At 62.1% G+C, this 224724-nt stretch carries 220 protein-coding genes, 3 tRNA genes and 1 pseudogene (2 of these 224 running past the window's edge); 82 read left to right on the top strand and 142 right to left on the bottom strand.

All coding sequences use genetic code 11. The annotated features are described in order from the left end of the window. Both ACZ5TH_RS03980 and wrbA read left to right on the top strand, forming a co-directional pair. Positions 1 to 20, top strand: the end of a protein-coding gene (locus tag ACZ5TH_RS03980) for a pirin family protein (protein WP_464794693.1). 700 nt of this gene lie to the left of the window's left edge; 20 of the gene's 720 nt are visible here — the last part of the coding sequence; its start codon lies off the left edge, out of view; the stop codon is at positions 18 to 20. Between the two features lie 113 nt (positions 21 to 133). Next, positions 134 to 733 carry an NAD(P)H:quinone oxidoreductase gene (wrbA, locus tag ACZ5TH_RS03975; RefSeq protein WP_464794692.1) on the top strand — a complete coding sequence of 200 codons (600 nt, stop codon included), beginning with the start codon at positions 134 to 136 and terminating at the stop codon, positions 731 to 733. A gap of 104 nt (positions 734 to 837) precedes the next feature. On the opposite strand, the gene ACZ5TH_RS03970 is transcribed toward wrbA, so the two are convergent. Continuing rightward, positions 838 to 1824, bottom strand: a complete 987-nt coding sequence (locus ACZ5TH_RS03970; RefSeq protein ID WP_464794691.1) for an acyltransferase family protein — start codon at positions 1822 to 1824, stop codon at positions 838 to 840. A 65-nt stretch (positions 1825 to 1889) separates the two neighbouring features. Here ACZ5TH_RS03970 and ACZ5TH_RS03965 point away from each other — a divergent pair, with 65 nt between their 5' ends. From ACZ5TH_RS03965 to ACZ5TH_RS03945, 5 genes are all read left to right on the top strand, one after another. After that, complete coding sequence (locus tag ACZ5TH_RS03965) at positions 1890 to 2567, top strand: RluA family pseudouridine synthase (protein WP_464794690.1); 678 nt, start codon at positions 1890 to 1892, stop codon at positions 2565 to 2567. After that, on the top strand, positions 2554 to 2958 hold the full coding sequence (gene arfB / locus ACZ5TH_RS03960; RefSeq protein ID WP_464794689.1) for an alternative ribosome rescue aminoacyl-tRNA hydrolase ArfB: 405 nt from the start codon (positions 2554 to 2556) through the stop codon (positions 2956 to 2958). The genes ACZ5TH_RS03965 and arfB overlap by 14 nt, the downstream gene beginning before the upstream one ends. A gap of 9 nt (positions 2959 to 2967) precedes the next feature. Further along, the gene (locus ACZ5TH_RS03955) at positions 2968 to 3453 is read left to right on the top strand and encodes a GAF domain-containing protein (protein ID WP_464794688.1); all 486 of its coding nucleotides are present in this window, start codon (positions 2968 to 2970) and stop codon (positions 3451 to 3453) included. Positions 3454 to 3580: 127 nt separating this feature from the next. Beyond that, positions 3581 to 4432 carry an RcnB family protein gene (locus tag ACZ5TH_RS03950; protein WP_464794687.1) on the top strand — a complete coding sequence of 284 codons (852 nt, stop codon included), beginning with the start codon at positions 3581 to 3583 and terminating at the stop codon, positions 4430 to 4432. A 54-nt stretch (positions 4433 to 4486) separates the two neighbouring features. Then, entirely contained in the window at positions 4487 to 4864 is a 378-nt protein-coding gene (locus tag ACZ5TH_RS03945; RefSeq protein WP_464794686.1) for a VOC family protein, read from the top strand. Positions 4865 to 4900: 36 nt separating this feature from the next. Here ACZ5TH_RS03945 and ACZ5TH_RS03940 read toward each other — a convergent pair whose 3' ends face one another. Both ACZ5TH_RS03940 and ACZ5TH_RS03935 read right to left on the bottom strand, forming a co-directional pair. Further along, a complete protein-coding gene (locus ACZ5TH_RS03940) occupies positions 4901 to 5719 on the bottom strand; it encodes an arginyltransferase (RefSeq protein WP_449472075.1) in 819 nt (272 codons plus the stop codon). A gap of 123 nt (positions 5720 to 5842) precedes the next feature. Next, the gene (locus ACZ5TH_RS03935) at positions 5843 to 7090 is read right to left on the bottom strand and encodes a threonine ammonia-lyase (protein ID WP_464779709.1); all 1248 of its coding nucleotides are present in this window, start codon (positions 7088 to 7090) and stop codon (positions 5843 to 5845) included. 97 nt (positions 7091 to 7187) lie between these two features. Between ACZ5TH_RS03935 and ACZ5TH_RS03930 the strand changes: the two genes are divergently transcribed. Both ACZ5TH_RS03930 and ACZ5TH_RS03925 read left to right on the top strand, forming a co-directional pair. Further along, positions 7188 to 8057: an NAD(P)-dependent oxidoreductase gene (locus ACZ5TH_RS03930; protein ID WP_196226316.1), complete on the top strand. Its 870-nt coding sequence runs from the start codon at positions 7188 to 7190 to the stop codon at positions 8055 to 8057. Next, positions 8054 to 9748 carry an amidohydrolase gene (locus ACZ5TH_RS03925; RefSeq protein ID WP_464794685.1) on the top strand — a complete coding sequence of 565 codons (1695 nt, stop codon included), beginning with the start codon at positions 8054 to 8056 and terminating at the stop codon, positions 9746 to 9748. The genes ACZ5TH_RS03930 and ACZ5TH_RS03925 overlap by 4 nt, the downstream gene beginning before the upstream one ends. Before the next feature lies 1 nt (position 9749). On the opposite strand, the gene ACZ5TH_RS03920 is transcribed toward ACZ5TH_RS03925, so the two are convergent. The 19 genes from ACZ5TH_RS03920 to ACZ5TH_RS03830 all read right to left on the bottom strand — a co-directional run bounded on the left by ACZ5TH_RS03920 (position 9750) and on the right by ACZ5TH_RS03830 (position 33484). Next, entirely contained in the window at positions 9750 to 11492 is a 1743-nt protein-coding gene (locus ACZ5TH_RS03920; RefSeq protein WP_464794684.1) for an MFS transporter, read from the bottom strand. Beyond that, positions 11493 to 12245 (bottom strand): FkbM family methyltransferase, encoded by a 753-nt coding sequence (locus tag ACZ5TH_RS03915; RefSeq protein WP_464794683.1) that lies wholly within the window; start codon positions 12243 to 12245, stop codon positions 11493 to 11495. It lies immediately after the preceding gene. Beyond that, a complete protein-coding gene (locus ACZ5TH_RS03910) occupies positions 12242 to 13387 on the bottom strand; it encodes a glycosyltransferase family 4 protein (RefSeq protein ID WP_464794682.1) in 1146 nt (381 codons plus the stop codon). The genes ACZ5TH_RS03915 and ACZ5TH_RS03910 overlap by 4 nt, the downstream gene beginning before the upstream one ends. Continuing rightward, entirely contained in the window at positions 13384 to 14682 is a 1299-nt protein-coding gene (locus tag ACZ5TH_RS03905; protein ID WP_464794681.1) for a hypothetical protein, read from the bottom strand. Before ACZ5TH_RS03905 ends, ACZ5TH_RS03910 begins: the two co-directional genes overlap by 4 nt. Positions 14683 to 14711: 29 nt before the next feature. Next, complete coding sequence (locus ACZ5TH_RS03900; RefSeq protein ID WP_464794680.1) at positions 14712 to 15464, bottom strand: class I SAM-dependent methyltransferase; 753 nt, start codon at positions 15462 to 15464, stop codon at positions 14712 to 14714. Positions 15465 to 15527: 63 nt separating this feature from the next. Continuing rightward, positions 15528 to 16661, bottom strand: a complete 1134-nt coding sequence (locus tag ACZ5TH_RS03895) for a glycosyltransferase (RefSeq protein WP_464794679.1) — start codon at positions 16659 to 16661, stop codon at positions 15528 to 15530. Beyond that, entirely contained in the window at positions 16661 to 18010 is a 1350-nt protein-coding gene (locus ACZ5TH_RS03890) for an exopolysaccharide biosynthesis polyprenyl glycosylphosphotransferase (RefSeq protein ID WP_464794678.1), read from the bottom strand. The genes ACZ5TH_RS03895 and ACZ5TH_RS03890 overlap by 1 nt, the downstream gene beginning before the upstream one ends. Before the next feature lie 94 nt (positions 18011 to 18104). Beyond that, positions 18105 to 20000, bottom strand: a complete 1896-nt coding sequence (locus ACZ5TH_RS03885) for an XrtA/PEP-CTERM system amidotransferase (protein ID WP_464794677.1) — start codon at positions 19998 to 20000, stop codon at positions 18105 to 18107. Between the two features lie 11 nt (positions 20001 to 20011). Further along, a complete protein-coding gene (gene xrtA, locus ACZ5TH_RS03880; protein ID WP_464794676.1) occupies positions 20012 to 21547 on the bottom strand; it encodes an exosortase A in 1536 nt (511 codons plus the stop codon). Continuing rightward, positions 21544 to 22773: a TIGR03087 family PEP-CTERM/XrtA system glycosyltransferase gene (locus tag ACZ5TH_RS03875; protein WP_464794675.1), complete on the bottom strand. Its 1230-nt coding sequence runs from the start codon at positions 22771 to 22773 to the stop codon at positions 21544 to 21546. The genes xrtA and ACZ5TH_RS03875 overlap by 4 nt, the downstream gene beginning before the upstream one ends. Continuing rightward, the gene (locus tag ACZ5TH_RS03870) at positions 22770 to 23834 is read right to left on the bottom strand and encodes a FemAB family XrtA/PEP-CTERM system-associated protein (RefSeq protein WP_464794674.1); all 1065 of its coding nucleotides are present in this window, start codon (positions 23832 to 23834) and stop codon (positions 22770 to 22772) included. Before ACZ5TH_RS03870 ends, ACZ5TH_RS03875 begins: the two co-directional genes overlap by 4 nt. Beyond that, positions 23831 to 24679: an XrtA system polysaccharide deacetylase gene (locus ACZ5TH_RS03865; protein WP_464794673.1), complete on the bottom strand. Its 849-nt coding sequence runs from the start codon at positions 24677 to 24679 to the stop codon at positions 23831 to 23833. Before ACZ5TH_RS03865 ends, ACZ5TH_RS03870 begins: the two co-directional genes overlap by 4 nt. Positions 24680 to 24688: 9 nt before the next feature. Next, a complete protein-coding gene (locus ACZ5TH_RS03860) occupies positions 24689 to 25900 on the bottom strand; it encodes an XrtA/PEP-CTERM system-associated ATPase (protein ID WP_464794672.1) in 1212 nt (403 codons plus the stop codon). Positions 25901 to 25919: 19 nt separating this feature from the next. Beyond that, on the bottom strand, positions 25920 to 27500 hold the full coding sequence (locus ACZ5TH_RS03855; protein ID WP_464794671.1) for a hypothetical protein: 1581 nt from the start codon (positions 27498 to 27500) through the stop codon (positions 25920 to 25922). Beyond that, positions 27497 to 28414 (bottom strand): P-loop NTPase, encoded by a 918-nt coding sequence (locus tag ACZ5TH_RS03850; protein ID WP_464794670.1) that lies wholly within the window; start codon positions 28412 to 28414, stop codon positions 27497 to 27499. Before ACZ5TH_RS03850 ends, ACZ5TH_RS03855 begins: the two co-directional genes overlap by 4 nt. Positions 28415 to 28425: 11 nt before the next feature. After that, positions 28426 to 29943 (bottom strand): XrtA system polysaccharide chain length determinant, encoded by a 1518-nt coding sequence (locus tag ACZ5TH_RS03845; protein ID WP_464794669.1) that lies wholly within the window; start codon positions 29941 to 29943, stop codon positions 28426 to 28428. A gap of 1 nt (position 29944) precedes the next feature. After that, positions 29945 to 30589, bottom strand: a complete 645-nt coding sequence (locus ACZ5TH_RS03840; RefSeq protein ID WP_464772201.1) for an XrtA/PEP-CTERM system exopolysaccharide export protein — start codon at positions 30587 to 30589, stop codon at positions 29945 to 29947. Between the two features lie 133 nt (positions 30590 to 30722). Further along, positions 30723 to 31955, bottom strand: coding sequence for a pyridoxal-dependent decarboxylase, exosortase A system-associated (locus tag ACZ5TH_RS03835; protein WP_464794668.1), 1233 nt, complete (start codon positions 31953 to 31955; stop codon positions 30723 to 30725). Then, the gene (locus ACZ5TH_RS03830) at positions 31952 to 33484 is read right to left on the bottom strand and encodes an acyl-CoA ligase (AMP-forming), exosortase A system-associated (protein WP_464795051.1); all 1533 of its coding nucleotides are present in this window, start codon (positions 33482 to 33484) and stop codon (positions 31952 to 31954) included. Before ACZ5TH_RS03830 ends, ACZ5TH_RS03835 begins: the two co-directional genes overlap by 4 nt. A gap of 50 nt (positions 33485 to 33534) precedes the next feature. Here ACZ5TH_RS03830 and ACZ5TH_RS03825 point away from each other — a divergent pair, with 50 nt between their 5' ends. Together ACZ5TH_RS03825 and ACZ5TH_RS03820 are read left to right on the top strand one after the other, a co-directional pair. Then, positions 33535 to 34542, top strand: a complete 1008-nt coding sequence (locus tag ACZ5TH_RS03825; RefSeq protein ID WP_464794667.1) for a GNAT family N-acetyltransferase — start codon at positions 33535 to 33537, stop codon at positions 34540 to 34542. A gap of 29 nt (positions 34543 to 34571) precedes the next feature. Next, positions 34572 to 34862, top strand: a complete 291-nt coding sequence (locus ACZ5TH_RS03820) for a phosphopantetheine-binding protein (protein ID WP_464772198.1) — start codon at positions 34572 to 34574, stop codon at positions 34860 to 34862. Between the two features lie 177 nt (positions 34863 to 35039). Here ACZ5TH_RS03820 and trxB read toward each other — a convergent pair whose 3' ends face one another. From trxB to ACZ5TH_RS03795, 5 genes are all read right to left on the bottom strand, one after another. Beyond that, entirely contained in the window at positions 35040 to 36002 is a 963-nt protein-coding gene (trxB, locus tag ACZ5TH_RS03815; protein ID WP_464794666.1) for a thioredoxin-disulfide reductase, read from the bottom strand. 128 nt (positions 36003 to 36130) lie between these two features. Further along, complete coding sequence (locus ACZ5TH_RS03810) at positions 36131 to 36868, bottom strand: proteasome-type protease (RefSeq protein ID WP_460987892.1); 738 nt, start codon at positions 36866 to 36868, stop codon at positions 36131 to 36133. A 24-nt stretch (positions 36869 to 36892) separates the two neighbouring features. Continuing rightward, positions 36893 to 37765: a transglutaminase family protein gene (locus ACZ5TH_RS03805; protein WP_464794665.1), complete on the bottom strand. Its 873-nt coding sequence runs from the start codon at positions 37763 to 37765 to the stop codon at positions 36893 to 36895. Positions 37766 to 37781: 16 nt separating this feature from the next. Continuing rightward, positions 37782 to 38714 (bottom strand): alpha-E domain-containing protein, encoded by a 933-nt coding sequence (locus ACZ5TH_RS03800; RefSeq protein ID WP_464794664.1) that lies wholly within the window; start codon positions 38712 to 38714, stop codon positions 37782 to 37784. A 127-nt stretch (positions 38715 to 38841) separates the two neighbouring features. Further along, positions 38842 to 40251: a circularly permuted type 2 ATP-grasp protein gene (locus ACZ5TH_RS03795; protein WP_464794663.1), complete on the bottom strand. Its 1410-nt coding sequence runs from the start codon at positions 40249 to 40251 to the stop codon at positions 38842 to 38844. A 230-nt stretch (positions 40252 to 40481) separates the two neighbouring features. Between ACZ5TH_RS03795 and ACZ5TH_RS03790 the strand changes: the two genes are divergently transcribed. From ACZ5TH_RS03790 to ACZ5TH_RS03780, 3 genes are all read left to right on the top strand, one after another. Beyond that, positions 40482 to 40558: transfer RNA gene (locus tag ACZ5TH_RS03790), tRNA-Met, on the top strand. A 146-nt stretch (positions 40559 to 40704) separates the two neighbouring features. Then, on the top strand, positions 40705 to 41259 hold the full coding sequence (locus tag ACZ5TH_RS03785) for a hypothetical protein (RefSeq protein WP_464794662.1): 555 nt from the start codon (positions 40705 to 40707) through the stop codon (positions 41257 to 41259). 74 nt (positions 41260 to 41333) lie between these two features. Beyond that, the gene (locus tag ACZ5TH_RS03780; protein WP_460987888.1) at positions 41334 to 41765 is read left to right on the top strand and encodes a universal stress protein; all 432 of its coding nucleotides are present in this window, start codon (positions 41334 to 41336) and stop codon (positions 41763 to 41765) included. Between the two features lie 57 nt (positions 41766 to 41822). Here the strand turns inward: ACZ5TH_RS03780 and ACZ5TH_RS03775 are convergent, their stop codons facing one another. Next, the gene (locus ACZ5TH_RS03775) at positions 41823 to 43721 is read right to left on the bottom strand and encodes a potassium transporter Kup (protein ID WP_464794661.1); all 1899 of its coding nucleotides are present in this window, start codon (positions 43719 to 43721) and stop codon (positions 41823 to 41825) included. Positions 43722 to 43909: 188 nt separating this feature from the next. Between ACZ5TH_RS03775 and ACZ5TH_RS03770 the strand changes: the two genes are divergently transcribed. The 4 genes from ACZ5TH_RS03770 (at position 43910) to ACZ5TH_RS03755 (ending at position 48315) form a co-directional block, all read left to right on the top strand. Continuing rightward, positions 43910 to 45136 carry an NAD(P)/FAD-dependent oxidoreductase gene (locus ACZ5TH_RS03770; RefSeq protein ID WP_464794660.1) on the top strand — a complete coding sequence of 409 codons (1227 nt, stop codon included), beginning with the start codon at positions 43910 to 43912 and terminating at the stop codon, positions 45134 to 45136. A 141-nt stretch (positions 45137 to 45277) separates the two neighbouring features. Continuing rightward, the gene (locus tag ACZ5TH_RS03765) at positions 45278 to 45955 is read left to right on the top strand and encodes a head GIN domain-containing protein (protein WP_464794659.1); all 678 of its coding nucleotides are present in this window, start codon (positions 45278 to 45280) and stop codon (positions 45953 to 45955) included. Positions 45956 to 46193: 238 nt separating this feature from the next. Further along, entirely contained in the window at positions 46194 to 47468 is a 1275-nt protein-coding gene (locus tag ACZ5TH_RS03760) for an ammonium transporter (RefSeq protein ID WP_464794658.1), read from the top strand. Positions 47469 to 47472: 4 nt separating this feature from the next. After that, positions 47473 to 48315, top strand: a complete 843-nt coding sequence (locus ACZ5TH_RS03755; RefSeq protein WP_464795050.1) for a glycosyltransferase family 2 protein — start codon at positions 47473 to 47475, stop codon at positions 48313 to 48315. On the opposite strand, the gene ACZ5TH_RS03750 is transcribed toward ACZ5TH_RS03755, so the two are convergent. Then, complete coding sequence (locus ACZ5TH_RS03750; protein ID WP_464794657.1) at positions 48312 to 49643, bottom strand: MFS transporter; 1332 nt, start codon at positions 49641 to 49643, stop codon at positions 48312 to 48314. The genes ACZ5TH_RS03755 and ACZ5TH_RS03750 overlap by 4 nt on opposite strands. Positions 49644 to 49809: 166 nt before the next feature. On the opposite strand from ACZ5TH_RS03750, the gene cyoA reads away from it, so the two are divergent. The 7 genes from cyoA to ACZ5TH_RS03715 all read left to right on the top strand — a co-directional run bounded on the left by cyoA (position 49810) and on the right by ACZ5TH_RS03715 (position 56725). Further along, on the top strand, positions 49810 to 50952 hold the full coding sequence (gene cyoA, locus ACZ5TH_RS03745) for a ubiquinol oxidase subunit II (protein WP_464795049.1): 1143 nt from the start codon (positions 49810 to 49812) through the stop codon (positions 50950 to 50952). A 156-nt stretch (positions 50953 to 51108) separates the two neighbouring features. Continuing rightward, on the top strand, positions 51109 to 53127 hold the full coding sequence (gene cyoB / locus ACZ5TH_RS03740) for a cytochrome o ubiquinol oxidase subunit I (RefSeq protein ID WP_464794656.1): 2019 nt from the start codon (positions 51109 to 51111) through the stop codon (positions 53125 to 53127). Between the two features lie 6 nt (positions 53128 to 53133). Continuing rightward, positions 53134 to 53778 carry a cytochrome o ubiquinol oxidase subunit III gene (cyoC, locus tag ACZ5TH_RS03735; protein WP_464794655.1) on the top strand — a complete coding sequence of 215 codons (645 nt, stop codon included), beginning with the start codon at positions 53134 to 53136 and terminating at the stop codon, positions 53776 to 53778. Continuing rightward, positions 53775 to 54164 (top strand): cytochrome o ubiquinol oxidase subunit IV, encoded by a 390-nt coding sequence (gene cyoD / locus ACZ5TH_RS03730; RefSeq protein WP_464794654.1) that lies wholly within the window; start codon positions 53775 to 53777, stop codon positions 54162 to 54164. Before cyoC ends, cyoD begins: the two co-directional genes overlap by 4 nt. Further along, positions 54161 to 54877: an SURF1 family protein gene (locus ACZ5TH_RS03725; protein WP_464794653.1), complete on the top strand. Its 717-nt coding sequence runs from the start codon at positions 54161 to 54163 to the stop codon at positions 54875 to 54877. Before cyoD ends, ACZ5TH_RS03725 begins: the two co-directional genes overlap by 4 nt. After that, complete coding sequence (locus ACZ5TH_RS03720; RefSeq protein ID WP_464794652.1) at positions 54874 to 56202, top strand: ATP-binding protein; 1329 nt, start codon at positions 54874 to 54876, stop codon at positions 56200 to 56202. The genes ACZ5TH_RS03725 and ACZ5TH_RS03720 overlap by 4 nt, the downstream gene beginning before the upstream one ends. Further along, positions 56192 to 56725, top strand: a complete 534-nt coding sequence (locus ACZ5TH_RS03715) for a response regulator transcription factor (RefSeq protein WP_460987877.1) — start codon at positions 56192 to 56194, stop codon at positions 56723 to 56725. The genes ACZ5TH_RS03720 and ACZ5TH_RS03715 overlap by 11 nt, the downstream gene beginning before the upstream one ends. Positions 56726 to 56733: 8 nt before the next feature. Here ACZ5TH_RS03715 and ACZ5TH_RS03710 read toward each other — a convergent pair. Beyond that, positions 56734 to 56807: transfer RNA gene (locus tag ACZ5TH_RS03710), tRNA-Gly, on the bottom strand. 223 nt (positions 56808 to 57030) lie between these two features. Here ACZ5TH_RS03710 and ACZ5TH_RS03705 point away from each other — a divergent pair. Continuing rightward, on the top strand, positions 57031 to 58995 hold the full coding sequence (locus ACZ5TH_RS03705; protein ID WP_464794651.1) for a hybrid sensor histidine kinase/response regulator: 1965 nt from the start codon (positions 57031 to 57033) through the stop codon (positions 58993 to 58995). 149 nt (positions 58996 to 59144) lie between these two features. Further along, a complete protein-coding gene (locus ACZ5TH_RS03700) occupies positions 59145 to 60065 on the top strand; it encodes an alpha/beta fold hydrolase (RefSeq protein WP_464794650.1) in 921 nt (306 codons plus the stop codon). Here the strand turns inward: ACZ5TH_RS03700 and ACZ5TH_RS03695 are convergent. From ACZ5TH_RS03695 to epsC, 3 genes are all read right to left on the bottom strand, one after another. Beyond that, positions 60048 to 60992: an NAD(P)H-dependent flavin oxidoreductase gene (locus ACZ5TH_RS03695; RefSeq protein WP_464794649.1), complete on the bottom strand. Its 945-nt coding sequence runs from the start codon at positions 60990 to 60992 to the stop codon at positions 60048 to 60050. The genes ACZ5TH_RS03700 and ACZ5TH_RS03695 overlap by 18 nt on opposite strands. Before the next feature lie 92 nt (positions 60993 to 61084). After that, entirely contained in the window at positions 61085 to 61429 is a 345-nt protein-coding gene (locus ACZ5TH_RS03690) for a DUF2794 domain-containing protein (protein WP_449471930.1), read from the bottom strand. Continuing rightward, the gene (gene epsC, locus ACZ5TH_RS03685) at positions 61429 to 62151 is read right to left on the bottom strand and encodes a serine O-acetyltransferase EpsC (protein ID WP_464794648.1); all 723 of its coding nucleotides are present in this window, start codon (positions 62149 to 62151) and stop codon (positions 61429 to 61431) included. The genes ACZ5TH_RS03690 and epsC overlap by 1 nt, the downstream gene beginning before the upstream one ends. A gap of 156 nt (positions 62152 to 62307) precedes the next feature. Here epsC and ACZ5TH_RS03680 point away from each other — a divergent pair, with 156 nt between their 5' ends. Together ACZ5TH_RS03680 and ACZ5TH_RS03675 are read left to right on the top strand one after the other, a co-directional pair. Next, entirely contained in the window at positions 62308 to 63081 is a 774-nt protein-coding gene (locus ACZ5TH_RS03680) for a sulfite exporter TauE/SafE family protein (RefSeq protein WP_449471927.1), read from the top strand. Between the two features lie 39 nt (positions 63082 to 63120). After that, positions 63121 to 64047, top strand: coding sequence for a hydrogen peroxide-inducible genes activator (locus ACZ5TH_RS03675; protein ID WP_464794647.1), 927 nt, complete (start codon positions 63121 to 63123; stop codon positions 64045 to 64047). 3 nt (positions 64048 to 64050) lie between these two features. Here the strand turns inward: ACZ5TH_RS03675 and ACZ5TH_RS03670 are convergent, their stop codons facing one another. The 3 genes from ACZ5TH_RS03670 to pgsA are packed head-to-tail and all read right to left on the bottom strand — an operon-like array spanning position 64051 to position 65318. Beyond that, complete coding sequence (locus ACZ5TH_RS03670; RefSeq protein WP_464794646.1) at positions 64051 to 64494, bottom strand: molybdenum cofactor biosynthesis protein MoaE; 444 nt, start codon at positions 64492 to 64494, stop codon at positions 64051 to 64053. Then, a complete protein-coding gene (locus ACZ5TH_RS03665; RefSeq protein WP_464794645.1) occupies positions 64491 to 64751 on the bottom strand; it encodes a MoaD/ThiS family protein in 261 nt (86 codons plus the stop codon). Before ACZ5TH_RS03665 ends, ACZ5TH_RS03670 begins: the two co-directional genes overlap by 4 nt. A 3-nt stretch (positions 64752 to 64754) precedes the next feature. Continuing rightward, positions 64755 to 65318, bottom strand: coding sequence for a CDP-diacylglycerol--glycerol-3-phosphate 3-phosphatidyltransferase (gene pgsA / locus ACZ5TH_RS03660; RefSeq protein WP_464794644.1), 564 nt, complete (start codon positions 65316 to 65318; stop codon positions 64755 to 64757). 146 nt (positions 65319 to 65464) lie between these two features. Between pgsA and ACZ5TH_RS03655 the strand changes: the two genes are divergently transcribed. Further along, on the top strand, positions 65465 to 66760 hold the full coding sequence (locus tag ACZ5TH_RS03655) for an MFS transporter (RefSeq protein ID WP_464795048.1): 1296 nt from the start codon (positions 65465 to 65467) through the stop codon (positions 66758 to 66760). Positions 66761 to 66770: 10 nt separating this feature from the next. On the opposite strand, the gene ACZ5TH_RS03650 is transcribed toward ACZ5TH_RS03655, so the two are convergent. Next, a complete protein-coding gene (locus ACZ5TH_RS03650; RefSeq protein ID WP_464794643.1) occupies positions 66771 to 66953 on the bottom strand; it encodes a hypothetical protein in 183 nt (60 codons plus the stop codon). Between the two features lie 108 nt (positions 66954 to 67061). Between ACZ5TH_RS03650 and ACZ5TH_RS03645 the strand changes: the two genes are divergently transcribed. The 8 genes from ACZ5TH_RS03645 to ACZ5TH_RS03610 all read left to right on the top strand — a co-directional run bounded on the left by ACZ5TH_RS03645 (position 67062) and on the right by ACZ5TH_RS03610 (position 75156). Beyond that, on the top strand, positions 67062 to 69122 hold the full coding sequence (locus tag ACZ5TH_RS03645) for a transglycosylase domain-containing protein (protein ID WP_464794642.1): 2061 nt from the start codon (positions 67062 to 67064) through the stop codon (positions 69120 to 69122). A 138-nt stretch (positions 69123 to 69260) separates the two neighbouring features. Beyond that, entirely contained in the window at positions 69261 to 69683 is a 423-nt protein-coding gene (locus ACZ5TH_RS03640) for an iron-sulfur cluster assembly scaffold protein (RefSeq protein WP_449471913.1), read from the top strand. Beyond that, positions 69683 to 71503: a cation:proton antiporter domain-containing protein gene (locus tag ACZ5TH_RS03635; RefSeq protein ID WP_449471911.1), complete on the top strand. Its 1821-nt coding sequence runs from the start codon at positions 69683 to 69685 to the stop codon at positions 71501 to 71503. Before ACZ5TH_RS03640 ends, ACZ5TH_RS03635 begins: the two co-directional genes overlap by 1 nt. Beyond that, positions 71500 to 71826, top strand: coding sequence for a DUF423 domain-containing protein (locus ACZ5TH_RS03630; protein ID WP_449471909.1), 327 nt, complete (start codon positions 71500 to 71502; stop codon positions 71824 to 71826). The genes ACZ5TH_RS03635 and ACZ5TH_RS03630 overlap by 4 nt, the downstream gene beginning before the upstream one ends. Before the next feature lie 46 nt (positions 71827 to 71872). Further along, positions 71873 to 72337 (top strand): Fur family transcriptional regulator, encoded by a 465-nt coding sequence (locus tag ACZ5TH_RS03625; RefSeq protein ID WP_449471907.1) that lies wholly within the window; start codon positions 71873 to 71875, stop codon positions 72335 to 72337. 49 nt (positions 72338 to 72386) lie between these two features. Beyond that, positions 72387 to 74321 (top strand): 1-deoxy-D-xylulose-5-phosphate synthase, encoded by a 1935-nt coding sequence (dxs, locus tag ACZ5TH_RS03620; protein ID WP_464794641.1) that lies wholly within the window; start codon positions 72387 to 72389, stop codon positions 74319 to 74321. Positions 74322 to 74384: 63 nt separating this feature from the next. Beyond that, positions 74385 to 74840, top strand: coding sequence for an SRPBCC family protein (locus ACZ5TH_RS03615; RefSeq protein ID WP_464794640.1), 456 nt, complete (start codon positions 74385 to 74387; stop codon positions 74838 to 74840). Continuing rightward, entirely contained in the window at positions 74827 to 75156 is a 330-nt protein-coding gene (locus tag ACZ5TH_RS03610) for an ArsR/SmtB family transcription factor (RefSeq protein ID WP_449471903.1), read from the top strand. The genes ACZ5TH_RS03615 and ACZ5TH_RS03610 overlap by 14 nt, the downstream gene beginning before the upstream one ends. 12 nt (positions 75157 to 75168) lie before the next feature. Here ACZ5TH_RS03610 and ACZ5TH_RS03605 read toward each other — a convergent pair whose 3' ends face one another. The 8 genes from ACZ5TH_RS03605 to gpmA all read right to left on the bottom strand — a co-directional run bounded on the left by ACZ5TH_RS03605 (position 75169) and on the right by gpmA (position 83088). Beyond that, on the bottom strand, positions 75169 to 75582 hold the full coding sequence (locus ACZ5TH_RS03605) for a DUF3035 domain-containing protein (RefSeq protein ID WP_196226372.1): 414 nt from the start codon (positions 75580 to 75582) through the stop codon (positions 75169 to 75171). Continuing rightward, a complete protein-coding gene (gene lspA, locus ACZ5TH_RS03600) occupies positions 75582 to 76094 on the bottom strand; it encodes a signal peptidase II (protein WP_449471899.1) in 513 nt (170 codons plus the stop codon). The genes ACZ5TH_RS03605 and lspA overlap by 1 nt, the downstream gene beginning before the upstream one ends. 142 nt (positions 76095 to 76236) lie before the next feature. Continuing rightward, entirely contained in the window at positions 76237 to 79158 is a 2922-nt protein-coding gene (gene ileS / locus ACZ5TH_RS03595; RefSeq protein ID WP_464794639.1) for an isoleucine--tRNA ligase, read from the bottom strand. A gap of 116 nt (positions 79159 to 79274) precedes the next feature. Continuing rightward, positions 79275 to 80216 (bottom strand): bifunctional riboflavin kinase/FAD synthetase, encoded by a 942-nt coding sequence (locus ACZ5TH_RS03590; protein WP_464794638.1) that lies wholly within the window; start codon positions 80214 to 80216, stop codon positions 79275 to 79277. Positions 80217 to 80259: 43 nt separating this feature from the next. Beyond that, a complete protein-coding gene (locus ACZ5TH_RS03585) occupies positions 80260 to 80760 on the bottom strand; it encodes a dihydrofolate reductase (RefSeq protein WP_464794637.1) in 501 nt (166 codons plus the stop codon). After that, the gene (locus tag ACZ5TH_RS03580; protein ID WP_464794636.1) at positions 80757 to 81827 is read right to left on the bottom strand and encodes a 5-(carboxyamino)imidazole ribonucleotide synthase; all 1071 of its coding nucleotides are present in this window, start codon (positions 81825 to 81827) and stop codon (positions 80757 to 80759) included. The genes ACZ5TH_RS03585 and ACZ5TH_RS03580 overlap by 4 nt, the downstream gene beginning before the upstream one ends. Position 81828: 1 nt before the next feature. Beyond that, the gene (gene purE, locus ACZ5TH_RS03575; RefSeq protein ID WP_449471893.1) at positions 81829 to 82320 is read right to left on the bottom strand and encodes a 5-(carboxyamino)imidazole ribonucleotide mutase; all 492 of its coding nucleotides are present in this window, start codon (positions 82318 to 82320) and stop codon (positions 81829 to 81831) included. An 81-nt stretch (positions 82321 to 82401) separates the two neighbouring features. After that, positions 82402 to 83088: a 2,3-diphosphoglycerate-dependent phosphoglycerate mutase gene (gene gpmA / locus ACZ5TH_RS03570; RefSeq protein WP_460987854.1), complete on the bottom strand. Its 687-nt coding sequence runs from the start codon at positions 83086 to 83088 to the stop codon at positions 82402 to 82404. 153 nt (positions 83089 to 83241) lie between these two features. On the opposite strand from gpmA, the gene sppA reads away from it, so the two are divergent. Next, entirely contained in the window at positions 83242 to 85125 is a 1884-nt protein-coding gene (gene sppA, locus ACZ5TH_RS03565) for a signal peptide peptidase SppA (RefSeq protein WP_464794635.1), read from the top strand. 80 nt (positions 85126 to 85205) lie between these two features. On the opposite strand, the gene ACZ5TH_RS03560 is transcribed toward sppA, so the two are convergent. The 4 genes from ACZ5TH_RS03560 to ACZ5TH_RS03545 are packed head-to-tail and all read right to left on the bottom strand — an operon-like array spanning position 85206 to position 89023. Further along, positions 85206 to 85844, bottom strand: coding sequence for a trimeric intracellular cation channel family protein (locus ACZ5TH_RS03560; protein ID WP_464794634.1), 639 nt, complete (start codon positions 85842 to 85844; stop codon positions 85206 to 85208). A gap of 60 nt (positions 85845 to 85904) precedes the next feature. Beyond that, on the bottom strand, positions 85905 to 86450 hold the full coding sequence (locus ACZ5TH_RS03555) for a glutathione peroxidase (RefSeq protein ID WP_464794633.1): 546 nt from the start codon (positions 86448 to 86450) through the stop codon (positions 85905 to 85907). A gap of 40 nt (positions 86451 to 86490) precedes the next feature. Continuing rightward, positions 86491 to 87216, bottom strand: coding sequence for a VIT1/CCC1 transporter family protein (locus ACZ5TH_RS03550; protein ID WP_464795047.1), 726 nt, complete (start codon positions 87214 to 87216; stop codon positions 86491 to 86493). Positions 87217 to 87241: 25 nt separating this feature from the next. Continuing rightward, entirely contained in the window at positions 87242 to 89023 is a 1782-nt protein-coding gene (locus ACZ5TH_RS03545) for an ABC-F family ATP-binding cassette domain-containing protein (protein WP_464794632.1), read from the bottom strand. Positions 89024 to 89164: 141 nt separating this feature from the next. Between ACZ5TH_RS03545 and ACZ5TH_RS03540 the strand changes: the two genes are divergently transcribed. The 5 genes and pseudogenes from ACZ5TH_RS03540 to ACZ5TH_RS03520 all read left to right on the top strand — a co-directional run bounded on the left by ACZ5TH_RS03540 (position 89165) and on the right by ACZ5TH_RS03520 (position 92800). Next, the gene (locus tag ACZ5TH_RS03540; RefSeq protein ID WP_464772165.1) at positions 89165 to 89893 is read left to right on the top strand and encodes an SIMPL domain-containing protein; all 729 of its coding nucleotides are present in this window, start codon (positions 89165 to 89167) and stop codon (positions 89891 to 89893) included. A 45-nt stretch (positions 89894 to 89938) separates the two neighbouring features. Beyond that, positions 89939 to 90275, top strand: a pseudogene (locus ACZ5TH_RS03535) (hypothetical protein). Between the two features lie 36 nt (positions 90276 to 90311). Further along, complete coding sequence (locus ACZ5TH_RS03530; protein WP_449471888.1) at positions 90312 to 90977, top strand: response regulator transcription factor; 666 nt, start codon at positions 90312 to 90314, stop codon at positions 90975 to 90977. 159 nt (positions 90978 to 91136) lie between these two features. Beyond that, positions 91137 to 92441 (top strand): sensor histidine kinase, encoded by a 1305-nt coding sequence (locus ACZ5TH_RS03525; protein WP_464795046.1) that lies wholly within the window; start codon positions 91137 to 91139, stop codon positions 92439 to 92441. After that, positions 92441 to 92800 (top strand): YbaN family protein, encoded by a 360-nt coding sequence (locus tag ACZ5TH_RS03520; protein ID WP_464794631.1) that lies wholly within the window; start codon positions 92441 to 92443, stop codon positions 92798 to 92800. Before ACZ5TH_RS03525 ends, ACZ5TH_RS03520 begins: the two co-directional genes overlap by 1 nt. A 7-nt stretch (positions 92801 to 92807) precedes the next feature. Here the strand turns inward: ACZ5TH_RS03520 and ACZ5TH_RS03515 are convergent, their stop codons facing one another. Continuing rightward, on the bottom strand, positions 92808 to 94031 hold the full coding sequence (locus ACZ5TH_RS03515; protein WP_464794630.1) for a polyhydroxyalkanoate depolymerase: 1224 nt from the start codon (positions 94029 to 94031) through the stop codon (positions 92808 to 92810). A gap of 123 nt (positions 94032 to 94154) precedes the next feature. Between ACZ5TH_RS03515 and ACZ5TH_RS03510 the strand changes: the two genes are divergently transcribed. Continuing rightward, complete coding sequence (locus tag ACZ5TH_RS03510; protein ID WP_196226388.1) at positions 94155 to 94811, top strand: glutathione S-transferase; 657 nt, start codon at positions 94155 to 94157, stop codon at positions 94809 to 94811. A 184-nt stretch (positions 94812 to 94995) separates the two neighbouring features. On the opposite strand, the gene ACZ5TH_RS03505 is transcribed toward ACZ5TH_RS03510, so the two are convergent. The 3 genes from ACZ5TH_RS03505 to acnA all read right to left on the bottom strand — a co-directional run bounded on the left by ACZ5TH_RS03505 (position 94996) and on the right by acnA (position 98831). Beyond that, positions 94996 to 95697: a glutamine amidotransferase gene (locus tag ACZ5TH_RS03505; RefSeq protein WP_464794629.1), complete on the bottom strand. Its 702-nt coding sequence runs from the start codon at positions 95695 to 95697 to the stop codon at positions 94996 to 94998. A gap of 72 nt (positions 95698 to 95769) precedes the next feature. Further along, positions 95770 to 96027: a CBU_0592 family membrane protein gene (locus ACZ5TH_RS03500; RefSeq protein ID WP_464794628.1), complete on the bottom strand. Its 258-nt coding sequence runs from the start codon at positions 96025 to 96027 to the stop codon at positions 95770 to 95772. A gap of 134 nt (positions 96028 to 96161) precedes the next feature. After that, entirely contained in the window at positions 96162 to 98831 is a 2670-nt protein-coding gene (gene acnA, locus ACZ5TH_RS03495) for an aconitate hydratase AcnA (RefSeq protein ID WP_464794627.1), read from the bottom strand. Positions 98832 to 99214: 383 nt separating this feature from the next. On the opposite strand from acnA, the gene ACZ5TH_RS03490 reads away from it, so the two are divergent. Beyond that, on the top strand, positions 99215 to 99493 hold the full coding sequence (locus ACZ5TH_RS03490; RefSeq protein WP_230463325.1) for a hypothetical protein: 279 nt from the start codon (positions 99215 to 99217) through the stop codon (positions 99491 to 99493). A gap of 26 nt (positions 99494 to 99519) precedes the next feature. Here the strand turns inward: ACZ5TH_RS03490 and ACZ5TH_RS03485 are convergent, their stop codons facing one another. The 4 genes from ACZ5TH_RS03485 to ACZ5TH_RS03470 form a co-directional block, all read right to left on the bottom strand. Next, a complete protein-coding gene (locus tag ACZ5TH_RS03485; RefSeq protein ID WP_464772161.1) occupies positions 99520 to 99723 on the bottom strand; it encodes a DUF5818 domain-containing protein in 204 nt (67 codons plus the stop codon). A 4-nt stretch (positions 99724 to 99727) separates the two neighbouring features. Next, positions 99728 to 99913, bottom strand: coding sequence for a DUF1328 domain-containing protein (locus tag ACZ5TH_RS03480; protein ID WP_062120434.1), 186 nt, complete (start codon positions 99911 to 99913; stop codon positions 99728 to 99730). 108 nt (positions 99914 to 100021) lie between these two features. Further along, positions 100022 to 100927, bottom strand: a complete 906-nt coding sequence (locus ACZ5TH_RS03475; RefSeq protein ID WP_464794626.1) for a copper resistance protein B — start codon at positions 100925 to 100927, stop codon at positions 100022 to 100024. Continuing rightward, entirely contained in the window at positions 100924 to 102657 is a 1734-nt protein-coding gene (locus tag ACZ5TH_RS03470) for a copper resistance system multicopper oxidase (RefSeq protein WP_464794625.1), read from the bottom strand. The genes ACZ5TH_RS03475 and ACZ5TH_RS03470 overlap by 4 nt, the downstream gene beginning before the upstream one ends. 129 nt (positions 102658 to 102786) lie before the next feature. On the opposite strand from ACZ5TH_RS03470, the gene copC reads away from it, so the two are divergent. Next, positions 102787 to 103167, top strand: coding sequence for a copper homeostasis periplasmic binding protein CopC (gene copC / locus ACZ5TH_RS03465; protein WP_464795045.1), 381 nt, complete (start codon positions 102787 to 102789; stop codon positions 103165 to 103167). A gap of 20 nt (positions 103168 to 103187) precedes the next feature. Here the strand turns inward: copC and ACZ5TH_RS03460 are convergent, their stop codons facing one another. After that, complete coding sequence (locus ACZ5TH_RS03460) at positions 103188 to 104186, bottom strand: 2-hydroxyacid dehydrogenase (protein WP_464794624.1); 999 nt, start codon at positions 104184 to 104186, stop codon at positions 103188 to 103190. Positions 104187 to 104311: 125 nt separating this feature from the next. On the opposite strand from ACZ5TH_RS03460, the gene ACZ5TH_RS03455 reads away from it, so the two are divergent. Further along, the gene (locus ACZ5TH_RS03455) at positions 104312 to 104782 is read left to right on the top strand and encodes an SH3 domain-containing protein (protein WP_449471876.1); all 471 of its coding nucleotides are present in this window, start codon (positions 104312 to 104314) and stop codon (positions 104780 to 104782) included. Positions 104783 to 104786: 4 nt separating this feature from the next. On the opposite strand, the gene ACZ5TH_RS03450 is transcribed toward ACZ5TH_RS03455, so the two are convergent. After that, positions 104787 to 106367, bottom strand: a complete 1581-nt coding sequence (locus tag ACZ5TH_RS03450) for a peptide MFS transporter (RefSeq protein WP_464794623.1) — start codon at positions 106365 to 106367, stop codon at positions 104787 to 104789. Between the two features lie 108 nt (positions 106368 to 106475). Between ACZ5TH_RS03450 and ACZ5TH_RS03445 the strand changes: the two genes are divergently transcribed. Continuing rightward, positions 106476 to 107054 carry a nitroreductase family protein gene (locus ACZ5TH_RS03445; RefSeq protein ID WP_464794622.1) on the top strand — a complete coding sequence of 193 codons (579 nt, stop codon included), beginning with the start codon at positions 106476 to 106478 and terminating at the stop codon, positions 107052 to 107054. 71 nt (positions 107055 to 107125) lie between these two features. Next, on the top strand, positions 107126 to 107470 hold the full coding sequence (locus tag ACZ5TH_RS03440) for a GntR family transcriptional regulator (protein WP_449471873.1): 345 nt from the start codon (positions 107126 to 107128) through the stop codon (positions 107468 to 107470). A gap of 4 nt (positions 107471 to 107474) precedes the next feature. Here the strand turns inward: ACZ5TH_RS03440 and prsR are convergent, their stop codons facing one another. The 7 genes from prsR to ACZ5TH_RS03405 all read right to left on the bottom strand — a co-directional run bounded on the left by prsR (position 107475) and on the right by ACZ5TH_RS03405 (position 114584). Continuing rightward, the gene (gene prsR / locus ACZ5TH_RS03435; RefSeq protein ID WP_464794621.1) at positions 107475 to 108806 is read right to left on the bottom strand and encodes a PEP-CTERM-box response regulator transcription factor; all 1332 of its coding nucleotides are present in this window, start codon (positions 108804 to 108806) and stop codon (positions 107475 to 107477) included. Next, a complete protein-coding gene (prsK, locus tag ACZ5TH_RS03430; RefSeq protein ID WP_464794620.1) occupies positions 108806 to 110878 on the bottom strand; it encodes an XrtA/PEP-CTERM system histidine kinase PrsK in 2073 nt (690 codons plus the stop codon). Before prsK ends, prsR begins: the two co-directional genes overlap by 1 nt. A 9-nt stretch (positions 110879 to 110887) precedes the next feature. Then, entirely contained in the window at positions 110888 to 112276 is a 1389-nt protein-coding gene (locus ACZ5TH_RS03425) for a TIGR03013 family XrtA/PEP-CTERM system glycosyltransferase (protein WP_464794619.1), read from the bottom strand. A 178-nt stretch (positions 112277 to 112454) separates the two neighbouring features. Then, on the bottom strand, positions 112455 to 112727 hold the full coding sequence (locus ACZ5TH_RS03420) for a hypothetical protein (protein ID WP_464794618.1): 273 nt from the start codon (positions 112725 to 112727) through the stop codon (positions 112455 to 112457). A gap of 51 nt (positions 112728 to 112778) precedes the next feature. Further along, positions 112779 to 113447: a sigma-70 family RNA polymerase sigma factor gene (locus ACZ5TH_RS03415; protein WP_449471865.1), complete on the bottom strand. Its 669-nt coding sequence runs from the start codon at positions 113445 to 113447 to the stop codon at positions 112779 to 112781. 107 nt (positions 113448 to 113554) lie between these two features. Continuing rightward, complete coding sequence (locus ACZ5TH_RS03410; RefSeq protein ID WP_196226406.1) at positions 113555 to 113695, bottom strand: hypothetical protein; 141 nt, start codon at positions 113693 to 113695, stop codon at positions 113555 to 113557. A gap of 94 nt (positions 113696 to 113789) precedes the next feature. Further along, positions 113790 to 114584: a response regulator gene (locus ACZ5TH_RS03405; protein WP_464794617.1), complete on the bottom strand. Its 795-nt coding sequence runs from the start codon at positions 114582 to 114584 to the stop codon at positions 113790 to 113792. Between the two features lie 324 nt (positions 114585 to 114908). Between ACZ5TH_RS03405 and ACZ5TH_RS03400 the strand changes: the two genes are divergently transcribed. Continuing rightward, positions 114909 to 115106: a NepR family anti-sigma factor gene (locus ACZ5TH_RS03400; RefSeq protein WP_464794616.1), complete on the top strand. Its 198-nt coding sequence runs from the start codon at positions 114909 to 114911 to the stop codon at positions 115104 to 115106. 191 nt (positions 115107 to 115297) lie between these two features. Beyond that, the gene (locus tag ACZ5TH_RS03395; RefSeq protein ID WP_464772151.1) at positions 115298 to 116848 is read left to right on the top strand and encodes a sensor histidine kinase; all 1551 of its coding nucleotides are present in this window, start codon (positions 115298 to 115300) and stop codon (positions 116846 to 116848) included. A gap of 3 nt (positions 116849 to 116851) precedes the next feature. Here the strand turns inward: ACZ5TH_RS03395 and tgt are convergent, their stop codons facing one another. Continuing rightward, entirely contained in the window at positions 116852 to 117982 is a 1131-nt protein-coding gene (tgt, locus tag ACZ5TH_RS03390) for a tRNA guanosine(34) transglycosylase Tgt (protein WP_464794615.1), read from the bottom strand. A 61-nt stretch (positions 117983 to 118043) separates the two neighbouring features. Continuing rightward, positions 118044 to 118223: a hypothetical protein gene (locus tag ACZ5TH_RS03385; RefSeq protein ID WP_449471859.1), complete on the bottom strand. Its 180-nt coding sequence runs from the start codon at positions 118221 to 118223 to the stop codon at positions 118044 to 118046. A 238-nt stretch (positions 118224 to 118461) separates the two neighbouring features. Between ACZ5TH_RS03385 and ACZ5TH_RS03380 the strand changes: the two genes are divergently transcribed. Continuing rightward, positions 118462 to 119418 (top strand): crotonase/enoyl-CoA hydratase family protein, encoded by a 957-nt coding sequence (locus tag ACZ5TH_RS03380; protein ID WP_460987823.1) that lies wholly within the window; start codon positions 118462 to 118464, stop codon positions 119416 to 119418. Between the two features lie 3 nt (positions 119419 to 119421). On the opposite strand, the gene ACZ5TH_RS03375 is transcribed toward ACZ5TH_RS03380, so the two are convergent. The 3 genes from ACZ5TH_RS03375 to groES form a co-directional block, all read right to left on the bottom strand. After that, positions 119422 to 121413: a putative bifunctional diguanylate cyclase/phosphodiesterase gene (locus ACZ5TH_RS03375; RefSeq protein WP_464794614.1), complete on the bottom strand. Its 1992-nt coding sequence runs from the start codon at positions 121411 to 121413 to the stop codon at positions 119422 to 119424. A 507-nt stretch (positions 121414 to 121920) separates the two neighbouring features. Continuing rightward, positions 121921 to 123567 carry a chaperonin GroEL gene (gene groL / locus ACZ5TH_RS03370; protein WP_460987821.1) on the bottom strand — a complete coding sequence of 549 codons (1647 nt, stop codon included), beginning with the start codon at positions 123565 to 123567 and terminating at the stop codon, positions 121921 to 121923. A 111-nt stretch (positions 123568 to 123678) separates the two neighbouring features. Continuing rightward, entirely contained in the window at positions 123679 to 123966 is a 288-nt protein-coding gene (gene groES, locus ACZ5TH_RS03365) for a co-chaperone GroES (protein WP_167302842.1), read from the bottom strand. Positions 123967 to 124061: 95 nt separating this feature from the next. On the opposite strand from groES, the gene ACZ5TH_RS03360 reads away from it, so the two are divergent. Further along, on the top strand, positions 124062 to 124325 hold the full coding sequence (locus ACZ5TH_RS03360; protein ID WP_464794613.1) for a hypothetical protein: 264 nt from the start codon (positions 124062 to 124064) through the stop codon (positions 124323 to 124325). A gap of 46 nt (positions 124326 to 124371) precedes the next feature. Continuing rightward, positions 124372 to 125247 (top strand): glutathione-dependent disulfide-bond oxidoreductase, encoded by an 876-nt coding sequence (gene yghU / locus ACZ5TH_RS03355; RefSeq protein ID WP_464794612.1) that lies wholly within the window; start codon positions 124372 to 124374, stop codon positions 125245 to 125247. 122 nt (positions 125248 to 125369) lie between these two features. Here the strand turns inward: yghU and ligA are convergent, their stop codons facing one another. The 13 genes from ligA to rimP form a co-directional block, all read right to left on the bottom strand. Next, a complete protein-coding gene (gene ligA, locus ACZ5TH_RS03350; protein WP_464794611.1) occupies positions 125370 to 127487 on the bottom strand; it encodes an NAD-dependent DNA ligase LigA in 2118 nt (705 codons plus the stop codon). An 87-nt stretch (positions 127488 to 127574) separates the two neighbouring features. Continuing rightward, on the bottom strand, positions 127575 to 129236 hold the full coding sequence (gene recN, locus ACZ5TH_RS03345) for a DNA repair protein RecN (RefSeq protein ID WP_464794610.1): 1662 nt from the start codon (positions 129234 to 129236) through the stop codon (positions 127575 to 127577). Positions 129237 to 129346: 110 nt separating this feature from the next. Then, positions 129347 to 130132 (bottom strand): outer membrane protein assembly factor BamD, encoded by a 786-nt coding sequence (locus ACZ5TH_RS03340; RefSeq protein WP_464794609.1) that lies wholly within the window; start codon positions 130130 to 130132, stop codon positions 129347 to 129349. A gap of 67 nt (positions 130133 to 130199) precedes the next feature. After that, positions 130200 to 131216 (bottom strand): sensor histidine kinase, encoded by a 1017-nt coding sequence (locus ACZ5TH_RS03335; protein WP_464794608.1) that lies wholly within the window; start codon positions 131214 to 131216, stop codon positions 130200 to 130202. Positions 131217 to 131361: 145 nt separating this feature from the next. Then, a complete protein-coding gene (pnp, locus tag ACZ5TH_RS03330; protein WP_464794607.1) occupies positions 131362 to 133692 on the bottom strand; it encodes a polyribonucleotide nucleotidyltransferase in 2331 nt (776 codons plus the stop codon). A gap of 277 nt (positions 133693 to 133969) precedes the next feature. Continuing rightward, entirely contained in the window at positions 133970 to 134239 is a 270-nt protein-coding gene (gene rpsO, locus ACZ5TH_RS03325) for a 30S ribosomal protein S15 (RefSeq protein ID WP_167302834.1), read from the bottom strand. 19 nt (positions 134240 to 134258) lie between these two features. Then, complete coding sequence (gene truB / locus ACZ5TH_RS03320) at positions 134259 to 135293, bottom strand: tRNA pseudouridine(55) synthase TruB (protein ID WP_464794606.1); 1035 nt, start codon at positions 135291 to 135293, stop codon at positions 134259 to 134261. A gap of 17 nt (positions 135294 to 135310) precedes the next feature. Then, positions 135311 to 135712, bottom strand: coding sequence for a 30S ribosome-binding factor RbfA (rbfA, locus tag ACZ5TH_RS03315; protein WP_464794605.1), 402 nt, complete (start codon positions 135710 to 135712; stop codon positions 135311 to 135313). 99 nt (positions 135713 to 135811) lie between these two features. Next, entirely contained in the window at positions 135812 to 138400 is a 2589-nt protein-coding gene (gene infB / locus ACZ5TH_RS03310; protein WP_464794604.1) for a translation initiation factor IF-2, read from the bottom strand. Positions 138401 to 138468: 68 nt separating this feature from the next. Continuing rightward, positions 138469 to 139125: a DUF448 domain-containing protein gene (locus ACZ5TH_RS03305; protein WP_464794603.1), complete on the bottom strand. Its 657-nt coding sequence runs from the start codon at positions 139123 to 139125 to the stop codon at positions 138469 to 138471. A 173-nt stretch (positions 139126 to 139298) separates the two neighbouring features. Continuing rightward, complete coding sequence (locus ACZ5TH_RS03300; RefSeq protein ID WP_449471841.1) at positions 139299 to 139535, bottom strand: tautomerase family protein; 237 nt, start codon at positions 139533 to 139535, stop codon at positions 139299 to 139301. Positions 139536 to 139542: 7 nt separating this feature from the next. After that, positions 139543 to 141114 (bottom strand): transcription termination factor NusA, encoded by a 1572-nt coding sequence (gene nusA, locus ACZ5TH_RS03295; RefSeq protein WP_449471839.1) that lies wholly within the window; start codon positions 141112 to 141114, stop codon positions 139543 to 139545. Positions 141115 to 141126: 12 nt separating this feature from the next. After that, on the bottom strand, positions 141127 to 141651 hold the full coding sequence (gene rimP, locus ACZ5TH_RS03290; RefSeq protein WP_464794602.1) for a ribosome maturation protein RimP: 525 nt from the start codon (positions 141649 to 141651) through the stop codon (positions 141127 to 141129). A 212-nt stretch (positions 141652 to 141863) separates the two neighbouring features. On the opposite strand from rimP, the gene ACZ5TH_RS03285 reads away from it, so the two are divergent. Then, positions 141864 to 143135, top strand: coding sequence for a serine hydrolase domain-containing protein (locus tag ACZ5TH_RS03285; RefSeq protein WP_464794601.1), 1272 nt, complete (start codon positions 141864 to 141866; stop codon positions 143133 to 143135). 228 nt (positions 143136 to 143363) lie between these two features. Here the strand turns inward: ACZ5TH_RS03285 and ACZ5TH_RS03280 are convergent, their stop codons facing one another. The 3 genes from ACZ5TH_RS03280 to tpiA form a co-directional block, all read right to left on the bottom strand. Next, positions 143364 to 144995, bottom strand: coding sequence for a CTP synthase (locus ACZ5TH_RS03280; RefSeq protein WP_449471834.1), 1632 nt, complete (start codon positions 144993 to 144995; stop codon positions 143364 to 143366). Positions 144996 to 145085: 90 nt separating this feature from the next. Further along, complete coding sequence (gene secG / locus ACZ5TH_RS03275) at positions 145086 to 145463, bottom strand: preprotein translocase subunit SecG (RefSeq protein ID WP_449471833.1); 378 nt, start codon at positions 145461 to 145463, stop codon at positions 145086 to 145088. Positions 145464 to 145699: 236 nt separating this feature from the next. Then, on the bottom strand, positions 145700 to 146446 hold the full coding sequence (gene tpiA / locus ACZ5TH_RS03270) for a triose-phosphate isomerase (RefSeq protein ID WP_464794600.1): 747 nt from the start codon (positions 146444 to 146446) through the stop codon (positions 145700 to 145702). A 171-nt stretch (positions 146447 to 146617) separates the two neighbouring features. Between tpiA and ACZ5TH_RS03265 the strand changes: the two genes are divergently transcribed. Both ACZ5TH_RS03265 and trpE read left to right on the top strand, forming a co-directional pair. Continuing rightward, positions 146618 to 148570 carry a peptidylprolyl isomerase gene (locus tag ACZ5TH_RS03265; protein WP_464794599.1) on the top strand — a complete coding sequence of 651 codons (1953 nt, stop codon included), beginning with the start codon at positions 146618 to 146620 and terminating at the stop codon, positions 148568 to 148570. Continuing rightward, positions 148554 to 150095 (top strand): anthranilate synthase component I, encoded by a 1542-nt coding sequence (gene trpE / locus ACZ5TH_RS03260; RefSeq protein ID WP_464794598.1) that lies wholly within the window; start codon positions 148554 to 148556, stop codon positions 150093 to 150095. The genes ACZ5TH_RS03265 and trpE overlap by 17 nt, the downstream gene beginning before the upstream one ends. Here trpE and ACZ5TH_RS03255 read toward each other — a convergent pair whose 3' ends face one another. The 3 genes from ACZ5TH_RS03255 to ACZ5TH_RS03245 form a co-directional block, all read right to left on the bottom strand. Next, on the bottom strand, positions 150096 to 150368 hold the full coding sequence (locus ACZ5TH_RS03255) for a DUF4242 domain-containing protein (RefSeq protein ID WP_196224035.1): 273 nt from the start codon (positions 150366 to 150368) through the stop codon (positions 150096 to 150098). 152 nt (positions 150369 to 150520) lie between these two features. Then, positions 150521 to 151291, bottom strand: coding sequence for an NUDIX hydrolase (locus ACZ5TH_RS03250; protein ID WP_464794597.1), 771 nt, complete (start codon positions 151289 to 151291; stop codon positions 150521 to 150523). Positions 151292 to 151359: 68 nt separating this feature from the next. Further along, a tRNA-Ala gene (locus tag ACZ5TH_RS03245) sits at positions 151360 to 151435 on the bottom strand. Between the two features lie 199 nt (positions 151436 to 151634). Here ACZ5TH_RS03245 and ACZ5TH_RS03240 point away from each other — a divergent pair. Both ACZ5TH_RS03240 and ACZ5TH_RS03235 read left to right on the top strand, forming a co-directional pair. Next, a complete protein-coding gene (locus ACZ5TH_RS03240) occupies positions 151635 to 152555 on the top strand; it encodes a DUF2171 domain-containing protein (RefSeq protein ID WP_449471806.1) in 921 nt (306 codons plus the stop codon). A gap of 199 nt (positions 152556 to 152754) precedes the next feature. Continuing rightward, the gene (locus ACZ5TH_RS03235) at positions 152755 to 153093 is read left to right on the top strand and encodes a DMT family protein (RefSeq protein WP_464794596.1); all 339 of its coding nucleotides are present in this window, start codon (positions 152755 to 152757) and stop codon (positions 153091 to 153093) included. Between the two features lie 12 nt (positions 153094 to 153105). Here ACZ5TH_RS03235 and queA read toward each other — a convergent pair whose 3' ends face one another. From queA to ACZ5TH_RS03210, 5 genes are all read right to left on the bottom strand, one after another. Further along, positions 153106 to 154134 carry a tRNA preQ1(34) S-adenosylmethionine ribosyltransferase-isomerase QueA gene (queA, locus tag ACZ5TH_RS03230; protein WP_464794595.1) on the bottom strand — a complete coding sequence of 343 codons (1029 nt, stop codon included), beginning with the start codon at positions 154132 to 154134 and terminating at the stop codon, positions 153106 to 153108. 69 nt (positions 154135 to 154203) lie between these two features. Beyond that, positions 154204 to 154962 (bottom strand): peptidylprolyl isomerase, encoded by a 759-nt coding sequence (locus tag ACZ5TH_RS03225; RefSeq protein WP_464794594.1) that lies wholly within the window; start codon positions 154960 to 154962, stop codon positions 154204 to 154206. A gap of 94 nt (positions 154963 to 155056) precedes the next feature. Then, positions 155057 to 155569 (bottom strand): pantetheine-phosphate adenylyltransferase, encoded by a 513-nt coding sequence (coaD, locus tag ACZ5TH_RS03220; RefSeq protein WP_464794593.1) that lies wholly within the window; start codon positions 155567 to 155569, stop codon positions 155057 to 155059. A 3-nt stretch (positions 155570 to 155572) separates the two neighbouring features. Further along, positions 155573 to 156481: a polyprenyl synthetase family protein gene (locus ACZ5TH_RS03215; protein WP_464794592.1), complete on the bottom strand. Its 909-nt coding sequence runs from the start codon at positions 156479 to 156481 to the stop codon at positions 155573 to 155575. Between the two features lie 11 nt (positions 156482 to 156492). Continuing rightward, positions 156493 to 156753 carry an exodeoxyribonuclease VII small subunit gene (locus ACZ5TH_RS03210; RefSeq protein WP_196224044.1) on the bottom strand — a complete coding sequence of 87 codons (261 nt, stop codon included), beginning with the start codon at positions 156751 to 156753 and terminating at the stop codon, positions 156493 to 156495. A 170-nt stretch (positions 156754 to 156923) separates the two neighbouring features. Here ACZ5TH_RS03210 and ACZ5TH_RS03205 point away from each other — a divergent pair, with 170 nt between their 5' ends. Further along, positions 156924 to 157307, top strand: coding sequence for a hypothetical protein (locus ACZ5TH_RS03205; RefSeq protein ID WP_460987795.1), 384 nt, complete (start codon positions 156924 to 156926; stop codon positions 157305 to 157307). Positions 157308 to 157356: 49 nt separating this feature from the next. Here the strand turns inward: ACZ5TH_RS03205 and ACZ5TH_RS03200 are convergent, their stop codons facing one another. Further along, positions 157357 to 157800, bottom strand: a complete 444-nt coding sequence (locus ACZ5TH_RS03200; RefSeq protein ID WP_464794591.1) for a DUF805 domain-containing protein — start codon at positions 157798 to 157800, stop codon at positions 157357 to 157359. A gap of 107 nt (positions 157801 to 157907) precedes the next feature. Here ACZ5TH_RS03200 and purL point away from each other — a divergent pair, with 107 nt between their 5' ends. After that, positions 157908 to 160085 (top strand): phosphoribosylformylglycinamidine synthase subunit PurL, encoded by a 2178-nt coding sequence (gene purL / locus ACZ5TH_RS03195; RefSeq protein ID WP_464794590.1) that lies wholly within the window; start codon positions 157908 to 157910, stop codon positions 160083 to 160085. Positions 160086 to 160123: 38 nt separating this feature from the next. Here the strand turns inward: purL and ACZ5TH_RS03190 are convergent, their stop codons facing one another. Beyond that, complete coding sequence (locus ACZ5TH_RS03190; RefSeq protein ID WP_464794589.1) at positions 160124 to 160891, bottom strand: methyltransferase domain-containing protein; 768 nt, start codon at positions 160889 to 160891, stop codon at positions 160124 to 160126. Between the two features lie 59 nt (positions 160892 to 160950). Here ACZ5TH_RS03190 and ACZ5TH_RS03185 point away from each other — a divergent pair, with 59 nt between their 5' ends. The 3 genes from ACZ5TH_RS03185 to bfr all read left to right on the top strand — a co-directional run bounded on the left by ACZ5TH_RS03185 (position 160951) and on the right by bfr (position 163060). Then, the gene (locus ACZ5TH_RS03185) at positions 160951 to 162195 is read left to right on the top strand and encodes a DUF418 domain-containing protein (protein ID WP_464794588.1); all 1245 of its coding nucleotides are present in this window, start codon (positions 160951 to 160953) and stop codon (positions 162193 to 162195) included. 55 nt (positions 162196 to 162250) lie between these two features. Further along, positions 162251 to 162421, top strand: a complete 171-nt coding sequence (locus tag ACZ5TH_RS03180; RefSeq protein ID WP_464794587.1) for a (2Fe-2S)-binding protein — start codon at positions 162251 to 162253, stop codon at positions 162419 to 162421. A gap of 159 nt (positions 162422 to 162580) precedes the next feature. Further along, the gene (gene bfr / locus ACZ5TH_RS03175; protein WP_196224051.1) at positions 162581 to 163060 is read left to right on the top strand and encodes a bacterioferritin; all 480 of its coding nucleotides are present in this window, start codon (positions 162581 to 162583) and stop codon (positions 163058 to 163060) included. Positions 163061 to 163097: 37 nt separating this feature from the next. Here the strand turns inward: bfr and ACZ5TH_RS03170 are convergent, their stop codons facing one another. Then, entirely contained in the window at positions 163098 to 163505 is a 408-nt protein-coding gene (locus ACZ5TH_RS03170) for a (deoxy)nucleoside triphosphate pyrophosphohydrolase (protein WP_449471791.1), read from the bottom strand. A gap of 80 nt (positions 163506 to 163585) precedes the next feature. Between ACZ5TH_RS03170 and ACZ5TH_RS03165 the strand changes: the two genes are divergently transcribed. Further along, positions 163586 to 163771, top strand: coding sequence for a Flp family type IVb pilin (locus ACZ5TH_RS03165; RefSeq protein ID WP_460987789.1), 186 nt, complete (start codon positions 163586 to 163588; stop codon positions 163769 to 163771). A 136-nt stretch (positions 163772 to 163907) separates the two neighbouring features. Further along, the gene (locus tag ACZ5TH_RS03160) at positions 163908 to 164069 is read left to right on the top strand and encodes a Flp family type IVb pilin (RefSeq protein ID WP_196224054.1); all 162 of its coding nucleotides are present in this window, start codon (positions 163908 to 163910) and stop codon (positions 164067 to 164069) included. A 373-nt stretch (positions 164070 to 164442) separates the two neighbouring features. On the opposite strand, the gene ACZ5TH_RS03155 is transcribed toward ACZ5TH_RS03160, so the two are convergent. The 4 genes from ACZ5TH_RS03155 to ACZ5TH_RS03140 are packed head-to-tail and all read right to left on the bottom strand — an operon-like array spanning position 164443 to position 168325. Beyond that, positions 164443 to 165387 (bottom strand): acetyl-CoA carboxylase carboxyltransferase subunit alpha, encoded by a 945-nt coding sequence (locus ACZ5TH_RS03155; RefSeq protein ID WP_464794586.1) that lies wholly within the window; start codon positions 165385 to 165387, stop codon positions 164443 to 164445. An 11-nt stretch (positions 165388 to 165398) separates the two neighbouring features. Further along, complete coding sequence (locus ACZ5TH_RS03150) at positions 165399 to 166316, bottom strand: tyrosine recombinase (RefSeq protein ID WP_464794585.1); 918 nt, start codon at positions 166314 to 166316, stop codon at positions 165399 to 165401. Positions 166317 to 166320: 4 nt separating this feature from the next. Then, positions 166321 to 168132, bottom strand: coding sequence for a hypothetical protein (locus tag ACZ5TH_RS03145; RefSeq protein ID WP_464794584.1), 1812 nt, complete (start codon positions 168130 to 168132; stop codon positions 166321 to 166323). A gap of 4 nt (positions 168133 to 168136) precedes the next feature. Next, on the bottom strand, positions 168137 to 168325 hold the full coding sequence (locus ACZ5TH_RS03140; protein WP_196224058.1) for a hypothetical protein: 189 nt from the start codon (positions 168323 to 168325) through the stop codon (positions 168137 to 168139). An 82-nt stretch (positions 168326 to 168407) separates the two neighbouring features. On the opposite strand from ACZ5TH_RS03140, the gene ACZ5TH_RS03135 reads away from it, so the two are divergent. Together ACZ5TH_RS03135 and aroB are read left to right on the top strand one after the other, a co-directional pair. Beyond that, on the top strand, positions 168408 to 168956 hold the full coding sequence (locus ACZ5TH_RS03135; RefSeq protein WP_464779851.1) for a shikimate kinase: 549 nt from the start codon (positions 168408 to 168410) through the stop codon (positions 168954 to 168956). Beyond that, on the top strand, positions 168947 to 170056 hold the full coding sequence (aroB, locus tag ACZ5TH_RS03130; protein WP_464794583.1) for a 3-dehydroquinate synthase: 1110 nt from the start codon (positions 168947 to 168949) through the stop codon (positions 170054 to 170056). Before ACZ5TH_RS03135 ends, aroB begins: the two co-directional genes overlap by 10 nt. Before the next feature lie 192 nt (positions 170057 to 170248). Here the strand turns inward: aroB and rpmE are convergent, their stop codons facing one another. From rpmE to rpsB, 12 genes are all read right to left on the bottom strand, one after another. Beyond that, positions 170249 to 170473, bottom strand: a complete 225-nt coding sequence (gene rpmE / locus ACZ5TH_RS03125; RefSeq protein WP_066861944.1) for a 50S ribosomal protein L31 — start codon at positions 170471 to 170473, stop codon at positions 170249 to 170251. A gap of 104 nt (positions 170474 to 170577) precedes the next feature. Further along, the gene (gene fabZ / locus ACZ5TH_RS03120) at positions 170578 to 171060 is read right to left on the bottom strand and encodes a 3-hydroxyacyl-ACP dehydratase FabZ (protein WP_464779853.1); all 483 of its coding nucleotides are present in this window, start codon (positions 171058 to 171060) and stop codon (positions 170578 to 170580) included. 8 nt (positions 171061 to 171068) lie between these two features. Continuing rightward, positions 171069 to 171731 (bottom strand): OmpH/Skp family outer membrane protein, encoded by a 663-nt coding sequence (locus tag ACZ5TH_RS03115; RefSeq protein WP_464772121.1) that lies wholly within the window; start codon positions 171729 to 171731, stop codon positions 171069 to 171071. Continuing rightward, positions 171731 to 174391, bottom strand: a complete 2661-nt coding sequence (gene bamA / locus ACZ5TH_RS03110; protein WP_464795044.1) for an outer membrane protein assembly factor BamA — start codon at positions 174389 to 174391, stop codon at positions 171731 to 171733. Before bamA ends, ACZ5TH_RS03115 begins: the two co-directional genes overlap by 1 nt. 93 nt (positions 174392 to 174484) lie before the next feature. Further along, positions 174485 to 175618 (bottom strand): RIP metalloprotease RseP, encoded by a 1134-nt coding sequence (gene rseP / locus ACZ5TH_RS03105; RefSeq protein ID WP_464794582.1) that lies wholly within the window; start codon positions 175616 to 175618, stop codon positions 174485 to 174487. After that, positions 175615 to 176775: a 1-deoxy-D-xylulose-5-phosphate reductoisomerase gene (locus tag ACZ5TH_RS03100; RefSeq protein WP_464794581.1), complete on the bottom strand. Its 1161-nt coding sequence runs from the start codon at positions 176773 to 176775 to the stop codon at positions 175615 to 175617. The genes rseP and ACZ5TH_RS03100 overlap by 4 nt, the downstream gene beginning before the upstream one ends. Further along, the gene (locus ACZ5TH_RS03095; protein WP_460987778.1) at positions 176772 to 177542 is read right to left on the bottom strand and encodes a phosphatidate cytidylyltransferase; all 771 of its coding nucleotides are present in this window, start codon (positions 177540 to 177542) and stop codon (positions 176772 to 176774) included. Before ACZ5TH_RS03095 ends, ACZ5TH_RS03100 begins: the two co-directional genes overlap by 4 nt. A 3-nt stretch (positions 177543 to 177545) precedes the next feature. After that, positions 177546 to 178289 carry an isoprenyl transferase gene (locus ACZ5TH_RS03090; protein WP_464794580.1) on the bottom strand — a complete coding sequence of 248 codons (744 nt, stop codon included), beginning with the start codon at positions 178287 to 178289 and terminating at the stop codon, positions 177546 to 177548. Between the two features lie 43 nt (positions 178290 to 178332). Next, a complete protein-coding gene (gene frr / locus ACZ5TH_RS03085) occupies positions 178333 to 178890 on the bottom strand; it encodes a ribosome recycling factor (RefSeq protein WP_460987776.1) in 558 nt (185 codons plus the stop codon). A 6-nt stretch (positions 178891 to 178896) separates the two neighbouring features. Continuing rightward, positions 178897 to 179622, bottom strand: coding sequence for a UMP kinase (pyrH, locus tag ACZ5TH_RS03080; RefSeq protein ID WP_196224070.1), 726 nt, complete (start codon positions 179620 to 179622; stop codon positions 178897 to 178899). A gap of 161 nt (positions 179623 to 179783) precedes the next feature. Next, positions 179784 to 180710, bottom strand: a complete 927-nt coding sequence (tsf, locus tag ACZ5TH_RS03075; protein ID WP_464794579.1) for a translation elongation factor Ts — start codon at positions 180708 to 180710, stop codon at positions 179784 to 179786. Positions 180711 to 180826: 116 nt separating this feature from the next. Next, a complete protein-coding gene (gene rpsB, locus ACZ5TH_RS03070; RefSeq protein ID WP_196224072.1) occupies positions 180827 to 181585 on the bottom strand; it encodes a 30S ribosomal protein S2 in 759 nt (252 codons plus the stop codon). Positions 181586 to 181830: 245 nt separating this feature from the next. Here rpsB and ACZ5TH_RS03065 point away from each other — a divergent pair, with 245 nt between their 5' ends. After that, entirely contained in the window at positions 181831 to 182058 is a 228-nt protein-coding gene (locus ACZ5TH_RS03065) for a hypothetical protein (protein WP_464795043.1), read from the top strand. Positions 182059 to 182067: 9 nt separating this feature from the next. On the opposite strand, the gene ACZ5TH_RS03060 is transcribed toward ACZ5TH_RS03065, so the two are convergent. Continuing rightward, a complete protein-coding gene (locus ACZ5TH_RS03060) occupies positions 182068 to 182847 on the bottom strand; it encodes a CDP-alcohol phosphatidyltransferase family protein (RefSeq protein ID WP_464794578.1) in 780 nt (259 codons plus the stop codon). Continuing rightward, positions 182844 to 183578 carry a phosphatidylserine decarboxylase gene (locus ACZ5TH_RS03055; protein ID WP_449471760.1) on the bottom strand — a complete coding sequence of 245 codons (735 nt, stop codon included), beginning with the start codon at positions 183576 to 183578 and terminating at the stop codon, positions 182844 to 182846. The genes ACZ5TH_RS03060 and ACZ5TH_RS03055 overlap by 4 nt, the downstream gene beginning before the upstream one ends. Positions 183579 to 183743: 165 nt before the next feature. On the opposite strand from ACZ5TH_RS03055, the gene ACZ5TH_RS03050 reads away from it, so the two are divergent. Next, a complete protein-coding gene (locus tag ACZ5TH_RS03050) occupies positions 183744 to 184964 on the top strand; it encodes an NADP-dependent isocitrate dehydrogenase (protein WP_460987773.1) in 1221 nt (406 codons plus the stop codon). 85 nt (positions 184965 to 185049) lie between these two features. After that, complete coding sequence (locus tag ACZ5TH_RS03045) at positions 185050 to 186663, top strand: GNAT family N-acetyltransferase (protein ID WP_464789081.1); 1614 nt, start codon at positions 185050 to 185052, stop codon at positions 186661 to 186663. 175 nt (positions 186664 to 186838) lie between these two features. Here the strand turns inward: ACZ5TH_RS03045 and ACZ5TH_RS03040 are convergent, their stop codons facing one another. The 4 genes from ACZ5TH_RS03040 to ACZ5TH_RS03025 are packed head-to-tail and all read right to left on the bottom strand — an operon-like array spanning position 186839 to position 189823. After that, complete coding sequence (locus tag ACZ5TH_RS03040; RefSeq protein WP_464772109.1) at positions 186839 to 187192, bottom strand: dihydroneopterin aldolase; 354 nt, start codon at positions 187190 to 187192, stop codon at positions 186839 to 186841. Next, positions 187185 to 188090: a bifunctional 5,10-methylenetetrahydrofolate dehydrogenase/5,10-methenyltetrahydrofolate cyclohydrolase gene (locus tag ACZ5TH_RS03035; protein WP_464794577.1), complete on the bottom strand. Its 906-nt coding sequence runs from the start codon at positions 188088 to 188090 to the stop codon at positions 187185 to 187187. Before ACZ5TH_RS03035 ends, ACZ5TH_RS03040 begins: the two co-directional genes overlap by 8 nt. Then, complete coding sequence (purU, locus tag ACZ5TH_RS03030) at positions 188059 to 188919, bottom strand: formyltetrahydrofolate deformylase (RefSeq protein ID WP_464794576.1); 861 nt, start codon at positions 188917 to 188919, stop codon at positions 188059 to 188061. The genes ACZ5TH_RS03035 and purU overlap by 32 nt, the downstream gene beginning before the upstream one ends. A 25-nt stretch (positions 188920 to 188944) precedes the next feature. Next, positions 188945 to 189823 (bottom strand): methylenetetrahydrofolate reductase, encoded by an 879-nt coding sequence (locus tag ACZ5TH_RS03025; RefSeq protein ID WP_464794575.1) that lies wholly within the window; start codon positions 189821 to 189823, stop codon positions 188945 to 188947. 134 nt (positions 189824 to 189957) lie between these two features. Here ACZ5TH_RS03025 and ACZ5TH_RS03020 point away from each other — a divergent pair, with 134 nt between their 5' ends. Together ACZ5TH_RS03020 and desA are read left to right on the top strand one after the other, a co-directional pair. Further along, on the top strand, positions 189958 to 190692 hold the full coding sequence (locus ACZ5TH_RS03020; RefSeq protein ID WP_464794574.1) for an alpha/beta fold hydrolase: 735 nt from the start codon (positions 189958 to 189960) through the stop codon (positions 190690 to 190692). Beyond that, positions 190689 to 192083 (top strand): syringate O-demethylase, encoded by a 1395-nt coding sequence (gene desA, locus ACZ5TH_RS03015; RefSeq protein WP_449471745.1) that lies wholly within the window; start codon positions 190689 to 190691, stop codon positions 192081 to 192083. Before ACZ5TH_RS03020 ends, desA begins: the two co-directional genes overlap by 4 nt. Positions 192084 to 192273: 190 nt before the next feature. Here desA and ACZ5TH_RS03010 read toward each other — a convergent pair whose 3' ends face one another. The 6 genes from ACZ5TH_RS03010 to ACZ5TH_RS02985 all read right to left on the bottom strand — a co-directional run bounded on the left by ACZ5TH_RS03010 (position 192274) and on the right by ACZ5TH_RS02985 (position 198666). Next, positions 192274 to 193023: an IclR family transcriptional regulator gene (locus tag ACZ5TH_RS03010; protein ID WP_464772104.1), complete on the bottom strand. Its 750-nt coding sequence runs from the start codon at positions 193021 to 193023 to the stop codon at positions 192274 to 192276. Positions 193024 to 193060: 37 nt separating this feature from the next. Continuing rightward, positions 193061 to 193465: a nuclear transport factor 2 family protein gene (locus tag ACZ5TH_RS03005; protein WP_464794573.1), complete on the bottom strand. Its 405-nt coding sequence runs from the start codon at positions 193463 to 193465 to the stop codon at positions 193061 to 193063. Positions 193466 to 193568: 103 nt separating this feature from the next. Then, positions 193569 to 194105 carry a 2,4'-dihydroxyacetophenone dioxygenase family protein gene (locus tag ACZ5TH_RS03000; protein ID WP_449471741.1) on the bottom strand — a complete coding sequence of 179 codons (537 nt, stop codon included), beginning with the start codon at positions 194103 to 194105 and terminating at the stop codon, positions 193569 to 193571. Positions 194106 to 194140: 35 nt separating this feature from the next. After that, positions 194141 to 196738 (bottom strand): TonB-dependent receptor, encoded by a 2598-nt coding sequence (locus ACZ5TH_RS02995; protein ID WP_464794572.1) that lies wholly within the window; start codon positions 196736 to 196738, stop codon positions 194141 to 194143. A 154-nt stretch (positions 196739 to 196892) separates the two neighbouring features. Next, positions 196893 to 197651, bottom strand: a complete 759-nt coding sequence (locus ACZ5TH_RS02990) for an SDR family NAD(P)-dependent oxidoreductase (protein WP_464794571.1) — start codon at positions 197649 to 197651, stop codon at positions 196893 to 196895. Between the two features lie 82 nt (positions 197652 to 197733). Beyond that, the gene (locus ACZ5TH_RS02985; RefSeq protein WP_464794570.1) at positions 197734 to 198666 is read right to left on the bottom strand and encodes an AraC family transcriptional regulator; all 933 of its coding nucleotides are present in this window, start codon (positions 198664 to 198666) and stop codon (positions 197734 to 197736) included. Between the two features lie 310 nt (positions 198667 to 198976). Between ACZ5TH_RS02985 and pabB the strand changes: the two genes are divergently transcribed. After that, positions 198977 to 200185, top strand: coding sequence for an aminodeoxychorismate synthase component I (gene pabB, locus ACZ5TH_RS02980; protein ID WP_464794569.1), 1209 nt, complete (start codon positions 198977 to 198979; stop codon positions 200183 to 200185). Positions 200186 to 200407: 222 nt separating this feature from the next. On the opposite strand, the gene ACZ5TH_RS02975 is transcribed toward pabB, so the two are convergent. The 4 genes from ACZ5TH_RS02975 to ACZ5TH_RS02960 all read right to left on the bottom strand — a co-directional run bounded on the left by ACZ5TH_RS02975 (position 200408) and on the right by ACZ5TH_RS02960 (position 205685). Beyond that, on the bottom strand, positions 200408 to 202585 hold the full coding sequence (locus ACZ5TH_RS02975; protein WP_464794568.1) for a TonB-dependent receptor: 2178 nt from the start codon (positions 202583 to 202585) through the stop codon (positions 200408 to 200410). A 33-nt stretch (positions 202586 to 202618) separates the two neighbouring features. Next, positions 202619 to 203842 (bottom strand): serine hydrolase domain-containing protein, encoded by a 1224-nt coding sequence (locus ACZ5TH_RS02970; protein ID WP_464794567.1) that lies wholly within the window; start codon positions 203840 to 203842, stop codon positions 202619 to 202621. A 136-nt stretch (positions 203843 to 203978) separates the two neighbouring features. Next, entirely contained in the window at positions 203979 to 205127 is a 1149-nt protein-coding gene (locus ACZ5TH_RS02965) for a helix-turn-helix transcriptional regulator (RefSeq protein ID WP_449471728.1), read from the bottom strand. Between the two features lie 84 nt (positions 205128 to 205211). Next, positions 205212 to 205685 carry a MarR family winged helix-turn-helix transcriptional regulator gene (locus ACZ5TH_RS02960; RefSeq protein ID WP_464794566.1) on the bottom strand — a complete coding sequence of 158 codons (474 nt, stop codon included), beginning with the start codon at positions 205683 to 205685 and terminating at the stop codon, positions 205212 to 205214. A gap of 80 nt (positions 205686 to 205765) precedes the next feature. Between ACZ5TH_RS02960 and ACZ5TH_RS02955 the strand changes: the two genes are divergently transcribed. From ACZ5TH_RS02955 to ACZ5TH_RS02925, 7 genes are all read left to right on the top strand, one after another. Then, positions 205766 to 207217 (top strand): aldehyde dehydrogenase, encoded by a 1452-nt coding sequence (locus tag ACZ5TH_RS02955; protein ID WP_464794565.1) that lies wholly within the window; start codon positions 205766 to 205768, stop codon positions 207215 to 207217. A gap of 114 nt (positions 207218 to 207331) precedes the next feature. Then, a complete protein-coding gene (locus ACZ5TH_RS02950) occupies positions 207332 to 208192 on the top strand; it encodes a p-hydroxycinnamoyl CoA hydratase/lyase (protein ID WP_464794564.1) in 861 nt (286 codons plus the stop codon). A gap of 69 nt (positions 208193 to 208261) precedes the next feature. Further along, entirely contained in the window at positions 208262 to 210412 is a 2151-nt protein-coding gene (locus ACZ5TH_RS02945; RefSeq protein ID WP_464794563.1) for an acetate--CoA ligase family protein, read from the top strand. Positions 210413 to 210459: 47 nt separating this feature from the next. Then, positions 210460 to 211794 (top strand): MFS transporter, encoded by a 1335-nt coding sequence (locus ACZ5TH_RS02940; protein WP_464794562.1) that lies wholly within the window; start codon positions 210460 to 210462, stop codon positions 211792 to 211794. A 72-nt stretch (positions 211795 to 211866) separates the two neighbouring features. Then, the gene (locus ACZ5TH_RS02935; RefSeq protein ID WP_464794561.1) at positions 211867 to 213120 is read left to right on the top strand and encodes a cytochrome b/b6 domain-containing protein; all 1254 of its coding nucleotides are present in this window, start codon (positions 211867 to 211869) and stop codon (positions 213118 to 213120) included. Positions 213121 to 213515: 395 nt separating this feature from the next. After that, positions 213516 to 213806 carry a hypothetical protein gene (locus tag ACZ5TH_RS02930; RefSeq protein ID WP_449471718.1) on the top strand — a complete coding sequence of 97 codons (291 nt, stop codon included), beginning with the start codon at positions 213516 to 213518 and terminating at the stop codon, positions 213804 to 213806. A gap of 359 nt (positions 213807 to 214165) precedes the next feature. Beyond that, positions 214166 to 214600 carry an energy transducer TonB gene (locus ACZ5TH_RS02925; protein WP_464794560.1) on the top strand — a complete coding sequence of 145 codons (435 nt, stop codon included), beginning with the start codon at positions 214166 to 214168 and terminating at the stop codon, positions 214598 to 214600. Positions 214601 to 214612: 12 nt separating this feature from the next. Here ACZ5TH_RS02925 and ACZ5TH_RS02920 read toward each other — a convergent pair whose 3' ends face one another. The 12 genes from ACZ5TH_RS02920 to gspD all read right to left on the bottom strand — a co-directional run. Beyond that, positions 214613 to 215362: a prepilin peptidase gene (locus tag ACZ5TH_RS02920; RefSeq protein WP_464794559.1), complete on the bottom strand. Its 750-nt coding sequence runs from the start codon at positions 215360 to 215362 to the stop codon at positions 214613 to 214615. After that, positions 215359 to 216081 (bottom strand): type II secretion system protein N, encoded by a 723-nt coding sequence (gene gspN / locus ACZ5TH_RS02915; RefSeq protein WP_464794558.1) that lies wholly within the window; start codon positions 216079 to 216081, stop codon positions 215359 to 215361. The genes ACZ5TH_RS02920 and gspN overlap by 4 nt, the downstream gene beginning before the upstream one ends. After that, positions 216078 to 216563: a type II secretion system protein GspM gene (gene gspM / locus ACZ5TH_RS02910; protein WP_464794557.1), complete on the bottom strand. Its 486-nt coding sequence runs from the start codon at positions 216561 to 216563 to the stop codon at positions 216078 to 216080. Before gspM ends, gspN begins: the two co-directional genes overlap by 4 nt. Beyond that, positions 216560 to 217669, bottom strand: coding sequence for a type II secretion system protein GspL (gspL, locus tag ACZ5TH_RS02905; RefSeq protein WP_464794556.1), 1110 nt, complete (start codon positions 217667 to 217669; stop codon positions 216560 to 216562). Before gspL ends, gspM begins: the two co-directional genes overlap by 4 nt. Further along, positions 217666 to 218655: a type II secretion system minor pseudopilin GspK gene (gene gspK, locus ACZ5TH_RS02900; protein ID WP_464794555.1), complete on the bottom strand. Its 990-nt coding sequence runs from the start codon at positions 218653 to 218655 to the stop codon at positions 217666 to 217668. Before gspK ends, gspL begins: the two co-directional genes overlap by 4 nt. Beyond that, the gene (gene gspJ / locus ACZ5TH_RS02895; RefSeq protein ID WP_464794554.1) at positions 218648 to 219373 is read right to left on the bottom strand and encodes a type II secretion system minor pseudopilin GspJ; all 726 of its coding nucleotides are present in this window, start codon (positions 219371 to 219373) and stop codon (positions 218648 to 218650) included. The genes gspK and gspJ overlap by 8 nt, the downstream gene beginning before the upstream one ends. Further along, positions 219370 to 219696: a type II secretion system minor pseudopilin GspI gene (gene gspI / locus ACZ5TH_RS02890; protein WP_464795042.1), complete on the bottom strand. Its 327-nt coding sequence runs from the start codon at positions 219694 to 219696 to the stop codon at positions 219370 to 219372. The genes gspJ and gspI overlap by 4 nt, the downstream gene beginning before the upstream one ends. Positions 219697 to 219808: 112 nt before the next feature. Beyond that, positions 219809 to 220216, bottom strand: a complete 408-nt coding sequence (locus tag ACZ5TH_RS02885) for a GspH/FimT family pseudopilin (RefSeq protein WP_464795041.1) — start codon at positions 220214 to 220216, stop codon at positions 219809 to 219811. A gap of 118 nt (positions 220217 to 220334) precedes the next feature. Beyond that, positions 220335 to 220874, bottom strand: coding sequence for a type II secretion system major pseudopilin GspG (gene gspG / locus ACZ5TH_RS02880; protein ID WP_464794553.1), 540 nt, complete (start codon positions 220872 to 220874; stop codon positions 220335 to 220337). Positions 220875 to 220883: 9 nt separating this feature from the next. Beyond that, a complete protein-coding gene (gspF, locus tag ACZ5TH_RS02875) occupies positions 220884 to 222101 on the bottom strand; it encodes a type II secretion system inner membrane protein GspF (RefSeq protein WP_464794552.1) in 1218 nt (405 codons plus the stop codon). Continuing rightward, positions 222094 to 223632, bottom strand: a complete 1539-nt coding sequence (gene gspE, locus ACZ5TH_RS02870; RefSeq protein WP_464794551.1) for a type II secretion system ATPase GspE — start codon at positions 223630 to 223632, stop codon at positions 222094 to 222096. The genes gspF and gspE overlap by 8 nt, the downstream gene beginning before the upstream one ends. Positions 223633 to 223684: 52 nt before the next feature. Continuing rightward, positions 223685 to 224724, bottom strand: the 3' end of a protein-coding gene (gene gspD / locus ACZ5TH_RS02865; RefSeq protein ID WP_464794550.1) for a type II secretion system secretin GspD. The gene runs 1144 nt beyond the window's last position; only the last 1040 of its 2184 coding nucleotides appear in the window; its start codon lies beyond the right edge, outside the window; the stop codon is at positions 223685 to 223687.

Here is a 224724-nt window from a genome sequence, read left to right as displayed (position 1 = left end):
TCCTCGTCGATAGCGAATAGGCCCGGAAGGCCTATCGGCCGCTCGCTCACCTTGCCCCCCTGAGGGGGCGAGCGGTCGCATTATTCAAGAAACCTTTTTCCGATCAATGCATTACCAAGACTGGAGACACTTCATGGCTAAGGTGCTGGTTCTCTATTATTCGTCCTACGGCCACATCGAAACGATGGCGAAGGCTGTTGCGGAAGGCGCGACCGCCGCTGGCGCTCAGGTCGATATCAAGCGAGTGCCCGAAACCGCGCCCTTGGAGGTCGCCCGAAATGCGGGCTTCAAGCTGGAGCAGGATGCGCCGCTCGCGACCGTGGCGGAACTTGCCGACTATGATGCAATCATCATCGGTACCGGCACCCGCTTCGGCCGCATGTCGAGCCAGATGGCAGCTTTCCTTGATCAGGCAGGCGGCCTTTGGGCGCGGGGCGCGCTTAACGGAAAAGTGGGCGGCGCCTTCACATCTACCGCCAGCCAGCATGGCGGGCAGGAAACGACTTTATTCTCGATCATCACCAATCTGCTGCATTTCGGCATGGTGATCGTGGGGCTGGACTATGGTCACACCGGGCAGATGGGCGTCGATAAGGTGCGCGGCGGTGCGCCCTATGGCGCCACGACTATCGCGCATAGCGACGGCAGCCGTCAGCCTGACGAGGATGAACTGGAAGGCGCCCGGTATCAGGGACGGCGGATCGCGGAGACGGCAATCAAGCTGCACGGGTAGAAATTTGGCTGCACTCTTCCCCTCTCGGTGCAGCGGTTGAGCCTTGGGTCGCAAGGCACAACGATAGGGGCCGGTGCATAGGATGGATGCACCGGCCTCTTTTTTCAGAGGAACAGGCGACCGCCGACCGGGCTGGCGCGCAAAAGATAATAGACGGCGATGGGCAACAGCAGCGCATGGAGCAGCAACCAGGGCTTGTCCAAATAGGGCGAAAGGTAGTGGATGACCGCGACGTGCAAATACATGATGACAAGTGAGGCCCTGCCCACCGCCGCGAACCATCCGCCAAAAGGCGCGACATGGACCGAAATGCGGAAGATCAGCAGAGACGTCGCCACAGCCGAAGCAAGCGACAGGATCGGCCACCCGTAATCGGCGGCCTTCATGTTAAGCGTGGGAAGCAGACCGGATAGCCCCGCCAGCGCCAGCGCGCCCAAGGGGAGCCACATCCAATGCCTCCACGGCACCTGCTGCCATACGGCTCCGATCCAGAGCAGTACAAGGGCCATGGGCACCGTCAGCAACCCCAGCACGGACGTTTGCGTAACCTCCCCTGCTACATAGGCTACAATTAGGACAGGTAGGATCGCGATAAGCCAGCGCCGGTCGAGAGGATCGGGCCAACGGGACAGCAGCGCATTGAAAAGGATGCGCGCGGCCATCAGGCAGGGCACGAACCAGAATATGGTATAGGGACCGCGCAGCCATGATCCGCCAAGAAGGATCGGCAACATATCATCCGGCCATTGGTTGAATATAGGCCGCTGCCCCTTCATTGGCTCGATGATCTGATCCGCGATGATCAGCAATGCGAGGAAGGCCGCATAGGGGCGCATCTGCGACGCCAATTGCCGTAACGCGAAACGCCCGGGCGACTGTGGCCGGGACAGCAGGCCCGACAGCAGGAAGAATAGCGGCATGTGAAAGCTGTAGAGCGCGTCGCGGAGGGGGCCACTCCTCCACACATGTCCGGCCACCACGGCGATGATGCCAATGCCGCGCGCTACGTCGATCCATTCCAGCCGCCCGCCACCCTGCATCCGTTCCGATCGCGCCGACTTGTGCTGGACCTCGTTCCCCCTGTTCTCCATGGCTTCCACGCCCTATAGGACAGCGCGCGCCCGTCAATATTTCCAACTGCTCCCGGAACCACTCCTTGACCCTATTGCATGACCGAGTTCTCTTCATCGATGGTGAAGCCATCATCCTCGACAAGCCCGCCGGCTTGCCGGTCGATGCGCCGCGCGACGGTTCGCTGAGCCTGGAGAACCACCTTTCGTCCCTGACCTTCGGTTTTCAACGCTGGCCCCTGCCGGTGCATCGGCTGGATCGGGACACCAGCGGTTGCCTGCTGCTGGCGCGCAATCCCAAGGCGCACAAGCGCTATGCCGCCGAGTTTGAGGCGGGAACGGTCAGCAAGCGCTATGTCGCGGTCGTTGACGGCGTGCCGGAAGCGGAAAGCGGCGTCATCGAACTGTCGCTGAAGAAAGTCAGCAGCGCGGCCAAGGGCTGGCGCATCATCGCGGCCAAAGAGGGGAGGTCCGCCGTGACCGAATGGCGAAAGCTGGCGGTAAAGGACGGCCGCTCGCTGATGGTCTTCACACCGCGCACCGGACGAACCCATCAGATTCGCGCGCATACATTATATGGGCTGGGCTTCGGCATCGCTGGCGACCCCGTCTATGGCGCAGGCGAAGGGCCGATGCTGCTGCACAGCCGTTTCCTCAGCGTCCCGCGCGGGAGCAAGTCTCCAGCAGAGGCGACAGCTCCCCTGCCCGCCACCTTTACGGCAGCGGGCTTCGGGCCAGAGTATCTGGACGATGCCGGACTTTGACATTCCGGAAGATGCGCTGGAGGAGCGTTTCATCACCGCTGGCGGTCCCGGCGGGCAGAATGTCAACAAGGTCGCCACTGCCGTTCAGCTAAGGGTGGCACTCTATCGGCTGGGATTACCGGTCCATGCCTATAGGAAAATAAAGGAGTTGGCAGGATCACGCCTGACCTCTGGCGGGGAGATAGTGATCCAGGCGTCCCGCTTCCGCACGCAGGAGGCCAATCGCCAGGATGCCCGCGACCGGCTGGCCGAGATGATAGCCGAGGCGTACAAGCGCGATCCCCGGCGCATCGCCACGAAGCCGGGCAAGGCGGCAAAGGCACGCCGCGTGGACGCCAAGAAGGCGCGCAGTTCAGTGAAGCAGGGGCGTGGCAAGGTGCGGATGGATTGAGGACTGCCAATGTTTGATTTCAAGGCGCCAGCCGATGGCGACAAGTCAACGCTCTATGCGGACCTCCTGTCGGCAGTAGAGGCAGTGACGGACGGCGAGCCCGATGCGATCGCCAACATGGCCAATGTCGCGGCGCTAATTTGGCAATTTCTTCCGGACCTTAACTGGGCAGGCTTCTATCGCATGGTAGAAGGTGAACTGGTGCTTGGCCCGTTTCAGGGGAAGCCAGCCTGCATCCGCATTCCCTTGGGCCGGGGCGTGTGCGGCACGGCGGCGGCAACGGGAGAGACGCAGCTGGTCGAGGATGTCCACGCTTTCCCCGGCCACATCGCCTGTGATGCGGCCAGCGCGTCGGAGATCGTCGTGCCCGTGACGGTCGATGGCCGCGTCGTTGCTGTGCTTGACCTCGATAGCCCTGCCCCGGCGCGTTTCGATATCGCCGACCAGAGTGGGCTTGAGATGCTGATCGAACGGATTGGCCCTCGGCTCGCTTAACCGCGCTGCTCCGTTTCGGGACAGACGGGGCGTTCCCCTCGCGTGGATCGAGGCGGATCATCATGCTAAACCAGACGTTAACGTCACGGCCATGCCCAAGGCAGCCATGAACAACGGGGAGTTTTGCATGCGGATCTGGAGCATCATGCTGGTGGGCACGAGCCTTGCCCTCGGCCTCGCAACACCGGCTTTAGCAGGTGATGCCGCCGGGACTGGCGCGATGCTCCCCGTTTTGGGCAAAAGCTTTTCCGGCATGCGGCCGGTCCATGCCGGAATGCACCGCGGAACGATGGTCCACCGCTGGGGTCCGCGCGTTCAGGGTCGCTGGTTCGCGGGCTGGTATGCGCCGGGCGGTTGGGGCGCTTACCGGCGGCCGGTCATGGGCTATGTCCTGCCATCCTATTGGGTGAGCCCCACCTACCGGATCGGCAATTATGGAAGCTATGGCCTGCCTGCGCCCGCCGATGGCTATGGTTGGTCCCGCTATTATGACGACGCCGTGATGGTCGATCGTCACGGCCGCGTCCGGGATCATCGCAGCGATGTCGATTGGGATGCGCCCGATCATGAACCGGACCGGCCCGGCGTCCCCTATGATGATGATGTGACCGCGCATGACGGGCCTCCGCCCCCACCCCATGAATATGAAGGGCGCTGGACCGGCACCTGGCGTGACGAAAACGGCCGCACGGTGAGCGGCGAATATGAAGGCCGTTTCGAAGGCGAGGCGCGCAGTAACTATGGAGTGGATTATGACGCTCCGCCCTATGGCGCACCACCGCCGATCGTTCGGCATGATGGCCCCGGCGCCCCGGTCGTGACGACGACGCAGGCCCCCGGCTACATCGCGGGCGGCTATTATTATCCGGGTGCCACGACAACGACAGTGGTCATCACGCCGACGGTCACTACCACCAGCTACGTGACCGAAACGACGACGCGTCGCCATGGCGTCAAACGCAGGTGCAACTGCAAATAGGATCAGGGGTTTAGCCTGTCTGAAGACCCAGTGGGCAAGGACAGGAGAGACGGCATGATCCATCATGTGTCGGTTGGGACAAATGACGTCGAACGCGCGCGGGCGTTTTACAACCCGCTGATGACGCTGCTCGGCTATCGCAACATACGCGATTATCCGCATTCACTGGATTATGGCGTGACGGACGTGGCGTTCAGCGTCGAAACGCCCGTGAATGGGGATCGAGCGGCGCCCGGCAACGGCATTCATATCTGTTTCGAAGCGGCCGATCGCGAAGCCGTCCGCGAGTTCTATCGACTGGCGCTGGAACTTGGCGGAACGGACGAGGGCACGCCGGGCGTTCGCCCCAATTACGACGCCCATTATTATGGGGCATTCGTGCGCGATCCGGATGGAAACAAGATCGAGGCGGTGACCTTCGCCGCGAAGTAGACGTATGCAGCCTTGTGGCGATCGAGGCCGAGAGGATTATTTCCGGAAGATGCCCGCCAGTTCGATCGGCAACGGCGGTTCGTCGCGGGGCAGCACGCCCCGGATGGCCTGCGCCTGCTCCTGTGGGTCGAAACGAACCCAGCCACTCCGGCTCAGCTTTTCCAACGGGCGGTAGCGGACCTTATACTGCATCCGCTGCGACCCTTCGACCCAATAGCCCAGATAGACATAGGGCAGGCCCGCCTTCGCGGCGCGCAGGATGTGATCCATGATGATGAAGTTGCCCAGGCCCTTGCGGTGCTCCAACTCCGTGTCGAAGAAGCTGTAGATCATCGACAGGCCATCGCCCTGCCGGTCGGTCAGGCATGCACCGATCAACTTGCCGGGGCGGCCATTCTTGCCGGGCTCGCGATATTCGACGACATGGCTTTCGACCGGGGTCTGTTCGACCATGTCGGCGAAATCCATCTCGTCCATCTCGGTCATGCCGCCGCCCGGATGGCGCGCCTTCAGATAGCGCTGGAGCAGCTCGAATTGCTCCTCGGTGGACCATGGCTTGCATGCCGTGACGATCAAGTCGCTGTTGCGGCGAATGAGCTTGCGCTGTGTCGCGTTGGGCGTGAACTCTCCTGCCACCACGCGAACGGACACGCAGGCGGAGCAGTCGGCGCAACTCGGCCGGTACGCGACATTCTGGCTGCGGCGAAAGCCGATGCGGCCGAGCGCATCGTTAAGTTCCGCCGCATTGTCGCCGTTAAGTTCGGTAAAGACCTTCCGCTCGCTCCGGCCCGGAATATAAGGGCACGGGCTGGGGTTCGTCACAAAGAAGCGCGGAAAACGAAATGGTGCGCTCACCCCACGGTCTCCGTCAAAACGCTGCGCGAAACTTGAGTCATGGACAGACTATGACGCCCGCAGCCTTCCGTGAAAAGGTCATTTACCACGAAAAAAAACGTACTCCCTACGCCGGGAGGCCGATCAGGCAACCTCGATCGGCGCTACCTCATATCCGGCGGCGCGCAGGGCTGTGATCAAGCGATCAAGATGCTCCCCGTCACGGGTTTCGCATTCGACGTCGAGGCTAAGGCCCTTGGCGGGAAGATTGGTGAAGATGCGCTGATGCGACAACTCCAGAATGTTGACCGCTTCCTGATCGAAGATGCGGGCGACATGGAACAGCGCGCCGGGGCGATCCTGCAAGATGATGCGCAGGCGCGCCAGACGACCCGACCGCGCAAGATCGCGCAGCAGCACGTTCGCCAGCAGGCGCGTGTCGATATTGCCCCCCGTCAGGACGAGCCCAACATTGCGGCCCGCAAACATGTCCTTGTGCATCAACAGCGCGGCAAGCCCAGCCGCGCCCGCGCCCTCGACCACCGTCTTTTCGATCTGGAGCAGCAGGCTCAACGCCTCCTCCAGATGCCGTTCATCGACCAGCAGGATGTCATCGGCCAGGCGCTCGACAAAGCGGCGGGTCAGTTCCCCCGGCTCCTTCACCGCGATGCCTTCCGCCAGCGTATCGCCATCGCAGGCCAGGTTCGCCTGCTTGATATGGCTGTACATCGACGGATAAAGTTCCGCCTGCACGCCATAGATGCGGATGTCGGGCTTCATCGCCTTGGCCGCAGTGGCCATGCCGGAAAACAAGCCGCCACCGCCGATCGGGATGACCAGCGTGTCGATCTCGGGCGCGTCCTCCAGCATTTCAAGCGCCACAGTGCCCTGCCCGGCCATGATGTCGGGTTCGTCGAACGGGTGGACGAAGGTCAGGCCATTTTCCTTGGCCAGTTGGCGTGCATAGGTGCTGGCGTCGTCGAACTTCTCGCCATGCAGTACGACCGTCGCGCCATGCCCTTGCGTCTGCGTCACCTTAACCGTCGGCGTGGTCACGGGCATGACGATGGTCACGGGCACGCCCAGACGGCGGCCGTGATAGGCAAGCCCCTGCGCGTGATTGCCAGCGGAAGCGGCGATCACGCCCTTTTCCTTCGACGCCGCGTCCAGCTGAAGCAGGCGATTGAGCGCACCGCGTTCCTTGTAGGCAGCGGTAAACTGGAGGTTCTCAAACTTCAGGTAGACCTTACAGCCGAGCATGTCGGACAAAGTCTGGCTGATCAGCGTTGGCGTATGCACGACCGCGCCCGAAATCCGCACGCGCGCCGCCAATATGTCATCGACGGTAACGGGCAGCGGCATCGCGCTTTCGATCTTGCTCAACGTGTTCATGCGCTCGCCCCTAGCGGAAATTTACCTCGGAAGAAACTGGCCCTTGGCGAAATCTGGTCCTATGGCAAAAGGCCACGCGGCTAACTGTACGAGGCATATGGCTAATATCGCGTTTATCGGTCTGGGCGTCATGGGCGGCCCGATCGCCGGGCATCTGGCGAAGGCTGGACACGAACTGACCGTCTACAACCGCTCCATCGGAAAGGCGAAGAAGTGGGCCGAGGCTTATGGCGGCGCCGTGGCGGTCACCCCTGCCAAGGCGGCGGAAGATGCCGAAATCGTCATCAGCTGCGTTGGCACCGACGATGACCTTTCGCAGGTGACCGTCGGCAAGGAAGGCGCGTTCCGGACGATGAAGCCGGGCAGCCTGTTCATCGACCATACGACGGTATCGGCCCGGATCGCGCGGCAACTGTTCGTCGAAGGGGAAAGCCGCGGACTTCATTGCGTCGATGCCCCCGTATCGGGCGGTCAGGCAGGCGCGGAAAACGGCCGCCTGTCGATCATGTGCGGCGGCACGGGACCAGCGGTCGAGGCCGCGCGGATCGTCATGCAAAGCTATGCCGCCCGTATCGTGCATGTCGGCGGCGCGGGAGCCGGGCAAACGACCAAGATGGTGAACCAGATTTGCATCGCGGGCGTTCTGCAAGGGCTTTCCGAAGCGCTACGTTTTGCGCAAGCCGCCGAACTGGATCTGGACAAGGTGTTCGAAGCCGTGTCCGGCGGCGCCGCGCAAAGCTGGCAGATGGATAACCGCTGGAAGACTATGGCACAGGACAGTTTCGATTTCGGCTTCGCCATCGATTGGATGCGCAAGGATCTTGGCCTTGCCCTCGAAGAGGCGCGTGCCAATGGCGCGACCCTTCCGGTGACCGCATTGGTCGATCAATTCTATGCCGATGTGCAGGCGATGGGCGGAAGCCGACAGGATACAAGCGCGCTGGTGAGGCGGATCACCAAGGCATGAAGCCCGCCCTTTTGGCGGCTATCACCGCGCTCGCCCTGCCCTTTCCCGCTTTGGCGTCGGGGGTCATCGACAATGTGAATGGCATCGCGGTCGACGCCAATGGACGCACAGTGCGCTTTCGCGCTCTGCTGATCGACGATGAGGGCAAGGTCGAAAAGCTGCTGCCCGGACGCTATGAAGCGCCGCCCCGCCAGAAAAAGCTGAAGAAGGGCCAGAGCTGGCCGAAGGGCCTCGACTTCCAACTGGACGGCGGGGGCAAGACATTGATCCCCGGCCTGATCGACGCGCATGGCCATGTCATGGCGTTGGGCCTGACGCAGATCACGCTCGACCTGTCCGGCACGCGCTCACTGGCTGACGCGCAGGGCAAGATACGGGAATATGTCGCCGCCAATCCCGGACGGAAATGGATCATCGGCCGGGGATGGAATGCCGAGCTTTGGGGCCTTAATCGGGCGCCCACCGCTGCCGATCTCGACGCTGCCTCCGCCGATGTCCCAATATGGCTGGAAAGCGCGGACGGCCAAGTGGGCTGGGCCAATTCAGCGGCAATGAAAGCCGCCGACATCAGCGCCACAAGCAAGGCGCCTGCCGGTGGCCGGATCGAGATGACCGGGGGCAAGCCGTCCGGTGTGTTCGTCGGCAAGGCGATGGACCTCATCCAGCGGGTCGTGCCCCCTCCCGCCCCAAAGGACCGGGACATCGCGCTGGAAAAGGCGCAGCAATTATTGCTGGCGAACGGCGTCGCCGGCATTGCCGACATGGGCACCACGATCGAGGATTGGCAGGCATTCCGCCGCTCGGCCGATCGGGGGGCGCTGCGCGTGCGGATCATCTCCTATGCGCAGGGCCTCGACAATATGGTGCTGATTGCAGGACCTGAGCCGACGCCGTGGCTCTATGATGACCGGCTGCGCATGGGCGGGCTGAAACTGGCGTTGGACGGATCGCTCTCGTCGCGCGGAGCATGGCTCAAGGCCGATTATGCCGACGCACCGGGGCAGCGTGGATATTCGCTCATCCCATCCACCCAGCTGCGCAACATGATGAGCCGCGCGGCGATGGACAATTTCCAGATCGCCGTCGATGCCTCCGGAGACGCGGCTAACAGCGAACTGCTGGATGCGATCACGGAACTGGGCCAAACCTACAAGGGCGACAGGCGCTGGCGGGTTGAAAAGGCGGAGGTTGTCGATCCAGCTGACCTGCCCCGCTTCGGGCAAAATGGCGTCATAGCGTCAATGCAGCCCGCGCTTCAGGCCGCAAACTGGCGCATGGCGGTCGCGCGCATGGGTGAGAACCGGTTGAAGGGCGGCTATGCATGGAAAGCGATGCTCGACAATCACGCGCCATTGGCGTTCGGCTCCGGCGCACCTGTGACTAGTCCGAACCCCTTTGTCGGCATGGCCATCGCTATGAGCCGCGAGGATGCATCTGGCGAACCGGCAGGCGGATGGATGCCGGAACAGCGGGTGAGCTTTGAGGCAGCGCTTGACGGCTATACGCGGCAGGCGGCCTTTGCGGGTTTCGCGGATAAGCGTTTTGGCAGCCTGATCCCCGGACAGAGGGCGGATTTCATCCTCATCGACCGGGACATCTCCGTCGCTCGGCCCACCGACATACGGACGACGCAGGTTCTGGAAACATGGATCGGCGGCAAGCGGGTCTTCATGAAGGGCGCCAAGCCCTAGATTATAGCACGTCGCCCGACGCGTTCATCGCATCATCGATGGTTTCAGGCAGCGGCGGCAACACCGGCTTGTCGCATCCAGCAGCCTTCATATGTGCGCGGAGCGCGTCCATGCGCCCGAGATTCCAGCGAGCGAGCGGTATGCCCAACGGGCGGAACTCGGCGCGGTCGAACAGTTCGACGACATAATGCTGGCAAAGCTCGTCCACCTGCCCCAGCGTCAACATGCCAAGGTTCATCACCATGGGCCGCCCCGGCACACCGTCCCGGCCGCGCACAAGATCGGTCACATATAATCCGCCGCGCGGATCGACCAGCACCACATCGGCTTTCGACGCATCGATCATACGATGGCTGGCGGCATAGGGCGCGACGAACACATGCGTGCGCCAGACCAGAAAGGCGCTCATCGCGACCGTTATCGCCACGGCCAGGTAAATGGGCCGCATCGCCGCTGGACGGAAACGCGCCCAGCCTAGTCCCGCCAGCAGGCAGAACGGCCCGATGAAGCCATGGGCATAGCGAAAGCCCCAGCCATAGCCCTGCGCCAGCGCCAGCGCGCAACCGGCAAAGCAGCCGAACGCCAGCGGCAACGCGATTTCCTGCCCCCGCAATGCCTTGCGCCATTGCATCGCCATCACGCCCAGCGCCGCTAGGGGCACCATCAATATGTTGTTCCATGCAGCAAAGCGGCTGAGGTTGACCAGCGGTTGCCAGCGGTCCCCCAGGCGTTCGAACAGGCTCCCCACCTTGTCCGCCACTCCTGCGGAAGGCCGGACATCGGCGGCAGGCCCCAACGACTGGACGAGAAATCCGGGCCAAAGCTTTGCCCACACGACAACGATGGCGATGAGGATCAGGACGTGAAATGCGGCCACAGCCCAGCGGCGCGATAGCAGCATCCACAATATGAAGGGCGCGATGAAGATCGGCGGGAAATGCCACTGATGCAGGCCAGCCGCCACCAGCGCCACCGCACCAGCGCTGACATGACCGATAACGCCGCCTCTCAGAACAAGCGCAAGCCAGATCATGTTGAGCGCGAAATGGCCCGTCATCGCATAAGGGGTCATCGCCGTGACCCAGAGCTGAGTTGACGACAACCCAAGCAGCATCGTCACCCAAACGGCATCGTCCCGCGTCGGAAAAAGATGCAGCGCCACGCGCCACAGCGCAAAAAGCCCGGCAATCAGTAGCGCTGGCCCCGCCAGGTTCGGGTCGCCCAACTGCCAGAACAGGGCTTGGATCGCGCTGTTCACCGGCAGATAGGCAGCGGTCCAATAGTCGGCAGCGCCAAAGGGAGAGAAGAATTCCGGCATGATCGCGCGCCGATAGGCTTCCCATTCGGCGGGGATCGGCCGGGCGAACAATCCTTCTCGCATATAAGCGGCGGCAAAGCGCGCGACTTCCTCGTCTCGCGAAATCGAATAGTTCTGGAACAGCCAATAATGGCCCGCCCAGGCGACGAGGCCAAAGACGACGATCAGCGGCACGATCACCCGCGCGCGGGGCTTTGGCAGGCGAAACGCCATCCCCCCGGCAAAAAGCGCCGCCAGCGTCAGCAGTAACAGCCCGCCCAGCAATGCGGGAAAATCCTGATCCAGAAACAGGATGACGGCCAGGCTGACGCCCTGCCGGTACGTCACATGCCACAGGAAAGTGGCGCCCAGCCACAGGGTCAGGCCGATGGCACCCGCCAGGAACAGGCGGCGGGCATCGATAGGCCGGGCGGGCGGAAGGTACATTCAGCTTTCCTGCGGCAGCAGCGTCCGGTTGACGAAAATCCCATCCATTTCGACGAGCAGCGGGAAATGCCCCTTATTGTTGGCGAAGAATGCCGAGGGGATGAAATCCTTTTGCTCCAGCCAATCGATCATCGCCTGATAACCGGTGCCGTTTTCGTAGATGGGCCTCACGCCAAGTTCGGTCTGCACGCCCGCCATGACAGCGATCGCGGCCCCCGCACCTTCGCAAACGGAAAGGTCATGACCCTGCGTGTCCATCTTCAGGAACGGACGGGAAAATCCATGCTCCACCCGCAATTCCGGCAGAAGCGTGTCGATCCGCCTGCATTGCATCTCGACCGTCCGGGTGACCTTGTTGCGCTCGGCGAAGATAGCATCCTGCCGATCCGACGGTTTCTTGAGCGAGCTGAATTGATCGGCCGCCATGATGTTGAAACTGGCCGTTCCTTCAAAGTCGGACAAGGCGAGGTTGAACACATGCCATTTGGGATCGGAGGCCGCCCGGCGGGATAGCTCGGCAAAAATATCGGGGTTGGGTTCAAAGGACAGAATCGTGCCGGAAAAGCCTACATCCTTGCGCAACATGACCGCATATTGCCCCCGGTTAGCACCGACATCGAACACGCAATCGACCGCAAAGGCAGAAAGGAACCGACGAAGCGCCTGAATCTCCGGATATTGATGCACCCGCCCGGCGATGGAGAGGCGGATCGCCAGCGCGCGGTCGGCCAGTTCGCGGACATATCGGCTCACGCGCGCGAGGCCATAACGGAGCGGTAAATGCCGATCGTTGCCAAGGCCATGTCCTTCCAACTGCCCATAGTCTCACCATAGGCGCGTGCCGCCGCGCCAGCCGTCTGCCTGATGGCGGGGCTTTGGATTAGCCGCAAGAGGGCTTGAGCAAGATCGTCCGGATTTCCGGCCGCTGTGCGGATCGCCACCCCTTCCGGCAAGGCGGCGAACATACCCATGTCCGATGTTACCATCGCCTTGCCATGGTGCAGGGCAGACAGGAATGCGCCGCTTGAATCGATCTGGCGATAGGGGAAGATGATGGCGTCGGCCTTTGCCATATGCGCGTCGAGCCGCCCTTCGGTGAGGAAGCCAAGGTCGGCAATCAGCCGGTCGGCAAAGCCCTCAGCCCGGACTCTTTCCAGCAATGGCGTTACATCCATGAAGGGCTTACCCGCCGCCACCAGTTCGAAAGCATGACCCGCCCGCCAGAGCGACATGCAAGCCTCGATCAATATATCGACGCCCTTATAGGGCCTGATCGTGCCGAAGAAGAGCAGGCGCGGAACCGAGGGATCGGGAATAGCGGCCAGATCGGCCGAGGTTGCCGGTGCCAGACGCATCGGGGGGTGGGGCGTCACATGAACGCGGGTAGGTGCGATCCCCTGCGCATCCAAAGCCTGCCGCGTCGTATCGCCATGCACGATCAGCGCATCGAACAGGTCGAGCAAAGCGCGATATCCCCTGCCCTGCACGCCTGCATCGGCATGATAGGCATCCGCATTGTGGACCGTATGGACCAGTGGAACCCGCCCCTTCAATCGGCGCAACAGCAGGCGGTCGGCGGGCGCGAGTGGCAGCCATTGGAAATGCGCAACGTCCGCCGCTGTCAACGCACTGACCCGGCCAAGCGCGCAGGCAGCACCATATTCGGCAGCCTTGATCAGACGAAAGGCCTTGCCCTCCCCCAATCGCGCTCGCAGCGCTTCACTTCGGCGGAAGAAGCGCGGTTCGTATCGATAATATTCCGGCGCGATGGCGTCAGCGGATCGCATCGGGCGGCCGAACAAAGTGACATCCGCGCCCAGTCCAGCAAGACCGCTGCACAGGCTGTCATCATATCGCCCGGTGAAAAGCGACGGATCGACCATTGCAATCTTCATCGCGCGGCCGAACCTTGCAGCAGACGTCGCAACGACAGGGCGTGAAGCGCCGCAACCACGATCATCGTCAGCGCATAAATCGCGAGGAAGCCTCGATCGAACCCGTCACCCAGCATCATGGCGAGCGGCACGCTGAGCAATGATCCGGCGAGGAAGGGTAGTGAGCGCTTGAGCAAATGAGAAAAGCGCCCGAGCGCCGCCTGGACATAGACCGACACGCAGATCAGCGTCAGCGCCAGCAAAGCGCCATCAATCAGCAGCAGATCGGTCATACCAATGGCGGCTCGTCCAGCGAACAGCTTTGCGAAGACCCACTGCCCAAGCATCAGCAACGCAGCCGACGCGGCAAGGGCGAAGATAAACCCGGCCGCCAGTGCGCGTGTCAGCAACTGGCGCAGGCGGGTCCGGTCTCCCCCATGAAAAGCACGGGTGATGCGAGGAAGCGCGGCCTCCACCATGGCGCGGATGGCCATGGAAAGCGCCCGCGACATCTTAAACAGGAAATCGAAAAGCAGCATCGGCCGCGCGTCCTGCGTGGCGAACGCTATGGTGAAATAGGGCGCATTATAGGCCACGATCTCCGACACGGTGAACAGCGCCGACGCACTTATATCCCGCAGATAATGGGTGCGCACATATGCCCCGCCCCGGCGAAAGGCCAGCCAGTGCCCGGAGGTCATCCCCAACCGACCATGCACCAACTTGATGGCATATCCGATCACGGCCATGCTGATGACCAGTTGCAGCGCCACCGAAAGACGCGCGTCCAACCCTTTGAGGATCAACAGCAGCAGCGCGATGGTCATCATCCGCCGTACGCAGTCCAGCATTTCCCAGACGAAATTCCCATCGACCGCCGCCAGCGCCCGTTTCGCGAGCAGCGCCGGAAGGTTGATGCAGGCGGACAGGAAGAAAAGAATGAAGAGCAGCGGCATCGTCGTGTCGATCCCCCCCGCCACCAGCGCGACGAGCAGGATCACCACACCGCCAAGGATCAGCATGCCCAGGAACAGGAAAAGGACGCCCATTTCCTCCAGACGGAAGCCGTCCCCGCTGTCTCCGCTGTCTCCGCCATGGCCAAGCCAATGACGCCGCAGCCGCGCATAGATAATGCTGGTCAGGCCGAACTCGGCCGAAATGGTGAAGTTGCCGAAGGCGACCAGCAGCAGGAACGCCTGAAACTCGCGCAGCGGCAGGACGCGCACGAAGACATAAGTAACCGCAAAGCCCCAGATCAGCGTCAGCCCGACATTGGCGAGCTTGATGAGGGCGATGAACCGGGCAGACCCTTCCATCCTCGCGATGGTCCTGCCGACCGGCGCGCTCACCGGGCGGCGCTTCCTATGGGCTTGCGGGCGCGGAACAAACGATCATCCAGCGCAAAGAAGTGGCGCGTATCGGCATCAATGCCGTTCGCGTCGATCTCCTCCAACTGGAAGCCCGCAGCCCGGATACGATCGGCGAAATCCAGACCATATTGGCGAACATGGTCCCACTGGCCAAATCGCCGTTCCCGTTCCCGAGGCGGCATGTCGAAGCTGCCATCCTCGGTAGGCTTGTCCCACAGCGGCACGATCAGCCAGGCTTCGCCGCCGGGCTTCAACGCGCGATAGATATTGCGCAGAACGGCATGATCGTCGGGCACATGCTCCATGACATGACTGGCGTAGAACAGGTCATATTGTTCAGCCTCCTCCAACGCCATCAGGTCCACGCAGCGCATGCCGGGAACCGAATAGCGCGCCGGATCAAGATCGGCGGGCACATAACCGGCGGCGGCGGAAAAGCGGCGGACAAGGCTGCCTTCATTGGGCGCCATGTGCAGGATGGCCCCATGTTCCGGAACCGTCAGCGTCTTTTCCACGATCAGATGGTTCATCAGCCTCTCGCGCGGGGACGCGCCACAGCTGGGGCATCCCCATTCCGCATTCTCGCCATAGCGGAAGAAGCCGACGACCGACTGCCCACATGCGGGGCACGCCCGGTTTGCGCGCGCACCCGTCGCCTTGCGCAGAGCAAGCATGGTCCGGGTCAGGTGCTTGCCGGCGGCCTTTGCCACCCGCTGGAAAGTAATCACGCCTTGGCTCCGATCAGCATTGGGGAGGGCCTATACATGATGCCCCGCCTTTGGCGAGAGGGATCAGCGTGACTTTGCGGGATTCCAGACAGTGACAGTTCGGCCCGACATGGCCTTCATGACCCCCTGAAGCGTCGCGGCATAGGCGATGAGAATATCGGTCACCGCCGCCAAAGGCCCCGACTTCGCCCGCAAGCCCATCGTCAGCAAAAGTAACGCGAGCACCGTCCCACCAAGAGCCAGCAAAGGCGAGATGCGGAGTGCCAGCAACAGGGCCGCAATCCCCCCGGTCAGGATGGAGACTCCCCCAAACCACCTGATAATCTTGCGAGACGTATATTTGAAACGGTCGAGCGCCTTCATACGCCGAAGCTGAGGCCGAAGGTGCAGATGCGTGTGCCATGCGCGAGCGGCGATTCGAACCTTTCGCCGATATTCATCGCCCCTGCCCGCAACCAGTCTTTCCCTGGCGATGACGTCCTTCGCCTTGACCAGCCGCGATCCCGCGAACACCACTGCCATCGACACCGTCAGGTCGTCAAGCACACTGTCCGGAAACACAGGATAGAGCGCGCGACGGATGGAAAAGATCGAACCGTCCGCCCCCAACACATTGCCAGTGCGGGACTCCTCGTCCTTCAGACGCTCCTCCATCCGCCAGTAGAGCGAACCCACCGACGCCGTCGCGCTTTCTCCCTCACCCATATAATGCAGCGAACCCAGAACGCCTCCCACCTGCGGATCAGCATAGCGAGCAAGCAGATGGCCGATCGCGTCCTCGTCCAGCATCACATTGGCGTCGGTGAAGATCAGCACGTCGCCGACAGCCCGCGCCGCAAGCTGCTTCATGCCATGCGCCTTACCGCTGCGACCCGGACCCTGGATCAGCGTCACCAGATCGCCCTCTGCCCCGATTAGCGACGCGGTCTCATCGGACGAGCCATCATCGAAGGCCAGAATCTCAAGGGCGGGATGGCGGCGCTTCAACATCGCCAGATTGGCCAGCTTCTCCGGCATCGCCGCTGCCTCGTTATAGGCGCAGAAAAGCAGCGAAGCCGAGGGCACTTCACCCGCGCGCGGCGCCTCCGGCTTCGTCGGAAGGGCGCGCAGGATTAGCGGGTAAAAGAGGAACGGCCAGAGCAACGCTACGACCGAAGTAACAAGAACGAGCAAAAGGATAAGGTCCACGCCGCGCATCAATAGGCCTTGTGATGCACCAGCACCCCGATGGTCGCCATGATGATACGCAGGTCGCGCCAGATCGACCATTTCGTCACATATTCAAGGTCCGACTGGAGCCGGTCGATCAAGTCCTGATGATGGTCGGTCGATCCGCGATGACCGCGAACCTGCGCAAGGCCGGTCATGCCCGGCTTGATGCAATGTCGCTCCCAATAACGCTCATCGACTTCCCAATAGAGGCTGTCGCCCGCCTTGGCCGCCGCAGCATGGGGACGCGGCCCGACAATGCTCATGTCGCCGCGCAGGACGTTGAACAGCTGCGGCAGTTCATCGATGCTGGTGCGGCGCAGGAAGCGTCCGACAGGCGTCACCCGATCATCGTCGCGCGCGGTGAGCTTGTCGGCTTTGTGATCGGTCGCGTCGATCCGCATCGACCGGAACTTGTAGATATTGAAGGGCCGCGCATCGCGTCCGATCCGGGGCTGCTTGAAGATCACGGGTCCGGGGCTGGTCAGCTTCACCGCCAGCGCAGCGGCTATCAACACCGGCGCAATGGCGATGGTCGCGGCTGTCGCGACAATGATGTCGAAAATCCGCTTTATGATGCGGTCCCGGAACTGAAACGGGCCGCCCGCCACGATGATGGTCGGTTGCCCATCGAACTCATCGACGCGAGCAGGTGCGAAACGCAGCAATTCGGGCACCACGATCTCACCGCGCGCGGACAGGGATTTGAGCGCCACCGACCAGTCGCTCATCCGCTCCATCGGGCATGCGACAATCACACGCTCCGCCATCCCCACCGCCGCCGCCAGCCGTGCCGCCATGTCGGCATCGTGGCTGGCAGGCCGCAAGTTGGCGGCGGCGGCGTCGATCACTTCCATGTGAGAGCCAGTCTCTATCTCCACGCCATCCATGATGACGGCGGTAAGGTGCGGCACCTCGCCCAGCAGGCGAGCGCCAAGCCGGGCGATCGCCAGCCGTACCAGCGCGACGCTGACCGCCGAAAAGCCAAGGCCGACGACAAAGGTCAAACGCGAAAGCTGTTCGGCGATCTTGCCCAAATAGACCACCAGGAGCATCAGCAAGGCCGCCTGCGCCAGCGCCAAAAGCCCCCGGAAGATGCCGCGCCGGATGTCGTCCAGCATGTGAATGCCGTAAGCCCCGCCCTGCACCGCCAGCAATATATAAAGCGGCGCGACCATGGCGAACATCACGAGGCCATGCGGCTTCCCCGGCTCGCCCAGCAGCGCGCCCAGCACGAACCAGTTCGCCAGCAAGAATGACAGGAACAACCCTGCCAAGTCTCCAAGGAGGCACAGCAGATAAAGTCGCGCTCGAACTATTTCCTTCGAAACTGTCACTTGCGTCCTGCTTGTCCTTAACCCGCCCGCTCCGTTGGCACTGGCGGGACTGCCATGCAAGGCTTTGCGTGCAAGCGCCTTGTTTGCGAGCCGGTCAAAGACCGAACAAGCGGGTCAGCGACTTGTCCAGCATCAGCAATTGCCAAAGCAAGCGGCCATGATCGGCCATACCGGACTTGTGATCGGCCGCGATGCGTCCCAGCGCCTTGGCGTCGAACCAGCCGGTTCGGGCAAGCGCCGAGCCACCCGCAATGGCGCTCGCCTCCCCCGCCAGCGGCCCGCGAAACCAGTTGCTGATCGGCGTCACGAAGCCCATTTTCTGACGATAGAGAATATCGTGGGGCAGGTAAGGCTCCATCGCCTTCTTCATCAGATATTTGCCGCTATTCCCCCGGATACGCTGGGCAACTGGCAAGCGGGCGGCGAACTCCACCAGCCGATGGTCGAGCAACGGCTCGCGCGCCTCCAGACCCACAGCCATGCTCATCCGATCGGTCTTGGTCAGGATGTCGCCGGGCAGCCAGATGTGAATATCGGCATATTGCGCCCGGTCCAGCGGATCGCGCGCGGGCGCTTCCGCCATGGCACGGATATAGCGATCCTCCGCCCGATAGGCGCCCAGCCGACTGCGCATGTCCTGGCTGAACAGCCTCTGGCGCAGGGCATGAGGTGTCACGCTGACGGATGCCGCATAAGCCTCGCTCCCCTCTCCCGCCAATTCGAGGAAAGTCGACTTTGCCCGCAGCGCTTGGGGCGCCCAATCGGCTTTGGGATACCAGCGGCCCAATGTGCCGAACAGCGGCTCGCGCACCGATGCGGGGATGAGGCTGCGCACCCGCTCCCCCTGCATCTGGAAGCGATGGCGGCGATATCCGGCGAAGGCTTCGTCGGCACCATCACCCGACAAGGCGACAGTGACCTTTTCCCGCGCCAGTTCGCACACCCGATAGGTGGGCAACGCGGAGGCATCGGCGAAGGGCTCGTCAAAATGATAGGCGAGCGTATCGATCAACCCATAATCATCGGGCGATACGATCCGCATGCGGTGGTCGGTAGCAAAGCGGCGGGCGATCCGGTCGGCATAGGCGCTTTCGTCCAGACTCGCGACATCGAAGCCGATGGTGCAGGTCTTCACCGCCTGATTAGACGCCTCCGCCATCAGGGCGACGACGCTGGAACTATCCACGCCACCGGACAGGAAAGCCCCCAGCGGCACGTCGGAAACCATGCGCGACCGCACCGCCTGCCGCATCAGGGCGACCAGTTCCTCTTCCAGCGCCTCCGGCTTAGCCCTGCTGCGTTCGGCAAAGCTCACATCCCAATAGCGCTGCGGCTGAGGCACGGGCCGCCCACGCACCAGCCGCAGCGTATGACCCGCCGCCAACTTGCGCACGCCTGCTACGATGCAGGCATCGTCGGGAACATAGCCATAGGCCATGAAATCCTCCACCGCCGCCAGATCGGGCGCGCGGCGCAGCAGCGGATGGGCAAGCAGGCTCTTCAATTCCGACCCAAAGATCAAACTGCCGTCCGAAAGCTGCGCATAATAAAGCGGCTTCACCCCCAGCCGGTCGCGCACCAGCCACAGCGACTGCGCCCGCGCGTCGAACAGGGCAAAGGCGAACATGCCATGGAACCGCTCGACACAGGCCTCGCCCCACTGGCGGTAACCGTGGAGGATGACCTCCGTATCACTGTCCGTGCGAAACACATGGCCCTTGGCTTCCAGCTCCGCGCGAACTTCGGCGAAATTATAAATCTCGCCATTGAAGGTGACGGCTAGGCTCTCATCCTCGGTCAGCATGGGCTGCGCCCCGCCGCCAAGGTCGATGATGGAAAGGCGCACATGGCCCAGCCCGACGCCCGGCGCCGTCCACATGCCACTGCCATCGGGTCCGCGATGCGGCATCACGTCCAGCATAGCGCGAACCCGCGCCGGATCGACCGGCTTGGCCGTTTCAAGGTGGAAGATGCCCGCTATCCCGCACATGCGAACGGGCTTTAGCGGATGCCGAGGCTGCGGTCAGCCAAATCCTTCACATCGCCAATATCTTGCAGGAACAGCGCGATGGCGGCGTCGGCGGGCTTGCCCTGCCTCTCTTCGGCCGAGACGATAATCGCAGCGGCGCGCTGGTCGCGGCCGAGCAACCGAGCGAGCATCGTGTCGATCTTCACGCGCGGTGCGCTGCCAGTGACGGGGCCGTCTCCCACCTTGTAGAAGCTGACGGCATGACGGACCACCGGGCCGGGGGCGGTCATCTGCTCGCCCAGCCCGTACGCAGGAGCGGGCGCAGGGGATGACCATGACCAACGCTGGTCGGGATTGGCAGCGCCCTGGGCGAATCCGACCAGCTCGCGCCCCTCGTCCTGCCGATCGAAACTGGCGATGGCGAGGTCGACCACATAGCCCGTCGCATTTCGGTAGCGCCCGAGGACCAGATAATCCGCGCCATCGAATCGCGGCCTCCAGGGGTAGCGGGGCTGCGCGGAAGTCGGTGCCCAGCCCTTGACCGCCGGGAGAGTCGGCGCACCGGGCAGCGGCTTGCTCACCGCCGCGCTCACGATCAGCCAGACGGGCGCGGTAAGCCCCAACAGGCTCGCTGCACCAACTGCGACGACAAGCGGGAGGCGACCACGAATGAGACTCCCAAGCCGAGCAGGATCAAACCATGGATCACCGGGCCGACGGTCGAAAAACGGCCACGCTGCGGCCATCACCACCGCCATGATGATAGCGAAAAAGACCCAGCCATACATGACATGGTCAAAGCCGACAGCGGCCTCGATATTTGTCAGATGCGCGATCCATATCGTCCCGAACGCACGCAATCCATTGGCCAGAACCGCCAATATCAGCGCACCGGCCATGAATAGGATGCGACGCGGCCAGCTGGAAAAGCAGACATTGCAGACCAGCGCGCCATAGGCCGTCATCGCAATCACGAACTTCGCGCCCGAACACGCCTCGGCCACGCGGAAATAGCCGGTGGGTGTCGTTATGAAGATGCCGTCCAGATGCGCGGGAACGCCCACAATATCGAGAAAAACCATGCACAGCCGCGCCGTGATCAATTGCAGCGGCGCGACCAGTTCCTCTCCCACCGGCACCATGAAGAAGGCGTAGAAGAGCGGGAACAGCAGCGCTCTTGCCACGGCAGGCCCGAGCAACGTGACAACGCTACCCTGCAACATCAGGATGATCGCGGCGTGGCGGAACACCGCGACACCCGCCGCCGCTCCCAACAGCCAGGCGAATGCGCCCAGCGCCATCCAGAGCAGCCCAGGCGCCCATGCGACAGGCTCAAGCTGGCGCAGGCCGGTAAGTCTTTGCTGCACAAGCCAGGCGATCAGGAACGGGATGAAGAGGCAATGACCGAAGGTGGACGCGTTCCACCATATCGACACCATGCCCGACGCATCGCGATGGAACAGCGTCAGGATCAGGAACGCCAGAACGCCAAGCGCGGCGAGATGCCCGCGCCAGCCTTCCACGCCAACGCTGCGCGCTCGAGACAAAGGCAACGTCCTCTCAGTCACGCGGCTCGGCTGCCTAAAGCGGGCACGGGACCGAACAGCATATCCGGCAAGCCCTTGAGCGTTTCCGACCAGCGATAGCGCTCCTCCACCCGCGAGCGGGCAGCCTCGCCCAGACGCCGTGCTCGCTCAGGATCGGCCAGCAGTGCGCATATCGCCTCGACCTCTTCGACAGGATCAGCCGCGATGAGGAAATGCGCGCCATCCTGCGCATTGATGCCTTCGGCCGCTTGCGGCGACGCGACTATGGGCCGCGCCATGGCCATCGCCTCCAGCACCTTATTCTGTATGCCTCGAGCGATCCGAAGCGGCGCAACCACAATATCCGCCGCCGCCAGCCAGCCGCGAACATCAGGCACCGCGCCCGTCACGATAACGCCGGGCAACTGCGACAGCGCACTAACCTGCGGCGAAGGATTGCGCCCGACGATGGCAAAGCGAGCCTCGGGATGCCTGGCTCGCAAGGCTGGCAAGCTATCGCGCGCAAAGCTTTCCACCGCCTCGACGTTGGGCCGATAGTCCATCTGCCCGGTGAATACGATGAGCGGACCCGCCGGTCGCGCAACCTCATCAAATTCGGCCCCCGGATCGAAATAATCCAGCGCCACGCCATTATCCATGCCGATGACCCGCGCGGCGTTCAGGCCCGCAGCCTGCCGGAACAGCGCGGCCTCGGCCTCACTAACGAAAGCGCTGACGTCGGCGCGCTCGGCAGTGGCACGCTCAAAATCGAGCAAAACCCGCCCTTCGCGTCGGTTGATCCATCCCATAGGGCCACCGCCTGCCGCCCCATAGCTCGCATATTTGGCCGAATCAAAATCGACGAAATCCATCACGAAGCGAACGCCATCGGGAAGATCTGGCACGAAATGCGCCATCTGCACCGAATAGCCCATCACGGCCGCGATCGGCCGTTCCGCCAAAGTCTTCCGCACCCATTGATGCATGCGCGGATCATCGAAGAGCGACACCAGCATCGGCTGCCGCTTCGCCAGCCCAGCGAGACCCGCCACCACATGCGAACGGTTGCGCTTCAGCACGCACTGGCTCGCCGTCATCTCCGCCATGGCCGATGCGAAGCTCAGATCGCGATCATCATCCGCAAAGCAGCCGACATGCACGGGCGCTATCTCCGCCAGCCGCTTCAATATGTGATAGGAACGAATCTTGTCGCCCCGATCGGGTGGGAAGGGGATGCGGTGGCAGAGGAAAACTATCTCGCCCGTCATCCCAGCCCCCGCGAAATCAGCGGCCCGATCAGGTTGGCGATCGGCAGCGGCAGCTTCTTCCACATCTCCACACGCCGCTGATATTGCGCGCTGTTGGGATTGATGTCGCGCCGATCGCCCGTCGCCGACCAGCTATGATAGGCCAGCGGCACCGGGTCGAAGCCAAAGCTCTTCTTCCACGCGGCCTGCCCGCTTCCCGTCTTGGACCGACCGAAGTCGAACAGGCGCATGCCGCGCGTCCGGCCATGGCCCATCAGCCGGTAATACATGAGCTCGTTGGAACGCAGCCGCCGCGCATCCGCGACACCCCCGCCCCAAAAAGGCATGACCCGCCCCTGATGGTAGAGCGCCAGCACCCCCGAAACCGGCCGGTCGCCCTCATAGACAATCAATATGTCGGCATCCTCGCCGAACGCCGCCAGCACTTCGCGAAACAGGCGCCTCGGAAAAACCGGCGTCCCCAGATTGCGCACGCTCTGCGCATAAACATCATAATGCGCGCGCAGGAACCGCTCGTCCCGCCCAACCTCCACCCTTAGCGCGGGATTGGCGAGCGCCTTCCGCAGTTCGGCCCGGTGCTTGCGCGGGACCGCGAGCAACTCCGCCTCATCATCCGCCGCAATCGGCCGGACAAAGCCAAGATGGCTGTCCTGATGAAGCGTCCAGCCCTCACCCGGCAGCTCGCCACCTCTCAGTTCGACAGAAGACACGCCGATATCCCCAGCAACCCGCTGCGCTGCGCCGGCAAGAGCCGCGATAACGGCATGGTCATTAGCCAGTATCCCGCCATCGACGGCAAAGCCGGACGAAACCAAGGCCTGACCAAATAATCGGCTCTTCATATGGGTAAGCGGCAAAAGGCCTGCAATCTGTCCCGACGAAGCGACAGCAGCCAGCATATGCGCACGGTTGCGAGTGCCACGTTGAATCGCTTTGATCCAGGCAGGCCGATGGAAAGGCGTTCCGTCCGCCATGTCCGTCACAAAGGCATCCGCCGCTTCGATCTGAGCAGTATCATCCAGGTCGAGCGTGACTACGCCGACTCCGCCATCCGCCCTCATGCCGCCAACTCCGCCCCATGAGCGACCAACGCATCCACCCGCGTCCAGGAAAAATCAGCGGTCAGCCGCCGCAGCTTGTCCGCCATGACAGACAGATTGCTATAATGGCGCAGGCGCGATCGAAGCGGTGCTCCCGCCACCCGTGGCTGATCCGGATCAATCTCCCAGGGATGGAAATAGATGATGGCGGGCTGCTTCTCCCGCCCATTCACTTGCCGTATAGCCCAGCGGGAAAAGCCATAGGGCAGCAACCGGAAAAATCCGCCGCCCCCAGCCGCCAACCTCCGCCCGCCAAACTCGGCCGTCGTCACCGGCAACTCCAGCAAATCACTCCCCGTCACCGGCCGCCAGGCAAAGCGCGGCGATTCAGGCCAGCCATAATGATCATGTCGGATCGGCGCGACGCTGCTGGAATAGCGATAGCCCTCCTCCGCCAATATGGCATGAGCCCAAGGCGTCCGATGATCGATAGAAAAACTCGGCGCGCGATAGCCAATGACGCGCTGCCCGCTGGCATCCTCCAGCAAAGCGCGCGACCGGCGCAAATCCGCGCGAAACGCCTCTGGGCTCAGCGTAAACACCCGCGCATGGTCATAGCCATGGCTCGCGACCTCATGCCCCGCCTCGGCAATCCGCCGCATGAGCGCCGGGTGACGTTCCGCCACCCACCCAAGCGTGAAGAATGTCGCGCTGACCCCCGCCTCGGCAAACAGGGCCAGCACCGCATCCGTATTGCGCTCCACCCGATGCGTCAGTTCGTCCCACGAAGACCGGCTGATTGTGCGTTCAAAAGCGCCGACATGAAACCAGTCCTCCACATCGACCGACAGGGCATTCAGCACCATGATGAAGCGTCAGGCAGCAGCGCTGTGCGGCGCGTCGCCCATCCGCTGTTCACGCTCCACCCAGTCCACCAGCAATGTCAGCACGCGGCGCAGCGCCGTATCCTGCTCGCCCACGCGAAACTCCAGCGAGGAAAGCCGCTCCTCGATCAGGGTGAAACAGTCCTTCAGCGCCTCGGGATCCACTGCCTGGATGGCGACCTGTTCGATCCGCAGCGAATCGACCTCGGCGCGCAACGTGGCAATCTCGTCCATCAGCGCGGGCGATGGCTCGGGCTGACGCGACCGCAGCGCATTGAGTTCTGCGCGCAACGTCTCGCGCGCAGGTTCCGCCTGCGCCGCAACCGGAGCCGCAGCAGGCGCCTCCTCCGCGCGATCCAACACGGATGACGGCATCGGCTGCACGGCAACATCGCTGTCCGCACCCATATCCTCGATCACCGCCTGTACAGCCGCCGCATCGATCTCCGACAACTGATCCAGCGCACCCAGCAGCAGCACGCGGCTGGCCAGCACATTGACCCGGCGCGGCACGCCCCCGGTCGCTGCATAGATGGCGGCGAACGCCTCCTGCGTGAATTGCGGATCGCCATTCCACCCGACGATCGACAGGCGATGCAGGATATAGGGTTCGATCTCTTCGGGCTGCATCGGATCGAGATGATGGGTCGCGATCACGCGCTGCCGCAACTGCTCCAGCTGCGCCGATTTCAGCAGATCGCGAAATTCCGGCTGGCCCAGCAGGAATATCTGCAACAGCGACTGCCCGCCCAGCTGGAAGTTGGAAAGCATACGCAGCTCTTCGATCGCCGAGACCGAAAGATTCTGCGCCTCGTCCACGATCAGCAACGACCGCCGCCCCGCCCGCGCCTGCCCATGCAGGAACGCCTCGATCTGCCGCAAAATCTGCGCCTTGGGCATGTCGTGGGTCGGCAGGCCAAAGCTCTGCGCGGTGAGGCGCAACATGTCGTCACCGCCCACCTGCGTCGACACGATCTTGACGGCGGTCAGCCGCGCCGGATCGATCGTCGCCATCAGGTGCCCGACCAGCGTCGTCTTGCCAGCCCCGATGTCGCCGGTGATGACGATGAAGCCTTCACCCTGTGCCAGGCCGTAGCCCAGATAGGACAGCGCCTTCCTGTGCGTCGCACTTTCGAAGTAGAAATGCGGATCGGGTGTCAGCTGGAAAGGGCGGCCCTCAAATCCGTAGAACTGGTCGTACATCTCTCGTCTCCGGACGCGATTAGAAGCTGTACCGCAGGCCGACCTGGCCCATGGCGTTGATGACGGCATCCAGATCGTCCGCCTTGGCGCTGTCGAGCCCAAGCGAAGCGGATGCCTGAAGATTGCGGTTGATAAGGCGGTTGTAGCTGGTGAACGCGCCAAGGTTCAGCACATCGAGCCGCGCGCCGCTTGCATCGAAATAATTGGCGTAGACGGCGCTATCCAGGCTGGACCGGCTGTCGATCACGTAGCTGAGCGATGCCGTGCCATACCAATTCTCGTCCCGCGTCCCGCGCACGAACACGCCCTGGCCCGAAGGCGTCACGAATTTGCGCTGCGAATAGCCAAGGCCCACGCCAAGGCCCCATGGACCCCGCTGCGCCGAATATTGGGCAGCAACGCCCCGATAGCGGAAATTGGCGTCCGTAACCCCGGTCAGCGCGTCGTTAAAGCACTGCCCTCCGCCGCTTTGCGAGAAGGCGCAGCCGGTGAAATCGCCAGTGAACGGATTGCGTACGACATTCAGGCTGCTGCCCGAGACCGCCGCGACATTGGACGTGATGATCCGCCCGAAGCTGTCGATGCCGTCGAACACCACCAGCGCGAAGGACTGGCCCCGCCCCTGCCATACGAAACTACCCGTATAGGTCATGCCGCCATAGCGTTCGCCGACCCGCGCCTCCAGCGAGGTGCGTCGGTTGGGACGCCAGAGCACGCCCACATCCCAGATGATGTCGTCGAAATCATAGATCAGCGCGCGCGGCGAACTATCGTCAGTGACGTAACGGCCGTTGCGGATGACCGGCACCCCGCTCCCGTCAAGCTCGGGCGAGCGCTGGCTGATCTTGATCCGTTCATAGCCTACACCGCCGGCAAGGGCGACAGTCGGCGACACCGGCAGCGTCGCATCCACCCGGCCCCAGGCATCCTCGAACCGCTGATCAAGCTCGCTCGCATCTTCCCGGTCATAACCAGCGCTAGCCACGATGCCGAGCGGCAGCCAGACACCCGGCGCCACGCCGACCGAACCGGTCAGGCTGTGCGAAACCGAGTCCGCGAAGGAGCCGATAGGCGCTCCGGCAAAGTCAGCGTTCACATCCTCATCCACCCGCGCATAGCCAAGGCGGTAGGAGGCAGTGACGTCGATGTCGCCAAAGGATGAGGCATAGGACGGCCCCACATAACCGGCATAAACCTGGCTCGTCTGGCTATCGTTCAGCGTCGCCGCACCCGACAGGCCATCGGTGCGTATGCGCGTCGCAAGCGCGCCCGCATTGAGCGTCAGCCCATGCGACACCAGATACTGGCCCGACACGATACCGCTGATCACATCCTGATCGCTGGCCTCACGCCCCCAGCCAAAGCTGTGATTATATTGAATGTCAGCGACAGCCTCGACACGGCGCGTCTGCAACTGCGCCGTCAATCCCGCCGTCACATTGGTATAGGTCAGGACATCGCCACCGCCTTTCAGCGGCACGAGCACAGTCTGATCGACGCCCAGATAGGGCGTGACTTCGACCTTTCGCTCCTGCGCCATGGCGGGCGAAGCGGCGAGCGCTAGCGCGCCCAGCAACCCCAGGGAAGTACGCAGCATCATGCGTCGTCGCTCCCCTTGCCATAATAGCTGCCAAAGCGGCGGCCGCTGGCCGAGAAGGTGACACCGTTCAGCAACAACTGCACTTGCCCAGCCGCCTTCAGCATCCCCGCCGCGTCACGCAGCGCGCTTTCGCTTGTCTGGTCGGCACGCACCACCAGCAACGCGATGGCCGCATGGCTCGCCAGCACCGCACCAGCCGAAGCTGCGAGCAGAGGCGGCGAATCGAACAGGATGACCCGGTCCGGCCGCCCCTCGGTCAGGCGGCGCAACAGCGTTTCGGTCCGCGCCGACGCCAGATATTCGGTATCGTTGTTGCTGCGCTGCCCCGCAGGCAGGACCGCAAAGGACGGAATGTCCGTACGGATCACACAATCCTCGATAGCTATCGACGGATCGGCGATGGCGTCCATCAGCCCCGGCCCGCTCGTCAGCCCCAGCGCTTCCGGAATGCCCGGCTTGCCGAAGTCAGCATCGACCAGCAATATCTCCCGATCCTTCTCCGCCGCCAAACTCAGCGCCAGATTGATCGCGCAGAAGCTCTTCCCCTCCCCGCTATGCGCCGAGCAGACAAGCACGCGATTGCCGCGCGGATCATCGCCAAGCTGCGCCAGCAGATCGCGCTTCAGCAGCCGAAACTCCTCGCTGATCGCAGTCGCCGGACTATCGGGCGACAGCCAGCCATTCTCGGCCAGAGCAATCCGATCGATACTCTGCACCGGCCCATGCCAGTCAGGCGCGCGATATCCCGCCTCCGCCGCCACCGGCCGAGCAATCTCCACCACCGGAGGCAACGCCTCGCCAGCAGGCACCTCGACCGCAGGAGCGGCACGCCCCTGCAAGGCCGCGCTGAAATCATAGATTTCCGTCGCCCGCTCAATCAGCGAACCTTTGGAAAGGGAGCTATGCTTGTTCATCTTGCCGCTCCTCAGGCCATGCCACGCTGGATGAATTCGACGAGGATCAGCAGCACGCACAGCGCCGCCAGCCCCCCGCTCGCACCGGCGAACCATTTCAACCGCTGCTTCTCGACCGCCCTCTGCGCGGCGCTGACCGTCTGAGTGATGGAGCCGATGACCGGCAATCCAACCGCCCGCTCCAGCCGCGCCGCAGTCGGGAAGCTACCCTTGAGCTGCCCCATGGCAAAAGCGCTCCCCACGCCCGCGCCGATCCCGACGATCAGCACGCCCAGCAGCAGCAACGGCCGATTGGGCGCGGACGGCGCGGTGGGCGCGCTCGGCGGATTGATCACGCGGAACTGGACGGAACCCGTTTCGGTCTTCACATCGCCGCGCAGGCGCACATCCTCGCGATCAGCGAGCAGCTTGTCATATTGCGTCTTCAGCACCTCATAGTCGCGGTCAAGCTTCTCCTGCTCGGCGGCGAGGCCCGGCTCGTCAGTCTGGCGCGATGACATAGCGTTAAGGTCAGCCTGAAGCTGCGCCTTGCGCGTCTGGAGAGCCTGGACCGTCGCCGCCCGCTCCGCCTGCATCGACTTGATCGACAGATACGCAGGGTTGGGCGAACCGCCCGCCCCGCCACCACCGCCGCCCTGACGGCGCAGCGCATCGACCTGCCGTTGGGCTGCAATCACGTCGGGATGGTCAGCAGTCCAGCCACGCGCGCGCATCCCGGCAAGGTCCGCCTGCGCCTGCGCCAGTGCGGAAGGACCACCCGACGCGCCAACACCCGGCAACACCTGCGGTGTTCCGGCAAGCTGGCCGTTCATGGCGCTCAGCGCGCTCGACGCCTGCACCAGCTGCGATTCGATATTGTTGATCTCCATCCGCGCCGCGTCCATGCGCTGACCGATGGAGCCCGCGCCCGGCAGCATCCCGGCATAGCGCTGCTCGAACTCGACGCGACGCTGTTCGGCGGCGGCGAGCTGACGTCCGCGCTGCGCGATCTGCTGATCAAGGAAAGCAAGGCTCTGCTTCGTCTCGACGCGATCAGAGGACAGGTTCGTTTCCTGGAAAATCTCGATCAGCTTCTGCACCGCCTGCTGCGCGATCCGCGCATTGGCTCCGTCCGAAAGGCTGGAGTCCGCCGACTTGGCGCTGATGTCGATCATGCTGGGGTCAGCCTGCGCCATCACGGTGATGCCTTCGCGCAGCGCCGTGATCTTGGCCGCCATGTCGCGCGGGCCGCTGATCGTCTGGTTGAGATCGGTCTCCTTGACCACCCGCTCCAGATTGGCGGTGCTGGCCAGCGTCTGACGGACGCGATCAAGGTCCTGCTGCGACTGGACCTGCGTAATGCCGACCTTGTCCTGCAACAGCGACTGCGTGTTCACATAAACCCGCGCCTTGCTCTCATAGCTGTTGGGCACCAGGGCCACGCCCAGCCAGCCCAGCATGCACACACCCCACGCCACGGCCAGCGCCAGCCAGCGCCGGGTCCATATGCCGTGAAGAGCGATCAGCAGTTCGTCGTAAAGACCGGCCATATCAGAACATGCTTTCCGGAATGATGATGACATCGCCCGGGGCCAGCATGACATTCGCCTTGCTGTCGCCGCGCTTCAGCAGGTCGCCGATACGGACGTTGAATTCTTGCTGCTTGCCCTGTTCCTTGTTGAAGCGAACGAGCCGCGCCCGATTGCCCGCCGCATATTCGCTAAGCCCCCCGACGGAGATCATGGCGTCAAGCAGCGTCATGTTCGCACGATAAGGAATGGAGGCAGGCTTTTCGGTCGCGCCGACAATCCGCACCTGCTGGCTGAACGTGCCCGAGAAATTGTTGACGATCACCGACACCAGCGGATTTTCAATATATTTGGTGAGCGCCACCTTCATGTCGTCAGCCAGCTGCTTGGGCGTCTTGCCCACGGCCGGCATGTCGGCGATCAGCGGCGTGGTAATCCGCCCGTCCGGCCGCACCTGAACCTTCGCGCCAAGTTCCGGATTGCGCCACACGAAGACGGTCAGGTCATCGAGCGGCCCGATCACATATTCCTCGCCCGGCCCTTCCTGCTGCGCCACAAAGGACGCAGAGGGCAACTGGGGACCACCGCCTCCCGAAGCGCAGCCCGACAGCGCCAAAGCAGGCAGCGATGCGCCGATCAGAGCCCGGGAAACCGACAGGAAACGCATATCTTCACCTCATGACATGACCGCACGCCAGCACAGCCGCTAGACAGGTGAAGCGGCCGCAAAGCGATAGGCTTTGGGCCTCTTCTTGCCGCTAAAGGGTAAAGATACGGTTAGGCGTCAAACTATTGGTATATCAGCCAAGTAATAGTTCGAGCGCAGGCGGGTGCCCCAAAAAGGCGGAAGGGCTCGCCGAAGCGCCATAGGCCCCCGCCGCGAAGATCGCGATCAGGTCCCCTTCCACCACCGGCGGCAAAGCAACCTTGTCGCCCAGCTTGTCGATCGGCGTGCAAAGACACCCCACGACCGTGACGGCCTCCTCCGCAGGCGGCGCGCCATAACGGTTCGCCACCGCCATCGGATAGTTACGCCGCACCACCGTGCCGAAATTCCCGCTCGCCGCCAATTGATGATGCAAGCCGCCATCGACAACCACGAACGTCTCGCCCTGGCTCTGCTTCACATCGACCACACGGGTCAGGTAGACGCCAGCCTCCCCCACCAGCCAGCGGCCAAGCTCCATCGCAAACTCGCTCTCCGCCAATATGTCAGGACGCGCATGGAGCGTCTGGCCCAGCGCTTCCCCGATCGGCGCAATTTCCAACCGCTGATCGCCAGGAAAATAGGGAATACCAAATCCCCCACCCAGATTGACGAGCGGCGGTGTGGCTCCCACGGCGTCAGAAAGCCGCGCCGCCAATCCCACTGTTGCCGCCTGCGTGTCGATCAGCGCCTCCGCATCCAGCGCCTGCGATCCGGCAAAGATATGCCAGCCGCGCCAATCGGCTCCCGCATCGATCAGTGACCGTGCAAGCCCCGCCGCCCGATCCGCATCGACGCCAAAGGGTTTGGCCCCGCCGCCCATGCGCATGCCCGACCCTTTCAGGTCAAAATCCGGATTGACCCGCACCGCCAGCCGGGGCGTCCGCCCCCGCTTCTGGGCAATGGCAAGCGCACGCCGCGCTTCACCCTCCGACTCAAGGTTCAGCGTCACGCCAGCGTCGATCGCGGCGGCAAGTTCATCGTCGCGCTTGCCCGGCCCAGCAAAGCTCACATGCGCGGCGTCCATCCCGGCTTCCAGCGCTCGCGCCATTTCCCCGCCCGAAGCCACGTCAAAGCCTTCAACCAACCGCGCCATGCGTTCCAGCAGCGCCGGATAGGGGTTCGCCTTCACCGCATAATGGATCGACAGCCGCGGCGGCATAGCCTCCCGCAAATCGCGCACCTGCCGCTCGACCACGCCCATGTCATAGACGAACAGCGGCGTATCCCCCGCCTCATCCACCAGACTCGCCGCGCCGCATCCGCCGATCAGCAGCATGCCTTCCTCACCCTCGAAGAAGGGCGGAACAGGTCCCATCGGCTTCATCTGTCATATTCCTTGGCCAGTGCCACTCGGTCGATCTTGCCATTAGGCGTCCGAGGGAAATCCGCCAGCCTGATAATCGTCCGGGGCTGCATGAAGTTCGGCAATTCGGTCTTCAACCTCGCTTCGACCGTCGCCTCGGCATCAGCGTCGGCCGAGCGGATGAGCAGCAGCACCGCCTGCCCCAGCCGTTCATCCTTAATCCCCAGCGCGACGGCCTCCGCAACACCGGGCACCGCCACCGCTGCTTCCTCAATCTCTGTCGGACTGATGCGATTGCCCGAGGATTTGATCATCGCGTCATCGCGCCCAACGAAATAGAGCAACCCCCGCGCATCCCGCCGCACGCTATCCCCTGACCAAACCGCCATGCCGCCATAGCGAGAGGACGGCGGCGCAGGCTTGAACCGCTCTGCCGTGCGCGCCTCATCCTGCCAATAACCCTGCGCCACAAGCGGCCCACAATGAACCAGCTCACCCGATTCATCATCGTCCGTCAGGCTGCCATCAGACCGCACAACCAGTATCTCCGCATGCGGTATCGCCGATCCCATCGAGTCCGGGTAGCTGTCCACCAAGGCTGGCGGCAGATAGGTGGAGCGAAAAGCCTCCGTCAGCCCATACATGGGATAAAGGTCGGCCTCGGGAAAAAGGCCGCGCAATTTAGCCACCAACGGCCGGGTGAGCGCGCCACCACTATTCGTCAGTCGCTTCAGCTTCCCCGCCACTTCCGGCTTCCACTCAAGCTCGGTCAACTGCACCCAAAGCGGCGGCACCCCGGCCAATGTCGTGATGTCACGCTTGTCCACCGACTTCATGACGTCACGCGCCGTCAGATAGTCGAGCGGATAGACGCACCCGCCCGCATACCAGGTCGAAAACAACTGATTCTGCCCATAATCGAAACTGAAGGGCAGCACGCACAAGGTCCTGTCCTCGGCACTCAAGCCAAGATAACGCGCCACACTCGCCGCGCCGAGCCATAGATTGGCGTGGCTGAGCATCACCCCCTTGGGCCGCCCGGTCGAACCGCTGGTATAGAGGATCGCCGCCAGATCATACGGCCCGGCCTCGGAGGGCGGCATTCCATCCCCACCGCTCATGGCCGCCGCCGCATCCTCCTCCCGCAACAAACGGCAGTCGCCCGGCACATCATCGGACTTCAAAGTATCGAGCCGCGCCGCAGTACCAATCAACAACAGCGCGCCACTATCGGCGAGGATATGCGCGACCTGCGCATGTTTCAGCAGCGGATTGACCGGCACATGCACCAGTCCCGCGCGCGGGGCCGCCAATGGCATCAGCGCCGCGACCGGCCCCTTGGCAATCCAACTTGCAACCCGCGCGCCCTTTTCCAGCCCGAACCCCGCCAGCCACCCCGCCAGGCAACCCAGCGTCGTCTCAAGCTCGGCATAATCCTGCGACCCCGATCGGCCATCCAGCGCCGGACGCGCCGCCTCACCCCGCAACAGCAGGTGGTCGATCGGGCGAACTTCCTCGCCATCAATCAGGGCGGTTCGGCTTAACTCCATTTCCAGACTTTTCACCTAAGGCATGGGGACAGTGCCGGGGAGATAATGATTTGCTGGTCACAAGGGAATACAGCACGATCGCAGATGCCCGGCAGGCGCTGGGCGGACGGATGGATCGCGCCTCGACACCTTCCCTGTTCGATCGCATCGACTGGTTCGAACCGCTGCACGAACATTGCTTCAACAACCAAAAAGTCCGCGTCCTTCAGGCGATCGAGGGACAGGTCGAAGCATGGCTGTTCCTGCTGTCGCCCTCTCCCGAACGGCAGAGCGCGCTCGCCAACTGGTACAGCTTCGCCTGGTCGCCGATATATCTCGGCGATCCTGATGAACCGATGCGTCACCGGCTGGCAGAGATACTCGCCGCCGAACTATTCAAGACCGGCCGCCACATCGACTTTTATCCGGTAGGCGATACGGCGGAAATGCTCCTCGATGCCTTCCGGCGTAGCGGCTGGTTCGGCGTACGCCGGCCCATGGGTGGACGCCATATGCTCGCCCTGCACGGCCGTGACTTCGCCGCCTATTGGGCGGATCGGCCAACCCGCCTGCGCAATCAGGTCCAGCGCAAGGCCCGATCCAGCCGTTTCACCATCGAGATTCGCGATCAGGTCGATGACGCGCTGTGGCACGACTATGTGACGGTACATGCGAGCAGTTGGAAGCAGCCCGAGCCCGGCCTCTCCTTCCTGCGCGCGCTGGCAGAGCGAGAGGCCGCCGCCGGAACCCTACGGCTCGGCTTCGCGCGCCTCAACGGCCAGCCAGTGGCGACCCAGCTTTGGACCGTCGAAAATGACGTCGCCCTCATCCACAAGCTCGCACATGATCGCGCTTTCGACGGCGCTTCTCCAGGCACGTTGCTCAGCCACGCGATGTTCGCCCATGCCATAGACACCGACAAGGTCAGCGTGATCGACTACGGCACCGGCGACAATCCCTACAAGGCGGAATGGATGGAGCAGCGGCAAACGCTCCACCGTCTCGACTTCTTCAATCCACGATTTGCCTCGACATGGATTCCCGCCGCGCGAACCGCGATTTCCGCCCTTGTGGGCTGAAGGCGGAACGATTAGGTAAGCCCCCCATCATGCGGGCGAAAACCTCTATGCCGGTCGACCGGACAAGCGACATGTCAAACGCGATGCGCGATCTGCTTCGCGATGTGCTGGCCCTGTCGCAGGAACGCGTCGATGCGTTCGATGCCGACACGCCCCTGTTCGGCGCTCTGCCTGAACTGGACTCCATGGCCGTAGCCACGCTGCTGACGGAAATGGAAGACCGCCTCGACATCCTGATCGAGGATGACGATATTGACGGCGAAACCTTCGAGACCTTCGGCACGCTAGTCGCTTTTGCGCGGACGAAGATAGAGGCCTGAGCGCTTCCCCAGTCTATCAGACACCTAATCCCCGTTCGGGCTGAGCCTGTCGAAGCCCTTCACTTCACTTAAAAGAAATAAAAGCCCTTCGACAAGCTCGGGGCGAACGGAGGGTAGCGAAGCTCCCCCTCACCCAGCAAAGCGAGGCACGCAACGCGCACCCCGCTCCACGCTTTCTCACTCAGCCGCCATCGCCTCGAAATCCGCCTCGGCCAGGAACTTCTCCACGTCCAGCGCCGCCATGCAGCCCATACCCGCCGCCGTCACCGCCTGCCGATAAATCTTGTCGCTGACGTCACCCGCCGCGAACACCCCCGGAACAGAGGTCCGCGTCGTACCCGGTTCCACGATCAAATAGCCCTCATCCATCGGCAGCTTGCCCGCGAACAGCTCGGTGGCAGGCTGATGCCCGATCGCCACGAACGCCCCGTCCGTCTCGATATGCGAAGCCTTGCCCGTGACCGTATCGACCAGATCGACGCCAACCAGCCCTTCGGGATTGCCGCCGCCCACAAACCGCTCGATCTTCTGGTTCCACAGCACCTTGATGTTCGGATGCGCAAACAGCCGCTGCTGCAAGATCTTCTCCGCCCGCAGCGAATCACGGCGATGGATCAGCGTGACGTCATGGCTATGGTTGGTGAGGTACAGCGCCTCCTCGACAGCGGTATTCCCGCCACCGATCACCACCACCTTCTTGCCACGATAGAAAAAGCCATCGCAGGTTGCACAGGCGGAAACGCCCTTGCCCTGCAACAGCTGCTCGCCTTCCGTACCCAGCCATTTCGCCTGCGCGCCCGTCGCGATCACCAGAGAGTCGGCAAAATAGCGCGTCCCGCTATCGCCCGTCAGGCGAAAAGGCCGCTCCGACAAATCGACATCGACGATCTGATCATACATCATCTGCGCGCCGACATGCTCGGCCTGCGCCTGCATCTGCTCCATCAACCACGGCCCCTGGATCACGTCGCGAAAGCCCGGATAATTCTCGACGTCGGTCGTGATGGTCAGCTGCCCGCCCGGCTGCATGCCCTGCACCACGATCGGAGCCAGCCCCGCGCGCGCCCCATAAATGGCTGCGGACAGGCCAGCCGGCCCCGAACCGAGGATCAGCATGCGAGTGGAATGGGTAGCGGTCATCAGATTCCCCAGCTCTTTGGATTCGTTTGTCGGGATGAAATAGGCAGCAGCGCCGGGCGCGCAAGCCTGACTATCGCATGGAATTGCTTGGGCGCGGGCAAGCTACGCCTCCCCTGCCACTCCAACCGTCAGTCAATGACGTTGGGCAGGTCCTCAAACCCCTTGCGCAGCGCCGCCGACCAGCTGAGCGAAAGCAGCTGAAATTCCTCGTTATCGGCCTCGATACGGGTGCGGACACGGAAATCGAACTGGCCGCGCTCGATCACGGTCAGGTCCAGCGGCATGCCGACCGACAGGTTCGATCGCAACGTCGAATCCATCGACACCAGCACCGCCTTTGTCGCGTCCTCCAGACTCGTCTCGCGCTTGATGATCCGATCCAGAATCGGCTTGCCATATTTATGCTCACCAATCTGGAAGAAGGGCGTGTCCTCCGTCGCTTCGATGAAGTTGCCCGCCGAATAGATAAGGTAGAGGCGCGGCTTGCCCCCCCGCCGTTCCCCCGCGAGCAGGATGGAGGCATCCGCACCCGATCCCTGCATTTCGATGGTGCTGCGATAATGCTGCTGCATCTCGCACATCGCATCGCCCACCAGTTGCGCCGCGCGGTGCATCGTCGCGCAGTTCAGGATGCTTTCAACGTCCGGATCGACCTGCGAATCCTTGATCGCGCGGCCCAGCATCGTCTTGACGCCCTGCGTGATGGACAGGTTGCCCGAACACATGAGCACCAGCGACCGTTCGCCCGGCACGCTGTAGGTAAAGCTTTTCCGAAAGCGGGCAATATTATCCATGCCCGCATTGGTGCGAGTGTCCGACAGCATGACCAATCCCTGGTCCACGCGCACCGCCACACAATAGGTCATCGCCCACCGGGCTCCTATATCCGTTCAACCCTGCGGGATGGTAGGCTGAAGGCTTTGCTGTTGCTGCCGTTGCAGCTGCCTTTCTTCCACCCCGTCCTCCGCCTGCGCGATCCGGACGTCCGCGTCAATCCAGATATCGCCCGCCGCCGTCACGGACCCCCGGATGGGCGCCGCCGCATTGGCATCCAGGCCCGACGCCAGCCGCAGATAGCGTTCCGTCACACAAACCCGGTTCGACGGATCGAACCCGACCCAGCCCAGATCCGGCACACACGCCTCAACCCAGGCGTGGGTTTCATGCAGGGCAACGCCCCCCTCCGCCAGCAGATATCCCGTCACATATCGCGCCGGGATGCCGAGGGCGCGCGCGCCCGCAATGAATATCTGCGCATGGTCCTGACAAACTCCCGCCCCCAACGCGAAGGCCTCCGCCGCCGTGGTATCCGAAGACGTCACGCCACCCCGATAGGCTACAGCGTCGCTGACCGCCGCCGACAAGGCATGCAGCCGCGCCAGCGTCCCCCCATCATCCGGCAGGGAAAGCGCCATCTCCCGAATGGCGTCGGAAGTTCGGGTCAGCTGCGTTTCCCGCAGAAAATAGACGGAGGGCACCCGGCCCTCACCATTGCCCAGAACGCCGCTCGTCTCGCTCGTCTCCGCCAACCCTTCGGCAACGACCACCGCATTGTCCAGCCGGTCATGCCGTATCCAGACAGCCTCCATCTCGCCAAAGCTGTTGCGGCGGAACCCTTCGACCGGCTCGCCATTCACGCTGACCTGCCATTCGAGTATCTTCTGCGACGCGGTGTCGATCGGCATCAGCTTCAACCGCATCGCCACCCGGCCTGCCGTCGCGGCATAACGATAAGTCGTCTGATGGCGGACCAGCAGTTTCAAGGCGTGCGACGCTCCCTCATCCGAAATGATAGGTTTGGGCGATCTCCGCGCCCAATTGGTTGGTCATCTTCAATCCGCCCAACACGGTTTCATGCAGACCGACGCGGAAAATCTCTCCGCTGTCTAACTGTTCCAGATCGTTCACCATTTGCCGCACCGTCTCATGGCACGTGCCCCGCCCATTGTGCCAACCCGCCAGCCGATTGAGCCGATAGGCAAGCTGTTCATAGCAATAGGCCACACTGCGCGGGAAAAGCCGGTTCAGCATCAGGAAATCGGTGATCTGCCAGGGCGTATAAGTGCCGCCATAGACATGATGATAGGCCCGTGCTCCAGACAGAGCGTAGAGCACCGACGTCCACTGATAATGATCGCGGTTGCCCCCGATCACCTCGGTTTCTGGCAGCAATACATAATATTTAACGTCCAACAGCCGCAACGTCATCTGCGCCCGCTCCAGCGCCGACCCGGCCCGCAGGAAGTCATGCCCTTCATTGCGCAACTGCCCGGAATGCGCCGCACCCCGGAACGTCATGACCCGCGTCTTCACCCAATCGATCAGCGCCGGAAGCTGCTGCCGCGCTTCCCCCACATCATAGCTGTCCAGCTTGCGCCAACCTTCGTTCAACGCCTCCCACATGTCCTGGGTCAACATCGTGCGCGCCGACTTGGCATTGGCACGCGCCTTCAGCAGGCAGGACCGGATGGAACTGGAATTATCCGGGTCCAGCATCAGATAGGATATGGCGTCCCTCTCGGCCACCTGTATGCCTTCGGGAAATAGGCCATCGACCCCGGCTGCCCGCACGACCGACCGCCATTCGTCGCGATGATGCGCCCCCGGCAGGATCGCCATGCGCTGTCCCATGGTAAGCAAACGAGCCGTAGCCTCCGCCCGCTCCATATAACGCGCCATCCAGTAGAGATTCTCGGCGGTCCGGCTCAGCATGGGCGCACCCACCTCCTCCCCGTCATCCCAGCGAAAGCTGGGATCTCAGGCGCAAGGGCACCACGCAGCCTCAAGAGATCCCAGCTTCCGCTGGGATGACGATGAAGAAAAGGGACGCGCACCTCCATCAGTCCTGCAACACCCATGTGTCCTTCACCCCACCCCCCTGACTGGAGTTCACCACCAACGACCCTTCGGTCAGCGCAACCCGCGTCAGCCCGCCCGGCACCAGCCTGATCTGCTTGCCCACCAGACAATAGGGCCGGAAATCCGCATGCCGACCCACCACCGAAGCCGGACCAAGAGTAGGCACCGTCGAAAGGTCCAGCGTCGGCTGCGCGATAAACTCGCCCGGATTGGCCCTGATCCGCTCCGCATAAGCGGCGATTTCCGCACTGGTGGACTTGGGACCGATCAGCATCCCATAGCCGCCCGACCCATGAACCTCCTTCGCCACCAGTTCGTGCAGATGCTCCAGCACATAGGCGCATTCGTCCGGCTTCCCGCACTGCCATGTCTGGATATTGCCCAGGATCGGCTGCTCACCCAGGTAAAATCGGATCATCTCCGGAACGTAGATATAGACCGCCTTGTCATCCGCGATCCCCGCGCCCGGCGCCGAAGCCAGCGTCACCCCGCCATTGCGATACACGTTGAAGATGCCGGGAATGCCCAGCAGGCTATCGGGCCGGAACACCAGCGGATCAAGATATTCGTCATCGATCCGGCGATAGATGACATCGACCTGCCTGGGGCCAAGCGTCGTCTTCATCCACACCCGATCCTCATCGACGAACAGGTCCGCGGGCTCCACCAGCTCCACGCCCATCAGGTCGGCCAGGAAGCTATGTTCATAATAGGCGCTGTTGAGCGATCCCGGCGTCAGCAGCACGACCACAGGATCACCCTTGCACGAGGGCGGCGCGACTTCCTTCAGGCTCTTGAGCAACTCGGCAGGATAATCATCGACCGGCGCCACCAGCCCCTGTGCGAACAGTTCGGGGAACATGCGCGTCATGATCTCGCGATTTTCCAGCATGTAGGACACGCCCGACGGCGTGCGGCAATTATCCTCCAGCACCTCAAATCGCGCAGGCCCGGTGCGGACAATGTCGATCCCGACGATATGGCTGTACACCTTCCCCGGCGGGGTAAAGTCCGCCATCTCGGCAAGATAGGCGCTGTTTTGGTAGATGATGTCGGCGGGCATGATCCCCGCCTTCACAATCTCTCCCCGATGATAGACATCATGCAGAAACGCGTTCAACGCCCGTGCCCGCTGCCGGATGCCCCGGTCCAGCACCCGCCATTCCTGCGCGGTGAATATACGCGGCAACAGATCGAACGGAATCAATCGCTCCGGATCGCCGCCCTCGCCATAGACCGCAAAAGTAATGCCGATCCGCCTGAAGATCGCTTCCGCTTCATCCAACCTGCGGTTGAGCCCCGCGATGCCCGTCCGTTCCACCCAATTCTGCACTTCGGCATAGCAAGGCCGTATCGAACCATCCGGCTCAAACATTTCGTGGAAGGGCAAAGCGTCGATCCTCCCTCGGGCAGAGCCCGGTTGTGCATTGCAACATTAGTGCAACGTGACGGAACGATTGCAAGCGCAAAAAGGCCGCCGACCAAGATTTCCCCGCGCACGATGTCCGGCGACCTGCCCTGAAGAGAATTTGCACAGCCGTCGCCAAACCCCGTTGACCCCACAAGTCGCTCTGCCTATAGCGCGCGCACCGCAGGGCGACTGCCCGGCGCAGCCCATGGGGCGGAGTAGCTCAGCTGGTTAGAGCAGCGGAATCATAATCCGCGTGTCGGGGGTTCAAGTCCCTCCTCCGCTACCAAAGTTTATTCCATGTTTCTTAGCAGCATTATGCCCGACACCTGCCGTTTTCGCGGCTAGCGTGGTTCCGTTTTCTCCGGCTGAATAGTTAACCGCATTGCGTGCGCGCCATGCAGAGCCGATTGTAGCGCCATGCCCAACGCTCCCATGTTTGACGATGACGATCGAAAAATTGCTGCGCTCGATCAGCATTTTTTTCAATCGTCCGCGATGATCCGCCTAGAATCGATTAGCAATTTTGCTCAATCGCTATGGAAATCACTGATGATCGTTAATGGGGGCGCCATAGTTGCCCTCTTTACCCTGCTTGGAAATAGCGATTTGGCGGCGGATAGGTATTGGCTTTGGTGGGCGTTCTTCATGTTCGCCATCGGGCTCGGAGCCACCCTCTTCTCAAACCTGACCGCCTATGTCACTCAGTCAGCTTACTGGCAGCAAGACATTTCCGGAGCTTGGAATGCACAGGAGCAAATGCACGGCAGATCTCTTAAGTGGGAGAAGGACGTAAACCGCAGTTCAGCCATCGGAAATGTTTTTGAATGGACGGCTTTAGTAAGCGCGATCATCGGCCTTGCCGCCTTTTTAGGTGGCTCTTGGTGTGCTCTGACCGCCGTGATCCCTGCGAGTAACTCTTCACCTAGCGTTAAACCGGCATCGGACCTTGGTCACCGCGTCGATGCAGCGGACTGCCGTCCCGTCTGAAACTCTTTGTTACAGACGCTACACCTTTCGGCTCGCCCCTCCTGATAGAAGTTATGGTCAAGAAAGGAGAGACCATGGCTTTTTCATCTATATTGGTCGCTATCGACATCCATGATCCTGATCACGCAAAGTCCGCGCTGGAAGCAGCAGCAGCGCTTTCCGCAGGCGGCGCGAAAGTGCATATCCTTTATGTGCGATACTTTCTGCCAGTGAATTATGAAGGCGCGATCACCGTCGACTTCGACACGCAGGAGATCACAGAGGCCCAGCGACAAGTCGACGAATGGAAAGCCGAGTTCGGCCTGACCCATGCCACTTTCGCATCCCATCGCGGCCGAGTGCGCGATGAAGTTCTGGATGAAGCGCAGCGGGTGGGCGCCGACCTCATCATTATCGGATCACATCAACCGTCGCTCTCATCCCGCGTGCTGGGCTCCAACGCCGCCGCGATCGTCCGCAATTCGCCGATCAGCGTGCTCATCGCTCGTCAGAAAGAGATCGGCTAACTAATGCCCCGCCAGCCTATGGCTTGCCCGCCATCAGCAATCGGCGTGATCGCTAGATCAGATTTCCAGCTGCGACCCCAGTTCGACCACCCGATTGGTCGGCAGCTTGAAAAACGCCATCGGGCTTTCCGCATTGCGCACCATCCAGGCGAACAGCCTCTCGCGCCAAATGGCCATGCCGGGCCGGGATGACGGCACCAGCGTCTCGCGGCTGAGGAAATAGCTGGTGTCGGCAACGCCAATCGGCCCGCCGCAGTCGCGTACCGCCTTCATCGCCGCAGGCACATCGACATTTTCCATGAAGCCGTGACGCAGGATCAGGCGATAGAACCCCGCGCCATGATCTTCGGCGCTGGTGCGGCCGTCATAGGGCAAATGCGGCACATCTTCCGCGCGCACGGTCAGGATGATGTTGCGCTCATGCAGGATGCGGTTGTGCTTGACGTTGTGGAGCAGGGCCGGCGGAACACCCTCCGTCGTTGAGGATAGGAAGATCGCCGTACCCGGCACCCGCTTCAACGACGCTCCGGCCGACTTGATGAACAAGTCGAGGTCCATCGCATCTTCGCGCAGACGGTTACGCATGATCCGTCGCCCAGAAGCCCAGGTCGTCAGCACCAGGAAAGCTATGGCCGCGACCAGCAGCGGGAACCATCCGCCATCCGGGATCTTCGTCGCGTTCGACAGGAAATATGCGCCATCGATGATCAGGAACAGGCCCGTCACCATGCCCGCGACGAACGGGTTCCAGCGCCAGACGCTGAACATCAACGCCCCCATCATGCAGGTGGTGATGACCATCGTGCCAGTGACCGCAATGCCATAGGCCGCCGCCAAATTGCTCGAACTGCCAAAGCCCAGCACCAGCATGATGACCAGCACTAGCAGCGTCCAGTTGATCAGCGGCATATATATCTGCCCCGCCGCCGATGCGCTGGTATGCAGGATGCGCAGGCGCGGCAGGAAACCCAGCTGCACCGCCTGCCGCGTCACGGAAAAGGCGCCGGATATGACCGCCTGGCTCGCGATCACCGTTGCCAAGGTCGCCAGGATCACCAGCGGCAGCCTCGCCCATTCGGGGGCAAGCAGGAAGAACGGATTTTGCGCCGCCGCTGGCTCATCGAGCAGCAACGCCCCCTGCCCCAGATAATTGAGCATCAGGCACGGCAGCGCCGCGTAAAGCCACGCGATGCTGATCGCCTTGCGCCCGAAATGCCCCATATCGGCATAAAGCGCCTCCGCCCCCGTCACCGCCAGCACTACCGATCCCAAAGCAAGAAACGCCAGTTTGGGGTCGATCAGGAAGAAGCGCAGCGCCCACCAAGGATTGACGATGGCGAAGATCTCCGGGTGCCGCCATATATTGGTGACGCCCAGAATTGCGAGCGCCAGGAAATAGACCACCATGATCGGGCCGAACAGCGCACCGACTCGCGCCGTGCCGATGCTCTGGATCACGAACAGGGCGATCAGGATCACGATCGCGATCGGCAGCACCAACGGCGTCAGCCCGGCCTGCACCACCGTCAGCCCCTCTACCGCCGAGAGGACGGATACCGCCGGCGTGATGATCGCATCGCCATAAAAGAGCGCGGTGGCAAGCACGCCCAGCGCCGCGACCGTCGGTGTCCAGCGCGTTTCGCCCATCCGCCGCCCGATCAGCGCCAGCAGCGCCATGCTGCCGCCCTCGCCATTATTGTCGGCTCGCAGGATGATGAACACATATTTGACCGTGACAACCATGGTCATGGTCCAGAAGATCAACGACAGCACGCCATAGATATGGGCCGGGTCAACCGTCAGCGGATGGTGGCCGACAAAGCTTTCCTTCAGCGCATAGAGTGGAGAGGTCCCGATGTCCCCAAACACTACCCCCAACGCGCCGAGCGCGAGGCCGTGTAGCGGACCATGCGCTGCATGGCTCCCCCCGCTAACCGGCAAATCCTTGTCAGCCATAAGGCAGAAAACCCCCAACTTTGGCGAGCGCCTATGCCACAGTCAGGGATGGCAGCGCCATGGGGGACAGGCGGCCATCCGCTATTTTATATTTTGCCCCGCTAACTTCAAAAGTCCCCCTACCCCTTGTCAGTCCGGGGAAAGCGCGCCAAGGACGGCAGCAACTTGGACTGAGGGGATGCTGGCCGATGAGCCATTATGACGTTCTGATCGTAGGCGCGGGCCATGCAGGCGCGCAGGCGGCCATTTCGCTTCGTCAACTCGGCTTTGAAGGGTCCGTCGCCATGATCGGTGACGAAAAATACCCGCCCTATGAGCGCCCGCCGCTGTCGAAGGAATATTTCGCGGGCGACAAGAGCTTCGATCGCATCCTCATCCGCCCCGCCGCCTTTTGGGAAGAGCGCAAGATCGACATGCTGCTCGGCCACCGGGTGAAGGCTGTCGATCCGGAAAGCCAGACCGTCACCGTCGGCAACGAGCATATCTCCTACGGCAAGCTCATCTGGTGCACGGGCGGCAGCCCGCGCATGCTGACCTGCGACGGCGCCGACGCGCCCAACGTCCATGCCGTCCGCCGCCGCGATGATGTCGACGCCATGATGGCGAAGATGGACCAGATCAATCATGTCGTCGTGATCGGCGGCGGCTATATCGGGCTGGAAGCAGCCGCCGTCCTGACGAAGTTCGGCAAGAAGGTTGTTCTGCTCGAAGCGCTCGACCGCGTCCTCGCCCGCGTCGCTGGGGAAGAACTCTCCCGCTTCTACGAAGCCGAACATCGCGCCCATGGCGTCGATCTGCGCACCGGTGCCAAGATGGACTGCATCGAGGTGCAGAACGGCAAGGCGACCGCCGTGCTGATGCAGGATGGCGAGCGGATCGAAACCGACATGGTGATCGTCGGCATCGGCATCATCCCCGAAACCGGCCCGCTGATCGCAGCGGGCGCTGTTGGCGGCAATGGCGTCGATGTCGATGAATATTGCCGCACCAGCCTGCCCAACATCTATGCTGTCGGCGACTGCGCATCCCACGCCAACCGCTTCGCGCGCGGCGCCCAGCTGCGCCTTGAGTCAGTGCAGAACGCCAATGATCAGGCAAAAACGGCCATCGCTCACATCATGGGCAAGGAAGAAGCCTATGACGCCGTGCCCTGGTTCTGGTCCAACCAATATGATCTGAAGCTCCAGACCGTGGGCCTTTCGATCGGCCATGACCACACCATCCTGCGCGGCGATCCGGCAACCCGCAGCTTCTCAGTCCTATATCTGAAGGCCGGAAAGCTCATCGCGCTCGATTGCGTCAATGCAGTGAAGGACTATGTGCAGGGCCGCGCCCACGTCCTTTCCGGCGCACTGCTTGATCAGGCGCAGCTGGCCGATTCCTCGGTCCCGCTGAAGGAAGTCGGCCTCGCCTGACGAAGCCCCTCTTTGCGGCGTCTGATCAACTTGATCGCGTGGGAATTTGCCGCCTCAAGGCACGACGCTATCAACTTTGTCGAAAGCGTTTTGCGGTAGGGCGGCACCATGACAGGTCGATCGCGAAAGCCCCTCCACCTCATGATAGTAGCCGCTTCGCTGCTACCGTTACCGGCCATGGCTGCAACGCGCGGCTATACCATCACCAGCTTCGACGCCATCCGGGTCGATGCGCCGGTGGAGGTGATCATCACCACCGGCGCTGGCGCTTCCGCCAAAGTCGATGGCGATCAATCCCTGATCGAACGGCTGCACATTGATGTGTCGGGGCGCTTGCTGACCATCAGGATGGACCGCGCCCAACCCGGCGAGAAAAGCGGCGGCCGTGCCACCGTCCGGCTCTCGACCGGCACGCTTGAAAGGCTGGTGCTGACCGGCGGCGGCTCCATCTCGGTCAGCCGTATGAAGGGTTTGCGCGGAGAGATCGTGCTTGGCGGCAATGGCGACGTCAGTGTCGCGGCGGTTGACCTCGATCAACTCAGCCTCGGCCTCGCCGGCGCAGGCCGCGCAACGCTGGCCGGGAGAGCCGCAATAGCAACAGTGCGCGTAAATGGTCCGGGCGCCGTAGCTGCCGATGGCCTGCGCGTCCGCCAGGCAACGGTCAGCAATGACGGCCCCGGCAATGTCGCCCTGACCGCAGACGTGACCGCCAAGATATCGGCATCAGGCTCGGGTGACGTCACCATCGTCGGCAAGGCCGCCTGCCAGGTCGAAAATCGCGGCACGGGCCGCATCTCCTGCGGTGGCGAAGCCTATTAGCGGGCGTAATATAAATCACACTCCCTCCCCAACCGTTCGCCCTGAGCCTGTCGAAGGGCCTTACTTCCTTTTAGAAAGGAGAGGGCTTCGACAAGCTCAGCCCGAACGGGATTGAGTGATTCCAGCAAACGCAGAGCGCTAGACCTGTCACCCCCCACAACCCCACCCCAACTAACCTTATCAAAGTGTTTACCGCCACCCCATAGACCATAGGGCACCAGACATATCGGATCGTCCCATGTTCGCTCGTGCCCTCCTCCTCTTCCTCTTCATGGCCTCGCCCCAAACGGCAGAAGCACAGGTAGCGGTGGCCGTCCCGGACAGCGGAGACACGGCCTGGATGATCCTCTGCGCCCTCCTCATACTGCTCGCCGGGCTTCCGGGCCTGCTCCTGCGCCACGCGGGCCTCGTCAATGTACGAAGCGCGCTCTCGGCAAGCACCCAGCTTCTGACGGTCGCGGCGGGCGCATCGCTCGCCTGGGCCATCGCGGGCTATAGCCTCAGCTTCGCACCGGGCAGCGCATGGCTCGGCGGCGGCGCAAATCTTCTGCTCGCCAACCTCGGCTCCCTCAAGGCTGGGCTGACCGTTCCCGAATCCGCCTTCGTTCTGTTCCAGATGGCCTTGGCACTCTTTGCCGTATGCCTCCTCCCCGGCGCCACGGCGGGACGCGCGCGCTTCGGCTGGATGGCGGCCCTTGCCCCGCTCTGGCTGCTGATCGTCTATGCCCCGCTGGTTCATGGCATCTGGGGCGGCGGCTGGCTTGCAGCGCTCGGCGTCATCGACTTTTCCGGCGGCCTCGTCATGCACATGAGCGCAGGCTTTTCAGCGCTCGCACTTTCCCTGATCCTCGGCCGCCGCCCCCGGCATGCCGCCACGAGCCACGCACCTGTACTCAGCCTCGCGGGTGGCGCATTGATCTGGGTCGGCTGGGCGGGCATTTCCGGCGGCTGGGCTCTTGGCGCCACCGACAATGCCGCCACGGCCATCCTCAACACGCATTTCGCGGCCTGCGCGGGCGCGCTCGCATGGGCGCTGTCGGATCGCGCCGCGACGGGCCGCGTAAGCGCCACCGGCATCATGTCGGGCGCGGTCGCTGGCTTGGCCGCCATATCCGCCTCCGCCGCCCTTTCGGGTCCCGGAGGGGCGATGCTCATCGGCCTTGTCGCCGCGCTTCTCTGCCGCATCGCAAAGGCAACCTTCGGGCGCGGCGTCGATGATCCAGCGTCGGTGTTCCTGCTGCATGGGCTCGGCGGCCTGATCGGCGCTCTGCTGTTGCCCCTCTTCGTTCAGCCTTTCCTTGGCGGCGTCGGTTTCGAAGGCGACATCAGCCTCATAGCGGCCATGCTGAGCCAATTGGCCGGTGTCATCGCCGTCGCCCTCTGGTCAATGGCGGGAACCTCTATCGTCGCGCTGCTGCTATCGGCCGTACTGCCCATGCGTCTAACGGCAGAGGAAGCGGCAGAGGGCCTTGATCAGGTCGACCATGGCCAACAAGGCTGGGACTTCCGCTGACATCATGAGCATCGCCGTCGGCATCTTCGCCCATCAGGAGGAGCGGCGGATCGCCACCTGCCTCGCCTCGCTCCCGCTGGACCGGGCGGACACCGTCTATCATGTCCTCGTCAATGGCTCGACCGACGCCTCCGCCTCCCGCGCCCGCGACATCACAGCCGGACGCGCCAATGTCCGCGTGCATGACATCGCCCAGGGCGGCAAATCGCGAACATGGAACCACCTGATCCATGATCTGCTGGACGGAACCGACGAAGCCGTCATCCTCCTCGACGGCGACGCCCAGATCGCCCCCGGCTCCATCGACGCGTTGGTGGCAGCGGTAGGAGGCGACGGGATCAACGCGGCGGCGGGCATGCCGCTAAATGGCCGCATGGCCGCGCATTACCGCCACCTTCTGTCAACAGACGGCGGTCTCTTCGGCGATCTTTACGCACTGTCCGGCCATTTCGTGAACCGCATCCGCGCGCGGGCCTTGCGCCTGCCCAACGATCTGATCGGTGACGACGGCCTCGTCGCGGCCTGGGCTCATACCGATCTGCAAACCGACACCGCATGGCAGCGTGAGCGTGTCGCGCCATGCGAAGAGGCAGGCTTCCTCTGCGAACCCGTCCGCCTCACCAACCCTGCAAGCTGGCGCATGCAATATCGCCGGATGACCAACTATTCGCTGCGCTTCTTCCAGAACCGCATCGTGTCCGACATCATGGGGCGCGATGGCCCTGGAGGCCTGCCGTCCGAACTGCGCGACCTTTACGCCGCGTGGCTCCCGCGTCTTTCACCCCGGCCCGGCCCAACCGGCTGGTTCGACCGAAAGGCGCTCACGCGGATGCGGCAGGCGGCCTAACGATCCTTGCCTGCCAGTTCCTTGTTGATGAACAGCGCAAGCCCGGTGACGATCGCGCCCGACAACAGGTAAACCCCCGACGCCGCCAGTCCGAACGTGACCGATAACGCCAGCGCCACCAGCGGCGCGAACCCAGCGCCCACCAGCCAGGCAAGGTCCGACGTCAGCGCAGACCCCGTATAGCGCGTCGCCGTCGAGAAATTCGACGCCACCACGCCCGAAGACTGCCCAAAGCTCAACCCCAGCAGCATGAACCCCAGGATCATGAACGCGATCTCGGCCAGTTCCCCGCCATTGAGCAGCAACGGCGCAGCAATGCTGAAAATCCCGATCCCCAGCGCCGACCAGGCAAGCAGCTTACGCCGCCCCACCATGTCCGCAACAAATCCGGACACAACGATCGCCAGCACGCCAACGCTCGCCCCGATCGCCTCGATCACCAGGAAGCGCTCCAGTGGCTGTTTCGTATAAAGCGCGATCCACGACAGCGGGAACACCGACACCATGTGAAACAGCGCAAAGCTCGCCAGCGGAGCGAACGCGCCGATAACGATATTCCGCCCCTCCATCCGCACCGTCTCGATAACCGGCGAAGGCTGCAACTCACGCGCCTCGAACAGCCGTTCAAACTCATGCGTCACCACGATCCGCAACCGCGCGAACAGCGCCACCACATTGATCGCGAACGCCACGAAGAAGGGATAGCGCCAGCCCCAATCAAGGAAGTCGGCCCGCGACAGATTGAACAGGAAGAATGCGAACAACCCGCTGGCCACCACCAGCGCCAGCGGCGCGCCCAGCTGCGGCATCATCGCATACCAGCCGCGCTTTTCCTGCGGCGCGTTGAGCGACAGCAGCGACGCGAGCCCGTCCCACGTCCCGCCCAGCGCAATCCCCTGCCCCGCCCGCAGAGCCGCCAGCAGCACCGCCGACCAGATACCAACCGTCTCATAACCCGGCAGGAACGCGATAAACGCAGTCGATCCGCCCAGCAAAAACAGCGCGATAGTAAGCTTCACGCCCCGCCCATAAGCCCGATCCACCGCCATAAAGATGAACGACCCGATCGGCCGCGTCACAAACGCCAGCGCGAAGATGGCAAAGGACCAAAGCGTCCCCGCCAGCGGGCTCAAAAAGGGAAAGACATGCGCCGGAAACACGATGCACGACGCGATCGCATAGACGAAGAAATCGAAAAATTCCGACGTCCGCCCGATGATGACTCCAATGGCGATCTCGCCCGGCGCAACCTTATGGTCCCGCGCCGTCACAAGGCGTGCGTCCCGCTCCATCTGCGTGGAGGATGGCGTAGTGGTCGCGGCGTTCATCGGTCTGGACTGGCCTTCATGCTGCGGGAACGATCCATGCCAAACATCGTTGCAGCATAGCGAATCGCACCGGTGGTCGAAAGGCCATTGCCCTATTTTGCGCCTGCGAGGGGATAGGACAAAAGGTCCAATGTCGATCGCCACGCCACCCCCTTATGCGGGCTTCATGACCGCACGCCCTCGCCCTTTTCCCCGAGCTTTTCTGCGCCGACTCGCCCCCTTGCTGCTGCTGCCGCTCGGCGCATGCAACTGGGTGGTCATGTCCCCCGCGGGGGATGTCGCAGTGCAGCAGCGTGACCTGATCGTCATTTCGACCCTGCTCATGCTGCTGATCATCCTGCCCGTCATGGCGACGACGATCTGGTTCGCCTGGCGCTACCGGGAAAAGGCGCAGGCGAAGGATTATGATCCCGATTGGGACCATTCGACCAGCCTTGAACTGCTGATCTGGTCCGCCCCACTGTTGATCATCATCGCATTGGGCGCCATCACCTGGACCAGCACCCACCTGCTCGACCCCTATCGCCCGATCGAGCGCATCGATGCCGCGCGCAAGGTCGAGCCCGCCACCAAGCGCCTTCAGGTCGAAGTCGTCGCGCTCGACTGGAAATGGCTGTTCATCTACCCCGAACTCGGCATCGCCACGGTGAATGAACTCGCCGCGCCGGTCGATCAGCCGATCGAGTTCAAAATCACGTCCTCGACGCTGATGAACAGCTTCTTCGTGCCCGCGCTTGCAGGCCAGATCTACGCCATGCCCGGCATGCAGACGGTCCTCCACGCCGTCGCCAACAAGCCCGGCACTTTCGAAGGCTTCTCCGCCAACTATTCGGGCGCAGGCTTCTCCCACATGCGCTTCCGTTTCAAGGCGATGGATCAGGCCGGGTTCGACCGCTGGGTCGCGCAGGTCAAAGCTAGCAACGCCAAGCTCGACCGCGCCACCTATGTGAAGCTGGAGCAACCGAGCGAAAAAGTACCGCCCATGTATTTCGCAGGCGTCGAGCCAAAGCTGTTCCACGCCGCGCTCAACATGTGCGCCCAGCCCGGCAAGCGCTGCATGGATGAGGTCATGATGACCGACATGATGGGCGGTGGCGGCAAGGAGTCGGCGCGCGACACCGAAGGCCTGCGCCATGACGGCACTATCGATGTCGGTGGCTTTCATCCGGTCGAGCCGGGCAAGAAGGGCGAGATCGCGCAGCCTTCCGGCATGACGCCAGCGGCGGAACGCACCCCCGCCGCGCAGGGCCATGAGGCTCCGGGGCAGAAGGATGCCGACGGGCATGCGGACATGCATCATGGGCATTGAGCACCTCATATCACCCCTCCCCTTCAGGGGAGGGGACGGGGGTGGGGGCTCTCCCCAAGCGCCGCTCCAAGCGGCCAATCCCCACCCCAACCCCTCCCCTGAAGGGGAGGGGCTCATTCGCCTTTCACACCCCTCCCTCCCAAGGCCCTGACCCCCATGTCCCCTCATCCCGCATCCGAAAATAGCGGCATCTGGAAACTGATCTTCGGCCGCCTCGACTGGAGCGCCGTCCCGTTCCACGAGCCGATCGTCATGGGCACCTTCGTGGCGGTCGTCATCGGCGGCGCCGCGGTCCTTGGCCTCGTCACCAAATATCGCCTCTGGGGCATGCTGTGGCGCGACTGGTTCACCACCGTGGATCACAAGCGCATCGGCATCATGTACATGATCCTGGGCCTCATCATGTTCCTGCGCGGATTCGCCGATGCGCTCATGATGCGCCTGCAACAGGCATGGGCCTTCAACGGCTCCGAAGGCTATCTGAACGCGCATCATTATGACCAGATATTCACGGCGCACGGCGTCATCATGATCTTCTTCGTGGCGATGCCGATGATCACCGGGATCATGAACTATATGGTCCCGCTGCAAATCGGCGCGCGCGACGTCAGCTTCCCGTTCCTCAACAATTTCAGCTTTTGGATGACGACGGCAGGCGCAGTCATCACCATGATGTCGCTGTTCGTGGGCGAATTCGCCCGCACCGGCTGGCTCGCCTATCCACCCCTGTCAGGCATCGCCTACAGTCCCGGAGTAGGCGTCGATTATTATATCTGGGGCCTCCAGATAGCAGGCATCGGCACGCTGTTATCCGGCGTCAACCTAATCGCGACCATCGTAAAGATGCGCGCGCCCGGCATGAGCATGATGAAGCTCCCCATCTTCGTCTGGACCTCGCTCTGCTCCAACATCCTGATCGTCGCCGCCTTCCCGGTGCTGACCGCCGTCCTCGCGCTGCTCAGCCTCGACCGCTATGTCGGCACGGCCTTCTTCACCAACGACATGGGCGGCAACCCCATGATGTATGTGAACCTCATCTGGATCTGGGGCCATCCGGAGGTTTACATCCTCATCCTGCCGCTGTTTGGCGTGTTCAGCGAAGTCACCTCGACCTTCTCGTCAAAGCGCCTCTTCGGCTACTCCTCGATGGTCTATGCGACGGTCGTCATCGCGATCCTGAGCTACCTCGTCTGGCTGCACCATTTCTTCACCATGGGATCGGGCGCCAGCGTCAACAGCTTCTTCGGCATCACGACGATGGTCATTTCCATCCCGACCGGGGCCAAGCTCTTCAACTGGCTCTTCACCATGTATCGCGGCCGCATCCGTTTCGAGCTGCCGATGATGTGGACGGTCGCCTTCATGCTGACCTTCACGGTCGGCGGCATGACCGGCGTGCTGCTCGCCGTGCCGCCCGCGGACTTCGTCCTGCACAACTCGCTATTCCTGATCGCGCACTTCCATAACGTGATCATCGGCGGCGTCCTGTTTGGCCTGTTCGCGGCGATCAACTATTGGTGGCCCAAGGCGTTCGGCTTCAAGCTGGACACAACATGGGGCAAGCGCAGCTTCTGGCTGTGGGTCGTCGGCTTCTGGGTCGCCTTCATGCCGCTCTATGTGCTGGGCCTCATGGGCGTCACCCGCCGCATGCGCGTCTTCGATGACCCAAGCCTGCAAATCTGGTTCCAGATCGCAGCTCTTGGCGCCCTCATGATCGCGGCCGGCATCGCCTGCATGCTGATCCAGTTCGCCGTCAGCATTATCAACCGCGACAAGCTGCGCGACACGACCGGCGACCCATGGGACGGCCGCACCCTCGAATGGGCAACCAGCTCGCCGCCGCCAGACTATAACTTCGCCTTCACCCCCGTCATCCATGACGGCGACGCATGGGCGGACATGAAGAAGCGCGGCTATCAGCGGCCTCTCTCGGGCTATGAAGCGATCCACATGCCCAGCAACACCGGCACCGGCGTCATCATCGCGGGCCTGTCCGTTGCCTTCGGCATCGGCATGATCTGGTACATGTGGTGGCTCGCGGGCCTCAGCTTCCTCGCCATCCTCGCGGTCACGATCGGCCACACTTTCAACTACAAGCGCGACTTCTACATCCCGAAAGATGTCGTCGAGCGCACCGAAGGCGAGCGCACGCGCAGCCTCGCGATGCAGGGCTAACAGCACATGGCAAGCGCACCCACCGTAGACGCCGCTTTCCTCGACAAGGACGGCAACCCGCTCTTCCATCTGGAACATGAGCCCCACCATCCGGAAGGCTCCAGCACCATGCTGGGCTTCTGGATCTACCTGATGAGCGATTGCCTCATCTTCGCCTGCCTGTTTGCGACCTATGCGGTGCTGGGCGGCAGTTATGCGGCGGGACCAAGCCCGAAGGACCTGTTCGACCTGCCGCTCGTCGCGCTCAACACCGCGATGCTGCTTTTCTCGTCCATCACCTATGGCTTTGGGATGCTGGCGATGGAAAAGAACCGGGTGGCCGCGACGCAGGGCTGGCTGGCCATCACCGGCTTGTTCGGCCTCGCCTTCCTGTCGATCGAACTATACGAATTCGCGCACCTCATCCATGAAGGCGCGACCCCGATGCGCTCGGGCTTCCTGTCCGCCTTCTTCACGCTGGTCGGCACCCACGGGCTGCACGTCACCTTCGGCACGATCTGGCTGGTGACGCTGATGGTGCAGGTTGCGAAAAAGGGCCTGATCCCCGCCAACCAGCGCCGCCTCATGTGCCTGTCGATGTTCTGGCACTTCCTCGACGTCGTCTGGATCGGCGTTTTCACCTTCGTCTATCTCATGGGGATGCTGCGATGAGCGCGCACGACCACAGCCATCACGACGCCCATCATGGCGACGCCCACGCCCATGGCACCTTCGGCAGCTACATGATCGGCTTTGGCCTGTCGGTCATCCTGACGGCCATCCCCTTCTGGCTCGTCATGACCGGCGTGCTGGGTGACAAGCAGTTGACGGCATTCGTCATCCTGGGCTTCGCGGTCGTGCAGATCGTGGTTCACATGATCTACTTCCTGCACATGAACACCCGTTCCGAAGGGGGCTGGACGATGCTGGCGCTGATCTTCACGATCGTGCTGGTCGTCATCACCCTGTCCGGTTCCATCTGGGTCATGTATCATCTCAATCACAATATGATGCCGCAAATGGATATGAGCGTGCATGACATGAGCCAGATGCCGTGACAGGTCACGCGCCCCGCCGCCCATCGGCGGGGTTCCTGATCCTTTTCTCTTTCGCCGCCGCTCTGGCGGTTGCGGGTTTGGTCAGCCTTGGCGTCTGGCAAATCCATCGCCTCGCCTGGAAGCGCGACCTTATCGAAAAGGTCGAAAGCCGCGTCCACGCCGCGCCTGTCCCCGCCCCCGCATCGGCCAGTCCGGACGATGCCTATCGTCGGGTCATCGCGACCGGCCATTTCCAGCATGACCGCGCGACTTTGGTGCAGGCTTCCACCGCGCGGGGGGCGGGTTTCTGGGTACTCACGCCGCTCATGACCGATCGCGGCTTCACCCTGATCGTCAACCGCGGCTTCATCCCGCCTGATGCGCGGAATAGCTATTCACGGCCGGAAGGGAGCGTCCAGATTACAGGACTCATGCGCCTCACCGAACCCGGCGGCGGTTTCCTGCGCAGCAATGATCCCGCCGCGAACCGCTGGTATTCACGCGACGTCACCGCCATCGCCGCAGCGCGCCAGCTTCGCCCGCCCGTCGCCAACTATTTCATCGACGCCGAACGCAGCGGCGCGCCGGGCGCTCTTCCAATAGGCGGCCTCACCGTCCTCACCTTCCCCAACAGCCATCTTTCCTACGCCCTCACATGGTTCGCGCTGGCGGCGATGGCGGCTGGCGCCTACATCTTCGTCATGCGCCATGAATGGAAGGGAAAACGGTCTTGAAGCGGTGGCTTTCCACCGGCGCCCGCCTGTTGCCCAGCCAATGGCCAGCGGACGCAGCAGGGCGCAAGAATATGGCGCTGCTCGCCCAGCTTCGCTGGATCGCGATCGCCGGGCAGGTCGCGACGATCCTCTTCGTGCATTGGGGCATGGGGATCAGCTTGCCTGTCGCCGCCATGTTGCTTGTGGCCTCGATCGGGGCAGCAGTGAATGTCGCCACCTTCGCAACGCTGCGCCGCCGTACCGACGTTGCGCATATCGAGCTGTTCCTGGCGCTCGTCTTCGACGTGCTCTTGCTGACAACCCAACTGTATCTCAGCGGCGGCGCGACCAATCCCTTCATCGCCCTCTACCTGCTTCAGGTCGCGCTGGGCGCGGTGCTGCTCGACCGTTGGAGCATCTGGGGCATCGTCCTACTGTCGCTGCTCTGCGCTGCCATGCTGTCGCTCGTCTATCGGCCGCTGGAGCTTACCGACGCGCTGGAGGGCCGCCTTTTCGACCTCCACATCCTCGGCACCTGGATCTGCCTCGCCATGATCGCGGTGCTGCTGGTCCTTTTCATGAGCCGCGTGACCCGAAACCTCCAGGCTCGCGAAGCCTATCTCGCCCAGCTACGCCAGCAGGCGGCGGAGGAAGAACATATCGTCCGCATGGGCCTCCTCGCCTCAGGTGCGGCCCATGAACTCGGCACCCCCCTCTCCCAACTCGCGGTCGTACTAGGCGACTGGCGCCACATGCCCGAAATCACTGCGCACCCCTCGCTTCTCGAGGAGGTCGGCGAGATGCAGGCAGCCGTCCAACGCTGTAAACAGATATTGACAGGCATTCTCATTTCCTCCGGCGAAGCCCGAGGCGAAGCTCCAAAAGTCACGCCAATTCGCGATTTCATTCTTGAAATCGCCCAAAGCTGGCGCTCCACCAACCCCACCATCCCCCTCCGCTGCGATTTCGGCCCCCACGATTACCCCCGCATCATCGCCGATCCCGTCATCCGCCAAGCCATCACAAACCTCCTCGACAACGCCCGCGAAGCTGGCGCCACCTACATCGATCTTCTGGTCGGGCGGGACAGCAACTCGCTCAACATCGCCGTCCGCGACAATGGCAAGGGCTTCAGCGATCAGATGCTCGCGGACTTCGGCAAACCCTACCGCTCCAGCAAAGGCAAACAAGGCAGCGGCCTCGGCCTCTTCCTGGTCGTGAATGTGGTCCGGAAGCTCGGCGGCAACGTCTCCGCCAGCAACGGCGCAGACGGCGGCGCGCTCATCCTGCTCCGCCTCCCGCTCAGCACAGTCGCCTTCGAAGAGGAGTTGCCCAATGGAGGATGACCGGCTGCTGGTCCTTGTCGAGGATGACGAAGCCTTCGCCAAAACGCTCAAGCGCTCTTTTGAACGGCGCGGCTATCAGGTCCTGACCGCTGACAACCATGCCACCCTTCTCGCCCTGCTCGAGAAACACCGTCCCCACTATGCAGTAGTCGATCTCAAGCTCGCATCTGAGTCCGGCCTGGTTTGCGTCCAGACGCTTCATGCCCATGATCCTGACATGCTGATCGTCGTCCTGACCGGCTTCGCAAGCATCGCGACCGCTGTCGAGGCGATCAAACTCGGCGCCTCGCATTATCTCGCCAAGCCTTCAAACACGGATGACATCGAAGCAGCATTCGCCCGGTCGACCGGCGACCCATCGACGCCCCTCGCCCCACGTCCGACATCGATCAAGACGCTCGAGTGGGAACATATTCATGAGGTGTTGAAGGACAGCGACTTCAACATATCCGAAGCAGCGCGTCGCCTCGGCATGCATCGCAGGACGTTGGCAAGAAAGCTCGCCAAGCGGCAGGTCGGCTGATGCAGGAATGGAGCGGGTGAAGGGAATCGAACCCTCGTCACTTGCTTGGGAAGCAAAAGCTCTACCATTGAGCTACACCCGCGACGCCGCCGGGATTAGCGGCTGATCCGGGGAAGGTCAACGACCTCCCTCAGCCCCGGCAAAAAGCTCCCCGCATGGCCTCTTCTCCCAAACCCCTCAAAAATATGCGTTAGTTAATAGAGCGATATAGGCTGAGTGACAGATTGACGGCTCACCAACGGAACGATGAACCGTTCGGGGTGTTTGTCCGTTTTGATAAGATACAATAACTTAATGGGGAACTTATGAACACGGCGGCGCCGGAGGACTCTGGAAACCGCTTCGAATTGCTTGTCCAGAGCGTTACTGATTACGCGATTTACATGCTCTCAACCAATGGCACGATCGTTAGTTGGAACGCAGGAGCGCGCCGGTTCAAGGGATATGAGGCCGAAGAGATTGTCGGCCAACATTTCTCCCGCTTCTACACCCCGGAAGATCAGGCGGCGGGCATCCCTGCCCTTGCGCTCGAAACCGCGGAGCACGAAGGGCGGTTCGAAGCCGAAGGATGGCGCGTGCGCAAGGATGGCGGGCGCTTTTGGGCAAGCGTCGTCATCGACCCCATCCGCGACCCCGCAGGCAAGTTGATTGGCTTTGCCAAGGTGACGCGCGACCTGACGGAACGGCGGGTGGCCGATGAAGCGCTACGGGCAAGCGAAGAGCGCTTCCGCCTGCTGGTGGAAAGCGTCACCGACTATGCGATTTATATGCTCGACCCCGTGGGCACCATCACAAGCTGGAACGCGGGCGCAGAGCGATTCAAGGGATACACCGCAGACGAGATACTGGGCCAGAATTTCTCCCGCTTCCATTCGGAAGAAGACCGCATGGCCGGGATACCATCCCGCGCTCTTGAAACAGCAACCCGAGAAGGGCGTTTTGAAGCGGAAGGATGGCGCATTCGCAAGGACGGGTCGCGCTTTTGGGCCAACGTCGTCATCGACGCCATTCGCAATCCCATGGGCCACCTCATAGGCTTTGCCAAGATCACGCGCGATCTGACCGAGCGGCGGGAATCTCAGCTAGCACTGGAAGAAGCGCGTGAAGCCATTTTCCAATCGCAGAAGATGGATGCGATCGGCAAGCTGACGGGCGGCGTCGCTCATGATTTCAACAACCTGCTCGCCGTCATCATGGGAAGCCTGGACCTTGCAAGGCAGCGGCTACAAACCGGAGCCGACATTTCGCGCTATATCGACAATGCGATGACCGCGGCCGATCGCGGGGCCATCTTGACCCAGCGCATGCTAGCCTTTGCCCGGCGCCAGGAGTTGAAATTGGCCAGCATCGATTGCATCGCCCTGGTGCGAAACATGGCCGGGTTGCTGAAATCGACCTTGGGCTCCACTGTGACAATAGAGACTCGTTTCCCCCTGTCCCTCAGCGCCGCGCATGCAGACCCGGCGCAGCTGGAACTGGCGCTGCTGAACCTTGCCGTGAACGCTCGCGATGCGATGCCGGGCGGCGGCCGGATCATTGTTGAAGGTGCCGAGGCTCATCTTACGGCGGAACAACGGCCTGATTTGCCCTGTGGTCATTATGTCCGCCTTTCGGTCATCGACGAGGGGGAAGGCATGGATGAACATACCCTCGCTCGGGCTCGTGAGCCGTTCTTCACCACCAAAGGCGTAGGCAAGGGCACCGGCCTCGGCCTTTCCATGGTCCACGGCTTTGCCCAGCAGTGCGGCGGGTCGCTGATCATCTCAAGCGAGCCGGGACAGGGCTCGACTGTCTCGCTCTGGCTCCCAGTGGCTGCTGATGAGATCGACGCGGAGGAGGACGAGTGCCAAAGCCCGACCATCGTTGAGCCCACAGATCAGCCGCTTGTCATATTGGCGGTCGATGACGATGACTTGGTTCTCACAAATACGGCGGGCATGCTCGAGGAATTGGGACATACCGTATTTCAGGCAGGGTCAGCAGTTGATGCTCTACGAATGCTGACCGAGGGCGACGTTGATCTTGTCATCACCGACCACGCAATGCCTCATATGACGGGAGCGCAACTGGCGGACGCCCTGACTGAAAGCCATCCCGGCTTGCCCGTCATCATCATCACGGGATATGCTGAACTGCCCACCGGCGCCACAAAACGGCTGAGGCTCGACAAGCCATTCAAACAGGCCGATCTAGCGCGCATGGTGGCCTTGGCCCATCATGATCGGGCCGCTGACCGGGTGATTCCGTTTGGGCGATCAGAAGGCTTTTGATCGACCCAATCATTTCTTCAGCATCTCCCACTTTGGTACGCTAAGAGCGGGCACCCCGCTCACTATCACCATCAATTTTCTCAAAAATGCTGCTATAATGATTAAGTTATGATGCTGGCCGTCCAGAATCGCGGAGTGCTCCCGAGGACATGAATATCACCCCAAATTTTGCCAGCCCGCTTGGCGAATGTCCGGACAACGTCGCCACCCTAAGCCCGACATCACATTTCTTCACTTCGCTGCGCACTCGCCTGCATTATGTGGATTGGGGGAACCGCTCCGCTCCCACCTTGATCCTGTTGCATGGCGCCCTGGATCATGCGCGTAGTTGGGATTGGACGGCCCGGGCACTCGCGCGTGACTTCCATGTCGTGGTTCCTGATCTTCGGGGCCATGGCGACAGCGCATGGTCTACCGAAGGCACCTATCTGACGGCGGACTTCGTCTATGACCTCGCCCAGCTAGTGGAGCAGGTTGGGCGGGACAAGGTTGTTCTGGTGGGCCATTCGTTGGGAGGGTCTATCGCGTTGCGCTATGCGGGGCTCTTCCCGGAGCGCGTCGACCGCCTGGTCGCGATCGAGGGGCTGGGCCTTTCCCCCGAGAGGCTTAAGGACAGGGCAGCCCATCCCGCACCCGATCGCTGGCGCGAATGGATCGAGCAGCGCCGCGCGAGCGCTCGCAGGCAGCCGCGTCACTATCCCACGCTCGAAGCGGCAGTCGCGCGCATGCGGGAACGGAACGACCACCTGTCAGGAGAACAAGCGCTGCATCTGACGGTTCATGGCGTGAACCGCAATGAAGATGGCAGCTATGATTGGAAGTTCGATCCATATCTTCGCCAAACGCCGCCGCAAGACATGGTTGGGGATGATCTACCTCAGTTCTGGTCGCGGGTTCACTGCCCCGTACTCCTTTGCTTGGGTCTGGACAGTTGGGCATCGAATCCGGTGAATGACGGCAGGGCAGCGCACTTCCGTGATGCGCGACTGGTAGAATTTGGCGAAGCCGGACACTGGTTGCACCACGACCGGTTTGACGCATTCCTTGCAGAACTACGCGCCTTCCTTTGACTGGAAGGATGCAATGGCATCAAGGTACTGCGCCTTCAATTGCTCTATGAATGAAGCGGCGGGCTGAATTTCCTCGACCGCGCCAATGCCCTGGCCCGCCCCCCAAATGTCGCGCCAGGCCTTTTTCTCGTCCTCCGCCATAGCGGCGATATCCATGCCGGCGGCATTCGCCAGCGTGTCGGGGTCCAGCCCGGCTGCCGTAATGCTCGGTCTCAGGTAATTGCCATGAACGCCGGTGAAGTGATCCGAATAGACGATGTCGGCCGCGCTACTGTCTACGATCATTTGCTTATATTTGGGGTCGGCGTTCGCTTCTTCCGTCGCGATGAAAGCAGAGCCGATATAGGCCAGATCAGCCCCCATCATGCGGGCAGCCGCAATCGCTCGGCCGGTTGCGATCGCACCTGACAGGATCAAAGGGCCGTCAAACCATGCGCGGATTTCTTCAATTAGCGCGAACGGCGACAATGTGCCAGCATGGCCTCCTGCCCCCGCGGCAACCGCAATCAGGCCGTCTGCCCCCTTTTCGATCGCCTTCCTCGCGAACATGTTGTTGATGACATCGTGGAACACAAGGCCACCATAGCTGTGGACCGCTTCGTTGACGTCGGCACGAGCGCCCAGCGAGGTAATCACGATCGGGACGCGATATTTCACGCAGAGAGCCAAATCCTCCTCCAAGCGGGCATTTGTCTTGTGGACGATAAGGTTGACCGCGAAAGGCGCGTCATCCTCAGTCAACTCCCGGCGGAGAAGTTGAAGCCACTCTTCGAACACGCCTGAAGGCCGTGCGTTGAGCGAAGGGAAGGAACCCACGATACCAGCGCGACATTGCGCGATCACAAGCGCGGGCTGGGACACGATGAACATCGGAGACGCTATCAGCGGCAGGGATAAACGATCTTCAAGCAGCTTCGGCAAAGTCATCAATCGGCCTTATTCGTCGTTGGCTCTGGCACCCCTTATCGGCTGCCACCTTTGGTCTTCGCGATATCGGACACTCGCAATCAGAAACAGCGCTAATCCCGCACAATCTTAAGCAATCTGCGCTCGACGGGCGCAAGAATGCCCTGAAGTTCAGCACCTCGTTTTAGGATGCTCCCGGCCTCCCCGATCAGCGCCCACATTCCTTGCCGATGACGGAGCGAAGGCCGCTTCTCGATGCGATATTCCGGGCGTTCGGCGGCCCGCCGAAAGGCGGAAAAAACTGCTGCGTCATGGCCAAGATCAATCGCATAGTCACGCCAATGACCGGCGGACACCATCCGGCCATAAAGATCCATGATTCGTTGCAATTCCAGTCGGTCGAACCCCGTCTGCCCCATCGGATTGGCTTGAGATGGGAACGGGGTCACATTGCTCATCAGGCGCGCCCACGCTCCCGAAACAAGGGAATGTCGTCATCATGAGGCTCATGAGACCCTTCCTGTCGCTGCTCTAGCAGCTCTGCCAATCGCTTCTGCAATTGCTCGACTTCCTGCTGAAGCTGTTCCAGCTTATATTTTTCCGGATCATGGCAGTCGCTACAGGGCGTACCATAGGGCAGGAATTCACGCTGATAAGCGGTGACATCGACAACCATTTGCCGAGCCGGAATACCGACCATGGTTGCGCCATCGGGCACATTTTTCGTGACCACTGCGTTAGCACCCACGCGCGCGCGCGCGCCGACATATACAGGACCAAGCACCTGAGCGCCCGATCCGACGATGACCCCATCGGCCAGGGTCGGGTGCCGCTTGCCTGCAATGCCGTTCGCGGGATCGGTGCCGCCAAGTGTCACATTCTGATAAAGAGTGACATCGTCACCGATTTCAGCCGTTTCACCAATCACTGTAAAGCCATGGTCAATGAAGAACCGCTTGCCGATGCGCGCACCGGGATGGATGTCGTTGCCGGTGAGAAAGCGGGAAAAATGATTGACCGCGCGCGCCATGAAATAGAGCCGAAGGCCGTAGAGCCTGTGCGCAACGCGATGAAACCCAAGAGCCCAAACCCCCGGGTACAGGAGGATTTCAGCCCGCGAGCGCGGAGCCGGGTCACGCGATTTGACCGAGTCCAAATAACCAATAAGATTGCGCAGCATGCAGCGGCCCCTGAAAACCGAAGGCCATTACATAGGCCCGCGAGAATCCATTTTCCAGATGCGTGGCTATTTCGGCTTCTGACCATAAAACAGAATGTTTCTTGGAGAGCTATGATATACCAAGCAATGCGGTAGACAATCAACAGGGGCCTTTGAATGACCGATCCCGTCCTCGCTCATCTCAGCGAACTTCTACCCTTTATCCTGATCGGTTTCGGAGCCCAGATGATCGATGGGGCTTTGGGAATGGCGTACGGCGTGATTTCCAGCACCCTGCTTCTCGCATTGGGCGTGCCGCCAAGCAGAGCGTCCGCCAGCGTACACGCCGCCGAAACTTTCACGACCGCTGTCTCAGCCATAAGCCACATCGCCCACCGGAACGTGGATTGGCGGCTATTTTCACGCCTCATCATTCCCGGCGTCATTGGCGGCGTGACGGGAGCCTACATTCTTTCGAACATCGACGGATCAGTGATCAAACCTTTCGTTCAACTCTACCTGACCGCAATCGGCGTTTATCTGATCTGGCGCGGCTTTCATCTGCCACCTCATCCACGAGACCCGAAGTGGGTGGCGCCGCTTGGCCTCGTCGGCGGTTTCATGGACGCCTCGGGCGGCGGCGGCTGGGGGCCGATCGTTACTTCGAACCTCCTTATCCAAGGCTCCAGTCCTCGTCACACGATCGGCACGGTCAACACCGTCGAGTTCGTGCTGACGCTGGCGATCAGCCTCACCTTCATGCTCCATCTGGGCTGGGAGGCTTTCACGACCTACACCGTCGGTCTGTTGCTCGGAGGCATAATAGCGGCACCCTTTGGCGCAATGCTTGCCCGTCACGTCGCACCCCGGATGCTATTCACAGCGGTTGGTACAATCCTGACGCTTACATCCCTGTTCGGCGTAGCCAAATGGCTTGGATATATCGGGTGACGCTCTTATCTTCGGCTTTCTAATCGAGAAAGGCGATCGATGTCGAGTTACATGCCCACGCTGAAACAGCTGCAATATCTTGTTGCGCTGAAACAGCATGGGCATTTCGGCAAGGCAGCCGACAGCTGCTATGTCACGCAATCCACGCTTTCGGCGGGTATCCGCGAACTGGAATCGCTGATCGGCGTGATGCTGGTTGAACGGACGCGAAGGGTGGTGCGCTTCACGGCTCTGGGCGACCGTATCGTGGAGAAAGCACATCGCGTTCTCCGCGAAGCGGAGGAACTTGCGGCTATCGCCGAAGCCTCGGGCAAGCCGCTCACCGGCGAGTTGCGCATGAGCGTGATCCCGACGATCGCGCCCTTCCTGTTGCCCCGCCTGCTCCCCCGCCTGAGAGCGGACAGGCCCGAGCTCAAGCTTTACCTGCGGGAGGAGACGACGCAGACGGCGATCGAATCACTTCGTCACGGTAACGTGGACTGCGTCCTCCTTGCCCTGCCCTTTCCCACCGGGGAGTTGGACAGCGAAATGCTGTTCCAGGACCGGCTATATGTCGCATTTCCTCAAGATGATCCACGCGACCCGCCCGAGTGGGTGGCGCCTGACATGATCGATGAGACGAAGCTGCTATTACTGGAAGATGGTCATTGTCTGAAGGACCATGCTCTTGCCGCGTGCAACCGCCCCGAAATCCGTTCGAGCGCGATGATGATGGGAACTTCCCTCCATACACTGGTTCAGATGGTCGATAATGGCCTTGGTATGACGATCATGCCGGAAATGGCCATTACGGGCGGTATATTGGACCACACGCAGATAGCCGTACGGCCTCTGCGATCAGACCGATCGCACCGTGACATTGCTTTGGTCTGGCGCAAGAATAGTCCGAGGGAAAAGGAGTTTCGCCTGCTTGCCGAACTTCTGCGCGATGCCGCCGATTTGCCGCAATCCAGTGTAGCCGCCTGATCTTCAGCGGGTCCAATCGCGCGCCTTCGCCTCATCCTCGACGCGCGCCTCCACCCAGGCGGCCGCTCCATCGGCAAAATGCTCCTTCTTCCAAAAGGGCGCGTCAGACTTCAGCCAATCGATCAGAAAGGCGCAACTTTCCAGCGCGGCCGCCCTATGACGCGAGGCCGTGCCGACAAAAACGATGTGTTCGCCTGGCTTGAGCTTTCCAAAGCGATGAATCACGCGCACGGCCAAAAGTGGCCAACGCGCGGTCGCTTCGTCGACTATCCGCTCGACCTGAGCTGCCGTCATCGCCGGATAATGCTGAAGCTCGAGTGAAACTAGCGCGTTGTCGCCGCGCACGACCCCTGTGAAACTGGCAACGCCCCCACCTCCGGCGGCTTCCAGCATGGCCAGCTCGGCGCCCACGTCGAAATCCTCCGTCTGGATGGCAACGCGGTTCATCCGCCAGTGACCGGGGGAAAGATCGCCAGCTCCTTCGCTTGCCCGATCAACGTTTCGAGTGGCACAAAGCACTGATCCAACGCTGCGCGCAGCCGCCCAGTATCACCGAACGCCTCAGCATAGCGGCCTCCACGTTCCGCAAGCTGCGCAATCAAATTTGCGACACTCATATCGGCGTCAGGCCGATCGACCTGTTCACCATCGCAGCCGATGATTTCTCGCACCCAAGCGAAATAGAGGATTTCGAGTTTAACCACGCATCAGTCCATATGCTTGATACCGACCCGCAGATAGTCCCAACCGGTGATCAAAGTCAGTATTGCTGCGGCCCAGAGGGTCACGATACCCAGCAACTGAACCAGGGGAAATGCGGGCACCGCGCCCGCCAGGATCAGGGCTCCAAGAGCTATCAATTGAAATGCGGTTTTCCACTTGGCCAGGCGGGACACCGGCACCGAAACCTGAAGTCCTGCCAGAAACTCGCGCAGCCCAGACACGGCGATTTCACGCAACAGAATGATCATGGCGGCAGCGATGTGAATACCCGCGATGTCGCGAGTGGCGGCCAACATCAGGATGACTGCGCCAACCATGATCTTGTCGGCGATGGGATCCAGAAAAACGCCCAGCTTCGAAACGGTCCCTTGGGCTCGCGCCAGATAGCCATCGAAATAGTCGGTGATGCCCATCAGGCAATAAAGCCCGAAGGCAAAGGCATAGCCGGTCGTCCAGCGAGCGCCGACCTCTGCGGGCCAGAGCAACGCGACAAGCAACGGGACGGTCAGTATCCGCGAAAGCGTCAGCAGATTGGGCAGCGTCAGCATGGCGGCGGACTGCCACAGTCCGCCGCATAGCACAAGCAGCCGTGATGAGGGGCTCGACCGCTTCTCATCCGGATGCGTTGGACAGCCGACGCGGCAGCCGCTAGACCCCGCTCCGCTCGTCCACAGCGAAGAAGACCTTCTTGCCTATGCAAGCCTCACTCAGGCTCCTTAACAAGCGACGTTTCCTGCCGCTTTTCATCACTCAATTGCTCGGGGCCTTTAACGACAACCTGTTCAAAAATGCGATGGTGCTGTTCGTCGTGTACAGCGTCTATAATGACGAACGGTCGGAAACCTGGTTCAGCGCATTGGCGACGGGCATATTCATCCTGCCATTTTTCCTTCTGTCCGCGCTGTCCGGCCAACTCGCCGATCAGCGGGACAAGGCCGTCATCATACGATATGTAAAAGCAGCCGAGATCGCCATAATGCTAGTTGGCGCCATCGGCCTGGGGCTGATCTGGAGCGGCATAGCGATCCATGGCGTGGCCATTCCGCTGTTGCTTTGCGCACTCTTTGCGATGGGTGTCCATTCCACTTTCTTCGGCCCGATCAAATACGCCATCCTGCCTCAGCACCTGCATGATGACGAAGTGCTTGGCGGCACAGGCCTGGTAGAGGCTGGAACTTATATCGCCATACTTGCCGGAACGATCCTGGCGGGCCTGATTCCCGTGGAAGTCGCAGCCATCGGCATCGTCGTGACAGCTGCGATCGGCTATGTGGCAGGCCGGGAAGTGCCGCCCGCGCCTTCATTGCTCGAGCGGCAGCCGATCGACTTCCACATCATCCGGTCATCGATCGCGCTGGTGCGGGGTACAATGCATATCCGGCGCCTCTATCTGGCCATCATGGCAATCAGCGTGTTCTGGGCCGTCGGCTCAATCCTGTTCATCCAGTTCCCGCCGCTCGTCAAAAATGTGCTGGCGGCGGACAAGTCAGTGGCCAGCTTGTTCCTGGCGATCTTTTCCGTGGGCATCGCGATTGGATCGATTGCGATCAATCGGCTGCTGCAGGGGCATGTGTCGGCGCGTTACGCACCCGCGTCCGTCATTGGCATGGGCCTGTGCATCGTCGCGTTTCACATTGTTTGTGATCTATGGACGCCTGACGGAAGCGGCGCGATGCTCTCGCTCAAGGGCTTTCTTGCCCATCCCCTGGCGCTAGCATTATCGGCATGCCTGCTTGGTGTGGCGACATTCGGCGGCATGTTCGTGGTGCCGCTTTATGCATTCCTCACGACGACGGTCGAAAAGTGCGAAGCTGCCCGCACCGTAGCCGCTAACAACATCGTCAATTCAGGCGCTATGGTTCTGGGATCTTTTTTTGCAATTGGCCTCAGCATCGCAGGCATGTCTGTCATCGACCAACTTTTGCTGGTGGCCGCGCTATGCCCCCCCTGCGCATGGATCGCATGGACGCTTCACAAAGCCTGCGACTGAGGCCCCCGGATCAGAAGATGAAGCTGTAGAATGCCGTAAAAAATGCGCAGAAGCTGAGGACAAACAGCTTCCAGTCACTCTCGTCCGAGGTAGAGGCCGAAGAGGCGTCCACCTTCAGGACGTGACGAGGCAGCCGCTGACGAAAGGGATGGCGGGCAGCTGCGTTCGTAAGGATAAGCGGACGCGTTCGCATGACATCGAGTTAACGTCTGATTCACCATTTCGGCCACCCATTATCGTGGTTAACCCGAGAGTGTCCCGAGACAGGACGCTATTGACTGTATCAATCTGATAATACAGCATGCTGGAGCCAATGAAAGATCCCCTGCCCGCGCCTCAGCCCGATCAGCCACCCCGCGAGTTCGGAGCAGGGCCGCCCAGCGCCTTCGCTCCATCCACGCCATGGCGAAGGCGGTTGCATGTCATAGGATGGATCATCGCTGGACTGCTCGCACTGCTGATGCTCGTGATAGCCTGGCTGGCAGTCACCGCGCCGCTTTCTCGATCGTTGAAGCCGATCGCGCCACCAAGCGTCAGCCTCATGTCGGCCGACGGCCATCTCATCGCCCGGCGCGGCGCGATAATCGATCGCCCCGTTTCGATGGCAGATCTGCCCAAACATGTCCCCCAAGCCTTCATGGCGATCGAAGACAGGCGCTTTTACAGCCATTGGGGCGTCGATCCGAGAGGCATAGTACGAGCCGCCTGGCACAACCTATGGTCGGACGGTTCGTCGCAGGGAGGGAGCACCATCACCCAGCAGCTTGCCAAGGGTGTGTTCCTTTCCAGCGACAGAACGTTCGGGCGAAAAGCGCGGGAGGCGCTTATTGCCTTCTGGCTGGAAGCATGGCTGACCAAGGATCAGATTTTCGAACGCTATCTGTCGAACGTCTATTTCGGTGACAATGTCTATGGATTGCGCGCGGCTTCGCTGCATTATTTCAGCCGCCAGCCCGAACGGCTCACTATTCCGCAGGCCGCGATGCTTGCGGGATTGCTGAAGGCACCCTCTCGCCTCGCGCCGACTACAAATCTGAAAGGAGCACGGGAGCGCGCCGCCCTGGTGACGCAGGCGATGGTGGACGCTGGCTATATCAGCAAGGCCGAACGCAACGGGCTGCGCCCAGCGCGGCTGGACGTGCGCGAAACACCCGATCCGACCACCGGCACCTATTTCGCCGACTGGGTGCTGCCCGAGGCGCGGGACCGTGCGGGCGCCGTTTATGGAGCGCAGACTGTTCCAACGACGCTCGACTGGCGGATCCAGCGCCTTGCCGAAGCCGCCATCCGCCGAGCGCCTCTAGGCCAAGCCGAAGCAGCTCTGGTGGCGATGAAGCCCGACGGCAGTGTGGTGGCCATGGTCGGCGGCAAAAATTATCGCGCGAGCAGCTTCAACCGGGCCGTGCAGGCAAAGCGGCAGCCCGGATCGACCTTCAAGCTCTTCGTATATCTGGCCGCATTCCGATCCGGAATGACGCCGGAGGATTTTATCGAGGACACGCCGATCACCAGCGGGACCTATCGGCCCGCCAACCACGGCGGCAAATATCGCGGCCGCATCACATTGCGTCAGGCATTCGCGGCGTCGAGCAATGTGGCGGCAGTCAGATTGACACAAAAGGTAGGCGTCGACGCTGTCATAAAGGTCGCGCGCGACCTGGGCATCACGGCACCGCTGACAGAAGATCTCAGCCTTGCGCTGGGCACGTCCGAAATTCCGCTCATCCAGCTGGCGCAGGCTTATGCCACCGTGGCTGCGGGTGCCTATCCCGTCATCGCCCACGGCCTGCCTCCGGAAGAACAGGGGTGGTTCGGCCGACTGATGAGCCGTCAGCGTCACTTCAGCCAGGATCAGCTTGAAATGATCCGCGATCTGTTGTCGTCAGCCGCAAACCGGGGAACGGGCAGCGCAGCGGCACTTCGCACCAGCACATTCGGCAAGACGGGAACCACTCAGGATAGCCGTGACGCGATCTTCGTCGGCTATGCCGGTGGGCTGGTGACGGCCGTCTGGATCGGCAATGATGATAATGCCCCGCTCCCCGGCGGCGCGGCAGGCGGCGGCGTTCCTGCGCGCATCTGGCGAAACTTCATGGCCGGAGCAATCAACGAACCTGTCGAAACACCGCCCGAACAACAGGATAGCGACCTCGTCAACGCAATCGCCAATGTGACGGTGGAAGGGGGCCTGGGCAATATGAGCCTGGGTGTCGATGAGGACGGGGTGTCGGTCAACATAGGCCCCAATCAGCTGCGCCTGCCCATCGGCCAGCCTGAAGCGCCACCCTCCCCCGCCGTCCCGGCTACGCCGCCGCCGCGGATCGTGCCGACACAGCCGACCGATGGAGACCAGGAACCTTGACGTGATTGACGGGTGAGCTGGGCTGGCGGCATGCCACGGCGCGACGACATGCCGCCAATGCCGCAGCCAAACTGCGAATAATCTACCGATGATATCTGCGGCCTTTCTCAGGCGGCCTAGCTGTCCTACAGGGGAAGTATGAGCGCCCCCCTCTACAACAAGGACATATTGCGCCTCGCCGCCAGCATCCCGCATCACCGGCGACTGGCACAGCCGCAGGCAACCGTAGAAAAACGATCGCCCACTTGCGGATCGCGAGTGACAGCAGACGTAAGAATGGAAGGCGGGAAGCTGGTCGAGCTAGGTCTGGACGTTAAAGCCTGCGCACTCGGCCAGGCTTCGGCTGCGCTTATGTCGGCTCAGGCAATTGGCCTGACAGCAGCCGAACTCGAGACCGCGCGAGACAAGTTGACTGCGTATCTCGCTGGCGAAGGCGATGATCTGAATTTCTGGCCGGGGTTGACCGTCCTCGCTCCAGCCCGTGGATATCCGGCGCGTCACGCCTCCATCCGGCTTAGTTTCGAGGCGGTGGCAGAAGCCGCACGCGCGGCGGAGGCCTGATGCCTACTCCCCCTGCGGCGGCGGCGCACGCGCCCCTCAACGCAACCGACCTCCTGCTGTCTGAAGGCGTAATCCTGCTGGGGGCGGCGGTGCTGTTCGTCATGCTGTTTCGCCGTTTCGGCCTTGGCGCAGTGCTGGGCTATCTGGTTGCCGGGGCGTTGGTCGGCCCACAAGGTCTTGGCCTTGTAGGCGGGGCGGAATCGAAGCTGGCGATCGCGGAAATCGGCATCGTCCTGCTGCTTTTCCTCGTCGGCCTTGAACTTCATCCGGCACGGCTCTGGCGCCTGAAGCGAGACATCTTCGCCCTCGGCCTTGCCCAAGTGGTGATGTGCGGTTTGGCTTTGACCGCGATCATCTATTTTTCGACCGGCTTCACCTGGGGCGCAGCTATTGCGCTCGGCCTCCCCCTGGCGCTGTCTTCCACGGCACAGGTTCTGCCCAGCCTTAAAAGCAGTGGACGCATCAACTCTCCTTTTGGGGAGAAAGTCTTTTCGATCCTGCTTTTTCAGGATCTGTCGATCGTCCCGCTAATCACCATTGTGGCGGCATTGTCACGCAACCCCGCGGATGTTGGAGGCCCTCCAGGCATCCAGCTTGCGGGCTATACGGTTGCTGCCATCGCAGGACTGGTACTGGCTGGTCGTTTCATCCTGCGCCCTCTGCTTCAGCTAGTGGGGCGGTTGGGCGAGCGTGAATTGTTCGTGGCAGTCGGATTGTTCACGGTTCTTGCCGCCGCTGCCCTCATGCATGCACTTCACCTGTCCACGGCGCTGGGCGCGTTCGTCGCAGGCGTGATGTTGGCCGACTCCCCCTATCGGCATGAAATCGAAGCGGATGTAGAACCATTCCGATCGATCCTGCTGGGTCTGTTCTTCCTCGCGGTCGGGATGGTGCTGGATTTGCATGCCGTCGCGGCGAACCCCTTGTTCGTCATCGGCATGGCGGCGATGCTCGTCATGACAAAGGCATTGCTGATCACCGGCCTTGCTCGGCTGTTCGGCATGGAATGGACGCAGGCGATCGGCGCGGGCCTATTGCTCAGCCAGGGCGGCGAGTTCGGATTTGTTCTTTTCGCCCAGGCGCAAAACGCCCTTTTGATAGCTCCTCAGGGCGCAAGCCTGTTCAGCGCGATTGTGACCTTTTCCATGGCCACGACGCCATTTCTCATGCTCTTTGCCCGAAGGTTGGAGTTCGCGCAGCCGAAAGGTCAGCAGAATCCCGTCGGCCCGGACGAGGCAACGCGCGGAACCGCGATCATCGTGGGCTATGGGCGTTTCGGACAAACTGTCGCCCAGATGCTGATGGGGCACGGGTTCGAGGTCGTACTGATCGACAAGAAGCCCGCCCAGATCGAGGTGTCGAGCCGGTTCGACATGAAAGTCTATTATGGCGATGGCACGCGAATCGATTTGCTCCGCCGTTCCGGAGCCGAGGAAGCCCGCTTGATCGCTTTCTGCCATGACGACCCGTCGCTGGACAGCCGGATACTGGAACCTATCGCCGAGGCATTTCCACAGGCGGCACTGCTCGTTCGCGCCTTCGACCGGCGGCAGTTGCTCGCGTTGAAGGATATGGATCTCGCGGGAGTGGTTCGTGAGGTTTTCGAATCCGCCATTTGCATGGGGATCCAGGCGATGGACACGCTGGGCGTGCCACAGGCGGAAATAGAAGAGGTTGAACGCAAATATCGTGAAAATGACGATCAGCGGCTGACGGTCCAAGGCGAGCAAGGAACGTTGCTGGCCGCCAAGGAACTGATGTTCAGGCCCGGCAGGCGGATGCGCCTGATGGCTCGCGGAGAAGAAGAGGAAAACGCATGATCCCGGTCCTGGCCTCGCTTTCAGCAGCACTCGCCATCGCTGCTGGCGCTTTCGGTGCCCATGGCGCATCCAGCCACGAAGCGGCTGAATGGTTGCGGACTGGCGGCTTATATCAGCTGATCCACGCGGTTGCCGCGCTGACGCTGGCCAATGGCGCGCGCGGCCCGGCGTTGCTGCTTCTGGCGGGTGCCGCGATCTTCGCGTTCACCCTCTATGCCATGGCCATGGGAGGTCCGCGTTGGCTGGGCGCCGTGACGCCTATTGGTGGCACGTTGATGATTGCGGGTTGGTTGTGGGCGGCTTGGGCCTATTGGCGCGGCTGACAGGCCGCCCTTGCCCCCAAACCCGCCCACGCATAGATTGACCCATATGGCCGAACACCATCATCATCACGAACCCACTGGCGCAAGCCTGGCCGACGCAGCCCGCAACGCGCTGGAAGCGCAGAACGAGCAGTGGACGCCCATGCGCGCCGCGATATTCGACGCGCTCGCCGCCGAAGAAAAGCCGACGTCGGCCTATGACATTGCCGACAGCGTCTCCAAGGTTCGCGGAAAGCGAGTGGCGCCGAACAGCGTCTATCGTATCCTCGACCTGTTCGTGGCGAACAACATTGCCATGCGCGTGGAAAGCGCGAACGCCTATATCGCCAACGCACATCCGGGCTGCCATCATGATTGCATCTTCCTCGTCTGCCGCAACTGCAAGGAAGCGACCCATGTCGATAACGATGTGGTGACGAACAACGTTCGCGCCGTGGCGGAACATCAAGGATTCCGGGCAGAACGGCCCGTGATCGAGATACTCGGAACCTGCGCCAAGTGCGTGGCATGAAGCAGGCGTTGCGCTTTGGTCAGGAACGGCTTAGCGCGCTTGGGAGTCTATGCCTTTAATGAATGACAGTCCCACAACGCCGCTGCTCGACCAGGTCACCTGGCCCGCGGATCTGCGCACGCTCAAGCCCGAGCAGCTCCCTCAGCTTGCCGACGAACTCCGGCAGGAGGTGATTTCTGCCGTCGGGGTGACTGGCGGCCACCTGGGGTCAGGGCTGGGAGTGGTCGAACTCACCACCGCCATCCATTATGTTTTCGACACGCCCAATGACAAGCTGGTCTGGGATGTGGGCCACCAATGCTATCCGCATAAGGTCCTGACCGGTCGGCGCGACCGCATCCGTACCCTTCGCCAGGGCGGCGGCCTTTCGGGCTTCACCAAGCGGGCCGAAAGTGAATATGACCCCTTCGGCGCGGCCCATAGTTCGACATCCATCAGCGCGGCACTGGGTTTTGCCGTGGCCAGCAAGCTCGCAGGCAAGCCGGGCAAGGGCATAGCAGTGATCGGCGACGGCGCCATGTCCGCGGGCATGGCGTATGAAGCCATGAACAACGCGCGCGAGGCCGGAAACAGGCTGATCGTGATCCTGAACGACAATGACATGTCGATCGCCCCCCCGGTTGGCGGCCTTTCCGCCTACCTCGCGCGCCTGGTATCGAGCCGCGAATTTCTGGGCCTGCGCGACCTAGCCAAGCGGCTCGCGCGCAAATTGCCCCGCCCTCTCCACAATGCCGCCCGCAAAACCGATGAGTTTGCCCGCGGCATGGCGATGGGTGGGACCTTGTTCGAGGAACTGGGCTTCTACTATGTTGGCCCTGTCGACGGCCATAATCTCGATCAGCTGATACCCGTTCTGGAAAATGTTCGCGATGCCGCCGAAGGGCCGTGCCTCGTTCATGTCGTAACCCAGAAAGGCAAAGGCTACGCTCCAGCGGAAGCGGCAGCAGACAAATATCATGGCGTCCAAAAGTTCGACGTCATCACCGGGGCGCAAGCAAAGGCACCTCCGGGGCCGCCCAGCTATACTGCGGTCTTTGCCAACGCCCTGGTCGCCGAGGCCCGGCGCGATAGCACTATCTGCGCGATTACCGCTGCCATGCCGTCGGGTACGGGTCTCGACAAGTTCGCGGAGACTTTCCCCGAACGCTCCTTCGACGTGGGGATTGCCGAACAACATGCGGTGACCTTCGCCGCCGGGCTTGCGGCGCAAGGCATGCGGCCTTTCTGCGCGATCTATTCGACCTTTCTCCAACGCGCCTATGATCAGGTCGTGCATGATGTCGCGATCCAGAATCTCCCGGTGCGCTTTGCCATCGATCGGGCCGGGCTGGTGGGTGCAGACGGTTCAACCCATGCGGGCAGCTTCGACATCACCTACCTCGCCACGCTTCCCAATATGGTCGTTATGGCCGCTTCCGACGAAGCAGAGCTGGTCCACATGGTCCACACTTGCGCCACTCATGACAGCGGGCCGATCGCCGTCCGTTATCCGCGTGGCAATGGCGTGGGCGTCCCATTACCCGCGACGCCCGAGAAGCTGGAGATCGGCAAGGGACGAATCGTCCGGGACGGCCGACAGGTCGCCATATTGTCACTTGGCACCCGTCTGGAGGAAGCGCTGCGCGCCGCTGAAGCTCTTGAAGCGAAAGGCCTGTCCACCACGGTAGCGGATTTGCGGTTCGCCAAGCCATTGGACGAAGCGATGATCCGTCGCCTGCTCACTACGCACGAAGTTGCCGTGACGGTAGAGGAAGGCGCCATCGGGGGTTTGGGCGCCCATGTATTGACGCTGGCGAGTGATCTGGGGCTGATCGACAATGGGCTGAAGCTGCGTACGCTGCGCCTGCCGGATGTTTTCCAGGATCAGGACAAGCCGGAACTGCAATATGCAGACGCGCGGCTGGATGCGGCGGCGATCATCGACACCGTACTGACGGCTTTACGGCATAACAGCGCCGGGATAGCGACAGAAGCCCGGGCCTAGAAGCAACCAAATGGTTGCATATCTGGAGGCAGAAGCCATATAAGTAACCTGGAGGTTGCTTATATGGTGGATTCAATCAGTAAAAGCATCGAAATCGCCGCGCCGGTCAAACGAGTTTGGGACGCGCTGATCGATCATGAAAAGTTCGGAGCCTGGTTTCAGGTCGCTCTGGATCAGCCTTTTGTCGCGGGCGAGGCATCGACGGGGCATATGACCTATCCCGGTTTTGAAGAACATCGCTGGGAAGCACGGGTCGTGGCTATCGAACCCATGAGGCGGTTTGCTTTTGAATGGCCCGCGACTGGCGGTGACAAACAGTTGATGGACAGCGGCGTACCGGTGCCGGAATGGACATTGGTCGAGTTTCTGCTTGAACCCGCTGGCAGCGGCACATTGCTGACGGTCACGGAAAGCGGGTTTGACAAGGTGCCTGAGCCGCGCAGGAGCAATGTCATGCGCTCCAACGACGGCGGTTGGGCAGAGCAGGTGAAGAATATCCAAAAATATGTTGAAGGTTGAGGAAGCACCGGCGCGGCTGTTTGCCGCATTGGGTGACGTCACACGCTTAGGGCTGATTGGGCGACTTTCCGAGGGGACGGGACGATCGATCGCGCAATTAGGCGATGGCCTGCCGATCAGCCGCCAAGCGGTCGCGAAGCATCTCGACGTCCTGCTGGGCGCGGGACTGGTGCGCCGCACACGATCCGGGCGTGAGGTGCTTTTCACCCTCGAGCCTGAGGCGATCACGGACGCGCGGGATTGGCTTGCTCAGGTCTCAAGCCAGTGGGACGAGACTTTGGGGAGGCTCAAGAACTTCGTCGAGAGCCAGCCCTAGTTTCTTACTGCCTTACTGCTGCGGGATCGCAGCGCGGGCGTCCTGCCCGTCACCTTCCGGCGCTGCGATGATTTCGCGGGTCGCGGCGCCCTTGTCGACAACTTCGGTGCCCGGATCGCCCACGGACGAGCGGATGCCTGCCGCCGCATTGGCGCGGCCTGCTTCGCTCAACGCCGCGCTTTCAGCCGCGCTGCGCTGGGCAGGACCGCCGAACATCGTTTCCATGGCAGCACGGCTCGAATCAACCGACGCAGCGGCGGGCGTACCCGGCGCAGGCGGGACCAGCGCATAATCGGGCGGGATCACCAGCGGCGCCTGACGCGAGACGGCGAACTCATCGGGGCGAGCCCGGTTAAACAGGCCGCCGCCGCCACCGCAGGCGGACAGCATGGAAATCAGGCCAGCGGCGAGGATCAGTTTACGCATCAGTTCAGTGACTCCGTCTTTGCGCTCTTCTCGCGCAGCAGCAACGCCCGTGCAAGCAGGATCAGCACGCCGATCGTGATCGCGGCGTCGGCCAGGTTGAATATGAGAAAGGGCCGCCATTCGCCAAAGTGCAGATCGGCATAATCGACAACATAGCCCAAGCGAACACGATCAACGATATTTCCAATGGCACCCCCGAGGACCAACCCAAGGGCCGCGACATCCTGCCGCGCCTTTTCCCGCCACATCCACACGCCGACAAAGCCAGCGATCAGCATCGTCATGCCCACGAGAAGCCAGCGCATCATGTTCGTGTCGGCATGGAAGAAGCCCATCGAAACACCGCGATTTTCCAGCCAGCGCAGGCGGAAGATCGGCAGAATCTCGATCCCTTCATCCATCCGGCTCTTGAGCGCGAGCGGATAGGTGACTGTGTATTTGATGAGTTGATCCAGCGCGAGCGTGACGATCGCGACGATCAGGCCGAGCGGGCGGTGATTGACAGTTGCCATCAGTGGCGCACCACATGCTTTTTTGGTGATGAAGGTGACACGAACATATCCCTGAAAAGCGCCATCGTAATATTGTTCACCTGCCGCCGGGCGGTAGGCCGTGGGCTATAGCCGAAGCCTGCGCCTGTAGGACAGCAGGTTTTCAACCTGCCAGCACTTCGTCGCAGCGGTTGCAGAGTGTGCCGTCCTCCTCGACTTCCGGCAGCAGACGCCAGCAACGACCGCATTTGAGCCACTCGCTCGGCTTGACCACGATGCCGTCCCCGACACCCGTTTCAATGCGGGCGACGATGGCGATTTCGGCGAAGTTCACACCGTCGCTGGGAACCTCCATTCCCATGGCCACATCGGCTTCAAGGCTGGAGCGGATGACCTTTTCGCGGCGAAGCGGTTCAATGGCTTCGTTGACCTGATCGCGCTGGTTGCGGATTTCGGTCCATTTGTCGTCCAGGTCCTGGTTGAGCCAAGTCGCATCAACCTCTGGCCATTCAAGGAAATGCACGCTTTCTTCGTGGTTTGGATAGCGACTTTGCCAAACTTCCTCAGCCGTGAAAGGGATGATCGGCGCGGCGTAGCGGACGAGCGCGTGGAAGAGCGTGTCGAGCACGGTGCGGTAGGCACGGCGCTTGGGATCGGTCTTCGCGTCGCAGTAGAGGCAGTCCTTGCGGATGTCGAAGAAGAAGGCCGATAGGTCGCTATTGGCGAAGTCGAATAGCGCGCGGGTGTAGCGACTGAACTCCAGCCAGTTTTCGCTTCCCGCAGCCTTTTCGACCACGCCCTTAAGCTCTGCGTCGAGAGCCGCGAGGCGGTGGAGCATGTAGCGCTCCAGTTCCGGCATTTCCGTGACGGGCAACCTCTCTTCTTCCGAAAAATCAGAAAGAGCTCCGAGCAAGTATCGGAAAGTATTGCGAAGTTTGCGGTAGGCATCGGACGATCCGGCCAGCACTTCCTTGCCGATGCGGACATCGTCGAAATAATCGGTGCTAGCGACCCAGACGCGCAGGATGTCGGAGCCGCTTTCGGCGATGACCTTCAGCGGATCGACGACATTGCCGAGGCTCTTCGACATTTTGCGGCCCTGCCCATCCAGCGCGAACCCATGAGTAAGGACGGCGTCATAGGGCGCGCGGCCACGGGTGCCGCTGCTTTCGAGCAGCGAGGACTGGAACCAGCCGCGATGCTGATCGGAGCCTTCGAGATAGAGATCGGCCCGCACGCCTTCGCCATAGCGGCTTTCGACAACGAAGCTGTGGGTCGAGCCGCTGTCGAACCAGACGTCGAGAATGTCGTTCACCACCTCATAGTCGTTGAGGTCGTAGTCGGGGCCGAGCAGCGCCTGATGGTCAGCGCCGAACCAGGCATCCGCGCCCCCCGCCTTGAAGGCGTCAACGATGCGCTGATTTACAGCCTTATCAACGAGATATTCGCCAGTCTTACGATGAACGTAGAGAGCGATGGGCACGCCCCATGCGCGCTGGCGGCTGATGACCCAGTCGGGGCGGCCTTCGACCATTGAGCGAATGCGGTTGATCGAGCGCTCGGGAACCCATCGGGTGTTCTCGATCGCGTCGAGCGCCGTGTCGCGTAGCGTGGCGCCATTGCCCTGGCGGGCGAGGATAGCTTCTTCCTCGGCGCAGCGCGGGATGACGCCATCGCTGATCGCGCGGTCCATGGGGATGAACCATTGCGGGGTGCAGCGGAAGATGATCTTCGCTTTGGAGCGCCAGCTGTGGGGATAGCTGTGCTTGAAGTCATCGGACGCGGCGAGCAGCCCGCCTGCTTTGCGCAGGTCGGAGCAGATCGGGCCGTCCTTGCTGACGAATTTCGGATTGATGACGCTTCCCTGACCGCCGAGCCAGAGCCAGTCTTCGCGATATTTCCCGTCATTCTCGACGGCGAACACCGGGTTGATGCCGTTCGCCTTGCACAGCGCGAAGTCGTCCTCGCCATGATCAGGCGCCATGTGGACGAGGCCGGTGCCTGCGTCGGTGGTGACGAACTCACCCGCGAGGAACGGGCGCGGCTTGGCAAAGAAGCCGCCGAGGGCGTGCATCGGATGGCGGGCGACGGCTCCAGCGAGGTCGGCGCCTCTGCCTGTCCAGATTTCTTCCTCGGCAACTCGCCAACCATCGCTTAGTACCCGGTCGGTGAAGACTGAACGCAGCTCAGCAGCGACGACCACATCGATGGTATTGTCGGGAGTAACTTTGGCAGGCGCGTCGGCAGCGTAAACACCCGCGATGTAATTCCGACTGAGTTGTAGACAAACATACTCAACTTCCGGCCCATACGCCAAAGCCTGATTGACCGGGATCGTCCATGGCGTAGTCGTCCAGATCACCGCATATGCGCCCTCCAGTTCAGGCGCATTGGGAGACTTTTCAATCTCAAACGCGACATCGATCTGGGTCGAAACGATGTCCTCATATTCAACTTCCGCCTCGGCCAGCGCGGTTTTTTCGACCGGGGACCACATGACGGGCTTGGCGCCGCGATAAAGTTGGCCGCTTTCCGCGAACTTCAGCAGTTCAGACACGATGGTAGCTTCGGCATCGAACTTCATGGTGAGATAGGGATCATCCCAATCGCCCATGACCCCGAGGCGCTTGAACTGCTCCTTCTGCACGCCGACCCATTTGTCCGCATAGGCGCGGCACTGGGCGCGGAATTCCTGGGGCGGAACCTCGTCCTTATTCTGCTTCTTCTTGCGATATTCCTCCTCGATCTTCCATTCGATCGGAAGGCCATGGCAGTCCCATCCCGGGACATAGGGCGCATCCTTGCCTAGTAGCGACTGGCTGCGGACGATAATGTCCTTCAGCACCTTGTTCATCGCATGGCCCATATGGATGTCGCCATTGGCGTAGGGCGGGCCGTCGTGAAGGATGAAGCGTTCGCGGCCCTTCCGGCGCTCGCGCAGCTTGCCGTACAGGTCCATTTCCTCCCAGCGCGCGAGGATCGCCGGTTCCTTTTGCGCGAGGCCCGCCTTCATGGGGAAGTCGGTTACGGGGAGGAATACGGTGCTTTTATAGTCTTTGGTTTCTTGGCGAGGCTGGTCGGTCATGTGGGGCTATCTACAGACTTCCGTTCGTTTCGAGCGCAGTCGAGAAACGCGGCGCTGCACTATCTGCTTCTCGACTTCGCTCGAAGCGAACGGGGTTGGAAATGAATGGGCGGGCATTAGGCGAGGTGCGGCGTTCTCGCAAGGATTTGCCGCGCGGCGTCGCAGTCCCTGGCGATCTGGGCGGTGAGGGCTTCGAGCCCTTCATATTTCGCTTCGGGCCGGAGGAATTCGATCAACTGCACCTCGATGCAGTGGTCGTAGAGGCTTTCGGAGAAATCGAAGAAGTGCGGCTCCAGCAATTCCTTCGGCGGATCGAAGCTGGGGCGGATGCCGAGATTGGCCGCGCCATCGAGGACACGGCCATCGGGCAGCAGGCCGCGTACCGCATAGATGCCATAGGCCGGGCGGATGTAATGGCCGAGATCGACATTGGCGGTGGGGAAGCCGATCGTGCGGCCGACCTTGTCGCCATGCTGGACCAGCCCCTGTACAGCGAAGGGGCGTGTCAGCAGGCGCGTTGCCGTGGCGCAGTCTCCGGCTTTCAGCGCGGTACGGATGCGGCTGGAGGAGACCACCTCCCCGCCTTCGTCCGTGATCGGCGCGACAGCTTCGGCGCTCATGCCTCGTGCGGCGCCGAGTTCGGCAAGCGTAGCGACAGTGCCGGTGCGGCCGTGACCAAAGGTGAAATCTTGGCCCGTGACCACGCCCGCGACGCCCATACCGTCTACCAGTAGATCGACGAAATCCTGAGGACTCAAGGCGGCGAGTTGGCGGGTGAAGGCGAATACCAACATCGCGTCGGCACCGGCGGCGGCGAACAGGCGCTGCCGCTGGTCCAGGCTGGTGAGGCGGAACCAGGGGTTTTCCGGGCGAAACAGGCGCATCGGATGCGGGTCGAACGTCGCGACGATGACGGGACGGCCTTCCGCGCGGGCACGCTCCACCGCGCGGCCAACGACAGCCTGATGACCGAGGTGAAATCCGTCAAAATTGCCCAGCGCCATGATGCCCCCGCGCAAATGGGCAGGGATCGGGACGCCGCTTTCCAGCCGCTCCATGGCGCTGGCTATAGGGAGATGGTCGGGCGCTGGCAATGCGACATCATGGCGCAGCGCGGCGGCGGAAAGTGACGAAGCTGTAGGCGGGATAGGCGCCCTCCGCCGGATGATCGGCGCGGGCTGCTTCCTCCCACCGCGTCGTGTCGGGATAAGGGATCACGGCGTCGCCGGGGGCGTCGAAATGCACTTCGGTCAGTTCAATGCGGTCTGCGTGGGGCAGATAGAGCTGATAGACCTCTGCCCCGCCAATCACCATGGCGGCGGGACCGTCCGCGAGGCGAAGGGCGGACGTGACGTCATGCGCGATTTCTGCCCCCTCCCCGCTCCAGCCAGTATCGCGGGTTAGGACGATGTGGCGGCGGCCGGGAAGCAGGCCGGGCAGACTGTCGAACGTCTTGCGGCCCATGATCATCGGGTGACCGAGGGTCAACGCCTTGAAATGCTTGAGGTCGGCGGGCAACCGCCAGGGCAGCCCCCCGTCCTTGCCGATCACGCCATTGTCGGCGCGGGCGAGGACAAGGACGACTTCCTGTTTTTGGGTCACAGGGTCAGCCGGGTGACGTGGCCCATCTTGCGACCGGGGCGAGCCTCATGCTTGCCATAGAGGTGCAGATGCGCGGCAGGATCGGACAGGATCGCAGCCCAAGCGTCGGCTTCTTCACCGATGAGGTTGTGCATCTGCACTCGCCGTGCCGCCAGTCTGGTGTCGCCCAATGGGAGGCCACAAATGGCGCGGACATGGTTTTCGAACTGGCTGGTGACGGCGCCTTCGATAGTCCAGTGGCCGCTATTGTGGACGCGGGGGGCCATTTCGTTGAAGACGGGGCCATCGGCGCTGGCGAAGAATTCCAGCGTCAGGACGCCGACATAACCGAGCGCTTGCGCCACCTGCGCAGCCAGGGCGCGCGCCGCTTCAACTTGTACCTCTATGCGGGGGCCAGCGGGGGCGGTGGAGGTGGAGAGTATGCCATCGACATGGACGTTGGCGGGCGAATCCCAGAAGCGAACTTCGCCGCCCGCGCCGCGCACGAGGATGACGGAAAACTCCTCCTCGAAAGTCACGAAACCTTCCAGGATCGCGCTTTGCTGGCCGATGGCGTCCCAGGCGGCGGGAGCGTCCGCGGGATCATTGATGCGCGCCTGCCCCTTGCCATCATAGCCCATGCGGTTGGTCTTCAGGATCGCACGGCTGCCGATCGCGGCGATGGCCTGATGGAGATCATCAAGGCTTTCGACCGACGCGAAGGGCGCGGTGAGGCCGCCGAGATCACGGACGAAATTCTTCTCGGCGAGGCGGTCCTGCGCCACGCGGAGCGCCTGCGCGCCGGGGCGAACGAGGCCGTGGGTGGAAAGGACTTCGACGGCAGAAGGGTCGATATTCTCGAATTCGTAGGTGACGACGTCGACGCTGTCGGCGAAGGCGGCGAGCGCGGCGGCATCCTCATAGGCACCGCGAGTCCAGCAGCGGGACACGTCAGCGGCGGGTCCGCTCTCTTCCGGCGCGTAGATATGGGTGCGATAGCCAAGCTGCGCGGCGGCGATCGCGATCATCCGGCCGAGCTGGCCGCCGCCAAGGATGCCGATGGTGGAACCGGGCGCGATGGTCGTCATCTTATTCTGGCGTCTCCGCGACATCGTCGGTCTGTTTTTCGCGCCACATGTCCAGCCGTTCGGCCAGCGCGTCGTCGGTGGTGGCGAGGATGGAAGCTGCCAGCAGCGCCGCATTGATCGCGCCGGGCTTGCCGATGGCAAGGGTGCCGACAGGGATGCCACCGGGCATCTGGACGATGGAAAGCAGGGAATCCATGCCCTTGAGCGCCTTGGATTCCACTGGCACGCCAAGAACTGGAAGGCGGGTCATAGACGCGGTCATACCAGGAAGATGGGCCGCGCCCCCTGCCCCGGCGATGATGACCTTCAGACCACGGGAAACCGCGCCGGTCGCATAGTCATAAAGGCGTTGCGGCGTGCGGTGAGCGGACACGACCTTGCATTCGTGCGGGACGCCAAGCGCGCTCAGCGTCTCGGCCGCGTGACGCATGGTTTCCCAATCGGATCTCGATCCCATGATAATGCCGACGGTGGCGGCGCTCTCTCCGGTCATTCGCCTGACTTCCCCTGATGGCGCGGAAAGCAAAGCCCCTTAGCCGGACGACCGGCAAGGGGCAATGCGGGATTTGCGGACTTAACGCTCCGACAGATAATAGCGGTCCTTGGCGGTCAGATCGTCGGCAAGGTCATAGACGATCGGCTGGCCGGTCGGGATTTCCAGTTCCGTGATCTCATCGTCCGGAATGCCCGACAAATGCTTCACCAAAGCGCGCAGCGAATTGCCATGAGCCGAGATGAGTACGCGCTTGCCAGCCTTCAGCTCCGGCACGATGCGGCTTTCCCAATAGGGCAGCACGCGGGCGATGGTGTCCTTCAGGGACTCCGTCGAGGGGATGGCGATGCCGTCATAGCGGCGGTCCTTCGACAGGTCGAACTCGCCGCCCGGCTCCAGCACCGGCGGCGGAATGTCGAAGCTGCGACGCCAGACCTTCACCTGCGCGTCGCCATGCTTAGCCGCCGTCTCCGCCTTGTTGAGGCCCGTGAGGCCGCCATAATGGCGTTCATTGAGGCGCCAGTCCTTTTCGACCGGGAGCCAGAGGCGGCCCATTTCTTCAAGCGCTAGGTTCAGCGTCTTGATCGCCCGGGTCTGAACCGAGGTGAAGCAGCGGTCGAAGTCGAGGCCCTTTGTCGACATCAATTGCCCAGCAGCCCGCGCTTCCTCCACGCCCTTTTCCGTCAGGTCGACGTCCCACCAACCAGTGAAGCGATTTTCCAGGTTCCAGGCCGATTGGCCGTGGCGGATGAGAACGAGTGTGGGCATGAAACGCTTCTCCTGCACATAAGCGCGAATGTTGGCGCCTCCCATAACGCCGGAAATGACGGGCGCAAGCTTGTGCGCCCGGCGGAGCGTCCCACATTGCAGTCGGCCGGACGATCGGATAGCTCGGGCAAGCAAGCATAAGGAAGCGGCAATTTGGCATTTGTGAAGGGCGTTTGGCGCATATTGGTCGCGGTCAAGGACGGGCTGGTTCTGCTGTTCCTGCTCGGCTTCTTCGGCCTGCTTTATGCGGCGCTTTCATGGTCGCCCAAGCCCGCGCGCAGCGTAAGCAGTGGCGCGCTGCTGCTGAAGCTGGACGGCACCATTGTCGAGCAACCGGCAGAGGTGGACCCCTTCTCGTTGCTGACATCGTCCGGGCCGCAGACGAAGGAATATCGCCTTTCCGAGATTGTGGACGCGCTGGAAGCGGCCAAGACAGATGGTAAGGTCAAGGCGGTGGTGCTGAACCTCGACGGGTTTCTGGGCGGCGGTCAGGTGGCGCTTTCCCGCGTGGGCAAGGCGCTGGATGCCGTCCGTGCAGCAAAGAAGCCGGTCTTCGCCTTTGCCACCATCTACAGTGACGACAGCTATCAACTGGCCGCCCATGCCAGCGAGGCATGGGTCGATCCCCTTGGCGGCGTAGCGATCCTCGGGCGCGGCGGCTCTGGCCTGTATTACAAGGGGCTAATCGATAAGCTGGGCGTCAACACGCATGTCTACCGCGTCGGCACCTATAAGAGCTTCGTCGAACCCTTCATCCGGACGGATCAATCGCCTGAAGCGCGCCAGGCCAATCAGGCGCTGGCCAATGCCTTGTGGCAGGATTGGCAGGAGGAAGTTGGCAAGGCACGGCCGCGCGCGAAGCTGGCCGCCTATGCCGCCAATCCTGCGGGTGCGGCGGAAGCTGCGCGCGGCAATCTCGCCAAGGCGGCGCAGAGTACCGGGCTGGTCGACAAACTGGGCGACGAAGCTGCGTTCGGCAAGCGCGTCGCGGAGGTGGCGGGCGAACCCTCCGACGATCGCGTGGGTGATTTTGCCAGCATCGACCTCAGAAGCTATGCGAAGGCGCACCGCGCGCCCAATGATGGCCAGATCGGCGTGATCACCGTGGCGGGCGACATCGTCGATGGAGATGGTGGGCCGGGCAGCGCCGCCGGTGATACGATTTCGGCTCTACTCTACAAGGCGTTGTCGGAAAAGGACCTGAAGGCGCTGGTCGTCCGGGTCGATTCCCCCGGCGGTTCGGTCATGGCGTCGGAAAAGATTCGGCAGGCCATCATGGAAGCAAAACGCGAGGGGCTGCCGATCATTGTGTCGATGGGCAATGTCGCGGCGAGTGGCGGCTATTGGATTTCCACGCCCGCCGACCTGATCTTTGCCGAACCGGACACGATTACCGGCTCCATCGGGGTGTTCGGGATATTGCCGAGCTTTGAAGGGACGTTGGCGAAGCTCGGCATCACGACCGATGGCGTGCGGACCACGCCGCTGTCAGGGCAGCCAGACATTGCGGGCGGCACGACGCCTGAATTCGATCGCATCATGCAGATGGGGATCGAGGATATCTATGGCCGTTTCGTGGGGCTGGTCGCGCAGGCACGGCGTAAATCGCCCCAGCAGATTGATGCCATCGCCCAGGGCCGCGTGTGGGACGGCGGCACGGCGCGGCAGATCGGGCTGGTCGACCGCTTCGGTGGGCTGGAGGAAGCCGTCGCCGAAGCAGCGAAGATGGCCGAGATCGATCCTGCCAAGGCGAAGGTTTACCGTATCGAGAAGGAGCCCGACAAGTTCGCCGAGCTCATCAAGTCGATGTCAGAACGTGACGATGAGGATGTGGATGCTCCCCGCGACATGTTGAGCAGACAGGCGATGATTCAGCGGCGTTGGGCCATGCAGGCGGTCGCGGATGTGCGTGGCCTGATCAGTGGCGCGGGTGTGCGGGCCGATTGTCTGGAATGCCGTGGCTATGGCGCGCCCCGGCGGGTGAGTGCCGCCGATGAGCGGGGGCTGATGGGGGTGCTTGCCAGCCTTTGGCGGTGATGTAGCGCTTTTTCCCCTCCACCACCTCCGGCGGTCCCCCTCCCCATCTGCGATGGGGAGGATTTATGCGTTCTGAACTGTTAACGATCAGCTTTGTAGGTGGGGAGGCCAATGCTTCGCCAGATCGCGAAGGCGCGCAAAAGGAAGCCTAGCAGCGCCGCGACGACGCCCGCTACCGGCACGTCCAGCCCCCACCAACGCAGCATGACGAACAAGCCGGAAGCGAGGGCCGCTGCCGTTACATAAAGTTCGGGGCGCAACAATATGGACGGCTCATGGGCGAGGAGATCACGCAAGATGCCGCCGACGCAGCCGGTGACCACGCCCATCAGAGCGGCAACGAAGGGTGGAATGCCATAACTCATCGCCTTGGCGGCTCCGAACACGGCAAAGGAGACGAGGCCGATGGCGTCGAGCCAATCGAGCGCGCGATCGCTCCACAAGCGGCGCGGCGTGAACCAGATCAGGAGCGCCGCAACCATGCATGTGATTGCGGGAACCGGATCATGCACCCAGAAAACCGGTGCGCCGATCAACAGGTCGCGCAAGGTGCCGCCCCCTACCCCAGTCACCAGCGCGAAAAACGCAAAGGTAACCAGCGTCTGTCCCAGCCGGGCCGCCGCCAGCGCTCCAGACGCCGCGAACACGAAGATCCCGACGATGCTGAGCGTTTCCAGCACCGGGCCGATCTGTTGAAAGGCGATGGCGGGCGAAAGCATGAGGCGATCAACGACATCCAGACCGGCGCCGCGAACAGCGCCGACCCAGATGCCCGTCCCTTATTTCGCCAGTTCAGCCTCGATCGCGGATACCAGCGCCAAATCATCAGGCGTGGTGCCGGGAGCGAAGCGGGCCGCGACCGAGCCGTCCTTGGCAATCAGGAATTTTTCGAAATTCCAGAGCACTTCGGGCTCTTCGGTCGGCGTCATGCCATAGCCGCGAAGCTTTTCGCGAAATTCATCGCCCTCACCCGCAGCCTTGGGCTGCTCGCTGGTCAGGGCGGCGTAGAGCGGATGCTTTTCCGGGCCGGTCACGACGATCTTTTCGAACATCGGGAAATCGACACCGAAATTGGTGGTGCAGAATTCCGCGATCTCGTCATTGCTTCCCGGTTCCTGGCCGGCAAAGTCATTGGCGGGGAAGCCGGCGACCACCAGCCCCTTGTCCTTGTAATCGCGGTAGAGCTTTTCCAACCCTTCATACTGCGGGGTCAGGCCGCATTTGGAGGCGACATTGACCGCCAGAACGACCTTCCCCGCATAGTTGGCGAGGCTGGCGTCGGCGCCCTTGATCGTCTTGATCGGAATTTGCTGGATCGCAGTCATGATCTTCTCCTTGGGAATCCGGATGGCGCGGACCTTGCCATCATATCGCCGCGCCGAAAAGCCTGCCTGCACCTGCCGTGATCGCCATTGCGAGTACGCCCCAGAACAGCACCCGGCCGACCGACCGGCCTAACTTGCCTCCACCCAGCCGCGCGCCCGCATAGCCCAGCAGGGCAAGACAGATTAGCGAGGTTATGACGACGCTCGCCAGCGCATGGGGTGCCGGGCTGACCGCCGCCGCGATGACCGGAGCGATCGCACCGACGGAAAAGGTCGCTGCCGAAGTCAGTGCCGCCTGAACCGGCCGCGCCGTGCTGATATCCGAAATGCCGAGTTCATCGCGAGCGTGGGCGGCAAGCGCGTCGGCGTCCATCAATTGTCGCGCGACCTCTCCAGCCAGTTCGGGGGTGAGGCCGCGCTCTACGTAGATGCCGCGCAGCTCCTGCCATTCCACATCCGGCTGCTGAGCAATCGCATGTTTCTCCTTGGCGAGATCGGCCCGTTCCGTGTCCGATTGCGCGCTGACCGACACATATTCTCCCGCCGCCATCGACATGGCGCCAGCAAACAGGGCGGCTATGCCCGACAGCAGAATGGTTTCGCGCGACGCGCCCGACGCGGCGATGCCCGCAAGCAAGCTGGCGGTCGATACGATGCCGTCATTCGCGCCGAGAACAGCCGCGCGCAGCCAGCCGACGCGATTGACATAATGAACGGCATGATGCGAGCGCGCCTGGTCAAGAGCGCCTGAAGCTGATCCGTCCATCGCCGCCATTCCTATTCCCCTTCGTTCAGCCGCTCAGTCCCTCGGCCTTTTCCGCGAGTTCCAGCCAGCGCTCCTCGGCCGAATCCTTGTCGGCACGCGCCTGTTCAACCGCCTTTGTCAGCGCCGCGAACCGCTTGGGATCGCGAGTGTAGAGCGATGGGTCGGCCAATGCCTCCTCATCGCGAACAATGTCCTGTTCCAGCTTTTCGATGGTTTTGGGCAGCAAGTCGAGATCCCGCTGATCCTTGTAGCTGAGCTTGGTCGACGCGGATTTTGGCGGGGGCGGAGCGGCGGCAGCCTTTTTCTCTGCCCGAGGCGCGTTCTTCGGCTGTCGCTTGGCGACCCAGTCCGCATAGCCGCCGACGATCACATCGACTTGCCCCGAACCATCCAGACCAAGCGTCACCGTCACCGTGCGATCCAGAAAGTCGCGGTCATGGCTGACGATCAGCACCGTGCCGTCATAGTCGGCGATCACTTCCTGCAACAGGTCGAGCGTTTCGAGGTCGAGGTCGTTGGTCGGCTCGTCCAACACCAGCAGGTTCGATTCGCGGGCGAACTCACGGGCAAAGAGCAGGCGTGACCGCTCGCCCCCGGACAGCGTGCCCACGCGCGCCTCGGCCAGCGAGGGGTCGAAGAGAAATTCCTTGAGATAACCGTGAACATGCTTTCGCACGCCCCGCACATCGATCCAGTCGCCGCCCTCCGCCAGCACGTCGCGGACACGCTTATCGGGCTGCATCAGGCTGCGCTGCTGGTCGATGAAGATCATGTCGAGCGACTTGGCCTGTTTGACGACGCCGCTATCAGGCGCGAGTTCGCCGGTCAGGAGTTTCAGGAGCGTCGTCTTGCCAGCGCCGTTGCCGCCGACGATACCAATGCGATCGCCGCGCTGGATGCGTAGGGAGAAGTCCTTGATGACCGTGCGGTCACCGAAATTCTTGGTCACCTGTTCCGCGGCGATGACGCTCTTGGTCTTGCTGTCGTCGGCAGCGACGGCGATCTTCGCGACGCCTTGGGGGCCGACCATGGCCGCACGCTGCGCCCGCATTTCCCAAAGCTTGGCGAGACGCCCCTGATTGCGCTTACGGCGCGCGGTGACGCCGCGTTCCAGCCAGTGCGCCTCGATCTTTAGCTTGGCGTCGAGCTTCTCGGCGGCACGGGCCTCCTCAGCATAGACGGCCTCCATCCACTCTTCGAAACCCCCAAAACCGATCTCGCTGCGGCGGATCGACCCGCGATCCAGCCACAGGGTCTGGCGCGTCAGGCGTGTCAGGAAAGCGCGATCATGGCTGATGACGATGAATGCACCGGAATAACGGGCAAGCCAGCCCTCGAGCCAATCGATGGCGTCGATGTCGAGATGGTTGGTCGGCTCGTCCAGCAGCAACAGGTCGGGCTCGCTCGCCAGCGCGCGGGCAATGGCTGCGCGGCGGCGCTCGCCCCCGCTGGCGGTCGCGGCCTCACGCGACAGGTCGATGCCAAGCTGGCTGGCGATCGCCTCCACTTCATGCGCGGGGGGCGCATATTCGCCCGCCAGCGCGAAATCATGCAGGGTGGCGAAGCTGCTGACGTCGGGGTCCTGCTCCAGCATGATGACGCGCGCGCCCGGAACAACCGACCGCGTCCCTTCGTCAGGCTCGATCTGCGCCGCGATCAGCTTCAGCAGCGTGGTCTTGCCCGCGCCATTGCGGCCGATCAGCGCCAGCCGGTCACGATCGCCGACAAAAATGTCGAGATGACGGAAAAGCCAATGGCTTCCTTGGCTGAGACCAAGATTTTCGAAGGAGAATATAGGGGCGGCCATGGCCGTGCAGCTAGGACTTCCGGCGCGCCGGGGCAAGAGCGCGTGGAACCGGATGCTGTCTGACGGCTTTCAACGCCTGTCAGCGTCCATTCATCGCAGCCGTTACAAACGGGCTGCATCGCTTTTCAAGGAGATACGCTCATGAAGTCCGCCCTGGCCCTGATGGCCGCCGCCGCTGTATCGATTCCTGCCATGGCGGTCGCGCAGACCAACGTCACCATCGCCGAAACCGCTCCTGTCGTGACGCTCAACGTAACCGAGACCGTCGAAGCGGCGCCGGATCAGGTCGTGGTCGGCACGGGCGTCCAGACTCGCGCGCCCACAGCCGCGCAGGCTATGCGCGAAAATGCGGCGAAGATGGACCGTCTGATCGCCACCCTTGCCAAGGCCGGGATTCCAAAGAAGGACATTCAGACGAGCGGCATTAATCTCAACGCCCAATATGACTACAGCAATCAGAACGGTCAGCCTGCCGGGCCTCGTTTCATTGGTTATGAAGCGTCGAACCAGCTGACGATCAAGCTGCGCGACATCAAGAAGACGGGGCAACTGCTCGACACGCTGGTCGAAGCGGGCGCAACCAACGTCAACGGCCCGTCCTTCTCTATCGAAGACCCCACCCCGATGCTGGTACAGGCGCGCGGCGCGGCGTTGAAGAGCGCCAAGGCGCAGGCGGATTTCTATGCACAGGCGGCGGGCTATCGTACCGCGCGGCTCGTCTCCATCGCGGAAAGCAATAGCGGCGGCCGTCCGCCGATGCCGATGATGACAGCACGCTTCAAGGCCGATGCGGCGGAGGCGACGCCGGTGGAACCGGGCCAGGTTGGATCGTCCGTGACGCTAACCGTCCAATATGCGCTGGAACGCTGACCGGCACCTGTCACCGCGCTGACGCCACCATTCACCACCTGTTCAATGCTTGTCGCCTATGGCATGCCACATGACGATGAAGCTTAGCAGCCTGATTGCGGGTATGGCCGCCATCGCCGCGATGGTGGCCGTGCCCTCCTCCGCTGAGGCCGGTCAGCGTGGCGAGCAGGACGCTGCGCGCCGGGCTATGCTGGACGGGCAGACCATGCCATTTTCCCTCATCAAGCGGCGCGTAGATGCCGCCATGGGCGGGGCGACCTACCTCGGCGCGGAATTCAATCCATCCTCCAACCGCTATCGCCTGAAATATGTGAAGGACGGCAAGGTGGTTTGGGTTGATGCGGACGGGCGCACAGGCGATATAACCGGCTGGGCGCACTGACGCGCCAATGGGCAAAATACAAAGAAACGGAGCCATATGCGTCTGCTGATCGTCGAAGATGAACCAAGCCTTGGGCAACAGCTCCGCAACACGTTGGAGGGCGCTGGCTATGCCGTCGACCTTGCGACCGATGGCGAGGATGGACACTTCCTGGGCACGACGGAAAGCTATGATGCCGTGGTCCTCGACCTTGGCCTGCCCACGATCGACGGGCTGACGGTGCTGGACCGCTGGCGCAAGGAGGGACGAAGCTTCCCGGTGCTGGTGTTGACCGCGCGGGACAGCTGGTCCGACAAGGTCGCAGGACTGGACGCAGGCGCGGACGATTACCTAGCCAAGCCGTTCCAAAGCGAGGAACTTATCGCGCGGTTGCGCGCGCTCATCCGCCGCGCTTCGGGCAATGCATCGAGCGAACTGATCGCGGGCGACGTCCGGCTGGACACGCGCTCGGGCAAGGTCACGCTGAAGGGCGAGCCGGTAAAACTGACTGCGCAGGAATATAAGCTGCTGTCCTACCTTCTCCACCATAAGGGCAAGGTGGTGAGCCGCACCGAGTTGATCGAGCATATCTACGATCAGGATTTCGACCGCGATTCCAACACGATCGAAGTGTTCGTTACCCGCATCCGCAAGAAGCTGGGCGCGGACGTCATCACGACGATACGCGGTCTTGGCTACAGCCTGGACGAGCCCGCCCGCTAAGGTCTCAAATTCTGCCTCGGGCTGGTTCCGCCAAAGCCCCCTTTTCTGCCGGGACGATCTTCGGCAAGCCCGGGCGAACGGAGTGGGCAACAGACAGCTGTAATGACCAGTCCAGCCACCCCTCCCACGGTCCATTCGACCGGGTCGCTCAGTCGGCGCATGATCGGCATCGCGGCGCTGTGGATCAGCGTCCTGCTGCTGGGTGGCGGATTGGCGCTCGACCGCGTGCTGTCGCAGGCGATCACACGCAATTTCGACGACGGGCTCAACTATGTGCTGACGGCGATGATCGCTTCGGCCGAGATCGGGCCGGATGGCGAAGTGCTGTTCAATCGCCCGCTGGCCGATCAGCGCTTTCTGGAACCCAATAGCGGCCTCTATTACCAGATCAGTGCCAAGGGGCATGAGGATTGGCGATCGCGATCGCTGTGGGATCGGGCGCTAAGGGTGCTGCCCGAGCATGATGATCGCAGCTTCCACGCCTATGACAGCAAGCAGTTTCCGGGTGAAGACTTGCGGATCATGGAGCGGACCATCGTTCTGCCGGGTTCGAATACGCGCTGGATGTTCATGGTCGCGGCTGCCCGTGCCGGGCTGGACGACCAGATCACCACGTTGCGATCCACGCTGACCCAGAGTTTTGCCCTTCTCGCGCTCGGCCTGATCGTACTGACGACACTTCAGACCCTTTACGGGCTGCGGCCACTGCGTCGAGTGCGCAAGGAAATCGTCAGGATGCGGGCGGGCGAAAAGAGCCGCGTCACCGAACCGATGCCGTCCGAAGTGCTACCCATGGTCGAGGAACTGAACGCCCTTCTCGCTCATAATGAGCGACAGGCGGAAGAGGCGCGAACCCATGCGGGCAATCTTGCCCACGCGCTGAAAACGCCGCTGACCGTCATTATGAACGCCGCGACCGCGCAATCTGCGGACCTTGGGGAAACCGTCATTCGGGAAGCGACCACGATGCGCAGGCAGGTCGATCACCATCTAGCGCGCGCCCGCGCGGTTGGGCGGCGCGGCGCGGCGCAAAGCCGGGCGGAAGTATGGACAAGCCTGCAAGCAGTCGAGCGCGCCGTCCAGCGCCTCTATCCCGAAGCGCGGATCGACATGGATGGCGACAAGGAGGTTGCCGTCCGGGTTGAGCGTCAGGACCTGGACGAGATGCTGGGCAACCTTATCGAAAACGCGGCAAAATATGGTGGCGGCAGTGTGTTCGCCACGGTTGGCCGCGCCGGAACCATGGTCGAGATATTGGTCGAGGATGACGGCCTGGGTATCCCGCAGGAGGAACGGACCCGCATCTTCGACCGTGGCGTTCGGCTGGATTCCGGAAAGCCTGGCACCGGCCTTGGCCTGGCCATCGTGCGCGACGTCGCGGAAATCTATGGCGGATCGGTGGCGATGGAAGAAAGCGAAGACTTGGGCGGGCTGATGGTACGGCTGCGACTGCCCGCCGCCTGATGAGGCGGGTGCTTTATCTTGCGGCGGGATTTATGTCGCTGAGCCTCGGCGCGCTGGGCATTGTCCTTCCCCTGCTCCCGACCGTGCCATTCATGATATTGGCGGCATTCTGCTTCGCCCGGTCAAGCCCGGCACTGGAGGCGAGGCTACTCGATCATCGGCATTTCGGGCCGCATATTCGCCGTTGGCGCGACAAGGGTGCGATCAGCCGCCGGGGAAAGCAGGCGGCGCTTGCGGCTTTCACGTTCAGCGCAGTGCTGGCGCTGTTCCTGGTGCCTTTCCCTTGGTTCCTGATCCCGGTCGCGGCCGCACTAATTGGCGGAACATGGATATGGTCGCGACCAGAGGGCGGGGCTTAATCCTCGGTCAGTTCATTGCCAGGATCATGTTGCGGACCTGCGGAAAAACTTCCTTTTCCCACTTGCTACCCGAGAACACGCCATAATGGCCCGCGCCGATTTGCAGGTGATGGCGCTTCAGATGAGGCCGCAAACCCGTGCAAAGCGCATGCGCCGCCGCCGTTTGCCCGACCGCGCAGATATCGTCCTTCTCTCCCTCGACCGTCAGCAGCGCCGTCTTGCGAATGGCACCCGGATTGACGAGTCGACCGCGGTGCTTGAGTTCGCCCTTCGCGAGAAGAGTGCGCTGAAACACGCGCTCTACCGTCTCCAGGTAGAATTCGGCAGTCATGTCCAGAACCGCGAAATATTCCTGATAGAAATCCTTGATCTTCTCGGCCTCTTCTTCCTTCCCATCCGCCAGCAACTGATAAAGCTCGCGATGTTGGGCGCCGTGGCGTTCCAGGTTCATCGACAGGAAGGCTGACAGTTGCAGGAAGCCCGGATAGACCCGCCGCCCGGCACCGCGATAACGCATCGGGACGGAAGTGATGAGTTGCCGTTCGAACCACTCAATCGGCCGCTCATTGGACAATTCATTGACGACGGTCGGCGCCGCACGCGGGTCGATGGGGCCGCCCATCAGCGTCATGGATCGTGGTGTCGCGGCATCGCCATCTTCGGCCATCAGCGCGACAGCGGCAAAGGCCGGTACGCAGGGCTGGCAAACAGACAGCATGTGCGCGCCCGGACCAAGCTCCTGCATGAAGGTGATGACATAATCGACATAGTCGTCAAAGCCGAAGCGCCCTGCCGACAACGGAACATCGCGCGCATTCTTCCAATCAGTGATGTAGACGTCATGGTCGCGTAACAAGGTCCGCACGGTGTTACGCAATAGGGTAGAAAAATGGCCCGACATCGGCGCCACGAGCAGCACGCGGGGCTGTTCCATTTCGACATCGTCCTTCGCAAAGTGAAGCAGGTTGCCGAAGGGCAGGTCAAGGACCACTTCTTCCCGCACCGCAACAAGGGCGTTGCCGCTGCGGACTTCGTTGACGCCATAGGCGCGACGCTTGTGCGTGAGCCGGGCACCTTGGAATACGTCCATTAGCGCGAACATGCGGCGCGGCATGGGCCAATCAGCCACCGGACCCATCTTGTCGCGGAGATTCAGGGCCAGTTCGGCGCCGAAGCGCGCGGGAGCCAGCATGTCTTCCATAGCCTGATAGCCACTATACAGCATCGTCATAATATGAACGGCGCCCCAAAATGTTCCCCCGGCCGATTCGGCCGCCGTCGTTCGTTATACTGATTTTTCCGTATTGCGCTGCATCATGTTTGATGGAAAACTATAAACATCGGGAGGATCGTCATGGCCGTTGCGGAATTGACCATATCGAGCAAGATCTATTCCTCTTGGTCGCTGCGGGGCTGGCTGCTGTGCCGCCTCGCCGGACTACGCGTCACCGAGAAGATGGTGGCGCTGGAAAATCTGGAAAACCGCGCCGAGCTTTTGCTCCTGACGCCTTCCGTGCTGGTGCCGCGCCTAACCCACGAGGGCGCAAGCGTTTGGGACACGCTGGCCATCGCGGAATATCTGCATGAACTATATCCGAATGCAGGCATGTACCCCAAGGATCGCATTGCGCGCGCTCATTGCCGTTCGATATCGGGTGAGATCCATTCCGGTTTCGCCAACCTGCGATCCGCCCTGCCGATGAACCTGAAAGTCCGGCACAAGAAGTTCCCGATCTTTTCAGGGGCCAAGCCGGATATTGAGCGGGTCGAGGCGATCTGGACCGAATGCCTGGGATCCTACGGCGGCCCTTGGCTGTTCGGCGACAGCCCCACCGTGGCGGACGCCATGTTTGCGCCCGTCGTACAGCGGTTTCTGACTTATGCCGTGGCGTTGCAAGGCCCCGCAGCCGCCTATTGCGACACGGTCAACAGCTGGGACCTGATGCGCGAGTGGATCGACGATGCCCGGAAAGAACCGGATGAGGTCGAGGAACTGGACGTCGAATTCTAGGGCCGATCGACATTCAGTTCTGGCGGCCTGCAAATGGCGGTTCCCCGAGCTTCCGGTGCTCACGTACTTTGAGTACGCTGCGTTGAAGCGAGGCGCGTGACTCGCTTCAAGGGTCACGGAAAACCACCATTTTCGACACGCCATCTCCTGAATGTCGATCGGCCCTAAATTCCGGCCCAGCCGGTCAGCCGCTTAACTTCGCCAGCCAATCGCCGATCATCGCGCGGCCCGCCGCGACCGCTCCCGGCCCATGTTCGTCATGATCACGCCGCAGGGCCACGCCGCATTGTTTGGCGATGTCCAGATCGGCCCAGAAATGGGTCAACCAATCCTCAAAGCGCGGGTCCTCGCCCATCTCGGCATGGAATTGCAGCGCCAGCAGATTACGGCCCCGGTGGAATGCCTGATGCGCGTACGCATCGGTTGAGGCCAGCAGTTCGACGCCGCGCGGCAGCTCAAACGTATCGCTATGCCAGTGCAGCACTGGCACATCCTGAATATGCCGCAAAGGCGAATCCGCGCCCGCGCCGTTCAACGTGACAGGTGCGAAGCCGAGTTCCATCGCCTCACCGGGATAGACGCGCGCGCCGAGCGCCGCCGCAATCATCTGGCTGCCCAAACATACGCCAAGCGTTGGCAGGTCCTGCTCCAGCCGTGCGGCGAGCTTGTCGATCTGCACCGGAATCCAGGGATGAATGTCATGCTCATAAACGCCCATCGGGCCGCCCATCATGATCAGCAGATCGGGCGTGCACAAATCCACATGGGCGAATTCGGGGCTGGCGACATCGATCCGTTCGATCTCATAGCCAGCCGCCTCGATTGGCTGGAGAAAACCGGCCGCTCCCTCTCGCGGCACATGACGGACGATCAGTGCTTTTTTCATTGCTGATGAGATGCCTAATCGATCGAACGCGCGCCCGCCACCCCAGCCTTTCTTGAGGAGGCGATAACCCTCCTATCGGCCATTCGCAGTCTTGGCCCGCCAAATCCGCCACAGGGCCGTAAAACCGATAGCGCTCCAGACGATGTTGAGCACCATGGATGGAATAGCGCCATGCCACCAGGTGTTGAGCACGAAGAAAGCTGCGCCGAGCGCGTTCATCCACTGGAAAACCGCTGAGCTGCCCGACAGTCGCCCGGCCGAAACGAGGATATAGGCGCCCAGAACCAGAAGCGCGCCGAGCCAGCCGACCAGTTCGATGAAAATTGTCATGCCGACCCATTATCAGCGACTTGGGCAAGGCGTGAACAATTTTCACCCAGTGCGGGAAGGGACGCAAGGATGACCAAAAAAAGGCTCCCTCCTTTCGGAGAGAGCCTACTTCTTTAGCAATTATCCTTGGCTGATCAGGCGGCCAGCTTGCGCAGGACGTACTGCAGGATGCCGCCGTTCATGAAATATTCCAGCTCGTTGACGGTATCGATCCGGCAGAGCGCGGTGAAGGTGAAGGTCGAGCCATCGGCTCGCTTCACGATCACGTCCACATCCTGACGCGGCTTCAGGCCCGCGACATTCTGGATGGTGAAGGTTTCATCGCCCGTAAAGCCGAACGTGTCCTTGCTCTCGCCATTCTTGAACTGGAGCGGCAGCACGCCCATGCCGACCAGGTTCGAACGGTGGATACGCTCGAAGCTTTCGACGATCACGGCGCGGACGCCGAGCAGGTTGGTGCCCTTCGCGGCCCAGTCGCGCGACGATCCGGTGCCATATTCCTTGCCACCGATGACGACCAGCGAAGTACCGTCCGCCTTGTGCTTCATCGCCGCGTCGTAGATCGGCATGACTTCGCCGTCATAGCGGGTCATGCCGCCTTCAACGCCGTCCAGCATCAGGTTCTTGATGCGGATGTTGGCGAACGTGCCGCGCATCATCACTTCATGATGGCCGCGACGCGCGCCGTAGCTGTTGTAGTCGGCCTGCGCGACCTGATGCTCGCTCAGCCACTTGCCAGCGGGCGAGGTCGCCTTGATCGAACCGGCCGGCGAGATGTGGTCGGTGGTGATCGAGTCGCCGAAAATCGCCAGCGGCTTGGCTTCGACAATGTCGGTGACCGGCGCCGGGGTCATGCTCAGCCCTTCGAAATAGGGAGGGTTGGCGACATAAGTAGAACCGGCCTGCCAGCTATACGTGGCCGAACCCGTGACGTCGATCGCCTGCCAGTGCGCATCGCCCTTGTAGACGTCGGCATAGCGCGCCTGGAACATCGGGCGGTCCATGCAGCCCGCCATGGTGGTGGCGACTTCGTCATTGGTCGGCCAGATGTCCTTCAGATATACGTCCTGACCGTCCTTGCCCTGACCGATCGGCGTGGTGATGAAGTCCTCGATCACCGTGCCCTTGAGCGCATAAGCGACGACCAGCGGCGGCGAGGCGAGGAAGTTGGCGCGAACGTCCGGCGACACGCGGCCTTCAAAGTTGCGGTTGCCGGAGATCACGGCTGCGGCGACGAGGCCGTTGTCGTTGATCGCCTTGCTGATCGGCTCAGCCAGCGGGCCGGAGTTGCCGATGCAGGTGGTGCAGCCATAGCCGACGAGGTTGAAGCCGACAGCGTCGAGGTGCTCCTGAAGGCCAGCCTTAGCGAAATAATCGGTAACCACTTGGCTACCGGGTGCAAGCGATGTCTTGACCCAAGGCTTGGGCTTCAGGCCCAGTTCGTTCGCCTTCTTGGCCACCAGACCAGCGGCGACCATGACGCCGGGGTTCGACGTGTTGGTGCAGCTGGTGATCGCGGCGATGGTGACGTCGCCGTCACCAATGTCGAAATCCTTGCCTTCAACCGGCACGCGCTGTTGCGCCTTCTTGTAAGTGTTGACCAGGTCAGCGTTGAACACGTCATCGACTTCCGGCAGCGAAACCCGATCCTGCGGACGCTTCGGCCCGGCGAGGCTGGGGACCACGGTGGCGAGGTCCAGTTCCAGCGTGTCGGTGAAGACCGGCTCGACGGCGGGGTCGATCCAGAAGCCCTGCTCCTTGGCATAAGCCTCGACCAGCGCGATATTCTCTTCGGTACGGCCGGTCAGGCGCATGTAATCCAGCGTCTTGTCGTCAATGCCGAAGAAGCCGCAGGTTGCGCCATATTCCGGTGCCATGTTGGCAAGCGTCGCGCGGTCGGCCAGCGACAGCGAGGCAAGGCCGGGACCGAAATATTCAACAAAGCGGCCGACGACGCCCTTCTGGCGCAGCATGGCCGTGCAGGTCAGCACGAGGTCGGTGGCGGTCACGCCTTCCTTGAGTTCGCCGGTCAGCTTGAAGCCGACGACTTCGGGGATGAGCATGGAGACGGGCTGACCCAGCATCGCGGCCTCGGCCTCGATACCGCCCACGCCCCAACCCAGAACGCCCAGGCCGTTGATCATGGTGGTGTGGCTGTCGGTGCCGACGCAGGTGTCGGGATAGGCGACGGTCGCGCCGCTTTCATCCTGCGACGACCAAACGGCCTGCGCGATATTTTCCAGGTTCACCTGATGGCAGATGCCGGTGCCCGGGGGGACGGCGTAGAAGTTGGCAAGGCTCTTGCTGCCCCACTTCAGGAAGTCATAGCGCTCCAGATTGCGCTGATATTCGATTTCCACATTCTGCTCGAACGCCTTGGGCGTGCCGAATTCGTCGACCATGACCGAGTGGTCGATGACGAGGTGGACGGGAACCTGCGGGTTGATCTTGCTGGCGTCGGCGCCCAGCGCGGTCATCGCGTCGCGCATCGCCGCGAGGTCGACGACGCAGGGAACGCCGGTGAAGTCCTGCATCAGCACGCGCGCGGGGCGATACTGGATCTCGCGCTCCGCCTTGCCCTTGTCATTCTGCCAATCGACGATCGCCTTGATGTCGTCGGTGGTGACGGTCACGCCATCTTCGAAACGGAGCAGGTTTTCCAGCAGCACCTTCATCGAGAAAGGCAGGCGCGAAACGTCGCCGAGCTTCGCAGCAGCCTTCTTCAGCGAATAATAGGCAATGTCCTTGCCGCCGACCTTCAAAGTGTCGCGCGTGCCGAGAGTGTCCTGTCCGATGGCGGTCATGAGTCGTGCGTCTCCTCGCAATGCCCGGCCAAGGGGCTAGGAGGATAACGACATTCCGCCGGGAGCCTGACCCGCACATCGGATGACGGGGGGCAAGATGGCGGGATGCGCCCCAACCGATGGCCGAAGCGGGTATGTCCCTTGATGGCCGCCGCCATAGCGACTGCCGTCGCCAAGTCAATGCGAAGGCGCGAAATGGGACGTTCTGCAAATCTTTATTGTAGACGGCGTCCGTGCACGCGGGATACATTGAGGTGTAATCGCGTTCTGGCAGATGGAGCGGGTTACCAGGAAATAAAGCGGGTCGCGCGCTCTGACTTAAGTCGTTGTATCGCAGTGTTTTGAAATATCGACGATATTCTTCGCTGGATGACCGATAAAATATGTCTGAGGAGGAAGAGACGATGCGCCCAGTTTCCAACCTCGTGACCGGCAAGTCATTTGACCCGGCCCTAAGGGGATACATCATCCATTATCATGTCGGGGAAGCCAATCACTGCCCCAGCTGTGGCCGAAGCCAATGGATGGTAGGCCGCCTGATGGCCGAATGCGCCTATTGCGAAACCGCACTCCCGCTGGAAAACAACCGCGGCGTGGGTGCTTGCGCACGTTTCGTGCAGACTCACACGACCGTTCCGCCGGGCGATCCCCTGACCGCCTGAACCGTGATCGCTGCCAACGGACTAATTCAAATGGCAGCGACGCCCTCCACCTCCACGGTTTCATCGCCTGCATAATAGCCCTGCACGCGAACGCGCTTTTCCACATGGTCTACAGGAACGCGCAGCAGAATCAGGCGGAAAGTCCCGCCCAGATCGCGCTGGAGCAGGAAACCGGCTTCGTCTCGCGTCAATCTACCGGTTTCGTCAACTCCAGCGCCAATCTCGATCATGGACTCAATCTATGGCGTTCTTGATCCCTTTTCCAGCAAGCAAGCCGAGAACAAGGAAGATCACAAACAGCGCGATCGCCAGGAAGAAGAGAATCTTTGCAATGCCGACAAAGGTGCCAGCCGCGCCGCCAAAGCCGAGAATGGCCAGCACCGCAGCGATCACCAGCGAAATGATGGCAAGACGGATCATGATGTAATCCTTCGCTATAAATAGATATTGTCTGAACAGATGACGGCGCTCGCCGGTTCCACAGCCGTTAGGGCTGCGATCTGTTCCCCTCGCTCCAGAAACGTGCGGTCAGAACCAGAAACGAACGCCCATCACGAAACTGGCGACAGATGCGTTATCCCCACTGGTCCTTGCCATGCGAGCCGTTCCGCCCAGCCTGCGTTCCCAATTCACCCCGGCATAGGGCGCGAACTCGCGGGCGAGTTCATAGCGCAGCCGCAGCCCCAATTCGACGTCCGACAATCCCGATCCTATGCCAAGCTCTGGAACATCCTGGGCGGCGAAGTTCAGTTCCGCCGCCGGTTGCAAGATCAGCCGCTGCGTGATGCGCTGGTCATAGCTTGCCTCCAGCCGCATATGCCCGTCGCCCTTGTGTGACAGGAACGCCTGAGCGCTCACTTCAAACCAGTAGGGAGCAAGGCCATCAATCCCGGCGACCACATAAGTGCGGTCGGGATCGGGACCGAAGTCCTGCCTCACGCCCGCCTCCAGATTGAACCAAGGGTCGATCGCCCGGCTGTAGAGCGCCTGCACCTCCGCATGCTCAAGCCTGCCGCTCGCCTTGCCCTCACCTTCCGATTTGAAAGCCAGGCGATTGATGTCGCCGCCGATCCAGCCCTCGCCTTCCCAATGATAGGCATCGCCCCCCCTGCCCGCACGATATTCCAACCGGTCCAGCATCAGCTTGGAAAAGCGCATGCCGCCGCTCTCCTCGAGCATGGCGGCGCGGGCGCGTGCCATTTCGTCCGCGCTGTAGAAGGCATCGGCGGCATGGTCGCTGGGCGGTGCTGGCGGCGTTCCTTGAGGAATGTCCTGGTCGGCAGCAGGCTCGACTTTGCTCGCGTCGGCAGGGGAATGCGACGCATGATCCTCCTGCGGCACCTGCTCCAGGGCAACGTGGCTGTGATCCATCTGCTGCGCCTGAGCAGGGAGCGTGGGAGAAAGCAGCAGCAGCGCCGTGACGGCGAGCCTCATTCTGCGTCCTCCTCGTGACGCACCGTCACGACGCGCATCATACCCGCATGCATGTGCATCAGCATATGACAGTGAAATGCCCAGTCCCCCAGCGCCTCGGCGGTCAGGTCGAAACTCACCTTGCCGCCGGGAAGAACGTTCACCGTATGCTTGAGCGGGTTATGTTCGTCCGCCCCCGTCACGAGTTCGAAGAAATGTCCATGCAGATGGATGGGATGAGGCATCATCGTGTCGTTGATAAGGTTCACGCGCACTCGCTCCATGTGGCGGAACGGGATAGGCTCGGCGCCGTCGGATAGCTTCACCCCGTCGAAGGACCACATATAGCGTTCCATGTTCGCGGTGAGATGGATGTCGAGCGTTCGCGATGGCGTCCGCCGGTCCTTGTGCGGATGCAGTGATTTGAGGTCGGCATAGGTCAGCACCCGGTGCAGAACATTTTCCAGCCCCGTCGGCCGATCAGCGATGCGATCCACAGGCATAGGAGAAAGCGTGGCGACGCCCGGCCCCATGCTGACCTGCGGCGCGACGGACTTGTCCCGCATCTTCATGGAATGCCCGGCCATGCCTTCATTGGCAGGCTGACTGAGGTCGATGACGCCGCCGTGCCCCATGTCCATCCCGGACATGTCCATGCCCATATCCTTCATGCCCAATAGAGGACGCTCACGTAGCGTTGGCACCTCCGCAGCCATACCCATGCGCGGCGCCAGTGTAGCGCGGACCAGGCCAGACCGGTCGATCGCTTCCGCAATCAAGCCATAGGGCTTAGGCTCGGCGGGCTGAACGACGACATCATAGGTTTCCGCGATGCCGATCTGGAACTCGTCCGTCTCGACCGGCTGTACATGCTGGCCGTCGCATTGCACCACCGTCATCGCCAGCCCCGGCAGCCGGACATTGAAGTTGGTCATGGCCGAAGCATTGATGATCCGCAGGCGCACCCGCTCACCCGGCGTGAAAAGGCCGGTCCAGTTTTCCGCTGTGCCGTGCCCATTGACGAGGAAGCTGTATGTCGACCCGGTCACGTCCGATATATCGGTCGGGTCCATCCGCATCGCGCCCCATTGCAGGCGCTCTTTTGCGGTTTGATCCTTGCCCGCCAGCAACCCGGCCAGCGTCTGCTTCTGCATGTTGAAATAGCCGCCCATCTGCTTCAGCCGCTTCAGCAGCATATGGGGGTGGATCGGGCTCCAGTCAGACAGGACGATCACATGCTCGCGATCCGCCTGCACCGGGTCGGCGTCGGCGGGATCGATGACGATCGGGCCGTAATGGCCGACCGCTTCCTGCATGCCCGAATGGCTGTGATACCAGTAGGTGCCTGATTGCCGCACCGGAAATTCGTAGGTGAAAGTCTCGCCCGGCCGGATGCCGGGGAAGCTGACGCCCGGCACGCCGTCCATCTGGAAAGGCACGATCAGCCCATGCCAGTGGATCGACGTATCTTCCTTCAGCCTGTTACTGACCGACAGCCGGACATTCTGCCCTTCCCTCAAGCGAATGAGTGGCGCGGGCAACGTACCATTCACCATGACCGCATGCGCAGAGCGTCCGCCTGTGGAAAAATGCCCTTCGCCGATGGTCAGCGCGATATCTTCGCCGCTCAATACCCCTGATTGAGGCGTCAGTCCCGGAGTGCCGCTTCGCGCCCAGGCAGGGAATAGCGGGCTCAGCGCCAGAACGCCGCCCAATCCCCGGATCACACCGCGACGGTCATGGCCGCTCATGATCCCAGTCCCCTTTCCCGAAAGATATATGCTGCACCTTCCAAAGCCTCATGCAAAAATTTATGCCCATCCTTGCGAGGTCAGGGAAGCCGCCCATATCCCGTGAGCAAAGAATTACCGGAGTTCAGCATCATGCGCCCCACCCTGTTCGCCGCCGCCCTTATGTTGGCCGCCATACCCTCCCTGGCAAGCGCACAGCCGAAATTGCTGTCCTCCACCCCTGCGCCCAACGCTACCGTCAGCAAGCCCGCAAAGCTCAGCCTGACCTTCTCCGAAAAGCTGCTTCCGGCCTCGAGCGGCGTCGATCTGGTCATGACCGGCATGCCGGGGATGGCCAGCCACGCACCCATGCCGATCAAGGGCTTCAAGACGTCGGTCGAAGGCGATGGCAGGACCTTGACGGTCACCCTCCCCCGCGCCTTGCCGGTGGGCAGCTATGACCTCAACTGGCATGCGGCTGGCGCCGACCAACACAAGATTTCGGGGAGATACAGCTTTACGGTCAAATAATCCGCGCCACCGCCTGCAATCTAGACCCAGCCTTCCAACACCTGATTGGGCGGGCGGTGCCCGTCGGCCCAGCTGCGGATGTTGGCGATCACGCGGGCGCCGGTGGCGTCCCGTCCCTCGAAAGTCGCCGATCCCATGTGCGGCAGCAGCACCACGTTGGACAATGCGAGCAGGCGCGGGTCGACGGCTGGCTCATGCGCATAGACGTCCAGCCCGGCTCCGGCGATCCGGCCTTCCGCCAGCGCCGCGATCAGCGCAGGCTCGTCGGTGATTTCCGCGCGGGAGGTGTTGATGAGATAGGCGTCGGGCCGCATCAGCGCGATGCGCCGCGCGTCGATCAATGCCCTGCTGTCGGCGTTGAGCGGACAGTTGATCGACACGATGTCACATTCGCTCAGCAGCGTATCGACATCGTCATGCCATGTGGCATGCAACTCTTGCTCGACCTCAAAGGGCAGGCGATGACGATTATGATAGCTGATCGACAGACCGAAGGCCGCCGCACGCCTCGCGACCGCACGACCAATCCGGCCCATGCCGATAATGCCCAGCTTCTTGCCGCCGATGCGATGCCCCAGCATGCCCGACGGGCTCCAGCCGGGCCAGGTGCCTGATCGCACCAGCTTCTCACCCTCGGCCAGTCTGCGGGGTACGGACAGGATCAACGCCATCGTCATGTCAGCAGTGTCTTCAGTCAGCACGCCGGGCGTATTGGTGACGATGATGCCCTTCCGCCGTGCCGCGCTGAGGTCAATATGATCGACCCCGCTGCCGAAGCTGGCGATCAGTTGGAGGCGTTCGGGCGCAAGGTCGATGAGCGCCGCGTCGATCTGGTCCGTCACAGAAGGCACGAGCACGTCGCATTGCGCCATCGCCCGGGTCAACGCCGTGCGGTCCATGGGCACATCGCCCACATTGAAAACCGTATCGAACAGTTCGGCCATCCGTGCCTCGACATTGGGAGGCAGGCGACGCGTCACGACGACGCGCGGCTTGGCGGGACGCGGTTTCTTGGCCATGATCAGCCGCTATTCCTGGCGATGGCGGTGGTCAAGCGCTTATGGCACAGGCCCAAGACAATGGTTGTCGGGCGCATCGGCCCGACGCTATAACCGGCTGTCACTTCAAGGGGAAAAGATCGGGGATGAAGAGGTATTTGCCTCAAGCGGGGATCGTCGCCGCCGCGCTGTGGTTCGCGAGCGGCACATCAGCGGCGCCATCCAAACCCGTCCCCTACTGGGCCTCGCTCAGCCAGGACGAAGCGCGCATGCGCGTCGGACCCAGCCTCGACTATCCTTCAAGCTGGGTCTATCGCCGCCGCGACTTGCCGGTGAAGGTGGTCCAGGTTCTGGGCTTGTGGCGCAAGATTGAGGATCCGGGCGGAACGCAGGGCTGGATGCACGTCCGGCTGCTCAGCGACACGCCGACCGCGATCGTCACGGCATCGGTCGCGCCCATGCGGGATTCCGCGCGCGATGGAGCACGCACCGTTTTCCGCGCGGAAAAGGGCGTGGTGGGTCGGCTGTCGTCCTGCAACGACGGCTGGTGCGGTTTCGACGTCGGCGGTCAGCGCGGCTTCATTCGCGCCACCGACATTTGGGGCGCGACCTCCTGACGGTTCAGGCCGGTTTGTCGCTTGCACGATCGACTATGGCGAAGCTATCCCGCTGCGCCTCAGCCTCTGCGCCCTCTTCGCCGCCCGGCTTATCGGCATGCATCAACCGCTTCACTAACGGCGCGATGACCATCACGAAGACGCCGATACCGATCGACCACCAGCCGATCTCGCCATAGACGCTCAGCACGCCGTCCCGCGATGCCGCGCCCTCCGTGCCGCCGGTGGCAGCCGCGATCATCCCGGCGACATATTCGCCAAGCGCCATCGCCAGGAACCATATCCCCATCATCAGGCCGATCATCCGCGACGGGGCCAGCTTCGACATGGCCGACAGACCAACCGGAGACAGGCACAATTCACCCAGCGTGTGGCAAAGATAGAGAAGGAAGATGAACAGGATCGGCGTCAGCGTTCCGGGCATGCCAGCTCCTGCCACCAATATCAGAAACCCTGCGCCGACCATTATGAGCGCCAGACCGAACTTGGCAGGGGTAGATGGCTCCCGCCCTTTCTTCGCCAGCGCGATCCACAAGGCGGCCATGACAGGCCCAAAGATCAGGATATAGGCCGCATTGACCGACTGGAACATCGAAGCGGGCACTTCGAAGCCAAGGATGTTCCTGTCCGTATAGCGATGGGTAAAGAGACTGAGCGACGAACCCGTCTGCTCATACAGGCCCCAGAATAGCGGGTTGATCACCAACAGGAATAGCGCCGCCAGCATGCGATCTCGCCCGATCCGCTCCATCCGGCCAAACGCTTCCCACAATATGTAGATCACCATCAGCACGCTCGCACCCGCCAGCATCCACCCGACAACCGCATGTTGCTGGATCAGCAGCCAGCACAGCAGAATGGACAGGATGCTGGACAGATAGACCAGCCATTCGCGGCTGATGATGCCGCCAACTCGCTCCGCCAGCCGCGCCGGATCGGGCGGTTCCCCCCTGCCCTGCAACAGCGGCTTGCACAGGACAAAGCCGATGACGCCCGCGATCATCCCGACAGACGCCGCGCCAAAGCCCCAGTGCCAGCCCCAGCGCTGTCCCAGATAGCCGCAGATCACCGGCCCGATCGTGGCGCCGACATTGATGCCCATGTAGAAAATCGTATAGGCCGGATCGCGCCGCATATCGTCGCGCGGATACAGCTGTCCCACCATTGCCGACACGCTGGCCTTCAGAAATCCGGTGCCGACGATGACCGTCGCAAGGCCCAGCCAGAAGAGGCCAAGCCCCATGCTGTTCGCCGATCCGTCCGCTTCCATGCCCAGGATGATGTGCCCGGCGGCGATGACGATGCCGCCGAACAGCACCGCCTTGCGCTGCCCCAGATAACGGTCGGCGAGATAGCCACCCATCAGGGGCGAGATATAGATTAGCGACATGTAGGCGCCGTAAGAATGGGCGGCGTCACGGTCGGAAAACAGGAAATGCTGCGTCAGGTAAAAGATCAGCAGTGCGCGCATGCCGTAGAAGGAAAAGCGCTCCCACATTTCGACGAAGAACAGCAGGAACAGCCCGCGCGGATGGCCAAGCCATGTCCTGCCCGAAGCGGGCGTCATAGGTGATGCGGTCGCCATCCGTTTCCCGTCCGGGCTGAGGTGATACGAAGCCTAGATCGGAAATCCCGCCCCTGTCAAAACAGGCCGCCCTTGCGCCCTGCGTGGAGCCGCGCCATTTGGAGCGCCATGTTCAACGACGCTACCACTCCGCTCTCGCTCCTGCGCACACGCCGCTCCGGTAAGCCGCGCGACCTTATCGCGCCTGGCCCTGATGCCGGACAGTTGCGCGAGATATTGGAGATCGCGCTGCGCACGCCCGATCATGGCAAGCTGGCGCCCTGGCGGTTCGTGATCGTCCCGGATGACAAACGCGAAAGCCTCGCGACCCTGTTGGAGGATGCCTATCGACGCGAGAAACCGGATGCAGGGCGTCTGGAACTGGAGGCGATGCGCCAGTTTGCCCATCAAGCGCCCACCCTTGTCGTTGCGCTTTCCGATCCTGTCGCTGGAAGCAAAATTCCGGTCTGGGAACAGCAATTGTCCGCAGGCGCGGCGATCATGAACCTGCTGCACGCCAGCCACGCCCTGGGCTTTGCGGCGGGGTGGCTGACGGGCTGGCCAGCCTATAATGAGGATGTGCGCAAGGCCTTCGCCCAGGGGGAGGAGCGACTTGCCGGCTTCATATTCATCGGCACGCCGGGACGGCCGCAGGAAGAACGGCCTCGGCCAGAATATGACAAAATAGTTTCCATTTGGGACAGATAGATAGGCGATTGCGGTAGCGGACACGGCTCATCGCATTGCCTGCATCGCTGTATTATGGCACTGATGCACTCATGGCCGATGAGTCAAAACCCGTTTATCTGCGGCTTCGCGACATCATTACTGCATCGATACTCGACGGCAGCTACCGCGATGGCGACATCCTCCCTTCCGTGCGTGCGCTCGCCGCTCAAGAAGGCGCCAATCCGCTGACGGTCGCAAAGGCCTATCAATGTTTTCAGGATGACGGCCTGATAGTGGTCAGGCGCGGGGTCGGTATGTTCGTGGCCGAAGGCGCCGCGCGCCGCCTGCGCGAAGCGGAACGGCGGCGGTTTCTGGACGAATTATGGCCGCCCGTCGCCGATCAGATCAAGCGGCTGGGCATTTCGGCTGAGGACCTCGGGCTTGAACTAGCCTGATGTCTCAACCCTGTATCTGATATTGTTTGAGCAAGTCGTACAGCGTCGGACGACTGATCCCCAACATCTTCGCCGCGCCTGAGATATTGCCGTCCGTCCGCGCAATCGCCCGCCTGATGACGCGCCTGTCCGCCATCTCCCGCGCGGCCTTCAGATTCACAAAGTCACCGCCCTCCGTCCGGTCGCCATCCAGATCCAGATCGGCGGCCGTGACATGCTTGCCATCGGCCATGATCACCGCGCGCTTCATACGATTTTCCAGCTCGCGCACATTGCCCGGCCACGTCCAGGCATCGAGCGCGGCAAGAGCGTCGGGGGCCAGCCCCTTGACCTGCGGATTCATTTCCTTGGCGAAGCGATTGAGGAAATGACGCGCCAGCAAGGCGGGGTCTCCAGGCCGATCCTTCAAAGGTGGTATCCGCACGACAATCTCGGCAAGGCGATAATATAGGTCCTCGCGGAAATCGCCCGCGCGGATCATCTCCTCCAGATCCTGATGCGTTGCGCACAGGATTCGCGTGTCCACCACGACCGCTTCCTGCCCGCTGGCGACCGCTCGATCCTGCAGGAAGCGCAGCAGCTTCATCTGCAAAGCCAGCGGCAATTCGCCGACTTCGTCCAGAAACAATGTGCCGCCCTGCGCGCGTTCGATCTTGCCCGGCGCACCGTCCTGCCCGAACAGTTCGGCTTCCAGCAACACCTCCGGGATCGCGGCGCAGTTCACGGCGACAAAGTCATTGTTCCGTCGTGGGCTTGCATCATGCAACCCCTGCGCCAGCAATTCCTTCCCCGTTCCGCTTGCTCCGGTCAGCAACACCGAAACCTGTGCCGCGGCCACCCGTTCGATGGTGCGGGCGACCTTCAGCATTTCCGGCGCCGCTGTGATTAACCGGCCCAGCACGCGCCCTTCCTCTGGCGCGACCTCGGCAAGCCGGGCATTTTCCTTCTCGAGCGCGTGAACGTGGAAGGCGCGGCGAACGATCAGCCCTAGCTCGTCGATATCCACCGGCTTCTGGTAAAAATCATAGGCCCCGCCGGAAATGGCGGTAAGGGCGCTTTCGCGCGCGCCATGGCCGGAGGCGACGATGATCTTCGTATCCGGCTTGATCTGGAGCATTTCGCCAAGCGTCGCGAAACCCTCACTGGTGCCGTCCGGATCAGGCGGCAGGCCAAGGTCCAGCGTAACAACGTCGGGAGCCTCTGCCCGCAACATCTCGATCGCTTCCTCCCGGTCGCCCGCGATGAACAGCTGATAATCCTCATAGGCCCAACGCAATTGCCGTTGCAGGCCGGGGTCATCCTCCACGATCAACAATTTGGGTCGCATGTCGCTCATCAGGCGGCCATCCCCTCCGTACCTTGTAGCGGTGCGACCGGCAGCCGCAGCGTAAAGCGACTTCCCTGCCCCGGCTTGCTTTCCACCTCGATGCTTCCGTCCATTCCCAGCGCCAACGCCCGGGCTTCGAAAGCGCCGATGCCAAAGCCACCGGCTTTGCTGGAAGAAAAGGGTTTGAACAGATCACGGCGCATATATTCGGCGGTCATGCCGCAGCCCTGGTCGATCACTTCAATCGTCGAGCAGCGGCCATCCCCTCCCAGCCGGATTTCGACCGGCTCGCCCGCCGCGCTCGCGTCGATCGCATTCTGCAACAGATGAACGATGATCTGCTCAACCCTCGCCGGATCAGCCAAGGCCAGCGGAGCGCCGCCTGTCAGGCGAACCTCATGCTGGCGCGATCGGCTCCGGGCGACCTTCTCCGCGATTTCTTGCAGGGAAACCGGCTGGCGCTCGGCACTGCGCGCCTTGTTATGCTGGGACAGGCGCGCCAGCAGGTCGTTCATCTTGCCCACCGATTCCTTGAGCGTCAGCACCATGTCCGCACGAAATTCGGGATTTTCGGCATGCCGCTCCGCATTTCGGGCGAGCAACGACAGCTGGCTGACCAGATTCTTGACGTCATGAATGATGAAGGCGAAGCGGCGGTTGAACTCGTCGAAGCGCTGGGCATCGTCCAACGCCTGCTGCCCCTGCGCTTCGCTCAGATAGCTCGCCGCCTGACGGCCCGCCGTGCGCAGCATGTCGAGATCTTCCCAGTCCAGCCGCCGGTCCATCGCAGGCCGCGCCAGCAGGATGGCACCGATCAGCTTGCCGAAATGAATCAGCGGAACCAACGCCCAAGCGCGCGCGTCCGCCCGCATCCATCCGGGCGCTTCACGGCCCTCACGGCGCGCAAGATCCTGGTCGATATCGATGATCCAGCCACTCCGCTCAACCAGGAGCGCGAAAGGCGCAGGCACGGTCGCATCATGAGCGAGCTCACCATCCCAGTTCCAATGGGTTTCCAGCGCGAGGGAACCGTCCTCGGCGCGCAGCATCAATATGGCGGCGGGGGAATCGGTGATGTCGGCCACCGCCTTCGCCACCCGTTCGCCCAGCGGCGGTGCATCGCTGCCTGGCCTGCCGATCGTTTCGCCAAAACGCATCCATTCGGTGCGATAGTCATAGCGATGCTGGAAGAAATGCTTGGCGACCTGCACCTTCCAAAGCGCCCGTATCCGGGGCGAAGGGAGCAGCACCAGCGCGCTGACGGCCATGAAGAAGACGCAGCCAATCTGGATGATCCGGGCATAGGGGCCAGCAAGCAACTCGATCGCCAGCGCAGCCGCCGCGATGAGGATCATGTAGAGCGTCATCGAAACAAGCGACAGCGCACGGAAGGTCAGCAATCGTGACAGTTGAACCTGCGCCGCCATGTCCCGCCGCATGCCCACCGCAATCACGGGAGCGAGCAGCGCCATCAGCGGGCCGCGAAGCGCGTACAGCGCATGCGCCCGCTCGATCGCGAAATAGCCGATCACATAAAGATTGAAGTCATAGGTCCACATCGCCGCCAGCGCGCCGAGCAGCAACGCCACCCGGCCCCGCTGCTGCGGAGGCCAACTGATATAGAGATGGTGGACCAGCATCAGCCCGCCGACCGCCGTCATCATGTGCAGGCTGAGTGACACCTGTACCAATGTGTGATGCAGGTCGCTGGCGCTGGGCAATTGCCGCCAGATGAGGTCGGTGAAGGTCTGGAACAGGATCAGCCCCGCCACAGCCGCATAGACCGATCCGATCGCCACCATCGATCCCGCCCGCGCCGCCGCATCCCGGCGCAGCATCATGAACAGCAACAGCAGCCATGCGGCGTTACGGATATTCTCACCAATTCCCGTCAGCGGTTTGTCGACCCCGCCGAAGGATACATAGAGCGACCAGCAGGATGTCAGCAGCAGCGCGACCGCCAGCATCCGCTGATCCGCCGCCTGCTCCCGGCGACGCAGGCCGAATATCCCGACCGCCGCGAACAGCACGGCAGCGAGCGCGTGGCCCCAATCTCCGACAAATTGCAGCAGCCCTCCCATCGCCGCGCCTCAGCGCGCCCCTTCCGGCCACAGGATGACGCGCAGGGTCTGGATCAGGATCAGCAGGTCGAGGAAGGGCGTATAATTTTTGGCGTAGTAGAGATCATATTCCAGCTTGTTCCGGCTGTCCTCGATCGACGCGCCATAGGGATAGTTGATCTGCGCCCAGCCGGTGATGCCCGGCTTCACCATGTGGCGCTCAGCATAATAACGCAGATGCTGCTCCAGATCCTCGACGAACTGGCGCCGCTCCGGGCGAGGGCCAACGAAGCTCATCTCGCCCTTCAGCACCGTCCATGTCTGCGGCAGTTCATCAATGCGCAGCTTACGGAGCCAGTAGCCGAGCCGGGTGATCCGGGGATCGTCCTTTTCCGCCCAAACCGCCTGCCCGCTGACTTCCGCATCCTGCCGCATGGTGCGCAGCTTCACGATCCAGAATTCCTCGCCGAACAGGCCGACGCGCTGCTGCCGGTAGAAAGCAGGGCCTTTACTATCGAGCTTCACCAGGATCGCCGCGATCAGGATGATAGGGCCAGTCAGCAGCAGAAGGATGGAACTGGCGATGACGTCGAAAAGCCGCTTGGCGATGCTGGACAGGCGGCGGCCTGCGGAGAAACCATCCGAAAAAATCAGCCAGCTAGGATTCACGCTGTCGAGATCGACCCGGCCCGTCTCCCGTTCGAGGAAGGTCGATATCTCGTTCACATGGACGCCCGTCGTCTTGATACGCAGGAGATCGGACAAAGGAAGCGCATTGCGTCGCTCCTCCAGCGCCAGCACCACCTCGCTGGCGGCCAGCCGCACCACGAAATCCGCCAGATTATAGATGGCGCTGCGGTTGATCGCTTCGGGGATCACCTGCGTCCCGTCATTCATCGCGATATAGCCGACGATCAGGAATCCCGCCCCCTTACGCTGTTCCAGTTCGCGGATGCGGTTGGCGCGATTGCCCGCGCCCAGCACCACAAGCCGACGCTTGAACGCCTCACCACCGAGCATCGACCCCAGCAGCAGACGCACCGCTAGCAAGAGAGCGATAGCAAGCGCCATGGCATAAAGAGAATTGGACCGCCAAAGCGTCAGGTCTGGCAGCACGAAATGCATGACCGACAGGAATATGACGCCCAGCGAAATCGCCACCAGCAGGCGCGCAAAGGCAAAACGGATCGATTGGAGCGCTTCCGTGCCATAGACGCCCACCGCGATCATGGCAGTCTGGATCGACAGCGCAAAGCTGATCAACGGCGCGGCGCGCGTCGTGATCTGATCGACATCCATGCCGATCTGCCGAGCCCTCAATATCCATCCGGCCTCGGCCGCGCTCAGCAGCAGGACAAGATCAAGCAGTCCCAGCAACAGCACGGCATGCGGCACATAATGTTTGAAAAGCCTGATCATCAGTCGCGCGCATTCCCGGCGCTGCCGTTGGCAAAGGCAGCCTTGTTGGCATCGGAATCGCTTACAATGACTGTAAGGAAATCCGACAATGCGCTGACTGTGGAGGAAATTCCCAAAGATTTTCTGAAGATGGCCTGCGCCGCCGCCTGTTCCGTTACCAGCGCGTATGGCCCGCAGGTCAGTTCCGGCTGTTCAGCCGCTCCGCCTCATTTTGAGCAGCATCCCCGACGACATGGGCTGCGCTGTCGGGCGAATCGGCCGCTTCGATCAGCGTGTCGCCCACTCGGCTTTCGCGTTCCTTTGTCAGGTAGAAGAAGCCGATAGCCAGGATCAGGGCAATCGCAACGATCGCGAAAATCACGGTGCTACCGCGAGACCGCTTCGCCTCGATCATCTGGTCCGAATTCTCCCGGTCCAGAGGAGGGTCGCCTCTCCTTCCACCCTCAACCATAGTCCTTCTCCCATGCCCCTTCCCATCCGGGAAGGTCGGCAGGAACCGGCCTTATACGTCATCGGCATCCAGGTCGGGACTCTGCCTCATCTCACGCCCCCGACTGAGGCGATCGACGTCGTCCATGATCTCGTCCAGCACGGCTGTGTCTCTGGTCTCCTGCGTCCGCCGCGACGGCAGATCACCGCTTTCGAGAATCTGTTCCAGCGCGGCGCGTCCACGCGCCACCCGGCTTTTGATCGTTCCAACCGCGACACCGCAGATTTCGGCGGCCTCTTCATAGGCAAAACCGCCCGCGCCGACGAGGATAAGAGCCTCGCGCTGCGGCTGGGGCAATTGCAACAAGGCGCGCTGCATGTCGGAAAGCTCGACATGCTTGTCCTGACCAGCAGGCGCCGCCAAGATGCGATCAGCCGTCAGGTCATCCCAATCGCCACGAAAGCGCGAGCGCCGCATCTGCGAAAGATAATGGTTGCGCAAAATGATGAACGTCCAGGCACGCATGTTGGTGCCCGCCTGGAAACGGACACGTGCCGCCCATGCCTTCAAAAGCGTTTCCTGAACGAGGTCATCGGCGACATCGCGATTACCCGAAAGGGACCGGCCAAACGCGCGCAGGTGCGGGATCACCGCAGCCAGTTCACGTTTGAAATCCGAATCCGAGAGCGACTGCCGCTCTTCTTCCTGGTGCTCCGCCTCCTGGCCAAGCCCTTCGCTCATGGGAACAACCCTCTTACTGGCTGTCGCCCTCGCCTCATGAACCGAAGCCGTCAAAGCCATATGTGCGTCCGCATCCTATACCCATTGTTCCACGGAACCAATGTTGTTTACCCGTAATAGCTCCACAGCACGATCAGCATGCCAATAATTACCAAAGGCAGCGAAATGCCGAGAATGTAACGGACTATGTGTGGCGTCGATCCTGACCTGGCGTCTTCGGCAGCAACGTGCTTTTCCTCTTCCGCCATAATTCACCTCCCGATCGTTACGCATGAATAACGCGGGGGAATGAGCCGGGTTCCGCCACTCATTCAGTCTTTTATGGCATGTCGGCTTGGCCAATCATGCCGGGGCAGTGGCCTCGTCAAAGAAAAGGGCCTGCGAAATGGCCGCTTTGACGGTCGAACGCTGGAACGGCTTGGTAATCAGGAATGTCGGTTCTGGACGTTCGCCAGTCAGCAGGCGCTCCGGGAAAGCGGTGATGAAGATGACCGGCACGGAGAACTCCGCCAGAATATCCTTCACCGCATCGATGCCGCTGGAATCGTCGGCCAACTGAATGTCGGCCAGCACGAGGCCCGGCCGCTCGGCCAGCGCTTCACGCACAGCGTCTTCACGGGTCACGGCGATTGCGGTCACTTCATGACCAAGGTCGCGGACGATCGTTTCGATGTCCATGGCGATGATCGGCTCGTCCTCGATGATCAGGACTTTGGCGCGAGTCTGCGCCTCGATCTCGCCAAGCGCTTCTTCCACCAGGGCTTCGACATCGGCCGGGTCCAGACCGATCAGATAGCCGACGTCATCGACCGTGAAACCTTCCAGCGCCGTCAGCAGCAACGCCTGCCGGGGGAGCGGCGTCAACCGCGCGAGGCGTGCCTGGGCGACCGCTTCCTGCCCGTCATTGCCTGTCAGGACCGGACCATCTTCCAGATGGGATGACGACCAGATCGCGTGGAAAGTCCGGTAAAGCCCAAGCCGCGGATCGACATCGGCCGGAAACTCTTCGGGCGCCGCGACGATCGCTTCCAGCGTCACACGCACATAAGCGTCACCATGACCCTGGCTGCCCGTCAGGGCGCGGGCATAGCGGCGCAAGAAAGGAAGATGGGGGTGCAGTTGCTGTCCAAGCGACATCTGTAAATCTTCTCCCAGCCCATAGGGCGCATTGCTACTAAACACTCGCTGCGCGAAAGGATGGATTGCTGATGCCGATGTGGCAAGCCCCCGCCCCTCTCGGTCGCCTTTCACAAGGCCACAAAAAATGCTTCGAAGTGCGGAACCAACGACGAAAAGATTTGTTTCACTGCCGTTCGGTTTTTTAACTGAAATCTGGATTTTGATGTAAAGGTCCGCTGGCGGTCAATTGACGTCGTGCGGGAAAGCCGCAAAAGAAATGTCGATTGACATGTTAGCGTTGCAGAGGGGCGTATTTTGGTTGCTTCAACGACGGAACGGGATGTGAAGGGAGGGGACAAGAAAGATGTCGGCGCCAACACCCCGGATTCGGGCGTGACTGGCAGCGCCCCCCGAAAACGGCGGTCCTCCCCGGCCAAGGGTGACGGACAAGTCGCCAACGCGCTGCGCTCCGTTTATCAGCGTGCGGTGGATGAAGACATTCCCTCCGAAATGCTCGACCTACTGAGGAAGCTGGACTAAGCGTCGGTTCAAGGATCGACGTCATTGAGGCGTCCCGGACGGAGGGCAGGCTGGTGCTTTTCGAAAATGGAATATGCGCGGGCCGGCCCGTTGCTTGGGCGGTGCGCGCTTGCGTGCGGCAGACCTTTCCTGTCGACACACTCCTGATTATCGCATGAACGGGACGGCCAGTCCCAGCCAGTTGATTGCTCATGCGTAACCTGAACAGCCTGATCCAGTCCACCGGCGTCAAGATGTTCCTCATCCTGACGCTCGCCCTGCTGCCGCTGGGCCTTATCGCCCTTGTGGCGTCCTTGCAGGCCATCCGGACGTCAGACCTGGAAAAGGAAGCGCTGCTTCGAGTGTCCGTGACTCAGAGTGCTCGCAAGTTGACCGAAGACCTTGCTTCGGATCGAACGGCGTTGATGCTTACCGCCAACGCGCTGTCCACCGGCAGCGAGGGGCCGGAAATGTGCCAGCGGCTGTCGGTCTTCCTGACGTCACACGACCGGGAAGGCGGCCGATATTATATCTACGATCGAAAGGGTCGCCGCATCTGCGGATCGTCCCAGCCAGAACCGCGCGGCCTGACCACGGCGGCACGTTTTCACACGGCTCCGGCGCTCCTGCTCCCAGCATCGGGCTATCTCGTCAGCCGCGTGGTCAGCGACAACAGGCAGGTGGCGGCAATCGCCTATTATTCGCGCTCCTACCTTGAAACGATCGCCAGCCCGACCACCGCGCTCCAGAACCGTCAGTTAAGCTTGCAGCAGGGCGATCAGCTTCTGGTGGTCAGTCGTCCAACAGGCAATCTGCGGGGCAAAAGCACCAGCCTGTCCGCGCGGCTTGATCCGCCGGACATCCTGCTCACCATGACCTTGCGCGATCCGCCGGTCACGCTTGCACGCATGCTTTCGCTGTTCCTGCCGCTGGTGATGTGGTTCGCGGCGGCGGCGATCGGCTGGTTCGTGGTCAACCGATTGCTGATCCAGCCGCTAGTCGCGCTGCGCCGCGCCGTAGCCGCCTATCATCCCGGCGAAGTGCTGGAGCCGATGCGCCGCATACGCACTCCCGCGCAGGAAATAGTGGCGCTGGGCGAAACCTTCCGCGAAATCAGCGAGGATGTAGCAACGCATGAGGCCGAGATGGCCGAAGGGCTGGAGACCCAGCGCAAATTGACGCGAGAGGTGCATCATCGCGTCAAGAACAACCTCCAGATCATCGCCAGCCTGATTAGCCTGCATGCCCGCGCCGCGCACGAGCCTGAAGCCGTGGAGGCCTATGCCTCCATTCAGCGCCGCGTCGATGCATTATCGGTCGTGCATCGCAATCATTACGCGGAATTGGAGGAGCATCGCGGCGTTGGCGTGCGGTCACTGGTCAGCGAATTGTCCGCCAGCCTGCGCGGCACTGCTCCCGCAGAAGCGCGTCGGTTCGGCATCCAGATTGACAGCGACAATCTGCACATCAGTCAGGACGTTGCCGTTCCCATCGCCTTCCTGCTGACAGAACTGGTGGAACTGGCGATGCTGTCCGATCCCAAGACAGGCATGCGCATAACGGTGCAGCTCGAACCTGGACGGGAAGACCGCGCGATCCTTCACGTCAGTTCCCCGGCATTGCGCGCTTCCGATACGATGGGCGAAAGGATCGAGGAACGTTATGGCCGGGTACTGACGGGCCTTTCCCGCCAGTTGCGCGCTCCGCTGGATCATGATCCGGTCGCTGGCGACTATGCCATCGCCATCACCGTCATTCCCTGATCATCAGACCCGCTGATAGTCGCGCCGGAAATCCGCCGCGAAAGCAGCGAACCGGCCTTGTGCGATATTGTCGCGGATCGCCTGCATCAATGACTGGTAGAAGTGGATGTTATGCTGGGTCATCAGCATCGCGCCCAGCATTTCTCCGGCCTTTACCAGATGATGCAGATAGGCGCGGCTCCATGTTGCGCAAACCGGGCAGGTGCAGCGTGGATCGAGCGGCGAAAGATCCTCGGCAAAGCGGGCGTTGCGAATATTGAGCGGGCCTGCCCAGGTAAAAGCCTGTCCGTTGCGCCCACTGCGCGTCGGCAGGACGCAATCGAACATGTCGATGCCGCGTTCGACGGCACCAACAATGTCGTCGGGTTTCCCCACCCCCATCAGGTAGCGGGGCTTGTCCTGCGGCAGCATATCGGGCGCATAGTCGAGGCAGCCGAACATCGCCTCCTGCCCCTCCCCGACCGCCAGGCCGCCGACAGCATAGCCGTCAAAGCCGATCTCGATCAGCTTCTGCGCCGAAATACGCCGGAGATTTTCGTCAAGCGACCCCTGCTGGATGCCGAACAGCGCGGCGCGCGCCGCATGTTCGCCGCCCGCGTCAAAGCCCTCGCGCGATCGCCTCGCCCACCGCATCGACCGCTCCATGCTGTTCGCGGCTTCGTCGTGAGTGCAGCCATTTTTCGTGCATTCGTCGAACGCCATGACGATGTCGCTGTCGAGCAGGCGCTGAATCTCCATCGAGCGTTCGGGCGTCAGCATATGACGGGACCCGTCGATATGGCTGGCGAAGGCCACCCCCTCCTCACTCATCTTCGTGAGCGCGGACAGGCTCATCACCTGATAACCACCGCTGTCCGTCAGGATCGGCCGGTCCCATCCCATGAAGCCATGCAGCCCGCCCAGCCTTGCCACACGCTCGGCGCCGGGACGCAGCATCAGATGATAGGTATTGCCCAGGATGATGTCGGCGCCAGTCGCGCGGACCTCGGCGGGTCGCATGGCCTTTACGGTCGCGGCGGTGCCCACCGGCATGAAGGCGGGGGTTCTGATCTCCCCACGGCGCATCTGGATCGTGCCCGTACGGGCCTTGCCGTCCGTTGCGGCGATAGCGAAGGAAAAGCGGGATTGAGTCACGCTGCGCGCTCTAGAACATCGCGCGAAGAAGTGGGAACCGCTTTTTGAAAATTATGCGGGATCAACCAGCCTTGCGCAGGCCGTCGAACGCCACGATCGCATCGATGTCGAAACCCTCCACACGGCGGTAATTGCCGATGAAGCACAGGCAATCAGCCGCCAGGTTAAGAGTCCAGCTCGTCCCCTCTTCATCATGAAGCAGGAGCGTCACAATCTGTGGATCGGTGCGATGTCTGTCCATGCACCATTTCATAATTAATAAAGGTTAACAAAGCCCTGAGACGATCTTCATCTGCAAATTGGTTAACGGCATTTGTTGCATTAATACAACGTTAACCATAATGATCGCGTCATTTCTGCTACTTAGAGGCAACAGTCGGCGATAAAAAGGGTTAATGAAGCACTCTTCGGGTTCGCGGTGGTTGCATAGGTCTGACAATATTGTTTTCCTCGGCGTGTATCTAAATGCGGGGGCACAGATGATTGATTCCGGACGCTTTAATCCGGCACGTGATGAGGTGGAGGACGCTTCGCCCGTGCATCTGCATGTCGAAAGCATTCAGCCATTTGCCGCTACGGAAGCTGCGCCTCAGGCGCGCGAAAACGGCCATTCGATGCTGTTCGACCTGGGTCAGGTCGACGTCAGCTTTGAAGAATCGACCGACACATTATGGGCGTTCATGACCCCCGCGAATCGGCCAAATTATAATTTGCCGATGCTTCGCGACATTCGGCTTTGGCAGACAGAGGCCAAGCGGCTGTTTGATGAAGGCGCTCTGCCGCTCAAATATATGGTGCTGGGCTCCCGTTTTCCGGGCGTTTTCAACCTTGGCGGCGACCTTGAGTTGTTTGCTGGCTGCATCGAGCGGGGCGACCTGCCCGGCCTCGTCAAATATGGTCATGCCTGCATCGACGTGGTCCATCGCGCGTGGCGCAATGCGGACATGCCGCTAATCTCCATCGCATTGGCGCAGGGCGATGCTCTTGGCGGCGGCTTCGAGGCGCTTCTCTGCTTCGACGTCGTCGTGGCGGAGCGGAGCGCTCGCTTCGGCCTGCCCGAAATGCTCTTCGGCCTCTTCCCCGGCATGGGCGCTTATTCCATTCTGGCGCGCAAGCTCGGCCGTCGCATGGCGGAACGCATGATCCTGTCGGGCAAGGTCTATACCGCTGAAGAAATGTACGACATGGGCGTGGTCACCATCCTTGCCGAGGATGGAGAGGGCGAACAGGCCGTGCGTGACTATATCACCGGCAACCGTCCGCATCATGCGGGCCATGTCGGCGTGTTCGAAGCGGGCCGCCGCGTCGATCCGCTCGATTATGCCGAGCTTAAGGACATTGTGGAAAATTGGGCGGCAACGGCGCTCAAGCTCGATCCCAAGGACCTGCGCATGATGCGTCGGCTCGCTTCGGCCCAGACGCGCCTGACCAAATAGCCGTCAGGCGCGGCGACGACTCTGCATGAGCGTGACGACGTTGCTCTTCTCACGCCGCATGTCACTCATCATCTTGAGCAGGTCCTCAGCTGGCATGGGGCGGCTGAGCACGAAACCCTGCACATTGGTGAAGCCCATCTCACGCGCATAACGCAGCTGCTCTTCGGTCTCGATACCTTCCGCCACCGTTTCGACGTCCAGCGAATGGGCCAGATAGGCAACCGACTGGGCGATCGCGCGATCCCGTCCCTTTTCACCCACGCTGCGCATGAAGCTCTGATCGACCTTCAGCGTGTCGAAGGAATAGTCGCGCAGATAGCCGAGCGAAGAATAGCCCGTTCCAAAGTCATCAAGGGCCAGCCGCAACCCGATACGCTGAAGCTCCGACAGGATGAGGCTGGTCCGGCCACTATCTTCCAGGAAGATGGACTCCGTCACTTCCAGTTCCAGCCGCTTGGCCTTCAGGCCCGATCCCATCAGCGCCGATATGACAGCGCGCGGAAGCCCGTCGCTCTTGATCAGCGCGGGCGAGATGTTGACGGCGACGCGGACATGATCGTCCCACAGCATGGCGTCACGACACGCCTGCTCCAGCGCCCATGCGGTGATCGGTTCGATCAGGGAACTGCTTTCGGCGACGGGTATGAATTCGGCCGGCGAAATCCGGCCCATGGTCGGGTGATCCCACCGCATCAACGCTTCGCAAATGGCGATCTTGCCGGTGACGGTGTCAAAGATCGGCTGATAATGCAGTAGCAGCTCGCCGTTCGCCATGGCGCTGCGCAGCGCCATTTCCAGCTCATAGGTCCGGTTCTGGCGCTCCTTCATCGACCAGTCGAACTGCGCATGGCGGTTCCGCCCTGTGCGCTTCGCCTCATACAGAGCCATGTCGGCGTGCTGGAGCAGTTCTTCGCTATCGCGCCCGTCTTCAGGCGCAACCGCAATGCCCATCGATGCGGTGACCGTCAGATGATAGCCGCTGACGTCGAAGTCGTGGCTGAACTCTGTCATCACATCATGCGCGATCTGCTCAGCAATGGAGCGATCCGCGCCGGGGCAAATCACGATAAATTCGTCTCCGCCAAAGCGCGCGACATGCCCACGGCTATCAAGCGCATGGGAAAGCCGCGCAGCCACCGTGCAAAGCAGCTGATCGCCAATGATATGGCCGAGCGAATCGTTGATCTCCTTGAACCGGTCCAGATCCATCCAGAACACAGCCATCGGGTCCTGATCGGACTGACGCTTGTCGAACAGTTCCCGCAAACGCATCTGCATCGCCATGCGGTTTTCGACCCCGGTCAGGCTGTCGAACCGCGCCAGCCGCTCGAACTTCGTCGCCAGCTGCGACTTTTCATAATTGCCCTGCAATGCCTCCACGACGATTCTGTGGGTGGTGCGCGTGATCTCAGCCATAGCGAAGATCATCAGGAACAGCATGGTCGCCAGAACCCAATAGCCAAGCCCCCCCGCGATGCAGAGACCAAGGGAGGTTGGCAGCAGCGCGAAACATGTCTGGCCAATAGCAATATGAATACGGCCCGCATTGCGCCCCGCGATGCCGCCTGAATAGGCCGCGACCAGCGTCACGCTCAATATATGCAACGATGCGTCGCCGGTGAGGACCAGCGTGGCAAAGGCGAGCAGACCAAGCAGCGCCGCATAGCCCCACGCACCCAGTTCATAGGCAAGGCCCCAGATTTGCTGCGTGGGTCCTTGATGATCCGCCAACTGCCGCAGAAAATAGACTGCCGAGATCGACCGGCTCACCGCAACCAGGAAAATCAACGCTGCGATCGTGGTGATTTCGGCACGGCCAGCATGGTAGGCGACGACGAAACTGAGCGCTCCGCCAGCCAGTGCGCCGATCATCAATGATTTGGGCGAGGCGTAGAGCGATTGGACAAGGCTGTCCTGCACCTCAGCGCTCTGCTGAGTATCGGGCGCGAGATGCGCGCGCAATTTTGCGCTCCAATGATGGAAGAGGCGTGACACGTCTCCGTCATCTTTGGCCAAACATGATTTCTATTTGGTAAATTCAGACCCGGTAAGATGCCCGAAATGGAGGTTTCGAGCGGCTGTCGGATGTGGGGCTGCTCCCTTCATTTTCCGCCCTTTTGTCGGGTCGCTTAACCTTCAGACTTCCCTACAGAATGCTCGGAAGGGCAATCCCGCCAGCCCTCCTGCGCAAGCTGGAGCAGCATAGCTTTTATCCGAATACCCTGCCCCGTTCGGGCTGAGCTTGTCGAAGCCCTCTTCTTCCTGAAAAAAAATAGAACCCTTTGATAGGCTCAGGGCGAACGGCAATAGGAGGCTATGCCGATTTGAAGCATGATGCCCTAACATGTCGCGAAATTGCGCCATGCCTCTTGCGGGAAATGCCAATTCTCGATGGCATCAGCCACGGCCCGACGCCTGAAATTTCCTCGCTCCGGCAGCCCCAAAGAAAAAGGCCGGTGGATCGCTCCACCGGCCCTTCTCGTTTTCGCGTGAGCGAAGGACTTAGAAGTCCATGCCGCCCATGCCACCCATGCCGCCGCCGGGCATGCCCATCGGCGCCTTGTCGTCGGCGGGCGTTTCGGCGATGCACGCTTCGGTGGTGATCAGCAGACCGGCGACCGAAGCCGCGTCCTGCAGGGCAGCGCGAACAACCTTGGTGGGATCGATGACGCCAGCGGCGACAAGGTTCTCATAGGTGTCGGTCGCGGCGTTGAAGCCCTGGGTCTCGTCATTTTCGCGCAGCAGGTTGCCAGCGACAACCGCACCATCGACGCCCGCATTCTGGGCGATCTGGCGCAGCGGCGCTTCGATAGCCTTACGGATGATGTCGATACCACGGGTCTGGTCGTCGTTGACGCCCTTCAGGCCTTCAAGAGCCTTGGTCGCGTACAGCAGAGCCGTGCCGCCACCGGGGACGATGCCTTCTTCAACGGCTGCGCGGGTTGCGTGCAGCGCGTCGTCGACGCGGTCCTTGCGCTCCTTGACTTCGACTTCCGAAGCACCGCCAACCTTGATAACTGCAACGCCGCCAGCCAGCTTGGCCAGACGTTCCTGCAGCTTTTCACGGTCATAGTCGGACGTCGTCGTCTCGATCTGCGCACGGATCTGCTCGGTACGGCCCTTGATCGCTTCGCCATCACCGGCGCCATCGACGATGGTCGTGTTGTCCTTGTCGATGGTGACGCGCTTGGCGGTGCCGAGCATGCCGAGCGTGACGTTCTCGAGCTTGATGCCGAGGTCTTCGGAAATCACTTCACCCTTGGTCAGGACGGCGATGTCTTCCAGCATGGCCTTGCGGCGGTCGCCGAAGCCAGGCGCCTTGACCGCAGCGACCTTCAGGCCACCGCGCAGCTTGTTGACGACCAGGGTCGCCAGCGCTTCGCCTTCAATGTCTTCAGCGATGATCAGCAGGGGGCGGCCCGACTGAACAACCGCTTCGAGGATCGGCAGGATCGACTGAAGGTTCGACAGCTTCTTTTCGTGGATCAGGATGTACGGGTCAGCCAGTTCGACTGCCATCTTTTCCGGATTCGTGACGAAGTAAGGCGACAGGTAGCCGCGGTCGAACTGCATGCCTTCGACGACGTCCAGCTCGAATTCGAGGCCCTTGGCTTCCTCGACGGTGATCACGCCTTCCTTGCCGACGCGCTCCATCGCTTCGGCGATCTTTTCGCCAACGACGGTGTCGCCATTAGCCGAAATGATGCCGACCTGGGCGATTTCCTTCGTGCCGGCAACCGGCTTGGAACGGCCCTTGAGGTCCTCGACGACCTTGGTGACAGCGAGGTCGATGCCGCGCTTCAGGTCCATCGGGTTCATGCCAGCGGCAACCGACTTCATGCCTTCGCGAACGATGGCCTGGGCCAGAACGGTCGCGGTGGTGGTGCCGTCACCGGCGATGTCGTTGGTCTTCGAAGCGACTTCGCGGACCATCTGCGCGCCCATATTTTCGAACTTGTCCTTCAGTTCGATTTCCTTGGCGACGCTGACGCCGTCCTTGGTGATGCGGGGGGCGCCGAAGCTCTTGTCGATGACGACGTTGCGGCCCTTGGGACCCAGGGTCACCTTGACCGCGTCGGCCAGGATGTCGACGCCGCGCAGGATGCGCTCACGAGCGTCACGCGAAAACTTTACGTCTTTTGCAGCCATGATTTTGTTCCTCTGTCCGTCATCCCAGCGAAAGCTGGGATCTGGTGCGGCATAGCGCCGCGTTTAAAGGCCTGAGATCCCGGCTTTCGCCGGGATGACATCAATGATCGGTTAGGCGACGACGCCCAGAATGTCCGATTCCTTCATGATCAGCAGGTCTTCACCGTCGACCTTGACTTCGGTGCCCGACCACTTGCCGAACAGGATGCGGTCGCCAGCCTTGACGTCCAGCGGGGTCACCTTGCCATCTTCGGCCTTGGAGCCGGTGCCGACGGAAACGACTTCGCCTTCCTGCGGCTTTTCCTTGGCGGTGTCGGGGATGATGATGCCACCGGCAGTCTTCTCTTCCGCTTCTACGCGGCGAACGAGAACGCGGTCATGCAACGGACGAAATGCCATGTTGAGTTGCCTTTCCCTCTATTGGGTTGGGTCGGACGTCCAATCGCGGGGATTTCCCTATCCGCGAATCTGCTGAACGCCGTTCCTTCTCCCGTATGAACCAGATGCTGTTAGCACTCTCTTTTGAAGAGTGCCAGCGCCGCGGAATATGGAGCGATGAAATTGCCGGTCAAGAGATGGATGCAGATTTTTTATGCATTCCGTCACAGGCGGAAAGCGTGCGCTTTGTGCGCGTTGGGAGGCCATTTGTCACCCATGCAGCGCCAATGCGCGGGATTGTTGCGACCATTGGCGGGTCGAATGCGCGCGGCAAAACCGTTTCCCTTGAGCTCCCGCGTAACAGTTGCGGCACAGGATGATGCTTCCTACCTGCGGAGCGACATCGCCAAGGGAGCACTTTGCCAAATGATTGAAAGCTATACTCCGCCCCGCGTCTGGACATGGGACAAGGACAATGGCGGTGCCTTCGCCAACATCAATCGACCGATCGCGGGCGCGACCCATGACAAGGAATTGCCGGTCGGAAAGCACCCGCTGCAACTCTACTCGCTGGGCACGCCCAATGGGCAAAAGGTCACGATCATGCTGGAGGAGCTGCTGGCGGCGGGCCATCCGGGCGCCGAATATGACGCCTGGCTCATCAACATCAGCGAGGGCGACCAGTTCGGCAGCGGCTTTGTCTCGGTCAATCCGAACAGCAAAATCCCTGCCCTGATGGACCACAGCGTGTCCCCACCCCAGCGGGTGTTCGAATCCGGCGCCATTCTGGTCTATCTAGCCGAGAAGTTCGGGGCGTTCCTGCCCTCGGACCCGGCGAAGCGTATCGCGACCCTGTCATGGCTGTTCTGGCAGATGGGCAGCGCACCCCTGTTGGGCGGCGGCTTTGGCCATTTCTTCGCCTATGCACCTGAAAAGATCGAATATGCCATCAACCGCTATGCGATGGAGGTCAAGCGGCAGTTTGACGTGCTGGACCGCCAGCTTAGCGAGAATGAATATGTCGCTGGCGATGAGTTTACGATCGCGGATATCGCGATCTGGCCCTGGTATGGCGGGGTGGCACTTGACCGGACCTATGTGGGGGCGGGCGAATTTCTGAACGTACAGAGCTACGCCAATGTGCAGCGTTGGGCGAAGCAGATCGATGCGCGCCCTGCCGTGAAGCGCGGCAGGATCGTGAACCGTGCTAGTGGTCCGCTGGAGGAACAGTTGCTTGAGCGGCACGATGCGAGCGATTTTGATACGAAGACGCAGGATAAGGTGGAAGGGGTGGGTAGCTAAAGCCCCGGCAGCATTTAGCGCGTCACCCCAGCGAAGGCTGGGGTCTCGTCGACCCTGTGCTCCCCGGCCTCCTCCTGAGATCCCAGCGTCCGCTGGGATGACGGGGGTGGCTAGTGCTGCCCCTACCCCGCTGCCTTCACGATCTCCGCCCAAGCCGCTTCATCGATTACCTCGATCCCAAGCGAGGCTGCCTGTTTCAGCTTCGATCCCGCGCCGGGGCCAGCGACTACCAGGTCCGTCTTTGCGCTAACCGACCCTGCGGCCTTGGCGCCGAGGCGCTCGGCCTGCGCTTTGGCCTCATCCCGGCTCATGGTTTCGAGCTTGCCGGTGAAGACCACGATCTTGCCCGTCACCGCGCTGGCGGTGGTTTCAACCACATAGTCGGGCGGCGAGACTTCGGACAGCAGGTCGTCCCACGCTTCCCGATTATGCGGTTCGTGGAAGAAGTCGGCGAGCGCATGGCCAACCGCCGAACCCACATTTTCAACGCCGATCATTTCCGCTATCGCCTTGTCCAGCCGATTGCGGAAGCGTACGTCTTCCTCGCCTTCAGAGGGTGTCGTGCTGTCGCGCAGGGCGATGATCTCTTCCGCCAGCGCCTTAACGCCGGGCAGGCTCGTGTAGCGCTTCAGCAGATCGCGAGCGGTGACCGCACCGATGTGCCGGATGCCAAGGCCGAAGAGCAGGCGCGCAGCGTCTGGAACGCGCTTCGCCTCGATCGCGGCGAACAGGTTATCGACGGACTTCTCCTTCCATCCCTCGCGCCCGAGCAGCGCGACGCGATGTTGTTTGAGGCGGAAGATGTCCGCCGGTTCGGTGATCCAGCCAAGATCGAGAAATTCCTGAATGGTTTTCTCGCCCAGCCCTTCAATGTCGAGCGCACCACGGCTGACGAAATGGCGGAGCCGCTCGAACCGTTGCGCGCCGCAGATCAGGCCGCCGGTGCAGCGGATATCGACCTCGCCCTCTTCGCGCACGGCTTCCGATCCGCATACAGGGCAATGATCGGGGAAGAGGAAAGCGGGGCGCGCTTCGTCGCGTGTCAGATTATCCACCACCTGCGGGATGACGTCGCCAGCACGCTGCACCACGATCCGGTCGCCCGGCCGCACGCCCAGACGCTCGATCTCGTCGGCATTATGCAGCGTCACGTTGGACACGACCACGCCGCCCACCGTTACGGGGGTCAGCCGCCCGACCGGCGTCAGCTTGCCCGTGCGGCCGACCTGAATATCGATCGCTTCAAGCGTAGTTTGCGCCCGCTCCGCTGGGAATTTATGCGCGATCGCCCAGCGCGGCGCCTTGGCAACAAAGCCCAGCCGTTGCTGCCAATCGAGCCGGTCCACCTTGTAGACTACGCCGTCAATGTCGAACGGAAGGTCGGCGCGCGCGGCCTCTATCCCGCGATAATGCGCGATCAATCCGTCAAGCGAGTCCACGCAGGTCAGCATGTCCGACACCGGCAGGCCCCAGCGGGCGATTGCCTGCATGACGCCGAGCTGCGTCTCTGCCGGAAGGCTGCTCGCCTCGCCCCAGCCATGAGCGAGGAAGCGCAGCGGGCGGCTGGCGGTGACGGCGGCGTCCTTCTGCCGCAGCGATCCGGCCGCAGCGTTGCGGGGGTTGGCGAATTGCCGCGCCTTTTCCGGGTCATCGGCCTCCGCCAGCAGGCGCTGATTGAGCGCCACGAAGTCGGCCTTCGCCATATAAACCTCACCCCGGACCTCGAATAGGTCGGGTATGTCCTCGCCGGTCAGCCGGTCGGGAATGTCGCCGATGGTGCGCACATTGGCGGTGACGTCCTCGCCGGTCGTGCCGTCACCACGCGTCGCGGCGAGCCGTAGCTCTCCCTTCTCATAGCGGAGCGAGCAGGACAGACCGTCGATCTTCGGTTCAGCCGTCAGCGCGATAGGCTCACCGTCCGGCAGCGCCAGAAAACGCCGGACACGCGCGAGAAATTCGGCGATGTCCTCGTCCGAAAAGCCGTTGTCGAGGCTCATCATGCGAACCGCATGCGGGACCTTCTTCAATCCCGAAGTGGGCGCAGCGCCGACCTGCGCATTGGGAGAATCCGCCCGGACGAGCTGCGGAAAAGCCGCCTCCAGCACTCCATTCTCGCGGATCAGCGCGTCATAGGCGGCGTCCGTGATCTCTGGCTGATCCTGATCATGGTAGAGCCGATTGTGCCGCGCAATTTCCCTGGCGAGCCGCATCAGGCGATTGGCGGCGTCGGCTTCAGTCATTAGGGTCGGGTCGATCGAGTCATTCATATCTGCTCCATCCCCGTTCAGGGCGGGCTTGTCGAGAAGCGATCATTTGCTCGTAGCAGTTCAGACTTCGAGCAGCCGATCCGCCTGCGCCCTAGCCTCGGCAGTGATCTCCGCGCCAGAGAGCATGCGGGCAATCTCCTCGCGCCGCTCACCATCGCTCAGCGCATGGACGCCGGTGCGGGTCACGGTGCCGTCACTGGCCTTAGCGATCAGCATATGGCCAGCGCCGCGCGCGGCCACCTGAGGGCTGTGCGTGACGACAAGTATCTGGTTGCTCTGCGCCAGCCGCGCCAGACGGTCGCCTATCGCAGAGGCCACCGCGCCGCCGACGCCCCGGTCGATCTCGTCAAAAATCAGCGTATCCGCCCCGCCCCGCTCCGCCAGCGCGACCTTGAGCGCCAGAATGAAGCGTGACAATTCGCCGCCCGATGCGATCTTCACCAAAGGCGCAAAGGGAGCGCCGGGATTGGTGGAAATCTCGAACTCCACCCGGTCCATGCCCTGCGCGCTCCACTGCCCTTCATCGAGCGCGGCGACGGTGGTGCGGAAGCGGGCAGCGTCGAGCTTCAGCGGCGCGAGTTCCGCCGCCACGGCCGCATCGAGCCGCGCGGCAGCATCCTTGCGCTGAGCGGACAGCGCCTGCGCCGCGTCGCGATAGGCGGCGGCGCTGGCCGCAACGTCGGCTTCCAGCACGGCGATATGCTCCTCTCCGCCCTCGATGGCGGCCAGTTTTGCCGACATCTCATCGCGCAGCGCAGCAAGGTCATCTGCGGCAACCTGATGCTTACGCGCCAATCCGCGCAGGTCGAACAGCCGCGTTTCTATCGCGTCCAACCGCGCCGGATCAAAGCTGAGCGCATCCGCTGCCTTGGCCAGCCTGTCCTCCGCCTCGCCCGCCTCAATCACCGCCCGGTCGAGGGCGGCGAGCACTTCGGCAAGTGGCTCATATTCACCCACCATGCGGTCGAGCCGCCGCGCCGCCTGCCGCAACTGCGCCAACCCACCATCCGAGCCGGTGAGGCAATCCGTCACCGTCGACAGGTCATCGGACAACCGCGCGCCCTTTTGCATGGTCGCGCGCTCTTCGGCCAGCGCCGCTTCCTCGCCGGGTTCGGGGCCAAAACGCGACAATTCTTCAATAGCATGGGTCAGATAGTCGCGATCCCGCGCCGCCACCTCGACCGCCGCGCGACTTTCCGCAAGCCGGTCGGCCGCCGCGCGCCAGGCAGAGTGGGCAAATGCCACCGAGGCGCTGTCGCAACGGCCATAGACGTCCAGCAACTGACGATGCCCACGCGGGTTGAGCAACCCGCGATCGTCATGCTGCCCATGTATCTCAACCAGCGTACCGCCCAGGTCACGTAGCAAGGCGGCGGAACAGGCCTGATCATTGACGAATGCCCGGCTTCCCCCGTCAGCCTTCAGCGTGCGGCGAATGATGAGCGGTTCGCCCGCATCAAGTTCGATGCCGTTGCTGCCGAGCAGTTCGGCAGCCCTGTGATCAGCGCGGGGAATGTCGAAGGTCGCGGTGACGCTGGCCTGCGCCTCTCCGCTGCGGACGAGGCCGCTGTCAGCCCTCGCCCCCAGCGCCAGCCCAAGCGAATCGAGGAGGATAGACTTGCCCGCGCCGGTCTCCCCTGTCAGCACGCCAAGGCCCGTACCGAACTCCAGGTCCAGCGCCTCGATCAGGACGACGTTGCGGATGGAAAGATGGGTCAGCAATGCGGCCGATCTCCAGACGTCATCCCAGCGGAAGCTGGGATCTCGTGCCGCCGGGTCGTGCCCAATGGCCTGAGACCCCAGCTTCCGCTGGGGTGACGGTAAATCGGCAATTACGCCTTCGCGCCATGTTCCCGCATGAGCTTGTAGCTACGCTCATACCATTTGGAACCGGGATAGTTCTTGCCCAGAACAGCTGCAGCCTTCTGCGCTTCCTCCGGAATGCCGAGCGAGAGATAGCTTTCGACCAGACGCTCCAGCGCTTCAGGCGTGTGAGTGGTCGTCTGATATTTGTCGATGACCACGCGGAAACGCAGCGTCGCCGCCAACCACTGCCCGCGACGCTGGTAAAAACGGCCGACTTCCATCTCCTTGCCCGCAAGGTGATCGTTGACTAGGTCCAGCTTCAACCGCGCATCGGCGGCATAACGGGTATCGGGATAACGGCGGATCAATTCGCCCAGCGAATCCAGCGACTGCTGCGTGATCTTCTGGTCGCGCGTAACGTCGGCAATCTGCTCATAATAGCAGAGCGCGATCAGATAATAGGCGTAGGGCGCGTCCTTGTTGCCCGTATGAATCGCCAGAAAGCGCTGCGACGCCGCGATCGATTCACTATAGTCCTTGTTCATATAATAGCTGAACGCGGACATGAGCTGCGCCCGGCGCGCCCATGGGGAATAGGGATGCTGGCGTTCCACCTCGTCAAACAGGGCGGCGGCCATCTTATATTGCCCGCGATCGAGCCGGTATTTGCCCGCATTGTAAAGCGTGGACACGTCACGGGCGACATATTGGGTGTCGGCCTTGTTCTTCGACGTGGCGCAGCCGGCGAGCAAGGCGGCAAGCAGAACCGGGGCGGTAGCAGCGCCAATGCGCGTTATGGTTTTCGTCAGCATGGCCGGGTCATAGCGGAGCGAATGGCACTCGCCAAGCGGCAGAATAGCGTGCGGACGCTTCAGGCTCTCAACGCGCCTGCGCGGGCAGGTCCAACCGGACGATCGCGCCGCCTTCCGGCCGCGCGTGCAGGCCGAACTGTCCGCTGAGCTGGCTCGCCAACGCACTTGCAATGCGCAGGCCGATGGAATTGCCCTTCTCGATCTCGAAATCGGGAGACAGGCCGTCGCCATCGTCAGCGATCTTCAGCGACAGCGTCCCGCTCGAATCCTCCAAAGACACCTCGATCGTCCCGCCACGATGGGGCAAGCCATGTTCAATGGCATTGCTCACCGCCTCCGCCACGATCAGCGCGAGCGGCACAGCGACATGGGATTCCAGCGTCAGGCCCGGTGGAGCGCTGACGGTAACGCGAATGTCATCCCGCCCGCTCGCCTCCAGCACATCCGCCGTCAGCCGTGTCAGAAAGGCATGCAGGTCCTGCCCATCCTCTGCCGGATCATACAATGCACGGCTGATCCGACCGATCAGCGCGAGGCGGCTGGCGGCATCGTCCAGCGCCCTGCTCGCCAGCTCATCGTCTACGTGGCGCCGCTGCAATGACAGCATCGCGGCCACGACCTGCAAATTGTTGGAAACGCGATGCTGCAATTCGTGGAACAGAAGTTCCCGGTTTTCCGCCAGCGTACGGCTGCGTTCCCGTTCCACGGCAAGGTTGAAATTGGCCCGCTGCATCAGGTGAATGAGCGCGATGTCGATGGCGATCACGGCCGCATAGAAAATAAGGGCGAGGATGACGCCACCATCAAGGATGCCGCCCTCACCCGCCGGGATGAAGAAATACCAGGACAATATTCCGCAAACTATGCCCGCAAATATCCCGGGACGCAGCCCGAACAAAAAGGTCGAAAGGATGACAGCGGGAAAGAAGGATACGAAAGGATAGCCGATCGGCAGGAAGTCCTGCGCGGACAGCCTGAGGGCAAGGGCGATGCCACAAAACAGGGCCGATACGGCATAGGCATATACTGGCCGCCGAAGCACGAGAGGCAGGCGCTCGACGAACCTTTCATTGGAACGCTGCATCTTATCTCCCTGAAATCGCGCCGCACAGTAACAGAAGTTTGGCCATCTCCAATTGATCGAAGTCAAGGAGTTTGGGCTCTAACGAAAAAGGGCGCCCGGCGGGGGCGCCCTTCTCATTTTGCTTAACCTGATGGGTTGGAACCGATCAGTCCTGAGTCAGGAAGTCCGGCAGACCAGCGTTGGAGCCGTCGTCATCGCCGCCACGGCCTTCGCTGCGGGGGCCACGGTCACGGCGCGGACCGCGATCGCCACCGCGATCACCACCACGGCCTCCACGGTCACCGCCATCACGGCGCGGGCCACGGCCACGATCGCCACGGTCGCCGCGATCACCACGGGGTTCGCGCGGTTCGCGGGCAGGACGGGTGTCCTCCAGCTCTTCGCCGGTTTCCTGATCGACGACGCGCATCGACAGGCGAACCTTGCCGCGCGGATCGATCTCCAGGACCTTGACCTTCACTTCCTGGCCTTCCGACACGACGTCGGTCGGCTTTTCGACGCGCTCATTCTTCATTTCGGAGACGTGGACGAGACCGTCCTTGCCACCCATGAAATTCACGAACGCACCGAAGTCGACGATGTTGACGACCTTGCCGTTGTAGATCTTGCCGACTTCCGCTTCCTCGACGATGCCGAGGATCCACTTCTTGGCGGCCTCGATCTGGTCGATGTCGGACGAGCTGATCTTGATGATGCCTTCGTCGTCGATGTCGACCTTGGCGCCGGTTTCCGCGACGATCTCGCGAATGACCTTGCCGCCGGTGCCGATGACGTCACGAATCTTCGACTTGTCGATCTGGATCGTCTCGATGCGCGGAGCGTGAGCCGACAGCTCGGTGCGGGTCGAGGACAGGGCCTTGTTCATCTCACCCAGAATGTGGGCGCGGCCTTCCTTCGCCTGACGCAGAGCGACTTCGAAGATTTCCTGCGTGATGCCGGCAACCTTGATGTCCATCTGCATGGTGGTGATGCCCGCTTCCGTGCCCGCCACCTTGAAGTCCATGTCGCCGAGGTGATCTTCGTCGCCGAGGATGTCGCTGAGAACAGCGAAATCCTTGCCGTCGAGGATCAGGCCCATCGCGATGCCCGACACCGGACGCTTCAGCGGAACGCCCGCATCCATCATCGACAGCGAACCGCCGCAGACCGTCGCCATCGAGGACGAGCCGTTGGACTCGGTGATGTCCGACAATACGCGGATGGTGTAGGGGAACTCGTCCTTGCTGGGCAGCACGGGGTGCAGCGCACGCCATGCGAGCTTGCCATGACCGACTTCACGACGGCCCGGCGCGCCGAAGCGGCCGACTTCACCGACCGAATAGGGCGGGAAGTTATAGTGCAGCATGAAGTTTTCATAATAGACGCCGTTCAGGCCGTCGATCATCTGCTCGGCGTCCTTGGTGCCGAGCGTGGTGGTGCAGATCGCCTGCGTTTCACCGCGGGTGAACAGCGCCGAACCATGGGTGCGCGGCAGGAAGCCAACCATCGCCTCGATCGGGCGAATCTGCGTCGTGGTGCGGCCATCGATGCGCTTGCCATCCTTGATGATGGCGCCACGAACGATTTCCGATTCCAGCTTCTTGGTCAGCTTGATGCCGGCCATGACGGTCTGAGCGTCAAGACCTTCCTCAGCGAAGAACGCCTTCGCCTTGGCGCGGGCATCGTTGATCGCATTCGAGCGGGCCGACTTGTCAGTCAGCTTGTAGGCAGCCGTGATGTCCTTGCCGATCAGCTTCTTGAGCTTCTTCTTCAGGTCATCCAGGTCCTCGCCCTTGGCGACTTCCCACGGATCCTTCGCGGCCTTTTCAGCCAGCTGGATGATCGCATCGACAACCTTCTTGCTCGCTTCATGGGCGAACAGGACGGCGCCGAGCATGACGTCTTCCGAAAGCTCCTTGGCTTCGGATTCGACCATCATCACGGCGTTGCCGGTGGCGGCGACGACCAGGTCGAGTTCGCCTTCCTTCACCTCGTCCATCGACGGGTTCAGCTGATATTCGCCATCCTTGTAACCGACGCGGGCAGCGCCGATCGGACCCATGAAGGGCACGCCCGACAGGGTCAGCGCGGCCGAAGCGGCGATCATCGCGACGATATCGGGCTCGCTCTCGCCATCGAACGACAGCACCTGGGCGATGACGTTGATTTCGTTGTAGAAACCTTCGGGGAAGAGCGGGCGGATCGGACGGTCGATCAGGCGGCTGGTCAGCGTTTCCTTTTCGGTCGCGCCGCGCTCACGCTTGAAGAAGCCGCCGGGGATGCGGCCGGCCGCGGAATATTTTTCCTGATAGTGAACGGTCAGCGGGAAGAAGTCCTGTCCTTCCTTCACCGACTTGGCGGCGGTCACGGCGCACAGCACCACGGTTTCGCCATAGGTCGCCAGCACGGCGGCGTCAGCCTGACGCGCAATACGGCCGGTTTCGAGCGTGAGGGTCTTTCCGCCCAGCTCGATTGATACCTTCTTTACATCGAACATAATGTTTTCCTTCGCCCGCCTGGCCCTATTGCCGGGCGGGGCCTTTGTTGGGCCAGTGACCCATGAGCGAGGAGCGTACTCCTCATTCCGTTCGCCCTGAGCTTGTCGAAGGGCTTTCTTTCTCTTTCTTCAAGAGAAGGAGTGGGCTTCGACTTCGCTCAGCCCGAACGGTGTGGGGAAAGTTCCCCGTTTCATGGCGCCGTGCCGAATTGCCCGGAGCCATGTTGTCAGAATCAGAAACGGCCCCGACATGGGGGCCGCTCCTTCTTTAGCAGGCTTACTTGCGCAGGCCCAGCTTGCCGATCAGGTCAGTATAACGCGACCCATCTTTTTTCTTCAGATAGTCCAGCAGCGAACGGCGCTTGTTGACCAGCATCAGCAGGCCGCGACGGCTGTGGTTATCCTTGTGGTGACCCTTGAAATGCTCGGTCAGGTTCGAAATGCGCTCCGAAAGGATCGCGACCTGTACTTCCGGCGAACCGGTGTCGCCTTCGGCGCGGGCATGTTCCTTGATCAGCGCTTCCTTGCGCTCAGCAGTAATCGACATCGGCTTCCTTTCGTAACATCTAGAGATTGAAGCCGCGCACCACCCGGATTTCCCTAAGGGTTTCTGGGCCACTGGCCTCCACCAGCGCGACGGGCGTGTCGCCCTCCATCGCCAGCATGAGGCCGGTATGCGGTTTCCCCACAAGCACCTTCCCCTGTCGGAGAGCCAATGCATCGTCGGGAGAGACTGCGAGAGCCGGGATGTCGTCCAGCCCTGCGGTCAACGGCAGCATAAGACCGCCGAAGCCGCCGCCCCTAGCAGCTTCGTCCAATTTGTCCAGCGAAATAGCGGATTCGAGGGTGAATGGCCCTGCCTTCACGCGGCGCAGCATGGTGACATGGCCGACCGTGCCGAGCGCGATCGCGATGTCGCGGGCGAGGCTGCGGATATAGGTGCCCTTGGAGACATGGGCGCGAAGGGTGACGCTACCTATCCTCTCTCCGCTCGCGGGGAGAGGATATGGAGGCTTGGCAGCTCGCTGCCTAGCCGGAGTTGGAGAGGGGTTTGGCGCACCCTGCCCCTCTCCAAGCTCCGCTAGCCCGCTTTGCGAGCAAGCTTCGCTATCCTCTCCCCCTCGCGGGAGAGAGGATATGGTGAGCGCGTGGATCGTGACGGCCCGCATCTTCATCTCAACATCCTGCCCGGCGCGCGCAAGATCATAGGCTCTTTGCCCGTCGATCAGGATCGCGGAATAGGCTGGCGGCGCCTGTTCGATCGGGCCAGTGAAGCGGGGCAGTATCGCTTCCACTTCGCCGAACGTGGGCAGGTGACCGCTCTCAGCAATCACCTTTCCTTCAAGGTCCAGCGTATCCGTCTGTGCGCCAAATGCTATCGTGAAGTCGTAAATCTTATCGCTGTCAAGCATCCGCCCGGCGAGCTTCGTCGCTTCCCCCACCGCGATCGGCAGCACGCCGGTAGCGAGCGGATCGAGTGTGCCGCCATGGCCGACCTTCCACTTGCCAGCGCCACTTTGGCGAAGGGCGCGCTTGACCGCGCTGACCGCCTGCGTCGAGCCAAGCCCGTGCGGTTTATCGAGGATAATCCAGCCGTGCATCGGATCAACGCAGCGCGTCAGCCCTCATCATCCGGCTGTTCAAGATCCTGCGCGACCTTGGGATCACGCAGCAGCTTGTCGATATGGCTACCCTCGTCAAAGCTCTCGTCTGCCAGGAATTTGAGCTTGGCCGCATATTTCAGGCGGATGCGGTGAGCCACCTCGCGCTGGAGATAGGCCGTATTGGTGCGCAGCGCCTTAAGCACCGCTTCCTCATCCTGACCCAATAGCGACTTCACGAACACGGTGGCATGCCGCAGGTCAGGCGACATGCGAACCTCGGTCACGCTGACGACATGCTTGGCGAGAACATCGTCATGCACATCGTCGCGCTGGAGAATGTCGGACAAGACATGGCGCACCTGTTCACCCACGCGGAGGAGGCGGACGGAAGGGCCTTCAGGTTGATTGGACATCATCAATCCTCGTCATCCCAACGAAAGCTGGGATCTCAGACGGCTATGGACGACCAGAAGGAACGAAACCCCAGCTTCCACTGGGGTGACGCACCTTCCTGATCACAACGTCCGGGCGCGTTCTTCGACCTCGAACAGTTCCAGCGTATCGCCAGCCTTGATGTCGTTGGTGTCCTGAAGGACAGCACCGCACTCCATGCCCGCACGCACTTCGGACACATCGTCCTTGAAGCGGCGCAGCGAAGCGATGTGAGTACGCGACACGATGACATCATCGCGGGTAAGGCGCGCATTGAGCCCCTTGCGGATGATGCCGTCGAGGACGAGCAGACCAGCCGCCTTGTCCTTCTTGCCCGCCGGGAACACCTGAAGCACCTCGGCCCGGCCGACGATGGTTTCGATGCGCTCTGGAGCCAGCTGGCCCGCCATTTCGCCGCGAACTTCCTCAAGCAAGTCGTAGATCACGTCATAATAGCGCAGCGAAATCTTCTCGCGCTCCGCCAGCTGACGCGCCTTGGCATTGGGACGGACGTTGAAGCCGATCAGCGGCGCACGGCTGGCAGCGGCCAGCGTGACGTCGCTTTCGGTGATCGCGCCAACGCCTGAATGCAGGACGCGGACCTTGATCTCATCGGTCGAAATGCGGTTGAGCGCCGTGACAATAGCTTCGACGGAACCCTGCACGTCGCCCTTCACCACCACCGGATATTCGATGACGGTCGTGTTGAGCGCCGAGAACATATGTTCAAAGCTGGTCGGAGCGCTGGTGGTGCGCTTCTTGGTCGCCTGTTCCTGACGGTAGGCGGCAACTTCGCGAGCGCGCGCCTCATTCTCGACGACCGTGAGTTGATCGCCCGCCAGCGGAACGCCGGAAAGCCCCAGAACCTCAACCGGGGTCGAGGGACCGGCGATCTTCACATTCTGGCCCTTGTCATTGACCAGAGCGCGAACCTTGCCACTCTCTGCGCCGATGACGAAGGTGTCGCCAACCTTGAGCGTACCCTTGCGGACCAGCACGGTGGCAACCGCGCCACGGCCCTTGTCGAGCTGCGCCTCGATCACATTGCCTTCGGCAGGGCGATCGGGGTTGGCCCCCAGTTCCATCACTTCCGCCTGGAGCAGGATTTTCTCGATCAGTTCGTCAAGGCCGGTCTTTTTGAGCGCCGAAACCTCCACGTCCTGAACATCGCCGCCCATATCCTCGACGACAATCTCTTCGCTCAGCAGGCGCTCGCGCACCTTCTGCGGATTGGCTTCCGGCTTGTCGCACTTATTGATCGCGACGATCATCGGGACGCCCGACGCCTTGGTATGGTTGATAGCCTCGATCGTCTGCGGCATCAGCCCGTCATCGGCCGCCACCACCAGGATGACGATGTCCGTGACGTTCGCGCCACGCGCACGCATTTCCGAGAAAGCCTCATGGCCCGGCGTGTCGAGGAAAGTGATGACGTCGCCACCCTTGGTCGTCACCTGATAGGCGCCGATATGCTGGGTGATGCCGCCGCTTTCGCCCGCGACCACATCTGTGCCGCGCAGTGCGTCAAGCAGCGATGTCTTGCCATGATCGACATGACCCATGATGGTCACGACTGGCGCGCGGGGCTTCAGCGTCTCTGCCGCATCGACTTCACCCTCGATGCCGATTTCAACGTCGGCATCGGAAACGCGCTGGATGCGGTGGCCGAATTCCTCGACCAGCAGTTCCGCCGTATCCTGATCGATCGGCTGATTCAGAGTGACGGCGGTGCCCATCTTGAACAGGGATTTCACCAGGTCCGCACCCTTTTCGGCCATGCGGTTGGCGAGTTCCTGCACCGTGATGCTTTCGGGCACGACGACGTCGCGAACCTGCTTTTCACGCTGCTGAGCGCCACCGGCATAATGGGCGCGACGTTCCTTTTCGCGGGCACGCTTCAATGCGGCGAGCGAGCGGGCACGAGCGCTGTCGTCGTCCGCAAGCGCGCGCGTCACGGTCAGCTTGCCCGACTGGCGGCGATTGTCCTCGCCCGTACGCTTGGTCCGATCCGGCTTGGCCGGTTCGGGACGCTTGATCGGGGTAACCGGCGTGAAGCGGCGCGGCGGCGGCGCAGCAGAAGCGGTAGCAGCCGGAGCAGCAGCGGGACGCGCTTCGGGGCTTTCCTCGGCGACAGGCGCCGCAGGAGCTTCGGGCTCGGGCTTCTGCTCGGCGACCTTGGCTTCTTCTTCGACACGGCGCGCGGCTTCAGCCTCAGCAGCTTCCGCAGCCAGGCGATTTTCCTCGGCGCGGCGCTTCTCATCCTCGCTCGCGGCATTACGCTGCGCGTCTTCGCGGCGACGCGCATCTTCCAGCGCGGTCATGCGGGCTTCTTCAGCCTCGCGCAGCAGCTTTACCTGCAATTCCTGACGCGACATCAGGCTCTGCGGCGGAGCGGGGCGCGCGGGCGCGGCAGGCTGAGGCGCGCGAGCCTGCGGCTGCTGCGGCGCGGGTGCCGCTGCGGCGGGTGCCGGAGCCGGATCAGCCTGAGGCGCAGCCGCAGGCGCACCGGCTTCACCCGGCTTGCCCAGAATGCGGCGCCGCTTCACCTCGACCACGACCGTATTCTTGCGGCCATGGCTGAACTGCTGCTGCACCTGGCCGGATTCAACGGTCCGCTTGATGCCCAGCGGCTTGCGGCCCAGAACCGGCTTGTCTTCCTTGCTGTCACTCATACGACTGAACTGTACCCTTCACTTACATCCGACCGGCAAGGCCCGTCGGCGCCTTCATTCCATGCTCGTCAGGCGCCCAGCGCACCGGCGGAGTCATGCTCCCCATGCACGGGCGCCTCGCTAGCGCAACCCAGATAGCTTTCCAAGCGGCCGATGGCCGTACGCAGACGCGACGCGGCACGCGAGTCGGTCACTGCGATATGGACGACATTGTCCCGCCCCATTGCCATAGATAGGGCCTGTCGGTCCACAGGCAAGACGACGCCCGCCAATTCGGTGCCTTCGGCTTCCTGTCCGACCCGCAGCGCCTGGTCGAGCTTTCGATTGCCGTCGGCTGCGGCATCACTGGCGTGGAGCAGCAGTTGAACCTTGGCCTGACGGCAGGCGACGTCGATCTTTTCCGATCCGGTGAGGACCATGGATGCCTTCGCCTCCAGCCCCAAGCGGTCCAGCAAAGCCTTGCGCAGGCCATCTTCGATCAGGTCCGGCAAATTGTCCGGGATCTGCAACTCACCCGTTTTGAATGCCCGCGCGAGTGCACCCGTCAGCTTACCCTTGGCGAGCGCCTGCTCAAGCTCAGCGCGCGGAACGCCGATCCACGCGCCACGGCCCGGCGCCTTCGCGCGGATGTCGGGAAGGACCTGACCTTCTGGTCCGACGGCGAGGCGGATCAGCGTCTCGGGATCGGCCCGATCGCCTAAGAGGATGCATTTGCGTTCGGTCATGACTTTAGCCCCTCCTTTTCGAAGAAGAGGATGGGAGTGGGTCGCGCGAAGCGCTCCAAGCCCTTAACTCCAAAATCGTCGCTGGCGATTGCTCGTGCAATCGCTCCCCCCCAACCTCTTCCTTGAAAGGGAAGAGCGAGGATAAGACAGCGCTATATGACGGCGTCAGCCTCTCATCGGGAAGTGACCGCGGCATTGGCGTCCTCCCCAGGGCTGGAGGCAGGCGCGCGGTCAGCGATCAGCTGCCCGCCCGACCCATAATTCTCCGTCGAGATTTCGGAAATCACCACCTGCACGGCAGCGGCCGACTTCCCCAGCCGCTCAACGAGCGACTGGGTGACGTCGGCAACGATCGCTGCCTTCTGTTCACGGGTGGCGTTTCCGGCCAGACGGATATCGACGAAAGGCATGGGGCGCTTAAGCTTCCTCGCCTTCGAACCAGTGTGCGCGGGCGGCCATGATGATCTCATTGCCCTGCTCTTCACTAAGGCCATATTCGGCGAGAATCCCGCCCTTATCCTCGGACGTCTCACTGCGGCGGCGGCGCTGATCGACGCGCTTCTTCGCGACCAGTTCGTCCGTCGCTAGATCGGCCAGATCATCCAACGTCTTGATGCCCGCCTTGCCCAGCGTCACCAGCATGGCTTCGGTGAGGTGCGGCATCTCTGCCAGCGCATCCTCGACGCCCAGCGCCTGACGCTCCTCGCGGGCGGCAGCTTCGCGGCGGTCCAGCGCTTCCTGCGCACGGCTTTGCAGCTCGGCGGCCAGATCCTCGTCGAAGCCCTCGATCGCCGCCAGTTCCTCGACGCCGACATAGGCGACTTCTTCCAGCTCGCCAAAGCCTTCGGCCACCAGCAGCTGCGACAACGTCTCGTCCACGTCCAGCTCGTTCTGGAACAGTTCGGAGCGGGAGACGAATTCCTTCTGGCGCTTTTCGGACGCGTCGGCCTCGGTCATGATGTCGATGGCCTTGCCCGTCAGCTGCGAGGCGAGACGGACATTCTGCCCGCGACGGCCGATGGCGAGCGACAACTGATCGTCGGGAACGACGACTTCGATACGCTCTTCTTCCTCGTCGATAACGACGCGAGCCACCTGCGCGGGCTGGAGCGCGTTGACGACGAAGGTCGCCGTATCTTCCGACCAGGGGATGATGTCGATCTTCTCGCCCTGCATTTCCTGCACGACGGCCTGCACGCGGCTACCCTTCATGCCGACGCAGGCGCCAACGGGGTCGATGCTCGAATCGCGGCTGATAACGCCGATCTTGGCGCGCGATCCCGGATCGCGGGCGGCGGCCATGATGGTGATGACGCCGTCGTAGATTTCGGGCACTTCCTGCGCGAACAGCTTCTTCATGAACTCAGGATGCGCGCGGCTGAGGAAAATCTGCGGCCCACGGTTTTCGCGGCGCACGTTCAGGATCACCGAGCGGATGCGGTCGCCGACGCGGACGACTTCGCGCGGGATTTGCTGGTCACGGCGGATGACACCCTCGGCGCGACCAAGGTTCACCACGACATGGCCAAACTCGACCGACTTCACGACGCCGGTGATGATTTCACCGACGCGGTCCTTGAATTCCTCATGCTGACGCTCGCGCTCGGCGTCGCGGACCTTCTGGAAGATCACCTGCTTGGCGGACTGGGCGTCAATACGGCCCAGGTCGATCGGGGGCAGCGGATCGACGATGAAGTCGCCGATTACGGCATCCTTCTTCAGCTTCTGCGCCTGCTTCAGGTCCACCTGCTTGAAATAGTCGTCCACGGCCTCGACCACCTCGACGACGCGCCACAGGCGCAGGTCGCCGCTGTCGGGGTCCAGCTTCGCGCGGATGTCATTCTCCGCACCATAGCGCGCGCGAGCGGCGCGCTGGATCGCGTCTTCCATCGCCTCGATGACGATCGCCTTGTCGATCATCTTCTCGGTGGCGACGCTGTTCGCGATCGCGAGCAGCTCGGCCTTGTTGGCGGAAATGGCGTTGGCCATGGTCGTGAACCCTTACTCTTCGGTTTCGAACTCGTCCGCCCCATCGGAGGAGAGCGGCATGCTAGCAGAAATGAGCGCGTCGGTCAGTATCAGCTTGGCATCGCCGACCAGCGCGAAGGGGATGGCGACATCCCCGGCCTTGTTATCCTGGAACTGGACGTCCTCGCCCTCGACACCCTTCAGGATGCCGCGAAAGCTCTTGCGCCCCGCCACCGTTTCGCTGGTGGCGATCTTCGCCTCATGCCCGGCCCATTCCATGAAGTCGTGGAGGCGGGTCAGCGGCCGATCGATACCCGGCGAGCTGACCTCCAGCCGATAAGCCTCCTCGATCGGGTCAGCCTCATCCAGCACATCGGACAGGCGGCGCGAGATGGTCGCGCAATCCTCAATAACGAGCTGCTTGGTCGCGGGATTTTCCGCCATGATCTGCAACGTATATTCGTCGCCGGACCCGAACAGCTTCACGCGCACAAGGTCGAACCCCAAGGCCTTCACCTCCGGTTCGATCAGCGCGGTCAGTTCGGCGATGTCCGCCATGCAGTCTCCAACAGAATATGTGCGCTCCCGCCGCCGCAAGCGTTCCGCCTGCGACCCCGACATGTTTGACGATGTAAGGAAGCAAGGGCGATATAGGGGGGAAGATATAATGCTGCAACATTATTCGTGCGGGAGAATTTTGATGAAGCGGTGACCGGTCCTGTATACCATCTACACCGTAGAAAGAGCGACAATATGGGGGGAGGACGGCCATGCCACATTCGGTGTTCTTACGGCGCGATCTGCTGAAGGGAGCAGCCTGCCTCGGTCTTATGAGTGCCGCGCCGGTACGCGCGCGCGCCGCTGCCGAACGCTTCCCCGCGGTTAGGGGCATGGTGAACGGCGTAATCGGGGAACCAGCCGCTCCCGGAGCAATCGTGGCGATCGGTCGCGGAACTGATCGCCCAGCCTATGTGAGCAGCGGAACGATCGCCCTGGACAACCCGCGCCGGGTGGATGAGCACACGCTGTTCCGCGTTTATTCGATGACGAAACCCATCACCGGCATGGCGGTGATGCTGCTGATCGCCGAGGGCCGGATGAAGCTCGATCAGCCTGTTGCCGATTTCATCCCCGGCTTTGCGAATATGCGCGTCCTGACCAACCCCGGCCAAAGCCTTGAAACGCGCCCCGCCGCTTCTGTCATGACGATCCGTCACCTGCTGACTCACACTGCCGGTCTTGGTGGTGGATCTTCGATGAGCGGGCCGCTCAAGGCGGTATATCAGCAGTTGGGACTGACGCAGAACCTGCTCAGCAACGCTGAACGGCTTACGCAAGCGCCGCCCTCAAGCCTCAAGCAATTCGCCGAGCGACTAGCGGCAGCTCCACTTCTTTCGGACCCCGGCACAGCCTGGAGCTATTCGGTTGGGCTGGATTTGCTGGGCCGCATCATAGAGCTGGTGGCAGGCATGCCCTTTGAACAGTTTCTGGAGCAGCGGTTCTTCGCACCTCTTGGCATGAACAGCACCTTCTTCGATGTGCCAGCAGACAAGAAGGCGCGTCTCGTCACAAGCTATACGGGCAGAGGCGCCAAATTGGCCGTGGTCGATGCAGGTCCGACCTCCATCTTCCTGAACAAGCCCGCATTTCCTTCGGGCGGGGGCGGCCTCATCTCCTCGGCCCATGATTACGACCGTTTCCTGGCCATGCTGACGAATGAAGGCCGTTTGGGCAGAGCAGAGGTCCTGCCGCCTACCGCTGTGACGGTTGGAACCTCCAACCTCCTGCCGCAGGGCGTGAACATGCGCGGCTATGTCGGCATTCCTGGTGTGGTCGGATTCGGCGCGGGCGGCTGTATTGCTGATCATGGCGGGTTCAAAGGCTTGTTCGGCTGGCTGGGCGCCGCCGGGACGATCGGCATCATCGCGCCCGCGCAGCGGCTTCGGGTGACCGGCTTGATCAACAACCTGTCCGTCTTCGACTTCGCGATCAATCTGCCAAAGGCCGTCCATGCGGATTTGGCCTCGGCCAGGACATTATAAGAGCTGACGAGCAAATAGCTGCTCGCTTGTCTAACCGCGGAGCTAGGCGGGACCCCGGATCAAGGTCCGGGGTGACGAAGCCAGAAAATCAGTAGCCCATATCGGCCAGACCTCGACCTGGAGCAGATCCCGATCCGATTACATCGGCCCAGATGCTCCAGGATTTTATTCTGCCGCATTTTCCGAGCCAGCAGATGATTCCATCTGCTTAGAAAAGGCTCGAGCCGATCACACCAACCGGCTCTGCTTAACCGCCGCCTCGATAAAGCTAGCAAACAGCGGATGCGGATCAAACGGCTTGGACTTCAGCTCCGGATGGAACTGCACCCCGACGAACCAGGGATGGTCAGGCCGCTCGACAATCTCCGGCAAGGTGCCGTCCGGCGACATGCCCGAGAAGATGAGGCCGCCCTTCTCCAGCGCCTCGCGATAGCCCGCGTTGACCTCATAGCGATGGCGATGCCGCTCGCTGATCTCGCTCGCGCCATATATGCCCGCGACCACGCTGTTGCCGGTGAGCTTGGCGGGATAGGCGCCCAGCCGCATCGTGCCGCCAAGGTCGGTTTCAGCCGTGCGCTTCTGCAAGCCTTCGCTGCTCATCCATTCGGTGATGAGGCCGACGACAGGCTCGCTCGTCTCGCCAAATTCAGTGGTGGACGCTTCGGCGATACCAGCCGTGTTCCGCGCCCCTTCGATGCAGGCCATCTGCATGCCAAGGCAGATGCCAAAGAAAGGCACATTGCGTTCGCGAGCGAACTTCACCGACGCGATCTTGCCTTCCGACCCACGCACGCCAAAGCCGCCGGGGACCAAAATGCCGTGCATCGGCTCCAGGCTGGCGGCGACATCATCGCCCTTCTCGAACAATTCTGCGTCGATCCACTTGATCTTCACCTTCACCCGATTGGCGAAACCGCCATGGGTCAGCGCCTCGTAGAGCGACTTGTAGGCGTCCGGCAGGCCGACATATTTGCCGACGACGCCGATCGTCACTTCGCCTTCGGGGTTCTGCTGGCGGTCCATGATGTCCATCCAGCGATCGAGCGTCGGCTTGGGCGCGTCATCGATGCCGAAAGCGCGCAGCACTTCCTCGTCCAGCCCTTCGGCATGATATTGCGCGGGCACGGCATAGATGCTGCTGGCGTCGAGCGCGGGGATCACCGCTTCCTTGCGCACATTGCAGAACAGCGCGATCTTCGCCCGTTCGCTGTCGGGCAGCGGATGTTCGCAACGGCACAGCAAAATGTCGGGCTGGATGCCCAGCGACGTCAGTTCGCGCACGCTATGCTGCGTTGGCTTTGTCTTCAACTCGCCCGCCGCCGCGATATAGGGGACCAGCGTCACATGGACGAAGATCGACTGGCGGCGACCAAGGTCATTATGCAGCTGACGGATCGCTTCCATGAACGGCAGCGATTCGATGTCGCCGACCGTCCCGCCGATTTCGCACAGCACGAAATCCAGATCGTCTGACTCGGCTATCGCGAACGCCTTAATCTCATCCGTGACGTGCGGGATCACCTGGACCGTCGCGCCCAGATAATCGCCGCGCCGCTCGCGCTGGATGATCGTCTGATAGACGCGGCCCTGCGTCACATTGTCCGACTGGCGTGCCGAAACGCCCGTAAACCGCTCATAATGGCCAAGATCGAGGTCGGTTTCCGCCCCGTCGTCGGTCACATAGACCTCGCCATGCTGATACGGGCTCATCGTGCCCGGATCGACGTTGAGATAGGGATCGAACTTCCGGATACGCACACGGAAACCTCGCGCCTGCAGCAGTGCTGCGAGCGATGCGGCCATAAGGCCCTTGCCAAGCGAGGAGACCACGCCGCCGGTGATGAAAATATACCGCGCCATGGGAGAGGAGGCTTAGCCTTTTACAAACAAGTTGGGCAAGCGCGCGAATCCACGCGCGAGCAAAAAAGATCGGAAATTTGAACGAAAAGTTCAGTTGGCGAGCGGAACTGCGCCATTTGCCGCCTGGCCATTGCTCGCAGCGCCTGCTGCCCCGGCCAACGGATCGGCACTACCGGCAGGCGCAGGGGCCGACGGAGCCGCCGGAGCCTGCTTCACCAGCGAGGTATCGATATCGCTCGGCGCGTGCTGCACCGATGCGATCACCGCCAGAACGACCGACAGCAGCACGAAGATGGTGGCCAGCACCGTCGTAGACCGCGTCAGAAAGTCCGCCGCGCCCCGCGCAGACATCAACCCCGCCGGGCTACCACCCACGCCCAGACCGCCGCCTTCCGACTTCTGCATCAGGATGACGGTGACAAGCAGAGCCGCGACAATGGCCTGCACGACGAGGATGAAGGTGAACATGCGAGAATATCTGTCCGAATGGGGTGCGTTGTGCAGCCCATAGCCGCGAAGCGCGGCGGGGGCAACCGGCGCTGGAGCATCGTGCGGCTATTGGATCACCTCTGGAGATCGCCTCCGCTGAAAGTTACTCCTGCTGACCACCCTCTCGCCGTTCGGGCTGAGCCTGTCGAAGCCCTCTCCTTTCAGGCCTGCCAGCCCCACCCGAACATCACTTCTAGTCCCCTAACGGCCCTACCTTATTCCCCAGCAGCCGCAATCACCGGCCCAAATTTCGCCGCAGTCAGGCTCGCTCCGCCCACCAAGCCGCCATCGACATCCTCGATCGCCATCAATTCGGCCGCATTCTCACCATTCATAGACCCACCATAGAGGATACGCATCGCACCCGCTTCGCCATCGCCAATCCGGCCAGCCAGCGCAGCCCGCAGCGCCTTATGCATGGCTTCGACCGCTTCCATCGTCGGGATGCGGCCCGTGCCGATCGCCCAGATCGGCTCATAAGCGATCGCCAGCCAGTCGGCCGCCGCGCCTTCCGGCAGCGACGCCAGCAACTGCGCCGACACAATGCCTTCGGCCCCGCCAGCGTCGCGTACCTCAAGGCTTTCGCCGACGCACAGGATAACCTTCAGACCCGCAGCCTTAGCCGCCAGCGCCTTACCCGCGACATCGGCGTCCGTTTCGCCCTGATCCTGCCGCCGTTCGCTATGGCCAACAATCGTCCAGCTCGCACCCGCTTCGGCCAGCATCGCCGCCGACAGGCAGCCAGTATGCGCGCCGCTATCGTTCATGTGACAGTCCTGCGCGCCGACAAAGGCGCCGCCCTTCACCTGATCGGCCGCAGCGATAAGCGTCGCGGGCAGGCACAGCCCCACCTCGACCACCGGACGCTCAGCCGCCAGCGCGCCGATCGCTTCGACTTCGGGCAGCTGTGAACGAAGGCCGTTCATCTTCCAGTTGCCGACCACCAGCTTGCGCCTGCCCATCAATCCATACCCCTTCAGTCATTCGTCTATCCGCCAACCCGCGCCGAGCCAGCCCCGACAGGCCGATGGACAAAGGCACGGCATTTGTCCAGCCAAGCCGCACTTGCCGCCGCGACGATCCGCCCCTAAAGCGGGCCGCCCTTAAAAGTCTTTCAATTCTGGACTTACTTCATGCTTTCAAACTTCCGCCGCTTCATCCACTCGAAATTCGGCGCCCTCTTCGCGCTCCTTTTCCTAGGCGTCATCGCGGCGGCGTTCATCATGGGCGACGTCACGAGCGGCAAGTTTGGCACCTCTCTCGGCGGCGGCGGCGAGACTGTCGCGAAAGCAGGCGGCACCCGACTGACCCTGCCCCAGTTCCAGGAACGGGTTCAGCGCGTCTTCGAAAATGCCCGCCGCGCTACCCCGGGTCTTCAGATCGGCGATTTCCTCGCCCAAGGCGCCGCTGGCCAGATTTATGATCAGCTGGTCGCCGCGATGACGCTGAAAGAATATGCAAAGGATCAGGGCGTCCACATCTCCAAGCGTCTCGTCGATGCGCAGATCGCCCAAATCCCCGCCTTTCAGGACGCCGCAGGCAGGTTCAGCCAGGAAAATTTCCGCCAGCTTCTGCTCCGCGAACGCATCACGGAACAGGCGCTGCGAGAAGACATCACCCGCGAAATTCTTGAACGGCAGATGCTCGCTCCGCTCGGCCTTGGTGTGAAGCTGCCGAACAGCGTCATCCTGCCCTATGCCTCGCTGCTGCTGGAGGCGCGCCAGGGGACGATCGCTGCTGTCCCCGCCACAGCCTTTGCGGACATTAAGGATCCCACGGACGCACAGCTCGCCACCTACTATCAGCAAAATGCCGGGCGCTTCACCATCCCAGAGCAGCGCCGCATTCGCTACGCCGTGATCGATGGCGAACGCTTCGCGCAAGCCTCGCAGCCGACTGACGCCGAAATTGCCGCATCCTATAATCAGAACAAGGCGAGCTATGCCGCCAAGGAAAGCCGCAATTTCGAGCAGCTCATCCTACCCAGCGAAGCCGCCGCGAAAACGATCACAGAGCAGGTGAAGGGCGGCAAGTCGCTCGCAGCCGCTGCGCAGGGCGCAGGGTTGGAGGCGTCGGCACTGATGGATCAAAGCCGTGAAAGCCTGACCACAACAACTTCCGCCGCAATCGCAAATGCGAGCTTTGCGGCCAAGCAAGGCGAACTTGTCGGCCCGATCCGGGGACCACTCGGATGGATTCTCCTGCGCGTATCGAACGTCAAGACCGTTCCCGCGCGACCGCTGTCAGCCGTGCGCGACGAAATCGCAACGACGCTCCGCTCGCAAAAGCAGAAGCGCCTGCTGAGCGAGTTCACCGGAAAGGTGGAAGATCAGATCGCCGATGACGGCAGCTTTGAGGAAGTGGTGAAGGACAACGGCCTGAAGCTGGAAACAACGCCCTTCCTGATCGCAAACGGCAAGCAGGTCGAGGATCAGGCCTATCAGGCTCCGGCCGATGTCCGTCCGCTGCTGGCTCCCGTGTTCCAGATGAGCCAGGATGATGACGCGCAGCTTGTGCCCGTCACGCCCGACCAGCGCTACGCCCTTGCCGCGCCCGCCGAGATTCGCGCCGCCGCCCCGCCGCCGCTGGAAAAGGTGAAGCCCCTGGTACTGGCCCAGTATAAACTGGCGCAGGGCAACGCCAAGGCGAAGGCCGTGGCCGAGCAGATCCGCGCGAAGGTCGCCAAGGGCATGAAACTTGCCGATGCCGTGGCCCAGGCTGGCGTCCGCCTGCCCGCGCCGCAGACCGTGGGCGGGCGCCGCGCCGATATCATGCGGGAAGGTCAGCGTCCCCCCGCAGAGGTCGCGATCCTCTTCTCCATGGCAACGAACAGCGTCAAGACGATGCCGATCGGTCAGGATCGCGGCTATTTCGTCGTGCAGCTGAACGGTATTAAACATGGCGATGCGGGTGGCCAGACCGCCCTGCTTGATCAGGTCCGCAGCCAGCTTGGCGATGTCGTCGGTCAGGAATATGGGCAGCAGTTCGAACGGGCGGTCGAAAAGCAGCTTGGCGTGACCCGGAACCCGTCAGCTGTCGCCAGCGTCCAGCGCGCGCTTGCCAGCACCAATGGCGGCGCACAGTAACATGGTTGCGGGCAGCGCAGGCAATGACGGGATAGCGGCTGCTCATGCCGCACTGGCCGCTGGCAATTCGGCGCTGGTGTGGCGCCGCCAGATCGCGGACACGGACACGCCCATCTCCGCCGCGCTCAAGCTGTTTGTGGCCGATCGCGGCGACTTTCTGCTGGAATCGGTTGAAGGTGGCGCGGTTCGCGGCCGCTATAGCCTGATCGGCCTCGCGCCTGATCTTGTCTTCCGCGCGGAGGGACAGGCGGCGGAGATTAATCGTCATTGGGCGACTGACCCACAGGCATTTGTTCCGGAAGCGGCGGGGGCGCTTGATGCCTTGCGCGCGCTTGTGGCGGAATGCCGGGCTGATCTTGACCCCGCGCTTCCCCCTGCCCTCGCCTGTCTGGTGGGCTATTTCGGTTATGAGACGGTCGGCCTTGTCGAAAAGCTGCCCCGGCCAGCGCCCAATCCGCTTGAACTGCCTGACATGCTGTTCGTGCGGCCGACCATCATCCTTGTCTTCGATCGGCTGGCTGACGCGCTGTATCTTGTCGCCCCGGTCTGGAAGGGCAGCTTCAGCGATGCCGACGCGGCGATCGCGCAGGCTCTGGAGCGGATCGATGCAACGGCGGCGCGTCTGGCGGCGCCCTTGCCCCACGCGCCTGCTCCCCAGGACATTACCGATGTCGATGTGACCCCCGCGCTGGAGCCGGGTCGCTACAAGGCCATGGTCGAGCGGGCCAAGGACTATATCGTGGCTGGCGACATATTTCAGGTGGTGCTCGCCCAGCGTTTCACCAGCCCCTTCACCCTTCCGCCAATCTCGCTTTACCGAGCGCTGCGACGGATAAATCCTTCGCCTTTTCTTTATTATCTCGATCTGCCCGGCTTTGCCCTGATCGGTTCCAGCCCCGAGATTTTGGTTCGTGCACGGGATGGTGAAGTCACCATCCGCCCGATCGCCGGAACGCGGCCACGTGGCAAAAATGCTGTCGAAGATGCTGCCAATCGCGAAAGTCTGCTCGCCGATCCCAAGGAGCGAGCAGAACATCTGATGCTGCTCGACCTCGGGCGCAATGATGTGGGGCGGGTCGCTACCGCCGGGTCGGTGACGGTCACCGACAGCTATAGCGTCGAATTTTACAGCCACGTCATGCACATCGTGTCGAATGTCGTTGGCCGTCTTTCGCCGGACAAGGATGCGCTGGACGCCCTTTTCGCGGGCTTCCCGGCAGGCACGGTTTCGGGCGCACCCAAGGTCCGCGCTTGCGAGATCATCGCGGAACTGGAACCGGAAACGCGCGGCGCCTATGCAGGCGGCGTCGGCTATTTCGGACCCGACGGCAATATGGACAGCTGCATCGTGCTACGCACCGCCGTGCTCAAGGATGGCATCATGCACGTCCAGGCAGGCGCGGGCATCGTCGCCGACTCCACGCCGGAATATGAGCAGCGCGAATGCGAGGCGAAGAGTGGCGCACTCCTCGCGGCAGCGCGGGAGGCCGTCGATCTCGCGCGGCAGGCTGGCTTCGGGCAATAACTACTCGGCGGTCGTGGGATCAATCGTCGACCGAACTCTGGCGATGCTGTTGGCGGGAAGCCCCGCAAGCTCGGCATGCTGTCGGATCAACTCTTCGCTGGGAGCGCGATAGAGACAATAGATCTTGTCGTCCGTCACATAGCTGTGGACCCATTGTATCTCGGGTCCAAGTTCGCGCAGCACATTGCACGAACCTTGTGACGCGTTCCTGAGCTCATCGCCCCGCAGCCTTCCCGCGCCGGGCATCTCTCTTTCTATCACGAACTGCGGCATGACCACCTCCATGCGTGAAGAGCACCGAATCTATGCCTGTGTGCGGCGCGAGTCCATGACGGCGATGGCCTCCCGCCAAACGCGCGGCGATTTAGTCGCGCTGGAACATCACTGAAATGAGCGGGAACGCGCCATCTGAGACAGCGCATGGCCTAACCACGCTGCACACGCTCCATCGGTTCCGACGTCACGGGATAACCGAGATGATCGGGGATGCAGAGATGGCGCACGCCGCCTCTCTCTTCCAGCCAGGGACTGATCTTTTCGACGGGAAAGGACGCGGCGTGGGCCGCCATCGCGGCGAAGCTGTCGAACAGGGCCAATCGCTCAAGATTGCGGCGGGTCGGGAAAATGATGCGCCCACCGCCCGCGTCGCACAGGGCGATCGTGTCTCTTGCGCTCATCCAGAACAACCGGACATTCTCGGTCGTATCCGCACTTGCGACCTGCCCTTCTGGCGCGCGTACCAAATAGAAATGCGTGTCATAAATGCGCGCGGCCATTTCCGCATCCGCAGGATGCCAGCGGCTGAATGGCACCAATTGATCGAGGGCGAGCCTGATCCCATGCGCTTCGATGATCGCCGAAAGACCTGCGCCTCCCGTCAGGGCGCGCCGCATTTCGAACAATTGCACCGGATCGGGCCGCACCCCAAAACCGATGCCAAGGCCGCTTTCCTCCAGCGTTTCACGGATCGCCGCCAGCCGAGCGGCGGTCTCCTCCACGTTGCCGGATGCATCCACGGCGCGGGCCAATTCCCGATCCGCCTCATCAACCGCGCCTCCCGGAAACACCAGCGCTCCCGCGGCAAAAGCCATGCTCCCAGCGCGTTCCATCATCAGAATATGCGGCGGCCCATCGGGCATGTCGCGGACGATTACAGCTGTCGCTGCTGCCCGGCCTTCACTTTTGGTCGATGCCATGAAATCCGCCATAGGCGCGTACAATGCTAGCGGTAAAGTCCTTCCGGATCACCCCGTCACTGAAGGGGTGGTGGAGCCGAGGGGGATCGAACCCCTGACCTCGTCATTGCGAACGACGCGCTCTCCCAGCTGAGCTACGGCCCCGAAGGAGCGCTGCCTATAAGCGAGCGGAGATTCCCTTGCAACGGGCTTTTTCGGAAAAGCAGGGACTTGCCGCAACATCGGCAGCACGGTGCGGAAGAGCGATGTTACCCGCACGTAACATCCGGAACGATGCGCCCTGCTGCTCATTGGTGATGCAACGGCTTTTATGCCGTAGCAACAGCAGCCAAGGAGAAGGACGATGGGCTATCAAGGCGGACGTCGCTATGGCGACGATGACAGGGCTCGCAGCGACTGGGATCGCGGATCCGACCGCCATCGCGGACAGCGTGACTGGCGCGATGATCGTAGCTATCGCTACGGCACGCGCGGCCAGTTCAGCGGTCCGGATTCTCGGCGGTCACCAGAACAGTATGATCCGGAAGAGCGCGGCTTTTTCGATCGCGCCGGAGATGAAATCCGTAGTTGGTTCGGCGATGAGGAAGCAGAACGCCGCCGCGAATATGACGAATATTATAATCGCCCCTATGGCGACCCGCGCGATGAAAGCAGCCGCATCGGGTTCGCCTCGGCATCACGCAGCAACCAATATCTGCCGAACCGCGGCTATGCGCCCTATACGGGGGAACGCAGTGGCTATGGCAGCGAGGATCATGGCAATCGCGTACGCGCCTACGGCCCCACGCATGATTATGGCGAGCATCATGACGCCAACTATTATGCGTGGCGACAACAGCGGATGAATGAGCTGGACCGCGACTATGCTGAATATCAGCGGGAGCATCGCGATCGTTTCAACAGTGAGTTCGGAACCTGGCGCACGCGGCGCACCGAACAGCGCCAGGCGGCGCAACAGGTCCGCGAACATATGGAAGTCGTCGGAAGCGACGGCGCTCATGTGGGTACGGTCGATCGGTTAAGTGGCGATCGCATCATCCTGACCAAGAATGATCAGGATGCCAGCGGCGTGCACCACTCCGTACCTTCGTCCTGGATCAGGTCGGTGGACGAACAAAGGGTGACGCTGGAAAAGACGGCCGATGAAGCGCACCATGCTTGGCGAACCGAACGCGAGCAGAATGCTCTCTTTGGCGAAGGGCGCGAACAGAGCGGATGGAACGCTGGCGGCGTCAGTTCGCGCGATACGGAACGCAATCGCTAATCGAATACAAAAATAGGCAAGGGGTCCGGCGGAGGTCCGGACCCTTTGCTTGTCCGAGCCCTCTCCCCCGCAGCGGTGATCCGATCCCACCTTCAATGCGTCCGGCATGGAGGGAGGATGATATAAAGTCGATCAAGCCGTTGCCATTGGGCCTCAAGCAATGCCAGAGCGCAAACTACAAGCGTTACGAGGCCCTTTCATGCCAACCATATTGCTGCTGGTCATTTCCAACCTTTTCATGACCATAGCTTGGTACTGGCATCTGAAGGACGGGATGGGAAAGCCGATCCTGTTGGTCATCCTGATCAGTTGGGGCATCGCGCTCGTCGAATATTGTTTCGCCGTACCCGCAAATCGCATTGGGTTCGCCAGCGGCTGGAGCCCAGGTCAGTTGAAGATCGCACAGGAAGCAATCGCCCTGATCGTTTTCGGAGGCTTCATGGTGACGGTTTTGGGTGAACCACTCCATTGGCGCCACGCGGCCGCCTTCCTGTGCATAATGGCGGCGGTCGGCTTTCTGTTCGTAGGACGATCCTAAAGCATCTCCAAGCTAAGGCAGAAGCAGCGACGAGTCCCCATAGGAATAGAAACGGTATCCGCTTTCTATGGCATGCGCATAAGCCGCCTGCATGCGTTCCCGCCCCATCAAGGCACTTACCAGCATAAACAGGGTCGATCGCGGCAGATGGAAGTTGGTCATTAGCCCATCCACTGCGCGGAACTGGTAGCCCGGTGTTATGAATATGCGGGTCTCGTCCGCGAACGGACGGATCACCCCATCTTCCCCGCAGGCACTCTCAAGCAGGCGCAGGCTGGTCGTGCCCACCGCTATAAGGCGACCACCAGCTTGGCGCGCAGCATTCAGCCGGTCAGCGGCGGCTTGCTCGATCCGGCCCCATTCCGCATGCATCCGGTGATCATCGGTATCCTCCGCCTTCACGGGCAGAAACGTACCCGCCCCTACATGAAGCGTCAGCGTTTCCGACATGACACCCGCCTCACTGAGTGCCGCCATCAGCGCGGGCGTAAAATGCAAAGCCGCCGTCGGAGCCGCCACCGCCCCGTCCTCGCGAGCGAACATGGTCTGATAGTCACTGCGGTCGCGGGCGTCCGTAGGCCGCTTGCTGGCGATATAAGGCGGCAACGGCATGCGCCCCGCCCGCTCCAATAGCACCTCGACAGGCTCATCCCCCTCGAAGGTCAGCGTCACCCCGCCATCGTCATCGCGCGCGCCCGCCAGCGCGGTCACGCCTGCACCGAAATCTATCTGGTCCCCCTCGCGCACCCGCTTGGCATTGCGAAGGAACGCCTGCCATTGCCGCAGGCCAAGGCGCTTGTGGAGCGTGGCGCCGATCTTCGCCTGCCCCCGCATGCCCTCCAACTGAGCGGGGATGACCTTGGTATCATTGAACACCAGCACATCACCGGCGCGCAGCAAGGCGGGCAAATCCCGGACTGTGCGATCTTCGAAAGGCTTTTCGCCATCGACCAACAACAGGCGCGCCGCATCACGTGGCGACGCGGGCCTTAACGCGATGCTTTCAGGCGGCAGTTCGAAATCGAAAAGATCTACGCGCATGCGGGCGCTGTCCTCAAGGCACGGCCATCATGCCGATGCGAGACCGGCATGATCCACTTCAGGTGCGACTTATCGCTTCTTCTGTGATGACGCTTTCTTCACCGGTGCGGGTGCGGGCGCGATAATGGAAGGCGCGGGCGGCGTGGGAAGCGCCATGACCGGCGGCTTGCCGTCGCTTTCAATCGATGCCTGCAGGATCGTGGTCGGGTTTACGGGCGGCTCGCCCGGCGTGATGGCATCGACATATTGCATGCCTTCGATCACGCGGCCGAAAACCGTATATTTCTTGTCGAGCTGCATGCGGGGCAGGAACAGGATGAAGAACTGGCTGTTGGCGCTGTTTTCGTCCTGCGCGCGGGCCATCGAAACGGTGCCGCGAAGATGCGGCATCGGGTTGAATTCCGCCTGCAAGTCGGGAAGCGATGATCCACCGGTTCCGTCATTCTTCGGATCGCCGCCTTGCGCCATAAAGCCGGGGATCACACGGTGAAATTTCAGGCCGTTATAAAAGCCCTGCCGCGTCAACTGCTTGATACGTTCGACATGCTGGGGGGCGATGTCCGGACGCAGCTGGATGCGAACACGGCCGCCGCTCGACAGGTCAAGATCCCAGACATCCTGGGGATCTACGGGCACCGAAGCGGGCGGTAGTTTCGCGCTGGGATCCTGTCCCATCGACTTGGCATTCTGCTCCGCCCGCGCGGCAGCCTCGGCCCTTTTTGCCTCTTCGGCATTAGCGCCTCCGCCACCCTGGGCCAGCGCCACGCCGCCCGACGCATAGAGAGCGATAGTGATCGCCACGGTCTTGAACGCCGAACTGAACCGCATGGATGAGCTTTCCCTAATATCTAAAGCCTGGTGGCGAAGCTGCTCTGATAACGCGCTCTTCGCGATTGGCAACTGAACGAAGGCTGAGCGGCCCTTATTGGTCGCCCTTCTTTCCAATCTCGCCGACCCGCGCCACCACCTGCTGGCATGTCGCGGGGCTGACGAACTTGTGGATCGGACCGCCGTAAAGCGCGATTTCCTTGACCAGCCGCGATGCGATCGGCTGAAGCGAGACATCGGCCATGAGAAATACAGTCTCGACACGCGGGTTAATCTGCTGGTTCATCCCCGCCATCTGATATTCATATTCGAAGTCGGCAACGGCGCGCAGGCCACGGATGATGACGCTGGCACCCTGCGATTCGGCGAAATCCATCAGCAATGAATTAAAGCCAGTGACAACGATCTCCGTGTCGACGTCGGCGCATTCGCGACGCACCATTTCCAGCCGCTCTTCATCGGAGAACATGGGCGATTTGGAAATGTTGGTGGTCACGCCGATCACCAGCTTGTCGACCAGCTTGGCCCCTCGACGAATAATGTCCATGTGACCCAAAGTGATCGGGTCGAACGTGCCGGGATAGACCCCCACCCGCTGCCTGCTCATGCCTTACCGGTCCCTTTCCACGATATAGTCTGCGATCGATCGCAGCAGATCGGCCTCCCCGCCGAAACCATGAAGATGCGCCTTGGCCTGATCAACCAGCAAGCGCGCCTGCTCACGCGCGCGCTCCACACCCAGCAGGGACACGAAGGTTTCCTTGCCCGCCGCCGCATCCTTGCCCAGCGCCTTGCCCGCCAGATCGGCGTCACCTTCAACGTCCAACAGATCGTCGGCAATCTGGAAAGCCAGGCCGATGTCGCGCGCATAGCCGTGCAGGCTGGTGCGGGCCTCGGCCGGGATGCGCGCCATGATCGCCGCCGCATCCACACAAAAGGCGATGAGCGCCCCGGTCTTAAGCTGTTGCAGGCGCGTTACGGTGACAAGGTCGAAGCTGGTGCCTTCCGCCTCTAGATCCATCATCTGCCCACCCGCCATGCCCGCAGGACCACTGGACAGCGCGAGCGCCTTTACCAGCTCCACCCGCACGAATGGGTCCGGATGCGTTTCTTCATCCGCCAATATCTCGAAGGCAAGATCATGAAGGCAGTCCCCGGCCAGGATCGCCGTCGCCTCATCAAAAGCCTTGTGGATCGTCGGCTTGCCCCGGCGCATGTCATCATCATCCATCGCCGGTAGATCGTCATGCACCAGCGAGTAAACATGGATGCATTCGACAGCCAGGCCAACGCGAAGCAGCGAATCCTGGGAGATGTTGAACAACTCGCCCGCCGCCTGCACCAACAGGGGACGCAATCTCTTGCCGCCGCCTATGGCCGCATGGCGCATGGCCTCATAGAGGCGCGCACGCGGATCATCAGGAACCGTCAGCAACAGTTCAAACGCGTGATCAATGTCCGCGGCGACGGCAGCCGCCCGGACAGTCACCACCGCTGAACCGGAGGTCAGCCCCTCCATGGCCGCGGCGCTCAATCCGCGCCGAAAGGCTGGGCGCCCGTGACGGCGCCGCTGGGATCGATGGTCAATTTCTGGATGCGGGCCTCTGCCGCCTGCAAGCGTTCAAGGCAGCGCTTGCGCAGCTCTTCACCCTGCGCATAGAGCGAGATCGACTCGTCGAGCGGCACGTCACCGCTTTCCAGCCGGCGAACGATCGACTCCAGCGCCCGCAGCGCATCCTCAAACGACAATTGGGACAAATCGCCCGGTTCTGTCTTGCTGTCTTCGGCCATGCCCCATGCATTGGCGAGCGCAGGTGGCCGGGTCAAGCCTGCACCACGCCGCAAGGCCGATTCCGGGCCTGCTTGTAATAAAAGCGTCATCCAAACTCGCACAAGACTGGAGGGATTTTGGCAGTTTTGCGTTGACGCTCGCGCCAGCAAGTGCACATAGAAGGACCGCTATGAAATATTATCTCCCCCTGATTTCCGCCGTTGCTCTCAGCATGCTCTCCGCTTGCAACAAAAATGATGAACCCGAAGTCGTCGGCGGCCCTGCCGATCCGATGGCTCAACAGCTCGCGAATGCCGCACCTGTCGAACTGCCCCCTTCGGTAAAGGTAAGCCGCCAGTATCGCTGCAAGGATAACAGCCTCATTTTCGTCGACTTCCTGAGCGACGACAAGACCGCGAACCTGCGCACTGAAAAGAACGGCGCGCCGACAAAGCTCGTCGCCCCAGAAGCTGGCAAGCCCTTCACGGCCGAAGGCGGCTATTCGGTCGATGGCAGCGGCAAGCAGATCACCGCCACCCTTCCGGGCAAAAGCGGGCTTAGCTGCAAAGCCTGATCAACATTTCCATGTCTTTCACAGGCCGGGCTCAACAGCCCGGCCTTTTTCATTTCCCTATCCTGCCGACCAGTTCGGGTTCACCAACCTCGACGGGGTCGGGACCAAAGCGGTTGGGACCGCGCGTCCCGCTCATGATGAAGAAGACCAGCAGAACCAGGCTTCCGATCAGCGGAAAGAAAATGATCAGCAGCCAAAAACCGCTCCGATCCGTGTCATGCAACCGCCGCACCGCCACGGCGAGCCAAGGGATTAAAATAGCCAGGCCGAACAGGCCGGTGAGCGGCCCTCCCCGCGTGTGATAGCCGGTATCGAACCACCAGGGACCGCGCCGTACCCAATGTTCGGTGGTGCTCAGGCCCAGCAGCCCTTCGACAATGCCGATCGCGATGAAGCAAAGCAGAAGGAAGAGGATGAACATCCAATATTCCTTCGGCCGCGCACGACCGGAAAAACGGGCGTAGCGGCGCAGCGGCAATAACATCCATTCCATATGCCCCGTCCTCCGATCGGTGTTCCAACGCATATAAATAGCATGTTTTCCCGACTTGGGCTGGCCAAGGATTGTCTATCCGCCCCTCCCCGGCTAAAGGCGCGCTCATGTCGACCGCAGCCACTCAGATCACCCCGGAAATCGTCGCCGAACATGGCCTTTCGCCGGAAGAATATGACCGCGTTCTGAACGCCCTCGGCCGCGAGCCGAATCTGACGGAACTGGGCATCTTCTCGGTCATGTGGTCGGAGCATTGCTCCTACAAGTCGAGCCGCATCCACCTGAAGAAGCTGCCGACCGAAGGCCCACAAGTCATTTGCGGTCCCGGCGAGAACGCAGGCGTCGTCGACATCGGCGATGGGCAGGCGGCGATCTTCAAGATGGAGAGCCACAACCACCCGTCCTACATCGAACCCTATCAGGGCGCGGCAACGGGCGTAGGCGGTATCCTGCGCGACGTCTTCACCATGGGCGCGCGTCCAGTGGCGAACATGAACGCGCTGCGCTTTGGCCGCCCCGATCATCCGAAGATGAAGCATCTCATCAGCGGCGTGGTGCATGGCATAGGCGGCTACGGCAATTGCGTCGGTGTGCCGACCGTGGGCGGCGAGGTGAATTTCCACCCTGCCTATGACGGCAACATCCTGGTCAACGCAATGACCGTGGGCGTCGCGGATACCGACAAGATCTTCTATTCGGCTGCTTCGGGCATCGGCAACCCGATCGTCTATGTGGGATCGAAGACCGGCCGCGACGGCATTCATGGCGCGACCATGGCCTCTGCGGATTTCGGCGACGACGCCGACGCCAAGCGCCCGACCGTGCAGGTCGGCGATCCCTTCACTGAAAAGCTGCTGATCGAAGCATGTCTTGAACTCATGGCGTCCGACGCGATCGTCGCGATTCAGGACATGGGCGCGGCGGGCCTCACCTCTTCCTCGGTCGAAATGGCGTCCAAGGGCGGCGTCGGCATTCAGCTCAACATGGACGACGTGCCGCAGCGGGAAACCGGCATGACGGCCTATGAAATGATGCTCTCGGAAAGCCAGGAGCGCATGCTCATGGTACTCCAGCCGGGCAAGGAAGCTTTCGCCGAAGCCATTTTCCGCAAGTGGGAACTCGATTTCGCCGTCATCGGCCATGTAACCGACACGGGCCGCATGGTGCTGGTGCACAAGGGCGAAACGGTGTGCGACATTCCGCTCGCCCCGCTGGCCGACGATGCGCCGCTCTATGATCGCCCGTCGATGCCGAAGGATGACTATAAGGCGTGGGCCAAGGTCCAGCCGCTGGGCGAGATCGCTGAAAGCGCGGACATCGGCGCCGACCTCGTCAAGCTGATGGGCTCACCAGACATCGCCAGCCGCCGCTGGATCTGGGAGCAATATGACCACATGGTCGGCGCCGACACGGTGCAGCGCCCTGGCGGCGACGCGGCAGTGGTGCGCGTCCACGGCTCGCAAAAGGGCATCGCGATCAGCACCGATTGCACTCCGCGCTATTGCTATGCCGATCCCTATGAGGGCGGAAAGCAGGCGATCGCCGAATGCTATCGCAACATCTCGGCCGTCGGCGCGACGCCGCTTGCCGTCACCAACTGCCTGAATTTCGCCAATCCACAGCGTCCGGAAATCATGGCGCAGCTCACCGGCTGTCTGGAAGGCATGGGTGACGCCTGTCGCGCGCTCGACTTCCCCATCGTGTCGGGCAACGTCTCCCTCTACAATGAATCCAAGGCGACGGGCGGCGGCTCGGCAATCCTGCCCACCCCCGCCATCGGCGGCATCGGCCTTTTGAAGGACGTCGATGTGATGGCGACCGTCGCCTTCAAGCAGGAGGGCGACGCAATCTGGCTGATCGGCGGCGAAGGCTCACATCTCGGCCAGTCCATTTGGCTGCGGGAAATTCAAGGCCGCGAAGCTGGTGACGCGCCGAAGGTAGACTTGACCGCCGAACGAACCAATGCCGAAGCTGTCCGCACGTTGATCGCGCAAGGCAAGGTCAGTGCCGTTCATGATATTTCAGATGGCGGCCTGCTGGTTACCATCGCCGAAATGGCGCTGGCAGGCGGAATGGGCGCGCAGCTCGACATCGAATTGAACACCGCAGCGGCCTTTGGCGAAGATCAGGGCCGCTATGTCGTAACAGCGGCGGCGGGTACGGAAATCGCCGGGGCAGTCAGGATCGGTACGGTCTCCGGCGACAATGTGGCGGGCTTGAGTCTCGCCGACCTGCGCTCTGCGCACGAGGGTTTCTTCCCCAACCTGATGGACGCTGAATTGTAAGTGCCAACACACATGGCTCCTGCCCAGCGGGAGCCATGTCAAGCAGGCCGGGTCACCCGTCCGAACAATATCTGATAGGCGTCAGTGCCGCCTCCGGCATCGAAGGCAGCCATCACCTTCTTCAGTTCTTTCGGCGAAAGCGGTTTCCGGCCCTCGCTCGATACGACCGCGCCAATGCCCTTCAAATGAGCAATCAGGCCACGCGCCCCGGTGCAGCTGAGCGGACAAGTTTCATCAAAGGCGAAGGCATCCTCATATCGGCGCAGCATTGACGACAGTTTATCGAGCGAAGGGTAGTCGGGCACGCCGGGAACGAGGTCGCAAGCCTGATGAGCTGCTCGCCATTGACCAAAACTCTCCTTTCCCATGGTAGAAAAGATCAGGCTGCCCCCCGGTCTCAACAACGCCACCAGGCGAGCGAGGGCCTCTTCCAGATCATCGAACCATTGAAAGGCGAGGCTCGACAGGATGAGGTCGAACCATTCCCCCTCGAACGGCGGCGCTTCGCCATCCATGGCAAGAAACGTCCCCGCGACGAACGCCCCTGTAGCCGTTCGAGCAAGCATTTCCGGCGAAATGTCGGTGACCAGCAGCTCCGCCCTCGGCCAGCGCTGCTGAATATCGCGAGTCAGCAGGCCCGTGCCGCAACCAATCTCCAGGATGCGCCCCACTCCGCTGGGCTTCTGCCGCTCAGCAAGGTCGGCGACCAGCGCCGCCGCCGCGCGCTGGGGACCGGCATGATCTTCGTAATGGCCGACCGCCGCGCCGAACGCTTCGCTTATCCGTTGCTTACGGCCGCTGTTCATGTCTAGTCGCATGACAGAGCCCCGCCGACTTTGCCAGCGTCTTTAAGGAACCTCGCCGCATGTCTCCTCCTTCATCCCGGATTGCCGCTATGGACGTGCTGCGCGGGTGCGCCGTCATGGGCATATTGTGGATGAACATCAGCGCCTTTGCCCTGCCGCAGACGGCCTATTTCAATCCGACCGCTGTTGGCCCGCTGTCCATCGGCGATAAACTGTTCTGGCTCATCAGCTTCCTGTTTTTCGACGGAAAGATGCGGGCTCTTTTTTCGATATTGTTCGGCGCTTCCATGCTGTTGTTGATTGATCGGGAAGAGATGGAGGGGCGTGATGGGCAGCGAGCGCAAATCATTCGGGCGGCTTGGTTGTTCATCTTCGGCCTTGCCCACTATCTGCTGCTATGGGCAGGCGACATATTGATGAACTATGCCCTGATCGGGCTGATCGCGATGCTGTTCGTCCGCAAAGAACCGTTGGCGCTCATCAAATGGGCATTCTCGTTCTTCCTCGCGCATTTTCTGATCTGCGCGCTGTTCATATTCAGCATCCACGGATGGGCAGACGCGGCCGTCGCACCAAGCGCGACCGCCAGCATCCGGGATAGCTTCGCGCAATATATCGGACCATTCACCAACCCCGATGACCCTGCCATCCGGCAGGAGATCGTCACCTATCGCGGCAGCTTCGCAGCCATTCTGACGCATCATTTACACCTTTTCGTCCACGATTGGTGGTGGACCTTCTTCATGAGCGCATTCGACACTCTTGGGTTCATGCTCATGGGCATGGCGATGCTTAAGGGCGGCTTCCTGACCGGACGATGGGAAGCGGAGCAATATTGGCGCACTGCCCGCCATTGTTTCCTGGTCGGATTGCCACCCATGGCGGCGCTAGCAGGCTGGCTGCTCTGGCAAAACTTCCCTGTCGTTCCGTCCATAGGTGTGTCGCTTGCCTGGTCATTTCCCTTTCGCATCCCGCTTGCAGCCGGCTGGGCAGCACTGATCCTTTGGATATTCACGCGACATCGCCAGAGCCGCATGACGATGGCCGTCGCGCGCACGGGGCGCCTCGCTCTCAGCAATTATCTCGGCACCAGTCTCATCATGTGCGCTGTCTTCTATGGATGGGGCCTAGGGCTATTTTCGCATCTCCGGCCTTTGGAACTGCCGCTGGTGGTGCTGTGTGGATGGCTGTTCATGCTTGTTTGGTCGACAGCGTGGCTATCTCGATTCGCCATAGGACCCTTGGAATGGCTGTGGAGAAGTTTGGCGCGCGGTAAATCGCAAAAGATTCGCAACAGCATCTAATCTTCTATTGCGACCCATTATCATTTGAGATATTTCCCGACTCAGGGAGAGCCTCATGGTCGTCTGTGTCTGCAATGCCATTCGCGAAAAGGATCTGAAGGAAGCCGTGCGGAGCGGCGCCGATACCCCTTGCAGCGCTTATGCTCGCCTCGGCCGTCGGCCCAAATGCGGCCAATGCGTACCTTTCGCCCGCACGCTGATAGCTGCCGAACGCGCTACCGCCTGATCCGATTGCGTGACATCCGCAGCGGACGTCCCTCTTTTTGCCGCGAACTCGACGCAATAGCGGCTTGCAAAATCCCCCTTTTCTGCGGCTTTCCGGTTAACAAAGCCCCGCGATGGCCCTATAGTTACGGCTTCATTCCAATAGCCCGAGGACAGCGCCATGAAGGGTGACTCAAAAGTCATCGACTATCTCAACGAGGTCCTCAAGAACGAGCTGACCGCGATCAATCAATATTTCCTGCATTACCGTATGCTCGATCATTGGGGCATCGAGAAGCTCGCCAAATTCGAATATGAAGAGTCGATCGATGAGATGAAGCATGCCGACAAGGTGGCGGAACGCATCCTCTTCCTCGACGGCTTGCCCAATTTCCAGCTGCTTGGCCGCCTGAAAATCGGCGAAACGGTCGAAGAAGTGCTGAAGGCCGATCTTGAGCTGGAATATGAAGCACTTCCCGTTCTGAAGGACGCCATCGCCCATTGCGAGACAGTGCGCGATTATGTCAGCCGCGACCTGTTCCAGTCGATCCTCGAAAGCGAGGAAGAGCATGTCGATACGCTGGAAACCCAGTTCGAAATGATCGAACGCATGGGCATTCAGAACTACATTCAGCTGCAGAGCAAAGCCAGGGAAGAGTGATTCGGCGGGCGAGGTCGCCCCGGCAGCCCGCCCAGTTTCAAATCAGCGAATCGAGCAGCCCAATCAACGGCAGGTCCGCCGGCGGCATATCCAGCGCATACATCTGGTTGGGCCTGACCCATTTAAGTTCCGTGGCATGCCGCGCCTCGGGCAGGCCCTCCCATTTTCGGCAAACATAGAGCAGAAGCAACAAGTGCCGGTCTCCTAGCGCCTCACTGGCGAAAGCTGCGGGCGCAAGGCAACTTGTGTGCGTGCGGATGCCGAGTTCTTCTTCTAACTCTCGGACAAGTGCAGCCTCCGGGGTTTCGCTTTCCTCCAACTTGCCCCCAGGAAATTCCCACAGCCCCGCCATCGCCTTACCAGGCGGGCGTTGCTGAAGCAGCACCCGGCCATCGGCATCGACAAGTGCTGCAGCCACTACCAACAGGGGATGAATTGTCGTCATATTCGTCCAGCAAAGGGGTTTGTTAACTCTGGTTCTTTTACAAGGCTAAACGGGACTGTCTGCAATAAACGGGTGATGCAATGCGCGGGTTGATCAAACGCCTATCCCGATCGAGGTTGTTGCAGTGTCAACGGGGAGCAACCGCAGTCGAATATGGGCTGATCCTGGCTCTGGTCTGCCTTGCCGCACTCGCGGCGATATCGAATGTCGCGACCAAAACTACAAACATGTGGAACAACGTCTCCACAGAGGTTCTCGCGCATTAACCATCAATATCTAACACTTCCTTCGCGCCATTAAATCTTTGTCAACCTAACTCCCATAAACCGTCCATAGCTGACCTATTTCAAGCGGGGCGGCCGGGTAGTTAAACGGGATTTTTTCTAGTCAAGGAGACTTCACATGAAGTTCGTTCGCAAGATGCTGAAGAATGAAAAGGGTGCAACCGCCATCGAGTATGGCCTGATCGCAGCTCTGATCGCTGTCGCCGCCATCGGCGCAATGACCAGCCTCGGCGGCAAGCTGGGTAACACCTTCAATAAAGTTTCGGCCAACATGAACTGATTTCGAAACCTTTTAAAAAGGGCGGCGGGAGCGATCCCGCCGCCCTTTTTTATGTCTTCTCATCGGCTCTTCTGAAGGGTTAGGTAATAATCTTGACCCGTGGGCAGACCGTAGCACGCTTTGCACGGTCAAGGCGTTGAGAGTCGGGAAGCGTTCCAACAGATAATCTGTATAAGCCATGCGTCGGCTAATCGATTGCACGTCACCTGCCTCGGTGATCACCACGCGGACGCACACTGCTTTATGGCAATGGCGCCCCGTGCAGTGATTCGCGTGACGTACAGGTCGATGGACGTCACCGTCTGACATGCTCAACCCGTTATCGAGACGAAACGACGTCCCGGACGCATGTTCCCAAGGAAGCAGCCTTAGATCAAGCGCCGATGGCGAGGAACTTATCAGCCCGGTCAGTACGAAGATCCTGCGGGCTCAATCCGGCAAGGGAATCCAACTCTTCGCTAATGGCGGCACCTAAACTGGCGATCGCCTGCACCGGCTCACGATGCGCGCCTCCAATGGGTTCTGCAATGATCCGGTCGATGACGCCCAAATCCTTAAGATGCTGGGCGGTAACCTGCATGGCAGTGGCGGCATCGCTCGCCTTGTTGGCGGTGCGCCACAGGATCGATGCGCAGCCTTCGGGCGATATGACCGAATAGACCGCATGTTCGAACATCAACACCCGGTTCGCAGCGGCCAACGCCACCGCGCCGCCGGAGCCCCCCTCACCCACTACCGCCGCGACCATGGGCACACCCAAAGCCAGACATTGTTCGGTCGAGCGGGCAATCGCCTCAGCCTGACCGCGCTCTTCCGCCTGTACGCCCGGGAACGCCCCCGATGTGTCCACCAATGTGACGACCGGCAGCCCAAAACGGTCAGCCAATTGCATCAGGCGGATCGCCTTGCGATAGCCTTCAGGCTTCGCCATCCCGAAATTGTGCCGAACGCGGCTGGCAGTATCGTCACCCTTTTCATGACCGATCACCATGACGCGGCGGTCACCCAGCATCGCCAGACCACCAATGATCGCCTGATCATCTGAAAACGCGCGGTCACCGGCAAGAGGCATAAAATTGTCGAACATGCCCGCGACATAATCCTTGAAATGCGGGCGATCGGGATGACGGGCGACCTGAGTCTTCTGCCAAGGCGTTAGCTTGGCATATGTATCCACAAGCACCTTGGTCGCGCGCTGTTCAAGCTTGTCGATCTCGTCGCCGATATCGATGTCGCCGGCGCTGGCCGTAGCGCGCAATTCGATGACACGCGCCTCTAGCTCGGCGATAGGTTTTTCAAATTCCAGAAAGCTAACCATGGCCGACGGCGTTAGGGGGCAGACGCTTCTTCGTCAACGAAACGATGGCGCATTGTCGCCAGTGGATGACGGCTGTTGACCAGTTCGACCAATCGGCGGCTATCGACATGGGTGTAGATTTGCGTCGTGCCGATATCGGCATGGCCAAGCATCGACTGCAACGCGCGTAGGTCCGCTCCCCCTTCCAGCAGGTGCGTGGCGAAGGCATGGCGCAGCACGTGGGGACTGACCCGCTGCGGGGCGATACCCGCGGCGGCGGCCAGTTGCTTCACCAGTTGATAGAGCCGAATGCGGCTGAGATAAGTTTTCCCCGACGGGAACAGCCAGGGACTTTCAGCAGGGACATGCGGCAACCATATGGAAACGGCGGCCCGCGCCCGATCCGATATCGGCACCAGTCGCTCGCGCGCGCCCTTGCCCTTCAAAATCAGGAACGGCCGATCCGCTGCCAGCGCGCGACGGGGCAAGGATACCAGTTCGGTAGCCCGTAAACCGGAACCATATAACAACTCGATCAGGGCGGACAGACGAAGATCCAACGCGCTGGGATGCTCGACCGCCAGTTTCTGTTCGATCAGGGCAAAGAGTGATTCGACTTCCTGCGCGGACAATATCTTCGGCAGGGACCTTCGCGTTGCGGGGCGTGGTAGCGCCGTGGAAGGATTGTCGGCCCGCAACCCCTCTTCTTCCAGAAAGCCGTAAAATGCGCGCAGTGCGGAGACTTTTCGCGCAACGGATGAGGCCGCCAGCTCCGCCCAGGCCGTGGCCAAGCCCCCAACGGTTTCCTTCGTCGCGATCGAGAGGCCACCCAAAATCGCCGCCGCGCCTTCCAGGTCGGCGCGGTAGGCCAGCAGGGTGTTGCGCGATGCCCCCCGTTCAGCAGCCATCATTTCCAGAAAACGACCGATCAGCGCGCCATCTTCTCCCATGAGATTAAATCCGCGTGATCGCCTCCGCCGCGATCATCCGCGCTTCGGGATCAAGCCCGACCTGATGCAGAGCAGCGACGATATGATAGAGATGAGCGGGCGGCAGACGATTCCACTCCGCCGTTTGCATGCCCACTGCCGCGAGCAGGACAACGGTGGCTTTCTCCCCCCTCGCTGCCGCCTGATGGATCGCCCTCGCCCATCGGCTGTTCACCGCCAGGTTGAGCCCCCTATCCTTTGCCAATGAAGCGCTTGCTTGCGAATTGATGCGAGCAAGGCCCGCCAGCGCAGCAATCAGCATCTGGCCTTTTTCCGCGCCAGCTTCGTCCGCGAAGGAAGAAATCCGGCCTTCGCTGATATCGACAACTGAACTGGGCGCGCCAACCGCCAGCAACGCCCAAAGGTCGCCAGCGCCATCCCCCTCCGCCTGACGAGCCACCCCGCTCCAGCGCGCCGCGCTGCGATCATAACCTGCGGTCAGCATGGCGGCGATCAGGTGGGCGGCCTCTCGCGCATCAATGTTCGCGACCGGCAAAGCGGCGGCGGCTTTGGCCGTGGCGATCAGGCCGACATAATCGGGCCTGCCATTGTCCCGCCACAGCGTCCGCATGGCCTGGACCCGCTCTTCGGGCGAGCCACCGCGATAGGCGGTGCGCAGCGCGTCGATCCGGTCGGCGATTTCGGGCGATGCATCGCCGTCAGCGCCAAGCTGGCTGTAGAAACCTACCAAAGCCTGGCTTGAAAACACGCCAAGCCGCGCTGCCGCCTCACTGCCTGGCAGGCGACGAACCGCGCTAAGCGCAGGCGCGCGCGCTTCCCACGCGCGGACGTGGCGCCCGGCGGTGGCATATAGCGGTTCGGGAATTTCCACATTGAGCGCGGTTGCCAGGCCAAAGCGCCATGCGGTCAGCCCATCGACCCCATCCCATTCGATCTTCACCGATCGCCGCGCGTCAAAGCCGGTGCCCACGACTTTTTCCGCAAGCCGATAATCTATACCGCGCACCACGCCGCGCCGCTGGGCCTGATTGAGCGCAGCGCTCGCCGACCCCTGATCGCCCGACAATGCCGGGCAGATCGCCCGCGTCATGTCCCACCCCGGCTCCTTGCTGTAACGCAGCGCGCCAGCCGACAGAGGGCACAGGCCAGCCGGATCCGCCGTGGCCAGATAAGTCTGCATCGCCACCGCATAGAGGCGTGGCGTGAACTTGTCCGAATCGACGCTCTGCACCAGCAGCCGCGCGCTATCAGCCTCACCCATGCGCAGCAGCAACCATGCCCGCTCTGCAACCCAGTCGGCGCCGTCGATATCACGAGGCGTGTCGGTCGCGGAGAGCAGCGCACGCCGCAGCAGGATAGAGGCCCAACGCGACGTGATCGGCGCTCGCGTTTCCTTCATCAGCGTGGCGAGAAATTGCCCGGACTGTGCGCCGAAGGCATCAGGCGCCATGCCACGCCGTTCCGGCGTCAGCGGCCCAATTCGATCCAGCGACCGATGCGCGCCTTCAGGAAGGTCATATTTCTGCTTTTGCGCCGCCAGCTCTTCTTCTGAAAGCGCTTCGTCCGGGCCATTCCCCACTGCATTATTGGCAGGAGTCATAGCGCTGCCGGACGGCAAGGGCTGAATCATCGGCACGGGAGCAGCCGGACCCACCGGACGCGGCGTTTGCGGTCCAGCGGCCGGTGGCGTCTCCGGCGCCTCTCCAAAGCCGGGGGGCAGGAGCGATTCAGGCGACTCCTGCGCAATCACCGGCAGCGTGAGAGCGAGCGCAAGCGTTCCAAGCGCCCATTTCGCATTCAACCGGCCTTGACGCATGCCCTTATTTGCCCAGCTTTTCGGCGGGAATGGCCTTTTCCACTCGCTGCTGCGGCCGTTCTCCGCCGCGCGACCAGAGCAGCGCGACCAGACCGATCACCAGGACGATCAGGACGATGGGAATGATGGGCAAGCGCGTGCCGCGACGACGCGAACCGCTCTCGAAGGTGCTGAAGGAACGATTGCTTCTCATGAATCCTTGTGCGGCCGAGCCGTGAAGTTGAGGAAAGTTGCGATTTGCCTCTGCGACGGGGGGATGTATAGCCCCCTCCGCAATGCAGCGAAACAGCAAATCCGTGCCTCCGCAGTCAAAGCGCGGTTCCATCGTCCTCATCGGGATGATGGGCGTCGGCAAATCGACGGTGGGGCGCCGGTTGGCGGCGCGGCTTGGCCTTGCCTTCGTGGATGCGGACGAAGAGATCGAAAAGGCCGCTGGCATGACGATTTCGGAAATGTTCGAACGTTATGGCGAAGGATATTTTCGCGATGGCGAACGCCGGGTGATCGCCCGGCTGCTGGACGACGAGCCAAAGGTGATCGCAACCGGCGGCGGCGCGTTCATGCAGGAAGAGACACGCGCGCTTATCCTCGATCAGGGGACTGCGATATGGCTCGACGCCGACATCGACACTTTGGTCGATCGAGTGTCGCGGCGGGAAGGACGTCCGCTCTTGAAGGGCAAGGATCCTCGCGTCGTGCTGACCGAACTGGCGGCGGTGCGCAATCCTGTCTACGCACTCGCGCCCATTCATGTGAAGAGCATCGCCGCCCCGCACGAAGTGGCGGTCGAGCGCATCCTGGAGAAACTGGCCGCATGGCAATAGTTCGCGTCGCGCTGGATGCGCGCAGTTACGATATCGTGATCGAACAAGGCGCGCTGGACCGGGCGGCTGATCATCTTGCGCCCTATGCCCGCGGCGGCCGACTGATCGTCGTGACGGACGCCAATGTCGCAAAGGCGCAGCTGCCCCGGCTCGAAGCCAGCCTACGCGGCGCCGGTATCGCCGTCGAACCCATCATCCTGCCCGCAGGCGAGCAGACGAAAAGCTGGCGACATCTTGAGCAATTGCTCGACCAATTGCTGGCCCTGGAAGTGGAACGCGGTGATCATGTCGTGGCGCTTGGCGGCGGGGTGATCGGTGATCTCGTCGGGTTCGCCGCGTCCATCCTGAAGCGCGGCTGCCACTTCATCCAGGTGCCAACGACACTGCTCGCCCAGGTGGATAGCTCCGTGGGCGGCAAAACCGCGATCAACGCGAGCGCGGGGAAGAACCTGATCGGCAGCTTCTATCAACCCAGCCTTGTCCTCATCGACCCATCGACGCTCGACAGCCTGCCCGCGCGCGAGACCCGCGCGGGCTATGCCGAGGTCGTGAAATATGGACTGATAGATGACCCGGATTTCTTTGCATGGTGTGAAGCCGAAGGGCAGAAACTACTCGCGGGCGATCGCGACGCACGCGAATTCGCAATCGAACGAAGCGTTCGAGCGAAGGCCGCTATCGTGGCGGATGACGAACGAGAGACATCCGGTCGCCGCGCACTGCTGAACCTTGGCCATACTTTTGGGCATGCGCTGGAGGCGGATACGGGCTTTTCCGATCTGCTGCTACATGGCGAAGGCGTTGCGGCGGGCATGGCGCTCGCTTTCCGCTATTCTGTGCGGCTGGGTATATGCACGATGGAGGATGCGGATCGGGTGACGGCACATCTGAAGTCCGTTGGCCTGCCGCATGATCTTGCTAGCGCCCATGTTAAGGCCGATGGCGCCGCTTTGGTCGCCCACATGCTGCATGACAAGAAAATGGCGGCAGGCACCCTCCCCTTCCTGCTGGCGCGGGGGATTGGAAAGACGTTCCTGTCAAAGGATGTGGCGCTGGATGATGTAGCCGCGTTCCTCGACGAGGCCCAAGCTGCAAGCTAAAACTGACTGCTCCCCTCCCGCAAGCGGGAGGGGCCGGGGGTGGGCTAGCGCAAGGTAGCTTCTTTTAGAGCGAACCCAAAAGCTCGCTACGCTCGCACCCCCACCCCTAAGGGACGTCTTGGAACACCGCCGCAGCCAACAAAAAAGGGCGCCCATAAGGCGCCCTTCTCATTCGTTCCACGAAGGAACCGATTACTTCTTCAGCGTCAGGCCGCCAAAGCGCTTGTTGAAGCGCGCCACCTGGCCGCCGGTGTCCAGCTGGCGGTTGCCGCCCGTCCAGGCCGGGTGAGACTTGGGGTCGATGTCGAGCGCCAGCGTGTCGCCTTCCTTGCCCCAGGTCGAACGGGTCTGGAAGGTGGTGCCGTCGGTCATCTGGACGGTGATCAGGTGGTAATCGGGGTGGGTATTGGCCTTCATGAGTCTGCTCCGTCAATGGGCCGGTTTCCGACCGGCCATGGATGCGAATTCTTGCGAAGGCGCGCGGTTACATGGGATCACGCGCGAACGCAACCCCTCCCGGCCTAGTCCTCCGGCGGATCGGCGATCATCGCGACGAAGTTCGCCTCGGCGCACAGCTTGCCATCCACCGTTGCCTTGCCCACAAACTTGCAGACGCGGCCACGAATCTGAAGCAATTCGACGTGAAGGTCCAGCAAGCAACCCGGCTCCACCGGATTGCGGAACTTCGCCCCGTCGATGCTCATGAAATAGACGAGCTTGCCCGATCCTCGCAGATCGAGCGTTTCGACCGTCAGCACGCCCGCAGCCTGCGCCATCGCCTCGACGATCAACACGCCCGGCATGATTGGCCGACCAGGGAAATGCCCCTGGAAGAACGATTCGTTGATCGACACGGCTTTGACCGCGTGAATCCTCTCTCGCACCACGAGAGAGGCCACGCGGTCGACGAGCAGCATCGGATAGCGGTGCGGCAACGCCGCCATGATGCCACGAATATCGATGGCACCCACGGCGGCGGTGGCCGCTTCAACTTCCCCCGTCATCGCTGCGATCAGCGCGAGGTCGGCTGCTGCGACGGGTTGGCGGGAGCCGCGGCGGCAGGCGTCGGCGCCTGACCACGAGCGCCGCCGGGTTGCCAACCAGCGGGCGGCACGATGCCGACGCTCGGCACCAGCGCGTTGAGTTCGGTCACGACCTGTTGCGTGATGTCGACGGTCGGCTGGTAGGACACGGTGGCGTCGGGTGCCAGGATCAGGTCGACCTTCGCCTTCGTCATCGCCGACTTGAGCGCATCCGACAGCTTTGCCGAAATCTGCTCTTCGACATAGGCGTTGGCGAGCGCGATCGGCTGGCCCAGGCGCTGCAGTTCGGCCTGACCGCTCTGCCCGGCCTTCTGATAGGCTTCATACTGGGTCTGGATCGCGGGCGTAGGCTTGTTGCCCGCCGCCTTCATCGCTGCCTCAAGCGCCGTGCCCTTGGTCTTCAGGTCAGCGTCGATCGCATTCTTGCGCGCGGTGAAGCTGTCGATCTGCGCCTTGTAGGTCGTCTGAATCTGTGAGCGAGCCGTGGTGTAGGCCGAGCTGGTCGCTACCGCACGCTGAAGGTCTGCAACAGCGATCCCAATCTTGGACTGAGCTGCGGCAGGTACGCTGGTCAGAGCGATGGCAGTCATGGGCGCAAGAGCAAGCGCCGCGGCCTTGAGCATCTTATTCATTAGAATTGAGTCCCTACGTTAAAGCTGATGAGCTGAGTGTCGTCCCCTGGTTCCTTGAGCAGGGCCTTGGCGATGTCGATGCGGAACGGCCCGAACGGCGAGTTCCAATTGACGCCAAAGCCCACGGAAACACGCGGTTTGAGCGTGTCGCCGAGATAAACTTCTTCAAATCCGGTGCCGTCGAGATAAGCGGCGGTATAACCTGATGGCGCGACATTGGTGCAATCACCAAGTCTGTTCTGATTAGTACGTACCGCCGGCAGCGCAGGATTGTTCGAGCCTGTCACAGGCGTCAGCGAACAATAGCCGCCAAATGGCGTCGTGACTGGATTACGCAGCCCGGCCACTGCACCAGCATCGACGAAAATGGAGGGACGAAGCCCCATCTCGCGGGCGCCAGAGCCCAATGGGATTTCGACCTCTGCGCGGGCCAAATAATAGATTTTGCCACCTAATGCGTCATCGCGGACATTGTTATTGCTCGTGCTACGCGAGAATCCAGTGGGGCTGTCCGGGTCAGTAACCAACGAGTAACGTTTGATCCGCGGCCCTATGCCACGGATATCAAAACCACGAATTTGCGGATTTCCGAGGAAGAACCGATCCGTCAAACGGACCGGGTCAACCAAAGCTCCGCTAGCATCCCGACGCTCACCTTCCAGCGAGTGGATATAGCCGCCTTCCGCCGACAGCGAGAAGATGAAGCCGCCACCCAACGGCCAGAATTTAGAACCGTTAAGTCTGGTGCGGATATATTTGACGCTGCCACCAAGCCCCGCAAAATCCTGATTAAGCACAAGGTTATTTCCTCGCGTGGGACGGATACGGTTGTCTCGGTTATCAAAGATTAGCGAGTAGCCGAGCGACGAAGTGGTACGCTTGCCGATGGCGTCGCACAGGTAACGACCAGCCAGAATCGGGTCGCACACCCCATTGGTGTAATAAGTATCCTTATCCAGGCTCACATCATCCAGATTAAGGCTGTAGCGCAGCGCCAACGACATATATTCGGTGATCGGCACGCCCGCGCGAATTTGGAAGCCCGTCGTCGTCTGCTTATATGTCGTATCGCGATCGTTTCCGTTACCCGTGTATCGGAAGCTGTTCAGGTCGCGACGATAAATATCGCCACCCAGCGCGATATTCTTGTCCATGAAATAGGGTTCGGTGAAGCCCACTTCGACCGACTTCGAATAGCTGGAATAATTGACGCTGGTGCGCAATTCCTGGCCCTTGCCACGGAAATTGCGCTGCGTGATCGATGCCGAAACGATGAAGCGTTCGAGCGAAGAGAAGCCCGCCGACAGCGACAGTTCACCCGTCGATTTTTCCTGGACGTTGGTTTCCAGCACGATGCGATCGGGCGCGGAGCCGGGCTTCTGCTCGATGTCGAGCTTCTCCTGAAAGAAACCGAGCGAGTTGATGCGGTCCTTCGAACGCTTGACGAGGAAGCTGTTGAACGCGTCGCCCTCCGCCAGACGGAATTCGCGGCGGACCACCTTGTCCTGGGTCAGCGTATTGCCGTTGATGTCCACCCGCTCGACATAGACGCGCGGCGCATTGGCGATGCGGAAATTAATCCCCATCGTCAGGCTGTCCTTGTCGCGGTTGAAATCCGGCTGAACGTCGGCGAAGGCATAGCCGAACAGGCCCGCCGTCTCGCTCAGCGTGTCGACAGTATCCTCGACCTGCTTGGCGTTGTACCAATCGCCCTTTTTCATCGGCAGCGTCTTGGTAAGCGACGCACTCGACAGGTCGCGAATGTCGGATTCTACCTTCACGTCGCCGAACTTATAGCGCTTCCCTTCCTCAACCACATAAGTGATGATGAAGTCCTGCTTGTCCGGCGTCAGTTCCGCCACGGCTGAGATCACGCGGAAATCGGCATAGCCTTCGGTCAGATAATATTGACGCAGCTTCTGCTGGTCATAGGCGAGGCGATCGGGATCGTAGCTGGTGCCCGAGGAGAAGACGCGGAACCAGCGCGACTGTTTCGTCACCATCTGGCTACGCAGGTCGCCGTCGCTGAACTTCTCGTTCCCGATGATGTTGATCTGGCGGACCTTGGACTTAGGCCCTTCGGAAATCTCGAAGACAATGTCGACGCGGTTCTGGTCGAGCTGCACCATCTTGGGCTCGACCGTCGCGGCAAAGCGGCCCTGACGACGATAGAGTTCGATGATGCGGGCGACGTCGGCGCGGACCTTCGACCGGGTGTAGATCTGGCGAGGCGCAAGCTTGATCTCCGGCCGGATCTTGTCTTCTTTCAGTCGCTTGTTGCCTTCCAGCACGATGCGGTTGATGACCGGATTTTCCTTCACCTCCAGTGTCAGCGCACCATTGTCGTTGCGGATCTGGACGTCGGCGAACAGCTCGGTTTCATACAGGTCGCGCAGCGCCTGATCGAGCGATTCCTGGGTAAAGGGCTGGCCAATGCGCAGCTTGGTATAGGACAGCACCGTATCGGGTTCGAGCCGCTGTTGCCCCACGACGCTGATGCTGCGGATGGTTCCGGCAGCCGGCGCCATGGCGGGGACAGACGCGGGCGCGGCGGGCTGCGGCGCGTCCTGCGCCAGCACGGGAACCGCAGACAAGCCGCCGATCATCGTCGTTGCCAGAAGGGCCGCGACAACCGGGCGCTGTCTCTTGCTGCTCATCATCGCTGTCACCCGCTCTACCCTTTTACAAAAAAGCATATGTTCGTTTACGCCGGGAAACACGGCGCTAAATCGCGCCTCCCTGCCCGATACGGCTTAGCCGATCAAGCCGGACAGGCGTTCCCAGAGCCCGAAAGAAGATAAATCGTTGAAAGTCACCAGCATCATCATGGCCAGGAGCACCGCCAGACCCGAACGATACGCCCATTCCTGCACGCGCGGACTGACGGGCCTGCGCTGTATAGCCTCCACCCCGTAAAACAGCAGATGTCCGCCATCCAGCATGGGAATTGGCAACAGGTTGATGAACCCCAAATTAATCGAAATGAGGGCCATGAAGAATACGAAACTTTCGACCCCCAAAGTCGCGGCCTGACCCGAAACCTCCGCGATCTTGAGTGGTCCGCCCAGTTCCTTATACGACCGGCCACCACCCAATATCTGTCCCAGCGTCTCGACCATCGTACGAATGATCTGCCTCGTCTGCTTGAGAGCGACGACAGGCGCGCGCCAAAGCTCCACCGGCTCTATCACCGGCTGTCCAGGAGCGATGCCCAACCGCCCGACCTTGAAACTGTTGCCGAAGCCGTCACGCTCCTGAACGGCGCCGACGCTGCCCCGCTTCTCGACCGTCTTACCCCCTCGCTCGAGCAGGATCGTCACCGGTTCACCGGGACGGATCTGCGCATAAAAGCGAAGGTCATCGAAGGTCGCCATCTCTCGCCCATTGAGCGACAGGATACGATCTCCGGGCTGGATACCCGCCGCCGCCGCTGCGCTGGCTGGCTGCACCTTCCCCACGACAGCCGGGGTTCGGCTCTCGCCATAAGCGAAGGCGAATGTGGACAGGATCAGGATGGCGAACAGGAAATTGATGAATGGGCCTGCCGCGACGATTGCCGCCCTTTGCCACAGCGGCTTGGCCGGAAAGCTTTCGGCGCGCTCGCTCGCGGGAAGCTGCAACCATGCGGGGTCTGTCTGGCTGGCGGCGTTCATGTCGCCCTTGAAGCGGACATATCCACCTAGCGGCAAAGCGCCGATGCGCCAGCGCGTTCCGCGCCGGTCCACCCATGCGGCAATCTCCGGGCCAAAGCCGATCGAAAAGGCTTCCGCCTTCACGCCACACCAGCGGCCCACCAGATAATGGCCGAGTTCATGCACGAAAACGAGCGGCCCGATGACCGCTACAAAGGCGAGGACCGTCAACAGGAACCCGGGATTTTGGATCAAGCCGTCAATCTTTCCATCACTTGGCCCGCCATGCGTCGCGCCTGTGCATCTGCTTCCAGCACATCGTCGATCCCGCTTGGCACTGGCGCGCTATAGCGGTTCAGAACGTCCTCCACAATCATGGCGATATCAAGGAAGCCGATGGCCTTATTCAGGAAGGCCGCCACCGCCACTTCATTGGCGGCATTCAGGATCGCAGGCGCCAGCCCACCCTGCTCCGCCGCCTGCCGCGCCAGACGAAGCGCAGGGAAACGGCTGTCGTCCGGAGCCTCGAAATCAAGCCGTCCTGCCTGTGCAAGGTTCAGTGGCTGGCAGGGCGTTTCCATCCGATTGGGCCATGCGAGAGCGCTGGCGATAGGAATACGCATATCCGGCGATCCAAGCTGCGCGAGGGTCGAGCGATCCCGATATTCGACCATCGAATGGATGATCGATTGGGGATGAACCAAAATCTCGATGCGCTCCAGCCCCACGGGGAACAGATGCGCCGCCTCGATCAGTTCCAGGCCCTTGTTCATCATCGTGGCGCTATCAACGCTGATCTTCGCGCCCATGGACCAATTGGGATGCGCCACGGCCTGCGCTGGCGTTATGTGACGCATCTCTTCACGGCTGCGCGTGCGGAACGGGCCGCCACTCGCCGTCAGGATGATCCTTGCTACATCATCCAAACGACTTCCGACAAGGCACTGAAAAATAGCATTATGCTCGCTATCGACCGGCAGCAGTGTAGCACCCGAATGCTCCGCCGCGTCCATCATCAGCGCGCCCGCTGATACAAGCGATTCCTTGTTGGCAAGGGCAACCGTGCCGCCCGCCTTCAGCGCCGCCATTGTAGGGCGCAGGCCCGCACAACCGACGATCGCAGCCATGGTCCAGTCCGCCCCCGCCTCTGCCGCCTCGACCAGAGCAGCGTCGCCCGCGGAGACCCTGATCCCGGACCCCTGCAACGCCGCCTTTAACGCATCGTAGCGCGCGGGGTCGCCTATCACAGCCATTTGGGCATTGCACCGGCGCGCCACCGTAGCCAGCCCGTCAACGTCGCTATGCGCGGTCAGCGCCACGACCTCAAACGCATCGCGATCACGCTCGATCAGATCGAGTGTCGACATGCCGACAGACCCTGTCGCACCAAAGATGGAAACCTTGCGCGTCATGGGAACACCAGCAAAAGATAGAGGGCAGCAGCGAGCGGCGCCGCCGCAACGACCCCGTCCAAACGGTCCATCACGCCGCCATGGCCCGGCAGCAGGCTTCCGCTGTCCTTGACACCCGCACGGCGCTTCATCGCGCTTTCCAGCAGGTCGCCGAGCTGCGCCGCCACCGCCAGCAGCCCGCTCGCAGCGGCAAGCTGGATCGGCAACCCTGCGAAACGATGCAGGACGAAACCCAGGATCAACGCCGCCAACACGCCCCCGCCCAGCCCCGCCCAGGTCTTGGACGGGCTTACCCTTGGCGCCAGCTTCGGGCCGCCGATCGAACGCCCCGCGAAATAAGCGCCAATGTCGGTCGCCCACACCAGCGACAATGTCCAGAAGGCGAGCAGAAGCCCGCCCGGCTGCTGCTGACGCAGAAAGATAAGCGCCATCACCGGCACGAAAACGTAGAATATCCCCAGCGGAAGACGGGCCGATCGCGTGACAAGCATGACAAAGAAGAAAGCCGCAACCGCAAGCGTAAAGGCTGTCCACGATAGGCCCGCCGCCAGCGGACAGAGTAGCGCCAGCGGCACCGACACCGCAAACATCGAAAGCCGCCGATGCTCAGGGGAAGCACCCGTAAGGTCCGCCCACTCCCCCTGCATTAGCACGCCAGCGACGACGAGCAGCAACCAGAAGAAGAAGCCCCCGAAGTAAAGGGCGGCGGAGGCCAGGGCTATAAGCAGCAGTCCAACGACCGCGCGCGTGCGAAGCTCACTGGACATCGGTCAAAGCCCGCCGAAGCGGCGATCCCGCAAACGGAAGGCGTCAAGCGCCTCGGCAAGCGCCCTCGCATCAAAATCGGGCCAGAGCATCTCGGTAAAATATAGCTCGGCATACGCCGCCTGCCACAGCATGAAATTACTCAGCCGCTGTTCTCCCGACGTCCGGATCAGCAGGTCGAGCGGCGGCAGATCAGCCGTGTCCAGCCCGGCTTCAACATCTTCCAACCGAACGGCTTCGGGATCGATTTCGCCAGCCCGCACCCGTTGCGCGATAGTCTGGACCGCCCGCACCATTTCATCCTGCGCGCCATAATTAAGCGCGATCGCGATAATCGGTCCATTGTTGGACGCGGTTCGCGCCACTGCACGCTCGATCAGGTCGACAAGAGACGGATCAAGCGCCTGATAGTTGCCGATCACCCGCAACCGCACACCATTGGCGTGAAATTCGTCTAGGTCCGACTCGATGAAGCGCCGCAGCAGCCCCATAAGGTCCGCCACTTCATTTGCCGGCCGCTTCCAATTCTCCGAGGAGAAAGCGTAGAGCGTCAAACATTCCAGCCCAAGGTCTCGCGCGGCCCTAGCAACCCTGCGGACCGCTTCGACGCCAGCCCGATGCCCTGCGATGCGCGGCAGGAACCGCTTCTTCGCCCAGCGGCCATTACCATCCATGATGATGGCGACATGGCGCGCACCATGGCCGGACGCGCCGTCATGAGCGAAGTCGGATTTGGCTTGGCTGGCCATCAAAGTTGCGCGCGAGCGATGAACACGGAGGGAGCGTCCCGGCTTACTGGCCGAGAATTTCCTTCTCCTTGGACGCTGTGACCGCGTCGATATCCGCGATGGTGCTGTCCGTCAGCTTCTGCACCTCTGTCTCCAGCCGCTTGCGTTCGTCTTCGCTGATTTCGCCCTTCTTTTCGTCGGCCTTCAGATGGTCCATGCCATCGCGGCGAACGTTGCGGACAGCGACGCGGGCGCCCTCGGCATATTTGCTGGCGAGCTTGGCCAGTTCCTTGCGCCGTTCCTCGGTCAGGTCGGGGATCGGCAGGCGCAGCGTCTGGCCGTCCATGATCGGATTAAGGCCAAGGCCCGCCGAACGGATCGCCTTGTCACAGGGGCCGACATTGCTCTTGTCCCACACCTGCACCGACAACATGCGCGGTTCGGGAGCGGAAACGGTTGCCACCTGATTAAGCGGCATATGCGCGCCGTACACCTCGACCGTAACGGGATCGAGCAACTGGATATTGGCCCGGCCGGTGCGCAGACCCGCCAGATCACCTTTCAGCGATTCGACGGCGCCGTGCATGCGGCGTTCGAGGTCGGCCTTGTCATATTGAGCCATGGTCTTTCAGCGCTCCTGATTTTGCACGATCGTCGCAACTCCGTCCCCGGCCAGCACCTTTGTCAGATTGCCGGTTTCGCGGATGTTGAAGACGACGATGGGGATATTGTTTTCGCGGCAGAGAGCAATGGCACTTGCGTCCATGACCTTCAGATTGTCGTTCAGCACCTTGTCGAAGCTGATTTCATCATAACGCGCCGCGTCGGCTACCTTCTTAGGGTCGGCATTATAAATGCCGTCCACGCTGGTGCCCTTGAACAGCGCGTCGCAGTTCATCTCCGCCGCGCGCAGTGCCGCGGTCGTATCGGTGGTGAAGAAAGGACTGCCGGTGCCCGCCGCGAAGATGACGATCCGGCCCTTTTCCATGTGCCGCACCGCTTTGCGCCGAATATAGGGTTCGCACACGGTCGCCATCGGGATCGCCGATTGAACGCGCGTGTCATAGCCGATCTTTTCGAGCGCATTCTGCACCGCCAATGCGTTCATGACGGTGGCGAGCATGCCCATATAGTCCGCGCTTGTGCGGTCGAAGCCCTTGGCGGCTCCCGCCAGGCCACGAAAGATGTTGCCGCCGCCGACAACGACGCAGATTTCAAAGCCCGCATCCTTCGCCGCAGCGATTTCGGATGCGACACGGTTCACGGTTTCCGGCTCGATGCCGAATTGCCCCTGCCCCATCAGCACTTCGCCCGAGAGTTTCAGCAAGATGCGCTTGAACGGCGGACGAGTCATGCGGGGTAAAATTCCATCAATTGGAGCAGACAAAGGAATGGCGCGCACCTTAGGCAGCGCGCGCCATTCTGTGAAGTCCTTAGCGTCTTCGCCCAGCTTGTCGAGAAGCGTTGCTCCCGAGCGCCGCCCGAACCGAACGCCTTATCAGATCAGGCTAAGGATCAAACGCCCGCAGCCGCGGCGACTTCAGCAGCGAAGTCGCTCGTTTCCTTCTCGATGCCTTCGCCGAGCTGGAAACGGACATAGTTCTTCAGCGTGATCGAAGCGCCTGCATCCTTCGCCGCCTTGGCGACAACGTCAGCGATCGGCGTCTTGTTGTCCATCACGAACAGCTGGCTGAGCAGCGCATTTTCCTTGGCGTACTTGGCGACCGAACCATCAACCATCTTCGCGACGATCTCGGCGGGCTTGCCCGACTCGGCAGCCTTTTCAGCGGCGATGGCGCGTTCACGCTCCAGCAGAGCCGGATCGATGTCAGCAGCCGACAGCGCCAGCGGGAAAGCGGCAGCAATGTGCATCGCGATCTGCTTGCCCAGCGGCTCCAGCACGTCAGCAGGCGCATCACCCTCCAGCGCGACCAGCACACCGATCTTGCCGAGGCCCGGCGCAGCAGCGTTATGAACGTAAGGAACAACAACGCCCTGGCTCACTTCCAGCTGACCGATGCGGCGCAGGGTCTGGTTCTCACCGATGGTGGCGATGTTCGACACCAGCTTTTCGGAGATCGTGCCACCAGCCGGGTGAGCCTGCGACGACAGCGCTTCGGCGTCGGTCGCGCCGCTGTTCAGGGCAACCTGAGCCACGGTGCGGACGAAGTCCTGGAACTGGTCGTTCTTCGCTACGAAGTCGGTTTCGCTATTCACTTCGACGGCAACGCCCTTGGTGCCAGCGACGGCAACGCCGACCAGGCCTTCGGCAGCGGTGCGGCTCGACTTCTTCTGAGCGGCGGCGAGGCCCTTGGCGCGCAGCCAATCGACGGCGGCTTCCATGTCGCCATTGGCTTCAGCGAGCGCCTTTTTGCAGTCCATCATGCCCGCGCCCGAACGGTCGCGCAGTTCCTTGACGGCAGCAGCGGTAATCTCGGCCATGTTTCGGCTCCTAAATTTCGATGGGGTTCAAATAAACGGGGTTCGAATAAGCACTAGGGCGCGTTCCGGTGGAGCGCGCCCTAGCCTCTTAATCTTGCAGTTCGAAGACCGCGGGATCAGGCCTGAGCGGCGACCTCTTCAACTTCGGGCTCGTCCAGAGCACCGAGGTCAACGCCCGAAGCCTGCTGCGCACCACGGTTGCCCTTGGTGGCAGCGGCGGCGATGGCGTCGCAATAGAGGCGGATCGCACGGCTGGCGTCATCATTCGCCGGAACCGGGAAAGCGATGCCGTCGGGCGAGACGTTCGAATCGAGGATCGCGACGACCGGGATACCCAGCGTGTTGGCTTCCTTGATCGCCAGCTCTTCCTTGTTGGCGTCGATCACGAACATGACATCGGGGATGCCGTTCATGTCGCGGATGCCGCCCAGCGACAGTTCGAGCTTCTCGCGCTCGCGGGTCATCTGAAGGACTTCCTTCTTGGTGAAGCCGTGGGTATCGCCCGACAGCTTTTCCTCAAGGGTCTTCAGACGCTTGATCGAGCCCGAGATGGTCTTCCAATTGGTGAGCATGCCGCCCAGCCAGCGGTGGTTGACGAAGTGCTGACCCGACTTGCGGGCGGCTTCAGCGATCGGATCCTGCGCCTGGCGCTTGGTGCCGACGAACAGAACCTTGCCACCGGCGGCGACGGTCGCCGACACGAAGTCCAGCGCGCGGCCGAAGAGCGGCACGGTCTGCGACAGGTCAAGGATGTGGATGCCGTTGCGCTCGCCGAAGATGTACGGCTTCATGCGCGGGTTCCAGCGGTGGGTCTGGTGGCCGAAGTGGGCGCCAGCCTCGATCAATTGGTGCATGGTGACGACAGGAGCCGCCATAATATTTCTCCTTCCGGTTTAACCTCTGGGAATCAGGAACTGGGGCGTCACGCCGTCAGCACCGGATATGTGCGATTCCCATGTGGAATGGCGCGGCCCTTAGCGCGGCGCCACGCGCGATGCAAGGGCTTGACGACGCCTGCAAAGTGGAACATATAGAGAACATGGGAACAAATCGGACTTTCGGCCGGTTTGGACTTCAATCAGGACCTACGGTTCTCAGCACAGGAAGAGTGAGCGGTCTTATGTTCACCATTGTTGCAGCTACGGTTTTCTTCGCGGCCTTTCTGCTCGCCGCCAGCGTGATAATCGGGATGTTCGCGCTCTATCATGAAAAGATGGTGGCCGCCCTGCTGTTTGAGCCCATCCCTCAAGAGCCGCCAGTGTATCGCCTGCGGATCAGCCGCCGCCGTGCCGCGCCAAGCCACCCGGTCGCTCCCACTGCAACACGGCCGCACGCTTTCGCCGCCTGATCCGGTTCGTCACGTCCCGGTGGCGGTCACTTGTTGCCGTCGGACTTTAGCGTAGGACATCATCCCGAACGGGATCGTTATGAGATATATGGCGCACAGGAATAGCAGCGTCAGCCAGGGATCGGTGATCAGCAACGCGGCGAGCAAGCCAGCGACAGCGATCGCCTCCAATCTGATCCTCTTGCGGAGCCGCAGCGCCGACCAGGTATATGTCGCAATGCTGGAGATCATCAGGAAGGCAATGAAGGCCGTCCAAGGCGCAACCACATACCAGGCCCGAAAAATTTCCTGCCCTGTGACCAGCCACAGATAAAGTGGCACGAACGCCAAACCCGCTCCCGCAGGCGCCGGCACCCCGGTCAAAAAGCCAGCCGATTTATGCGGCTGTATGTCGGCGTCGATATTGGCGTTGAAACGCGCAAGCCGCAGCGCGCACGACAGCGCATGCGCCAGCGCGAATATCCAGCCGAACTTCGGCATGGCGTGCAGTGACCAGAGGTACAGGATCAGTGCTGGCGCAACACCAAAGGCGATGGAGTCGGAAAGCGAATCCAACTCCGCGCCGAATCGGCTTTCCCCACGCAGCAGCCGAGCGATGCGACCGTCGAGTCCGTCCAGCACGCCCGCGATCAGGATGGACAGGACTGCCCTCTCCCACTCTCCGGAAATGCCATAGCGCACGCCCGTAAGGCCGAAGCATAGCGCCATTGCAGTGACGGCATTGGGCGCGACCATCCGCAGCGTGATGCCCCGGCGAAGCCCACGCGGGATAGCGCGCCGCTGCCTCATTGCTGGATACCCGAAATGACCCGCATGTCGCCAATCTGGCCTAGGATGGTCTCGCCTGCAACGGTCCTTTGACCCAGCACCACACGCGGCGCCGTTCCAGCGGGAAGGTATACGTCCACGCGGCTGCCAAAGCGGATAAGCCCGATCCGCTGCCCCGCCGCGATCATGTCGCCCGGTTTCACGAACGGCACGATCCGCCGCGCCACCAGCCCCGCAATCTGGGTGAAGCCGACGCGCACGCCGTCATGGCGCTCCACCAATATGTGCTGCCGCTCATTATCCTCGCTCGCCTTGTCGAGGTCGGCATTCAGGAACTTGCCCGAAATATAGACTACCGACTTCACCGTCCCGCCGATCGGCGTGCGGTTAATGTGAACGTCGAAGACACTCATGAAGATCGACACGCGGATCATCGGCTGATCGCCAAGACCATCCGCCCCAGCCATCTCACGCGGCGGCGGCACGCGCTGGATGAGAGTCACCAGGCCGTCGGCGGGCGCAACGATCGCCCGCTCATCCTGCGGCACGGCGCGCACCGGATCGCGGAAGAAAGCGAACACCCAGATCGTCACCATCACCATCAGCCAGCCGGGTATCGTCCAGCCCACAAGGAACAGCACTATCGTAATCGCCGCAGCAATCAGGCCGAATTTCATCCCCTCCGGATGCACCGAAGGGAAGCGCCACTTCACATTGCCGCCCAAGGCGACGGAGATTTCGTCATTTTCCATGGCACCTGTCTTTAGGGACAGTCACTTGCAGTGACAACGGCCGATCCTGCACTGAACGCACGGCAAGCCTGACGTCCTGCGACCGCCAATGCGCAGTTGAACATTGCCGCCGCTTTCCCTAGGGCGTGTCGCAATTGCATCCAAACAAAGAAGGCGAAGAGGCGCATGGCGAAGATCAAGGTCAAAAACCCTGTCGTGGAGATCGACGGCGACGAAATGACGCGGATCATCTGGCAGTGGATTCGTGAGCGCCTCATTCTCCCCTATCTCGACATCGACCTCAAATATTATGACCTGAGCGTCGAAAAGCGCGACGAAACCAACGACCAGATCACCGTCGATTGCGCCAATGCCGTCAAGCAATATGGCGTCGGCGTGAAGTGCGCCACCATCACCCCGGACGAAGCGCGCGTCGAGGAATTCGGCCTCAAGGAAATGTGGAAGTCGCCCAATGGCACGATCCGCAACATCCTGGGCGGCGTCGTGTTCCGCGAACCGATCGTCATCAAGAACGTGCCCCGCCTGGTTCCCGGCTGGACCGACCCGATCGTCATCGGCCGTCACGCGTTCGGCGACCAGTATCGCGCCACCGACTTCCTGGTTCCCGGCCCCGGCAAGCTGCGCATGATCTGGGACGGCGCGAATGGCGAGAAGATCGAGAAGGACGTCTTCAACTTCCCCAGCCCGGGCGTCGCCATGGGCATGTACAATCTGGACGATTCGATCCGCGACTTCGCTCGCGCCAGCATGAACTATGCGCTCGATCGCGGATGGCCGCTGTACCTGTCGACCAAGAACACCATCCTCAAGGCTTATGACGGCCGCTTCAAGGATCTGTTCCAGGAAGTGTTCGACAAGGAATTTGCCGATCAGTTCAAGGCGCAGGGCATCGTCTACGAACACCGCCTGATCGACGACATGGTCGCCTCCGCCCTGAAGTGGAGCGGCAAGTTCGTGTGGGCGTGCAAGAATTATGACGGCGACGTGCAGTCCGACACCGTCGCGCAGGGCTTCGGTTCGCTGGGCCTCATGACCTCCGTCCTCCTCTCGCCCGATGGCAAGACCGTCGAAGCGGAAGCCGCGCACGGCACCGTCACCCGCCACTATCGCCAGCACCAGCAGGGCAAGCAGACGTCGACCAACCCGATCGCGTCGATCTTCGCCTGGACGCAGGGTCTGGCCTATCGCGGCAAGTTCGACGACACTCCGGAAGTCACGAAGTTCGCCGAAACGCTGGAACGGGTCTGCATCGAAACCGTGGAAAGCGGCGCGATGACCAAGGATCTTGCCTTGCTGATCGGTCCGGATCAGGCATGGATGACCACCGAGCAGTTCTTCGAGGCGATCCGCGCGAACCTCGAAACCGCCATGGGCAATTGGAACTGATCCAGCCTTTTAGGCATTCAGTACGGAAACGGAATAAGGCGGTGCCGTCCAACGGCGCCGCCTTTTCCATGGCGGGAGATCGGCGATGACGACAGCAACACGCAAACGGCTGGAGGTCCGGACCGCGGTCCCCGCCGATGTTCGCGGCATCCAAAGGCTGATCGCGCGCGTCTATCCCGGCATGGCCAACTATTCGCTCGCAACCCTGCGCGGCCAGATCAACAATTTCCCGAACGGCTGCTTCGTCGCCCTCTACGACAACAAAATCGTCGGCTATTGCGCGACCATGCGCGTCAGCCGGTCGATGGCCTTTTCCTTCCATGATTGGGAAGAAATCACCGCCAATGGCTTTGGCACCCGGCACAGCGCGGCTGGTGAATGGCTCTACGGCTATGAAATGGCGGTCGATCCCAAGCTGCGCGGGCTTCGCATCGGCCAGCGGCTCTATGACGAACGCAAGGAACTGGCCGAAGAGCTGGACCTGCACGGCATCGTCATCGCGGGGCGCATGCCCGGCTACGCCCGAGCGAAACGCCGGGTCGATGGCCCCGCCGATTACCTCGACAAGGTGGTCCAGGGCAGGCTGCGTGATCAGGTCATCAGCTTCCAGCTCAAGAACCAGTTCGAACCGCTCGGCGTTCTCGAAAACTATCTCCCGGAAGACAAGCAATCCGATGGCCACGCCGCGCATCTGGTGTGGCGCAACCCGTATGTCGATCCCGACGAAGCGCCCGAAATGCGGGTGCCGCGCGGCGTTGAGAGCGTTCGCCTAGCCACCTGCCAGCTTCAGGCCCGCGCCGTTGCCGACTTCGATGAATTTATTCGCAACATCGAATATTTCGTTGATGTTGCAGCAGATTATCGTTCCGACTTCATCGTCTTTCCGGAACTGTTCACCCTCCCCCTGCTCTCCTTCGAAACCAAGAAACTGTCTCCGCTGGAAGCGATCGACAAACTCACCGGCTACACACCGCGTCTGACGAAAGAACTGACGCGCATGGCGCTGGAATATAATATCAACATCATAGGCGGCTCCCACCCGACGCGCGCCGACGATGGCGACATCCAGAACATCGCCTATGTCGCCCTGCGCGACGGATCGGTCCACACGCAGGAAAAGATCCACCCGACCCCCAACGAAGCTTTCTGGTGGAACATCAAGGGCGGCGATTCGCTCGACGTGATCCAGACCGACTGCGGCCCGATCGGCGTCCTCATCTGCTATGACAGCGAATTTCCCGAACTCGCCCGCCGCCTCGTGGATCAGGGCGCGCGCATCATCTTCGTTCCCTTCTGCACCGACTCGCGCCTCGGCTATATGCGGGTGCGCTACTGCGCGCAGGCGCGGGCGATCGAAAACCAATGCTATGTCGTCATGTCCGGCAATGTCGGCAATCTGCCCAACGTCGACAACATGGACATCCAATATGCGCAAAGCGCCATCCTGACACCCTGCGACCTACCCTTCGCCCGGGATGGCATAGCGGCGGAGTCCACCGAGAATGTCGAAACGCTGACCATGGCCGACGTCAACCTAGCCGACCTCAGCTGGGCGCGAGCGGAAGGCACGGTGCGCAACCTCCGCGATCGCCGGTTCGACCTTTATCATATCGACTGGGACAGCAGCCCCGATCATGCCCATGCCCCCAGCGGCGGCCCGGTGCCCGCTGGCGGCCACAATGCGCCTGGTGGTGGGTGAGAGGATCGAAGCTTGGCTACCTTTTCGCTCCCTACCTCATGCAAAGGGATGTCTCGAAGGGATGGTTTTGGGCTTTCCTGCCCTTAAGAACAAGAAAGGGGCTTCGACAAGCTCAGCCCGAACGGGGAGAATATGAGCTGTTTCAAGGCATGATCGTCTCATGCCTATCAGCGCCTCACTTCGACATCGATATCGTGACCGACGCCATCCCCGAAGGCAGCGCGCGGGGCTTGTCGATCACCACCTCGGCCTGCCGCACATGGTCGAAGGCGAGGCAGGATCGCGCCAGTTCCGCGCCGAATGTCTCGATCAGCCCGATGCGCTTTTCCGCCAGCATCCGCGCCAGTTCATGGACGCGGCGATAGTCGATCGTCGCGCCCAGCATGTCCTTGGTCACAGGATCGACCAACAGCGTGATGCTGACCACCAGCGGCTGGAACGTGCCAATCTCGTCGGGGTTGATGCCAATGTCCGCCATCAGCGGCAGTTCGCGCACGGCGACCCGCGTGGTGGAGCAGGACTCAGCCAAGAGCCGCCGCCCGCTTCGCCGCCTGCACCGTATTGGCAAGCAGGCAGGCGATGGTCATGGGCCCCACCCCGCCCGGCACTGGCGTCACCGCTCCAGCATGGCCGAGTTCGTCAAAGGCACAATCGCCCACCAGCTTTTCCTTCCCATCCTCGTCCATCACGCGGGTGATGCCGACATCGATCACGATCGCGCCAGGCTTCACCCAATCTCCTCGCACGAGGCGCGGACTGCCGGCGGCGGCAACGACGATATCGGCGGTGCGCACGATGTCGGCCAGGCCCTTGGTTGCGATATGCGTGACGGTCACCGTGCATTCGCGTTCCAGCAGCAGCATGGCGACAGGCTTGCCGACGATGTTCGACTTGCCGATGACTACGGCGTTGAGGCCGCGATAGTCATCCACCACCGTGTCGAGCAGGCGCATGCAGCCGAGCGGCGTGCACGGCACCAGCCCACCAATCCCGGTCGACAGCCGCCCGACGTTGACGGGGTGAAACCCATCCACGTCCTTGGCTGGATCGATCGCGTCCAGCACCCGCGTCGCGTCGATCTGCCGGGGGAGAGGCAACTGCACCAATATGCCATGAACGCCCGGGTCGGCATTAAGCGACGCGATCAGCGACAGCAACTCGGCTTGCGCGATGGAAGCGTCCAGCCGATGCTCGATCGACCGCATGCCCGCCGCGTTCGTCTCCTTGACCTTGCGGCGGACATAGACCTGGCTTGCCGGGTCCTCACCCACCAGCACGACGGCGAGCGTCGGCAGCACGCCGGTGCGCGCGCGCAGTTCCACCGCCTGGCGCGCCGTCTCCGCGCCGATCGTGCGGGCGAGCGCCTTGCCGTCGATGGTCAGGGCCACGCGCGGATCAGTTGCGGAAAACGACTGTGCGGCTGTCATTGACCAGAACCCTGTCTTCCAGATGATATTCAACCGCCGTCGCCAGCACGCGCCGTTCGATGTCGCGGCCCTTGCGAACGAGGTCGTCGGGGCTGTCGGCATGGCTGATCCGCTCGACATCCTGATGGATGATCGGCCCTTCATCGAGGTCGGCGGTGACATAATGTGCGGTTGCGCCGATCATCTTGACGCCGCGTGCATGGGCCTGGTGATAAGGTTTGGCGCCCTTGAAGCCGGGCAGGAAGCTGTGATGGATGTTGATGCAGCGACCAGACAGATAAGCGGCCAGATCGTCCGACAATATCTGCATGTAGCGGGCCAGCACGATCAGTTCCGCGCCGGTTTCCTCCACCACCGCCTTGATCTGCGCTTCCTGCTGCGCCTTCGTGTCTTTGGTGACGGGCAGGTAGTGATAAGGAATGTCGCCGATCATCGTGGTGTTCAGCGCCGCCATCGGATGGTTGGACACAATGCCGACCACATCCATCGGCAATTCGCCGATGCGGTGGCGATAAAGCAGGTCACCCAGGCAATGGTCGAACTTCGACACCAGCAGGAGCACCCTCCGCCGCTCCGCCGCATCGCGCAGGCTCCATTCCATGCCATGATCGTCGGCCACCGGTCGAAAGGCAGCGCTCAGCTTATCGATGTCGTTCCACGGCGCGGTCAGTTCGACCACCACCCGCATGAAGAACAGGCCACTTTCACGATCGTCGAACTGCTGCGCCTCAAGGATATTCCCACCATGCGAGGCGAGGAAGGCGGCGACGGTGGCGACCAGGCCCGGCCGGTCGGCGCAGGACAAGGTCAGGATGCAGGTCTGGGTCAATCGTTCCCCCTATGGATGATGTGCGTTAATTCTGGTTCGACCGGTGTTGCCCAATCCACTCCGCCGTCCGCGCCAGGCCGCCGAACGGATAGAAGTGCAGCCGCACCGGCCCATGGCCGGAATGCAGGCCAGCGGCGATGTCGCCCACCAGTCGATCTGGCCCAGCAGCGCCCAGCAGGCGCGACAAGGAAATTCCGTATTTGGTTAGCGCCGACGCAGACGCGCCGACCCCGCAATGGGCAGCAAAGCGCAGCAGCGTCTTGATCCCCGCCGGTCCCGGCACGCCGATCCGCACCGGGGCATCGATACCCCGCCGCCGCAGTTCGATCAGCCAGTCGAGCACCGGCGCCGCATCGAACCCGAACTGGGTGACGATCAGCGGGGCCATGCCGCGATCCGACACCTCCGCGCACTTCGCCAGAAGCGCGCTCCACCGGGCCTCTTCGTCCATCACCGGATGTCCTTCCGGATGCCCCGCAATACCGATCGCCTTCACGCCATGCGTTTCGAACAGGCCGGTGCGAAGCAACGAAAGCGCATCCTCGAACGGCCCCGCAGGAACGGGAGGATCGCCCGCCACCAGGAACATGCGGCGCACGCCTGCTTCCTCGGCCGACCGGCGCACCGTCTGTTCCAGCTCCTCAAAGGACCCGATCCGCCGCGCCGACAGATGCGACATGGGTTCAAAGCCAAGGTCACGGACCAGCTTCGCCGCGTCGATCCGCGCATCGATCGTCTCGCCCGGCAGGAAAGTTATGGCGATCGGCGTTTCCGGCGCCAGCATCGACGCGGCGGAACGCAGGGCGTCGCAATCCTTGGCCGTCATCTCGATCGAATAGCCATCCGTGATCCGCTTGGGGATATGCTGTTCCCAGTTCGGGTGGATCGTCGCCGCGCCCGCCATGACCGCTCTCCTGAAGTGTTTGGGCTTTGCCGAGCAGCGTCGGCCACTCGATCTTTTTGCCATTTCTTATCTAGCGCCTTTCCTTTAATTCGTATATAGGAAATTTCACGAATACGAATTAAGGCGATTTCATCGTGTCCGCTTCCACCACAAATCTTGTCCTTCTGCCCGGCCTTCTCTGCGATTCCCGCATGTTTGGCGCGCAGCTGAAGCGTTTCCCAGACGCCTTCGCAATCGATGGCTTCGGTGCGTGCGACAGCATCGTGGAAATGGCCCGGCGCGTGATCGCCTCTGGCCCCGAGCAGATGGCGCTGCTCGGCCATTCCATGGGCGCGCGGGTCGCGCTGGAGGTCGTGCGGCTTGCACCTGAGCGCGTGGAAAGGCTGGCGCTGGTCAGCACTGGCACGCACACCGTCCGTGAAGGAGAGGCAGAGAAGCGCCACACCCTGCTGGCGCTTGGTCGGGCGGAGGGCATGGCCGCACTGGTGGACCGCTGGCTTCCCCCCATGGTCGCGCCCGCCCGCCGCGCCGATCAAGAGTTGATCGCGCCGCTGCACTTGATGGCGACGCAGGCGGGGATCGAAACCTATGCGGCGCAGATCACCGCCCTTCTCGGCCGCCCGGAGGTCGAATCGCTGCTGCCCAACATCGCCTGTCCGACGCTGGTCGCGGTGGGCGACGCTGATGAATGGAGCCCGCCCGAACAGCACCGCGCCATAGCTGCGCGCATCCCCGGTGCGCACCTCAAGATCATCGCCGAGGCGGGCCACATGCTGCCCGCCGAGGCGCCTGATGCCCTTAACGAAGCCATAGCCGGCTGGCTGGACATGCCCGTCGGCTCCAATACCATGATGGGAGACGATGAATGACTGAAAGCCTGCAAAATCTGGTCGAAGGCAAGGGTGACCTCGTTCACTTCCTGCGCAACCAGCAGACCGGCCCCAACGCCTATCCGGGCGTTCCTGCGGAATATTCCAACTGGCGCAACGAACAGACCGCATGGGCGCAGAAGGCCGTGCTGTTCAACCAGTCCTATCACATGGTCGATCTGGAAGTCAGCGGACCGGACGCGTTCGCGATGTTGAACCATCTCGGCATCAACAGCTTCAAGGGCTTTATTCCCGATCGCGCCAAACAGTGGGTGCCGGTCACGCCCGACGGCTATGTCATCGGCGACGTGATCCTCTTCTATCTTGAGGAAAACCGCTTCAACCTGGTCGGCCGCGCCCCCGCCATCGAGTGGGTGGAATATCACGCCCAGACCGGCAAGTGGAACGTAACCGTCGAACGCGACGAGCGCACCGCTGTCCGTCCCGACCCGGAAAACCGCAAGTCCTACCGCTATCAGCTGCAAGGGCCGAACGCGATGCAGACGCTTGAGGCGGCAATGGGCCAGACCCCGCCCGACCTCAAATTCTTCCACATGACCACGCTCGACATCGCCGGTTGCAAGGTGCGCGCGCTCCGCCACGGCATGGCGGGCCAGCCGGGTTATGAGCTGTTCGGTCCCTGGGCCGAGCGCGAAACCGTGCGCCAGGCGCTGATCAAGGCGGGCGAACCCTTCGGCCTGACGCTGGTCGGTGGCCGGACCTATTCGTCCAACACGCTGGAATCGGGCTGGATCCCCTCCCCGCTGCCTGCCGTCTACAGCGGCGAAGCGCTCAAGCCCTATCGCGAATGGCTGACCGCCAACTCCTACGAAGCCAAGGCGTCGATCGGCGGCAGCTATGTCCCCGACAGCATCGATGGCTATTATCTGACCCCCTGGGATCTCGGTTATGGTCTGTTCGTGAAGTTCGATCATGATTTTATCGGCCGCGAAGCGCTGGAGAAGATCGCGGCCGGACCGCATCGCAAGAAGGTGACGCTGGCGCTCGACAGCCAAGACGTCGCCCGCGTCATCAGCTCCGCTTTCCAGAAGGGCGACCGCGCGAAATATTTCGAATTCCCCTCGGCGGTCTATTCGATGCACCCCTATGACTCGGTGCTGGTCGATGGCAAGCAGGTCGGCCTGTCCACCTGGGTCGGCTACAGCGCCAATGAAGGCCGCATGCTGACGCTGGCGATGTTGGACGCCGAATATGCCGAGCCCGGCACGAAGGTGACGCTGCTGTGGGGCGAACCCGATGGCGGCACCAGCAAGCCGACCGTCGAGCCGCATATCCAGGTCGAAATCCACGCCACTGTCAGCCCCGCGCCCTATTCCGAAGTCGCGCGTGACAGCTATGCGGATGGATGGCGGACCCGCAAGACCGCCTGATCATCCAACCGGCGGGGTGTTTTTCTCCCGGCACCCCGCCGGATTTTGTGGGGGCGGTGCTGCTGTGCTCCTGCAAAGGCAAGAGTCTAATTCGGCGCTTGGACCTGGGCTCCTGCCTTCGCAGGAGCACGGCGTATATCCTTCACCCGTTTGCCCTGAGCGCGAACGGCGCCGGGATCAGCAGCATACTTCAGGCAATATCGAACAAGGCCGCCGTCCGTGTCAGCGCGGACACCACGCGCCGGTCGAGTTCCTCATCGAACCGCACTACCGGCACGGCGACGCTGAACGCCCCGGCCACTTCCCCATCCGCGCGCGCCACATAGGCCAAGCCGTAAATGCCGGGCGTGCTTTCTTCCCGTGTGCGCGCCACGCCCGTCTGCTGCACCAGCCTGATCTCCTGCCGCAGGGCATCCGCATCCGTGATCGTCGTGGGAGTCAGCGCCTCGCGACGGCTTTCCTCCAGATAGCGTTCGAATTCTTCGTCCGGCATCGCCGCAAGCAAGGCCTTGCCCGCCGAAAAACAGTGGAGCGGCGTGCGACGGCCGGTCTGCACGGCATAGCGCAGCGCATGGTCGCTGGTTTCGGTGATCAGCGCTTCCATCTCCCACCCCTTGCGCACGAAGAAGGAGCTGGTCTCGTTCAGCTGGACGCGGAGCGACCGCACCAGCGGCGCGGCCCGTTCGGCGAGAGAGAAGGCAGGCGTCGGCCCCTGTAACCGGGCCAACCCCGGCCCGGCGCTGTAGCGGCGACCTTCGCGTTGCAGATAGCCGCGCTCCGTCAGCGTCGCGAGCAGGTAGGACAGGCTGCTGACAGGGATCGACAGAGCCTGCGCGATCTCCTGCGCCACCAGCGGGCGGCGGCACGACACGACATATTCGATGATATCGATCGTGCGCATGGCGGATTTGACGGTGGGCGATAGCGTCTGTTCGTTCATGGCCCGACTTTAGCATCAGGAATGAAATGGAATAGCCTCATGCCGAAAAGATGAGCGATCCGCTGCGTTCCAGGAAACGCCATCCTCCAGTGGTGCGGATGAACCTGTCCTTGAATGATCCCACCAACGGCGTGCCTGGGCCGACGAACAACAGCATAGCGCTTTCGCCTGTGGCCTCATCTGTGCTGAGAACGTCGATGACGACATTGGCGCAGACATGGCGGGTGGTACGCGGCGGGCGGGCGAGAAAGGCGGCCAATATAGCTTCGCGGCCAACAATCGGCTGATCGGGCGCGGTTGGCCGGGATAACCGGCCATCATCCGTGAACAAGTTCGCTGCGGCTTCCCATTTCGCCGCATCGTTGAGATTGGCATAATGGTGGACGAGACGGGTACAATCCCACTCGATTGCGCGGCGCTGGTCAGGGGTTGAGAAGCTCATGAGGTCTTCGGCGCTGCGGCGTTACGTGGCAGGGGCCTGCTCCTGGTCATTTTGCAATCCATCCGCCGGGAGGCGGGCTGCTCCTCCCGGCGGACGCCCCCGCTCAGAGGTAGAGTTGCGGGTTGATGGGCAAGTTGTTTTCCCGGCAGTAGCTCTCATAATGGTTGATGAACCACCATACATCGGCCGTCTCCACGAACTTGCCATCCTCGTCGTAGAATTCGATCGGCCCCTGCATCCATCCCCACAGTTTGCCACCCTGGGGATGCTCGCTGACCAGTGTGTGCCGTTCGCCGGGCACTTCCAAGAAGAAGTCGCCTGGGCCTGCGACCCAATCATGTTCCAGATAGCGCAGGCTGCCTTCCAGGCACATCATGACCAGCCGCCCGCGATGCTTGTGCGTGCCGACGACGCCCGGTCCTTTCAACCAGAGCACATTGCAATAGATGTTCTGGCGGACGTCGAACGCGAGGTGACGAATGGCGGCGTTGGGACCGAACGGCACCCAAGGACTTTCAGCCTCCGACGGCCCGATGAAGCTGCCCTTGACGCCATGCGCCTCAATCACATGAGACAGGTTTTCGGGCACATCGACGATCTTGAAGGCGGTCGATGGGGGGGCGGTCATTACAGTGGACATGATGATGCGATCCTGTTTCCGTTATGTGGGGTTGATCAGAACTTCACGCCCAGCCTGGCATACCATTCGGCCGGACGATTATAGGTGCCGTAGAATTGCCCCCCGGCGATCTGCGCCTGACCCGTGGTCAGGAAACGTTCGTTGAAGACGTTAGTGCCGCCCACCGTGACGCTGTAGCGGTCGTCAGGCAGGCGCAGCGTGACGTTGGCATTGACGACGTTCGAAGCCTTGCGGTTGAGCAGGAAGGTCCCTTCGGTGTCGTTGCGCATCTGCGACGTGTAGGTCCAGTCGGCCAACATTATGAGCTTCGCGCCGCTGCTGCCCACATCCAGCTCGACGCGCGGGCTGACATTGACCTTCCAATGCGGCGTCTTGGGCAGTTCGGCACCCACGAACACACCGCCCTGGATCACGCTGGGCGCGACAACCGCGCCCGGCAGTACCGAGGTATATTTGGCGTCGATATAGCCGAGCGATGTCGTCAGGGCGAAGGCGCGGATGGGCGCCAAGACCGCTTCGGCCTCGAAGCCCTTGATGCGGGCGTCACCGGCGTTCTGGATGGTGGGGGACACGCCCTGCTGGAAGTTCAGCTGGATGCCTTTATAGTTGGTGGTGAAGGCCGCGAAGTTTAGCTGCAGACGCCGGTCGAACAGCTTCGACTTGAGCCCGATTTCCCAAGTCGTCGCCTTTTCCTCGTCAAAGTTCGGAGCATCGGGCAGCGGGTTCGATAGGCGCGTCGTCCAACCGCCGGTCTTGTACCCTTTCGACCAGGAAGCATAGGCCATAAGGTCGTCGCTGGGATAAAGCTGGACGCCGATCTTGGGCGAGAAATTGTCGAAGGTCTTGCGGTTCACGCCACCGGGATAAAGCTGCAGCGGGGCGTTGGCGTTGGGGAAGCCTGCCGCGATCCGGCAATCGTCGCTGATCGGGGTCAGCGATGCGCAGGGCGGGACGCCAAAGCCGTTCAGGATCTTGTAGGTCAGGCCGTTGAGATCGGTCTGAAACCCTTCGAACGACTTCTTTTCCTTGGTATAGCGCGCGCCGACCGTGATGCCGATCAGGTCGATCGGCTTAAAGTCCAACTGCCCGAACACAGCGCCATTCTTGGTGCTCAGAAGGTTGTTGCCGTCGATAGACAGCAACCCTTCGGCGAAGGTCACATATTCATGAAGGTTACCCGACTCTTCGAAATAATAAGCGCCAAGAACATACTTCAGCCGTTCGTCCAGCGCGTTGCCTAGCATCTGGAACTCCTGGCTGAACTGCTTCTGGTTCATCTCGAAACTGATCTGAAGCATGTTGAGCGGCGACCCGTCATTATCCAGCCCCGCCTTCCAGTGCAGTTCGCGATAAGCGGTAATGGATTTCAAAGTCAGGCTATCGGACAGATCATATTCGATCGTTCCTGCGGCGCCGTAGGATTGCATGCGCGAGAAGTTGGATCCCGTTGCGTAGCTGCTGTCCTTGTCCCCCGTCACAAAGCGATTGTCGTAAGGTAGGCGGTTGTTGTCGGGATTCGCGTCGGCGTTGACGCCGAAGATCGCGGGCAGGTCAAACAAGCCGGTGCGCCCGGCACGCCGAAAGGCATAGACGAAAGACGGCGGGCCGTTGCCGCACCCGGTCGATTGGCCCGCAATGGCGCAGTTATAGCTGCCCGCGAACACATCGAACGCGCCGCCCGCGACATTGGGCGTGGTCGCCAGCAGCGTGTTGGGAAGCTGTTCCTGCTTGCTGTTGCTATAGTCCCCGGTCAACGACACGCGCACGGCATCGCTCGGTTCCCAGCGTAGCTTGGTGCGCAGGCTCCAGGCGTCCTCGCCGCCTTCACGGCCGATCCCGGCATTTTCATAACCGGACGCGGAATAGGCGGTCGCCGGTTCGACCTGATAGGTGCCCGGCTGCGCGCCCGGGAAAGGCTTGCGCTTAAAATAGCCGTTGCGCGTCTTGACGGAAAAGGACACCGAGCTCGCCAGCGTGTCGCTGATCGGAATGTCCGCCGTGCCGCGCGCCTGGAACAGCCTGTAGCTGCCCACCGTCGCATCGCCGATGAAGCGGAACTTGTCGCCGGGATCATGGGTGACAATGGAAATCGCGCCGCCGATGGTGTTGCGGCCGAACAGCGTGCCCTGCGGACCTTTAAGCACTTCGATCCGCTCGACGTCGCCCAGTTCCTGGTTCGCGCCGACCGAACGTGCCAAATAGACGCCGTCCAGATAGACGCCGACGCCCGGATCGATGTTGAACGCGAAGTCGTTCGATCCGATGCCGCGGACATAGGCTGCCAGCACCGATGACGACCCGGAAAAGGGCGTACCCGCATCGAATGTCACATTGGGGGCTAGGCCCGAAAGCGACGCGACGCTCTGCACCGCGCGCTCCTGCAATGCATCGTTGGTGAAGGCGGTAATCGCGATCGGCACCTTCTGCACATTTTCCGAACGACGCTGGGCCGTGACGACGATGTCCTGGACGCCACCGGTCTGGGGCACTTCCTCAGCGGCAGGCACTGGATCGGGCGTGGCGGTGGTGCCAGCGGGTGCGGGCGTCGCTTCCTGGGCATACCCCGGTGTCAAAGTCCCGGCCGCTATGGCCAGCACCGACGCAACGGGCAATGCGGCTATCATCTTGATCATGGTTCCTCCCCTCGGCAATGGACGCTTTTCGCGCTCATCATCGAAATGACAGAAACCCGCCCCTCCCGCTTGCACTGGAGCGCTGCCGATCAGGACTCCAGCGCAATTTGATTCATTTCCACGAATTTTTCACGAATGCGAATTATCGCCTTGGTCAGTTTGCCAGATAGCCGCCATCGATAGGGATGGACGCGCCGGTTATGAAGGCCGCCCTATCCGACAGCAGGAAGGCCGTAAGGTGCCCGCACTCCTCCGGCTCGCCCAGCCGCTTGATCGCCTGGGGCGCGAGCAGCGAGTCCAGGAATTCGGGCGAAGTGCCGTCGAGCAGCTTGGAGCGGATCGCGTTGGGCAGGATGGCATTAACGCGCACATTGACGTCGCCATTCTCCCCCGCCGCCGTTCGCGTCAGACCAAGGATCGCATGCTTAGTCGCCGCATAGACGCCTGCTTCGCGGAGGCCCACCGCTCCCGCGATGGATGAGACGTTGACGATGCTGCCGCCACCCTGCTCCCGCATAACGGTCAGAGCGCCCCGCATGATGCGGAAGCAGCTTTTGAGGTTCACATCGTTCACCTTGTCCCACAGATCATCGCTGCTGTCCGCCAGCATGGATTTAAGGCCGATGCCCGCATTGTTGACGGCGAAGTCGATACGCCCGTCGATCGCGCGCGTCTGCGCAATCAGCGCGTCGATATCGGCCGCGCTGGTAACATCGGCCGCCATGAAGCATGCGACGCCGCCCGCCGCTTCGATCTCCGCGACCGCTTGCGCGCCTTCCTCGGCTGAGGAGGCAAGGTCACTCAACACGACGTTGGCTCCTTCCGCCGCCAGCACCTTGGCGATGCCGCGCCCAATGCCGCTGGCAGCGCCAGTGACAAAGCCCGTTTTCCCGGCAAGCAATCCGTTGGTCATCTGCGTCACTCCTGCATGCTGATGGTAGGCGCGCTCCTGCGATCGGAGCGGCCGATGGACGATCTTTGGAAATTACCGCTGGTCAGGCGCGCGCGATCTGGCGCCCTTCGCGAGGTGAATAGCCGTGCCGCTTGCGGAAGCAGCGCGCGAAATAAGCAGGGTCGTTGAAGCCGAGTTCGAGGGCGATCGCGGTGATGTTCGCCGCTCGGTCGGTCGCGAGCATTTCCAGCGCCCTTTCCAGCCGCCTATCCAATATATACGCGCGTAGCGTCGTGCTTTCGGCCGCGAACCAGGTCTGGATCGTTCGCGGCGATATGCCGACTTCGCGCGCGATGGATTCCGTGTCCAGGTTCGGATCGCCCAGCCGTGCCTCCACGATCGCCTTGACCCGCGCCAGTCCCCGGCCATCGACATTGGGGCCGCCGCGCACAGCGCTGCGCAAGGCAAGGCCCAGCAGGTCCAGCATCAGCGTTTCGGCGCCCTCGGCCCAACTTGGATCAGGCGGCGCGGCGCGGCTCTCCGCCTCTCGCCACAGGGCAAGAGCGAGTTGGTGAAAACTGTGGACGGTCGGCGAATTGCCGGGCGTCGGACTGCCGATATGGAGGTCCAGCTGCGGCACCCGCTGTTCCAGTTCATGGCGGGCGACATCGACCACCATCATTTCATGGGATGCAACCTCGATCCGCATCGGCGCTGCGGTGGTGCAGATGGAAAGGTCGCCGGGCCGCAGTACGCATTCGCGGCCGGATTGGCGCTGCTCACTGAGGCCAAGGGTCTGGAGGTGCACCAGCAGCCGCTCTTCGCCGTGGTGGCGGGCGCTGCGCGACACGACCGACGATTCCGCCCGCGCCTTGAAAATGGTGAGGTCGCCCAGCGTCCAACAGCCAAGCTGACCTAGAAATTCGCGATTGGAACTGTCGATCATCAGCCCGGCGGACCGGCCAGAGGCGATCCTGTTCCAGTAAGCCAAGCGATCACGCCTGGCGACGTCCTGCGTCGAGAATTGCTCGATCATCCACCGCTCTCCTGACTGGAACAGTTTCACATAAATTATGAAAAGGAAATAGTGGCGGTCGTCATCCTATTGACCTTCATCCGGCTCGTTGCAGGTGATGGGGTCATAATCATCATCAAGAGACTGATAAATCTTATTTTATCTCCGTTTCATTCCCTCCCGTGGAATATATCTTCAGACCAAGACTTAGAAAAAATGAATATCTGCGGATCAGTTCGAATGATCGCCACGGCGCGATGTGGGGCCACAGCAGACCTAGAGCTCGTTCGGAGGCCGAAGATTTCTCGGCGCGTGCGAGGTGGAGCGTGCAATGAACCATCTTCTTACTGTGCCGCCGCAATCGGCCCGACCAGAATGTGGTGTGAAGGCCTTGGGTTTCCTGTCGGCCTTCGATCAACCCTATGTGCTTTTAGACGACGCATCCTCGCCCAACGGCGACGTCACGCTCTTCACCCATCCGATGCAAGTGATCGAGGCTGCGACGCTCTCGGAAGTCGCACCTGCACTGGAAGCGGTGCGCGCAGCTACGAGACAAGGCGCACACGCCGCCGGGTTTGTCAGCTATGATGCCGCTGCCGCCTTCGATCCCGCCATGCCGGTTACCCCCTCCTGCGGGCCGGTCCTCTGGTTCGGGATATTCGGGACCCCATTGGTGCTTCCGTCACAAATGTTCGCAAACCTGCTCCCCACCGATGCGACGTTCCGCATGGGGCCACTGACGCCCTCCAGCACGAAAGAGCAGCATATGGGGCGGATCGCAGACCTGCTCGAACTCATTCGTGCAGGCGATCTGTATCAGGCCAACCTCACTTTCCGCGCCGGGATGGACTTCGACGGTGATCCGCTGGCGCTCTACACCCGGCTGCGGCAGCGCCAGCGTGCTCCTTATGGCGCGATCATATCCACTGGCGCAGACCTCATCTTCTCCTTCTCGCCGGAGTTGTTCTTCACGGTGACTGGGCGCGACATCGCCTGTCGTCCGATGAAGGGTACGGCGGAGCGACATGCCGATCCCGGAGCGGACGCCGCTGCCGCGCAGTCGCTCGCCGCTGATCCCAAACAGCGCGCCGAAAATCTGATGATCGTCGACCTGATGCGCAATGATCTGTCGCGGGTGGCGGAGCCTGGATCGGTGAAGGTGCCGCAGCTTTTCTCGGTCGAAACCTATCCGACGGTCCACCAGATGGTCTCTGCCGTGACGGCGCGTCGCCGCGAGGATGTGGACGCTTTCGACATCCTCGCCGCCCTGTTCCCTTGCGGCTCAATCACTGGAGCGCCCAAGATCCGTGCCGCGCAAGTGATTGCACAGCTGGAAGACAGACCGCGCGGCATCTACACAGGATCAATCGGCCATTTTAGCCCGGACGGTGACGCGCGTTTCAACGTCGCGATCCGTACCCTGACCGTCTCACCGGCAGAACGGCGGCTGACGATCGACCTCGGGTCCGGCATCGTCGCTGACTCCGATCCTCTCGCGGAATGGGAGGAGTGCCTGACCAAGGCACGATTTCTCGACTAGAGCATTTTCGAAGCAGATGGCATCATCTGCTGGCTCGGAAAATGCAGAAACAAAAGACAAATAGAGCATGATCCGATCGAGTCTGATCGGATCATGCTCTAGGATTTGCTCGCAGCGATGCTGCCGGGGTAAGTGGAGCTTGTTCGATCTGGCCGGATCGAACAAGCTCCAAAGCACCAATCCTGAAACCCGCCACCCGATGGCGGCGGGTTTCCCTCAACTTCAGAAGGTGAAGCCTGCGCGAATGCCATATTCGCGCGGCGCGCCGTAAAATTCATTGAGGCCGAACTGGCCGCTGACATAGCGCTTGCCGGTCAGGTTGGTGCCATAGGCCTCGATATGGAACTGGCCCGTGCGCAGGGTAACAAGGCCGGACAGCAGGCCATAGCCTTTGATCCGGTCGGTCACCGGTGAATAAGCGAGATTGGTGAAGCGCGGGCCGACATAGGAATAGCTGACGCGCGGGGTCAAAGTCACCTCGTCTCCCAGCCGGAATTCATAGGCCGCCGTGCCGCCATAGGTCCATTTGGGCGAATAGAGGTTGGGGCCGCCATCGGTGGTGACGATGTCGGGAGTATAGTTGTAGCAAGCCGGAGGCGCCGAGCCGACACCCGGCGGGCATTGCGGACCCAAGCTCCCGGGCGGAAGGGCGCGGATATTGATGAAGGTCAGCCCGGCCAGCTTCGAATGGACATAAGCGACATTGGCGTCGAGACTGAAGCCGCCGAACTTGCTCTGCAACTGGGCTTCAATGCCCTTAATCTTGCCTTGCGAGATATTCTGGACGCCGTTGAAGCCGGTCGTCGGTTCGATCACTTCGAACTGGAAATCGGAATAGTCATTGTAGAAAGCCGAAATCTGCGTGCGGACATGCTTGTCGAACAGGCTCGCCTTCCAGCCAATTTCATAGTTCCACACCATTTCCGGCCGGAACTCGGAATCCACCGCGTTGAAGCCGCCGGGCTTATAGCCGCGAGCGACGAAGGCGTAGAGCAGATGGTCGTCATTGACCGTCCAGTTGATCGCCGCCTTACCCGTCACGCGACCATCCTTATGCGATCCCGCAAGGCTCGCCACCGGCAAACCGCCGGGCGGGAAGCCGGGGATGCCAGCGCCAATGCGCACATCGCCCACGCCGCTTGCCTTATAGTGCGAATAGCGCGCGCCCAGCTGCAGCTGGACATCGGGCGTCACGCGATAGCTGCCCTGCGCGAAGATGCCGGTCGTCGTGCGCTTGTTGTCCGGGTCGATGTCGGTCGGAAAGCCAAAGGTCGTTTCGCGGATACGCACCTTGATTTCGTTCCGTTGGAAATAGCCGCCCAATATCCATTCCAGCGTTTCGCCGGTGGGAGAGATCAGGTTGATTTCCTGACTATATTGCCGTTCGCGAGCATAATAATCCTGGGCGATGCCGTTAGGAGCAGGCGAGGCATCGACATCGTTGACACCTTCGATCTTCTTGCTCTGATAACCGCTGATCGACCGCAGCACGATGCCGCTGGCGAATTCCTGCCGCAGTTCCAGGCTGGAGATAAAGGCCTTTTCACGGATCGCCACCGGTGTGTCGTAGTTCAGCGTGTAAATGTCGCCGGTCCGGTAGGAACCAAATTCCGTGCCCTCAATCGGGCGATAGGCATAGCCGCCAATGTCGCGGTCGTTATACTGGACCTTGAGCAGCGCGCGGAAATCGCCCGGCTGCCACAGCACGCCCAACCGTCCGCCCTTTTCGTCGAGCTTGCCCGCCTTGTTGTTGAAGGGGCCGACATCCTTGAAATAGCTATCATGGCCCCGGTAGAATCCAGCGCCGCGCACAGCCAGCGTGGAGGATAGCGGCACGTTGACCGCGCCTTCCAGCCCGAAATTCCCCCGGTTGCCAGCGCTGCCTTCCGCATAGCCATTGATGCCATTCAGATCAGGATTGCGCGAATTGATGAAGATCGCGCCACCGGTCGAGTTGCTGCCGACCAAAGTTCCCTGCGGACCGCGCAACACTTCAACGCTCGCCAGATCATAGAAGCTGTTCGCCTGGACGATCGGCGGCTGGAACAGCCCGTCGATATAGGTGGCGACACCTGCGGTCACATTGGGCGAGTTGCTGGCAAGGCCGATGCCGCGAATGTTGACCGCCGACGTGATACCCGCGTCGGAAATCGACAGCGCAGGCGTTGCATTTTGAAGGTCGTTGAGGCGCACGACGGCGTTCGCCTTCAGGTCGTTGGCGTCCAGCGCACTGGCGGCAACCGGCACCTTCTGCAGATTTTCCGTCCGGCGCTGGGCCGTCACGACGATCTCGCCCAGCGTGTTGGACGATCCCGCCTGCGGGGCCGCTTCCTGCGCCCAGGCGGATGACGTCCACAAGGACATGATGGCGGTGGAGCCCGTCAGCAATATGCGTTTCATTCTTCCCTCCCTATTTTTTGGATGTTCTTCCGGTCATTTCGGAGACCAGGCCGACACGGCCTTCAGGAAAGCGCCGGTTTCCGCCGTCGGCTTTTCATCGCCGGGCGGAAAATAGCTGATCTTGACGACGACGGTGCGGGATCGCGGATCGACGTAGATATATTGGCCTTGCAATCCCACCGCGCTGTAAGCGCCACTATTGTCCAGCAGCCACCATTGCATCGCATAGCCGGTCGGAATGCCTGGCATCTTGTCATCGGCTGGCGCGGACGGCGCCGTCGATGTGCGGACCCAGTCGGCGGGCACCACCTGCCGCCCGTTGGCGCGGCCGCCGTCCAGCATCATCTGGCCGATCCGCCCATAGTCGCGCAGCGTGGCGTTGAAGCCAGCGCCGCTGAATTCGCGGCCGGTGCCCGGCTGCCCATCCATGATGTAGAAGCCGTCCTGCTCCGCGCCCAGCGGTTCCCACAATTTCTGCGCGGTATAGCCTGCGACGGTCGTGCCGCTGACCCGTTCGATCAACCAGCCAAGCACAGCGGTGTCGAGCGTCTTGTACTGGAACACGCTGCCCGGTGCATGCAGCCGCTTCACCGTCCGCGCGGCATCGGCAAAGCGCGCGACATTCTTGACCAGCGCGTCGACATGATTGCGCGCAGCGATGCCGGGATTGGCGAAGTCGTAGCGTTCCTCATAATCAACGCCAGACCGCATCTGCAGGATCTGCCGAATGGTCACGCCGTCATATCCGCCGCCCTTCAATTCGGGCAGGTAAGCGGTGATGTCATCATCCAGCGACTTGATCCGCCCTTCCGCCAGCGCACAGCCAACCAGCAGCGACGTGACCGACTTGGTCATGGACCAGCCGATGAAGCGGCTGTTTTCGTCGCTGTTGTTGCGGTAGATTTCGCTGACGATCTTGCCGTCCTTCATCACCAGCAGCGCGTTGGTGTAGGTGCGCTCGAGGAAATCCTGCGCCGTGTAGCGCTTACCCTCGAAAGTGTAGCTGACATCCAGCGGCGCGTCGGCGCGCGGCAGCCGCCAGGGCGTTCCCGCATGGGCGACGGTGCGCGTGGTGAACAGCCGGTCCATGCTGCGGAAGGTCAAGGAATTGATGTCGCCATCCAGCATGTGCCAGCGGGCGATCTGGACGGCAACCGGCACCGTGGATGGTTGTCCGTCGGCCAGCACGGGCGGCAACGTCTGCTGCGCCGACACAGGCTGAGCCGCCGCGCATATGGCGCCAGCAACGAAACTCACAAGATACCCTGATGCTTTGTGCACACGCACATCCTCTGTTTTGGACGAATGATGATTGTCGGTCGCTTCGTGCTTTTTCTGGACCGATGATTTGAAGATCGCGGCTCCCAAATGGGATACGCCGCGCAACCGCCGCTCAGTGCAAATTGCCATGCACCTGAGCGATGACGGAACCGTACAGCTTGGCGACAAGGTCCGCCTGACGGCGACTGTCGGTCTTTTCCAGGATGCGCTTCATCTGAATGCGCACCGTGCCGACCGACACGCCACGGCGATCAGCATAGGCGTTGATCGATGTACCCTGTGACAAGGCGACGGCCAATCGCGCCTCCGCAGGCGTCAGGCCAAATAGCGAGGTGACGTGCCCGGCCGACAACATCGGCGCCTGTGACGGATCGATCAGGATCAGCGCCACGCCGTCCCGGTCATCATCCCATCCCTGCGCCACCGTCGCCTTGAACGCACCGTTGGGCAGTGCAATGACCTGCACCATGCTGTCGTCCAGTTCGCCGAACGCCGCCGTGACCATCTCGTCCTCACGGGCAGGCGACAGGAGCCGCGCCAGCCTCTGACGGCTTTCGGCCGACACCCCGCGCAGTTGGCCATGGTCCAGCATCAGCGGCGCCCCGTTCACCAGCATCGTGGCCGCCGCGCGATTGTGCCAGCGGACCTCGCCGCTGGCGGTGCAGAGAATGACACCGGGGCGCAGACGATCCATGATCGAGGCTAATGTGGCTTGCGCGGCACGCGCCGCCCGCACGGTGGCCGAGACGCGCGACAGGGTCAGAAGATGCGGCGCGATATCCGACAGGAAAGCCGCATCCTTGCCGTCCCGTTCCACCGTGTCGCCAATCTGCCGGTGCAGGATCAGGCTGAACCAGCGCGAGGGTTCGAAATTGAACAGCAGGCCCGACCCGCCCCTGAGGCCAATCTGTGCCAGGCGATGCCGCGTCTCCTGCAATTGCGGCGATGTGGAATCGAAACGCTGCGCGTCGGTGCGGACGGAGAGCTGTGCTTCCAGGCGATCGCGCGGGACGATGGCGAGCCGGGGATTGTCTGGATTGTTGATCCACCGGTCATGCAGGGCGGCGTTCGCGTGGGAATAGCTATCCCGCTCCTGCCACCGCTGTATCAGATGGCCGCCCTCCTGCCGGTAAATCTGCACCGCCGCACTGCGAACGCCAAGGCCAGCACAAATCTGGTCCAACAGCGGCCGCCAGTTTTCTGGACGGTCGCAGCATCCGTAAAGGGCGGGCAGTATCTGCGCGCTGAGATTAGCCTCCATTGCATCCCTCCCTGCTTGCCGCGCATTATTTTTGCTGCGGCGTTAGGCTCCCAAATGACGTGCGCACTGCGGAGATGGCGCGGCCTAGATGACTGCCGCTTCCCCCTCCTCATGCGTGGCATTTTCTTCCTGCTCCAGGACGTCCAGCACGATGCGCAGCGCATCCTGATATTCGGGCGTCAGCAAGCGTGTGTAGCGACGTTCATGCGCGGTCATGATCGCGTCCGCCTCGCTGCGCACATCCTCTCCCTCGGCGGTCAGGCTCAGGGCGAAGGAACGTCCATCGACCGGCGACTTCTGCACCAGGTCCTTCTGGATGAGGCCAGTGATCAGCGGCACCATATTGGCACGCTTGATCCCCAGCATGCGGCCGATGTCGCTTTGGATGCAGCCCGGATTGGCGCCGATCGTCAGGAGGATCGTCGCTTCCACCGGCCGCAACCCGACCAATTCCAACCCCGCGCCCAGCGTCGCCATCATCGCGGAGGAGGAACGCCGCAGCCGATATCCCAGCCGCGAAGCGACGGGATTGATCAGCCTGTTGCCTGAAGGACTCATGCTCATGACTCCCTCATAATGTTATTGCTCAGAACAATCAACATTGATATGCAACATAACATTAGGAGAGGACCTGACACATGTCCGCATCGGAAATTTCCCTGATCATCGGCGGCGAATCGCGCAGTGCCGCATCGGCTTTCGAACGGTTGAACCCGGTCACTGGCGCCGTCGCCACCCGGGCCGCCGCCGCCAGCGCCGAAGACGCCATTGCCGCGGTCGACGCCGCCAAGGCAGCATTCCCCGCCTGGTCGCAAACCGGCCCCAATGCCCGCCGCGCCTTGCTGATGAAGGCCGCCGACGCGCTCGATGCCCGCGTGGGCGATTTCATCAACGCGATGATGGAGGAAATCGGCGCGACCGAGGGCTGGGCGCGCTTCAACCTGATGCTATCCAGCTCTATGGTGCGCGAAGCGGCTGCCCTCACCACCCAGATCGGCGGAGAGGTGATCCCGTCCGACAAGCCCGGCTGCATCGCCATGGCGATCCGGGAACCGGCGGGCGTGGTGCTGTCGATGGCGCCGTGGAATGCGCCGATCATCCTCGCCACCCGCGCCATCGCCGTGCCGCTCGCCTGCGGCAACAGCGTGGTGCTCAAGGCATCCGAACAATGTCCGCGCACCCATGGCCTGATCGTCCAGGCCTTTGTGGAAGCAGGGTTCACCGGTGGCATCGTCAACCTGATCACCAACGCGCCGCAGGACGCGGCCGATGTGGTCGGCGCGATGATCGACCATCCAGCCGTGCGCCGGGTGAACTTCACGGGATCGACGCCGGTCGGCCGGATCATCGCGAAACGCTGCGCTGAGCATCTGAAGCCTGTGGTGCTGGAACTGGGCGGCAAGGCGCCGCTGATCGTGCTGGAGGATGCCGATCTTGACGAAGCGGTGAAGGCCGCCGCGTTCGGCGCCTTCATGAACCAGGGCCAGATTTGCATGTCGACCGAGCGGATCATCGTGGTCGATGCCATCGCCGACACCTTTGTAGAGAAGTTCCAGGCCAAGGTCGGCACCATGGCGGTGGGCGACCCGCGTGAGGGCAAGACGCCGCTCGGCGCGGTGATCGATCGTAAGACGGTTTCCCATGTCCGTACGCTTATCGATGATGCGTTGGCGGCAGGCGCGATCCAGTTGAATGGAGGAGAGGCGAATGGCATCTTGATGCCCGCCCATGTCATCGACCGCGTCACGCCGCAGATGAAGCTGTTCCGTGATGAAAGCTTCGGCCCGGTCGTCGGCATCATCCGCGCCCGCGATGAAGCGCATGCGATCGAACTCGCCAACGATACCGAATATGGCTTGTCCGCATCGGTCTTTACCCGCGACACGGCACGCGGCCTACGGGTCGCTCGGCAAATCCAGTCCGGCATCTGCCATGTGAACGGCCCGACCGTCCATGACGAAGCGCAAATGCCCTTCGGCGGCGTCAAGGCATCAGGCTATGGCAAGTTCGGCGGCCGCGCGGGCATCGACAGCTTCACCGAATTGCGCTGGATCACGATGGAGACCCAGCCCGGCCATTATCCGATTTAACGCTCACTCCCTTCGTCATCCCAGCGAACGCTGGGATCTCAAGCGGAGAGGCACGATCCAGCCGCACGAGATGCCAGCTTTCGCTGGCATGATGACCAGAACAAGGACTTTACCATGACCAACTTCCTGCATGCCGATGGCGTCGAGCAGGCCGAAATCGAAACCGTCGCCTTCACGGTGGAGGACGGCGTCGCCTGGGTCAGTCTCAACCGCCCGGACAAGCGCAATTGCATGTCGCCGCGCCTCAATCGCCAGATGATGCGCGTGCTCGATGAACTTGAGTTTCGCGACGATGTCGGTGTCCTCGTCCTGACTGGCGAGGGTACGGCGTGGAGCGCGGGCATGGACCTAAAGGAATATTTCCGCGAAACCGAAGCGCAGGGTCTGAAGGGCACGCGCGACGCGCAGCGGGAAAGCTATGGCTGGTGGCGCCGCCTGCGCTGGTATCAGAAGCCCACCATCGCGATGGTCAACGGATGGTGCTTTGGCGGCGGCTACGGCCCGCTCTTCGCCTGCGACCTCGCCTTCGCGGCGGAGGAAGCGCAGTTCGGCCTCAGCGAAATCAACTGGGGTATCCTGCCCGGCGGCGGCGCGGCCAAGGTAGCTACGGAACTTACCAGCTTCCGCAATGCTATGTACCACGCCCTGATGGGGGAGAATGTGGACGGCAAGACGGCGGCGGAATGGGGCTTCGTCAACGAAGCGCTGCCGCTTGGCGCACTGAAGGGCCGTGTGTCGCAGGTTGCGCAGACGCTGCTGACCAAGAACCCCGTGGCGCTCAAGGCGACCAAGGACGCCATCCGCCGGGTGCGCGAGATGACCTATGACAATGCCGAGGATTATCTGATCCGCGCGCAGGAAGCGGCCAACAGCTTCGACAATGAAGGCCGCAAGGAAGGCATCAGGCAGTTCATCGACGACAAGAGCTACAAGCCGGGCCTTGGCGCTTATGACAAGTCGAAACAGCAGGCCTGAACAGCGGTAAACTGGCGGGACCGACCGAAAAGTCGGCCCGCCCAAATAGTTTTTTGGAGAGACGGACCCATGACGGCCGACACCCTCAATCCGCCCGTCACCGCCCGCACCGGCAATGCGCTCGACCGGCTGCTGCGCCCGCGATCGGTGGCGATCGTCGGCGCATCGGACAAACCGGGTGCGCTGGGCGCATCCGTCCTGTCCAACCTGACGCGCAACGGCTTTTCAGGCGACATCCACCTCATCAATCCCAAGCGCGCCGAAATCGGCGGACGGCCATGCCTGCCGTCGGTCGATGCTTTGCCCGATGGCGTTGATGCCGCCGTCCTCGCCATCCCGCGCGTAGCGGTGCTCGATACGGTGAAGGCGCTGGCCGCGCGCAATGTCGGCGCCGCCGTCATCTTTTCCGCCGGATTTGCCGAAGGCGGTGAGGAAGGTCTGGCGGAGCAGCGCGAGATTGGCCGCATCGCCGCCGAGACCGGCATGGTCGTCGAAGGGCCAAACTGCCTTGGCATGACCAACTTCATCGAACGCGTACCGCTGACCTTCGTTGAGACCGACGCCAAGCCGTTGGGCGATCGTCCCGGCATAGGCGTCGTGTCGCAAAGCGGGGCGATGGCTTGCGTGTTATGCACCACGCTTGCTTCGCGCGATTTGGGCCTGTCCTTCTCGATCTCGACCGGCAACGAAGCCGCATCGGGCGTCGAAGATTATGTCGATTACCTGCTGGAGGACAGTTCCACGCGCGTCATCGCCATGATCGTGGAACAGTTCCGGCAGCCCCAGCGCTTTCTCGCCGCCGCCCGCCGCGCCCGCGCGCTGGGCAAGACCATCGTCCTCCTGCACCCGGGCCGGTCGGCCGCCGCACGTGAATCCGCCGCCACCCATACCGGGGCGATGGCAGGCGACTATCAGGTCATGCGCGTCAAGGTGGAGCGCGCGGGCGTCATCCTCGCCGAAACGCTGGAGGAGCTGGGCGACGTCGCCGAAATCGCATTGCGCTGTCCAACCATCCCGGCTGGCGGCGTCGCGGTGCTAGGCGAAAGCGGCGCGTTCAAGGCGCTAACCCTCGACCTGTGCGACGCGATCGCCCTCGACCTGCCGCAGGTGAATGACGCCAACGCCCCTGCCCTGCGCGCGGCGCTGCCCGACTTCGTGCCCGTCTCCAACCCGCTGGACCTGACCGCACAAGGGCTGGTCGATCCCGATCTATATCGCCGGACGCTGGCGGCGCTGTTTACCGACGACCGGTTCGGCAGCATCGTCGCGGGCATTATCCAGACCGATCCCGTGACCGTCGGCATCAAGCTGCCGCCCATCCTGCGCGCTGTTGACGAATTGCGGCCGGACAAGCCGATCATCTTCGCCGGGCTGGACGAGGGCGCGCCGGTTCCGTCCAAACATATTGATCAGCTGCGCGCGCTTGGCATCCCCTATTTCCCTTCGACCGAACGCGCCTTCCGCGCCCTGAAGCGCCTCAACGACCATGCGCGCCAGGACTTCAGCGAAGCGCCGACCACCCCTCTGCCGGCCTCCGGCCTCGCCGGGCAGAGCGGCGTCATCCCGGAATATCGCGCCAAGGCGATCCTCGCCCCGCTCGGCATCCCGTTCCCGAAGGGCGCCTTCTGCACCAGCATCGACGACGCACTCCGCGCTGCGCAAGCGGTCGGCTATCCGGTCGCGCTCAAGGCACAGTCCGCCCGTCTAAGCCACAAGAGCGATGCGGGCGGCGTGGTGTTGAACCTCTCCAACGCTGACGAACTGCGCGCGGGCTGGGACCGGTTATATGCCGATGTCGCCGCCTATGATGCGACCATCGCGCTCGACGGTGTTCTGCTCGAAGCCATGGGCGAACGCGGCGTCGAACTTATCATCGGCGCGAAGAACGATCCAGACTGGGGGCCAGTCATCCTGTGCGGGTTCGGCGGGGTCACGGCGGAAATCCTGCAGGACGTGCGCCTGATCACCCCCGGCCTCTCGATCGACGCCATCGCCGCTGAACTGGACCAGCTCAAGCAAGCGCCGCTGCTGCGCGGCTTTCGCGGATCGCCCCCGCTGGATGTGGAGGCGGCAGCGGGGATTATCCATAGGCTTGGCCGCATCCTTCTCGCCGAACCTTCAATTCGGGAGATCGATCTTAATCCGGTGATCGTCTATCCGCAGGGTAAAGGCGCAATCGCCCTCGACGCCCTTATGCTGACAGCTCCGGAAGACGCCTGACCAACAAGGCAATAACCAGATCGACAATCATTTCAGGGGAGGTGAGGATGGCGCAGAACGGAACGGACATCAGGCGATTGCTTGATGAAGCGCCCATGGGCCGCCTGCAAATCGCGGCTGTAGCGTTGTGCATCATGCTGAACGCGCTTGATGGCTTTGATGTTCTGGCAATCAGCTTCGCCTCGCCCGGCATTGCCGCGGAGTGGGGCATCGACCGCGCCGCATTGGGCGTCGTGCTTTCGATGGAACTGATCGGCATGGCTGTGGGGTCCGTGCTGCTCGGCGGCCTGGCTGATCGCATCGGCCGTCGTCCCACTATCCTGCTCTGCCTCGTGGTCATGGCGACGGGTATGTTGGCCGCGACCTTTTCATTCAGCGTTGTCTCCCTGTCGATGATACGGCTTATCACTGGCCTCGGCATTGGCGGCATGCTGGCTTGCACCAACGCCATCGTCGCGGAGCTTGCCAACGCGCGCACCCGCAGCCTGGCCGTTGCCCTCATGGCGGCGGGCTATCCGATCGGCGCGATCCTTGGCGGCTCGGCCGCTTCGATGCTGCTGATGTCGGGCGAATGGCGCGACATATTCCTGCTGGGAGGAGTCGTCACTGCAATCTTCTTGCCGCTGACTTTCCTGCTGCTTCCTGAATCGATCGGCTTCCTCCTTCAACGACGCCCGGCCAATGCGCTGGACCGGATCAATCAGCTGATGGGCCGGATGGGACATAATGCACTGGATGCATTGCCTGCTTCAAATGCAGCGGCACCCAAGGCGTCCTTTGCCGCGCTGTTCAGTCCCGGCCTCGCACGCACGACGGTGCTGCTGACGGCCGCCTATTTCTTTCACATCATGACCTTTTACTTCATCCTCAAATGGGTGCCCAAGATCGTCGTGGACATGGGTTACGCACCCTCGTCCGCTGGTGGCGTGCTGGTATGGGCCAATGTAGGCGGCTTGCTGGGCGCGCTTTCGCTCAGTGCCCTCAGTTGGCGGCTGGACGTCCGCATATTGGTGATCGCCGCCCTCCTACTGTCGATGGCTATGGTGACTGCCTTCGGACAGGGACAAGCCAGCCTTTTCGGCTTGGCCCTGGTAGCTGCGGCGGCGGGATATTTCACCAACGCGGCCGTCGTCGGTCTCTATGCTATCATTGCGCAATCTTTCCCAACGGCCGTCCGGGCGGGCGGCACGGGAATAGTGATCGGCCTCGGCCGTGGAGGAGCTGCTTTGGGTCCCATCCTTGCTGGTTTCCTTTTCACTCTCGATTTCAAGCTTCCCGCCGTAGCGCTGACCATGGCATCAGGGTCGCTGATCGCGGCATGCGCATTAGCCCTTCTGGTGACTGGAGGACGGCACAGCAATTCGTCCAAGGTTTACGAATGAACCGGTGTTCCCTTCATTGCCCGCCCGCCGCTCGCGCTCTTCTTTGACATCGCCATAAGGAAAAAACTGCCCATGTCGCCACAGCGCTATTCCAGGACGGCAATCGCGTTGCATTGGTCGATCGCGGCAGCCCTGATCTTTCAACTCGTCCTGGGCTGGCAATTGTCCGGCATCGCGCCGGGGCTGAGCCAATTTGCCGCCTATCAACTGCACAAGTCGATCGGGATCGTCATCCTGCTGCTCACCCTTCTGCGGGTTGGCATCCGCCTGGCCCACCCCCGCCCCCCGGCACTGGCGGATGATCGGATATCTGCGTTCGCGGCAAAGGTGACGCATCAATTGCTCTACACAGTCATGCTGCTCGCCCCGCTCAGCGGCTGGGCGCTGGTCTCAACCAGCAAGCTGCGGGTGCCGACGCTGCTGTTCGGCACGATTGCCTGGCCGCATCTGCCGATCCCTCTTGGCCTCAATGGAATAGCCTATGACACGCATCGCCTGGCGGCTTATGTCCTGGCCGGATTGGTCGTGCTGCATGTCGCTGGGGCTATTCGCCATCAATTCTACAAGCGCGAGGATTTGCTTGCTCGCATGATCCCGGGTTTGGCGCCGGGGCTTGCGCTGCTGGTTGCGCTAGGAACAATGGCATTGGCAGGTTCGGCATCATTCTTTCTTACCGGAACGCCCACCATAGCCGTGGCGCGGCACAAAGGAACGCCCGCGCCGATCAAGATAGTGCCACCTTCGCCCGATTTTACCCCAGCGCAACGGCCTGCCACGACCCTGACGGCTCCAAAAGCTACGCCGGTGCCAACGGCCAATTCGCAACACCTTCCATTGTCACGGTGGCGCGTCATGGGGCAGGGGAAGCTCGGCTTTATCGCCATGTGGAGCGGCGCGGCGGTGGACGGATCCTTCCTTCACTGGAAATCGGACATCCGCTACAGTCCAGACGATTTGCCCGGCAGCGCAATCCTGGTGACGATCGACCTGGCCTCCGCCGTCACGGGCGACGCACAACGCGACGAAACGCTGCGAGGCCCCGATTACTTCGACATATCCGCGCATCCGCATGCTGTGTTCCGCGCCAAGGGTTTCCGGCCACAGGGCGGCGACCTGTACGAAGCCAGAGGCATGCTGGACCTGAACGGACGCCGCCGCCCGGTCACGTTACGCTTCACGCTGCATCAGGATGGCGACACGGCCAGAGCCGAAGGCCGAGCAGATCTTGACCGGAACATGTTTGATGTCGGTTCACCCACTGATGAAACGATCGCTGCGAAGGTCACAGTAAACTTCACCTTAACCGCGCACCGGCAGGACCTGTGATCAGGCGGGTTTCGACGCAATTCCCAGGGAGCGCCTTGTCATTCAGTTTTCTCAAGACGAAAATTGCCGTTCTTTTCCTCGCGTCACGCCGCCTTTAGGCGCAAGCCGACATAATTTTCCGCAAATGACGTCTGCGCCGCTTGGGAACGACGAATATAGTCGATCTCGGCCGCCTGAATGACTAACCGGCTGACGCCAGTAGGATCAGGCGGAGAGGCTGAAGCCGTTTTGCGGCTATTCTTTATTGAGTCCAACCCCTCCCGTACGGGTCACCACTCTTCATAGATACACATCGAACGCTCGTAATTTCGGCGCCGTTCGGCACGTTTGTGACATATGGATCGAACCAACTTGCGTCTCTGTCGTTTGATGTTGGGCAATTGTGGAGACGAACCATGCGTAACACATTCTTATTGATGGCAGGATTGGCAGCCGCTGCCAGCGTCGGCGGCTGTTCTCGTGAAACGACGCGCGATGGACTGCGGGGTGCAGGTATCGGCGCAGTCGGTGGTGCGGTAGCAGGTGCGATAGTGCCTGGGCTTGGTGTTGCTGAAGGCGCGGCGATCGGCGCTGCGGGTGGTGCTGTCGTAGGTGCGGCCACGTCCGATGGACAACGCCGGTGGGAACGTGACCGTCGCGGCCGCGAATATTATATCGATCGCAACGGCAACCGCGTTTACCGCTAACGCAATATCGCCGCGCGTTGCGCGCGGCATTCAATGACATGACAGCATCTTGGGCGCAGCGATGGCAGGGCCGGGGCAGAATCGTCCCCGCTATTGCGGCGCTCTTGGTCAACGCCGTGATCGGCTATGCATTGATAATTGGCCTTCGAGCGCCTTCGCTATTACGCTCGGCGATAGATAGCACCCCTTTGGCGTTGTTCAATCTGAAGCCCCCCACGCCGGACCAACCCAAACCTCCCCAGCCTAAGGAAGCTCGCGAATCCAAACGCGAAGGCGGCGCTGCGTCCGGATCTCCTCCACGCGCCGTGAAGGTGCGAGATCAACCGCCGCGCCCTCCCAGCGTTGTCGCCCCGTCACCCATGATAAATACCCTTGCTCCAACCCTACCCACCGCGCCGACGAGCGGCGCAGGCGGCGCGGGTAGTAGCGCTACTCCCGGCTTTGGCAGCGGGTCCGGGGGCACTGGAACCGGCACTGGAACCGGCACTGGCCAGGGGGATGGCGAGAGAGGCGATTTCTCTCGAGCGCGCCAAACCGGCGGCCGCTTTCGCAATTCGGATTTCCCTGGCTCCTTGCGCGGCGTGGGCCGCGTGACGATCGGCGTGCGATACGCCATAGGTCCTTCAGGACAGGTCGATAGATGCGAAGTTATCGAAGGAAGCGGATATCCGGAGATCGACGCAATGACGTGTCGCGTCATCATGGAACGATACCGTTTTCGCCCTGCTCGCGATCCCGAAGGATATGCCGTCACTGAGGTGCGGGAAGAGGATTATCGCTGGCGTGTGCGCTAAAAGCGACAGCAACTAGACAACCAGCATCGACACCCACCACCCGGGGAAGGCCGCGACCGCCAGACATGTGCCGAGCGGCACCCGCGTCGCTGCCGTTATCTTGCGGCCCAACGCGGCACTTGCCAGCACCGCCACCAGACCAATCCCCGCAGCCATCAGCAGGACGAACGGCAGCGCCTGCCATCCAAACCACGCCCCAAGACCGCCCATCAGCTTTGCATCGCCCAGGCCCAATCCTTCGCGCCCGCGCGCCATCCGATAGCTGACCGCCACCGCCAGCAGAACGCCATATCCTCCTGCTGCCCCGATCACTCGATCGGGCAGCACCGCATCCGTCACCCACAGGCCCAGTGTCAGTCCAAGGAACGCCAACGGCAACGTCAACGCATCCGGCAACCAGAAATGTCGCCAATCCAGGATCGCCAATGTCAGCAACAGCCATCCAAGCAAAGCCCATCCAGCCCCCACCAGCCCCGGCGCCAGACCGCAGGCCAGCGCCCCGATCACCGCGCACGCCGCCTCCATGCGCCCGTGCAGCGGTGCTATCTTCCCACCGCAAGTCCTACACCTGCCCCGCGACAGTAGCGCGCTTATCATCGGGACAAGGTCGACCGCTCCCAGCACCCGCCCGCAGCTATCGCAGACCGACCGTCCACGCATGACGCCGCGACCCTCGGGCCAGCGCAATATCAGCGTTCCCAAAAAGCTGCCCGCGATCGCCCCTGCAACCGCGCCCAGCCCCGCCCACAGCGGATCGATCACAGCGTTCCTTCGACCTTCAGCACCCGCGCGCCGCTTGTCCCCGCAAAGCCAACCTTCGCCAGCGCATCGCCGAGCGCCGCGTCCGCCGTCTCCACCCGCATCTCGGCAACATAGCGTCCTGACCGCCATATCCGCAGGTTGATCTTCTCCAGCCCAGACTGGCTCACCAGCGGCAGCAGCAACGCCTCGCCATCACAACTCGCCACGCCGGACAGCCCTTGCGTCAGGTTGAGACCCGGGAATTGCCCCGCCATCTGCGCCCGCACCCGACCCTCGGCATGGCCGCAGCGATCGCCGGAAAAATAAGCGGTCACATCCTCCATCGCCAAACTCGCGATCGGCAGCGGCGCAAAGCTTCGCCCGAGCGGCACCGTGCCAGTCACATCATCTATGCCCACGCGCCCGAAACCCACGGTCAGCGCGCCGCTCAGATCATCCGCCGCGCCCTGCCGCCGCCATATGTCGAACCGCGCCCGCCCCATCAGCAAAGACACCGGCGATAAAGCGGCATTCACCGACCCGACCGGCATCGTGCCCAGCATCAGCTGATCGAGCCGCCCGCTCCACAGCGTCCCTCGCACCTCCCGCGCGGCGACGCCCAGTCGTTCCAGCCCAGAAAGCCCCAGCGCAATCCGCATCGGCATGAACAGGATAAGCCCGAACGCCAATAACAGCACGATCGCAATCCGCGTCCGCCGCGACCAGCCCAGCCGCTTCATTGCCCAGCCCCCCGCACCAGCACCGCCTGCACCGAAATGCTGCCCGCAGTCGGCGACGGCCGCGCGCTCATCGTCTCGACCCGCACCCCCTGCGCCTCCAGCGCCGCCAGCCAGGAAAACAGCGCCACCGGCCGCACCGAAGCCATCGCAATCTCGATCCGCGCGCCGCCCTGCGCCTCCGCCCGCTCCAGCGTCAGCCCAGCCTCGCCCGCGCTCTGGCTCACAAGCTGGTCGATCGCCGTCCCGGAACTCGCCGCAACCCGTCGCGGCAATGTCTTGAGCAACTTCACCTTCGCCCGCATCGCCGCATTGCGATCGGTCGCGGCGAGCAGCCCTTCACGTGCCGACCGCTGCGCCGAAGCCAGCGGCCCCACCACGCCCAGCCACAGCACCACCACCGCCAGCAGGGCGAACATCACGCCCAGCATCCATTGCTCGCGCGGCGATCTCTCGCCCCACATGGTTCTTACCGATTCCATCATGATCGCACCGTAATATCAGCCAGCGCTCGCCCGCCCGGATCCTGCGAAGGCGTCGCCGTGATGGTGAAGCCCGCGCTCTGCAACGCCAGCAGCACCGTATTGATCTCATCCACCTTCGCTGCTGCCAGCGTCGCCCGGATCATCCCGTCCGGATCGCGCGACAGCGCCGTCATCGACACGCCCGGCGCCTCCTGCAAGGCGCTCAGCAAGCCCGCAACCGGCGCGGTAAAGGCATAAGCCCCCGCCCCGCGCTCCGCCAGCTGCCGCTCAATCTCCGCCTCGGCCTGCGTCAAGTCGCCTGCCCCCGGCGCCACCTGCCGCGCCAGCGCCAGACTCTCCGCATCCAGATTGCTCGCCGCCACATGCTGCCGCACCAGAACCGTCAACGAAATCAGCAGGCTGATGAGCAAAATCAGCCCGCTCCACAGCAATATCCGCCGAAGCACCGTCTTGTCCGCGACCCGCCGCACCCGCTTGGCAAAATCCCCCTGCCGCAGGTCCAGTGGCGGCCGCTCCAGCGCTTCGACTGCCCGCGCCTGCAACAGATGGGCAGGCACATCCTCAATCACCGCATCGGCCGCCAGCACCGAAGCCAGATCGCCGCCAAAAGCAACGTCCTTGCCCCGCAACACCGCCTCGCCATCCAGCGCGCCACGCACAAAACCCTCGACAGGCTCCGGCAACAATAACGGCGCAGGCACGATGATGTCCGGGTCCAGCCCATGATGCTGCGCCCAGAGCAGCCAATGCTGCATGTCACTCCTCGCCGCGACCGCAACGACATGCGGCCGCGCCGGATCGTCATTCTCATCCCCCGCTGCAAACAGCTGGTCGGAAGGCACGATCCCCCCCGCCAGCGCCGCCAGCCGCGCCGCCGCCCTACCCTGCCGGGGCGCAAGCTCGGGATACTCCGCCCAATACAAAGTCACCATCGAAGCAGGCGGCACCAGCATCACCACCGCATCGGCAGGCAGCGCCGTCAAGCCACAAGCGGCCAGCCAGTTTGCCCCCCTGCCGCTCTGCGCCACAGCGCCATCGACAACGCGCATCCACAACGGCTCACCCTGCTCGGGCAGCGTTACGATCAGACCGTCACGCACGCTCATGCGCCGGTCCCCCAGCTGCGGCGGATCAACTTCGCCGGGCTCTGCCGGGCATCGATCAGCGCCCGCTCCACCACCTGCGTTCCCCCAACGTCCACCGTCACTTCCACCCCGAAAAATCCTGTCGTCAACTTGACCTGATTGGCCGCTTCCTCAAGCGGATTGATACCCTGGCTGGCCAGCGGCGCCCAAAATCGCACCGTGCTGCCGTAACCCTCGGCGGGCCGCTGCGCCAGATATTGCCGCGCCTGCGTCACGCTCACCTGCCCTTGCAGCAGCATCGCGAACAGCACCGCCTCATCGGGCAGCAGCGTATTGACGTTGATCGGCGACAAATCCGCCGTCGGCAGCGCACACACCCAAGGCCGCGCCAGATCATAGATGGCCGGCGTCACCCCATGCACAGCGCGAAGCTCGCTGGCATCCACCATGAAGCGATTGGCCGTGCGATAGGGCCGCGCCGCCTGCGCATAAACCTCGTCCTCCGCCCCGCCGGGCTGCGGCACGCTGTCGCTATCGATCCAGTCGGCCAGAGACGTCGCCGCCACCTGCGCCTGCCGCGCATCGACGCCCAGCGCCTGCAACAGCGCCTGAAATTGCGACACGCCGACCGGGCGCACCTTCAAATTGGACTCATTCTCACCAGCCACCACGCTGTTGAGGTTGAAGCAGTTGCCCGCATCGCTCACCCGCGCACTCGCCACACCACCGGGAATAGCCACCGGCTGCGGCGTCCCCATCCAATTCCCCGCCAGCGTCGTCTTGCCCGGATTGGCCGCGACCAGATCGCCGATCCGCAACCGCGCCATCTCCGCCCCGGCATCAGCAAAGGCGCGCGCCTGATCCACCGCGCCACTATTCCCAGTCATCCGCGTAGCCAGCGCCAACCGCTCCAACGCCGTAGAGGCAACCACAGCCATCACCGCGACCAGCAGCAATACGGTCAGCAACGCGGCCCCCCGCTCGCCCCTTTTCCCAGGATCAGGCACCAGCCATCTCCCCTTCCAGCTTTTCGGCAGGGCCAGGCCCCACCAGAAAGCGCAGCGTCACCGGCGGCTCTCCCGTGCGCGTGACCGTCATCTCAACGGCGCGCGGCATCAGGTCAGGCTGCGTCGGTATCCACTCGCCACGCCACTCCCCCTGCGCATCGCGAAAGCGCAGCGCGACATCATCCACATGGTCCAGCAGCGTAGCTGGCTCGTCCCCAGCCGCGCCGTCAACCTGCGCATAGGTCCGCCGCTCCAGCCGCCCTTGCCGCACCCAATATTCCACCTTCTGCAAGGAAGGCCGGGGCAAATCGCCCAGATTGTCCCAGCCGCCGCGCACAAACTGCATCACCGGCACGGCCTCGCCCTCGCGATGCGACCAGAATGCAGGCGCCAGCGTCCCCGTCTCCGTGCGGCTGATGCGCGGCACCGCCTGCCCAAGATCGGCCGCCAGCGCGCCGCCTGTCCGCTGCACGGCCGCCATGTCATCCAGCCGCGCCTTGACCTGCGCCTGCGCCGACACGCTATTCCCCAGCAGGAGCACGCCCGCCGCCGCCAGCATCGCAAAGATCATCAGAGCGACGAGCAGCTCTATCAACGTAAAGCCCGCCTGCCCGCCCGGCCCTCCGTTCGCTTCGAGTGAAGCCTGTCCTGAGCCCTGTCGAAGGGTCGAGCAGCCTGATGCGCGACTGAAATCCCTGCTGGCTATGGCGCGCATCATTGCACCACCCGCACAAAGCTAAGCACAACCGGCGAAGCCCCCACCTGCCCATTCACGGTCAGATCAACCTGCAACAGCCGCTTGTCGTTAGTAGCCTTGACCGTCCGCACCCAATGCCAGCGCCGTCCGCCATTATCGACATCACCCTCTTCGCTGCCCAGCGAGGGCGGCGCAGGATCGGTCTGCATCTCCACCATCAGGTTACGCGCGACAATCTGCCCCAGCGCCTTGCTGTCGAGATCGGCCGCCGTCCGCAACGTCACCCCCTGCAACCGCACCAGCGCCAACGCAGCCAGACTGAACACCGCCAACGCCACCAACATCTCCAACAGCGTAAAGCCTCGCTCACCCGTTGGAGCCGACCTTTCACCCGTTCGGGCTGAGCTTGTCGAAGCCCCTTCTTTTCTTCCAGCAGAGCTACCGAAGATACCAAGCCTACCCACCGACCATGACCTTCCCCGCCATGTCCACGGTCACAGAAACCCGATCCGCCTCCCGCGCCAAAGTCACCGTCATGGCGTCAGTAGGCAGGCCAGTTCCATCAAAGCCGATCTGCTGCCGCCCATCCTTGCCAACCAGCGCCCGCGTTCCCGCCTTCCAGTTGGCGGTCACGAAGGGCTTGTCCTCCAACGGCACCCATTGCGCCCCTTCACGCCGCTGAAAGCCATAGCCCGAAGCCGAAACCCAAACGCCCATCGGGCGCGCGGTAACGACCGCTTCGTCGCGCGCGGCAGCAACGCGCGCGGCAAAGCGATCGGCATCCTCGACAACCCGCCCGCGCGGATCAGGCATGGCCAGCACCACCGCAGCCGAGATGAACCCGATGATCGTCAACACGACCATCAGCTCGATTAAGGTAAAGCCATTGGCGATCGGGCGTTTATCCTCGTTCAGGCTGAGTCTTTCGACAGGCTCAGCATAGGCTTTGCCGAAGCTCCCCACGAACGGAATAAACCGCGCCTCAAAGCTCGCTGGAATAAATATCCGCATTCTCGCTCTCGCCGCCCGGCTGGCCGTCCGCGCCCAGCGAACTGATATCGAACGCACCCTTCCGCCCCGGCACCGCATAATTATAAGCCCGGCCCCACGGATCATCCGGCAGCTTCTTGATATAACCACCCCGGCGATAGCGCTGCGGCTGCGCCAGCGAGGCGGGCGCGTTGATCAGCGCTTGCAGCCCGTCAGCCTGCGAAGGATAGCTCAGATTATCGAGCCGATACTGCTCCAGCGCCTGCTCGATCGTCGCAACATCCGCCTTCGCCTTCTCCACCCGCGCCGTATCGGTCGCCGGAATGACGTTGATCGCCACGATCGTAGCCAGCAGCCCGATGATGACGATCACCACCATCAGCTCGACCAGGGTGAAGCCATTTTCTACGCCCCGTAGAGCCACCCCCTCCCCGTTCGGGCTGAGCTTGTCGAAGCCCTTCTCTTCTTCTGAAGTAAAGGAATGCCCTTCGATAGGCTCAGGGCGAACGGAGTCTGGCTTCAATCTAGACATAATCACTCCTCAAGCCCCCGTAAGGCTCTGCAATTGCAGGATAGGCAGCAGGATCGACAAGATAATCACCGCCACGATCCCACCCATCAATATTATGATCACCGGCTCCAGCATCGCCAGCGCGGCGGAAGTGAAGCTGTCAAACTCCCGCTCCAGATAATCGGCCGCCCGCTCCAGCATCGTATCCAGCCGCCCCGCACTCTCGCCGCTCGCCGCCAGATAAACCAGCAGCGGCGGAAACACCCCGGCCCGCCGCAGCGCCGCCGACAGGCTCCCGCCCCCACGAATGGCCTCGACAATCTGCTCGGAAGCCTGCCGCAACACCCGATTGTGCACGGTCTGGGTTGTCAGCGTCAGGCCCTCCATCAACGGCAGACGGCTCGCCACCATCGTGGACAGCGTCCGCGCCATCCGCGCGGCATGAAGGTCGCGGATCAACCGCCCGAGCAGCGGCAACCGCAGCAACAGGCCATCGAAGCGATATCGGAACGCCTCAACCTTCAACGCCCGCCAGAAACCAACAGCGCCCAGCAAAATCAGGATCGCCAGCAACCACCAATAGCCCGCCAGAAAGGCCGAAATCCCCATCACCATCCGCGTTAGCAGCGGCAGGTCCTGACCCACGGTGTCGAACTGCTCCACCACCTTGGGCACGACAAAGATCATCAGCGCCGCCACGACGCAGACCGCAAAGGCTGCCAGCACGCTCGGATAAGCGATAGCGATCAGCACTTTCGACCGGATCACCGCCTGCCGCTCCATTAGGTCGGACAATCGCTCCATGATCGTCGGCAGGCTGCCAGAGCTTTCACCCGCAGAAACCATCGCCCGATAGAGCGCCGGAAAGCTTTTTGGCTCGGCGCCCAGAGCATCAGCCAGCCGCCGCCCTTCCAGCACGCCCGAATGCACCTTGCTGACGATCGCGCGCACATGCTCCTGCTCGCTCTGCCTCCCGATAGTGCGCAGCGATTCCTCCAGCGGGCTCACCTGGATCAGCGTCGATAGCTGGCGCGTGAACAGCGTCAGTTCCTTGGCCGACAGCCTCGGCGCACGCAACGTCAATCCGGCGCGCTTGGCTGCTTTCTCCACCACGCCCGGCTCGATCCGGACAATAAATAGCTGGCGCGCGTCCAGCTTCGCCCGCGCATCCTCGACCGTCTCGGCCTTCACCTTGCCGCTGCGTTCCTTGCCCGCCGGATCAATGACCAGATAATCATATTCAGCCATCGACGATGGTTTCCACCTCCGCCGCATCGCGCCGCGACACGCGGATGGCTTCCTCCGCCGTGGTCTGTCCATCGCGCACCAGCGCCCGCGCCGCCGACCCCAAATTGGGCGCATTGAGGAAAGCATGCCGCGCGATCAAGGACTCGTCGCCCCCGTCGTTGATCAGCCGGCGAATGGTATCGTCCACCCGGATCGCTTCAAACACGCCGATCCGGCCCTTATAACCAGTCCCGTTGCACTCCTCGCACCCCCTTGCGCGGTAAATTATCGTTCCGGGATCGAAACCAAGCAGCGCACTCGCCGACTTGTCCGCCTGCACCGGCTCCCGACAATGCTGGCAAAGCCGTCGCACCAGCCGCTGCGCGATAACGGCGCGCAGGGTCGAGGCAAGCAGGAACGGCTCGACCCGCATATCCCTCATCCGGGTAATCGCGCCCACCGCATCATTGGTATGCACGGTCGACAGCACCAGATGCCCCGTCAGCGACGCTTGCACCGCGATCTCCGCCGTCTCCCGATCACGGATTTCGCCGACCATCACCACATCAGGGTCCTGCCGCAAAATCGCGCGCAGCCCGGCGGCAAAGGTCAATCCGACCTTCGCATTGACCTGAGTCTGCCCGACCCCTTCGACCGCATATTCGACCGGGTCCTCCACGGTAAGAATATTGCGCGTCCCATCGTTCAACTGCCGCAGCCCCGCATAGAGCGTAGTCGTCTTCCCCGACCCGGTCGGCCCCGTGACCAGAATAATCCCGTTCGGTTCGTGCAATCCTTCACGAAAAATCCGGTCCGCCGCCCCCGCCATGCCCAGCAGGTCAAGGTTCATGCCCGCATTCTCCTTGTCGAGAATACGCAGCACCACCCGCTCCCCCGCCCGGCTCGGCAGTGTCGAAACGCGCACGTCCAGCAGCTTGCCGCCCAGCGTCAGCCCAATGCGCCCATCCTGCGGCACGCGCCGCTCGGCAATGTCCAGCCGCGCCATCACCTTGATCCGGCTCACCACCACCGGCGCGGCATGGGGCGGCATCCGCAAAGTCTCGCGCAGCACTCCGTCGATCCGCATCCGCACGATCAGCCCGGTTTCATAAGGCTCGATATGAATATCCGAAACGCCCTGCCGCGCAGCCTCCGCGATGATGCCGTTGATCAGCCGGATCGCGGGCGCATCATCGGCGCTGTCGAGCAAGTCGTCAGCGGTCGGAATATCTGCGGCGAGAATATCCAGCTCATCGGCGCCCACTTCCAGCGAACCCGCCATCGCTGCCGCGCTACCCTCCATCGCATAATGGTCTGACAGGTGCCGATCGAACTGTGGCCCATCAACAAACCGCACATCGAAACTGCGCGCCAGATGCCGCCGCACTTCCAGTAATACCCGCGGATCGCTCCCCTCCCGAACTGCAATCGTGAGCCGGTCTCCGTCCAGCGGCAGCATGACGACGCCATGCTTGCGCGCAAAGACATAGGGAATGTCGACAGCGCGGGGCGCACTGTGCGGCACGTCGAGATCGGAGTGGGACTCGCTCACCCTAACCTCCGTTCGGGCTGAGCATGTCGAAGCCCTCCCTTGGGAAAACGGTTCACCGCCGATCTCCATTCGCCGCATCGTCCACCGGCCGAACTACGCCGCTCGATTGCCGCACCGTCGGTTCAATCACTTGCGCTGGAGCAGCGCTTGGCTGCACCACCGCATCGCTCGCCTGCGTCACAGCGGCTGGCGGCTCCGCGCCCATATAGTCGCGCACCAGTTCGTCGATGCTCGGCTCCTGATCGGGGTTCCGCGCTAATTGCATGTCACGCACATAGCCATAGCGCTGCTGCGTCAGGCGCTGTGCATCCTCTTTCGACCGCAGGATGGTGGGCCGGATAAAGACCATGAGGTTGGTCTTGCTCCGGCTCTTGCTGCGCGACTTGAACAGCTCGCCAATCCCCGGAATATCGGACAGCAGCGGAATACGCTCGATCGTCTTGCGCTCATTATCGTCCAACAGGCCGCCAAGCGCCAAAATCTCGCCATCATCCACCGTGACCGTCGTCTCGATCTCACGCTTGTTGATGATGAGGTCGCTATTATTGTTGGACACCGGCCCGGCGACGCTCGACACTTCCTGCCTCAGGAACAGCTTGATCGCGCCGCCCGTGTTGATCTGCGGCTTCACTTCCAGCTTGATGCCCACATCCTGCCGTTGGACGGTGCGGAACTGATTGTCGAAATTCTGGCTGAGCGCCTCGCCGGTCGTTATCGGCACCTGCTGCCCAACCAGGATCGACGCCTTCTGATTGTCCAGCGTCATCACCGAAGGCGTGGACAGAATATTGCTGTCAGTGTCGGACCTGACCGCGTTGATGATCGCCCCGAAAATCCCGTTCCGCCCGATCTGCGTCGCAACCCCGCCAAAGCCGCCCGTCGCGTTCATCAGGCTATCAACCGCCGCCTGCTGCAAGGTGTTCGACAAGTTGCTATTCTCGGTCGAGGTGGTCGTCGTGGTCACGCCGCCGTTGACGACCGTCGTGGTCGTCTTGCCCAACTCGTTCGCGCCAATCGCCCCGGCCAGCGTCAGCAAATTGGGAGAAGCGTTGGAATAATTGGTCGCCGCAAAGCCCGTCTTGGTGCTGCCGA

It is taken from the genome of Sphingobium sp. TomTYG73 (genome assembly GCF_055394245.1).
This window is presented reverse-complemented; position numbering and strand designations above follow the sequence as displayed.

What these genes read in the sequence shown, in the direction of transcription:
- wrbA (WP_464794692.1), top strand. Translation starts at nt 134, where the DNA reads ATGGCTAAGGTGCTGGTTCTCTATTATTCGTCCTACGGCCACATCGAA.
- ACZ5TH_RS03970 (WP_464794691.1), bottom strand. Translation starts at nt 1,824, where the DNA reads ATGGAGAACAGGGGGAACGAGGTCCAGCACAAGTCGGCGCGATCGGAA.
- arfB (WP_464794689.1), top strand. Translation starts at nt 2,554, where the DNA reads ATGCCGGACTTTGACATTCCGGAAGATGCGCTGGAGGAGCGTTTCATC.
- ACZ5TH_RS03955 (WP_464794688.1), top strand. Translation starts at nt 2,968, where the DNA reads ATGTTTGATTTCAAGGCGCCAGCCGATGGCGACAAGTCAACGCTCTAT.
- ACZ5TH_RS03950 (WP_464794687.1), top strand. Translation starts at nt 3,581, where the DNA reads ATGCGGATCTGGAGCATCATGCTGGTGGGCACGAGCCTTGCCCTCGGC.
- ACZ5TH_RS03945 (WP_464794686.1), top strand. Translation starts at nt 4,487, where the DNA reads ATGATCCATCATGTGTCGGTTGGGACAAATGACGTCGAACGCGCGCGG.
- ACZ5TH_RS03935 (WP_464779709.1), bottom strand. Translation starts at nt 7,090, where the DNA reads ATGAACACGTTGAGCAAGATCGAAAGCGCGATGCCGCTGCCCGTTACC.
- ACZ5TH_RS03930 (WP_196226316.1), top strand. Translation starts at nt 7,188, where the DNA reads ATGGCTAATATCGCGTTTATCGGTCTGGGCGTCATGGGCGGCCCGATC.
- ACZ5TH_RS03925 (WP_464794685.1), top strand. Translation starts at nt 8,054, where the DNA reads ATGAAGCCCGCCCTTTTGGCGGCTATCACCGCGCTCGCCCTGCCCTTT.
- ACZ5TH_RS03920 (WP_464794684.1), bottom strand. Translation starts at nt 11,492, where the DNA reads ATGTACCTTCCGCCCGCCCGGCCTATCGATGCCCGCCGCCTGTTCCTG.
- ACZ5TH_RS03910 (WP_464794682.1), bottom strand. Translation starts at nt 13,387, where the DNA reads ATGAAGATTGCAATGGTCGATCCGTCGCTTTTCACCGGGCGATATGAT.
- ACZ5TH_RS03905 (WP_464794681.1), bottom strand. Translation starts at nt 14,682, where the DNA reads ATGGAAGGGTCTGCCCGGTTCATCGCCCTCATCAAGCTCGCCAATGTC.
- ACZ5TH_RS03895 (WP_464794679.1), bottom strand. Translation starts at nt 16,661, where the DNA reads ATGCGCGGCGTGGACCTTATCCTTTTGCTCGTTCTTGTTACTTCGGTC.
- ACZ5TH_RS03885 (WP_464794677.1), bottom strand. Translation starts at nt 20,000, where the DNA reads ATGTGCGGGATAGCGGGCATCTTCCACCTTGAAACGGCCAAGCCGGTC.
- ACZ5TH_RS03875 (WP_464794675.1), bottom strand. Translation starts at nt 22,773, where the DNA reads ATGACGGGCGAGATAGTTTTCCTCTGCCACCGCATCCCCTTCCCACCC.
- ACZ5TH_RS03870 (WP_464794674.1), bottom strand. Translation starts at nt 23,834, where the DNA reads ATGAGGGCGGATGGCGGAGTCGGCGTAGTCACGCTCGACCTGGATGAT.
- ACZ5TH_RS03865 (WP_464794673.1), bottom strand. Translation starts at nt 24,679, where the DNA reads ATGGTGCTGAATGCCCTGTCGGTCGATGTGGAGGACTGGTTTCATGTC.
- ACZ5TH_RS03860 (WP_464794672.1), bottom strand. Translation starts at nt 25,900, where the DNA reads ATGTACGACCAGTTCTACGGATTTGAGGGCCGCCCTTTCCAGCTGACA.
- ACZ5TH_RS03855 (WP_464794671.1), bottom strand. Translation starts at nt 27,500, where the DNA reads ATGATGCTGCGTACTTCCCTGGGGTTGCTGGGCGCGCTAGCGCTCGCC.
- ACZ5TH_RS03850 (WP_464794670.1), bottom strand. Translation starts at nt 28,414, where the DNA reads ATGAACAAGCATAGCTCCCTTTCCAAAGGTTCGCTGATTGAGCGGGCG.
- ACZ5TH_RS03845 (WP_464794669.1), bottom strand. Translation starts at nt 29,943, where the DNA reads ATGGCCGGTCTTTACGACGAACTGCTGATCGCTCTTCACGGCATATGG.
- ACZ5TH_RS03840 (WP_464772201.1), bottom strand. Translation starts at nt 30,589, where the DNA reads ATGCGTTTCCTGTCGGTTTCCCGGGCTCTGATCGGCGCATCGCTGCCT.
- ACZ5TH_RS03835 (WP_464794668.1), bottom strand. Translation starts at nt 31,955, where the DNA reads ATGAAGCCGATGGGACCTGTTCCGCCCTTCTTCGAGGGTGAGGAAGGC.
- ACZ5TH_RS03830 (WP_464795051.1), bottom strand. Translation starts at nt 33,484, where the DNA reads ATGGAGTTAAGCCGAACCGCCCTGATTGATGGCGAGGAAGTTCGCCCG.
- ACZ5TH_RS03820 (WP_464772198.1), top strand. Translation starts at nt 34,572, where the DNA reads ATGCGGGCGAAAACCTCTATGCCGGTCGACCGGACAAGCGACATGTCA.
- trxB (WP_464794666.1), bottom strand. Translation starts at nt 36,002, where the DNA reads ATGACCGCTACCCATTCCACTCGCATGCTGATCCTCGGTTCGGGGCCG.
- ACZ5TH_RS03810 (WP_460987892.1), bottom strand. Translation starts at nt 36,868, where the DNA reads ATGACCTATTGTGTGGCGGTGCGCGTGGACCAGGGATTGGTCATGCTG.
- ACZ5TH_RS03800 (WP_464794664.1), bottom strand. Translation starts at nt 38,714, where the DNA reads ATGCTGAGCCGGACCGCCGAGAATCTCTACTGGATGGCGCGTTATATG.
- ACZ5TH_RS03785 (WP_464794662.1), top strand. Translation starts at nt 40,705, where the DNA reads ATGTTTGACGATGACGATCGAAAAATTGCTGCGCTCGATCAGCATTTT.
- ACZ5TH_RS03780 (WP_460987888.1), top strand. Translation starts at nt 41,334, where the DNA reads ATGGCTTTTTCATCTATATTGGTCGCTATCGACATCCATGATCCTGAT.
- ACZ5TH_RS03775 (WP_464794661.1), bottom strand. Translation starts at nt 43,721, where the DNA reads ATGGCTGACAAGGATTTGCCGGTTAGCGGGGGGAGCCATGCAGCGCAT.
- ACZ5TH_RS03770 (WP_464794660.1), top strand. Translation starts at nt 43,910, where the DNA reads ATGAGCCATTATGACGTTCTGATCGTAGGCGCGGGCCATGCAGGCGCG.
- ACZ5TH_RS03765 (WP_464794659.1), top strand. Translation starts at nt 45,278, where the DNA reads ATGATAGTAGCCGCTTCGCTGCTACCGTTACCGGCCATGGCTGCAACG.
- ACZ5TH_RS03760 (WP_464794658.1), top strand. Translation starts at nt 46,194, where the DNA reads ATGTTCGCTCGTGCCCTCCTCCTCTTCCTCTTCATGGCCTCGCCCCAA.
- ACZ5TH_RS03755 (WP_464795050.1), top strand. Translation starts at nt 47,473, where the DNA reads ATGAGCATCGCCGTCGGCATCTTCGCCCATCAGGAGGAGCGGCGGATC.
- ACZ5TH_RS03750 (WP_464794657.1), bottom strand. Translation starts at nt 49,643, where the DNA reads ATGAACGCCGCGACCACTACGCCATCCTCCACGCAGATGGAGCGGGAC.
- cyoA (WP_464795049.1), top strand. Translation starts at nt 49,810, where the DNA reads ATGACCGCACGCCCTCGCCCTTTTCCCCGAGCTTTTCTGCGCCGACTC.
- cyoB (WP_464794656.1), top strand. Translation starts at nt 51,109, where the DNA reads ATGTCCCCTCATCCCGCATCCGAAAATAGCGGCATCTGGAAACTGATC.
- cyoC (WP_464794655.1), top strand. Translation starts at nt 53,134, where the DNA reads ATGGCAAGCGCACCCACCGTAGACGCCGCTTTCCTCGACAAGGACGGC.
- cyoD (WP_464794654.1), top strand. Translation starts at nt 53,775, where the DNA reads ATGAGCGCGCACGACCACAGCCATCACGACGCCCATCATGGCGACGCC.
- ACZ5TH_RS03715 (WP_460987877.1), top strand. Translation starts at nt 56,192, where the DNA reads ATGGAGGATGACCGGCTGCTGGTCCTTGTCGAGGATGACGAAGCCTTC.
- ACZ5TH_RS03705 (WP_464794651.1), top strand. Translation starts at nt 57,031, where the DNA reads ATGAACACGGCGGCGCCGGAGGACTCTGGAAACCGCTTCGAATTGCTT.
- ACZ5TH_RS03700 (WP_464794650.1), top strand. Translation starts at nt 59,145, where the DNA reads ATGAATATCACCCCAAATTTTGCCAGCCCGCTTGGCGAATGTCCGGAC.
- ACZ5TH_RS03695 (WP_464794649.1), bottom strand. Translation starts at nt 60,992, where the DNA reads ATGACTTTGCCGAAGCTGCTTGAAGATCGTTTATCCCTGCCGCTGATA.
- ACZ5TH_RS03690 (WP_449471930.1), bottom strand. Translation starts at nt 61,429, where the DNA reads ATGAGCAATGTGACCCCGTTCCCATCTCAAGCCAATCCGATGGGGCAG.
- epsC (WP_464794648.1), bottom strand. Translation starts at nt 62,151, where the DNA reads ATGCTGCGCAATCTTATTGGTTATTTGGACTCGGTCAAATCGCGTGAC.
- ACZ5TH_RS03680 (WP_449471927.1), top strand. Translation starts at nt 62,308, where the DNA reads ATGACCGATCCCGTCCTCGCTCATCTCAGCGAACTTCTACCCTTTATC.
- ACZ5TH_RS03675 (WP_464794647.1), top strand. Translation starts at nt 63,121, where the DNA reads ATGTCGAGTTACATGCCCACGCTGAAACAGCTGCAATATCTTGTTGCG.
- ACZ5TH_RS03670 (WP_464794646.1), bottom strand. Translation starts at nt 64,494, where the DNA reads ATGAACCGCGTTGCCATCCAGACGGAGGATTTCGACGTGGGCGCCGAG.
- pgsA (WP_464794644.1), bottom strand. Translation starts at nt 65,318, where the DNA reads ATGCTGACGCTGCCCAATCTGCTGACGCTTTCGCGGATACTGACCGTC.
- ACZ5TH_RS03655 (WP_464795048.1), top strand. Translation starts at nt 65,465, where the DNA reads ATGCAAGCCTCACTCAGGCTCCTTAACAAGCGACGTTTCCTGCCGCTT.
- ACZ5TH_RS03650 (WP_464794643.1), bottom strand. Translation starts at nt 66,953, where the DNA reads ATGCGAACGCGTCCGCTTATCCTTACGAACGCAGCTGCCCGCCATCCC.
- ACZ5TH_RS03645 (WP_464794642.1), top strand. Translation starts at nt 67,062, where the DNA reads ATGCTGGAGCCAATGAAAGATCCCCTGCCCGCGCCTCAGCCCGATCAG.
- ACZ5TH_RS03640 (WP_449471913.1), top strand. Translation starts at nt 69,261, where the DNA reads ATGAGCGCCCCCCTCTACAACAAGGACATATTGCGCCTCGCCGCCAGC.
- ACZ5TH_RS03635 (WP_449471911.1), top strand. Translation starts at nt 69,683, where the DNA reads ATGCCTACTCCCCCTGCGGCGGCGGCGCACGCGCCCCTCAACGCAACC.
- ACZ5TH_RS03630 (WP_449471909.1), top strand. Translation starts at nt 71,500, where the DNA reads ATGATCCCGGTCCTGGCCTCGCTTTCAGCAGCACTCGCCATCGCTGCT.
- ACZ5TH_RS03625 (WP_449471907.1), top strand. Translation starts at nt 71,873, where the DNA reads ATGGCCGAACACCATCATCATCACGAACCCACTGGCGCAAGCCTGGCC.
- dxs (WP_464794641.1), top strand. Translation starts at nt 72,387, where the DNA reads ATGCCTTTAATGAATGACAGTCCCACAACGCCGCTGCTCGACCAGGTC.
- ACZ5TH_RS03615 (WP_464794640.1), top strand. Translation starts at nt 74,385, where the DNA reads ATGGTGGATTCAATCAGTAAAAGCATCGAAATCGCCGCGCCGGTCAAA.
- ACZ5TH_RS03610 (WP_449471903.1), top strand. Translation starts at nt 74,827, where the DNA reads ATGTTGAAGGTTGAGGAAGCACCGGCGCGGCTGTTTGCCGCATTGGGT.
- ACZ5TH_RS03605 (WP_196226372.1), bottom strand. Translation starts at nt 75,582, where the DNA reads ATGCGTAAACTGATCCTCGCCGCTGGCCTGATTTCCATGCTGTCCGCC.
- lspA (WP_449471899.1), bottom strand. Translation starts at nt 76,094, where the DNA reads ATGGCAACTGTCAATCACCGCCCGCTCGGCCTGATCGTCGCGATCGTC.
- ileS (WP_464794639.1), bottom strand. Translation starts at nt 79,158, where the DNA reads ATGACCGACCAGCCTCGCCAAGAAACCAAAGACTATAAAAGCACCGTA.
- ACZ5TH_RS03590 (WP_464794638.1), bottom strand. Translation starts at nt 80,216, where the DNA reads ATGGAGCGGCTGGAAAGCGGCGTCCCGATCCCTGCCCATTTGCGCGGG.
- ACZ5TH_RS03580 (WP_464794636.1), bottom strand. Translation starts at nt 81,827, where the DNA reads ATGACGACCATCGCGCCCGGTTCCACCATCGGCATCCTTGGCGGCGGC.
- purE (WP_449471893.1), bottom strand. Translation starts at nt 82,320, where the DNA reads ATGACCGGAGAGAGCGCCGCCACCGTCGGCATTATCATGGGATCGAGA.
- gpmA (WP_460987854.1), bottom strand. Translation starts at nt 83,088, where the DNA reads ATGCCCACACTCGTTCTCATCCGCCACGGCCAATCGGCCTGGAACCTG.
- ACZ5TH_RS03560 (WP_464794634.1), bottom strand. Translation starts at nt 85,844, where the DNA reads ATGCTTTCGCCCGCCATCGCCTTTCAACAGATCGGCCCGGTGCTGGAA.
- ACZ5TH_RS03555 (WP_464794633.1), bottom strand. Translation starts at nt 86,450, where the DNA reads ATGACTGCGATCCAGCAAATTCCGATCAAGACGATCAAGGGCGCCGAC.
- ACZ5TH_RS03550 (WP_464795047.1), bottom strand. Translation starts at nt 87,216, where the DNA reads ATGGACGGATCAGCTTCAGGCGCTCTTGACCAGGCGCGCTCGCATCAT.
- ACZ5TH_RS03545 (WP_464794632.1), bottom strand. Translation starts at nt 89,023, where the DNA reads ATGGCCGCCCCTATATTCTCCTTCGAAAATCTTGGTCTCAGCCAAGGA.
- ACZ5TH_RS03540 (WP_464772165.1), top strand. Translation starts at nt 89,165, where the DNA reads ATGAAGTCCGCCCTGGCCCTGATGGCCGCCGCCGCTGTATCGATTCCT.
- ACZ5TH_RS03530 (WP_449471888.1), top strand. Translation starts at nt 90,312, where the DNA reads ATGCGTCTGCTGATCGTCGAAGATGAACCAAGCCTTGGGCAACAGCTC.
- ACZ5TH_RS03525 (WP_464795046.1), top strand. Translation starts at nt 91,137, where the DNA reads ATGATCGGCATCGCGGCGCTGTGGATCAGCGTCCTGCTGCTGGGTGGC.
- ACZ5TH_RS03520 (WP_464794631.1), top strand. Translation starts at nt 92,441, where the DNA reads ATGAGGCGGGTGCTTTATCTTGCGGCGGGATTTATGTCGCTGAGCCTC.
- ACZ5TH_RS03515 (WP_464794630.1), bottom strand. Translation starts at nt 94,031, where the DNA reads ATGACGATGCTGTATAGTGGCTATCAGGCTATGGAAGACATGCTGGCT.
- ACZ5TH_RS03510 (WP_196226388.1), top strand. Translation starts at nt 94,155, where the DNA reads ATGGCCGTTGCGGAATTGACCATATCGAGCAAGATCTATTCCTCTTGG.
- ACZ5TH_RS03505 (WP_464794629.1), bottom strand. Translation starts at nt 95,697, where the DNA reads ATGAAAAAAGCACTGATCGTCCGTCATGTGCCGCGAGAGGGAGCGGCC.
- ACZ5TH_RS03500 (WP_464794628.1), bottom strand. Translation starts at nt 96,027, where the DNA reads ATGACAATTTTCATCGAACTGGTCGGCTGGCTCGGCGCGCTTCTGGTT.
- acnA (WP_464794627.1), bottom strand. Translation starts at nt 98,831, where the DNA reads ATGACCGCCATCGGACAGGACACTCTCGGCACGCGCGACACTTTGAAG.
- ACZ5TH_RS03490 (WP_230463325.1), top strand. Translation starts at nt 99,215, where the DNA reads ATGTCTGAGGAGGAAGAGACGATGCGCCCAGTTTCCAACCTCGTGACC.
- ACZ5TH_RS03485 (WP_464772161.1), bottom strand. Translation starts at nt 99,723, where the DNA reads ATGATCGAGATTGGCGCTGGAGTTGACGAAACCGGTAGATTGACGCGA.
- ACZ5TH_RS03480 (WP_062120434.1), bottom strand. Translation starts at nt 99,913, where the DNA reads ATGATCCGTCTTGCCATCATTTCGCTGGTGATCGCTGCGGTGCTGGCC.
- ACZ5TH_RS03475 (WP_464794626.1), bottom strand. Translation starts at nt 100,927, where the DNA reads ATGAGGCTCGCCGTCACGGCGCTGCTGCTGCTTTCTCCCACGCTCCCT.
- ACZ5TH_RS03470 (WP_464794625.1), bottom strand. Translation starts at nt 102,657, where the DNA reads ATGAGCGGCCATGACCGTCGCGGTGTGATCCGGGGATTGGGCGGCGTT.
- ACZ5TH_RS03460 (WP_464794624.1), bottom strand. Translation starts at nt 104,186, where the DNA reads ATGGCCAAGAAACCGCGTCCCGCCAAGCCGCGCGTCGTCGTGACGCGT.
- ACZ5TH_RS03455 (WP_449471876.1), top strand. Translation starts at nt 104,312, where the DNA reads ATGAAGAGGTATTTGCCTCAAGCGGGGATCGTCGCCGCCGCGCTGTGG.
- ACZ5TH_RS03450 (WP_464794623.1), bottom strand. Translation starts at nt 106,367, where the DNA reads ATGGCGACCGCATCACCTATGACGCCCGCTTCGGGCAGGACATGGCTT.
- ACZ5TH_RS03445 (WP_464794622.1), top strand. Translation starts at nt 106,476, where the DNA reads ATGTTCAACGACGCTACCACTCCGCTCTCGCTCCTGCGCACACGCCGC.
- ACZ5TH_RS03440 (WP_449471873.1), top strand. Translation starts at nt 107,126, where the DNA reads ATGGCCGATGAGTCAAAACCCGTTTATCTGCGGCTTCGCGACATCATT.
- prsR (WP_464794621.1), bottom strand. Translation starts at nt 108,806, where the DNA reads ATGAGCGACATGCGACCCAAATTGTTGATCGTGGAGGATGACCCCGGC.
- prsK (WP_464794620.1), bottom strand. Translation starts at nt 110,878, where the DNA reads ATGGGAGGGCTGCTGCAATTTGTCGGAGATTGGGGCCACGCGCTCGCT.
- ACZ5TH_RS03425 (WP_464794619.1), bottom strand. Translation starts at nt 112,276, where the DNA reads ATGATCAGGCTTTTCAAACATTATGTGCCGCATGCCGTGCTGTTGCTG.
- ACZ5TH_RS03420 (WP_464794618.1), bottom strand. Translation starts at nt 112,727, where the DNA reads ATGGTTGAGGGTGGAAGGAGAGGCGACCCTCCTCTGGACCGGGAGAAT.
- ACZ5TH_RS03415 (WP_449471865.1), bottom strand. Translation starts at nt 113,447, where the DNA reads ATGAGCGAAGGGCTTGGCCAGGAGGCGGAGCACCAGGAAGAAGAGCGG.
- ACZ5TH_RS03410 (WP_196226406.1), bottom strand. Translation starts at nt 113,695, where the DNA reads ATGGCGGAAGAGGAAAAGCACGTTGCTGCCGAAGACGCCAGGTCAGGA.
- ACZ5TH_RS03405 (WP_464794617.1), bottom strand. Translation starts at nt 114,584, where the DNA reads ATGTCGCTTGGACAGCAACTGCACCCCCATCTTCCTTTCTTGCGCCGC.
- ACZ5TH_RS03395 (WP_464772151.1), top strand. Translation starts at nt 115,298, where the DNA reads ATGCGTAACCTGAACAGCCTGATCCAGTCCACCGGCGTCAAGATGTTC.
- ACZ5TH_RS03385 (WP_449471859.1), bottom strand. Translation starts at nt 118,223, where the DNA reads ATGGACAGACATCGCACCGATCCACAGATTGTGACGCTCCTGCTTCAT.
- ACZ5TH_RS03380 (WP_460987823.1), top strand. Translation starts at nt 118,462, where the DNA reads ATGATTGATTCCGGACGCTTTAATCCGGCACGTGATGAGGTGGAGGAC.
- groL (WP_460987821.1), bottom strand. Translation starts at nt 123,567, where the DNA reads ATGGCTGCAAAAGACGTAAAGTTTTCGCGTGACGCTCGTGAGCGCATC.
- groES (WP_167302842.1), bottom strand. Translation starts at nt 123,966, where the DNA reads ATGGCATTTCGTCCGTTGCATGACCGCGTTCTCGTTCGCCGCGTAGAA.
- ACZ5TH_RS03360 (WP_464794613.1), top strand. Translation starts at nt 124,062, where the DNA reads ATGAACCAGATGCTGTTAGCACTCTCTTTTGAAGAGTGCCAGCGCCGC.
- yghU (WP_464794612.1), top strand. Translation starts at nt 124,372, where the DNA reads ATGATTGAAAGCTATACTCCGCCCCGCGTCTGGACATGGGACAAGGAC.
- ligA (WP_464794611.1), bottom strand. Translation starts at nt 127,487, where the DNA reads ATGACTGAAGCCGACGCCGCCAATCGCCTGATGCGGCTCGCCAGGGAA.
- ACZ5TH_RS03340 (WP_464794609.1), bottom strand. Translation starts at nt 130,132, where the DNA reads ATGCTGACGAAAACCATAACGCGCATTGGCGCTGCTACCGCCCCGGTT.
- ACZ5TH_RS03335 (WP_464794608.1), bottom strand. Translation starts at nt 131,216, where the DNA reads ATGCAGCGTTCCAATGAAAGGTTCGTCGAGCGCCTGCCTCTCGTGCTT.
- pnp (WP_464794607.1), bottom strand. Translation starts at nt 133,692, where the DNA reads ATGTTCGATGTAAAGAAGGTATCAATCGAGCTGGGCGGAAAGACCCTC.
- rpsO (WP_167302834.1), bottom strand. Translation starts at nt 134,239, where the DNA reads ATGTCGATTACTGCTGAGCGCAAGGAAGCGCTGATCAAGGAACATGCC.
- truB (WP_464794606.1), bottom strand. Translation starts at nt 135,293, where the DNA reads ATGCACGGCTGGATTATCCTCGATAAACCGCACGGGCTTGGCTCGACG.
- rbfA (WP_464794605.1), bottom strand. Translation starts at nt 135,712, where the DNA reads ATGATGTCCAATCAACCTGAAGGCCCTTCCGTCCGCCTCCTCCGCGTG.
- infB (WP_464794604.1), bottom strand. Translation starts at nt 138,400, where the DNA reads ATGAGTGACAGCAAGGAAGACAAGCCGGTTCTGGGCCGCAAGCCGCTG.
- ACZ5TH_RS03305 (WP_464794603.1), bottom strand. Translation starts at nt 139,125, where the DNA reads ATGACCGAACGCAAATGCATCCTCTTAGGCGATCGGGCCGATCCCGAG.
- ACZ5TH_RS03300 (WP_449471841.1), bottom strand. Translation starts at nt 139,535, where the DNA reads ATGCCTTTCGTCGATATCCGTCTGGCCGGAAACGCCACCCGTGAACAG.
- nusA (WP_449471839.1), bottom strand. Translation starts at nt 141,114, where the DNA reads ATGGCCAACGCCATTTCCGCCAACAAGGCCGAGCTGCTCGCGATCGCG.
- rimP (WP_464794602.1), bottom strand. Translation starts at nt 141,651, where the DNA reads ATGGCGGACATCGCCGAACTGACCGCGCTGATCGAACCGGAGGTGAAG.
- ACZ5TH_RS03285 (WP_464794601.1), top strand. Translation starts at nt 141,864, where the DNA reads ATGCCACATTCGGTGTTCTTACGGCGCGATCTGCTGAAGGGAGCAGCC.
- ACZ5TH_RS03280 (WP_449471834.1), bottom strand. Translation starts at nt 144,995, where the DNA reads ATGGCGCGGTATATTTTCATCACCGGCGGCGTGGTCTCCTCGCTTGGC.
- secG (WP_449471833.1), bottom strand. Translation starts at nt 145,463, where the DNA reads ATGTTCACCTTCATCCTCGTCGTGCAGGCCATTGTCGCGGCTCTGCTT.
- tpiA (WP_464794600.1), bottom strand. Translation starts at nt 146,446, where the DNA reads ATGGGCAGGCGCAAGCTGGTGGTCGGCAACTGGAAGATGAACGGCCTT.
- ACZ5TH_RS03265 (WP_464794599.1), top strand. Translation starts at nt 146,618, where the DNA reads ATGCTTTCAAACTTCCGCCGCTTCATCCACTCGAAATTCGGCGCCCTC.
- trpE (WP_464794598.1), top strand. Translation starts at nt 148,554, where the DNA reads ATGGCGGCGCACAGTAACATGGTTGCGGGCAGCGCAGGCAATGACGGG.
- ACZ5TH_RS03255 (WP_196224035.1), bottom strand. Translation starts at nt 150,368, where the DNA reads ATGCCGCAGTTCGTGATAGAAAGAGAGATGCCCGGCGCGGGAAGGCTG.
- ACZ5TH_RS03250 (WP_464794597.1), bottom strand. Translation starts at nt 151,291, where the DNA reads ATGGCATCGACCAAAAGTGAAGGCCGGGCAGCAGCGACAGCTGTAATC.
- ACZ5TH_RS03240 (WP_449471806.1), top strand. Translation starts at nt 151,635, where the DNA reads ATGGGCTATCAAGGCGGACGTCGCTATGGCGACGATGACAGGGCTCGC.
- ACZ5TH_RS03235 (WP_464794596.1), top strand. Translation starts at nt 152,755, where the DNA reads ATGCCAACCATATTGCTGCTGGTCATTTCCAACCTTTTCATGACCATA.
- queA (WP_464794595.1), bottom strand. Translation starts at nt 154,134, where the DNA reads ATGCGCGTAGATCTTTTCGATTTCGAACTGCCGCCTGAAAGCATCGCG.
- ACZ5TH_RS03225 (WP_464794594.1), bottom strand. Translation starts at nt 154,962, where the DNA reads ATGCGGTTCAGTTCGGCGTTCAAGACCGTGGCGATCACTATCGCTCTC.
- coaD (WP_464794593.1), bottom strand. Translation starts at nt 155,569, where the DNA reads ATGAGCAGGCAGCGGGTGGGGGTCTATCCCGGCACGTTCGACCCGATC.
- ACZ5TH_RS03215 (WP_464794592.1), bottom strand. Translation starts at nt 156,481, where the DNA reads ATGGAGGGGCTGACCTCCGGTTCAGCGGTGGTGACTGTCCGGGCGGCT.
- ACZ5TH_RS03210 (WP_196224044.1), bottom strand. Translation starts at nt 156,753, where the DNA reads ATGGCCGAAGACAGCAAGACAGAACCGGGCGATTTGTCCCAATTGTCG.
- ACZ5TH_RS03205 (WP_460987795.1), top strand. Translation starts at nt 156,924, where the DNA reads ATGAAATATTATCTCCCCCTGATTTCCGCCGTTGCTCTCAGCATGCTC.
- ACZ5TH_RS03200 (WP_464794591.1), bottom strand. Translation starts at nt 157,800, where the DNA reads ATGGAATGGATGTTATTGCCGCTGCGCCGCTACGCCCGTTTTTCCGGT.
- purL (WP_464794590.1), top strand. Translation starts at nt 157,908, where the DNA reads ATGTCGACCGCAGCCACTCAGATCACCCCGGAAATCGTCGCCGAACAT.
- ACZ5TH_RS03190 (WP_464794589.1), bottom strand. Translation starts at nt 160,891, where the DNA reads ATGAACAGCGGCCGTAAGCAACGGATAAGCGAAGCGTTCGGCGCGGCG.
- ACZ5TH_RS03185 (WP_464794588.1), top strand. Translation starts at nt 160,951, where the DNA reads ATGTCTCCTCCTTCATCCCGGATTGCCGCTATGGACGTGCTGCGCGGG.
- ACZ5TH_RS03180 (WP_464794587.1), top strand. Translation starts at nt 162,251, where the DNA reads ATGGTCGTCTGTGTCTGCAATGCCATTCGCGAAAAGGATCTGAAGGAA.
- bfr (WP_196224051.1), top strand. Translation starts at nt 162,581, where the DNA reads ATGAAGGGTGACTCAAAAGTCATCGACTATCTCAACGAGGTCCTCAAG.
- ACZ5TH_RS03170 (WP_449471791.1), bottom strand. Translation starts at nt 163,505, where the DNA reads ATGACGACAATTCATCCCCTGTTGGTAGTGGCTGCAGCACTTGTCGAT.
- ACZ5TH_RS03165 (WP_460987789.1), top strand. Translation starts at nt 163,586, where the DNA reads ATGCGCGGGTTGATCAAACGCCTATCCCGATCGAGGTTGTTGCAGTGT.
- ACZ5TH_RS03160 (WP_196224054.1), top strand. Translation starts at nt 163,908, where the DNA reads ATGAAGTTCGTTCGCAAGATGCTGAAGAATGAAAAGGGTGCAACCGCC.
- ACZ5TH_RS03155 (WP_464794586.1), bottom strand. Translation starts at nt 165,387, where the DNA reads ATGGTTAGCTTTCTGGAATTTGAAAAACCTATCGCCGAGCTAGAGGCG.
- ACZ5TH_RS03150 (WP_464794585.1), bottom strand. Translation starts at nt 166,316, where the DNA reads ATGGGAGAAGATGGCGCGCTGATCGGTCGTTTTCTGGAAATGATGGCT.
- ACZ5TH_RS03145 (WP_464794584.1), bottom strand. Translation starts at nt 168,132, where the DNA reads ATGCGTCAAGGCCGGTTGAATGCGAAATGGGCGCTTGGAACGCTTGCG.
- ACZ5TH_RS03140 (WP_196224058.1), bottom strand. Translation starts at nt 168,325, where the DNA reads ATGAGAAGCAATCGTTCCTTCAGCACCTTCGAGAGCGGTTCGCGTCGT.
- ACZ5TH_RS03135 (WP_464779851.1), top strand. Translation starts at nt 168,408, where the DNA reads ATGCAGCGAAACAGCAAATCCGTGCCTCCGCAGTCAAAGCGCGGTTCC.
- aroB (WP_464794583.1), top strand. Translation starts at nt 168,947, where the DNA reads ATGGCAATAGTTCGCGTCGCGCTGGATGCGCGCAGTTACGATATCGTG.
- rpmE (WP_066861944.1), bottom strand. Translation starts at nt 170,473, where the DNA reads ATGAAGGCCAATACCCACCCCGATTACCACCTGATCACCGTCCAGATG.
- fabZ (WP_464779853.1), bottom strand. Translation starts at nt 171,060, where the DNA reads ATGACGGGGGAAGTTGAAGCGGCCACCGCCGCCGTGGGTGCCATCGAT.
- ACZ5TH_RS03115 (WP_464772121.1), bottom strand. Translation starts at nt 171,731, where the DNA reads ATGAATAAGATGCTCAAGGCCGCGGCGCTTGCTCTTGCGCCCATGACT.
- bamA (WP_464795044.1), bottom strand. Translation starts at nt 174,391, where the DNA reads ATGATGAGCAGCAAGAGACAGCGCCCGGTTGTCGCGGCCCTTCTGGCA.
- ACZ5TH_RS03100 (WP_464794581.1), bottom strand. Translation starts at nt 176,775, where the DNA reads ATGACGCGCAAGGTTTCCATCTTTGGTGCGACAGGGTCTGTCGGCATG.
- ACZ5TH_RS03095 (WP_460987778.1), bottom strand. Translation starts at nt 177,542, where the DNA reads ATGTCCAGTGAGCTTCGCACGCGCGCGGTCGTTGGACTGCTGCTTATA.
- ACZ5TH_RS03090 (WP_464794580.1), bottom strand. Translation starts at nt 178,289, where the DNA reads ATGGCCAGCCAAGCCAAATCCGACTTCGCTCATGACGGCGCGTCCGGC.
- frr (WP_460987776.1), bottom strand. Translation starts at nt 178,890, where the DNA reads ATGGCTCAATATGACAAGGCCGACCTCGAACGCCGCATGCACGGCGCC.
- pyrH (WP_196224070.1), bottom strand. Translation starts at nt 179,622, where the DNA reads ATGACTCGTCCGCCGTTCAAGCGCATCTTGCTGAAACTCTCGGGCGAA.
- tsf (WP_464794579.1), bottom strand. Translation starts at nt 180,710, where the DNA reads ATGGCCGAGATTACCGCTGCTGCCGTCAAGGAACTGCGCGACCGTTCG.
- rpsB (WP_196224072.1), bottom strand. Translation starts at nt 181,585, where the DNA reads ATGGCGGCTCCTGTCGTCACCATGCACCAATTGATCGAGGCTGGCGCC.
- ACZ5TH_RS03065 (WP_464795043.1), top strand. Translation starts at nt 181,831, where the DNA reads ATGTTCACCATTGTTGCAGCTACGGTTTTCTTCGCGGCCTTTCTGCTC.
- ACZ5TH_RS03060 (WP_464794578.1), bottom strand. Translation starts at nt 182,847, where the DNA reads ATGAGGCAGCGGCGCGCTATCCCGCGTGGGCTTCGCCGGGGCATCACG.
- ACZ5TH_RS03055 (WP_449471760.1), bottom strand. Translation starts at nt 183,578, where the DNA reads ATGGAAAATGACGAAATCTCCGTCGCCTTGGGCGGCAATGTGAAGTGG.
- ACZ5TH_RS03050 (WP_460987773.1), top strand. Translation starts at nt 183,744, where the DNA reads ATGGCGAAGATCAAGGTCAAAAACCCTGTCGTGGAGATCGACGGCGAC.
- ACZ5TH_RS03045 (WP_464789081.1), top strand. Translation starts at nt 185,050, where the DNA reads ATGACGACAGCAACACGCAAACGGCTGGAGGTCCGGACCGCGGTCCCC.
- ACZ5TH_RS03035 (WP_464794577.1), bottom strand. Translation starts at nt 188,090, where the DNA reads ATGACAGCCGCACAGTCGTTTTCCGCAACTGATCCGCGCGTGGCCCTG.
- ACZ5TH_RS03025 (WP_464794575.1), bottom strand. Translation starts at nt 189,823, where the DNA reads ATGGCGGGCGCGGCGACGATCCACCCGAACTGGGAACAGCATATCCCC.
- desA (WP_449471745.1), top strand. Translation starts at nt 190,689, where the DNA reads ATGACTGAAAGCCTGCAAAATCTGGTCGAAGGCAAGGGTGACCTCGTT.
- ACZ5TH_RS03010 (WP_464772104.1), bottom strand. Translation starts at nt 193,023, where the DNA reads ATGAACGAACAGACGCTATCGCCCACCGTCAAATCCGCCATGCGCACG.
- ACZ5TH_RS03005 (WP_464794573.1), bottom strand. Translation starts at nt 193,465, where the DNA reads ATGAGCTTCTCAACCCCTGACCAGCGCCGCGCAATCGAGTGGGATTGT.
- ACZ5TH_RS03000 (WP_449471741.1), bottom strand. Translation starts at nt 194,105, where the DNA reads ATGTCCACTGTAATGACCGCCCCCCCATCGACCGCCTTCAAGATCGTC.
- ACZ5TH_RS02995 (WP_464794572.1), bottom strand. Translation starts at nt 196,738, where the DNA reads ATGATCAAGATGATAGCCGCATTGCCCGTTGCGTCGGTGCTGGCCATA.
- ACZ5TH_RS02990 (WP_464794571.1), bottom strand. Translation starts at nt 197,651, where the DNA reads ATGACCAACGGATTGCTTGCCGGGAAAACGGGCTTTGTCACTGGCGCT.
- ACZ5TH_RS02985 (WP_464794570.1), bottom strand. Translation starts at nt 198,666, where the DNA reads ATGATCGAGCAATTCTCGACGCAGGACGTCGCCAGGCGTGATCGCTTG.
- pabB (WP_464794569.1), top strand. Translation starts at nt 198,977, where the DNA reads ATGAACCATCTTCTTACTGTGCCGCCGCAATCGGCCCGACCAGAATGT.
- ACZ5TH_RS02975 (WP_464794568.1), bottom strand. Translation starts at nt 202,585, where the DNA reads ATGAAACGCATATTGCTGACGGGCTCCACCGCCATCATGTCCTTGTGG.
- ACZ5TH_RS02965 (WP_449471728.1), bottom strand. Translation starts at nt 205,127, where the DNA reads ATGGAGGCTAATCTCAGCGCGCAGATACTGCCCGCCCTTTACGGATGC.
- ACZ5TH_RS02960 (WP_464794566.1), bottom strand. Translation starts at nt 205,685, where the DNA reads ATGAGTCCTTCAGGCAACAGGCTGATCAATCCCGTCGCTTCGCGGCTG.
- ACZ5TH_RS02955 (WP_464794565.1), top strand. Translation starts at nt 205,766, where the DNA reads ATGTCCGCATCGGAAATTTCCCTGATCATCGGCGGCGAATCGCGCAGT.
- ACZ5TH_RS02950 (WP_464794564.1), top strand. Translation starts at nt 207,332, where the DNA reads ATGACCAACTTCCTGCATGCCGATGGCGTCGAGCAGGCCGAAATCGAA.
- ACZ5TH_RS02945 (WP_464794563.1), top strand. Translation starts at nt 208,262, where the DNA reads ATGACGGCCGACACCCTCAATCCGCCCGTCACCGCCCGCACCGGCAAT.
- ACZ5TH_RS02940 (WP_464794562.1), top strand. Translation starts at nt 210,460, where the DNA reads ATGGCGCAGAACGGAACGGACATCAGGCGATTGCTTGATGAAGCGCCC.
- ACZ5TH_RS02935 (WP_464794561.1), top strand. Translation starts at nt 211,867, where the DNA reads ATGTCGCCACAGCGCTATTCCAGGACGGCAATCGCGTTGCATTGGTCG.
- ACZ5TH_RS02930 (WP_449471718.1), top strand. Translation starts at nt 213,516, where the DNA reads ATGCGTAACACATTCTTATTGATGGCAGGATTGGCAGCCGCTGCCAGC.
- ACZ5TH_RS02925 (WP_464794560.1), top strand. Translation starts at nt 214,166, where the DNA reads ATGATAAATACCCTTGCTCCAACCCTACCCACCGCGCCGACGAGCGGC.
- gspN (WP_464794558.1), bottom strand. Translation starts at nt 216,081, where the DNA reads ATGAAGCGGCTGGGCTGGTCGCGGCGGACGCGGATTGCGATCGTGCTG.
- gspM (WP_464794557.1), bottom strand. Translation starts at nt 216,563, where the DNA reads ATGATGGAATCGGTAAGAACCATGTGGGGCGAGAGATCGCCGCGCGAG.
- gspL (WP_464794556.1), bottom strand. Translation starts at nt 217,669, where the DNA reads ATGAGCGTGCGTGACGGTCTGATCGTAACGCTGCCCGAGCAGGGTGAG.
- gspJ (WP_464794554.1), bottom strand. Translation starts at nt 219,373, where the DNA reads ATGATGCGCGCCATAGCCAGCAGGGATTTCAGTCGCGCATCAGGCTGC.
- gspI (WP_464795042.1), bottom strand. Translation starts at nt 219,696, where the DNA reads ATGTTGGTGGCGTTGGCGGTGTTCAGTCTGGCTGCGTTGGCGCTGGTG.
- ACZ5TH_RS02885 (WP_464795041.1), bottom strand. Translation starts at nt 220,216, where the DNA reads ATGGTCGTGTTGACGATCATCGGGTTCATCTCGGCTGCGGTGGTGCTG.
- gspG (WP_464794553.1), bottom strand. Translation starts at nt 220,874, where the DNA reads ATGTCTAGATTGAAGCCAGACTCCGTTCGCCCTGAGCCTATCGAAGGG.
- gspF (WP_464794552.1), bottom strand. Translation starts at nt 222,101, where the DNA reads ATGGCTGAATATGATTATCTGGTCATTGATCCGGCGGGCAAGGAACGC.